Here is a 225,040-nt window from a genome sequence, read left to right as displayed (position 1 = left end):
GGCAGTGGTCACGAGCGACAAGCCTAACGGTTGGTCGGCTACAGCCGCGGGTCGGGTCAGTGCTCACCGAGGCCGAGTTCGAGGCCCAGAAAGCACGAAACCTCGCCGGCCTGTGAGCAGCGTGGCCGGCCCCTGAGCCGATTCGTTGGCCTGGGGGTCTAGCCTCATCGTCATGGCATTGTTCCGAAACGATCGGTTGCGTGTACACCTCGAGTCCCCCGTGCGGATCGAGTCGCCGGTGCACCTTGATGGCCCCGTGCCGGTGGTGGCCAAGGAGGTCGAGCTGACCGCGACCCGTCCGCCGTGGAGCCTGTGGGCTGATGGGTTCGGCCGGATCGCGATCCGTGCGGTGCAGATCATCGTCGTGGTGATCGTCGGGATCGGGCTGGTGTACGCCGTCCGGTCGTTGACGGTGGTGACCATCCCAATGATGATCGCGTTGATCCTGGCCAGTGCGTTCAATCCGGTGATGCGCGCCATGCGCTCGCGGGGGGTGCCGTCGTTGGCGGCGACGCTGCTCACCTTGCTGGGCATCGTGGTCATTCTCGGGCTGCTGGGCTGGCTGATCGTCTGGGCGGTGCGCGACCAGTGGGACGAGTTGGCCACCCAGGCCCAGGACGGGTTCGACCAGTTGGTGGTGTGGGCGCAGGGCCTGCCGTTCGACGTGGCCTCCCCGGAACAGATCGACCAGTGGATGGACCAGCTGACTGACTTCCTGACCAGTGCGCAGTTCGGGTCCGGTGCGATCGCCGGCGTGGGTGCGGTGGCCAACTTCCTGACCGGCCTGGTGCTGATGGTGGTGACCCTGTTCTTCTTCCTGAAGGACGGCGCGAAGATGTGGGAGTTCCTGCTGCGCCCCTTCCGCGGGCAGAGCTACTCGCGGGCCCGCCGCATCGGAGACCGGATCGTCACCACCCTGGGGTCCTACGTGCGCGGGACTGCGGCAGTGGCGGCGGTGGACGCGATCGGCATCCTGATCGGTCTGCTCATCCTGCGGGTGCCGCTGGCCATCCCGCTGGCGGTGCTGGTCTTCCTGCTGGCGTTCATCCCGATCGTCGGCGCCACCCTGGCCGGCATCCTCGCCGCGCTGGTGGCGCTGGTGACCAACGGCCTGACCAACGCCCTCATCGTGGTGGGCGTGGTCGTCCTGGTCAACCAGCTCGAAGGCAACCTGCTGCAGCCGGTGCTGATGGGACGATCAATGAAGCTGCACGCGTTCGTGATCCTGATCGCCCTGACCATCGGCACCGTGCTCGGCGGCATCGTGGGAGCCGTGCTGGCCGTCCCGCTCACCGCCGCGCTGTGGGGCGCCATCAACGTCTGGGACGGCCCCGACACCCCGCCCTGGTGGGCGCGCGCCAAGATCACCACCAGCGACTGAGGTCTGGGGCTGGAGGGTTCGCGACCTCGGGGTCAGGCGGGTATTCGGTCGCTGCCCGGCGGCGCGGGTGGTTCGGGGCCGGCCCCGGGTGCCCCTGGTGATTCGGGTGGTTGGGGTTCGGGGTGTTCGGCGGTGTTGAAGTAGACCGCGCCGAGGTCGAGGCGTTCCCCGCGGATCCCGACCCGTATCGGTTCCGGCCGGCCCGCGACCACCCGCAGTGGTTGCTTCGGCATGCCGTAGCCGATGTACTTGCCGACCCTGCCACTACCACCGGTGAACACCAACCCATCCACCCGACCAGGGTCACCAGAGATGCTGTACTCACCCAGGTGCACCTGCCGATGATGCAACGGGCACAAGGAGACCAGGTTGTCCGGGTCGGTCGGCCCACCATCCTTCCAATGCACCAGGTGATGATTCTCCAGGAACCCGCCCACCCCGCACCCGGGGTAACGACACCCACGGTCCCGGTCCTCCACCAACACCCGCGTGCGGTCCGGCACGATCCGCAACGACCTGCCCACCGCCACCGGCACACTTTGGGTTTCCCACACCGGCTTCACACTCCCACCGCAGGTGTAGCGGTCCAACAACACCCCCGGCACGGCACCCTTCTCCTGCACCCATCCACTGCCATCAGTGGACAGGTGCAACACCACCTTGTACAACTCCCGCCGCGACCCCGAGGACACACCCCGCAGGGACCGGGCGGCGACCTCCACCAACCCCTCCGCCAGGCTGACCCGAGGGTTCCCCGCAGTGAACAACGAGTCCTTCGCCTCCCGGATCGCCTGCTCCACCAACGCCCCCTCCACCGCCGTGGTCGAGAACCGCAACGTGAACCTGCCCCCGAACGACGACATCACCAGTTCCGTCGGCTGCTGCGCCAGGGTCGAACGAGGTTCCTCCCGGGCCGGCTGCACCCGCTCGAACGGGTAGCGGGCAGTCACCCTGCGCAACTGCGACACGGTCAAAACCTCACCCAACCGCGCCACCTCCGCCACCGACCGGTCCGGCACATGCTCAGCGATCGGCATCGCCTGGTCCAACGTCATCCGACCCTGCGCCATCAAACCGGTCACCGGCTCCAAACCCGCACCACGCTCAGCGACCCGCACCAACGCCCGCGCCTGCCCAGCCGACACCCCCGCATAGACCTGCAACCAGTGCTCCGGGGACTTCACCCCGTCACCAGCCCACCCCGACCCCGCCAACAACTCCCGAGTCAGTTCCACCAGACCGGCCTGCGCCTGGGCAAGCTCACCCGCGAGCCGTCCCGCCCGCTTCGTCCAAGCACCCCACCGATCCATGTATATATAGTACACACGTTCGAAACCATGGACAAGAGGCCACCGACCAGAAGGGCGTCGACGTGGTGCTCGACCACATCGCCGGGCAGACCTTCGCCGAGTGCCTGCCGCCCCGGCGATCGACGGCCGCGTGGTCAACATCGGACGACTCGCCGGTCCTGCCTCGAACATCGATCTCGATGCCCTGTCGTCCCGCCATCTGACGGTGCACGGAGTGTCGTTCGAGTTCTCGCGCCACCAGCAGTCCGTGCCGAGCCTGGCTGGGCTCGAGGCCGAGGTGCTGCCGGCCGTGGGTCGCGGCGAGGTCCGCCCGATCATCGACAGCACCTACCCCATCGAGGACGTTGAGCAGGCCACGGACCGCCTGCGCTCGGGGATCACCACCTGCCCAACCCCCGGGACGGACACGGGCCGCTCGGCGAGCACGAACTCGGGACCGCGCCCGGACATCAGGACGCGCATGGTGTCAGTCACTTGGCCTCCTCACGTCGTCACCCTCCACCCTGTCCCGGGATGCACGACGTCGGGAGAGGAAGGTTTCACCCGGGGAAGGCTTCCTCCCCCTCAGGCCCAGCGAGGACCGACCGCTTGAGCTCAGCCGCGCGGGGTCGCGACCGCTTCCTTGAGGGCGGCGGCCGGCTTGAACGCCACGGCCTTGCTGGCCGGGATCTCGATGGCCTCGCCGGTCTGCGGGTTGCGCCCGGCGCGTGCGGACCGGTCGCGCACCTCGAAGGTGCCGAATCCCGCGATGGTGACCCGGTCGCCGCCCGCCAGGGCATCGCTGATCACGGCCAGCACGGCGTCGACCGCTCCTTCTGCCGCCCTGGCGTCGAGGTCGGACGAGGCAGCCACGCTGTCGATGAGTCCACGCTTGTTCATGCAGTTCTCCTGTGTTCTCGCCCCGGGATGTGCCCGGAACGCTTCTAATGAGATCAGTTCTCATCCTACACGCCGTCATCGCGCACTAGACCCCACTGAACCACCCGCCGAGACCCGCGCCGTGCGCACAGCCACCCAGCAGTGTGCATCGACTGGACCGGAACGGACGCCGAGCGGCCATCCAAGCCGGGTCGATGCACCCTCACCCTGCTGGGCGCCCAGGGCTGCAGTGCCCCGGACGCCCAGCACCGTGAGGATCTACCCGCCGATCACCACACGTTCGGATCCACCGCGCTCCTGTCGAACATGTCCAGGGAGCCGTCCCCGTCGAAGTCGTAGCGCGCTACCGGGATCATCACAGCCCCGCCGTTCGAGGATCGGGCCCCGCTCCACGACCTGGCCTGGAGGCCCGGCCGGTTGTGGAAGTCGACCAGGGTATCGAGTTGACCGTCGAGGTTCGTGTCGACCTCGGCGATGTCGAAGCCACCGTCGTGGTCCATGTCCGAGAACCTGACCTCGAAGTACCCATCGAGGTTCGCGTCGTACCAGACCGTCTCGTAGAGGCCGTTGCCGTCGAGGTCATGCATCGTGTAATCGAAGTGGCCGTCGCCGTTGCGGTCCCCCACCACGCTTTCGTAGCGGCCATCACCGTCGAAGTCGACCAGATAGTACATCGTTGATGCCGAGGCGTTCATGACGCCGCCTCCCACCAGCAGAGCAACCGACGCGATCAATACGCCGAGCAGCTTGATGGCCACACCCTTGAGATTCATGGAATTCAGACGAAACGACGTTTCAGAAGGTTCCCTCGGATGCACCGGGTGCTCAGGCCCCTCGCTCTGGGCCACAGCCACCCAGCAGTGTGCATCAACTCGGCTGGAATCGGCTCTGGGCGGCTACCCGACCCCGGTCGATGCACGTTGCTGGGGGCAAGTACGGATCCAGCCGGCTCACGAGGCTCCGAGGGCACCGGCCAGTCGCCAGAAGCCCACGCCGAGGCTGGCGACGTCGATGCCTCACCGGGGATCGGATCGTCGGGCGCTGTGACGCGGACCTCGTGACCTGCGTCCTGCAGCGCCGCGGCGAGGCCGAAGAACGGCTCGACGTCCCCTCGGCTCCCGGCCGTGGCCAGCAGGACCCGTCGGTGGCGACGAGCCGAGGACGCGTTAGGCATCGTCGTCTCCGATACGTGCCATATCCCGGTCTGGCTGCCCGTCCTCGTTCATGTCCGCGTTGCGGGCTTTGCGGGCGTCCCATCGCAGCATCATCGCGGCGGAGGTCGCGGCGAGCAGGGTGCCGATCAGGATCGCGATCTTCGCCCCGTCGGTGTGCTCGGTGTCGGGGAACGACAGTTCCGCGATCAGCAGGGACACGGTGAATCCGATTCCCGTCAGAAGCCCCACGGGGAGGAGATCGCGGCTGCCGATCGCGTCGGGCAGGCGCAACGGGGTGAGCTTGGTGACCAGCGCAGTCATGCCCAGCACGCCGAGGAGCTTTCCGAGCACGAGCCCGGCGACGATGGCGAGCACGACCGGCTGGCCGAGGATCGCCGCGGGCCCCTCGCCTTCGACCAGAGACACACCGGCGGAGAAGAACGCGAACACGGGCAGGGCGATGCCGGAGGAGAACGGGCGGATCGCGTCATCGAGCCGGTGGGTTCGCGGCTCCGGCTCGCCGTGGATGATCCGGGCAGGGACGGTGAAGCCGAGGAGGACTCCGGCGATGGTCGCGTGCACGCCGGATGCGTGCATGAACCCCCATGCGGCCAGAGCGAGCGGGACGAGAAGCCACCACTGCGGGCGCCGCATGCGCACCATGACACCGAAGAGGACCACGAGTCCGAGAGCGCACGCCAGGGCGATGATGTCGATCCCGGTCGTGTAGAAGACCGCGATCACCACGATCGCTAGCAGGTCGTCGACCACGGCCAGCGTGAGCAGGAAGGTTCGCAGCGCCCGCGGCAGACCGCGGCCGAAGATTGCCAGCACGGCGAGAGCGAACGCGATGTCGGTGGCGGTCGGGATCGCCCACCCGTGCAGGGCTTCCCGGTCGCCGGAGACGAGGATCACACCCACGAAGAACACGGCCGGCAGGATCATCCCGCCCACCGCGGCCAGGACGGGAACGGCCGCCTCCCGGGGCCGGCGAAGGCTCCCGGCGACGAGTTCGTGTTTGAGTTCGACGCCGACGACGAAGAAGAACACCGCCAGCAGGCCGTCGGCCGCCCAGGTCGACAACGAGAGGTCGAGATGAAGGGCGGCGGGACCGATGGTGATGTCCGACAAGGCAGTGTAGGAGTCATGCCAGGGCGAGTTGGCCCAGAGGAGAGCGAGGGCGGCTGCGGCCATTAGCAGGAATCCGCTGGTGGTCTCGAGCGTCACCCATCGCCGCACACGGCTGCGGGCGTCACTAACACGGGTCAGGGGCGTCATGGGTCTCCTCTGGTCACACCGCCGGCGGGTGTCGCCGGCGTCGATGTCGACCAGACTTCCCGACGCGCCGGAATCCACTGTACGTGACAATTCGGCCACCGCGTTCCAGCATGAGCGCCGGCCCATCGGCATTCGTCTGTCCCTCCTCTTCCCGTCGTATCGTTGTCGGCCTGCGACATGAGCAGATCCTCGACAAGCTCGCGATCGACCAGATCCTCGCGACGGTGGAGGACGAGGTCGCGCGTCTCGCCGGTATGAGCTTCATCTACGCCAAGCACGCCGGGCATCGGGGAGCACGGTATGAGGATGTCGTGCCGCGCCTGATCCGCCGATGGTCGGGACTGCTCGATGCCGACGACTCCGATTCGGAGCGGATGCTCGGCCATCAGGTCGCCGTGGCACTCGCGACCTGCCTGCACCAGGTGGGGCTGATCGACCCGGAGCTGACTGGGCGCGCGGTCTCCGGAATCGCGGAATTGAATGCCCGGGTCTGGCTCAGTGACGTCGTCGAGCGCCAGTCGGCGGACATCGCTGTGCTGCTCCGTTCTGCCCCCGTTGCCCTGACGCGCCGCCCTCCGACGCGCGAGACGATCACGTTCACTCGGCCCGGCGACGTCCTCGCCATCCGTACCGGGGATGTCTATTGTCGTCGGGCATGTGCACGGCGACACGGCGGTGAATCAGGCTCCCGTCATGGAACTCTACGAGACGACCTTCGCGCAGCTTCCGGGACCGGATGACGTGGTCGGCTCGCGGGCAGCGGGAGAGCAACGGGGCGACGGCCCCGCGTCGGTGAGTGTGCTTGGCGTCTTCGGGCTGCGGCATATTCCGGACCCTGCCGAACAAATCGTCCTCATTGATGTGGCGCAGAAGACGCTCCCCGATCGTTCGCATCTCGTCGACCGTGGCGTGGGCTGGACCGGCTCGGATCTCTACGATCTCCTCGACACGGCAGCCGAGATCGCCGCCCGCTGACCTGCTCGGGACCTTGTGCGCGCAGGCGACCGATGCTCAGTCGCCCTTCTCGGTGTCGCTGGTCTTCTCCCGGGTTCCTCGTCGAGAGGCTCGCCGCTCTTCGCCGACCGTCAGCGAGGCGTCTCCGGAGGCGGTGTGGTGGGGTCCCCCGGGGCCCTTGGGGTGGATGCGTCCGGGTTCGAGCGTGCGGGTGACGTCCTGTGTGGTGACGATCGGGATCTGTCCGGTCGAGGTCTCGTACCATTCGGTGAGGGCGGGGTCGTCGGTGTCGATGCCGGCACCGGCGCCTTCGTCGGCGGCGACCTCGGCGGCTTCGAAGACGAAGTCGTCGCCGTGCTCGGCGATGCCGCGCCGGACTCCCTGTGCGATCGCGGCGCGCGCGTACCGGTAGCGGAGTATGTAGGGGTCGGTGCGCAGTTCCTTGGCCCAGGAGATCATGATCCCGATCACGATGAGCGCGAACGGCAGCGCCGAGACGACCATGATCGACTGCAACCCGGACAGCGCGGTCTGCCCTCCCGCGAGGAGCAGCGCGAGCGCCGCAGCGCCGAGCAGAACGCCCCAGGTGATCGTCACCCACGTCGACGGCTCGGGTTTGCCGCGCTGGCTCATCGAACCCATCACGATCGCCGCAGAGTCGGCGGAGGTGACGAAGAACAGGATGATGGAGATCATCGCAAGAACCGAGAGAACAACACCGAACGGCAGCTCGCCGAACACGGCGAACAGGATCGCCTCGGGCGAGCCGGCATCCGCGATCCCGCCTCCCTGGGACTCGAACAGCATGGTCGTGCCGCCCATGACCCCGAACCACACGATGCACACGATCGAGGGGACGACGATGACGACGGTGGCGAACTCGCGCAGGGTGCGTCCGCGGGAGATCTTCGCGATGAACATGCCGACGAACGGGGTCCAGGAGATCCACCAGGCCCAGTAGTAGTTGGTCCAGCTGGCCATGAACGTGGCGGCGTCGTCGCCCTGGGCGGGGTTGCGTAGGAGCATGGTCCACAGCTCCCCGAAGAATGCGGAAACGCTGGCGGGGATCATGTTCAGCAGGAACAGGGTGGGTCCGGCGATGAAGATGAACAAGCCGATGACGGCTGCGATGACCATGTTGATGTTCGACAGGGCCCGGATGCCGCGCTTGATACCGGAGACGGCGGAGACCACGAACGCGGCGGTGAGGATCGTGATGATCACGATGAGCCCCGCGTTCCCGAGGGGTCCGACGCCGGTGACGACCTCGACGCCGCTGGCGATCTGCAGGGTGCCCATCCCGAGGGTCACGCCGGTGCCGAACAGGGTGACAATGATCGCGAACACGTCGATGACGGCCCCGATCCACCCCTCGGTGCGCTCCCCGAAGATGGGGCGGAAGATCGCCGAGATCAGCGGCGCCCTCCCCCGCCGGTAGGCGGCGTAGGCGATCGCGCCGCCGACGAGCGCGTAGAACGCCCACGCCATCGGCCCCCAGTGCAGGAACGACTGCGCCAGCGCGTCGAACATCGCATCTCTGCTGCCCGGCTCCGCCGTGAAACCCGGCGGCACGTCGAGGAAATAGGCCAGCGGCTCGGCGGGGCCCCAGAACAGCAGGCCGATGCCCATACCCGCGGAGAACAGCATCGCGATCCACGACGCCGTCGAGAACTCCGGCGACTCGTCATCGGCCCCCAGACGGATGCCGCCGGTCCGGCCGTAGCCGACGACGAACATGAATCCGATGGTCGCGATCGCGAGCAGCGAGAACAGCCAGCCGAAGTTGTCGGTCACCCAGCCCAGCGACGCCGCTCCGACCGCACTGATGCTGTCGGGCGCGAGGAACCCCCAGACGACGACCCCGAGGACGAGGACGCCGGCAATCCCAAAGACAGCCCAGTTGGTGCTGAACACGCGCGGCGTGTCCTCGACCCCAATCCCGGGGATCAACGCAGGGTGCGTCACCTCTTTCAGGATCGCCTTCGGTGATTTCTTTCCCGAATCGACGCCAGGCGTCTCCGTGTCACGTTTCCTGTCGCTCATCACAGGTCTCCCGGCGCGGCGCGCACATCCCCGGATAGGGCGTGCAATGCCGCGCGTGTAGCGGTCACGGTCATTTACGGTAGGGCCTGTTCGCTGCGATGGCCGGGAGAGACACGCGTTCTCGGATGAACCCGCCGTGCATGAACCGTGGCTGTGCGCGGCGCGGGAGAACGATGAGATCTATGTCCGTCGACCTGAACACGCTCATCGCGCACCTGGGCGCTACTCCGATCGAGTTGGTGTCGGTGGTGGTTGCGGCCATCGGGATCTACGCCGCTTTTCTCGCCATGGTGCGGATCTTCGGGCCTCGCTCCTTGCACGGCATGTCAAGCCTTCGACGCGATTCTCGTCATCATGTTCGGCGCGGTCGCCGCCCGTGTCATCCTCGGATACATCCCGACCCTGCTCGCGGGTGTGGTCGGGCTGGCGACATTGTTCGTCCTCGACGCCCTGTTCGGACCGATCCGTGCCACAGGGCGGGGGTACGCGCCTGCTCAGCTCGCGCCCGGTGCTCGTATTCACCGACGGGGCGCCGCTCCCGGCGGCGATGGAGCGGATGCATCTCACCGATGCCGAACTGAACTCGGCGCTTCGAGCAACGTGACCTTCGAGCCGAGCTGCCGCAACAACTGGCACATTCACCATGGCGAGAACGGAGGCGGCGACCAGGTCCTCAACTGCACCGCCGGCTCCGGCTGGTACCAGGCTGAGGGCGAAGAGCCCATCAGCATGACCCCGGGAACCGTCGTACGGGTACCCGCCGGCACCAAGCACTGGCATGGCGCCACCGCGGGCTTGTGGTTCAGCCACCTCGCCTGCATCACCTCCGGCACCGATGTCTCGAACGAATGGCTCGAGCCCGTCGACGATGACCGCTACAACAACCTCCCCCAGAACGGAGACAACGCATGACCATCCTGAATGAGACCTACACCCTCCAAGACCAAGGAGGCACAACCATCGGCGACGATTGCCTTATCGGTCCGGAAGCCGCGGTGCCAGCGCAGCAGTGGCTTGCCCACTTCGTGTAGGCTTCCGCGCACGCCCCGGCCGACGACGAGTACCTGATCGTTTACGGGAGCCGTCGTCTCTGTGACGCACCAGAACGTCACGAGCGCGTCGGGAAGCCACAGCGGGCCCTCGCGTCCGCCCATTTGCTCGTCACCTGATGCAGAGAGTGCGCCCCAACAAGAAGGACGTCGCCCGCCGCCTGCCCACCACCTCCAAGACCGCCCAGGCCTTCAGGAGACGCAGCTGTCCTCCGCGGGCGTCTCCGGCGTCGCCAACATGACGCGCACCGACCCCCGAGTCGTCGTCCACTTCGACCGCCTCGACGCCCAGCCCTGGGAACTCAACACCCCCGCCGGCGTCGTCAACCTGGGCACCGGCACCATCACCCCACCAGACCCCGCCAAGTTGCACACCCGGTCAACCGCCGTCGCCCGGACTTCGCGGCCGAAGCCCCCCGTTGGGACCAGTTCCTCGCCGACACCTTCGGCGGAAACCAGGATCTCATCGCCTAAGTGCAGCGACTCCTAGGGGTCGCTGCGGTCGGTGAAGTCCTCGATCAGGCACTCCCGTTCGGCCATGGAGTCGGCGCGAACGGGAAGTCGGTGTTCGTCGAAACCTGCACCGACGTCCTCGGTCGTGGCGAGCAGGGGTATGCGATCGCCGCCAACCCCGAAATGCTCATGGCCAGGAAGTTCCGGGAGCACCCGACCGAGCTGGCGCAGCTCGCCGGGCCCGCCTGGTCATCTGCTCCGAGTCGATGACGGCGCCCGCTTCGCCGAGGCCAGGGTGAAACAATTGACCGGTCGTGACTCCATTTCCGCGCGATTCATGATGCGGGACTTCTTCACCTTCACCCCATCACATACATTCCTGCTCGTCGCCAATCATCGACTACAGGCAACAGTTGTCGGACCCGCATTCTGGCGACGACTCAGGCTCATTCTGTTCCACCACGTGGTGCCCTAGGAAGAACGCGATCCGCATCTTCCGGAAAAGCTTCTAGAGGAATGGCCCGCCATCCTGGCGTGGATCATCGGGGGTGCCGCGGACTACGCCCAGGGTGGCATGCGGACCCCGGAGATGTTCCTCGCTGCAACAGAGCAGTACGCCCGCGACGAGGACTCCATGGGGCGCTTCGTCGCCGACGAGTGCCACCTGGCACCCGGCAACGACCTCGTGCAGATCCGCACCGGGCAGCTGCGCGCGGCCTACGAGCAGATGTGCCGTGAGCTCGGTGACGAGCCGGTGTCGGCGCCGGTTCACCCAGGATGTGCGTGACCGGTTCGGGGTGGTGGCAGCGAGAACCGCGCAGCACCGCTTCTCGGTCGGTATCACGCTGCTCAAGGTGGAGGACGACGAATCCGAGGATGGCGCCGACCAGGAGGGGCTGCTGTGAGCATCGAGCTGGGTTCACCCGGCCCGATGCTTTCGCAGATGGCGCTCGCGATCACCCGCATCGAGAAGAAGGTGGACGACCGGTGACCCCCGTGGACATGCTGGCGCTGGTCGTCGGCGCAGTCGTCGTCCCCGTCCTGACGGCGGTCATCACCCGCCCCGACATGTTCAGCAACGCGAAGCGCGTGGTGGTGCTGGTCACCTCCGTCGTGCTCGGCGGGCTGTAGGCGGTCATCACCGGCGCGATCGAGGTCCCCGAGTCGGTGCTGGCGTGGATCTCGCGCATCCTCGGGTGGATCGTGGCGCTGGTCGTCGGCAGCCAGGGCATCTATGCGTTGCTGAAGGAGCCGCTGCAGGGACTGGAGGCTGTCACCGCCCCGCGCCGTGCCCTCACCGAGTCCGAACCCGCCGACCCTGATGGCTGGCAGGACCCGGTTGACCCTGAGACCGGCATGCCCGACTGACGATTCCCCGCCCCCGACGGCACACCAAAGGCCCCCACCTGCACTCGCAGGTGGGGGCCTCGCCAGTCGAGATCCAGCCGAGAACCCCCACCCCCCGCCAGGCATCACTCCTAGCCACAGGCCTCGACCCAGTCGAACCCGAACTGCCCCGAACGACCCCCGAACCAGCACACCAAGAAGCCCCCCGACCAGGCGTCAGGCCTAGTCGGGGGGCTTTTCTACTTGTGGAGCTAAGGGGATTCGAACCCCTGACCTCTTCCATGCCATGGAAGCGCGCTACCAACTGCGCCATAGCCCCGAGCCTTGCGGCGGGCGCCCCGGGCGGTTCCGGCCTCTCGACCCCCGCTTGGGACTAGAAGAGAGTAGCGCACCTGTTCAGCAAAAGGGAAATCGAGCCGCCAGCCGTCTCGAAACCCGAGCCAACCCAGACGCCACTAGGGGTTTCACTCATCGCGCTGCTCGGCCGACGGGTCCTGCATCAGGCTCATCATCCGTGCCGCGTTGATCCCGTACCCGGTCAGGCGCCAGTGGCTGTCGTGGTGCAGTTCCAGGGTCGCCCAGGAGCAGTTGTCGAAGTGGCCGAGCTGCTGGCTGCGCTCCCAGTCCCAGCCCAGGAACTTCGCGATCCCCTGCTTCAACGCCACCCCGTGGCTCACCACCGCGATCCGCTTGCCGGGGTGCGCCGCCACGATGTCACGCACCGCATCGGCGAACCGGGCACCGGTCTCTTCAGCCGTCTCACCCTCGGCTGATCGACGCATGTCCTTGCCGGCCCGCAGCCCGGGGAAGAACTCCGGGTCGAGCTGGTCGACCTCCTCACCGGAATACCCCTCCCACAGGCCGACATGGATCTCCTTCAGCCGGTCGTCGTAGGCCACCGCCAGCCCCACCGCCTCGGCCAGCGGCGCCATGGTCTGCCGCGTACGGGTCAGCGGTGAGGCGTACAGCACCTCGGGCCGCATGCCCGAGACCGCCCGCGCCATCGAGGCCGCCTGCAGGTGCCCGATCTCGTTGAGCGGCACGTCGGCCTGCCCCTGGAACCTGCCGGCGGCATTCCAGTCGGTCAATCCGTGACGAATCAGAATCAAAGTGGTGGACACAACAACCTTCCCAGCGCCGGCCACCCGGCGCCTCAATTAGGCAGAGGGGTTCAGCTCGAGATTGCCCGCGAGCAGGTTTCAGTCCTCGGACGAGGGCGCAGCAGCGTCAGCCAGCCCCAGGTCAATGTGGGGGCAGTCGCGCCACAGCCGCTCCAGCGAGTAGAGCTCGCGCTCCTCTTCGTGCTGGATGTGGATGACCACGTCCAGGTAGTCCAGCAGCACCCACCGGTTCTCCCGGTCACCCTCCCGACGGGTCGGCCGCAGGCCCAGCTCGGCCTGCAGCTTGCGCTCCACCTCGTCGACGATGGCTCCCACGGCGCGCTCGTTGCTCGCCGAGACGACCAGGAAGATGTCGGTGATGGCCAGGTTCTCGGACACGTCGAAGGCGATCAGGTCCTGGCCCTGCTTGTCCCAGGCCGCGGCGGCGGCGATGCGGGCGGTGCTGATGGCTTGGTCAGTGGCTGTCATGCGTCCTCAGGTTCAGTGGGTGGCTCGTCGTTGCTGGGGTCGGCGAAGCCCGTTTCGTAGAGTCCCCGCTTGGCGATGTACTGGACGATGCCGTCGGGCACCAGGTACCAGATGGGCATTCCCTCGCTGATCCGCTCACGGCAGGCCGTCGACGAGATCGCCATGGCCGGGATCTCCAACAGGGTGACCTTGTCAGCGGGCAGGTGGGCGATGTCGTCGGTGCTCAACTCGACCCCCGGGCGCGAGACGCCGACGAACTTGGCCAGGTCGAACAACTTGTCCGCCCCACGCCAGGTCAGGATCTTCGCCAGCGCATCGGCACCGGTGATGAAGAACAGGTCGGTGTCGGGCCCGCGTTCCTCATGCAGGTCACGCAGGGTGTCGACGGTGTAGGTGTTGCCGGGCCGGTCGATGTCGACCCGCGAGACCGAGAACCGGGGGTTCGACGCGGTCGCGATGACCGTCATCAGGTAGCGGTCCTCCGAGTGCGAGACGACCTTGCCGGCCTTCTGCCAGGGCACCCCGGTCGGGACGAAGACGACTTCGTCCAGCTTGAATCGTGCCGCCGCCTCACTGGCGGCGACCAGGTGGCCGTGGTGGATCGGGTCGAACGTGCCGCCCATGACGCCGAGGCGGTGACGGCGTCTTCCCCGTTCGGCGACCGGGGTCGCCAGGGGCGCGGGCGACCCGTTGCTGGTGGGTGCGCTGGTCAAGTGCGGGCTCAGCTGTGCGGGCGGCCGGAGCCGATACCGCGGACGACGAACAGCGCGACCATCAGGATGGCGAAGGCGATGGCACCGATCCAGATGGGGTGCACCTGGGAGACGAGAGTTACGAGCATGGGCACAGCCTAGCGAAACCCCCGCCCCACCACGGCCGCGATCAGGCGCGGGTCTGCCCCCGGCCGGTGACGATGTACTTGGTCGAGGTCATCTCGGCCAGCCCCATCGGCCCACGGGCGTGCAGCTTCTGGGTGCTGATGCCGATCTCGGCACCGAAGCCGAACTCGCCCCCGTCGACGAATCGGCTCGAGGCGTTCACCAGCACTGCGGCCGCATCGATCCGGTTGACGAAGGTCTCCACCGCCCCGGCGTCCTCGCTGACGATGGTCTCCGAGTGGCCGGTGGTGTGGTCCTGGATGTGCGCGATCGCCTCGTCAATGTCGGCGACGACCTTGGCCGACAGGTCCAGGCTCAGCGACTCGGCGTCGAAGTCACCCTCGACGGCCTCGACAGCACCCGGCACCAGCGCGCGGGTCGCCGGGTCGGCGTGCACGGTCACCCCGGCGCCGCTCAGGGCGACGTCGGCGAGCTTCCAGAACTCTTCGGCGACATCGGCATGCACCAGCACCGTCTCGAGCGCATTGCACACACTCGGACGCTGGGTCTTGGCGTTCATGGCGATCTCGACGGCCACATCCAGGTCGGCGGCGGCATCGACGTACAGGTGGCAGTTGCCGGTGCCCGTTTCGATGACCGGCACCTGCGAGCCGCTGACCACGGCATTGATCAGGCCGGCTCCTCCGCGGGGAATCAACACGTCCACCAGTCCACGGGCCTGCATCATCTCGGTGGTGACCTCACGGCCCCCCTCGACCAGGTGCACCGCGTCCACAGGCAGTCCGGCAGCCTCGAGGCCGGTGTGCAGCGCCGCGACCACCGCACGGTTGGAGTTGATTGTCGACGACGAACCGCGCAGCAGCGAGGCATTGCCCGACTTCAGGCAGATGCCGGCCGCATCAGCGGTCACGTTCGGGCGGGCCTCGTAGATGATGCCGATGACGCCCATGGGCACCCGCACCTGCTCAATCCGCAGCCCGGTAGCGGTGCGCCAGCCGCGCACCACCTCACCGACGGGGTCGTTCAGCCCGGCCAGGTCACGCAGCCCCTGCGCCATCGCCTCGACCCGCGCCGGGGTCAGGGTCAGCCGGTCGATCAGCGCGTCGCCGGTGCCGGCCTCGCGGGCGGCGGCGACGTCGAGGGCATTGGCGGCCAGCACGTCGTCGCTGGCGGCCAGCAGGGCATCGGCCATGGCGTGCAGCCCGGCGTCCTTGCGGTCACGCTGCACGGTGGCGAGTTCCCGGGCGGCCACGCGGGCCGCACGAGCCTGGTCGGTGAAAGTCATGGCCGCCACTCTAGTGCGGCTCCCCCAGGACCTCGGCGGGGGCCACCTCGTGGGCCGCCGGACGACCCGCTCCCCCGCCCCGCGTGATCGCGGGGGCCCCGAGTCTGCGCGCCAGGTACCACAGCCAGGTGACCAGCACGACGAAGCCGTTGGCGGTGGCCGAGACGACCACGGCCATCTCGTGGGCCAGCACACCCCAGGTCAGCCAGACGCCCTGCACCACCACGGCCATGGTCACGTAGAACGGGCTCAACCCGGTGATGTCGAGGCTGCGCGCCACGTCGAACAACTGCGCCGCCGCACCGATCACCTGGGGCACCGAGGTCGCCACGCCATAGGCCACCGCTCCCCACAGGGTGTCGATGGTGACCAGTGCGGCCAGCAGCACCAGCGGGGTCGTCCAGGCGTGCACCGCCCGCAGGTTGCGGTCACGGGCGATCAGCCGGATGATCGCGATCGAGCACAGGGCCATGACCAGGTTCGGCACCCACATGTTGGGCCGCCCGACGCTGAGGCCGTGCACGGTCCAACCGAAGCCGGCCGCCATCAGGCACTGCCACAGCACCAGCGACAACCCGGCCGAGGTCCCGGCCCGGATCAGCCGGATGAGCTGCGGCAATGACAGCACGGTGCTCAGGGCGGCCGCGACCCACCCGAGGATGTCAACGATCGGCACCGCTTGAGTCTATGACGTGGCGCCGTTGCTGCCGACCGGGGGGTGCAGCAGGATCAGCGCGTCCCGGTGCACCAGCACCCGCTCGTACTGCGGCCCCAGCGCGTCGGCCAGTTCCTGGCTCGACTTGCCGATCATGGCCGGCAGTTCCTCGGACGAGAACCCGACCAGCCCGCGGGCGATGGGCCGCCCACCGGGGCCGACGATGTCGACCGGGTCACCGGCCACGAAGTCACCGTCGAAACCGGTCACCCCCACCGCCAGCAGCGAGGCCCCGCGCTGGGTCAGGGCCCGCTCGGCACCGGCGTCGATCACCAGCCGGCCGCGGGTGTTCGACACGTGCGCCAACCACAGCAGTCGGCGGGGCCGGCGCTTGTCGACCGGGTCGAACCAGGTGCCGACCTGCTCGCCGTACAGGGCCGGACGAATGTTCGCCGCCGAGGTCAGCAGCACCGGGATACCCGCGCTGGTCGCGATCTGGGCCGCCTCCAGCTTGGTGACCATGCCACCGGTACCCACCTTCGACCCCACCCGTGAGGTGTCGACCTCGAGCACGTCGATGTCGGGCACGTGGTGCACCGGCTCAGCTCCCGGCTCGGACGGGTGCGTGGTGTAGAGCGCGTCCACGTCGGTCAGCAGCACCAGCGCGTCGGCGTGCACCACCTGGGCCACCAGCGCGGCCAGCCGGTCGTTGTCACCGAAGCGCACCTCATGGGTGGCGACGGTGTCGTTCTCGTTGACCACCGGTACCGCCTGCAGCCGCAGCAGCGTGCTCAGGGTCCGGGCGGCGTTGCGGTAGGTCGACAACCGGGTGAGGTCGTCGACGGTCAGCAGCACCTGGCCGACGCGCAGCCCCTGTCGTCCGAATGCCTCGGTGTAGGCCTGCACCAGCAGGCCCTGCCCGACCGAGGCGGCAGCCTGCTGGGCGGCCAGCCCGCGGGGGCGGCTGGTCATGCCCAGCGGCGCCAGCCCGGCGGCGATGGCGCCCGAGCTGATCAGCACGACCTGCTTGCCGCCGGCGCGCACGTCGACCAGGGTGTCGACGACCCGCACCAGGGCGTCGCGGTCGAGGCCCCCTTCGGCGGTCGTCAGTGAGGACGACCCGACCTTGACCACGATGCGGCGTGCCTGGCGCAGCGCCTCCCGGGTCGGGTCCGTGGCCTGTTCAGTCATCAGGGTTGCCGGCCCATTCCACCTCGACCTCGTGCTCGTCGTCCCCGTCGATGTCAACCTCGACCTCGTCGTCGTCCCACTCCTCGTCCCACAGCTGCTGCGGGTCGACCGGGGTGGCGCGGTCCTCGTCGTCCAACCCGGTCAGGGTGTAGTCGACGGCACGCCACGACCGGCCCTGCGGGTCGCGGCCGACGACGCCATGGTCGGCGCGGGCGGCGTGGTACTCCGCGTCCTCGGCGCGGCGGCGGGTTGCCGAGGGCCGTTCGTGCTCGAGGCGCTGGTCCTCACCGCGACGGGCCAGGATTTCGGCGCCGGTCTCGATCTGCGGGGCGAAGTCGAAGATGACCGCGTCCTCGCCGCCGATGGCGACGGCGTCACCCTGCACGGCGCCCAGCTTGGCCAACTGCTCCTCGACGCCGAGCCGGTTGAGCCGGTCGGACAGGTAGCCGACAGCTTCGGGGTTGTTGAAGTCGGTCTGGCGCACCCAGCGTTCGGGCTTGGTGCCGCGGACCCGCCACAGGAACCCGCCGTCGCCGTCGCCGATCTTCTTAATGGTGAACTCGGCCCCCGCGTCGACGGCCCGCGGCACCAGGACGGTGGGGGCGGGCTTCGGGGGCGGCAGGATGGCGCGCCGCTGTTCGACGAGCTCGGCCATCGCGAAGGTGAGCGCCTTGAGCCCCTCCCCCGACTTGGTCGAGACCGGGTAGACCGGCAGGCCCAGGGCCTCGATGTCGGCCTGCACCATCGCGGCGATCTCGGCGCCGTCGGGCACGTCGACCTTGTTCAGTGCGACGATGCGCGGACGATCCTCCAGGCCGCCGTGGGCGACCAGTTCGGCCTCGATGGTGCGCAGGTCGCTGATCGGGTCGCGGCCCGGTTCGAAGGTGGCGGTGTCGATCACGTGCACCAGTGCCTGGCAGCGTTCGATGTGGCGCAGGAAGTCGAAGCCCAGCCCGCGACCCTCGGAGGCGCCCTCGATCAGGCCGGGGACATCGGCCACGGTGAAGGTGGTCTCACCGGCCAGCACGACGCCCAGGTTCGGCACCAGCGTGGTGAAGGGGTAGTCGGCGATCTTCGGACGAGCGCGGCTGATCGCGGCGATCAGGCTCGACTTGCCGGCACTGGGGAAGCCGACCAGCCCGACGTCGGCGACCACCTTCAGCTCGAGCTGCAGGGTGCGCTGGTCACCCTCTTCGCCGAGCAGCGCGAAGCCGGGAGCCTTGCGGGCGGCGGTGGCGAGCGCGGCGTTGCCGAGGCCACCCTTGCCGCCCTTGGCGACCACGAGCCGGGCACCGGCGCCGGTGAGGTCGGCGAGCAGTTCGCCGGTCTCGACGTCGGTGACCACGGTGCCGTCGGGCACGGGCAGGACGATGTCGGCGCCGGTGGCACCGTTCTGGTGGTCGCCCTTGCCGGGTTGGCCGTTGGTGGCCTTGCGGTGGGACTGGTGGTGGTAGTCGACCAGGGTGGTGACCTGGGGATCGACCTCGAGGATGACCGAGCCGCCGTCACCGCCGTTGCCGCCGTCGGGGCCGCCCAGGGGCTTGAACTTCTCACGGCGCACCGAGGCGACACCGTGGCCGCCGTTGCCAGCGCTGACCTTGAGGGTCACGCGGTCGACGAAGGATGGGATGGCCATGTGGTGCTCCAGTGCTGGTGGACAGTTCGGCCCAGTCTAGTGCCGGGCCGCGTGGTGGTCCGGACGAGCGGCTCCGCGGTCGGCCGGGTTCTGCTGTCCCCACCGCTCTGGCAGGCCACCAGTGCCCACGGGCCGCTGGGGTCAGGCCTGGTCGTCGCTGCCGACAGGGGTGCCGCTGTACCCCTTGCCATCCATCCAGGCCAGGACGTCGAAGATGCGCAGCACTGGGACTGCCGGGCTCAGTCCGGCATCCTCGCGCAGCGAGATCAGGCGGTTCCAGAGTGCGCAGTCGTCGGCACGCAGTGCTTCGTGGAGAGGCTGCCATTGATATGGCGCGAAGTTGAACACCTTCTCCCAGATGACGTCATCGACAATGGGCACGAGCCGTGGACGCTTGCGAGCAAGCAGCTTCGTGGCCCGGGTCTGCCCGATGCCGTCGATCGATGTCAACGCTCCGTACAGCGCCCGCACCGGCGCGTACTCAGGCCCTTCGGTGGTCTCGACCGTGATGAAGTCGCGGTCGGGGCCGATGTCCTGGAGCAGCACTTCGAACTCGCGCCGACGGTCCAGCAGCAGGGCCACCACCGCCTTCTCCTTCATCGGCGCCGACAGCAAGGAGCAGGCCATCAGGTCGTCGGCCGTGAACGTGTTGGCGGAGGCAGCCCGGGTTCCGCTCGGGTCGAACGTGTCCCAGCGGCTGCCGGCGAACTTGCCACCGGGGTGGAAGTAGCGCTGGAGCACGGCCACGGCCTGCTCCTGCGCATCGGGCTCCAGGCTGGCGGTGAGCGTGACGGTCATGACCGGCATCCTGCCATAACCGTCTGACGACAGAACAAGCGGGCCGCCCCGTGCTGGGGCGGCCCGCCGTGTGATGTCTATCGGTGCCTGGTTCAGGCGGTCTCGACCGGGACGATGTCGACGATGCGACGGCCGCGGCGGGTGCCGAACTTGACGTTGCCGGCAGCAGTGGCGAACAGGGTGTCGTCGCTGCCACGGCCCACGCCGATGCCGGGGTGGAAGTGGGTGCCGCGCTGGCGGACGATGATCTCGCCGGCGTTGACGAGCTCGCCGCCGAAGCGCTTCACGCCGAGGCGCTGGGAGTTCGAGTCACGCCCGTTCTTGGAGGACGATGCGCCCTTCTTGTGTGCCATGGTTCAGCTCCTCAGCCTTCGATCCCGGTGACCTTGACCTGGGTGTAGCGCTGGCGATGGCCCTGGCGCTTCTTGTACCCGGTCTTGTTCTTGTACTTGATGATGCGGATCTTCGGACCCTTGGTCTCGGCCAGCACCTCAGCGGTCACCGAGACCTTGTCGAGGCCACTCTTGGCCGAGGTGACGGTCTCACCGTCGACGAGCAGCAGGGGCTGCAGGTTGATGGTGCTGCCGACCTTGTCATCGAGCTTGTCAACCTCGAGAACATCGCCGACGGCAACCTTGTGCTGGCGTCCGCCGCTGCGCACGATTGCGTACACGTGACCACTTCCTCTGGACAGAAAATTCATGATGTGCGGCCACGTCCCTGACAGGTGCCAGTGGGAGAGCCCCTCGTTCCTGTTGGCCCGGGGGCACGCAGGAACACCGAGGGACAACTCTACGGGGCGGCCGCGGTTGGGTCAAACCGGCCGGTTTTACGCCAGCTCTGGCCAGGGTGGGGCCACATGCTCGGGCAGGGCTGGGCCATACTGGGCGCGTGGCACTTCCCCTGACACCTGCGATTTATCGGGTTCCGGACAACGTCGCCTGGATTGACGGCACAGAAGTCGGAACGAACGAAGAGCTGTACCTGACGGTGGTCCCGCAGGGGAACACTGTGTTGCTGACTGGGACGGCGCGGATGATCTGGCTGGTCGCGGCAGGGGGCGGTGACGTCGTGGCCGGGGTCGCCGACCTGGTCGGCCGCGCCCCGGCCGAGATCGCCGATGAGATCAACAGATTCCTGTCCGACCTGGTCGGTCGAGGCCTGTTGCACCAGTCGTACGACTAAGACTTGCCAGTCTTGCCAGTGTGGCTGGCCGTGCCAACGTTTCCAGCGCCATCCTCCTGCGTCACGGTGAGGGTGTAGTCCTTGTTGTTGCCCACGCCGGTAAAGGTATAGCTCCACGCCGCTCCACTCAGAGTGATCGTCACGGGACTTCTGTCGACCCCGTCCACCTTCAGGGCCAGCGTCACGGACGTGGCGTCAACCGTCGGCGAAGCGACAGTGCCTGCAGTGCCCTTAACGGTGAAAAGCTCGGTACTGGCACTGTATTCGAACGTGGTGGCCGCGCTGATCGTGGGCGCCGGCGCGACCGTGTCCTTGGTGTAGGTCTGCGTGGCCGAGCCGCCGGTGCTGATGGTGGCCGTGACTTCGACGTTCGAGCCGTCGGGCAGCGACGCGGCCGGGATGGTGTAGCTCCACTTCCCGTCGGGGGCGGCGACAGGGGTCGTGAACGTAGTGCCGCCGATCGTGATCGTCACCGTGGCGTTGTCCGGCCCGGTGCCGCTCACCGTCACACTGTCGTTGGGATTGGCGGCATTGATGACCGCCGGCGACAGATCCGTAAAGGCAAACACCGTGTTGGTCGCGGCGAATGCCGGCGTGGCACTCAGCACGGTGACCGCCGGAACACTCCAAGCGGCCCCCTTGATGAGGACGCGGCGGGCAACTGCAGTGCGAGTGGCGGTCTCGGTCGTCTCAATGGTGTCCACGGTTTCCCCCGGATTGCGCGATCATTGGATGGCCCCACCCGGGGCCATCTGGCAGAACACTATCAGAGCCTCAGCGCCCGGGCCGGTAGTGTAGCCCCCATGCCCGGAGCGTTGAGACTAGCCGCTTTGAACACCGTGACAGATCTCACATTTTCCGTCGGCACACCCTCGGCTTTCGTTGATGCCGTCGCTGTGGCGTGGTCTCGATGCCTCGACGTCGAGAACGTCAACACCAAGGACTTCCTGGTCGCGCAGCCACTCCCAGTCACCCCACCCGCCGACGACTCGGACGAGGCCATCCGCTGGGCCCTGCAGCGGCTCAGCCAGGACGTGACCCACCACCTCATCGCCGCCCAGACGGGCCGACTGCTGATGTTCCACGCCGGTGCCGTCAGCCACCCGCAGACGGGCGCGAGCGTGGTGTTCGTCGCCCCCAGCGGCACCGGCAAGACCACGCTGTCCGGGCTGCTGGGCACCACCAACGGCTACCTCACGGACGAAACGGTGGGCGTCGACCCCACGACCGGGCGCATCCACCCGTACCCCAAGCCACTGTCCATCGCGTCCGGGCAGCCCTGGCGCAAGATTGAGACCTCCCCCCACACGCTGGGCCTCCTGCCCGCACACCCACAACCCACCGTCGCCCGGGTCGTGCTGCTCCGACGGCAAGCTGACATCGAGGACCAGTCCCCCACTGTCCAGCACTTGGGGACCCTGGACGCCGTCGCGGCGCTCATTCCGGAGTCCTCGGCGCTGAATCGCCTGCCGCGTCCGCTGCACACCGTCGCCGAACTGCTCGACCGCACCGGCCCGTTGGCCAGGCTGACCTACCGCGAGGCGGGCGACCTGGTGCCTGTGCTGTCCGATGTGCTCAATGAGGCGGCGTGATGGAGGGCTACGTCCGCAAGCAGCCCTTGGACATGCTCACCGTCGGCGGGGAGTCGCTGCTGCTGCTGCCTCCCGACCAGGTGCTGCGGCTGTCTGAGATCGCGACCACCCTCTTCGAGTTGTCGTCCAGCTGGCGATCTCTTGATGACCTCGCGGCGAGCGTCGAGAGCACCTTCGGACCATCGCCGGACGGCAACACCACCGATGCCCTCCGCCGGATCCTCGATGGCTTGGTCGAGGCGGGTGCCATGGAACGGGTGAACGGTGGCTGAGCCGCCCACCCTGCCGGTCACCCTGCGGGTGCACCTTGCCCACGCCACGGTGCAGGCGATCGCCGACGAGTCCGGCGCCGACATTCTGCACATCAAGGGGCCGTCGGTTGACCCCGCACTGCGACCCCGGGCGCGGGCCAGCGCGGACGCAGACGTGCTGGTGCGCCCTGCCCACCTCAACAGCTTCATGGCCGGACTGAAGGCGCACGGCTGGCAGCAGGTGACGCGACTGCCCAGCGGGGGCCTGGTGGAGCACTCCACCAACTGGTACCACGGTGAGCTCGGGCAGATGGATGTGCATGTGCGGTTCCCCGGCATCCAGGTTGGCCCCGATCGCGCGTTCGAGCGCCTGTGGCAGGGCCGGACCACCCGCGATATCGCCCGGCGACCGTGTGTGGTGCCCGACCTGGTCGGGCAGCGACTGGTGCTGCTGCTGCACGCCGCGCGTGGCATGGCCCAGTACCAGGCCGACGTGAAGGGTTCCTGGCTGGACGCATCAGCCGAAGACAGGAACGCCGTCACCGCCCTCGCCGTGGACCTGCGCGCCGAAGTCGCGCTCGCCGTGGCCACCGGGCACCTCGAGGACTACCGCGACCACCCCGAGTACGACCTGTGGCGACTGTACGCCGACGGCGCCACCACCACCAGCGGATTCAGACGTCTGCGCGCCGAATTCAAAGCCACCCCTGAGGGGTCAACGATGGTTCGCCTGCGCGTCGTCGGATATGCACTTAGGATTCTTCTGCGCATGCCTCATAGGCTTTCCGTGGGCCTGGCACGCAAGCCCACGGCTGGCGAGGTTGCCCGGGGCTACACGGCATTCCTGCGCCGGGGACGAGACCTGACCGGTACCCGGAAACGTTCCGACTAGCGGGTTGACTCCGTAGTGGCTTCCATGCGCCTTGCCCGCTTGGGGAACGGCTTGTGCGAGGAACTGCGTCGGCGACTGGTGTCGCGCTCATCCTCTGCGCTGTCGTAATACGTGGACCCGTAACTGCCGTAGCCGTACCCGAAGGCTGCCGAGCCGAGGTCCTTCTTCGGCACCATGTTGAGGACCACGCCGAACAGCGTCGCGTCGATCTGGTCCAGCTTGTGCGCGGCGAGACCCAGCTCTTCGGTCCGGGTCTTGCCCGACTGCACCACCAGAATGGCGCCATCGCTGGCGACGGTGAGCAGGGCAGCGTCGGTGACCGGCAGCAGCGGCGGGGCGTCCAGGATGACCATGTACGACTGGGCGAGCGTGTCGATCAGTGTCTTCATCCGCTTCGAACCGACCAGTTCGCTCGGGTTCGGCGGGATGCGCCCGGCAGGCAGGATCAGCAGGTTCTGCTGGTCGGTCTGCACCAGCGCATCCTCGAGTGCGATGGAGCCGACCAGCAACTGCGTCAAGCCGACGTGGCCGTCGACCCCGAAGTGGGTAGCCTGCACAGGACGCCGCACATCCGCGTCAATCAGGACGGTGGGCTGTCCCGACTCGGCCAGCATCATCGCCAGCTGCGACGCGACAGTGGACTTGCCCTCGTTCTCGTTCGACGAGGTGACCACGATGCTGCGGGCGGGGTCGTCGACGCTCACGAAACGCAGGTTGGTGCGCAGTTGGCGCAGGGCCTCGGCAGCCGCCCCCTTGGTGAGGATCATTGCGCCCGAGCCCGCCAGTTCGCTGGCCTTGGGGATGATCCCCAGGGAGCTCGCTCCGGCAATATTCTCGGCATCGGTTGCCAGGCGGATGCGCCGGTCAAGGGTGTGACGGACGACGACCAGGCCGAGGCCGGCCAGCACGCCGAGGGCCAAGCCCAGGACAACATTGCGCGGCACGTTGGGTGAGACGGCGCTGGTGGGCGTCAGGGCCAGTTCGACGGGGACGATCCGCACCACGGTCGACCCGGTGGACTCCCCGGTGACAGTGAGCGTCTCCAGCGCGTTGGCCTCGATGGAGGTGGCGCGGATGGCGGCATCGGCCATCTTGGCAGCGAGCTCAGGGGAATCCGCAGTGGCAGTGATCCGGAAGATCACGCCCTCGGTGGATCCCTTGAGAGCCCCGACGGCGACATTCGGGTCGAGGTTGAGGTCCTCAGCGATGCGGTTGGCGACGGAGCGGCTCTGCACCAGCGGCAAGTACGTGGCCGCCTTCTCGGCGGCCAGGTTCTTGCCTGCGAACGCATCACCGACGGTGCCCGAGTTGCCGGCGACCACATAACCGGTGGAGGTGGCGGAGTACCGCTTGGGCTGCAGCAGGGACACACCGATCCCAGCGGCCAGCCCGAGCAATGTGCAGACCAGCAGAAGCAGCCAGCCCTTGCGCACCAGGCCCCACATATTCACCAGCGACACGTTCTGCTCCTCAGCGGGTCTGCGGCTCAGTGTGGCCGCACAAGCTCGCCTGACTTTATCATTGCCGGAATGCCCGGCCGCGACGGCCGGGGGCTGCGGACGGCACCTATGGTGGGCACATGGCGGGTGCAGGCAGTGGAGGCAGACCGGTGACGAGTCGGCGCCTGCTGACCTTGGCGTGGCTGGTGATTGCGGCGGCGCTGATGGTCCTGGGCATCATCGCTGCAATGCTTTTCCTCTTCCCGTCGCTGCAGTTGGTGAATCGCCACACCGTGATGGCGGCGGCCTTTATCCCCTACGGCATGCCCGCCTTCGCCGGTGCGGCGCTGCTGCTGGCGACCTGCCCCACCAGGTGGCTGCGGCCGGTCGCTGTGGTGGCAGTTGCCGGGTTGGTGCTGCAGGTGGCCTGGACACGGCCGTACTGGCCGGCAACAGCGCCCCAGACCAGCGGGACGGCAATGACGCTGATGACCATGAACATGCGGTGCGACAGCCGTGGCCTGGACGACCTGGCATCGCTGACCGAGCGCGTCACCCCGGACGTCGCAGTGCTGCAGGGCATGTACGCGGTCCGAGGCGAAACCCTGAGCAGGGCATGGCAGCAGATCCTGCCCCACAAGTCCTTCCACCCCATGCCCGATCTGCCCGAATGCGGCACACTCGTCTTCTCCCGGACACCGATTCGGGTGCTGTCCGGCGCTGGTGAGGTGCAGCCTGTCGTCGAGGTCTCCGGCCCCAATGGGCCGCTCGTGTTGCTGCCGGTGGACCTGCCGACCCCCAGCAAGGGGGTTGGCCCGTGGCTGGACGGCTTCGAACACCTGACCGCCGCGATCACCGCGCACCAAGGTCGCGCCCTGGTGGCTGCTGGGGACTTCAATGCCGTGCGAGAACACGCACCGCTGCGGGACCTGCTCGCTGATACCGGACTGCGCGACGCGGCAGCGGTGGCCGGTTCGGGCTGGGCACCCACGTTCCCCGCGGGCGCTTGGTACCCGCCGCTGATCGGACTGGATCACGTACTGATCAGCCCGGGCCTGGGCGCCGCCCACGTACGCACCGAGGCGATCGGGGGGCAACAGCACCGGGCGCTGACCGCGCTTGTCGGGCGCACCTAAGTTGGCCCGCCGCGGCCACGAAGGCACCCCGTCCGCCGCAGGTCTGGACCGCTTGTGAGCAATCGAGAGCGGCACGATAACCTTTCACCGAAACTTCATCTCAGGCAGGCGGAACACCATGTCGATCGAGGCTTTGCTGGAACAGCACCCGGATCTCAGGCACTTCCTCTACATCCGCGGATTCCTGGTCACCAGTCACCCAGGCATCTCGCCCGAAGGCTTCCCCTTCTTTGGGGCGTGGAAGCACACCGAACTCAACGGAGTGCACGTCTGGGCCCACCCCCTCACGGGCTTCCACTTCGTGAGCGACTCGCACAGGACCTGCTTCCTGTTGGGTCACGCCTACAACCCCTTCACCATGCAGACCGATGAACAACAGCTGCTGGAACCGCTTCTGGAGCACTACGGCACGGACGACTTCTACGACCACGTGGACCAACTGACAGGGATCTTCCTTCTAGGAATCATCGAGGACTCCCAGCTCACGTTCCTCGTGGACCCTGCAGGCATGCAATCCGCCTGCCACGGGCTGGTCGATGGGCATTTCCACCTCGCATCGCATCCGCAGATGGTGGCCGACCTGCATGGCCTGCAGATGGACGCCTTCGTTACTCGCCTGATCGAGTACAAGTGGTACCGGCGGGTGATGGGGGGCTACCTTCCAGCTGCCCTCACCCCTTTCTCGGAGCTGAAACGAGTGGTGCCCAACCACGCGTACGTCACGAGTTTCACAGATGGCACCACGGAACATCGACGCTTCTACCCGATCAAAGAGCTGGCGGAGGTTGCCAGTCGCTCGGAGTACGAGGACATCATCGCGGAAGCGGCCAAAATCCTGCAGAGCAACATGGAACTAGTCACCCGCAAGTGGCCAGAACCCTGGATCTCGCTCACCGGCGGAATCGACAGCAACACCACTTTTGCGGCCGCGAATGGGGTGTATGACAAGGTACGCGCATTCAGTTACCTGTCCGCACCCAAGGAGGTGCCTGACTGCGAAGCGGCTGAGAAGATCGCGCGGCGCTTCGGCGTGCCATGGCGAGTCTTTCGAATCCCCGAGGACACAAGTGGGTTGGACCGATTTGACGAGAAGGCTGCGATCATCCGACACAACAACGGATACGTGGCCTTGGAGAACGACAATGAGTTGCGCAAACGGGTTGCCCTGGAAGCAGACTGCCCGGCCGAGGTAGAAATCAAGAGTTGGGTGTCGGAGACGATCCGAGCCTACTGGTACAAGCACTACGGGCGTCGCACCATGCCGGCGCTCTCGGCAAAGCTGTTCAGGAACCTGTACAAGATTTTCATCCTCAACCGAGGCTTGGCCCACGAGATCGACCAGGTCTTCGCGGAGTACATCGACGAGTTCGAGTACGCTGCGGTGCCCCGGCAGTATCCACCGGCGGACCTGCACTTCAACGAGGTCACGTGGGGCAGCTGGGGCGGCCTGAACATCAGCGAGATGAAGTTCTGCTTCGACATCACAATCATCTACAACAACCGCCGGTTCCTGGACTTGATGTTCAAGGTGCCGCTGGAAAAGCGGATCTCCGACCAGCACCACCTGGACATCAAGCGCTACCTGAACCCGGAACTCTCGGACATGGGGATCCGTGTGGTGAACCTGAAGGAGACCCGGTTCCGGGCGTTTGCGCTGAACGTGCTGTTCACGATCAACTCGATCCTTCCGGGCGGGAGGGCGTGGTCCTGAAATCAAACACTCATGATCCGCAACACTCCATCCTGACCTTCTACCGGACCATCGACCGCTCAAAGGACCATTTTGGCTTTGTCGTGTGGGCTGGTGGCCGATGGTGTGCCGCAGCGTCAGGCTGCTCGGGACTTGGGTAGCGGGCGGTCGACGGTGACTCGGGCGGTCGCGTCGCATCATGCGCCGAAGTGCGAGCGGCCAGCGGTGCCAAGTGAGTATTGGCGGTCCTGGGGGCCGGGTGTGGTGCGGTTGGGCGCCACCGGCCCGGGTGCCGAATCGTGTGGTTGAGCGCCGGGGTTGGTGTGGTTGAGCGCCACCTGCTTCTAGGCTCCTTCCCGCCTATGTGAGGGCCACGTGGGCGGGAAGGAGTACCGGTAATGGTACGCAGGATCAAGGCGAAGTTGGTGTTGCAGCTTCGTTCGCAAGGGCTGTCGGGCAGAGCGATTGCTGCCGGGCAGGGCATGTCCAGGCACAGCGTGCAGGCGGTCATCGACGCTGCCGAAGGGGCCGGGTTGGGTTGGGATCGGGCGGAGGGGATGTCTGATGGGCAGGTCTATGAGGTGTTGTTCCCGGGCCGCGGTGTCCGGGAGAGCGTCTTTGCCCAGCCGGATTGGGGGCGGGTGCATCGGGAACTCGCCCGGGTCGGGGTGACGCTTCGGCTGCTTCATCAGGAGTATCAGGATGCGGCGGTGGGGGATCGGCAGCCGGTGATGAGTTACGACCGGTTCTGCCGGTTGTATGCCGACTACGCGGCCGTGCTGGGTGCTTCGTCGAGGGTGGGTCACAAGGCTGGCCGCAGTGTCGAGGTCGACTGGTCAGGGCCGACGATGGAGCTGCTGGATCCAACCACCGGTGAGGTGTCGAAGGTGTATTTGTTCGTGGCGTGTCTGCCGTTCAGCAGGTTGGCGTTCGTGCAGGCCTCGTTGGACATGCGGCAGGAAGCGTGGTTGCGGGCGCACGTGGCGATGTTCGAGTTCTTCGGCGGCACGGTCCCCAGGATCGTGCCGGACAACTTGAAGACCGGTGTGATCTCCCAGCCGCGTGAGGGGGAGGTCGTCCTCAACGACGCCTACCGGGAGCTGGCTGGGCACTACTCGGCGGCGGTGCTGCCGGGCCGGGTCAGGCACCCCAAGGACAAGGCCAGTGTCGAGAACACGGTGGCGCACGTGGCGACGTGGGTGATCGCGGGGTTGCGGAGCGAGACGTTCACCACCTTGTCTGGGTTGCAGGCCCGGGTCCGGGAACGCGTGGACGCCTACAACACCACACCGTTCCAGAAGCGGGAGGGTTCCCGCCGCAGCGTCTTCGTCTCTGAGGAGCGGCCGCTGCTCGGGGCGCTGCCGGCGGCGCCGTTCGAGATCAGCCAGTGGGTCTATGGCCGCAAGGTCGGCCGCAACGGCCACGTCGTCTGGTCGAAGAACTACTACTCGGTCCCGTTCGCCCACATCGGGGCGAAGGTCGACCTGCGCCTCACGCAGTCGATGATCGAGATCTACCGCGGTGATGAACGCCTGGCCACTCACTTGCTGTTGCCCTCTGGCACGTCGAACAAGTACCGCACCAACGATGCTGACTTGCCCGAGGGCCGGGGTTGGCAGCCGTGGGACCGGGCACGCATCGACGCCTGGGCGGACCGGGTGGGGCCCGCCACGAGGGCGGTGACTGACCGGGTGTTCGAGTCGGTCCCCATCGCCGAGCAGGCCCATGACCCGGCGCTGGCGATCCTGCGCCTCACGAGACGGTTCTCTCCGGCCAGGGTGGAGGCAGCCTGCCAGCTGGCGCTGCGGGGACCGGTGCGCAACATCCGCTATGCCCATCTGAGGCCGATCCTCGACACCGGGCAGGACAAGACCGGCCAGAGCGTCGAGACCGCCGCCGACGAGGTTGGCGGCTATGTCCGCGGCAGCGACTACTACGCAGGAGGGACCCGATGAGTGCCTCACTGCTGGACGTCGAGACCAAACGCAAGCTGCGTGAGATGAACGCCACCGACCTGCTGACCGCGATCGACACCCAAGACCCCGTGGTCTCGGCGGGGATGCCGTTCGAGGACAGATTCCGGCTGGCTGTCGATGAGGCCTACTCATCATTCACCCACTCCAAGGTCACCGGCCTGATCCGACGCGCCGGTTTGCGTTATCCGAACGCTGACCTGCGCCGGATCGACCTGCTCGAGGAACGTGGCCTGGACCAGAGCCTGCTGTCCCACCTGGGCTCCTGCCAGTTCGTCACCCGCCAACAGAACGTCGTGTTCCAAGGCTTCACCGGATCCGGGAAGTCGTATCTGGGATGCACCTTGGCGAAACGGGCCTGCGAGCACCGGATCCGGGCCCACTACATCCGGATGCCCGACCTCGAGGAGGCCTGGACCGCGGCCCAGGAACAGACCGGCGGAGCCGGGAAGTTCCTCCGCAAATACGCAGCCTTCACGCTGCTGGTGATCGATGAATGGCTCCTGGACCGCCCCACCGAATCGATGCGCGGGATGCTGCTGGAACTGATGGAACGCCGCTACGGCGAAACCTCCACGGTGTTCTGCACCCAATACCAGCAGAAGGACTGGCACCAGCGCCTCGGCGCCGGCGTCCACGCCGACGCCATCATGGACCGCATCGTCCACAACACCATCTGGATCGAAACCGGCACCTACAACATGCGCGAACACACCGCCGCGCAGACCTAACCCCGCAGGGTCAGCGCCGGTGGTGGCTCCCAACCACGCCACCACCGGCGCTCACCCGCACCAACGCTGGCGCTGGACCGCACGAACCCCCGGCTCCCACAGCGTCAAATACTCAATACCAGCAGAAGGACTGGCACCAGCGCCTCGGCGCCGGCGTCCACGCCGACGCCATCATGGACCGCATCGTCCACAACACCATCTGGATCGAAACCGGCACCTACAACATGCGCGAACACACCGCCGCGCAGACCTAACCCCGCAGGGTCAGCGCCGGTGGTGGCTCCCAACCACGCCACCACCGGCGCTCACCCGCACCAACGCTGGCGCTGGACCGCACGAACCCCCGGCTCCCACAGCGTCAAATACTCACCAAGGTCGTGCATGTCGTTTGATCCGGCGGTTCGGCAGTGGCTGAGAGCCAGTCCTAGCACGCCGGACACTGAGATCGCTAAACGGGTCGGCTGGGAGGAGTCGATAAGCACGTTCGGTAGGCATGTGCGACGATTGCGCCCCGAACACCGGCCGGAGGATCTCTCGGACCGGTTGACGTAGTTGCCCGGGGACGCTGCAGTGCGACCTGCCAGCCTGCAGGGCCTCGGGTGGTCATGTGGTGGGTGTGTCCGACCCGGTCCTGGTGGCTCCCGCCGAAGATGACGCCTTTGGGAAAAGGCGCCCTGGCGCCCGCCTGCTCCACTGGGAAGTCCCATACTCATGGCCGTGCGTGCTTCGGATCACCTTAACGCCCTGACAAGGCCGTCCCGCCGCCCCAGCAGGACGCAGCGCGAGGAGCCCTTAACGCATGCGGCGGCTACTCGCGACCCGTACCATTCTGGCCGTCGAGCAAGGTCTCCATATGAATCCCGACGAGCTACTACCCCGATTGGAATATCACATCAGGCTCACTCGATAGCGAGAAGTCGTAAACTCCACTCAGCTTGCCATAGGAATTATCTGAGAGCACCACGCGCTTTCCGAGTAGATGCGCCCCGATTCCGACATGGAGTCGGTCCGTTCTGACAAGACTGTACTGATCCAGTACGGCAAGAAGCATTCGACCCGTATTTTCATCATTCGTGCGATCACCATTGCGATAGGCCGCGATCGCCGACAGGTCATTGTACAACCGCCAGGGTCGGCGCACGCTTGACCGCTCGTTGTCGATCCGCATGACGTCAATTTCGTCGAACAGTAGCGAACGCACCGCTGCAACCCCGTAGAGAGCCAGTCTCGCAGCATCCTTTGGCCGCCGGAGACGCGGAGGCCTGATGCGCCCGCCCTCCAACAGCGATCGGACATCAAGGTTGAATGCCATATCGTGGTCTGCAAGAACCGTCGCACCGCCAGTGGCGTTCGCCAGCGCATGTTGATAAGAAGGAGTCTCACGAGCAAACAGAGTCACATTCTCACCCAGTTGCCGAAGGAGCGCCTCGTTTCCACGGATGCTAGATGGAAGAACTACAAGCTGCTCCGCACGCGAGTGAAGCTGACTGAGAACAGCCACCGCGCCACCGATACCCTGCGCCGGCACTAGTCCCCCACTGCCACTCACAACAACACAGGCTCCATCACGCACTTCATTGGCCGCGACAATCTCAAATGGCAAAGCCATACTATCAGCAAGGTCAAAGAACCCAAGGTTGATCAGTGCATCACCCGCGTTACCACCCAGCATTACGTACTGAATTGGCGCATACGAGTCGGAAAGACTGGCCAACACCTCTTGAACGCATTCTGACTTCACAATCTACCACCCATCTACGAGAACATTGGGGACATGCACAGCCGCACCACACAAGAATGAAGTTCGACGCCGTCACGATTGGGACACCAGGGACAGCAAGCGCCGAAATCCAACACTGCGCCAGAACACAGAAACATTTAGCAAGTTCGGAATCAACAGACACGCCAGAACGGAAACAATGAATCCACTCCAGCCTTGAGCGGAGACTTGTCGGGAGAGCGCCCAGGTGAGCGAGCCAGCCAACAAAGTGAGCAGTAGGCGCATGAGGTACTCGAGGTAATAGGGACGAACAGGTGATTCAAGTCCGTACCGAAAAAGAACCAATGGCTCAAGTGGGAGAGACACCAACAGCAAGCTGAGTATGCCCCCACCAAGAACGCCAAGTACTCCAAAGTGCTGCCCCAGGAACACCGATCCCAAGAGACCCACAAACAGCTCCGGCAAGGGCCTGAAGCGATCCTTCCAGTACAACCCCATTGCATCCTTGAACACCCAGAGGCTGTTACGCATACCCACAAGATAAAAGTTGATCACAATCGCTGCAACCACCGTTTCGTCGAATAGGTACTCCCTGCCGAGCCAGAGTGCAATGAAGGGATTGAACAGAACAAACAGGGAGACCGCGGCAGAGCTGTGAGCGAGATAGACAGCGGTGTCGACCGCGCGAAACGTTTCCATTCTTTTCTGCACCGGACCGAGGGCATTGAGATTCCCCACACTCGCGGTTACGGAACTGAAGGCTACTCCGAACACTACGCTTAATGCGCTGGTGATCAGCAAGTAGTTGGAGTAGATACCGACAGCGACAACACCCGCGAGCGCAGAGATCAAAACGCTATCAATCCCACCGCGAACAGCCCCGGAGACACGCAGGAGTACGAGGGCTTTCACATTTTGAATGATAGTTTGCCGGTCACTACTGCTCAGTGGGGGGGCAGGCCTTGCACGCAAGAACGGATACATCCTATCCACGCGTCGCGAGACCGCAACATTCTCGGCGAAGGTGAAAGCGACCTGGGCGAGCAAGAATAGCAGGTAGTCACCGAATGCAACCAGAATGAAGATTTGGACTGCATTCAACGCCAGGAAGAACCCATATCTGTAGATCGAGGTGATGTACCGCTTCTGATCTGCGATCAGGAAGGCGCGCTTGTAGGAAAAGAAGTATGTAATAGAAGAGTTCGCAACGAACAGCAGATAGATTGCTTGCAAGTTTGGGATGCTCGGCATCTCGCGAACGATCAACGGGAGGAATGGCAGTATTAGTGTCCCCGCGAACGCCACGGCAACTCCAATGGCGATGTAGGCCTTTCGGTAGACGCCCATCAAAGACAGCAGTCTACCTTCGTCGCGCTGTGCAAGCGGTTGATACATGCTGTACACAATTGCGGAGCCGATACCCAACTCAGCCACAGAGAGGACCGTGAGAATATTCGCAAACAGGCCGTTTATGCCAAGGTACTCGGCCGAAAGCGTGTGTACGAAGACTGATCGCGCAACGAATCCAACGATGAGGCTCAGAAACTGGCCAGCCAACCCATATCGCAAATTCCGCAAAGAGTTGGTGGTTCGAGAAGCCATTTAGCTACCCTCGGCCATCTCGGGGCATGGATTGTGCTGAGGTGCTGGCCACTGGAAGCCCCGCACTCTTAACGACCTCGATTCCGATGAGCCCTCAGCGCAAGGAAAGCATGCAAGAGCCGTGCGGTCGCCTCAAGTCCGATGATCCTGGCCAGCAGTCCAATGGTACGACCGTTCCGGTACGTATCAAAAGGGAGCAAGAATCGACCCTCCCGCACCACCGGTCGCACCTGCCGGCGAACCGCTCGATCCAGCCCTCCATAAAATGCTAGCGCGATCGTGTATTGGTAACAGCAGTAGCTCAGGTAGTCTCTCACGTAGTCTTGGGGGCGACCCGAGTCGAGAACACGGCGAGATGCTTCGAGAACGGTATCAACAACGTGTCTTACATTCTCTGCCCCAATATTATCGGTGATGGATCCGCTCCTGTTCTTCCGGTACATATAGAAGGGAAGCGGGATATAATCAAAAGTTGCTCGGCAGGTGATGAGGCGCAGGAACCACTCCACGTCCTCGGAAAAGATCCCCAGCTTGAAGTCGAGCTCGTGATCGATGAGAAACTGCCGTCTGATCAACTTCGTGCAAGCACTGGGTCGCACATCGCCACACTCAACCATGTACCGCAAAATCTCTGTTTCCGAGGTCCCCGCGACCCTGTCGCGGTCCCACTCCACGTCGCCAAAGACGCGCTCATCGGTCGCTTCGTAGTACCTCATTGCGTCAAAGAAGAGAACATCCAGTTCAGGGCGCTCATCGAACGCTTGAACACAAATCTCCAGACTCCGCTCGCCCTCCCAGTAGTCGTCGGAGTCGAGGAAGACGACAAGCCTGCCAGTGGCACGGTGCAAGCCGGCGTTGCGAGCGCCCGATAGCCCTTGGTTCTCCTGGTGTATCACGGTGACGCGCAAGTCCCGCGCAGCGAAGTCGTCTGCGATCTGCGGACAGGCGTCAGGCGAGCCATCGTCCACCAAGATAACCTCGATGTTGCGGATCGTCTGAGCAAGCACACTCTCGACGCACTGCACTAGATAGCGTTCAACGTTGTAGATCGGGATGATCACGCTCACCGTCGGAGCCTCAGTGTGAGTTTCCACGATTCCTCCTGGCCCGCAGCGCATTCATGGTCCACAACATTGCTCCGACGACTCCAGCCTGACGATACTTCGCCGCGGTAAAGAATAGGCGCCAGGGCGTTGGCAGTGGTCGCAAGGGCAAGGTCTTCACCGCCTGACGGTAGTCTGGGTCACTAAGGATAGCGTCCACCTGTCGTATAAATGCTCTTCGGCTGAGACCCGCGCTCAGCGCGTTCAGCCCCAGACCGATGACACTGAATGCAACACGATTCCTGAGCGCCTGCTCGAAGGACTCGCCCAACGCGTGCTCCGCGATGTGACTTCTCATCAACCGATGGAGCTCTCCCCATTGGCGCTGAAGGTCCGGTCTGTACCGTGTGGTTGAGGACGTCGTGTTATCGCGCCGATAGTGGTACATGAACTGGTTTAAATAGACGGAGCTTGAAACATGTGTGAACACCTGCAGATTGAAAAAAGCGTCCTCGGTACCGATCAGGGCCGTGTCAACGAACCTGACCGAGTGATCCTCCATGACCTGTCGGCGGTATAGTTTTGCGCAGGCAGTTACCAACGCATCCGCATTCTCTGGGATCGACAATTCTTCACCCATCAGGCCGACCATCCGCCGGCAGATCAGTTGACGGCATTCTTCGGGACTAAATGTGCGTTCGTTAAAACCAAACAGTCGTTTCGGTATAGAGACTCCTCCTTGATACTCACGCACGTATGGCCAAAGCACGACATCAGCCTGTGTCCTACGCGCGGCGCGAAGGGTCACGGCGAGAGTGTGGCGGTCCAGCCAGTCGTCTCCATCGAGGAATGTCACAAACTCACCCTTCGCGAAGCCAAGCCCCACATTTCGCGCCCCGGACAGCCCAGTATTCTTCTGGTGATGGACGCGGACACGGGAGTCATCCAGTGCGAATGCGTCGCAGAGCACCGAAGAACCGTCGGTGGACCCGTCGTCGACCAGGAGCAGCTCGAAGTCCTGATGTGTCTGTCGGAGTACACTCATAACACATTCGCTTAGATACGGAGCCACGTTGTAGACAGGAACAATCACGCTGACGTCGGGTGTCACAGTACTCCCCTCTGACTAGGGTGTCTATGATCGCGCTCAAGTTCTCCGGTACTTCGGATGTACGACCGCTGTCTTCCGGCAGCGAGGGACGCGTACACCAGAATAATCTCGAGCGGGAAGAGCTTGGCGCGGTGCCGCATCGCAGTACCGTAGGTACTCACACCTAGGGAGAAGATCACGTAGCTGGCTACAATCGTGGCCAGGACTCCGAACAGCAGCGTGTCAGTGCCCGGCTTTCCCGTTCGGCATCGCCGGTAGCAGGCTACCAACATGTACACCATAAACAACCGAGGAAGCCCTTCGACCAGCACGGCGATCGCTGTGCCGGGAGAGGTCGCCTGCCACGGTAGCGGGCTCAACGCAAACATAACGAACCGGTAGGGTAGCTGCACCCATGACTCGAGGGCGGGGTTCAGATAGTAGGTCGTGGCTTCCGCTGCATCAGCACTCCCTTGAGCGTCATCCAAGATGCTGCCGACATCGCTGAGGTCACCGAACTTGGCGAGCAATGGGGCGGCTGCCGGGGAACTGAGGAGTAGGAACATCGTCACGGCGAAAGCTGCGGTGCGCACGATCTGCAGGCCACCGCGGTTCTTGGCCCGGATAGCCAGGTAGGCGTATGCCACCGGCACCGCGATCACCCCGGAGTGCATCAGAGTCGCGGCCAGCGAGAGAATAATCGCCAGAGCGACGTGGATCAGATGTCGATCTCGCCAGAAGCGGAGGAAGCAGTAGAGGGACGCGGCGACCAGCATCTGGATTGGCATTTCTCGGAGGAACGTGACCGACAGTACGACCTCGTTTGGCCACGCCATGAACAGCAGCGCGACGCGTTGCGCTGACAGCCGGTCCCGAAGCAGGATCTCGGCCGCACCGTAGATGAACCGGAAGGTCATCAACGAGGTGATGAAGACGAAAAAGTACATCTGTTCTGAATCAGCTCCGAACAGCGAGTACACCGTGCCTGTCAACCGCGTGAATAGATCCCAGTCGGAGTTTGTGAGGATATGCAGGACATCACCATTTGCTTCTTGTGCTACTTGTGACCCGAATCTGTGGTAATATTTCCAGTCCACTCCGCTCAAGGGCAGATTCCTGAAGTTGACCTGGTACACCAGCAGCCCGAGCTTCACGGCCAAGATCAACGCGAACAAGTGCAGGTACCTACTGCCGTCCAGAACCTTGGTGTTGGTCCAGACGGCGAGCCCGGTCAGTACCGCCAGCAGTGCCACCGCCGCCGGCGCGACATTCAATGACAGGGTGGCCGCCAGCACGAACAGCGACGCCATGACCGGGTATCCGACGACGGCGGGGTCCCCCGACGGGAGGGTCGACAACTGCAGGCGACGCGCACTCACGCGACATCACCCACCGACGCATCGTCAAGCCCGTAGACCTCCATCAGCCCTGCCGTCACGGCGTCGGTGGAAAAGCCACGAACTCGCTCACGATTATGAACGGCCATGCCGCGCCGTACGACCTCCTCCGATGCCAGCGTTTCGAGGGCCTCGGCAAATCCGGCCACATCATCGGCTCTCTCCACCACAACGCCACCCTGGCCTTGGTCGACCAGATCGACACTCCCCCGGATCCCCGAGCAGACCACCGGTTTGCCCGCGGCCATTGCTTCCATCAGAGCCAAAGGCAGTCCCTCGCGGAACGAGGGCAAGCAGAAGACGTCGGCCACGCCCAATACCTGGGGAATGTCTCTGCGGTAGCCCAGAAACTGCACTCGCCCGTCCAGGCCCAGTTCACCAACCAGATCGGCCAGCTCTTGACGCTTCGGGCCGTTACCGCAAATCAGGTAATGCAGCTTCGGCACGGCACACTGGGCCGCGGCTTTCAACACCGTGGCGTGGTTCTTGTTCTCGTTCAGTTCGCCGATTGAGAGGACGACGAAGTCCGACTCCGAAAGACCGAACTCGCGACGCAGCGCGGCGCCGGGGGCAGGAGACTCCCCGAAGCGCCGCAGGTCGACGCCCACCCCAGGCACGTACGTGACTCTACCCGGAGCGAACCTGGTGGCCCGCGCGTGGTCTTGCTTGTTGATCGTGACCAGCACGTCCGTGAGCCTCGAGAAGATCCGCTCCAAGGGGTAGTAGACCAGCCAGTTCAGTGGCGGCGCCCCGTCATAGAAGTGGAAGCCGTGGGCTGTGTAGACGAGCCTCGCTCCTGCGGCCCGTGCCCTCCGACCCACCAACCGGGTAACGATTCCTGCCACCGGGGTATTGCAGTGGATGAGGTCGTAGTCACCGTCGCGCACGATCGCGCGGAGTCGCTGGAAGGCCCGGACGTTGCTCAGCGACAGCGGCGAACGGTCAAAGGGGACGTCGAAGACCCGGTCAGGAGCGGTGAGCGTCAGCCCACTCTTCTGGGACAGGTTGTCGCGCGCAGCCACGTGCACCTCGTAGCCGTGTTCCTGCAGGAGCCTGATCGCAGGTTCATGGAACTGGGCGATGTGGCTCTGCACCGTCGCTGTGAACAGCGCCTTCTTGGGCATACTCAGTTCACTCCCACACACTGCGACGACTTGTCAGGTTCGTCAGCACGGCTGCGAACAGCCGCCGCGCGTTCCTGTCTGACACGAACGAGTTGTGCGGGGTGACCAGGCAGCGGTCGAACCCCCACAGCGGGCTGTCGGCGTCCAGGGGTTCGCGTTCGAACACGTCCAGCGCCACCCCGGCGAACCTGCCGGCTTCCAGAGCTGCCACCAGCGCTTCCTCATCGATGACCGCACCGCGGGCCACGTTGACGAGCATCGCGTCGTCCTTGAGCATGGCCAGCCTGCGCTCGTTCAGCAGGTGGTGTGTGCTGGGCGTCAACGGAACCGTGAGCACCACGAAATCAGCCGACGCGAGGGCCTCGTCGAGCCCCTCCGGGCCGACCACTTCGTCCGCAAGCGCCGAGGGCGCCGGGTGCTGGCGCACCCCGATGATCCGGACGCCGAAGGCGCGCAGCCGCTTGGCGACCTCCTGGCCGACATCCCCGAAGCCGACGATGCAAGCGGTGCGCCCAGCCAGTTCGGTGAGGTCGCGCTGTTTCTCCCACTTTCGCGCCGCCTGGTTGTGGTGGAAGAAGCTGGCGTGCTTGGCAATCTGCAGCACCTGCATCACCACCCACTCGGCAATCGGGACACTGTAGACCCCACGGGCGTTAAACACCGTGACCCCACGGGCCTCCAGGTCGGCCACCGGTGCCCGGTCGAGGCCGGCGCTGGTCAGTTGAACCAACGTGAGGTTCGCGAACTGTGCCTGGTCGTGGTGCAGGAACAGCGCATTGCAGACGATTCCCTCGGCCTCGCTTGCTCCCTCCGGGAGCGGGGCTTGCTCGTCCGCGACGTACACGACGTCATGGCCGAGCGCCCTCAACTCGTCCAGTTGGCCCTGGTCGGCACCGAGCGCAGCTGTCACCAGCAGCTTCATGCGCTCTCTGTCGCCTCATCCGGAACCGTGACCAGCCGCGAGATCGCATCAGCAACACTGACCCGCATCCGGCTGAAGGCTGCCTGCGGAAAGCCCACGGGCACCTCATTGCCGCCGGTCAGGCCGGCGACCGCCACCTTCGCCGCTGCAGCGGCAGCACGTCGGGCACTGATCTCGCCGACCACGCGGCCCACGGTCATCCGGTTGTCTTCGAAGAACCATTCGTCCTGCTGGGTGAGGAACTCCTCGTATGCACGGATCCTGGCCACCTCGTGGAGGAACAGCGCCTCGATCTGCTTGAGGTCTGACTCGGAATTCGCCATGCAGAAGCTGCGCGACAGGATCGCCATCGACGACCCCATACGATGGTGCTCGGCAATGATGGCTTCAGCCGGCAGGTCACCGTGACCGAGGCGGGCGATTCCACCGAATCCGCAGGGCAGCCCAGCCTGGGCGAGGCGCTGCATCAGGTGTTCCACCGTGCCATTGGCCAGCAAGTCGAACATGAACGGCAGGCCGTAGCCCAGGTGCAGGTCGTTGAGACCGATGTGGACGTAGTCGATACCTTCCACCGTGAGAATCTCGTCCAGGTGCTCGACCGCGCCGGGGGTCTCGAGCAGCAGGCAGGTCTTGGCGCGCCCGCCGACAGCCTCGACGAACTCAGCCACCTCCTGACGGTGGTGGAAGAACGGGAGCATGACGATGTCGGCGCCGGCCTCGATAACGTCATCGATCTCACGGGGGGACTTGCTGTGAATCGGGTTGACCCGCACCAGCAGCTTGGACGTGTCGAGCACCGCGCGCACGGCACGGACATCTTCGAGGGTGTGGCCCGAGATCACGGTGTCGAGGTGGCCCTGCCGGTCGTGCTTGCCGATGATCTCGAGGTCGACGAAGATCCAGTCGACACCACTGGCCTGGGCGATCTTGGCAATCCCCGGGTCACGGGTGATGTACATCAGGTTCATGGACATGGCAGTTCCTTCACAAACAGTTCGACGGGTGTCTCAGGCATTGCTGTCGGTCTGCGGGAGGGGGGCCGCGGTGCGAGTGGTGTTGACGTTGTCGCTCATCGCCAGGACCTTCCTGACGGTACGCACGAAGATGCGCAGGTCGAAGGCAGCTGACAGGTGATCGACGTACTCGACGTCGAACTTGATTCGCTGGTGCCAGTCGACGGTCTTGCGTCCGTTGACCTGGGCCCAGCCGGTGACCCCGGGGCGCACGTCGAATCGGCGACGCTGCTCGCTGGTGTAGTCCTCCAGCGGCCACGGGTGGTAGGTGAGGGTCGGGCGGGGGCCGATGATCGACATCTCGCCCTTGATGATGTTCACCAACTGCGGAAGCTCGTCGATGCTGGTGCGGCGAAGCACCCGGCCCAGCGTGGTGACACGCGCGTCACGCTTGGCCTCGTAGACGCCGCCGGCCTCGGCGCCCACGCTCATCGTGCGCAGCTTGTAGATGGTGAACTCTTGTGCGTTCAGGCCAAGCCGCTGTTGGCGGAACAGGACCGGCCCTGGGGAATCCAGCTTGATCGCGATGGCGGTGGCGAGCAGCAGGGGGCTCAGCACGACGAGTGCGGCTGAGCACACCGCAACGTCGAGGGCTCGCTTGACCCTGACGTACTCAAGGGGACCGGCCACCCTTGCCCTCCATCTTGCGGTTGGCATGTGTGCTCTTACGAGACACTGCGAGACGACCCCAAGTTGAGACATCGTCTTTCATGTGTGAACGCTAGCGCACGGACAACAGCGTTCTGATTGGGGCCCGGCAAATGGACATCCGGGGGTGTGGGGCTGGGGTTGGAGGGTCAGGTTCAGCGCTCACCCGAGGCGGGTGTGCAGTGGTCCCTGGGGCATGCCGCGGCCGAGGCTGCCCGGGAGCCGTTCTCCTGTGGTTCCACCGCACTGCTTGCGCCTGAGCCCTAGGCTGCGGTGATGGACAACACCACCGCCTGGCTGCATCAGGCGTTCCAACCTGCTGGAGCCGCCGACGACCTGACCGTGACCCTGGTGGCTCAAGGGCCGAGGCACGTTGGTGCTGAGTGATGCCTTGGAGTTCGCCGGACCACGGCCATGATGGCAACTCGAGCGCTGGATGCGAGGGGGCTTGAGGTGGGAGTCTCGCGTCAGACTCAGAGACCGGGAGCCACAAGGCTTCTTGTGACGGACTTGGATAACACCTTGTGGGATTGGTTCGAGGCCTGGCACGGCTCCTTTTCCGCGATGCTGTTCGAACTAGTCCAGGCCACCGGGATCCCGCAGGAAGTCCTCGAGGACGAGATTCGAACGGTTCATCGGAAGTACCACACCACGGAGTACTCGAACCTACTGAATGAGCTGCCCTCTCTGCAGAAGGTCGCTACTACTCAGGAACCGTGGCGATCCTTCCCCCGAGCGCTCGAGGCCCTCCGGAGTGAGCGCCGAAGGCTCACGAAACTGTACCCAGGGGTACTCGAGACGCTGACAACCCTCCGCTCGTCCGGCTACAGGATCGCTGCCTACACGGAGTCTCTTGCCTATTGGACGGAGTGGAGGATTCGGCGGACGGGACTTGACGGCATCATCGACGTGCTCTATTCGGCACCTGATCACCACATGCCTGATGGTGTTTCGGCCACAGATCTTCGATCTCGTCCGAGTACGTACTACGGCTTGAGAGCCACCGAGCACCGGCACGTGGAACGAGGAGTGCTGAAGCCAAACGTCGGCGTACTGGAGGGGATCGTGAGAGACCTTCACACCGAGAAATCGAACACGGTCTACATCGGGGACAGCCTCATGAAGGACATCGCAATGGCCCAAGCCGCCGGGGTACCCGATGTTCACGCCAAGTATGGAGAAGTCCAGCATCACCCGGGGTATGAGCTGTTGCGGCGGGTGACGCACTGGACAGAGGAAGACGTTGAGAGGGAAAGGCTCCTCGCGAAGCAGCGGGAGATCGTCGTGCCAACGAGCGTGTGCCAGGATCGATTCGACGAGATCCTCAGCCACCTCCCTTTGCCCTAGACTTCCGTTGTGACCCACCCCGTCCCCGGCCTGGACCCCGAACACTCCGAGTTGGAACCGTCCGAGGCACCAGCGGATACTGACACCGTCTCTTCCACCGAGGCGCTTCGTCACTACGTGGAGTTGTGGCGAGTCTCTGTCGACGTGCAGAAGCACTTCAACGACATCGAATGGCGCATCCGCGGCTTGGCCCTGACGGCAGCGACATTCGCCCTTGGCGCAGCGGGAGTCGCCGCTCAGTCCGGAACTCGATTCGGACCTATCAGTTTGGCAGGTGGAATCCTGCTCCTTGGCCTCTTGCTCTGGTATGCCTTCTACTACGTGGATCGGTATTGGTATCATCCCCTGCTGAAGGCGGCAGTGGCAGAAGGTACCCAGCTGGAGCAGAGCGTCGCCCGCTTCCTGCCGGGCGCGGGACTCACGGCGGGAATCACTGCGCGAAGCCCTCAACCCGCCAATGTGTGGGTTCGGTTCTTTGGCTGGGGACGCTGCCACAAGAAAGAAATTGGGCCGAAGGGGACCGTCTACCTGATGCATTCGGATCACAAACTGCGGTGGTTCTATGCGGTGGGAGCTTATGCACTGGCCACTGCCGCAATGTCCTTACAGGTCGTAGCACTCATCGACTGGTGGCCGCGATCTGCATAGCCCGATCCAACACAGTCGTGGCAGACGGCACCGGCACGTACCCTGACCGTAGTGACCACCACCCGTCGCTATGCCGGCTTGTATCACCGGAGGTGCCCCAGACCAGATGACGGCGGCGCTTCCACACCGTCTGCCACGGATCGAACTCCTCCTCCGGGTAGATCCACGCCATGGGATCCCGGTTCGGTACCGATAGACCGTACTACACGGCTCTTCTCGAACGAGGGTGTAGTCGGATGGGCGCGTCGGTGACCGGGTAGGGGTCGAGGTCTCCCTGAGGATGGAAGTTCTCACACTGACCACCCGGAAGACCTCGACATGTCCCACCCTACTTTCGATGTGCCCTGTTTGACCACGTTCTGCGGTCTCGACGAACTCGGCCTGGAGGCTGTCGGGCAGCGTCTGGAGCCGGAGCGGGCGGTGATCGAATGCCGCGTGATCGAGCCGGACCGGTGGTGCCGGGCGTGTGGCTGCGTGGGCGTGCCGCGCGACACGGTGATCCGTCGACTGGCGCATCAATCGTTCGGGCATCGGCCCACGACACTGCTGATCCGGGTTCGGCGTTACAAGTGCTGCGAGTGCGGCCGGGTATGGCGCCAGGACACCACCGCCGCCGCGCCGGCGCGGGCGAAGATCTCCCGCGGCGGGCTGGGCTGGGGGCTGGCGGCCCTGGTCCTGGATCACCTCTCGGTCTCGCGTGTCGCCGCAGGCCTGGGGGTGTCCTGGCAGACCGTCAACGACGCGATCCTCACCGAGGGCAGACGGCGGCTGATCGATGACCCGACCCGGTTCGAGGGTGTCACCACGGTAGGCGTTGACGAACATGCCTGGCGACACACCCGCAAGGGTGACAAGTACGTCACCGTGATCATCGACCTGACCCCCGTGCGTGACAAGACCGGCCCGGCACGGCTGCTGGACATGGTCGCCGGCCGCTCGAAGGCCGTGTTCAAGGACTGGCTCGCCGCCCGGCCAAAGCCCTGGCGGGACAAGATCGAGGTCGTCGCGATGGACGGGTTCACCGGCTTCAAGACCGCCGCCGCCGAGGAACTGCCCGCAGCCACCCCGGTCATGGACCCCTTCCACGTGATCCGCCTGGCCGGTGACGCGCTGGAGAACTGTCGCCGCCGCGTCCAGCACGACATCCTGGGCCGCCGCGGGATGAAGGGCGACCCGCTCTACCAGGCCCGACGAACCCTGCTCACCGGCGCCGGGCTGCTCACCGACAAGCAGCAGGCCCGACTCGATGCGCTGTTCGCCGACCAACGACACACCGAGGTCGAAGCAACCTGGGGTCTCTACCAGGACATGATCACCGCGTACCGGCAAAAGGACCGAGGCCTGGGCCGGTTCGTCCTGGCCCGCACGATCGAGAAGATCCGCACCGGCGTCCCAGAACAGCTCGTGGAGGTCCGCAAGCTCGCCCGCACACTCAACCAGCGCGCCGCCGACGTGCTCGGCTACTTCAACCGGCCCGGCACGTCGAACGGGCCCACCGAGGCCATCAACGGCCGCCTCGAACACCTCCGCGGGACAGCCCTCGGCTTCCGGAACCTGACCCACTACATCGCCCGCTCGCTACTCGAAGCAGGAGGATTCAGACCCCAACTACACCCTCGTTCGTGAAGAGCCACCAAACGACCCCACACCTCCAGATGAAAGATCGAGGCTAGCCCCAGATTTGCTCCCACTGTACCCAGACGGCCTCTGCTATATCCAGGACCGAATCGGTGGCCGAGATGATTCGCACATTGTCAGCGGCTCGAAATTGCTGGATCGCCTCATAATAGTTGGCGCGAGCGGCCTCAAGCCGCGAAAGCTTTTCGAATCGATCATGGACTATGCGGGAGGTTTCGATACGTCGAATAGCCAGCGAGGGATGTACGTCCAGGAATATCGTCAGATCCGGCCGAAGGAGATTAGTGCTGACTGAGTTGGCGGCTTCCACCCAATCCGAACCAACATCCCCGCCGTGATAGGCGTGTGAAGACAAATGATACCGATCAGAAATTACAATGATACCTGCATCCAGCAATCCAAGCACCCCATCTGCATCATTGGTCAAATGATCAAGTCGATCCGCGGCGAATAGTGCCGCTATCGTGCGATCATCCATTGAGACGCGGCCCGAGAAGGCGTTACGAATAAGCGACCCAATTAGTGATGAAGTCGGCTCTGCGGTAACGTGCACACGATGCCCCAAAGACACGAGCCGATCAGCTAAGTGCTGTACTTGAGTAGATTTTCCAGAGCCGTCGATTCCCTCAAAAACAATAAATGGTGCACGCGACGAACGACGCTGACCGTTCACCGCGTCGCCACAGCCGGTGCGAGCGCCGCGGCCAAATCAGAGTCCCTGGTCGTGAGTAGGCTTAGTTCGCGTCCTCCGAGTTCGTCGGGGTCGACGGCATCTATTAGAATGTCGAGGAGCTTCTTCCGACGCTCCGGTTGGCCGATGAAACTCCCCGCGTGTGCCCAGATTAGAGAGGCCAGACAGAGCAGTGCGCAATATTGATTGTTTGCGGGGACCGGGACCCCGACCTCAAGGAAAATCTGAACGATCTCGTTAGGTATACCCATGCCCCAGGACTGAAGAAGGCGCAGTGCCGTGGAGTGAAGAACCTCCCGAATCAATGCAAGATCGCCGTTTCTTGCCAAATCGGAGGCGGGGAAGTCCGTTGTAGTCGCAACTGTGAAACCTGGGTCACTGGCAGTGAACCTCTGCGCATTGAAGGACAGCTTCGCCAAGAAAGCAGTTTCCAAGTCGATGTTGCCCTGATATGCAATTTTTAGGGTGTAGATAAAGATGTCAGCTAACTCTCCTGGGGCGTTCGACATTAATGCATCAAACGAAAGGTCTCCCCGGTCAAGCTTCTTTACGAGATTAGCCAACTCCCCCACCTCGCCGGCTAGAGCGAGAACGTTATGGACGAGGGCCCCAAAATCCTGGCTAGAGTAAGGGCGGGACCAGTCAAAGGTGGTACTCCTCCGCTCGTCAAACTCACGTTGCATGGCAACCATCTCATTAAGTTGCATCGTCGATCCTCCACGTTGTTATGCGTAGTGCACTAATCACTTCATCAAGTCTCTCTTCGAACCTGCCTTGGAGGCGCTCAAGGGTCGCACCGTGGGTTCCCCGACTCCTTGTTGACTGAACAGCCGTGAGTTCGGTCAGCGCGGAATTAATCCCTGCCTCAATTGCGCGCATTTGAAGGGTTTCAGCAAAACCACCAAGTGATATTTGTCTACTAAATTCTGTGGAGAGCGCTTCTAAACCGCTGGTGTCGACCACGGTCTCACGATGTCTCTTGGATTCCAGAAGTGCTATCACGGCGTTGAAATCCTCAACCTCAAAAGCGGTAGCCACAATCTCGCCGATTTGGAAAGGATTCAAGCGGTCAAGTTCGCTGACGGCATGATTGCCGAACCCCTCGTTTGCGTGAGCTCTAAAGGCAAATAGTGTCAGCACCCCAGTCTTCACAGTCGGAAACTGATTGGCGAGCCGGTCCGCCACCAACGACAATTCGGCAAGATTGATGGGAAGAAATTGCTTCACTTCGAGTGCGCGGAAGTATGCGGTAATGAACAAAGTCTGAAGCGAGTCTGCTTGGAAGCCGGCTTGGAGAACCAAGAAGCTAGGCAACGCCCCGTCGCCACTGCTCATGATGTCTTTGCCGTCAACGAGCGAAACGCAGGCGCGATTGCTCGTTGGCTTTCGTTGCAGCTCCTCCTCGAGGAAACTCAAGGCATCTCCGTGGCGAAATATGTACTCCCCGTGGTTGAACCGTAAGTGCAGAGGACGCGTATTTGATTGCCAATCCTTGGCGAACTTCAGGTAGTCGGAAACAAATCCGTCCCGCGTCGGCAAATCAACTTTGACGGAGATTGTCATGTTCATGACGGGTTGAGCTTCGCAGGCGTTAATCGCCTGTGTGACCGCCCCTCCGATGTCAGTCGTTTCGATCAACATCAGTTCATCTCCATTGGTGTCGACTCAAATGTTCGTGAGTTCTCATGATACTTGAAGGAGAGGCCCTCCTGAAATGCGGTATCGGCGAATCGGTATATCGCAAAGTGATTGTTCATATTTGGATCCGGTTTGTAGCCGAGTGAGCCCGTCCCGGCGACCAGAGTGCCCAATCTTCCGACTATGAGCGATTGGTTGCTATGGACATGTCCATGTAGTATTGCAGTGACTCCCCGCGCCGCGCAAATGTTTAAAAGGTCGTACCCGTCAACGAGGCTCTGACCTCCGTAGCGGCTCGAGATTGGACTGTCGTGCACGAGTACGATTACAGGAGCACCTGGATGGTTTTGTAGAGCGTTGCGTAAATGATCGATCGGAATCCGGCCTTGCGCATGGTCGGCTTCAAAATAGGAGTTCACCAACACGAAGTGATAGCCCTGTCGAAGCATGGAGACAACAGGTTGTCTTGTGGACCATCGCATTTGGGAGTCGTTGGTGACTCTGAAAACGAACTGGTTAAAGGCGTCGAAAGTCCCGCCAGAGATGTCGTGATTTCCCGGACAGAATACGATCGACTCGGGCTGGAGGGTGGACTGGTGCTCAGCCAGCGCCCGCTGAGCGCCATCGAAACCGACCTGCTCTCCTCGGTTTGTCACATCTCCCGAGATGGCAAGAATGGTCGGGGCGCCCAAAGTGTGTGGAATCGAAGCCTGGATTGCCAGGCGCAGCGCGACCACGGGAGTCAGTGAAGAGTCTCGTGCCGCAAAGTGCAAGTCACTAATATGGATGATGTTCACTTCACCCATTGCTTCCGCCATAGAACTCTACCCAGTTCTGAATAACCGTCTTAAGCATTGTGTTACTAATTCCTTCGATCCATGTGGTTGGATCAAGGTTAAGCCGTCGCGCCCTTTCTGCGGCCATCACCCTGAGCCAGTTACGATATGCGCGGGGCCCGGTGAACAGGTCTTCGGCGGCGACGATTTCTTCGAAATTATTTGCAAGGCTCAATGTGGTTATGGCTATTGCCAGATTGGTTATCACTCCTCGACTATCTTCGAAGGGTAGCCTGAGGTCGTCGTCGTTGATGAACTCCGATGCTCTCTTATAGCTGAACCGTGGCCGATCGGTGTCGTAAATGTGCAGAGAGTCACTGAGATGGAAGTATTCGCCGACTTCTAGGCCAAGCCAGCCAGCAAAAACTTCCTGTATAGTTGTCCACTGAACAAAGTTGTAGGGTAGCCCACGGATCAGATCGTTCGAGCGCATGACCTGGGTCCAATAGAGTCTATTGTCCGAAACCTTCAGTAGCGAGGTTATATTGCATGGGATGTCTCTGGATCGTGACTGGCCGTCCCGACCGGGCAGGTCGCTTCGTGGGTCCCAGATGCTGAGAACCGCTTGTCTTGACTCCGGCGTTGAGGTTAGCGCCCGATATGTCTGTTCTAGCTGATCGATACCGAAACGACTTCGAAGCCGCTCCCCGTAGGCGCCATATACTGCAGCGCTAGGGCCCACGAAGTTCGAATAGGTGGTATTCCAGGGAGAGAGGAAGGCGAGGTCGTTCCTGCCATCCAAGATCCAAACGGTTTCAGCCAGCGCAAAGGCCGGGTTGATCGGAGGGGTTCTCGCGGATATCCATCTTTGGCGCGGGTTTTCGAGGGAGAAAGTTACGTGCAGCGCCTCGGCCGAAGCGCCTTTGTCTCTGCTGGCACGAAGGCTGGGCTCGGATTTGAGGGATTCCCAAGCGTCCCTGAACAGCGTATTAGCACTCTCCCCGCGCAATGCGATGCTTCTCATCTTCGGCCCTTGTCTAGCGTAGTTGAGCCTACTCTAGTACATGGCTATGGGGCTCTTCGGATTTGAGCGTGGGTGACCTGTCTTGAGTGCGGTCGGCGTGGCGGTGTGGGGATGAGGGATCGGGGCCTTCAGGATCAGGAACGACCAAGAACCTGACCGAGATGAAGACCCCGACATGGATCAGTGTAGATGTGATGCCGGCGTGCCTTGGTGTGCACGCGCGGACGCGATGTTCAACGTTGCTGGGATGCACGTCCTGGCAGTCGAGCACCAGCAGGGGCGGCTGGTGGTGACGGTGGAGACCGACGCGACGGTGGCCGGCTGCCCGTCCTGCGGCGTGATCGCCGTGGGGCACGGCCGGCGAGTGCAAGAGGTCGCCGACGCGCCGTGCTTCGACTTGCCCGTCCGTGTGCGCTGGCGCAAGCGGATCTGGCGCTGCGCCGATGCCGACTGTCCCACGGGAACGTTCAGCGAACGCCACGAGCTGATCGCCCGTCGCGCCAAACTCACCGCCCGGGCGGTGGGGTGGGCGACCGACGCCCTCGAGCACGACGACACCACTGTGTCGGCGCTGGCTCGTCACCTCGGGGTGGACTGGCACACCTGCTGGGTCGCCGTCGAGACCGAAGCGCTGCGCCGACTGGCCGATCCCACCCGGCTGGCCGCAGTGGGCACGCTGGGGGTGGATGAACACATCTGGCGGCCCAGCAGGATCGGGGACGCGAGCCGGGCGGTGACCTCGATGGTCGACCTGACCAGAGACGCGAACGGGCACCTGCACGCGAGACTGTTGGACGTGGTGCCGGGACGGTCCGGCACGGCCTACGCCGGTTGGCTGAAGACGCAGGAGGCCAGCTTCGTGGCCGGGGTCGAGCACGCCGCGCTGGACCCGTTCCGCGGCTACGCCAACGCGATCCGCGACGAGCTGCCCGATGCCGTCGCCGTCCTGGACGCCTTCCACGTCGTCAAGCTCGGAACCCAGGTCGTCGACGAGGTCCGTCGCCGCGTCCAGCAGGACACCCACGGCAGGCGAGGCCACAAGGACGACCCGCTCTACAAGATCCGCGGTCTGCTGCGCCGGGGAGCCGAGCACCTGTCGGACAAGCAGACCGATCGGCTCAACACCTGCCTGAGACTCGGCGACCCCGACTTCGAGGTGACCGTCGCCTGGCACGCCTACCAGCAACTGCGCTCGATCTATCACACCGCCGAACCCGCGAGGGGGCGAGCGGTCGCCGACCACGTCATCGACACATTCCACGCCTGCCCGATCCCCGAAGTCGCCCGGCTGGGGCGCACACTTCGGCATTGGAAGGCACACGTGCTCGCCCGATTCGATACCGAGCGCATCTCCAACGGCGGCACCGAGGCCGTGAATCTGATCATCGAGAAGACCCGACGTCTTGCCCACGGCTTCCGTACCTTCGCCCACTACCGAATCAGAATCCTCCTCGCAGCCTCAGGCCGACGCGCCTACCGACGTGCCGCGACCCATGCCTAGATCCGAGAGCCGGTTACTCGCCGGAGGGTTGGTCCTCGGTGGACTCGGCTTCCGGGTTCTCGGACTGTGCTTCGGGCTCGGTCGGAACCTCCGGCTCCGCGGTCTCCGAGCCAGAATCAGCCTCGGGTTCAGGCAGGGTCTCGGGCTCGACCGGGGTATCAACCTCGGACTCTTCCGCAGCCTCGGCCTCGGGCTGGGACTCCCCCGGCTCCTCGACGGCTGACTCGGCCGCCGCGGTATCGGCGACAGCCTGGCTGGCGTCGTCCGCGACGGGAGCCTCGGGCTGCTCAGCCTGCTCGTCCGCGATCTTCACGTCGTCCGACTGCGGCGCCTCGACGGTCGCGACGGCCTCGTCCGGGCTCACCGTCTCGTCCGTCTTGGCCGGGCCCTCGGGGCGCGAGGCCGACCGACGCGAGCGGCGACGGCGGGGCTGTTCCTCGGTCTTCTCGACCTCGGGCTCAGCCTTGACGGGCTCAGCCTTGACGGGCTCGGCCTTCGGCGCGGGCTCGGACTTCGCCGGCTCGTTCTTCGCGCCCCTGTCGTTGCGCGAGTTGTTCGAGTTGCTGTTCGAACCGCCCTGGGAGTTGTTGTTGCCACCCCCGCGACGGTTGCTGCGACGATCGCCACCGTCGGCCTGGTGCTGCGACTCCACCGGCTCGGTCGAGCGATGGTAGCCGCGGCCACCGCAGTGGCTGCACTCCTCGGTGAAGGCCTCGGCCAGGCCGGTGCCGATCTTCTTGCGGGTCATCTGCACCAGGCCCAGGCTGCTGACCTCGGCCACCTGGTGGCGGGTGCGGTCGCGGGCCAGGCACTCGGTCAACCGGCGAATCAGCAGCTCGCGGTTGGCCGGCAGCACCATGTCGATGAAGTCGATGACGATGATGCCGCCGATGTCTCGCAGGCGCAGCTGGCGCACGACCTCTTCGGCCGCCTCCAGGTTGTTGCTGGTGACCGTGGCCTCGAGGTTGCCGGCGGTGCCGGTGAATCGTCCGGTGTTGACGTCGATGACCGTCATCGCCTCGGTGCGGTCGATGACCAGCGACCCACCCGAGGGCAGGAAGACCTTGCGCTCGAGCGCCTTGGCGATCTGCTCGTCGACGCGGTACTTGGCGAAGACATCACCCGAGGCGTTGTCCCAGCGCTGCAGCCGATCGGCCAGGTGCGGGGCGACGTGCTGCACGTAGTCCTGGATCTCTTCGCCGATGTCCCCGGCGCCGCCGCTGCCCTGCACGACCAGCTCACTGAAGTCCTCGGTGAACAGGTCACGCACGATGCGCACGGTCTGGGCCGGCTCGCTGTACAGCAGCTGCGGGGCCGAACCCTGCTTGACCTTCTTCTCGATGGCCTCCCACTGCGCCTTGAGGCGGGTGACGTCGCGGACCAGTTCCTCCTCCGAGGCGCCTTCGGCGGCGGTGCGCACGATCACCGAGGAGTCCTGGTCGATGAGGGTGGCCAGGATCTCCTTGAGGCGGTGGCGCTCGGCGTCGGACAGCTTGCGGCTGATGCCCGACAGCTGCCCGCCCGGGGAGTAGACGACGTAGCGCCCGGGGATCGAGATGTGGCTGGTCAGCCGGGCACCCTTGGCGCCGACCGGGTCCTTCGAGACCTGGACGAGCACGGTCTGGCCCGACTTGAAGACCTGTTCGATCTTGCGCTGACTGCCCTGGGCGCCGAAGCTGTCCCAGTCGACCTCACCGGCGTAGAGCACGGCGTTGCGGCCGCGGCCGATGTCGATGAAGGCGGCCTCCATGCTGGGCAGCACGTTCTGGATGCGACCCAGGTAGACGTTGCCGATCAGCGAGGTGGCACTGGCGCGGTCGACATAGTGCTCGACGAGGATGTCGTCCTCGAGGACGGCGATCTGGTTGTAGTCCTCACGCTGGCGGATGAGCATGGTGCGCTTGACCGACTCGCGGCGGGCCAGGAATTCGGCCTCGCTGAGGATCGGGGCGCGGCGGCGACCGGCAGCCCTGCCCTCGCGGCGGCGCTGACGCTTGGCCTCGAGTCGGGTTGAGCCCTCGATGCCGGTGACCTCGTCGTTGCTGGACCGGCGGGGTTCGCGCACCCGGACGACCACTTCGCTCGGGTCGTCATCGGAGCCGCCGGCGTCCTCCCCACGGCGACGTCGACGACGGCGCCGACGGCGGGTGCTGTCGGACGAGTCGTCGGTGCTTTCCTGGTCGGACGAGGCGGCCGGCTCGTCGGGCTTGGAGTCGCCCTCGCCCTGGCTGTCGGTCTCGTCGGAGGAGTCCTGGTCGGACGAGTCGTCGTCGGCTGCGTCCTGGTCGGAGGCCTCGCCTCCGCGGCGACGGCGGCGCCCGCCACGGCGACGGCGGCGACGGCGGGGACCGGAGTCATCGTCGTCACTGTCGTCATCGGAGGAGTCGTCGTCGGAGCTCTCAGCGGACTGGTCGTCGGACTGCTCGTCGGTGGGGGCCTCGTCGTCGGACTCGTCGGTCTCGGACTCGTCGGTCTCCGACTCGGACTCCTCGGCCGTGGCGTCCTCAGCGGTGACGTCGTCGGCCACGGCGTCCTGCGCGACGAGGGTGTCGTCGGCGGCCTCGTCCTCGTCCTGGGTCGGTTCGGCGGCCGGCTCGGGGGCCGGGGCGGGGGCGGTGCCAGCGATGGAGGCAGCCAGCGACTGGAGCACGGCCTGCGGGTCATCGCCGGCGTCGACCGCCCCGAAGGGGTTGGCGACCACACCGCTGACCCGGCGTCCGCGACGGGGTTCGTTGCCGGCGCGGCCGGCGGCGGCCTCGGCGGCAGCCCGCAGGCGGGCGCCCAGTTCGTCCTGCGCGTCGGACGAATCGGCGGCGGGTGCCGGCGGGTCGTCGGGCACCTCGGAGGGCGACTCGGGCGGGATGGCGTTGCTGCGGCGGCGGGTGTGCGGGGCGCCGGCCTCACGCACGACACGCTTGCGCGCGGTGGTCTTGCGGGTCCGCTTGGTCGGCGGCTCGGGGGCGGACTCCTCGACGGAGGTGTCGGCCTCGGCGGCGGCCTCGGGCTGGTCGTCCATCACCTCGGCGGGCTCGGCGACCGGCTCCGGGGTCGGCTCGGGTTCCGGGGTGGGCTCGGGCTCCGGCTCGGGCGTGGGTTCGGGCTCAGCGGCCTTCACGGGAGTGGGCGGGCCGGAGGGGCGGCTGGCGGCGCGGCGACGACGGCGGGGGGCGGGGGTACTGGTCTCCGCGGGGGTTTCAGCGGCGTCCGACGGCGTGTTCTCAGGATCATCGAGCATGTCAGGCTCCTGGCACCACGAAGGTGCGGTCTGGCCACGGCGCACCGTGGCGAAAGCAGGCGGGGAGACAGCTGCCGAATGCCCCCGCGGTCGAAATCTCGTCGCGGTATGACTACCGGTACTGCTGTCGGTGCGGGCACATTGGATGCCCGTTCCCTGCCTGCCAGTATGGCACATCGGGTGCCCGGGGCCGGGGATTGCGCTGTGGGCGAGCGCTGTCGGCTCAGCCCACGCTCACCGCTTCACCGCTGAACGGGTCGACCAGTGTGCCGGGTGCTGGCGGGGTGGGAAGGCGGCCCTGGGCGAGCCGGGTGAGCAGCGCCGGACGGTCCTGGCCGAGGCCCGGTTCGAGCTGACGCAGGGCCGTCACCACGTCATCGGGACGCACCAGCGGAGCCTCGTGGGTGCCGATGAAGAACACCTGCCCGGGGTTGGTGTGCGGGCGCAGTTCGACCATGGCCTGGACGACGTCGAACTCGCGCAGGCCACCCTTGGTCATCCGTTGGACGGTGACCGATTCGGCGGCGTTGAGCTTGTCGATGGCGCCGGTGAGCAGGTCCTGGTCGACCTCACCGAGGTCGATCAGCCAGGCGGAGGCGGCCAACAGGTCCTGCAGTGACTCCTTGCCGGCCTCGACGACCGCGACGACGTCGAGACCGGGGCCGAGCACCTCGTTGAGGGCGGCGGCGACCTTGTCGGGGTTGCAGACCGCGCTGAGCCCCAGTTCCAGGTATTCAGCCTCGGTGGCCGCCGACGTCGGGGAGGCGTTCGCATACGAGATGCGCGGGTGCGGGTTGAACCCCGAGGAGTAGGCCATCGGGATCTCGGCACGACGCAGTGCCCGCTCGAGCGCTCGTCCGACGTCACGGTGGCTCGTGAACCTGGCCGGGCCACGCTTGGCGTACCGGACGCGCAGCTTCTGCACCGGGGGCGCCTGCTGCTCGGGTTGGCGTCGCTTCTTCGGCGCGGGGGCGCTGTTCTCACTCATCGCCGACCATTGAACCACCTGGTTGGTGGGCGACCGGCTCGTCCATGCCGGTGGCGGTGCGTGGAACGGGCCTTGGGTGGCGGGTTTCCCTCCCCCGGAGAGGGAGAATCCACCAGTTAAGGCCGGGTGGCCCCGGATCGGTCAAGACTGGGGGCATGCGGACCCCTCTCCCCGAGGCCCTTGAGAGCCTGGTCATCTCGCAGGACGGCGTGCTGACCCGCGCCCAGGCGCTGCACCACGGGCTCACCAAGGGCCAGTTCGACGGGTTGGCCGACCAGGGCTGGCAACGACTGGTGTGGGGCGTCTACTCACGTGCGGGCGCCGGACTCGTCCAGCGGGCCTGGGCCGGTGTGTTGGCTGCCGGTGATTCGGCCTGCGTGGGCGGACTGGCCGCGGCGGCCCTGCACGGGTTCCACGACCGACCCGTGTCGGTGATCGAGATCTGGACGCCCTCGGCGCACGTGGGCCGGACGAGCACCGGACGCTCGGGGACGTCCTCGTCCGGCACGACCGAGGCTGGGCGTACGGGGACGACTGCTTCGTAGGGGACGACCGATGCCGGCTACCAGTGGCTGTACCGACGCGAGCTGCGGGAATCCACTGGGCTTCCCCGCAGGACGACGCCGGCCGAGACCATCGTCGACCTCGCCGGCGGCGCGTCCCTGGACGACCTGGTCGGCTGGGTCACCCGGGCGGTCCGGCTGGGCCTGACGAGCCCCGAGCAGATCCGCCACGCGCTGGGCCGACGAGGACTCCCATGGTTCCAACCATCACCCCCGGAGCAGATCCGCCACGCGCTGGGCCGACGGCTTCGCGTGCCGGGGCGGGCCAACCTCGAGCGGATGCTGAACTGGGTCGAGTTCGGGATCGAGAGCCCGTTGGAGATGCGCTACGTCCGTGACGTGGAGCGCGCCCACGGCCTGCCACGCGGAACCCCGCAGGTGTCGAAGAGTGCCCGCACCCGCACCGACATGGTCTACGACAAGTGGTCGACCCTGGTTGAGCTGGACGGACAGCTCGGGCACCGGGGCGTCCACGAGACCCGCGACGCGGGGCGCGATGCCCGGCACCTGGCGCAGGGGCTGGCCACCCTCCGGTTCGGTTGGGCAGACGTGGCCCACCGACCCTGCACCACGGCCCAGCTCGTCGGCCAGGTGTTCCGCAACCAGGGCTGGAAGGGCAAGCTGAAGCTCTGTCCACAGTGCACTCCCCCACCGGACGAGAGCCCTTGGCCCCCTGACCCGCAGGCCCGCTGACCCGGGCTGATCAGTGGCCAACCTCCCTTAAGTGGCGGGTTTTCCTCCCAAACAGAGAGAAAATCCACCACTTAAGCCCAGATCCAGCCCCTGGGTGCCCCGCCAGAACCCACGAACGTCCGCCGGGGCCATGCCATCCCCGCGAACATGCCCGCAGACGTAGACTCCAGCGCTTGTGAGCACATCAGCGTCCCCGGCGGGGAACCCGGCCGCCACCCCGGCCACAGGGCGGCCCTGGTGGCGCTCCGGCGCGCTGATGCTGACCGCGATCCTGCTGCTGGCCTACAACCTGCGCCCGGCGGCCACCGAGATCGGGCCGGTGATGCCCGACCTGCAGGCAGACCTTGGCATGTCCGCCGGTGCTGCGGGGCTGCTCACCTCACTGCCGCCGACCTGCTTCGCGATCTTCGGGCTGGTCGCCCCCACCATGGCCGCCCGCCTCGGGCTGCACCGCACGATCGTCCTCGCCCTCGCGATGCTGGTGGTCGGCAGCCTCGTCCGGACGACCGTCGACGGCGGTTGGTCATTCATCGCGTGGTCGACGTTCGCGCTGGCCGGGCTCGCAATGGGCAACGTCCTGGCCCCCAGCGTCATCCGCACCCACTTCCCCGAGCGGATCGGGCTGGTCACCGCGCTGTACTCCCTGGTGCTGTCCATCGGGGTCAGCGTCGCCAGCGCCCTGGTCGTCCCGATGGCCAACGCGATGGGCGGCTGGCGCCCGGCCTTCGTCGCGATGACCGCCACGGCGGTGGTCGCGCTCGTCCCGTGGTTGTTCGCGCTGCGCTTCGACCGCAGCCGGCCCAGCGCGACGACGACTCGTCCGACGACCTCGATCAGCCTGCGCACCGTCGGACGAACCAGGCTGGGCTGGGCGATCGCCATCTTCTTCGGCATGCAGTCCGGCCAGGCCTACGCCCTGTTCGGCTGGCTGCCGTCGATCTACATCGGCGCCGGGCTCTCGCAGGAGGCGTCCGGCTGGCTGCTCGGCCTGATGACCGCCCTGGGCGTGCCGTTGGCCTTCCTGTGGCCGGCCTACATGGGCCGCAACCCGCGTCCGCTGACGCTGCAACTGGTCATCTCGGCCAGCGCGTTCCTCGGCTACCTGGGGCTGCTGGTGGCGCCAGCGACCCTGCCGTGGCTGTGGGCGGTGCTGCTCGCGCTCGGCACGTCGAGCTTCCCGCTGATCCTGGCGATGTTCGCCATGTTGGCACGCAGCAGCGCCGGCACCATCGCCCTGTCGGGCTTCGGACAGGGCGTGGGTTACGCCCTGGCCCTCATCGGCCCCCTGCTGATGGGCGTGCTCTACGACGTGACCCACAGCTGGACCGCCCCGCTGCTGCTGTTCCTGACGCTGTCGGTCGTGATGACCATCGCCGGCGTCACCACCATCACCCGCCCCACCATCGAGGACGAGCTCGGCCTGCCCTGAGGGCGGCCGCTCCGCACTGCTGCCGCTGGGGCAGCAGTGCGGAGTCACCCGCGGAGCCCGTCGTCCGGGCGACAGCTCGGGCTACTTCAGGGCCGCCCGCAGCACCCTCGCGTAGGCCTGCTCACCTGCGCTGTTCAGGTGCAGGGTGCGGGTCAAGGCCCCACTGGGGACGATGCCGTTGACCCACGCGTCCGCGCCCCGGCACAGCCCATGCCCCGAGAACTCGGCGGCCACATCGACGAAGACCACGTTGCGGTCACCCGAGAGGGCGACCCCCTGGGCGATGCGCGCGTTCAACGAGGCGATGATGCTGTCCATGAGCGCGGCCTGGGCCGCTGGCAGGACGATGTCGGTTCCGCCGAGGTTGCCGACCACGCAGGCCGGGCCCGCCGGGTCGAACGGCCTCGGGTAGCCGGTGACGAAGATCTTCGCCTTCGGGGCCTCCTGCCGCACGGCAGCGATGCTGTTCGCCGTCCGAACCTCCTGGCCGTTGAGGTTTGCGACCACCCCGCCCAGCAGCGTCTCGCACGCCAACGGGTTGGCCAGGCAGCCGAGCAGGGCCTGCGTCCAGCCCAGGTCGTTCGCGCCCAGGGTGAGCGAGACCTGCTGAGCGCGGAACAGCACCCGCTGACCATTGAGGCTCTTGGCCGGTGACAGTTGCTTGGCGGCGGCGATCTGGCCGGCCAGGTCGGCCGAACTGGCGCCGGAACAGGCCAGCGAATCGACCTTCTTGTTCAACTGGTGCGGGAAGGCTCCCGACGAGGTGAGGCAGGCACCGGCGGCATCGGCCAGTCCGGTGCCCGAGGCGTAGGAGTCGCCCAGGGCGACGTAGTTGGAGTTCCAGCTCGCGGCATGCGCCGTCGATGGCGCGACGAGGCCGGCGAGAACCAGGGTGAGGCCGGCCACGAGGGCAAGCAAACGGGTGGACATGTTTCCTCCTCAGGGGCTGCCCCGACATTGCGGCGGCCTGCCCCCATTCTTGGAGAAACGCTGTTACAGCAATAGCTCCTCGGCCAACTCATGGCCAACTCTCAGTCGCCGCGCGCGACCGGGCGCTGCGCGACGTCCCGCCCCCGCAACCTCAGCTGAGGTCGCGACCGACCACGCTCAACGGCAACAGCGGACGACCGGTCGGCCCGATCTGGATCTCGGTCTGCATCTGCGGGCACACCCCGCAGTCGTAGCAGGGGGTCCAGCGGCAGTCGTCCACCTCGGTCTCGTCGAGGGCGTCCTGCCAGTCCTCCCACAGCCAGTCACGGTCCAGGCCGGCGTCCAGGTGGTCCCAGGGCAGCACTTCGTCGTAGTCGCGCTCGCGGGTGGTGAACCAGTCCAGGTCCACCGGTTCATCGGCCAGCGCGACCCGGCTCGCCTCGACCCAGCGGTCGTAGCTGAAGTGCTCGCTCCAACCGTCGAAGATGCCGCCCATGCGCCAGACCTGTTCGATCACCCGGCCGACCCGGCGGTCGCCGCGCGACAGCAGTCCCTCGATGATGCCCGGACGACCGTCGTGGTAGCGCATGCCGATCGCCTTGCCGTAGAGGCGGTTGGCCTTGATCTTGTCGCGTAGCTGGTGCAGCCGGTCGTCGACCACCTCGGCGGAGGTCTGCGCCGCCCACTGGAACGGGGTGTGCGGCTTGGGCACGAACCCGCCGATCGAGACGGTGCAGCGGATGTCGCGGGTGCCGGCGACCTCTCGTCCGGTCTCGATCACCCGGGCGGCCATGTCGGCGATGGCCAGCACGTCTTCGTCGGTCTCGGTGGGCAGGCCGCACATGAAGTACAGCTTGACCTGGCGCCAACCGTTGCCGAAGGCCGTCGCCACGGTCTGGATCAGGTCGTCCTCACTGACCATCTTGTTGATGACCTTGCGCATGCGTTCCGAGCCGCCCTCGGGGGCGAAGGTCAGCCCCGAGCGGCGACCGTTGCGCGACAGCTCGTTGGCCAGGTCAATGTTGAAGGCGTCCACCCGGGTCGAGGGCAGCGACAGCGACACGTTGGTGCCCTCGTACCGGTCGGCCAGCTGCTTGGTGACCTCACCGATCTCGGAGTGGTCGGCGCTCGACAGTGACAGCAGGCCGACCTCTTCGAGGCCGGTCGACTTGAGGCCCTCGGCGACCATCGTCCCGATCGTCTCGATGCTGCGTTCACGCACCGGGCGGGTGATCATCCCGGCCTGGCAGAAGCGGCAACCACGGGTGCAGCCGCGGAAGATCTCGACCGAGTAGCGCTCGTGGACGGTTTCGGCCAGCGGCACGATCGGCTTCTTGGGGTAGGGCCACTCGTCCAGGTTCATCAGGGTGTGCTTGCGCACCTGGAAGGGCGCCTCGGGCACCGTCGGCGCGACCCGCTGGATGCGCCCGTCGCCCAGGTAGGTCACCTCGTAGAACTTCGGCACATACACCGAACCGGTCGAGGCCAGCCGCAGCAGCAGCCCGTCGCGGCCCCCCGGACGACCCTCGGCCTTCCACTCCTGGATGATCTCGCTGACCAGCAGTGAGGCCTCTTCACCGTCGCCGATCACCGCGGCATCGATGAAGTCGGCGATGGGTTCGGGGTTGAACGCGGCGTGCCCACCGGCCAGCACGATCGGGTCGTGCTCACGGCGTTCGGTCGCGTGCAGCGGCAGCCCGGCCAGGTCGATGGCCTCGAGCATGTTGGTGTAGCCGAGTTCGGTGGCGAAGCTGAGGCCGAGCACGTCGAACTCGCCGACCGCGCGGTGGCTGTCGAGGGTGAACTGCGGAATGCCGTGCTCGCGCATCAGCCGGGCCAGGTCGGGCCACACCGAGTAGGTGCGCTCGGCCAGGATCCAGTCACGCTCGTTGAGGATCTCGTAGAGGATCGCGACGCCCTGGTTCGGCTGGCCGACCTCGTAGGCGTCGGGGTACATCAGGCACCAGCGGACGGTCTCGTGGCCGGCCTGGGCGCCACAGTTCCAGTCCTTGCGCACGGAGTTGTGCTCGCCGCCGACGTACTGGATCGGCTTGCTGACCTGCGCCAGCAGCGGCTCCAGTTTCGGGAAGAGGGTTTCGGGCTGCGTCATCGTGCTCATCACCGCACAGAATACGTGACGCGCGCCACAGGTGGACCGCTCAGAGGTTCGGGAACCAGATGCCGATCTCGCGGGCCGCCGTCTGGGGGGAGTCCGAGGCGTGAACGATGTTGCGCTGGTAGTAGATCGAGAAGTCCCCACGGATGGTTCCGGGGGCCGCGGTCGCCGAGTCGGTGGCGCCGTTCATCAGGCGGACGATGTCGATGGCGCGTTCACCTTCGAGCACCATCGCCACCACCGGGCCGGAGGTGATGAAGTCGATCAGCGTCGGGTAGTAGTCGCGCCCGACGTGCTCGGAGTAGTGGGCCGAGGCCAGCGCCTGGTTGACGTGGCGCAGTTCCAGTGCCGCCAGCCGCAGCCCCTTGGTCAGGTAGCGATCAAGGATCGCCCCGGTCAGGCCACGCTCGACGGCGTCGGGCTTGAGCAGGACGAGGGTGCGGGACCCGTTCTGGGCGCTGAAAGTCTGCGTCATGGGCGTCAGCCTAGTGGGATTGGCCGGGTGCCTGCGTTTCGAGCCGGCGCCCCAGCACGATGCACATCACCCAGATCAGCGCGAAGACCACCCCGACCGCGAACATCATCGAGGTCATGAAGCCCATCGCCAGGGCGGCGACCTGCACCAGCCAGCCGAGCCACTGGCCCCAGCCCTTCTTGGCCCCGCGGGCGGCGGCGATCGCCAGCACCGACCCGGCGGTGACCACGGCGATGCTGAGCGTGGTGTCGCGGTGGTCGACCAGCAGCATGCCGGGCAGCGCCAGCCAGAAGACGATGACCTCGAACCACAGGGTCATCACCAGGGCCCGCATCATCGGGTTGTCGGATCGCAGGATCACCAGGTCTCCTCGGCATCGTCGAGCCCCATGTCGGCGCGCGTCGGGCCGACCCGCAGCAGGGCATCGTGTTCGGCTTCGCGCTGCTCGTCGCCGCGGCCGGGCAGCAGGATCGCCCGCGCCTCACCGGCGGCGATCACCGAGCCGACCACCAGCACCCCGGCGCTGGGCCCGGCCTGGTCGGCCAGGGTTGCCGCCCGCTCGAGGGCGGCGGCCATGGTGTCGGCCCGTTCCACCCGCTGGGCGCCGAAGACGCCCTGGGCCATGTCCTCCAGCTCATCGACGGGCACCCCGCGGTCGGTGGAGGCCACCTTGGTCACCACGACCTGGTCGAGCACCTCGGCCAGCAGCCCGAGCACCTCGTCGACGGCCTTGTCGCGCATCATCGCGACCACACCGATCATGGGTGAGAAGCCGTAGGCCTCGGCGGCACCGGCCAGGGTGGCGCGCACACCGTGGGGGTTGTGGGCGGTGTCGAGCACGATCGCCGGTGAGCGGCGGATCAGTTCGAGCCGGGCCGGGGCCTGCACTGCGGCCAGGCCGTCGACGATGACCTCGGGGGTGAGCGCGGTGCCACCCATCAGCGCCTCGACGGCGGCCACGGCCAGGGCGGCGTTGTCGGCCATGTGTTCGCCGTGCAGCGGCAGGTGGATGTCACCGACCGGTCCGGCGCCGGTCTGCAGGCGCAGGAGCTGCCCGCCGACGGCGCGCTGGCGTTCGAGCACGCCGAAGCCGGGGCCTTCGAGCACGGGCAGCGCGCCCACCTCGGCGACCCGGGCCATCAGCACGGCGGCGGCCTCGGGGTCCTGGGCGGCGATCACGGCGGTGGCGCCGGGCTTGATGATGCCGGCCTTCTCAGCGGCGATCTCGGCGATGGTGCGGCCCAGCAGGTGGGTGTGGTCGAGCGCGATCGGGGTGATGACGGCCACCTGCGCGTCGGCGACATTGGTGGCGTCCCAGGTGCCGCCCATGCCGACCTCGAGGATCATCACATCGACGGGGGCGTCGGCGAAGATCGCAAACGACAACCCGATCATCACCTCGAAGAAGGTCATCGCGACGCCGTCGATCAGCTGTTCGTCGACCATGGCCACCAGCGGTTCAATCTGTTCCCAGGCCTCGTCGAAGACCTCGTCGCTGACCGGTTCACCGTCGATGCAGATCCGTTCGGTGATGTCGACCAGGTGGGGGCTGGACACGCGGCCGGGGCGCAGCCCCTGGGAGCGCAGCAGCGCGTCGATCATCGCGGCGGTGCTGCCCTTGCCGTTGGTGCCGGTGAGATGGATGACCGGGGCGCTGCGTTCGGGGTTGCCGAGCAGGTCGCACAGGGCCTGGATGCGGCCGAGGCTGGGGGCGACGCGGTTCTCGGGCCAGCGCGAGACAAGCTGCGCGGTGATCTCTTCGTGGGTTGCCATGGTGGGGCAAGACTACTTTGTTTCGCCCAGCTGCCTCGTCCGCTGCCCGGGGGACGGGGGCCGACCGGGCAGCGCGCCGGGCGCTGGGTATGCTCACACTGTGACGACTGAGGTGTGGGGCCATGGCATCAAGGACTGGGTCGGGCTGCTGGCACGGCTGGTGCTCGGCGGTTCCCTGTTCATCGCCGGGCTCACCAAGATCGGCAACCTCGAGCTGAGTGTGCAGTCGGTGCGCGCCTACCAGTTGCTGCCCTATGACCTGGCCAAGTGGGTCGGTTACGCGCTGCCACCGTTCGAGATCATTCTCGGCCTGATGATCATGGCCGGGTTCCTGACCCGCTGGACGAGCCTGCTCGGCTCGCTGCTGATGGTCGCCTTCATCATCGGGATCGCCTCGGCCTGGGCCCGGGGCCTGACCATCGACTGCGGCTGCTTCGGCAGCGGCGGCATCGTCGAACCCGAAGAGACCCAGTACCCCCAGGACATCGCCCGCGACCTGCTGTTCCTGGCAGCCGGCGTGTGGCTCGTCGTGCGACCACGCAGCGCCTTCGCCGTCGACCAGGTCCTGTTCGGCGGCCCCGCTGACCTCGACTCCGATGACCTCGATGACGATGACCTCGACGCGGACGACCCCGTCGTCCCGACCGCAACCGCAACCACCAAGGAACAGTGAGCGATGAGCAACAAGAAGGCCAAGCCGACCTCTTCCCGTGCCAAGACGAAGGCGAGTGAGGCCAGCCGTCGTGAGCGGTTGGCGGCCCAGCGTGAGGCCGAGCAGAAGCGGCAGCGGCGCAACACCCTGATTGGCGGAATCGTCGCCGGTGTGCTGGCGCTGGCAGTGATCGCGGTGGTGGCGGTGGTCGTCATCCAGAACCAGACCGCCAAGCGGGAGCAGGCCGAGCGTGAGGCCGCCGCCCAGATCGCCCCGCCGAACGCCATCGGTGAAGACGCCATCCTCGCCAACCCCGACACCGGCGCGAACGCCCAGTACACGCTGAACCTCTACGTCGACTACCAGTGCGGGGTCTGCAAGCAGACCGAGGAGATCTACGGCGAGACCTGGAAGGCCCTGATGGACGAGGGCTTCCTCAAGCTTGAGGTGCACACCATGACGTTCATGGACGACCAGCCCTCGCTCAACAATGACCACTCCCGGCGGGTCGCCGTGGGTGCCGCCTGCGCCGACACCCGCGGCAAGTACTGGGAGTTCCACAACGCCGCGTTCAACCGGCAGGGCGAGGGCCAGCTGTACACCGATTCGGCGATGGACGGCCAGATCGCCCAGGACGCCGGTCTCGAGGGCGCCGACTTCGACGCGTGGAAGACCTGCTACGACGACAACGCCACCGCCCAGTTCGTCGACAAGGTCAACGAGAACGCCGGCCGCAACGGGGTGACCAGCACCCCCACCATCATGGTCAACGGCAAGAACCCCCAGGTCGAGGGTGATGGTCGGATGACCGACTGGTGGCGCGTGCTCGACGCCAACACCGACGCCTGGAAGAAGGCCATCGAGGACGCCGCGAACTCCTGATTTCAACCCCGCGGGGCTGACTCACTAGTCTTGGGCGCATGACTGACCTCGCCCAGAACCCGTCCTCCCCCCGTGTGCCCGACAAGCCGGTGCTCGAGGGCCTGGAGGTAGCCTGGGCCGAGAAGTGGCAGCAGCGCGGCACCTTCGCCTTCCAACGGCCGGGCACCCGCGACCAGGTGTTCTCGATCGACACTCCCCCGCCGACCGTGTCGGGCTCGCTGCACGTGGGCCACGTGTTCAGCTACACCCACACCGACCTGGTGGCGCGCTACCAGCGCATGCAGGGCAAGCACGTCTTCTACCCGATCGGGTGGGACGACAACGGCCTGCCCACCGAGCGTCGCGTGCAGAACTTCTACGGCGTGCGCTGCGACCCGACGATCCCCTACGACCCGGACTTCACTCCCCCGGCCAAGCCGGACCCGAAGCGCCAGGTGCCGATCAGCCGGCGCAACTTCATCGAGCTGTGCCACGAGCTGACCCAGGTCGATGAACAGGTCTTCGAGGACCTGTGGCGCCGGGTGGGCCTGTCGGTGGACTGGAACCTCGTCTACACCACCATCTCGCCCGAAGCCCAGCGGGTGGCGCAGCTGGCGTTCGTGCGCAACCACGCCCGTGGTGAGGCCTACCTGTCCGAGGCGCCGACCATGTGGGACGTCACCTTCCAGACCGCGGTCGCCCAGGCCGAGCTGGAGGCCCGGGAGTACCCCGGTGCCTACCACCGGGTCGCCTTCCGCGCGCCGGACGGTTCACCGGTGTGGATCGAGACCACTCGTCCGGAACTCGTGCCCAGCGTGGTCGCGCTGATCGCCCACCCCGACGACGAGCGCTACCAGCCGCTGTTCGGCACCACCGTGACCTCCCCGATCTACGGCGTGGAGATCCCGGTGCTGGCCCACCCCGCCGCCGAGCCCGACAAGGGTGCCGGCATCGCGATGTGCTGCACCTTCGGTGACCTGACCGACGTGACCTGGTGGCGTGAGCTCAACCTGCCGATGCGCACCGTCATCAACCGCGACGGTCGCCTGCAGACCGAGATCCCCGAGTGGCTGGTCAACTCCGAGTTCTGGGCTGAGGTGGCCGGCAAGACCACCTTCACCGCCCGCGAGCTGACCGTGGCCAAGCTGCGTGAGACCGGTGACCTGGACGGTGAGCCGAAGCCGACCCAGCGCATGGCGAACTTCTACGAGAAGGGCGACAAGCCGCTCGAGATCGTCTCGACGCGGCAGTGGTACATCGCCAACGGTGGCCGCGACGAGGCTCTCAAGGCGACCCTGCTGGAACGCGGCAACGAGATCATCTGGACCCCCGAGCACATGCACCACCGCTACGACAACTGGGTCGGTGGGCTCAACGGTGACTGGCTGGTGAGCCGGCAGCGGTTCTTCGGTGTGCCGTTCCCGGTCTGGTACCGGCTGGACGACCAGGGTGAGCCGGACTACTCCGCCCCGATCGTGGCCGAGGAGTCCGCGCTGCCGGTCGACCCCCAGTCGCAGGCTCCCGAAGGTTTCGAGGAGTCCCAGCGTGGGCAGGCCGGTGGCTTCATCGGTGACCCCGACATCATGGACACCTGGGCCACCTCGTCACTGACCCCGCAGTTGGCCTGCGGCTGGGAGCGCGACGAGGAACTGTTCCGGTTGACCTTCCCGATGGACGCGGCCCCGCAGGCCCACGACATCATCCGCACCTGGCTGTTCAGCCGGGTCGTCCGCTCGAACTTCGAGCACCAGGTGACCCCGTGGAAGCGGGCCACCATCTCGGGCTTCGTGGTCGACCCCGACCGCAAGAAGATGTCGAAGTCGAAGGGCAATGTGGTGGTGCCCACCGAGATCCTCGACAAGTACGGGGCTGACGCGGTGCGCTGGCGTGCGGCGATGGCTCGCCCGGGCATGGACTCACCGTTCGACGAGACCCAGATGAAGGTCGGACGACGCCTCGCGATGAAGGTGCTGAACGCCTCGAAGTTCGTGCTGGGCGACATCACCACCAAGGTCGGGGCAACCTCAGCGTCCGACATCGTCGAGCCGGTCGACCTGGCCCTGCTGGCCTCACTGGCCGACACGGTGGACGCTGCGACCGCAGCCTTCGAGAAGTTCGACTACACCAGCGCCCTGGAGGCCGCCGAGTCGGCGTTCTGGTCGTTCTGTGACGACTACCTCGAGCTGGTCAAGGAACGCGCCTATGGTGCCCGCGGGGACGAACCGGCCCGCTCGGCGGTGGCGACCCTGACCCTGGCCCTCGACGTGATGCTTCGCCTGCTGGCCCCCTTCCTGCCGTTCGTGACCGAAGAGGTCTGGTCGTGGGGTCATGAAAGCTCCATCCACCACGCGTCGTGGCCGACTGCGGCCGAACTGCCCTCGGGCGGTGAGGTAGCGCTGCTCGGTGACGTGGAGGCTGCCCTGATCGGGCTGCGCGGCGCAAAGTCGACCGCCAAGGTCTCGATGAAGACCGAGGTCACCCGCGCGCTCTTCCACGGCCCGGCCGAGTCGCTGGCCCGGCTGCAGCTGGTGGAAGGTGACCTGCGCGCCGTGGGCCGGATCACCGGTGAGGCGTCCTGGGACGAACGCGGGGGGGCCCTGGGCGTCGACGTGGAGCTCGCCGCGACCCAGTGACGTTTAGGCTGTCACCATGGCCAAGAAACTGGACGTCAAGAAGGCCGCGGCCCTGAGCACGGCGATCGTCACCGGCGCGAAGGTCGCCTTCGAGGCGTGGGATGCGCTCAACAAGGACGGGCGGGTCAGTGACGCGGTCAAGGGCCTGGGCGACAAGCTGCGCGAAACCACCCGGATGCGTTCCCCGCAGGCCCGGCTGCTCAAGCAGCTGGACCTGATCGACGAGTACGCACTGAAGGCCGCCGGTGACCCCACGGCCGCCGACGAGGCGACCAGGTGGTTGAAGGAGTCCACGGCCATCCGCGAGAAGCTGCCGCTGGTCGAGGCGCTGCCCGGGCGGGACGGGCAGCGCAAGCTGCGGCATTTGCGCCAGCGCACCACCGACCTGTTGACCGAGGTGATCACCTCGGGGTTCGGCCCCGACCTGCCCCAGGACTGAGCCCGGGGCAGGTCGGCGCCGGTCAGGACTTCTTCTTGCTGCCCGCGTAGAGCTCGTCGATGACCGGGGCCATGGCGTCGATGAACTTGGAGCGCTTCAGTTTCATGGTCGCGGTCACCAGCCCGGCCTCTTCGGAGACGTCGGCGACCAGGGCGACCCAGTCGTCGATGCGCTCGGCGTGGCTGCCGCCCTTGTTGGCGTCGGTGACCACGGCCTGGATCGCGGCCAGCAGCTGCGGGTCGGTGATCTTCTCACCGGGCACCGCCGGCGGGGTCTCCCACTTGCTCTCGAGGTCGGGGCGGTTGTTGGCCTTGGCCCATTCCTTGAGGGAGGGCAGGTCGACCACGAGCACGGCAGCCGGGTGGGGGCGACGGTCGCCGACGACGACGGCCTGGGCCACCAGTCCCCCACGTTCGACGACACCCTGCCAGCGCTGCGGGGAGATGTTCTTGCCCGAGTCGGTCAGGATCATGTCCTTGGCGCGGCCGGTGATGAACAGGCGCCCGTCGGCGTCGAGCTTGCCGAGGTCACCGGTGGGGAAGAACCCGTCCTCGGTGAAGGCGGCGCCGTCGCCGGCGTGGTGGTAGCCGGCGAACACGCCGATGCCCTTCAGCTCGATCTCACCGTCGGGCGAGATCCGCACGGTCGACCCGGGCACCGGGGTGCCGACGCTGCCGACCACCGACTGGCCGGGGTAGTTCAGGGTGATCGGGGCGGTGGTCTCGGTCAGGCCGTAGCCCTCGAGGACGTTGACCCCGACGCCGCGGAAGAACAGGCCGAGTCGCTTGTCGAGCGGGGCCGCGCCGCTGACCATGTACTTCAGGCGCCCACCGAGGGTTTCGCGGATCTTGGAGTAGAACAGCTTGTCGAACAGGGCGTGCTGGGCCTTCAGCGCGAACCCGGCCTTGCTGTCGCGGCCGGCCTCCTGCGCCTCGAGGTGCAGCGCCCAGTCGACGGCGACCTGCTCGGCACGGTTGAAGACCTTGCCCATCTTCTTCTCTTCGGCCGACTTGTGCACGGCGGCCAGTACCTTGGCCATGACGCGGGGCACGACCACCATGAAGGTCGGCTGCTGGGCCTTGAGGATCGCCACTACGCGGCTGGCGTCACGCACGTGGGTGATCGTGGTGCCACCCCAGAACGTGGCCAGTTGGACGAAGCGGGCCAGGATGTGGGCCAGCGGCAGCATCAGCACGGTGGTGGCGCCGTCGTAGATCAGTTCGGGCACGGACTCGACGACGTTGACCGCCAGGTGGGCCAGGTTGGCGTGGGTGATGGCGGCGCCGCGGGGGTCGGAGGTGGTGCCGGAGGTGTAGACCAGGCTGGCGATGGTGTCGGGTTCGGCGGAGTTCTCCCGCTCGGCCAGCTGCTCGTCGGTGACGTCGACGCCCAGGGCGCGGAACTGCTCGAGGGTGTTCTCGGTGCCGTCGACCATGCGCCACAGCCGACCGGGCAGCTCGATGTTCTGGGCCTCCAGCGCACCCTGCAGCAGCTTGACGTGGCGGCCGGTCTCACCGAAGGCGAGCTTGGCGTCAGAGTCCTTGAGGATGAACGCGGCCTGGTCCTGCGAGCTGGTCTCGTAGATGGGCACCGGCACGGCGCCGGCGAACTGGGCGGCGAAGTCGCACACGGTCCACTCGTAGCGGGTGGCCGACATGATGACCACGCGATCGCCGATGCCGATGCCCGCCGCGATGAACGACTTGGCGACCGCGACCACGTCATCGAGGAACTGGGCGGCCGTGACATCGTGGTAGGCCTGGTCCTTCTGGACGCGGAAGGACACCTTGTTCGGCGTCAACTCCACGCGGCGGCGCACCAGCTGGGGCACGTTCTTGATGCTGTCAGTGGCAACGATCGGCGGGGTTGTCTTCTCCACGGGACTTCCTTAAGGACGAGTGCGGTCGGGCGGAATGGACCGACGATATGCCGGATACCCGGTCAGCCTATCGACCCCATGCCCCGAATGGCGCCCGTCCAGCACCGCGTTTTCGAGGCCGGGCCGCTCAGCCCAGCGGGATCGCCTCACGCACCCGGGCCACCAGGTCGACGTCGATGTCGGTGACCAGCACCCCGTCAGCAGCCCCCAGGGCGGCCACCACCTTGCCCAGTGGGCCCGCCACCAGGGAGTGGCCCACTCCCAGCGGGGCGCGCGAGGTCGCCGACGGGTCACCCGACTGGTCGGCACCGACGACGAAGGCCTGGGCGTCCATGGCGCGCGAACGCACCAGCAGTTCCCACTGGTCGACCTTGTCGACGCCCGGCGCCCAGGAGGCCGGCAGGCAGATGACTTCTGCCCCGGCCCGGCGCAGGTCGGCGAACTGGTCGGCGAAGCGCACGTCGTAGCAGGTGGCCAGGCCGATGGTGGTGCCCAGCGCCTCGAAGGTGACCAGTTCGCTGCCCGGCGCGACGGTGGCGGACTCCTTCGACCCGAACGAGTCGTACAGGTGCAGCTTGCGGTAGTGGTGCAGGGTATGGCCGTCGGTGGCGACCACGGTGTTGTGGACCCGACCGTCGCCGGCCGGCTCGAACATGCCGACCACCAGCCAGGCACCCAGGTCGGCGGCGATACCGGTCACCACCTGCACGAAGGGCCCGTCGAGGGGTTCGGCGACCGGGGCGAGGCGGGTGGTGAAGTTCGCCATCATCGCCTCGGGGAAGACCACGAGCCGGGCACCCTGGTCGACCGCCTGCCGGGCCTGTTCGGCGATGATGTCGAGGTTCTCGGCGGGGTCGCTGGTGCTGCGCACCTGGACGGCCGCCACCCGGATGGTCATGGCGATCAGGCCGACAGGTCGCCCCGCTGGGCGAGCTTGGCCCGCGGCACCAGGGTCGGCTTGGCCTCACCGATGATGGCCTCGGCGGTCACCAGCACCCCGGCGACCGAGGACTCGCTGGGCACCTCGAACATGACGTCGAGCAGTGCCTCTTCGAGGATGGCCCGCAGGCCACGGGCGCCGGTGCCCCGGGCCAGCGCCTTGTCGGCGACGGCCTCGATGGCCTCGGGGGTGAAGTCGAGTTGCACGCCATCGAGTTCGAACAGCTTGCGGTACTGCTTGACCAGCGCGTTGCGCGGCTCCTCCAGGATGCGGGTCAACGATTCCTTGTCGAGCGGACGCACGGTACTGATGATCGGCAGTCGTCCGATGAACTCGGGGATCAGCCCGAACTGGTGCAGGTCCTCCGGCGTGGTCTGCGACATCAGGTCGTCCTCATTGATCGACCGGTCCTCGTCGGAGTTGCTGAACCCGAGCGGGCGCTTGCCGACCCGCTGGCCGATGATGTGTTCCAGGCCCGAAAACGCGCCGCCGACGACGAACAGGATGTTCGAGGTGTCGATCTGCAGGAACTCCTGGTGGGGGTGCTTGCGCCCACCCTGCGGGGGCACCGAGGCGACGGTGCCCTCGATGATCTTCAGCAGGGCCTGCTGCACGCCCTCACCGGAGACGTCGCGGGTGATCGATGGGTTCTCGGCCTTGCGGGCCACCTTGTCGATCTCGTCGATGTAGATGATGCCGGTCTCGGCCTTCTTGATGTCGAAGTCGGCCGCCTGGATCAGCTTCAGCAGGATGTTCTCGACGTCTTCACCGACGTAACCGGCCTCGGTCAGCGCGGTGGCGTCGGCCATCGCGAAGGGCACGTTGAGCTTCTTGGCCAGCGTCTGGGCGAGGTAGGTCTTGCCGCAGCCGGTCGGCCCGATCAGCAGGACGTTCGACTTGCCCAGCTCGACCGCATCCTCCTCGGCGCGGCGGGGGGTGTCGGAGCTCTGCGCCTGGACGCGCTTGTAGTGGTTGTAGACCGCGACCGCCAGGGCGCGCTTGGCGTCGTCCTGGCCGATCACGTACTCGTTGAGGAAGTCACGGATCTCGCGGGGACGGGGCAGTTCCTCGAGCTGGCCGACGTCGGTGGCCTCCGAGAACTCCTCTTCGATGATCTCGTTGCACAGGTCGATGCACTCGTCGCAGATGTAGACGCCGGGTCCTGCGATGAGCTTCTTCACCTGCTTCTGGCTCTTCCCACAGAAAGAACACTTGAACAGGTCACTGGTCTCACCAACGCGAGCCATTGGCGCCTCCTTCCAGAAGATGTGCGAACGGGTCAGGTGGGTTCAACCCTAACCCGTTGGGGGTTGCCGCCGAGGAAGCAACCCCCAACAAGGGACAGATCCTGAGTGGACTCTCAGATGTCCTTGAGCGAGGTCAGGATGTCGTCGACGATGCCGTACTCGACGGCCTCTTCGGCGGTCAGGTACTTGTCGCGTTCGATGTCCTTGGTGACTTGCTCCAGCGGCTGGCCGGTGTCGCTGGCCAGCATGTTCTCCATCAGGGAGCGGATGCGCAGGATCTCCTTGGCCTGGATCTCCAGGTCGGAGGACTGGCCGTAGCCACCCTCGGTCGCCGGCTGGTGGATCAGGATGCGGGAGTTCGGCAGCGCCAACCGCTTGCCCTTGGTGCCGGCCGCGAGCAGCACGGCCGCCGCGGAGGCAGCCTGGCCCAGGCACACGGTCTGCACGTCGGGCTTGATGTAGCGCATCGTGTCGTAGATCGCGGTCAGCGCGGTGAACGAGCCACCGGGTGAGTTGATGTAGATCGAGATCTGGCGCTCGGCGTCCATCGACTGCAGGCACAGCAGCTGCGCCATCACCGCGTTGGCGATGTCATCGGTGATCGGGGTGCCAAGGAAGATGATGCGGTCCTCGAACAGCTTGGTGTAGGGGTCGACGCGGCGCACGCCGTAGCTGGTGCGCTCTTCCCACTGGGGGATGTAGTAGTCCATCGAGGGGCCCTGGGGGGCCATTCCCCCGGGGGCGCCGGGCACGGGGGAACCGAAGTTGAGTGGCATGGTCATGGCAGGGTTCCTCACTGGTTCGGGGCGTCGGTCTTGATCATGCTGGCGCGCTCGTAGACATGGTCAATGAACCCGTATTCCAGCGCCTGCTCGGCGGTGAACCAGCGGTCACGGTCGGAGTCCGCCTCGATCTGCTCGACGGTCTGGCCGGTGTGCTCGGCGATCAGCTGCGCCATCGTCCGCTTGATGTGCAGCGACTGCTCAGCCTGGATGCGGATGTCGGAGGCGGTACCGCCCAGGCCACCCGAGGGCTGGTGCATCATGATGCGGCTGTGCGGCAGGGCGTAGCGCTTGCCGGGGGTGCCGGCCGACAACAGGAACTGGCCCATCGAGGCAGCCAGGCCCATGGCCACGGTGGCGACGTCGTTCGAGATCCACTGCATGGTGTCGAAGATCGCCATGCCGGAGTCGACCGACCCACCGGGCGAGTTGATGTAGAGGAAGATGTCCTTCTCGGGGTCCTCGGCGTTGAGGAGGAGCATCTGCGCACAGATCGCGTTCGCGTTCTCGTCCTTGACCTCGGACCCGAGGAAGATGATGCGATTGGCCAGCAGGGACTGGTAGACGCTGTCGGTCATCCCGAAGCCTGCACCGCCGGCTGCAGCCTGGATGGTCTTGTCTGGAATGTTCACGTAGAAGAACCTACCCGGTCCCCCCGACAATTCCTGAGTGGATGGGCCACTGTTCGCTGGAGGCGTCGCGTGGTTCAGTCGTTGCCGAGCGCCAGCTCGGGCTCCTCGACCGGTTCGGCGCTGATCGCATCCTGGGGTCGCGAGGAGATCAACGCGTTCACCCAGCGCGACTGCGGGTCGGGGTCGATCAGCAGTGCCTTGACCAGCAGCGACATCGGCAGCGCCAGCAGTGCGCCCAGCGGGCCGAGCACGGCGGTCCACAACATCAGCGAGATGAACGACAGGGTCGGCGTCAGGCCGACCGCATTGCCGGCGAACTTGGGCTGGATGATCGACTGGACGACAAAGTTCAGCACCGAGTAGGCCACCACGACCGCGATCGCAGTCCGCGGGCCGGAGTCAACCAGGGCCAGCAGCGCCGGCGGCACCAGGCCGATCACGAAACCGATGTTGGGGATGTAGTTGGTCAGGAAGCTGAACACGGCCCAGACCAGCGCCAGCGGCACCCCGAGCCCGATCAGCACGGCCAGGTCGAGGACCGCCACGATCAACCCGAACACGGTGGTGACGATCCAGTAGCGGCGGATGCCGACGGCGAAGTTGCCCAGCGCCCCGATGAACGAGCCGTGGTTGCGTGAGGCGATGTCGAGGCGCTCCTGCATCTGCGGGGTGTCCATCAGCATGAAGATCAAGGCGGTGATCATGACCACCAGCAGGGTGCCGACGTTGCCCATGCTGGCCAGCACCCCGGAGACCACCCCCGCCAGCTGGGACGGGTCGATGCTCATCACCTGGTCGCGCAGCATCTCCTCGGACAGGCCGAGGCCGGCCAGCCAGGTGATGGTGTCGGTGTACATCGCGGCGAATTGGGAGTTGTAGTCGGGCAGCTTCTGCACCATCGCCGCCACGGCCCAATACATGCCGAACAGGAACAGCGCCAGCAGCGCGATCACGGTCAGGCCGGTGACCAGCACCGCGATCACCGTGGGCACCCGGTAGCGGCGCTGGATGCGGTACAGCGGGTAGGCGGTGATCATCATGTTCAGCGCGAAGAAGATCGGGGCGACAAAGCTGGAGTACTCATGCATCATCCACAGCGACAGCCCGATCCCCGAGATGCCGAGCACGACCGGCAGGAACCGCGAGGAGGTCATCGCACCGGCGGGGGCTGCGGCCTTGGCCGCCGGGCGCTTCGCCGTGCCGCCGTTGTCGGGGCTCTTCGCCGAGGTGGCCCCGTTGTCGGACTTCCGGGCTTCGGGGTTCCGGGCCTCGGGGTTCGCGGTGGTCAGGCTCTTGGGCTCGGGCTTTTTCGCCTCGGTGCTCTTGGCGGACCCGGACGAGGAGGCGGGGCGCGGTACGTCGGCGGAACTCGCCGCCACGGGGGCGCCGTCACCGGCAGGACGAGCGGCTGATGCGGCCGCACCTGCCGTCGCCGCAGCAGCCTGCTCCTCGGCGGCACGGCCACCGAGCAGACCCTTGACCCATCGACCGATCTGGCTCATCGAGCTCCTCATCTCCCCGGGTCCCGCCCTGCGGACGACCCACACGCGACAATACTGGCAGATGCCCCGACCACCCCCCGGGAAGCAGAACTGCCGCACCCCCATCGGGGATGCGGCAGTCCTGACGTGTCAGACCGGGAGGATCAGGCCTCGTCGTCCTCAGCCTCGTCGTCCTTGGCCTTCTTGGTCGACTTGGTCGGCTTCACATTGGCCGGGACGACCGGGGCGTCGGCGGCCGAAGCCTTGGCGGCGGACTTCTTGGGGGCCGGGGCCTCAGCGGCCTCGTCCTCGGCGTCCTCGTTGACCAGGTTGCCGTCCTGGCCCAGCTTGGTCAGGTCGATGACCTTGCCGTCGGCGTCGGTGATCTTGGCGGCGTTGACGATCTTGGTCAGGGCCTTGTTGCGGCGCACCTCGAGCATCCACTCCTGGGTGTGGTTGTGCTCCATCATGTGCTGCATCTCCTGCTCAGGAGTGCTGCCCGACTGCGCGGCCTTGCTGAAGATGAGCTGGGTCAGCTCCTCCTGCTCGACGCCGATCTCGTCCTCGTCGGCCAGCTTGTCCAGCACGACCTGGGCGCGCAGGGCGTCCAGGGAACGCTTCTGGATGGTGGCCCAGAAGTCCTCGGCGTTGTTGGCCTCCTCCTCAGCCTCCTCCAGGTAGCGCTCCAGGGTCAGACCGGCCTGGGCCAGCTGGGTGTTGATCTGCTGCTGGCGGGCCTCGAAGTCGGCGGTCACGACGGCCTCGGGCAGTTCGAAGTCGGTCTGCTCGAGCACGGCCTCGAGCACCTTGTCACGGGCGTCGGTGGCCTGCTTCAGGCGGGCCTGGCGGACGATGGCGTCGCTCAGGTCGGCCTTCATCTCCTCGACGGTGTCGAACTGGCTGACCATCTGGGCGAACTCGTCGTCCAGCTCGGGCAGTTCCTGCTCGGCGACCTTGGTGACGGTCAGCTCGATCTCGGCCTCCTCGTCCTTGTGGGCGCCACCCACCAGGGTCGAGGTGAAGGTGGCGGTCTCGCCGGCCTTCAGCCCGGTGGCGGCCTCGTCGAGGCCGTCGAGCATGCCGCCGGCACCCAGCTTGTAGGTGACGCCATTGGCGCTGGCCTCGTCGAGCAGCTCACCGTTCTGCTTGCCGACCAGGTCAAGGGTGACCACGTCGCCCTCGGCGGCGGCCCGGTCGACCTCGGTGGTGGTGGCGAAGCGCTGGCGCAGGGTCTCCAGGCGATCGTCGAGCTCGGTGTCGGCGACCTCGAGCACGGGCACCTCGGCGCTCACGGCCGAGAAGTCGGGCAGGTCGAACTCGGGGCGCACGTCGACCTCGGCGGTGAACTCGACCAGGTCACCGTCCTCGAGCTTGGTGACATCGACATCGGGCTGGCCCAGCGGGACGAGCTTGTGCTCCTCGACGGCCGAGGCGTAGGCCTCGGGCAGCGCGGAGTTGATCGCCTGCTCGAGCACAGCACCACGACCGAAGCGCTGGTCGATGACACGCGCAGGCACCTTGCCCTTGCGGAAGCCGGGGACGGTGACCTGGCCGCCGATCTCCTGGTAGGCCTTGTCGAGGGCCGGCTTGAGTTCGCTGAAGGGCAACTCGATGGTGAGCTTCACCCGGGTCGGGCTGAGCTGCTCAAGGGTGCTGGGCACGTGTTCTCCTGGATGGTGTACGGGTGTACGGGGTGGCCCGACCAGTCAAGCGGGCACCACCAAGCGGCGCCCGCGGCAGGGCTGACCGGACAATCCTAGCGATGCGCGCCATGTGCACCAAAGCAGCGGGCCTCCTGCACCCAGGGTGGCACCAGGACGAAGGGGCCTGCGGGAACGCGAAGGCCCCGCCGGGGCGGGGCCAGTGGAGCGGATGACGGGAATCGAACCCGCGTAGCTAGTTTGGAAGACTAGGGCTCTACCATTGAGCTACATCCGCAGGGCCGCGGCTGGTCGGCACGCGGCGCGCCCCAAGTATGCCAGAACGGGCCGGTTCACGCGAAGCCGCGGAGGACACCGCTCGGGGCTCCCGGGTTCCCGGCTCAGGGTTCGTAGGTGAACGGGTAGCCGTCGCGCCAGACCACCTCGAGGGTCAACTTCTGGTCAGCCCGCTTCGGGAAGGCGAGTTTGAAGCTGCGTTCCTGTCCCGGGGCGAGGTCGCCGGTGGGCATCCCCACTCCCTGGGACGAGTCGGTCACCGGCTCGACGGGCTGGCCGTCGACCAGGCCGGTGATCCACCAGAAGTCGATGGGTGCTGCCGACGGGGAGTTGTTGATCACGGTGATGGTCACCACGACGTGGTTGCCGGGCGCTCCCCCGGTCGGGGTGAACGGCTGCGGTGGGTCGACCCGGATCGCGGAGTTGTCGGCGTAGGTGGTCACCCCGCCGTACTGCTTGGTCCGGGACCCGTCGGTGGGGTCGGGCGAATGCCCGGTCAACCCGGTGGTCTGCGTGGAGACCGTGGTGGGCTGGTCGGTGGCCGTGGCCGGCGGGGCGCTGGTGGTGGCGGGGCTGGTGGTCGGGGCCTCGCTGGTGGCGGGGGCATCCGGCGTGGTCGGCACTGCCTCGGTGGCCGGGATGCTGGCCTGCGTGGTCATCTGGACCGGGGTGCCGGTGACGTCCTCGTCCGACGACGTGCACCCGGACGCGACGAGGGTGACGACCAGCGCGGCGGCGCCCAGGGTGCCCCAGCGGGGCCGTGATGTCCAGACCATGGCTGCCATGGTACGTGAGGCTGCCGCGCCTGAGCTCTGGCATTCGAGCCCCGGATGGGTAATGCTGTTTTCATGTCCGAGGACTCGCTGAACCTCACCCTGTCGGGCGAGTTGGCCGCCGCCGTCCGGTCCACCGCCGAGGCGGCGGGCCTCTCGGCGCAGGAGTGGATGCAGCAGGTCGTCCGGGAGCGGCTGGAGCGCGGCACCGAGCCGTCGTCCAAGGCACCCTCGTACAGCGCGCAGGGGCTCGGCTCGCCGGACGCGTGGGAGGAGGTGAGCGACCCCCGGGGCCTGTTCACCGTGCCGCTGCCCCGCGGGTGGCACCACCAGGCCACGGTGGCGCAGGGCCCGGGCGGGCAGGTCTCGACCTTCACCACCACCAGCCCCGACGGGGCCACCACCATCCATGGCAACGACCCGCAGGAAGGGCTGCGGATGCCCGGGTTCGGCAGCCTGCTGCGCGGTGAGGACAAGTCGGCCGCCGGGTTCGGTGGGGCCTACCTCACCAAGCATTACGGCAAACTGCCCGGTTTCCGGGTGACCGGGAGCGCTCCCCTGCCCGAGCTCGGCCAGGCCGTCCAGCAGGGCCTGGTGGCGCGGCAGATCCAGCCCAGCTTCGTCGACGCCGCCTACGTGCGCGCAGAGTTCGTCCGCGACAGCACCCCGATGACGCTGGCGGCCGTGGTGTCGACCGTCGGGCTGGGCATGGGGTGGGTTCCCCAGGTGATGCACATCGTCTCGAGCGGTGATGCGGCGGGGTTCGTGCCCGCCTGCCTGCACATCAACGCCGCGATGAAGCTCACATCGCAGGGTGAACAGGCGGCTCACGTGGAACGCGTGCAACGCCAGCAGCAGCACGAGGCGACCATGGCGAACATCGCGGCGAACTCTGCGGCGATGACCGCCGCGCACAACCAGCGGATGCGGAACATGTCCGCCCAGAATGCGGCCTTCCAGCAGTCGCTGGCCGAGCGGCAGCAGACCTTCGATGCGGGGGTGCAGAGCTGGCGGCAGCAGCAGGCGGCCAGCGACGCGAGCCACTCGTCCTACATGTCGGGGCTGCGCGAGGCCCCGACCTACGGCGCCGGTGGTGGTGGGCCCGACGACCACCGCAACTTCCTGAACATGATCAAGGAACAGGAGACGGTGGTGGACCGCTCGGGCTGGGAGCACCAAGTCGAGGCCGGGCCCGACAAGTACTACTACAACGAGTACCAGGAGCGGTTCATCGGCCTGGAGAACCACCAGGACATCCATGACGTGCCGGGGATCAACCCGGACGACTGGTACGAGACCCCGATCCAGCGCTGAGGCCGGCGGACGAATGAGTGAGCCACTGCAGTTGAGTCTCGACAAAGACCTCACCGACCAGGTCCGCGCCGCCGCCGAGCGCGACCAGGTGCCGGCACCGACCTGGGTCGTCCGGACGATCGCCGATGCCCTTGGCGAGGCTCGACCCCATCACGGGGAGAATGCTGACCAGGCAGTTCCCCCACAGCCATCGAACTCCGCCGCGAGCCCCGCAGCGAGTTCCGCACAGACCACCACGGAGGACCCCATGTCCAGCCCGCCGATTCCACCCCAGATGCCCAACCCCGCCGACCCCGGGGCTCCCCCGCACCCGAACAACCCGCACGGCTGGGAACTGGCCACCAGCCCCGGCAATGCGTTCACCGTGCAGGTACCCCGCGGATGGTTCCGTGACCTGCAGCAGCGCCAGACGGGGCAGTCGAGCTTCGTCCGCTGGGCGGTGACGACCAGCCCTGACCAGGCCACCACGATCATCACGGCCGACCCCGACATCCCGTGGTTCGTGGCCCCGGGGGCGCCGTCGACCAACCCGCAGGCCGCCACGCTGGACCCGGCGCCGGCCGAACAGTGGGCCACCACCTACCTGAACTACAACCTGGGCTCCAAGGAGGGCTTCGAGATCACCAACCAGCAGCCCTCGCAGGAGATGCTGGACTGGCTGCGCACCCAGCGCGACGACGGGGCGATCAACTTCACCTGGGACTCCGCCGCCCAACTCGATGCTCAGTACACCGAGGCCGGGGCAACCCGGACCGTGACGGTGCTGGCGTGGACCGGCGGCGACGACCAGGGCAACTGGACCGCGCGCGCCGTCCGGATCCTGTCCGCCGGGGACTCGACGGCCTTCGTGCCGGCGGCGCTGAAGGTCAGCCGGTCACTGGAGCTGACCCCCGGTGAGCGGATGCGCCAGGGGTTCAGCGGGGAGAACAAGGCATGGCTGGGGGCCTGGGGCAAGAAGGCCGCCCGGGGCATCAACAAGGCCTTCGACGACCTCGGCGGCAAGAAGTCCCCCACCGGGCAGGGCTACCAGCAGCCCGGGCAGCAGGGGTACGGGCAGCAGGGGTACGGGCAGCCCGGCCAACCGGGGTATGACCCGTCGGGCCAGCAGGGATATCGCCAGCAGGGCTACGGGCACCCGGGCCAGAGCGTGGACCCCGGTCAGCAGGGGTACGGGCAGCCCCCGTACCAGCCGCCGTCGGGATGAGCCTGCACAGGATGAGCCTGCACAGGGAGGTTGGTCGGGGCGAAGTGCCCTGTTCCACCACATAGTTGACGACTGTCCCCAGACATGGTTAACGCTGCCCCATGGGCACCACGGAGAAGAACCGGATCAGCGTGCCCAACGTCGTCATCGCCGGCAGGACGCTCGTGTCCACGGCCGGGCGCCACGTCTGCAGAGCCTGTTGGCATCCGCAGGCCGAGTTTGCGTTTGCACGTCTGGCAGACCCGCAGACTCAGGGTCGCGCTGCAGACGTGGATTCGCGCTGCAGACGTGGATTCGCGCTGCAGACGTGGGCCGCAACCCCAGCCACTCGGCCCCGAACCAGGACCACCACCAGGCCCCAAAAAGAAAACCAAGTCCCGAGACACCCGATGACGATGTCCCGAGACTTCACAATGACTTCACAATGGTCGGGGCGACAGGACTCGAACCTGCGGTCTCCTGCTCCCAAAGCAGGCGCGCTAGCCACTACGCTACGCCCCGGTGTCGGCGGGGGTCAGCCCGACAACATCGTCCAGCGTACTGGACACCCACCTGTGCCGGTGACCACCCGAGAACTCCCTGACCACCCGAGACGTCACTGGGAACCGAGAAGTCACTGAGAACATCGTCACTCCCCTACCCGCGACCCCCGCGCGCCGTCGTAACATCAAGCATGCGTATCGACGAGGTGGTCCGCCGCAAGGGACATGACGTCATCACAATCCGTTCTGACGCGACCGTCGCCGAACTGCTTGACCTGCTCGAGCAGCACCACATCGGCGCCGTGGTCGTCTCCGATGGGGACGACCGGGTCGACGGCATCATCTCCGAGCGAGACCTGGTGCCACTGGTGCGTGAGGACGGCGCCGGCGCCCGCCTCGTCCGCGAGGTGATGACCCGCGACGTGTTCACCTGCGGACCCGAGGAGGAGCTCGAGCTCATCGCTCGGACGATGACCGATCGCCGCGTGCGCCACCTGCCCGTGGTCAAGGACGGACGAATGGTCGCCATCGTGTCCATCGGTGACGTCGTCAAGAACCGGCTGGACGAACTGCAGACCGAGCGCGACCAGCTTGAGGGCTACGTCCGCGGCTGACGCCCGCAGCCCGGCCGGGCACATCGCCCAGCCACCAGTTGAAACGCCGTTGCGCCGCGCCGTGAAGCGGTAGACATGTCCCATGAACTTCTGGCTGGTCGTGGACGTGGTCCTGCTCCTGTACTGGATCGGCGTCATCATTGCCATCGTCAGTTCCGACCGCGACCCCACGGCCGCCCTCGCCTGGCTGGTGATCCTGATCACCCTGCCGTTCGTGGGGCTGGTCATCTACTTCTTCTTCGGCCGCAACTGGCCGGTCATCTCCCAACGCTCGAAGAAACGACAACGCCTGACCGCGATCAGCACGGCGTTCCTACCGCAGGTCCTCCAACCCCACGCCGAGCAGGTGGCCGCGTTCCGCGAGAACATCACCACCGACTGGGTCGCCCGGACGAGCACCGTGATCGCCACCACGGCCCAGGCGCCGCCGCTGCCGGTGCGCACCTGCGAGATCAGCGTCGACGGCGCCGAGTACTTCGACCTGCTGATCGACGACCTGGCCAACGCCAAGCGGTTCATCCACATGACCTACTTCATCTGGGAGCACGACGAGCTCACCGCCCGGATCACCAAGGTGCTGCTCGACCGGCTGGCGGCCGGGGTCGAGGTGCGCATCCTCAACGACTTCTTCGGGTGCCTGCCCTACTCGAAGAAGGAAATGCGCCAGCTCAAGAAGGCCGGCGCCCTGATCGGCAGCGACATGAAGGGCCTGGCGCGCCTCAACTACCGCAACCACCGCAAGATCACCGTGGTGGACGCCGAGATCGGCCACACCGGCGGGTTCAACCTGGGCCAGGAGTACATCGACGGCGGCAAGAGGTTCCCGGCCTGGCGTGACACCGGGCTGCGCATCACCGGCCCCGGGGTCGCCGACCTCGAGAAGCTGTTCGACCTGCGCTGGTACGAGGTCTTCGGTGAAGACCTGTTCCGCACCGAGTACTACCCCGACGCGTCACTGCCGAGCGGCGACATCATCGTCCAGACCGTGCACCACGGCCATGACGACCCCTGGTACTCGGCCACCCGCGCCCACCAGGTCGCGATCAGTGGCGCCAAGGACCGGGTGCTGCTGCAGTCGCCGTACTTCGTGCCCGACTCCTCGACGATGGACGTGCTGGTCAACGCCGCCGCCAGCGGGGTCCGGGTTGACCTGATGACCACCTCGTACCTGGACAAGAAGGTGCCCTGGTATGCCGCCGAAACCTACTTTCGTCCGCTGTTGAAGGCCGGCGCCCGCATCTGGCAGTGGGAGAAGGGCTTCTTCCACACCAAGACCCTCACCGTCGACGGCGTGGCGTGCTCGATCGGGACGATGAACCTCGACATGCGCAGCCTGCGCCTGCACAAGGAACTCATGGTCTGGATCTACGACGAAGACCTGGCCGCCGAACACGAACGCCACTTCAATGACGACCTGGCCAACTGCCGCGAGCTGACCCTGGCCGAGGTCGAATCGTGGGGCTGGGCGCGACGGTTCCGCAACTCCGGGGCGCGCCTGATCTCGAACCTGCTGTAGAGGTCAATTCGACCTACCGACTGCAGGATCGTCCGGCCCGGGTTTAGATGGAAGCTCCCCTCATTGCTAGGAGCACATCGTGAACAGCCCCTCACCGTCTCGCCGCGCGCTGCTCGCCGCGGCCGCCCTGGGCACCGCCGCTGCCGTGGCGACCCCCGCTGAAGCCTTCGCCAAGGGAAAGCCCGACCCCAAGCCGAAGCCAGGCCCCAAGCCCAAGCCCACCCCGAAGCCGACCCCGGTCGGCCCGCCGGTGCCTGAGCCGCTGCGGGTGCCCGAGGCCATCGGCAGCGGTGGCGCGGTCTCGTCGGTCGACCCCTACGCCAGCGCCATCGGCCTGCAGGTGCTCAAGGACGGCGGCAACGCCGTTGACGCCGCGATCGCCACCGCCGCAGCGCTCGGCCTGACCGAGCCCTACTCCTCGGGCATCGGCGGCGGCGGGTTCTTCGTCTACCGCGAGGCCAAGACCGGACGCACCTGGACGATCAACGGCCGCGAAACCGCGCCGCGCACTTTCCACGAAGGATCCCTGACCGACGGCAACGGCAACGCCCTGAACTTCAACGAGGTGGTCACCTCGGGGCTGTCGGTCGGCACCCCCGGCACGCTGGCGACCTGGGCGGTCGCCGCCCGGCGGTTCGGCACCCGCAAGCTGGCCGACCTGCTGGAACCGGCCGAGGAACTGGCCCGCCGCGGGTTCTACGTCGACGCGAACTTCCGCTCGCAGACCTCGTCGAATGCGACCCGGTTGGCCCGCTTCCCCGCCTCGGCACAGCTGTTCCTGCCCGGCGGCGCCCCGCCCGAGGTGGGCTCGGTGTTCAAGAACCCCGACCTGGCCGACACCTATGCGCTCATCCGCCGCCGCGGGGTCAACGAGTTCTACCACGGCCAGCTGGCGCGTGAGATCGCCGCCGAGGCCGCGAACCCGACCACCAACCCGGGTGACAGCGTGTTCAAGGGCCAGCTGCGCCCCCAGGACCTGGACCGCTACACCGCCTCGGTGCTCAAGCCCACCGAGAGCAGCTTCACCGCCGCCGGCCACCGCCAGCGGCTGACGGTCCACGGGATGGGGGTGCCGAGCTCGGGTGGCATCGCGGTCGGCCAGATCCTCAACCTGATCACCGCCTTCGCCGAACGCACCGGCATCGGCCTGTCGCAGGTCTCGGAGATCGACTACCTGCACCGCTTCGCCGAGGCCAGCTCGATCGCCTTCGCCGACCGCAACCGCTGGGTCGGTGACGTGCGCGGGGTGCCGGTCAATGAGCTGCTCAGCATGGGCTTCGCCCGGGAGCGCGCCGGCGTGTTCGACCCCACTCGTGCGCAGGCTCGCCCGATCCCGTTCGGCTTCCCGGACGGTGACTACACCACCCCGCCGCCGCTGGGCACCGCCCAGGGTGAGCCGTACGAGGGCCCGCACACCACCCACTTCAACGTGGTCGACAAGTGGGGCAACACGGTGGCCTACACGCTGACCATCGAGCAGACCGCGGGCTCGGCCATCACGGTGCCCGGACGAGGATTCCTGCTCAACAACGAGCTGACCGACTTCAACTTCGTGCCGCTCACCCCGGGAGTGCCCGACCCGAACCTGCCCGGTTCCGGCAAGCAGCCCCGTTCGTCGATGAGCCCGACGATCCTGTCCGACAAGTCGGGAGCGGTGCTGGCCGCCGGCACCCCCGGTGGGGCGACCATCATCACGACCGTCGCGCAGATCATCCTGGGCCACCTGGAACGGGGCCTGCCGCTGGTGGCTGCGGTGGCCGCGCCGCGAATCAGCTCCCGCAACTCCGCCAGCGCGGGGGTTGACGGGGGCCTGCACACCTCGGCCACCGGGGCCGGGCTGCGGGCACTGGGCCATGTGCTGACCAACAGCGGGTCGATCGGGTTGGCCTCGGGCATCGACATCAACGGCAAGACCATGATCGCGGCGGCCGAGACCACCCGCGGTGGCGGTGGCGCGGCCCGGGTGGTCAAGCCAGGACGCTGAGGCCGGTGATCGACGGTTACAGGCCGGCCAGCACCCAGCCGAAGGCCTCGCAGCCGTCCGGCAGATCGATGCTCGCCACGACCTTCTGCCGGGCGGCCTGCCGGGCCACCGCCAGCGGCACCGGCCAGCGAGCGGTCAGGTCCCAGTGCTCGGGGTACAACGAGGTCAGGGTATGCACCTGCGCCAGCCGCACCAGGCTCACCGTCTCCCCCGGCAGCCCGGCGCCGAGCAACCCGGCCACCCGCCAGGCGTCCTCGTCCGGTTCGTCGGCGGGGTCCAGCAGGCCGGCCTCGACCCGGCACATCGCCTGCTCGACGCGGCTGAGCTGTTCGGCGACCGGGGAGCGGCGGGCGCGCAGGGTGGGGCTGGTTCGTCCGAGTTGCATCGCCAGCAGCCGGGTGTGGACGAGCGCAAGTTGGCTGCCGGGCACGGTCGGCATCCGGGTCACCAGGTCTTCGAGCCCAAGCCAGATGTCGTCGGCGCCGGGGTTGTCGGCCAACCAGGAGCTGACGGTCATCACCTCCAGCGGGTGCACCGGGCCCGAGCGGGCGCAGGATTCCTCGACCGCGGTGACCAGGTAGTCGCCGACCTCTTCGGGGCCGAGCGTGTCGGCCGCACAGGTGACGATCCAGGCTTCCCAGGGTTCGCAGGTGCGGGGGTCGGTGACGTCGAGGATGCGGCTGGCCTCCCGGTGCTTGGCCGAGTCGAGGTTGCGGCCCCACCACAGGTCGATGGTGGTGGTGCCGAGCCGGTTGTGCACGTGCACCTGGTGGCGCCCGGGTGGGGCACCGATCCAGGTGTCCTCGTCCTCGAGGCTGGTGCGGATCTCTCGGGAGGCGGTGGTCGCGGCATCGGGCAGCGACAGCACGACCTCTTCGCCTTCGGCCAGGGCCACCCGTTCGGGCCACCAGAACGGCAGCACCCGCGCCACCTGGGTGTGGTCGTCCAACCAGGCGCCGCGCCACGACACCTGGAACTGGCCGGGGCCGTGGTCTTCGGTGTGGGCCGCCAGCACCAGCGGGTCGGGGGTCAGCAGCAGTTGGCCGTCGACCTGCTGGGCCTGGCCGCGCAATTGGGTCAACAGCAGTTGCTGGGCTCGTCCGGGGTCGACAGCGATGGTGGCCTCTCCCCCGCCCAGCCAGCGCCGGGTGGGCCAGGTCGCCGAGAACCTCAGCCGCGGCGCGGGCACGCTGACCTGCGCATCGCCCTTGTTGAGCAGGGTCACCCGCAGCGTCCAGGCTTCCTCCCAGACCTGCCGGACGACCGCGGTCGGCCCGTCCGGGTGGGTCCACTGCTGTTCGACCTCGGTGCTCAGCAGGGTGACTTCGCCGAGCGCCCAGGGCATCGGCAGCTCGACCCGCAGGGCCCGCAGCAGCACCTGCCCGCCGTCCTGCTCGGTGACCTGTCCGAGGTCGCCGGAATCGGTGACCTCGAACTCGAGGCCCTGCCAGTGGATCAGCGGCGGCGTTGGCATGTCGGACACCAGTACAGGTTGCGGGCTTCCAGGATCTTGCTGCGCACTTCGCTGCCGCAGACCAGGCAGGGTTGGCCGGTGCGGCGGTACACGTAGACCTCACCGCCGTGGGCGTCCTCGCGGGCGGGCCGGCCCATCGCCTCGGGCAGGTGTTCGTCGGTGACGGTGTCGATGCGCCCGTCGACCACGCCCTGGCGCATCAGGACGACCAGGTCGGCCCACATCGCGTCCCACTGCTTCTTCGAGATGCGCGTGCCGGGGGTCATCGGGTTGCGCCGGTGCCGGAACAGCACTTCGGCGCGGTAGATGTTGCCGACCCCGGCGGCGACCTTCTGGTCCATCAGGAGCGCGGCGATGGGTTTCGAGGAACGCTTCACCCGTGCGTAGCCGCGGTCGGGGTCGGCGTCCTCACGGATCGGATCAGGTCCCAGGGCGGCGACCACCTGGTCACGGCGTTCGGGGCTGACCAGGGCGCAGGTCTGGGGGCCACGCAGGTCGGCGGCCAGTTCGTCATTGTTGATCCGCAGCCGCACCTGGCCCTGGGGTGGTGCGGTCGGGGCGAGCCCCAGTTTGCCGATCAACCCGAGGTGGATGTGGATGCTCGTCTCGGGGATGCCGGCATCGAAGTCGACGAACAGGTTCTTGCCCCACGCCTCGGCACCGGTCAGCACGTGACCGTCGAGCAGCGCCGCCGACTCCGCGAAACGCCCCTGCGGCGAGCTGACCTCGACGCGCAGGTGGGCGAAGGCATCGGTCAGGGCATGCGCGAGCCGGTGGATGACGTGACCTTCGGGCAAGAATTCCCTCCTGACAAGCAGTTCGTCCGGTGCACTGGTGATTGTCGGCCAGTATTCCATGCGGGCACCTAGACTTCCGGCATGGACAGGCGTCAGGAGCGTGGCGGCGACAAGCGGGAGTTCGGCCGCGACGGCATCTCGGGGTTGGTCGACCGGGACCGTGCCCTGCGGGCCCGTGAGGTGTCCCGGCCCACCCCCGAGGACGTCTCCCGGGCCGAGCGGGTCGTCGACGACCTGCTCGCCCGCGCCCAGGGTCGGCGCCGACGCTGAGTCTGCGCCAGGTCAGAGGGAGCCGGTGTCCTCGTACTTGGCGAGCATCTCCAGACGACGGGCGTGGCGGGCCTCGTTCGTCCACGGGGTCTCGAGGAAGGCGAGCACGATCGCCAGGGACTGGTCGAGCGGCTGCATCCGGCCACCCAGGGCGACGCAGTTGGCGTTGTTGTGCTGGCGGCCGAGCCGCGCCAGTTCCGGGTTGTAGGCGAGTGCCGCCCGGACTCCCTTGACCTTGTTGGCCGCGATCTGCTCACCGTTGCCGGAACCACCCAGCACGATGCCCAGGGAGCCGGGCTCGGCAGCCACTGCCTCGGCGCAGGGGATGACGAAGGTCGGGTAGTCGTCGGCGGCGTCATAGGTGGCCGCACCGTGGTCGACGACGTCGTAGTCGCGGGCCTGCAGTTCGGCGACCAGGTATTCCTTCAGCTCGAAGGCAGCATGATCAGTGGCAATGTGAACGCGCATGCCCCCATCTTGTCAGGTTCGTCGCCACTAGGCTGGGCGGGTGAGCGACTATTCCCTGACCCGCATTGATTCCGGCACCCGCACCCCCGAGCTCGAGGCCTGGGTTCGCGCGGTGTCACTGGGATTCCTGTCCGGCGACACCAGCCCCGAGCAGCTCGACAAGCAGGTCGAGTTCCTCGCCCGGGACGCGGGCCGGGTGCGGGCAGTCACCTACGCCGCCGACGGTGATTCCGCGCAGGTGCCGGCGGCGATGACTGCGCCGCTGGCGACGTTCCTGTCCTGGGACAACACCATCAACACCGGCGGCGGGCACCTGGAACCGGCCAACTTCATCACCGATGTGACCGTGCGCCAGACCGCCCGCCGCAAGGGGCTGCTGCGGGAAATGATGATGACCGACCTGGGCGAGGCCCGCGAACGCGGCCAGAGCCTGGCCGCGCTGACCGTCACCGAGGCCACGATCTACGGCCGGTTCGGGTTCGGCGTCTCGATGCTGCACCACCGCTACGAACTCGACATCAGCCACGGGTTCGCGCTGCGCACCCAGCCGGTCGGCAACATCGTCCAGCTCGACCCCACCTCGGACGAGGCAGCTGCGCTGTGGCGCGACACCTTTGACGCCTTCCACCGCAGCCACCTGGGCTCCCACGGCGCGAGTGCCGCCCATGAGTCGTCGGTGCTGGGCCGCTTCGACTGGGAGTCGGGGGCGGTGGACCGCAAGATGCGTGCGGTGGCCCACGTGGGCGCCGGCGGCCGGGTGGACGGAATCCTGACCTACCGCATCGTCGAGGACGAAGAACTGCAGGTCGTCGAACTGCTGGCGCTCAACCCGAACGCCGAGCTCGGGCTGTGGCTGTTCATCGGCAACCACGACCTGCTGAAGCGGGCGACCTTCCGCCGGGGTGACCCGAACGGGCCGCTGCGCTGGGCGCTGGTCGACCCGCGGCGGCTGCGCACGGTGGAGGTACGCGACTCGATGTGGACCCGCCTGCTCGACGTGCCGGCCGCCCTGCGGGTGCGCCGCTTCGAACAGGACGGCGAGATCACCCTCGGCGTGGCCGACCCGTCCGGTTTGGCCGGTGGCACCGTCACCCTGTCGGTGCGCGGCGGGCACGTCGAGGCCTCCCCCAGCCGGGAGACCCCGCAGGTGACCATGGGCATCGACACCCTGGGGTCGCTGTACCTGGGCGGGTTCAGTGCCCGGGTGCTGCACGGCGCCGGGCGCATTGAGGGCTCCCCGGAGGCGGTGGCGGCCTTCGACGACCTGTTCCGCGTCGCCGAGGCCCCCCGCACGCTGCGATACTTCTAGTCTCCGCTCCGCTCCGACGGGCGCCGCCAAAACCAATCCCGGCGCGCTCGCTCGTGCCTCGCTCGCTTGCGGGAGGGTTCGCTCGTACCTCGCTGACCCGAGCGGCGGTCCTGGGTACGTTCGGCGATCAATCGCTGTGACTGGGAAACACCGCGTCGGGGCCGCCTTCGAGGAGGGCGACGAAGCCCGCTTCGTCCAGGATCGGGCGGCCGAGTTCCTCGGCCTTGGCGGCCTTGGAGCCGGCGTTGGCGCCGATGACGACGAAGTCGGTGTTCTTGCTGACCGAGCCGGAGGCCTTGCCGCCGCGGGTGATGATCGCTTCCTTGGCGCCGTCGCGGCTGAAATTCTCCAGCGAGCCGGTGACCACGACCGTCAGGCCCTCCAGGGTCCGTTCGATCGACAGGTCACGCTCGTCGGCCATCCGCACCCCATCGGCAGCCCAGGTGTCGACCACCTCGTTGTGCCAGTCGACCTCGAACCAGTCACGGATCGACTCAGCAATCACCGAACCCACCCCGTCGGTGGCGGCCAGCACCTCCACCGGGGCCCGCCGGATCTCCTCCAGTGAACCGAACCTGGTTGCCAGCGCCCGGGCCGCGGTCGGCCCGACATGGCGGATCGACAACGCCACCAGCACCCGCCACAGCGGTTGCTCCTTGGCCTTGTCGAGGTTGGCCAGGAACTTGTGGCCGTTGGCGCTGAGCACCTTGCCGTTGACCGACTCCTCGCCCTTCTTCGCCGAACGGGTGAAGAAGTCGAGCTGCACCAGGTCGTCGGCGGTGAGCCGGAACAGCTTCGCCTCGTTGGCCAGGGGCCCCGGGCTGAGCAGGGCGCTGGCGGCCTCCCAGCCGAGCGCCTCAATGTCGAAGGCCTGGCGTGAGGCGAGCGCGAACAGCCGTTCCCGCAGTTGGGCGGGGCACGACTCGGCGTTCGGGCAGCGGATGTCCTTGTCACCCTCCTTCTCGGGGCGCAGTTCACTGCCGCAGTCGGGGCAGTGGGTCGGCATGACGAACTCGACCTCGGTGCCGTCACGCAGGTCGACCACCGGCCCGAGGATCTCGGGGATCACGTCGCCGGCCTTTCGCAGCACCACGGTGTCGCCGATCAGCACGCCCTTGCGCTTGACCTCATGGGCGTTGTGCAGGGTGGCCATCGCCACCGTGGACCCGGCCACCACGACCGGCTCCATCACTCCGTAGGGGGTGACCCGGCCGGTGCGACCCACATTGACCTCGATGGACAACAGCTTGGTGTTGACCTCCATCGGCGGGTACTTGTACGCAATCGCCCAGCGGGGCGCGCGGCTGGTGAACCCCAGTTCACCCTGCTGACCAAGGTCGTCGACCTTGATCACCACACCGTCGATCTCATGCTCGACCGAGTCCCGCTGCTCCCCGAAACGGGTCACGAAGGCGTGCACCTTCTCAGCGGAGTCGACCACCTCGAAGTGGGTGGTGGTCGGCAGCCCCCAGCCCTGCAGCCGCTCGTAGGCCTGCGACTGGCGAGTGATTTCGAAGCCCTGCCGCACCCCGATGCCGTGCACCAGCATGTGCAGCGGGCGGGTGGCGGTGACCGCCGGGTCCTTCTGCCGCAACGACCCGGCAGCAGCATTGCGGGGGTTGGCGAACGGGGCCCGACCGGCCTCGACCAGGCTGGCGTTGAGGTCGGCGAAGGCCTCGATCGGGAAGAAGACCTCCCCGCGCACCTCGACCACGGCCGGGATGTCGCTGCCCTGCAGGCGGTGCGGCACGCCCGCGATGGTGCGCACGTTGCCCGTGACGTCCTCACCGACTCGTCCGTCACCGCGGGTCGCGGCACGCACCAGCTGGCCCTGCTCGTAGGTCAGGTTGATGGCCAGGCCGTCGATCTTGGGTTCCAGCAGCAGGTCGACCTGCTCGGCGCCCAGCCCGCGGTGCACCCGCGCCAGCCAGTCGTCCAGTTCCTCGACGGAGAACACGTTGTCGAGGCTGGTCATCTGGCTGAGGTGGGTGACCGGCGCGAAGTCGGTCAGCGCCTGGGCAGCACCGACCCGCTGGGTGGGGCTGTCCGGGGTGCGCAGCTCGGGGTACTGGTCCTCCAGCGCCTCGAGCTCACGCAGCCACTGGTCGTACTCGGCGTCGGAGACGGTGGGCGCGTCGCGCCCGTAGTACGCCTCCTGGGCCTCGGTGATCCTGGTGGCCAGGTCGGTCCACTGGTGTCGGACCCGGGGGTCGGCCATCCTCAGTCGAAGATGGGGTCGACCGTGCGGGTGCGCTTGGCCTCGAAGAAGCCGGGGTAGGCGGCCAGCTTCTCGAAGCCGTCGAACAGCTCACCTGCCTGCTCACCCTTCGGCGCCGGCGAGATGACCGGGCCGAACAGGGCGGTGTCGTGCACCTTGACAATGGGGGTGCCGACCTCGCCGCCGACCAGCGAAATGCCCTCCTCGAAGGACTTGCGGACCTGGTCCTCCCACTCCCCGGCCTCGGCGCGGTCGGCGATGCTGACGTCGTAGCCCAGTTCGTCCAGCACCTTGCGCAGGGTCTGGCCGTCCTTGGGTTCGTTGTTCGGGTGGTAGGCGGTGCCCAGCGCGGTGTAGAAGGCACGAATGCCGTCCTGCCCGTACTGCTCGAGCACGCCGATGGCGGCGCGGGTCGCCGGACGCCCGGCCTCGATCCCAGCCCGGTACTGCTCGGGCACATCCTTGTCCTCGTTCAGGATCGCGAGGCTGAAGATGTGGAAGGTGGTGTGCACGTCGCGCACCTTCTCAACCTCGAGCATCCAGCGGGAGGTCATCCAGGCCCAGGGGCACAGCGGGTCGAACCAGAAGTCAACATTGATGGTCATGGCACCAAGACTAACGGTGACCCACGACACAACTTGCACCTCGATTGGTGACGATTGGGCCAACACCGGCCCCGTCTCACGGGCTGACGAGGGCCCCTGCCCTAACCTCGAAGGGATCTGCCGGGCCCGGAAAGGACTTCGATGACCAACATCACGCGCGACGAGGCGATTGCCCGCTCCGCCATCGTGCGCAGCAGCAGCTACCACGTCACCGTGGACCTCGGTGGCCGTTCCGTCGAGGACCCCGACACCTTCGTGTCGACCACGCTGGCCCGCTTCCAGACCCTGAGCGACGAGCCCACCCACATCGACCTGATCGCCGACAAAGTGGTCGAGGTCGTCCTCGACGGCCAGCCGCTGGACCCGGCCGCGTTCACCGGCACCCGCTACCCGTTGGCCGCCGCGGCCGGTGACCACGAGCTCACCATCACCGCCATCTGCCGCTACAGCCACACCGGTGAGGGCCTGCACCGCTTCGTCGACCCCGCCGACGACCGCGTCTACCTGTACACCCAGTTCGAGACCGCCGACGCGCGGCGGATGTTCGCCAACTTCGAACAGCCTGACCAGAAGGCCACCTTTGCGCTGCGTGTGGTCGCCCCGAAGCACTGGGTGGTCGTCTCCAACGCCGCCTCGGTCGAGCCCGCACCCGTCGAGGGCGACGACGAGCTGGGCCGCTGGACCTTCGAACCCACTCCCCCGATGTCGACCTACATCACCGCCCTGGTGGCCGGTGAGTACCACGTGGTCACCGACACCATCACCAGCACGTCCGGCGAGGTGCCGGCCTCGGTGTTGTGCCGCCAGTCGGTCAAGGAACACCTGGACGCCGAGCGCGTGCTGACCACCACCAAGCGCGGCTTCGAGGTGTTCGAGGCCGACTTCGGCACCCCCTACCCGTTCGGCACCTACGACCAGGCCTTCGTCCCGGAGTTCAACGCCGGCGCCATGGAGAACGCGGGGCTGGTCACCATTCGCGACGAGTACCTGTTCCGTTCGCGGGTGACGGCGGCGGCCTACGAGGGCCGCGACAACACGATCCTGCACGAACTGGCGCACATGTGGTTCGGCGACCTGGTCACCATGAAGTGGTGGGACGACCTGTGGCTGAACGAGTCGTTCGCCGAATGGGCCAGCCACTACGCCCAGAGCCGGATCGTCGAGCAGTACGGCGGCGTCGACCCGTGGGTCAGCTTCGCCAACGCCCGCAAGGGCTGGGCCTACGCCCAGGACCAGCTGCCGACCACCCACCCGATCGCCGCCGACATGGTCGACCTGCGCGCGGTGGAACAGAACTTCGACGGCATCACCTACGCCAAGGGCGCCTCGACGCTCAAGCAGTTGGTCAGCCTCGTCGGCCAGGACGCATTCCTGGCCGGGGTGCGGGCCTACTTCGCCAAGCACGCCTGGGGCAACACCGAACTGGACGACCTGCTCTCTGCCCTGCAGGAGGCCTCGGGGCGCGACCTGGGCTGGTTCAGCGGTGAGTGGCTCGAGCAGGCGGGGGTGAACACCTTCCGCGCCGACTTCGACGTCGACGACGAGGGCCGGTTCACCCGCTTCGCCATCGTCCAGTCGGCCCACCCCGACTGGCCCACCCTGCGCACCCACAAGACCGCGGTCGGCCTGTTCGACCTGGCCGAAGGGCGGCTGACCCGCCGCGAATCGGTCGAGGTCGAGGTCAGCGGGGAACGCACCGAGGTGGAGGCCCTGGTCGGCACCCAGTCGGCCGACCTGGTGCTGCTCAACGACCAGGACCTGACCTACGCCAAGGTGCGGCTCGACCCGCGTTCGCTGGAGACGGCGGTCGGCGCCATCGACACCCTGGACGATGCGCTGGCGCGCGCCCTGCTCTGGGGTGCGGCCTGGGACATGACCCGGGACGCAGAGATGGCCTCGTCCGACTATGTCGACCTGGTCACCCGCGGGGTGAGCCGTGAGAGCGACCTGACCGCGGTGCAGACCTTGAACCGTCAGGCGACCCTGGCCGCGACGAGCTACACCGCGCCGGAACGCCGCGCCGAGGTGCGCGGGCAGCTGGTGCGTGGCCTGGCGCTGGCCCTGAAGCAGGCCGAACCGGGCTCGGACCACCAGCTGGCCTTCGCCAACGCGCTGGTGGGCGGGGTGCACACCCCCGGCGGGACCGACCTGCTGCAGGCCTGGCTGACCGGCGAGGAGACCCCCGAGGGCCTCGAGATCGACACCGACATGCGTTGGCGGGTGCTGGTCGCGCTGGCCCGCCAGGGTGTCGTCGGCCGTGACGAGGTGGCCGCCGAACTGGAACGTGACAACACCATCAGCGGCGCCGAGCAGGCCGCCGGTGTGCTGTCGGCGATGGCCGATGAGCAGACCAAGGCCGAGGCCTGGCAGCGGGCCACCGCCGAACCGGGCATCCCCAACGGCACCCACCGGCAGGTGTGCCAGCACTTCTGGCAGTTCGACCAGCAGGAACTGCTGGCCCCCTACAAGGAGCGCTACCTCGAGGTCGCTGAGGCCATCTCCGAGGGTCGCGACGGCTGGGAGCAGCGCGGGCATGCCGCCGTCGACGCGGTGCTGACGCTGCTGTTCCCGGTCGATGCCGACCAGGCCTACGTCGAGCGGGTCGACCAGTGGCTGGCCGAGGGCGAGCGCTCCGACCAGGTCAAGCGCACCGTGAGTGAGCGCCGTGACGCGCTGGCCCGGGCGCTGCGGGCCCAGCAGGCCCCGTAACCCGCCGAGCAGCCTGGCTGGTCGAGCACAGCGGACGAACGACGAAGGTGCCCCGCCGAGTGGCGGGGCACCTTTCGTGTGTGTGAGTAGCTGAGGTGGGTGGTGACTCGCCTGGGTCAGGCGTCGATGGCGGCGCGGCGCGCCGTCGAGGCACCCTCGGTGATGGCGGCCTCGTCCTCGGCGGCATCACCCTCGGTGAGCGCCAGTCCGTCGGCGCTGGCGCCGGCGCGGGCCTTGCGCATCAGTCGCGGCGTCCAGCCGATGGCGGTGATCACGAGAATGGCGGCCACCGGACCGAGCAGGGTGAGCCAAAGCAGGTGCAGGGTCGAAACCGGTTCCGGTTCCGGCCATCCGGGCAGGACCTCCAGCGGCAACGCAAGCCAAGCAATCATGCGGTCACCCTAGCGGAAACACTGTGCGCTGTGAGGATTCACATGTCGACGCGAACAAGTTGTGTCACCGGCGGGTGCTAGGTTCCTTGGCAGCAACCGCCAGGAGGTCATGTGCCCAGCCAGCCCACACTGCCCATGTTCAGCGCCGGACGTCACTTGTTGAGCGTCAGCCAGTTCGACCGCGACGGCCTGGAACTGCTGTTCGACATGGCCGATGTCGTGGCCCCCATCGCCGAACGCCGCAGCGTCTGCACCGTGCTCGACGGGGCAGTGCTCGGCAGCCTGTTCTTCGAACCCAGCACCCGCACCCGGCTCAGCTTCGAGTCGGCCTTCCTGCGGCTGGGCGGTGAGGTCACCACCACGACCGGCTTCACCTTCTCGTCGATGGCCAAGGGCGAGTCGATCCAGGACACCTCCCGGGTGGTGTCGGGGTACTCCGACGTGCTGGTGGTGCGCCACCCCGACGAGGGTTCGGTCGCCGAGTTCGCGGCCGCCTCGACCGTGCCGGTGCTCAATGCCGGCGACGGGGCCGGGGAACACCCCAGCCAGGCGCTGCTCGACAGCTACACCCTGACCCGTGAACTGGACGCTCGCGGCCGCTCCCTCGACGGCGCGACCATCGCGGTGGTCGGCGACCTGAAGTACGGCCGCACCGTGCACTCCCTGATCAAGCTGCTGTCAGTCAACGACGGCATCACCTTCCGGCTGTTCAGCCCACCCAGCCTGGGGCTGCCCGACTCGGTGGCCGAGCATGCCCACCAGCACGGCAACACGATCGTCGAGTGCCGCTCGGTGCTCGAGGCGGTGGCCGAGGCCGATGTGGTCTACGCCACCCGCGTGCAGCGCGAACGGATGACCGAGGAACTGCACTCCCAGGTGCGCGGCAACCTGCTGAACCGCGAACTGCTGGAGCAGGCCGGGGTGGCCCAGGACATCATCATCATGCACCCGCTGCCGAGGGACTCGCGCCACGACGCCTATGACCTGTCGTCCGACGTGGACGGCCTGCCGGGGTTGGCGATCTTCAAGCAGACCGACAACGGGTTGAAGGTGCGCATGGCGATGTTCCTGATCGCGCTGGGCTGCTCTGCCGACTCGGTGCGGGCGACGCTGAAGCAGCGGCCCTGGCGGGCCGACATCGACTGGGAGCTGGGCTGACGTGTCGGACACCCGGGTTCCCCTGGTGGGTGACCCATCGCAGCCGCTGTATCGCCGGGTGCAGCAGTCGTTGCTGGACAACATCCATGCCCACGGGCTGCAGCCCGGTGAACGGCTCTGGTCGGAGAACGAGATTGCCGCCATGTTCGGAGTCGCTCGCTCGGTGGCCCGGCAGGCCCTGTCTGACCTGGAGCGCCAGGGCATCGTCGACCGCTTCCGGGGCAGCGGCACCTTCCTGGCCAGCACCACCCCGCGCGACGCGCTGCTGTCCTCGGCCCGGGGGCTGCATGCCAACGCCGCGGCCCAGGGCCAGCTCGTCACCTCCCGGGTGGTCTCGCACAGCATCGACCCCGCCCCGACCTGGGTGGCGCTCCAGCTCGGGGTGGAGCCGGGCACCCCGTGCGCGCACCTGGTCCGGGTGCGGCTGACCGACGGGCAGCCCTGGACCTACGTGGACTCCTGGATCGTGGCCAGCCGGGTGCCTGGGCTGCTCGAGCGTGACCTGTCCCAGGGCTCGCTGTACGCGATCCTCGCTGATGACTACGGGGTGATGGTGACCAGCGCCTCACGCAGCGTCGAAGCGGCAGCTGCTTCGTCCGCCATCGCCCGGGCGCTGGCAGTGAGCGAGGGCGACCCGGTGCTGGTGGTGCGATCGCTGGGTCGCGACCCCTCGCACCAGCCTGTCGACGTGTTCACCGCCTGGCACCGCGCCGACCGGTCACGCTTCGTGGTCGAGGTCTCGAACGTGCGCTCGGGTGGGCACGTCGAGCCGTTGGACTGAATTCGGGCACCCCCGGTTGGTCAGCCGTCACAGGTTCACGTAAGTTGTACGTACAGGTCAAGTTATACGTACAATCCGAGGAGACCCGATGGACACCGCCAACATCACCCCGCAGGACCTGGCCGGCCTGATCGACCACACCCTGCTGAAGCCCGACGCGACCAAGGCGCAGTTCGAGCAGTTGTGCCGCGAGGCCGCCGAGAACACGTTCGCCATGGTGGCGATCAACCCCTACCCCGTGAAGATGTGCGCCGAACTGCTCCAGGACACCGGGGTCAAGGTGGGCGCCGCCATCGGCTTCCCGCTGGGCCAGACCACCATCGAGGACAAGGTCGCCGAAACCCTGGTCGCCATCGGCAATGGCGCGGGCGAGATCGACTACGTCATCAACATCACCGAACTCAAGGCAGGCAACCTCGCCTACATCACCGACGAGATGCAGCGCATCACCGACGCCTGCCGGGAGCACGGGGTGACCATCAAGGTCATCTTCGAGAACTGCTACCTCACCGACGACGAGAAGCGCGCCGTCGCCGGGGTCGCGGCCACCGTTCGTCCGGACTTCATCAAGACCTCGACCGGCTTCGGCACGGGCGGGGCCACCCTGGCCGACGTCCGACTGATGCGCGAGGTCGTCGGCGACGCCGTGCAGATCAAGGCGTCCGGCGGTGTGCGCACCCTCGACGCGGCCCTGGAGTACCTGGCAGCCGGCGTCACCCGCATCGGCACCTCGTCTGGCCTGTCCCTGCTCGCCGAGCTGCGCGCGCGGTCCTGACCCCATCACCCACGACTTCACCCACGACTTCACCCACGACACAGACAACGGAGTTTGACCATGCTCATCGCACACGATCTTGGAACCACGGGCAACAAGGCAACACTGGTCGACCATGACGGCCGCATGCTTGCCTCACGCACCATCAACTACGGCGCCGACTGGGGCACCGACGGCAGGGCCGAGCAGAACGCCCTCGACTGGTGGGACGCGGTCTGCCGCGCCTCACGTGAACTGCTGGCCGAGACCGGCACCAAGCCCGGCGACGTCGAGGGGGTGTCCTTCTCGGGCCAGATGATGGGCGCCGTGATGCTCGACGAACACGGTGACCCGGTGCGCCCGGCGGTGATCTGGGCCGACACCCGTTCCACCGCGGAATGCGACCAGCTCATCGAGCGCTTCGGGATGGACGAGTGCTACCGCATCACCGGCCATCGACTGAACCCGACCTACTCGCTGACCAAGCTGATGATGATCCGCAACCGCGAGCCCGAGGTGTTCGCCCGGACGAAGAAGTTCTGTCTGGCCAAGGACTTCGTCGTCATGAAGCTGACCGGGGTGCTGGCCACCGATCCCTCCGACGCATCGTCGACCAACGCCTACAACCAGCACACCGGCGACTGGGCCTGGGACCTCATCGACGCCGCCGGGCTCGACCACAGCCTGTTCCCGCCGGTCGTCGACTCGACCACCGTCGTGGGGAAGGTCACCGCCGAGGCCGCCGCGGCCTCCGGTCTGGCCGAGGGCACCCCGGTCGTCATGGGCGGCGGCGACGGCCCGATGGCGGCGCTGGGCGCCGGCGTCATTGATGCTGCCTCGGGTGCGTATGCCTACCTCGGCTCCTCGTCGTGGGTATCGGTCTCGTCCTCGCAGCCGCTGCTGGACCCGAAGATGCGCTCCATGACCTTCAACCACGTGATTCCTGGCCAGTTCGTGCCCACGGCCACCATGCAGGCCGGTGGCGCTTCGGTCGCCTGGGGCATGGAGGTGCTGGGCCAGGGCGCCAGCTACGAGGAGTTCCTGGGCAAGGCTGGCGAGGTCGAGGCGGCCACACGCGGTCTCGTCTTCCTGCCCTACCTGATCGGTGAGCGTTCACCGCACTGGAACCCGCTGGCCCGTGGTGTCTTCGCTGGGCTGCACATGGAGCACAAGCCCGAGCACATGATGCGCGCCGTTTTGGAGGGCGTGGCCTTCAACCTGAACACGGGGCTGGCCGCCTTCTACGACGCCGGGGTGACGGTCGATCACATCGACCTGATCGGTGGTCTGGCCAAGTCCCCGGTGATGCAGCGCATCCTGGCCGATGCCTGGAACCTGCCCGTCTCGCCGCGCAACATCGTGGACGAGGCCAACGCCATCGGCGCTGCCGTCGTCGCGGGTGTCGGGGTGGGGGTCTGGGAGGACTTCACCATCGCCCAGAAGGTGTCCCAGCGTGACGCCGACACCATGCCGAATGTGGAGGCGAACGCGGCGTACGCGCAGCCGTACCGGCTGTTCCTCAACGCCTACGAGCGCCTGGAGCCCTGGTTCGCCGACATGCACCAGGCCACCAACGCCTGAGTCTCGGTTCCTCGAGATCGGTTCGTCCCCGGCTGCCCATGGCGGCCGGGGACGAATCATGTCGGGGGCCGGGCCTAGGATGTGCGCATGCCCAACCCATGGACCCTCGTCGGCGCCACCCTGCCCGACGGCACGCGGGCCGACCTGCACCTCGCCGACGGCCTGCTGGTGGACTCCGCACCGGCCGGGGCGACCCGGGTCGACGCCGATGGACTGGTGGCGCTGCCCGGGCTGGTCGACCTGCACACCCACCTGCGCGAACCCGGCCAGGAGGCGGCCGAGACGATCGCCACCGGCACCGCGGCCGCGGCCCGGGGCGGGTTCACCGCGGTGTATGCGATGGCGAACACGACCCCGACGACCGATTCGGCCGAGCGGGTGCAGCAGATGCGTGCCCTGGCCGAGGGCGCCTCGACCGAGGTGGTCGTGATCGGGTCGGTGACCCGCGGCCTGGCCGGCCAGGAGTTGTCGTCGATCGCCGAGATGGGTGCGGCGGGGGTGACCGTCTTCTCTGATGACGGGTTCTCGGTGCCCAGCGCCGGGTTGGTGCGGGCGGCGATGGAGCAGATGCTGCCCTTCGACGGGGTGTTGGCCGAGCACTGCCAGGATCAGACGTTGGCCGGACCCTCGGCCTGCTGCCACGAGGGAACTGTCTCGTCCGATCTGGCGTTGGACGGTTGGCCCTCGATCGCGGAGTCGGTGGTGATCGCGCGGGACGTGCAGATCGCCGCCTATCTGGGTGCGCGGCTGCACGTGTGCCACGTGTCGACCGCCGAGGGTGTCGACGTGCTGCGCTGGGCGAAGGCCCGCGGGGTGCGGGTGACCGCCGAGGTGATGCCGCACCACCTGCTGCTGACCGTGGACGAGTTGCGTTCTGGTGACACGACCTACAAGGTGAACCCGCCGCTGCGCCCGGCCGAGGACGTGGAGGCGGTGCGCGCGGCGCTGGTCGACGGCACCATCGACATCGTCGCCACCGACCACGCCCCACACCGGGCCGAGGACAAGGCCAAGCCGTTCCCGCAGGCCAAGCCGGGAATGATCGCCATCGAGCAGGCGCTCAGCACGGTCGTCGAGACGCTGGTGAAGCCCGGGCGGCTGGGCTGGGCCGAGGTGGCCCAGAAGATGAGCCACGCCCCGGCGCGGATCGGTGGACTCGCCCACCAGGGTCGTCCGCTGGCTGTTGGGGAGCCGGCGAACCTGGTGCTGGTCGACCCGTCGCGGCGCAGCGTGGTGGATCGGGAGGCCTCCCTGTCGAAGGGGCGCAACAATCCCTACCACGGTCGTGACCTGCCCGACCCGGTGGTGGCGACCTGGTGGCGGGGCCGCCAGACCTGGCGTGCGTGACGTCGACTCGCCGCTGGGGTTCCGCCCGCGGCGGGTGATCGTGGCGGGGGTCTCGGGTGCCGGCAAGACGACCCTGGCGGGGCGGATCGCCGATGCGCTCGGGTCGCGCCATGTCGAGATCGACGGGTTGTTCCACGGGGCCGGCTGGGTGCCGCGGCCGGAGTTCGAGGCCGACGTCGAGGCCTTCGTGGCCGAGGACGAGTGGGTGACCGAGTGGCAGTACCGCAGCGTGCGCGAGCTGTTGGTGTCGCGCGCCGACGTGATGGTCTGGTTGGACCTGCCGTACTGGACCTCGACGCTGCCGCGGCTGGTCGCGCGGACGCTGCGGCGCCGGCTGCGGCGCGAGGTGTTGTGGAACGGCAACGTGGAGCCTGCGCTGTGGACGGTGTTCACCGACCCGGAGCACATTCTGCGGTGGTCGTTCTCGACGCGACACAAGTACCGCGAACGGGTGCCACAGCTGGCCCGGGACGAGCCGGGGCTGGTGGTCGTCCGGTTGCGGTCGCGGGCTGAGGTCGAGCGGTGGCTGGCCGGGCCGCTGGCCGACGTAGGCTGTCGGCGTGCTTGAGCTCTGGACGCGGATCACCACCGCCCAACCGGTGCCCTCGGTGGCGGTGGTGGGGCTGCTCGGGGCGGTGGCGCTGGGGTTGGTGCTGTTCGCCTGGCCGTTGGTGCGGATGCTGGTGACGATCGTGCACGAGGCCGGGCATGCGGTGGTCGCCGCGCTGTGTGGGCGTCGGCTGTCGGGCATCAGGTTGCACTCGGACACCTCGGGGTTGACGGTGTCGCGGGGTCGCCCGACCGGGCCCGGGATGGTGGCGACCCTGCTGGCGGGCTATTTGGCGCCCGGGGTCGTCGGGCTGGGGGCGGCGCTGGCGCTGGCCGGCGGGTATGCGGTCGCGTTGTTGTGGGCGTGGGCGGTGCTGCTCGCGGTGATGCTGTTGTTCATCAGGAACTTCTACGGGCTGCTGGTGATGCTGGTCGTGCTGGCCGGGGTCGCGGCGGCGTCGTGTTACCTGGAACCGGTGCACCAGTCGTGGCTGGGGTTCCTGCTGACGTGGCTGCTGTTGTTGTCGGCGCCGCGGCCGACGGTGGAGTTGGCGCGTCGGCCGTCGGCGGGGTCTGATGCCGGGCAGTTGGCGCGGATCACGAAGGTGCCGGCGCAGGTGTGGACACTGGTCTTCCTGCTCGGGACGCTGGCCTGCCTGGTCGGTGGGCTCGCGGTGTTGACGCCGAGGGTGTTCGACCTGTTCTAGGGGTGGCGGCTGGCTGGGAGTTATCCACAGGTTGCGTGGGATGTCTTGGGAACTGGCCGGGTTCTGGGTGAAGATGGGCGAGTGTCCAGCACCCATCCCCTTGCGCGGCGTTGTATCGCCGGCGTCACGTCGGCCGTGGCAGCAGTGGCGCTGCTCGCGGCCTGCCAGCCCAGCGGAGGCGAGACCACTCCCCCGCCCTCGATCTCACCGATCCTGCCGACGACGCAGACGGGCAGCCCGAGTGTGAGTTCGAGTTCTAGTGCGAGTGCGACGGTGAGCCCGTCGCCGTCGCTGGTGGTGACGGCCAGGCCTACGACGGCGGAGGAGACTGCGGCTCTGGCTGCGGAGGCCGAGTGGGTCTATCGGGAGATGCGCCGGCTGATGGACGAGTACGAGAGTCAAGGTGGGGCTGAGACCCTGCCTGAACCGCTCAAGGAGTTTGTCGGAGGGGTATACGCCAGCAGCGCCGAGAAGAGCCTGCAGTTCACGTTCACCCAAGGGAACAGTTTTCAAGGCTCCACAATCGTCCATCGGCAAGCCATTATCGGCGAGGACCTCCAGCCGAGCTCACTGATCGGGATCCAGTTCTGCAATGACATGACAGGGCGTAGCGCTAGCGCCAAGGGCGGTTCACCGCAGCAAGTGAACGCCCTCGTGCGCAATCGAGCTGAGTTCAGCAGGGCGTCGGATGGGAAGCTGCGAATCACCTATAACGAATCCAAGGAGGCTTCGTCATGCGATGGGTAGCACTGCTGGCAGTACTCGTGCTCATTGCTGGAACCTTCACTCCGACCGCGAATGCCGACATCCGGGTATGCATCGAGGAAGTCTATGATCCCATCACGGGTACTTTGATATGCACACAGTATGTGGGCGGCGAACCTGACCCCGCCACCCCTGTCGATCCCAACGCCGATACTGGTTGGCTTGGCTGCTCGGCCGGCCCCGGCCTGGATCCCTTGTCTCACTGCAACCCAGCTACCGGCGTGAACATCCCCGCCGTCGCCAGAGAAGCCAGCCTCAGCCTCCAGGTCCCCGAACCCACCATCCAGATCGGACCCGACCCCGCCCGCAACAAATGGAACATGATCCCGATCGGCTTCCCCATCTGGATCTGGACCACCGAACCCAAAGCCCTGCACGCCACCACCACCCAACAGGGCATCACCATCACCATGACCGCCACCCAAGGACCCACCACCATCACCCTCGGCGACGGCACCACCATCACTTGCACCACCATGACCCCCAGAGCACCAGTCATCACCCCACCCCCACCCTCGCCCGACTGCGGACACACCTACACCGACAAGGCCCACTACACGATCACCGCCACCACCACCTGGACCATCCAATGGGACGCCCTCGGCTTCACCGGCACCATCCCCATCACCCGCACCGGCACCGCCCCACTCCACGTCGGAGAACTCTCCAGCGTCCTCGTCCAAGGCCCCTGACTCCGCACCCGAATCGCCTCCTCGTTCACCGGGGGCCGGCGCATCGAGGGCACGACGAAGATCACCAGGATGGCGATCGAGTTCTGCGACGACCAGAGCTCCCGGCAGGCTGCGCATGACCCCGAGGCGAGACCTTCAGACCGCGACCTCCACCGGTTCCTCGGGCCGCTCCAGAATCCGACCGGTCGGGTCAGTGATCATCCACGACCGTGACGGGGTCACGAGGTAGCCGAAGCCCAACTTCGACGTCCACAGGAACACCCCGGGTCGCACCTGGTCCAGACTCCACCCGCCGAAGGTCTTCAGCCGGTGCACCCACCGCGACAGCGGCCCGAGGTTGTCGCTGCGAGTCAACGGCATCTCAGCACCCCGCCGGTGCCGCCACTCGACGGTGTGGTCCATGTCGCAACCCGCCGAAGGCCGCTGAGAGAACGGGAAGACCTCGTACGGGTTGCGCAACTCCACCGCCTCCCGCATCCGCGCCGGGCACTCGTACGAGTCGGTGGGCACCTGGTTGCCGGCATCCAACACCGGCCGCACGCGCACCCGCGTGTGCCCCAGCAACTCCTTCGTCCAGCCCGCCAACAGCGGCCCCAACTGCTCACTACGAGCAACCCCCTCCCCATCGCGCAACACGCCATCGGTCAGATGGACGACCACGTCAGCGATCGGCAGCAACTTCTCCGGGTCCGTGGTCACCGCCCCGCAGGTGTGCCCGCGCAGCCCCGCCGCAGGGCACTCTGCATCGAGCGTGGGCAACTCGTCCTGCGCGGCCCCCTGCAGCATCTGCAGCCCCAGCGCGGGGCTGGCCAGCACGCCCAGCGCCAGCGCCCGGCGCATCCCCATCGATTCCAGCAGCGCCCCCTCGGGCCGGCACTTTCCCAGCAACACCGCCACCTGGTCCAGCCGCGCCTTCAGGAACACCGCCTCGGTGGCCGGCAGCACCGCCCACATCTGGGTGAACCCCTGATGCGGCTCCCCGAACTCGACCCCGCACTGCTTCTTCAGCTCCTCGTGCTCCGACTGCGCCTCCTTCGGCCGCATGTCGGTGACCCGGCCCTTCACGTAGCGCAGCAGCCGGCGCCGCGACATGTGGCCCAGGTCGGGGGCGATCTCCTGGTCGATCTGCAACGCCTCCTCCAGCGTCAACGGCCTGATGGCGTGTGCCAGGTCGATCGCAGCCCAGACCCGCACGCGCCCGGCCTCGATCGCCCTCCACACGCTCGGCAACCGGTGTCGCACCGCGAGCACGTCACCGATCTGCAGCTGCGCCAGATGGGGGGTCACACCCCACAGCGCCGAGAGCTCCAGGACGCAGAACTCGGCGACCTCCGGCGTGCCGTCACCACCCCACTTCACGGTGCGCTCCATGCCGTCCAGCACCGGCCCCCCATCTGCCTCCGCCCGGTACTCGTCGGCGAACTCCGCCAACGCCAGGAAACGTTGCGCCTCGGCCCGGTGGACCGCCCGATCCAACTCCACCAACCGTGCGGCCACCCCGCGGGCCCGCACTGGGTTGAACTCGCTCATCATGCCCCCAATCTCCATTGATTCGAACTGATGATCCATTCTCTCAAGGGGGTCTGACACAAACAACACCCAGATCCGAATCTGTGGATAACTCCCCAGACTGTTGATCTGGATGACGACCAATAGGGTGTGACCGGAAAGGATGTGCGATGAGCGACGAACAAGCCACCTTGTGGGCACTGCTGCCCCTCCCCGGTGCCGTGCCTGCCGCCTCCTACTTGACCGGCGCCCTGGCCTCGCAGTACCGCCTCATTGTCGACGTCCTCGACGACCAACGCACCGTCTCCCTCACCGGTGTGGGTTTCGATGAACTGATGATCCTGATCAGGGACCGCCTGCCAGCCGAGCAGTCCCGCGAGCTGCTGCAGGACTTCCCGCTCGAGACCCGTCTGCGGGCCCTGGTTGAGTGGGGCACGTGCGAATCCTGGCAGGACCGTGCAGAAACGCAGCAGGACTTCCTCCGCAACCGCTACCGCTACCAGCTCACCGAAGCGGGCTCCGCCATCAACGCTGCCATCCGAAGGCTGGAATCAGACCTCGGTTCAACGTCCACCGCCGTCCTCCTGGCACCCGTCACCATCGTCGAACGGCTGCGTGCCACGTTGGCCGTGCTCGCTGATCCTGCCCAGGCCAGCCAGGAATTCGCACAGGTCCAGACCACACTCGACGCGATGGGAGCAGCCGCATCGGAATGGCAGTCCCGGCTCGCGACGGCGATCGGCGGTTCACCCTCCGAAACCAAGGTCAAGCGCCTGCTGGAGACGATCCTCGCCTACGTCGAGGCCTGGGGATCCGGCGTGGATGCGTGGACTGACGCCATCGTCGCCACGTTCCCGGGGCTCGAATCTATCCCCGAAGCCACCTGGCGGGCGATGGCCCTGACCCGCCTCGGCTCCGAGGCAACCGAGGGCTCCATCACGGCCGCGATCACCGAGATGCGCGCGGCGGTAGCCACGTTGGCCATGTGGTTCGGTGGCCCCAACCCGCAGGCGGGTCGGTTGCGTCGCCAGATTCGCAACGCCGTCGCACCAGTACTGCGCAGCCACCGGACATTGTTGGCCGTGGGGGGCACCATCTCGCGGAAGGCCGACCTGCTCCAGCTGGCCGCCGCCATCGAGTCCGCAGCTGACGACGAAGCAGCTTGGCAACTGTGGTGCACCGCCACCGGGCTCTTCCCCGCCCGGCACTTCACCACGCCGACCCCCGAAATCACGGGCGGGCAGCGGACCTCCACCTGGGATGCCCCGCCAGCGGTGATCTCCCGACGCCTGCGCACCCAGGCCGCCCGCTCGCTCACCGGGCGGGCATCCCACATCACCGACAACTCCGTCGCCCGGGCGGAGGCGCGCCGCATCGCCGCGCGGGAACAGGCCGACGTCGAACGGGCCGGCGCCACACTGGCCGCTCGCTCCGGCACAAGCTTCAGCGAATGGGACGAACTGGACCAGACGGAGACCACACTCCTGCTGGACCTCATCGCCATCGCCCGCAACGACACGGCCTCGGGTGGGGCTCGAAGGGGCATCAGCCCCGATGGCCGGTGGCGGCTGACGCTGCACCCACGGCCCGGCTCCGCGGTGTTGTCCACACCGGAGGGTCGTTTGATCCTGCCCGATGCCCTGGTGGAGTTCAGCACATGAGTGAGCCCATGCTGCGAGCCGACCTGGCGGACAAACAGCGCGCCATGGTGGGCCTGCTCGCCAAACAACTGGTGGCGCCCTGGACCAACCCCGAGCTCTACGCTCTCGTCCACCGCCACGCACACCTGCTGGCGACGTGGTCGGCCCGCCTCGGCTACCGGCTGGCCCGCATCGACCAGTGTTACCGGCTGCGCCGCATGCCGATCGACGGCACCGTCTCCGTCCCGATCGGCTCCCCACCGTCGCGCTCGGAGTTGTTGCTGGTGCTCTATGCCGCTGCCTGCCTCGACGATCACCGCGAGGAAAGCATTACCCTGCAGGACCTTTCCGACCTGGTGCACCTCAGCACCGTCGGCCTCGGCCGCTGGCCCTATGACCCCAACCTGCGCACCCACCGTCGCGAACTCGTCCGCGCCATCGGTCGGCTCATCACCTACGGGGTGCTCGAGCAGCGCACCGAGGACCAGTTCCTGGAAGGGTGGGAACGCAGGGGCGAAGGCATCGGCGCGGGCTACGTACTGCACCGCGACGCCCTCACTCTGCTCATCGACACCGGCGACGTGGCCCTCGCCCTCAACCACGCCACCTCCGAGGACGACACCCGCGGCGTGCGCCTCCTGCGACAGCTCATCGAGACCCAGGCGATCCTGTTCGGTGAACTGACCGAGTCCGAGCAGAACTACCTCATGAACCAACGCTCACGGCTGACCTCCCTCGCCGAAGAGATGACCGGGGGTCAGGTGGAGTTCCGCTCAGACGCGATGCTTCTCATCCTGCCGCCGGACAGGGATCTGCCCGCACCCATCCAGATCGACTTCCCGTCGGCCACCGCCGCCGATTGGGTTTCGCTGCGGCTCCTCGACGACGTCGCCCGTGTCACCGCCGGCACGCATCGGCGATGCCCCCATGACATCGTCCTCACCCTGGCCACCGAGGTCCACCGCGAGAACTCCGCCAACCTCACCAAGGAACTTCGCGACTCCCCCACTGCGGTGCTGGCCACGGCACAGGAACGGCTGAGCGATCTGGGCCTGCTCCGGATCCTGCCCGACGGCGCCTGGGAACTGACGCCATCGGCCGGCCGATTCCGTGACGCCGAACTCCGACCGCCCGACATCCCCGCAGAAGCGTTGTTCCCGGAGGAGACATGAGAACCAACGACGAGCTCAAGGCCTGGCGCGAGGCCGCATCCACGGGTGGACTCCCCCAGCCCGGCCGCGAGCGCTGGCAGCCGCTCCGCGCCGGGGTGGTGAACCTCTGGGAGTTCGAGGCGGCCGAGTACTGGTACGCAGGCGGCTGGGCACAGCTCATGGGACGCAACGAGACCGGCAAGTCCTCGCTCATGGCGCTGACGACGCTGATCCCCTGGCTCGCGGACACGTCCAGTGACAAGATCGACACCCTCGGCCGCTCCGGCAAGCAGTTCTCCTACTACGTGCGGCCAACCGGTACCGACGGTGACCGTCGCGACGCCAGCGGCTCCCACTTCCATGGCTGGCTCTGGGTGGAGTACGGACGGGTCACTGATGACGGCCCCCAGTTCTTCACGACACTGCTGTACGCGTCCGCGCGTGGCGCCACACCACGCGTGAACCTCGAATGGTGCACCGCAGAGGGCAGCCGGGTGCGCGAGGCGCTCCGGCTCGCGATCGGCCGCGAGATCTTGTCCCCGAAGAACATCGATGCCCCCGGCTTCACGCAGCACGGATCGGCCCAGGCCTACAAGGCGGATGTCGCCGACAGGCTGCTGGCCAGCACCGTCGACAGGCTCGAGATCGTCGGGAAGATCCTGAAGGTGACCCGCACCCCGAAGCTCGGCGCGCAGTTGGACGTCCGATTCGTCACGGATCACCTGCGCTCGTCCCTGCCCGAACTGCGCCGCAGCGAGATCGAGCAGTTGGCGCAGGGCTGGGACCAGTTGGACCAGATCCGCCACGACCTCAAGCGCACGCAGGACGCCGCCGATATCGTCGCCAAGTTCACCTCAGACGCGTGGCAGCCCTGGCTGCAGGCGAAGCTGCGCATCGCCGCGGACGAGGCCGCCGACCGGCGCACGAAGTTTGACAGGGTGCGCCGCGACGAGGACGCCGCCCAGGAGGTGTTGCGCGAGGCCGAGGCAACGAATGCCGAGCTGCACCGTCGCTCCGACGAGGCACAGCTGAGGTCCGAGTCCGCGGCTGCGGCCGCCGATGAGTTGCGCACATCAGCCGCCTTCAAGGAGGCCCAGGGTCGGATCCAGGAGCTACATCGCGCCGAAGAGGCCGTCACGTCGGCGGAACAGGTGCGCCAGCGCGCCGCCAAGGACCTGCAGCGGGCCACGGAGGCCAGAGCGACGACCGCCGCCGACCACGAGGAGCAGCAGCGCGCCGTCGCGGAACAGGAGCAGCGCACCGGTGAGGCCCAGGACTACACGCGGCGAGACGCTGGTCTGGCGGGACTGCCGACCCCGGAGGCAGAGCTCGATGCGGATCGGCTGCGGCAACGGATCACCGAGCGCCGGCGCGCTGTCGATCAGGCGGCCAAACTCGTCCGGGCCAACACCGAAGCCAACACCCAGGCCACCCAGGCGGAAGAAACGGCAGCAACGCTGCAGGGTGTGGCGGAAGGCGCCGTCGCCGATGCTGAAGCAGCGTGGCTCGAAGCCCAGGCGCAGCGAGAATCGCTCATCGACGCGGTCACCACGTGGACGAGGGACCTGGCAGCCGCGCCAGACCACCGTCCTTGGGTCGACGGACTGCCGCGAGCAGTCACCGATCTCGACGCCCCGACGCTGAAGGATGCCATCCGGGAAGACTGGTACGAACCCCGCCGCACCACCCTCGACGACGAACGCCGCCTCGCGGAAGCGGCTGAGGAGGCCGCCCGTGACCGGGCTGACCACCTGCGGGTCGAGATCGCGAGCCTCGAGGGTGCTGGGATCGTGCCACCCGCCGAGCCCGTCCTGTGGCGACGACGCAGCCGCGACGGCGTCGACGGCTCACCGCTGTGGCAGTTGCTCAACCCGGTGCCCGCCCTGCCGGACGACCACCTCGCCCACATCGAAGCCGCGCTGGCGGCGTCCGGACTGCTGGATGCGTGGGTTTCACCCGAGGGTCTGGTGGGCCTCGACACTTTCGCGGTGGCACCCGGGGCCGTCGTCGGCGGACAGAACCTGGGCTCCGCGCTGACCGTCGCCGAGAGCGCCGGTCCACTTGCCGCGGTCGCGCAGGCGGTGCTGGACGGTGTGGCCCTCCTGGGTGACGGCACACCGTTGCCCGACGGCGGGCTCGCCGTCGCCACGGACGGGCGGTGGCGCTCATCCGCACTGACCGGTACCGCGGCACCTGCCCATGAGGCAGCCGAATGGCTCGGTGAGGCCGCGCGCGAGGCACAACGACGCCGTCGGCTCGAAGCTCTCACCACCCAACTACAAGCGGACGAGGCCGTCGCGGCCCAACAGCACTCCCTGGCCGTGGCGGCCCGCGCGTCATTGGGTTCCCTTACGGATGCGTTCGGACGGGCCCCCTCGGATACGCAACTGCGCCAGGGCATCCACACTGCCGTCGATCGTGAACAGCAGGCGGACGCACGCAGCACGCAAGCCGCCACCGCCGCCCAGACCGCGAGGACAGCCCGCGCCACCGCCGACAGCCGGCGCGCCGAGCTCCTGCGGTTCACGAACGACGCTGCCCTGCCCCACACCGCCGATGCGCTCGACGAGGTCCGAGAAGCCCTCCACGCCGTGGTGCGACGACTGGACCAGCTTCGGTACGCACGCGAAGCCCTCTACGACGCCCGCGCGGTCGCCCATCGAACTGGCGCCCAGCTGGCCACCAGGCAGCGGGAGTACGAGGACCTGGTCGACGCCGACCGTCAGGCCGAGCGAGACCTCACCGTCAGCCGAGCCCGTGCGGCCGCAGTGCGCGCCATGAGCGGTGCCGACGACGCCGCGATTCTGGATCGGCTGGAGGAGTTGCGGATGGAGGCCGGCCAGGCCGCTGCGCTCCACAAGCAGCTCGAGAACCAACGCAGCGATCTCCGGGAGCGTCTCGGCGCGGCACGCACCAAGTTGGAGAGCACCCAGTCGGAACGCGAAGTGGTCACCCGTGAGCGCGATGAGGCCTTCCGGCAGTTCAGGTCGCTGGTGGATCGCGGATTCCTGCTGGAACTGGACCTCCAGCTCCCTGAACCAGCATCGTCGACGATCGAGAACGTCCGGGCGCAGGTGGCCGAGGTACGGCGCGCCATCGGCCCTCGACGCTGGCAGGAAGGGGACGCGCGCGCCAACGCCGAGGTTCTGCAACGGCTGCGGTCCACCCTCGAGAACAGTTCCCGCGACGTGAACAGCGAACTGGAGCAGGGTGGGCGCTCGCTGAAGCTGGAGCCCGTCGATGACCTGATCCGGATCGACGTGACCGTGGACACCAACGGCCGGACGTTGCCGCTGCGGGAGGCGGTGGAAGACCTCGCGGTCACGGTGTCCACCCTCCAACGCGCCTACGACGCGCGCGTCCAGGCGACGCTCGACGAACTGCTGGGCTCGGCATTCCTCGAACACATGCGCGACCGCATCGGGACCGCTCAGAATCTCATCCGTGAGATCAACAAGGTGTTGGGCGAACACGCGACCACCACCAGCGGCACCGCCATGCGGATCCGACTGAATCCAGACCAGAACCGCGCCGTGCTCGACGCCGTGTCCGGGGCCGCGCTGCAGGACCCGCACGTCCAGGAGCAGGTCCGAGGGTTCCTGCGTGATCGCGTCGACGAGGCCAAACGGCTCGCGGCAGACCGGGGCCAGGCTGACTGGCACGACGCCCTCGCACAGCAGCTCGACTACCGAGACTGGTACGAGGTGACCCTCGAACGGCGCATCGGTTCCGGCGGCAGCTGGAATCCGCTCACGACACGCAGCTTCGCCGAGATGTCTGGCGGTGCGCGGGCCGTCATGTTGATGCTGCCCCTCGTTGCGACGCTGGCGGCCCTCTACCGCGACATGCCCGGGGCACCCCGCCCCATCTGGCTCGACGAGGCGTTCGACGGACTCGACGTCGCGAACCGCTCCATGGTGATGGACCTCCTGCGGCAGTTCGATCTCGACGTGCTCCTCGCCGGCCCCGGCCGCCTGGTCAACGTCGAGGTGGTGCCGGCCGCGGCCATCTACCAGGTGGTGCGGGCACCTGCACCACTGCCGGGAGCCGATCTCACCCTGGAACTCTGGGCCGGTGGCTCACTGGACCTGATCGATCTACCACTGTCCTGGCTGGATGTTGCCCCCACCGAGCCGGCACCCGGGCAGGACTCGTTGCTGTGAACGTCCCTGCGTTCATCGTCGACTGGGCCCGGTTGCCAGGTCCGTCGAAACTGCTGGCGACGGCGCGGACCAAGCTGGAGGCCGGGCGTCTCGGGCCGCGGGCCAAGCTCGATCTCGAGTTCACGCCATCTGAACGTTCAGAGGTGGGCCGGATGCTCGATGCGGCGTGGGCGGGGTCCGGTGAGCCGGTCCCGATCGCCCGCCTCCGACACTCACTCGCCGAGCACGGCACCACGTTGGAGGCGCTGCTCACTCAGGTATCGGGACCGCTGCGCGACCTGCGTTCCGAGCGTGCACAGCAGGTGACAACGCGCCAGACCGACCGGGACGAAGGGCTGGCGACGCTGGGTGCGCTGGGTGCGGGCGCCGTCGATCCCGCGGTGCTGCAGCGCTGTCTGGTGGGGGCGGCATTCTGGTCCGTGCGGGCCGCCGACATCACTCGCGTCGTGCAGCATCTCGACGGTCTCGCTCGAACAAGGTCCCAGCCTGTGCACCTGGCCGTGTTGGCGGCGTCGCTGTTCGGGGATGCGCATGCCCTGGACCGGGACGCCGGCCTGGGCAGGGCCGTCGCCAGGTTCCTGCGCGGGCGGGCCACCACCGAGGACGAGCCCTACACCGATCCCGTCGGGGATGCGACGGCATGGCATGCAGCCTGGGAATCTGGCGGGGTCATCTGTGACGGCGTCTCGGCGCGCGCCCTCGTCCTCAACCTGCCGCTGACCGGTGACGGGTCAGCGGCACGGCTGGCCGAGATCCGCGGCGAACCGGTGTGGCTGACCTTGCGAGCGCTACGCCAGCCCTTCCGCTTGGCGGACGGCATCGAGGAGGTCTTCGTGTGTGAGAACCCGGCCATCGTGGAAGCCGCCGCCGATCGCTTCGGCGCGGCGAGCAGACCCTTGGTCTGCACCTTCGGCAACCCAGACTTGGCCACCACCACGTTGTTGCAGGGGATCGCACCGCAGACCCGTCTGCGAATCCGCGCCGACGGTGACCGGGTGGGCTGGCAGATCGTCGAACGCCTGCTGCGCCTGCCCGGCGCGCAGCCCTGGCGGATGCCCCGCGGCTTCGAGCGCTACGAAGAGGAGATCATCGAGGATCTTCTGGGTGATCTGGCCCTCTAGCCAGATGGCCCGTCCACCGAGACGAACTCGGCGGACGGGCCACGAAACAGCGGGGTACCTCAGCGCTTGACGCGGGCGTTGCCCTGCCAGATGCTCCAGACCTGGTCCTCATCGGCAGGTGCGCCGTAGTCGGTCAGCGAGGTTGCCGCCAGGGCACCGGTCGCCCAGCCGAACTGCATGCACTTCTCGGGCTCCCAGCCCTGGATGATGCCGTACAGCAGCCCACCGACGAAGCCGTCGCCGCCACCGACGCGGTCGAGCACGCCGATCTCGCGGGGCTCGGCCACCTGGAACTCGCCGGCCGACCACACGATCGCACCCCACAGGTGCCGGTTCACGGTCTCGACCTCACGCAGGGTGTTGGCGATGAACGAGGCCTGCGGGTAGGCCTCGGTGATCCGGCCAATCATGTCCTTGAAGCCATCGATCTTGTTCGAGATCTCGGCACCGCCGGCCTCCGGACCCTGGATGCCCAGCGCCAGCTGGAAGTCCTCCTCGTTGCCGATCAGCACGTCGGTGACCGAGGCGATCTCGTGGAAGGCGGCACGCAGTTCCTCTTCGCGGCCCTTCCAGAACGACGCCCGGTGGTTCAGATCGAAGGCGATCACGGTGCCGTTGGCCTTGGCGATGCGGGCCACCTCGAGGCAGAACCGGCTGGTCTCGGGCGACAGCGCTGCCACCAGGCCCGACAGGTGCAGCACCTTCACACCCTCTTCGACGAACAGGTTGTCGAGGTCGAAGTTGTTGGCATCCAGCGCCAGGCCGACCTCACCGGCGCGGTCATTCCACACACGCGGCCCACGCAGGCCGTAGCCGGAGTCGGCGATGTTGAACTGGTGGCGGTAACCCCAGGCATCACCCTGCGGCAGGTCGGGGCCCTCATAGCTCATGCCACGCTTGCGCAGGTCGGCCTTGATGAACGCCGAGATGGGGCTGCCCTCCACGAAGTTGGTGAGCACCTTGACCGGCAGCCCGAGGTGGGACGAGACCGAGGCGACGTTCGACTCGGCAGAGGTGGCGTGCATGAAGTAACGGTCCGAGGTCTGCACCTGCTGGAAGTTCTCGGGGGTGATCCGGATGCCCATCGAGGTCGCCACGACCATCGACCACTTGGCGTCAGTACGCAGTTCCATGTTGTTCTCCTCTGTCAACGATGCTGTCAACGATGCTTGGCGGTGTGCTGAAGTCTGATGCAGCAAGTCTCACACCGTAGCGCCGCCACCCGCGCCCGTTTGCCGTCAGTTGCACTGCCTCGACGTGCAACAGGTGGCAAGCCCTCCCACCGGACGAGCGACTGGGGCAGGATGGAACTCGCACCCGGGCCGCACGTTGCGACCACCCACCCTCTTCAAGGAGTAATAGATGAGCGAGCAGACCTCTGCTGACCGTACCGGTTCGGCACAGATCGGCGTGATCGGCATGGCCGTGATGGGCTCCAACCTGGCCCGCAACTTCGCCAACCACGGCTACCGCACCGCGATCTACAACCGCACCTGGGCCAAGACCGAGACCGTGCTCGAGGAGCATGCGGAGGCCAACTTCATCGCCTCGGAATCACTGGAAGACTTCGTCAACACCCTCGAGTCGCCGCGGCGCATCATCATCATGGTCAAGGCCGGCAAGGGCACCGACGCCGTCATCGACCAGCTCATCCCGCTCCTGGCCCCCGGCGACATCGTGGTCGACGGCGGCAACGCCTTCTTCCAGGACACCCGCCGCCGTGAGGAGAAGCTGCGCGCCCACGACCTGCACTTCGTCGGGGCCGGAATTTCCGGTGGTGAGACCGGCGCCCTCGAGGGCCCCTCGATCATGCCCGGCGGCTCCCCGCACAGCTACCAGTACGTCGGCGAGATGCTCGAGGACATCTCCGCCAAGGTCGACGGTGAGCCCTGCTGCACCTACATCGGCACCGACGGCGCCGGCCACTTCGTGAAGATGGTGCACAACGGCATCGAGTACGCCGACATGCAGTTCATCGGTGAGGCCTACGAACAGCTCAAGGGTGCCGGTTTCAGCGCCGCCGAGTCGGCCGAGATCTTCAAGACCTGGAACACCGGTGACCTCGACTCCTACCTGATCGAGATCACCGCCGAGGTGCTCGCCCAGGTCGACGCCAGGACCGGCCAGCCGCTGGTCGACGTGATCACCGACGCCGCCGGCATGAAGGGCACCGGCACCTGGACCGTCCAGGAAGCCCTCAACCTCGGTGTGCCCGCCGCGTCGATCGCCGAGTCGGTGTTCGCGCGCGCCGTGTCGTCCCACGCCGAACTGCGTGCCGCCGGTCAGGCCGCCCTCGAGGGCCCCGACCGGACCCTGCAGGCCGAGGACCGCGACGCGTTCGTCGATGACATCCGCCAGGCGCTGTGGGCCTCGAAGGTGATCGCCTACGCCCAGGGCCTGCACGAGATCAAGGTCGCCGCCGAGGAGTACGGCTGGGACATCGACGTGGCTGCCGTCGCCCGGATCTGGCGTGCCGGCTGCATCATCCGCGCCAAGCTGCTCGACCGCATCGCCAACGAGTACGCCGCCGCCAACCTGGTCACCCTGCTGGAGGCCCCCTCCATCAAGGCCGGGCTGGCCGACTCCCAGGACGCCTGGCGCCGCGTGGTCGTCCGCGCCACCGAGGCCGGTGTGCCGATCCCCGGCTTCGCCTCGGCGCTGTCGTACTACGACATGGTGCGCGCCCCGCGCCTGAACGCCGCCCTCACCCAGGGCCTGCGTGACTTCTTCGGGTCGCACACCTACCGCCGCATCGACGCCGAGGGCACCTTCCACACCCTGTGGTCGGGCGACCGTTCCGAGGTCGAGGCCGTCGACACCCACTGAGTCGACGGGGCAAACCCCACAACACACCGGCCGTGGCCACGGGACGAGAAGTCTGCCCGTGGCCACGGCTCCTTCTTCAGTGCGGTGTCCTAGAATCACGTCTGTGAACCCAACCTTCAGCGACCACTCGTGGTGGCGCAGCGCCGTCGTCTACCAGATCTACCCCCGCAGCTTCGCCGACGCCGACAATGACGGCACCGGTGACATCCGCGGCATGATCAACCACCTCGACCACCTGGTCGACCTCGGCGTCGACGCCGTCTGGGTCTCGCCGTGGTACCCGTCCCCGCTGCACGACGGCGGCTACGACGTGGCCGACTACTGCGACATCAAGCCCGAGTTCGGCACCCTCGCCGACGCCGACGAGTTCGTCGAGCGCGCCCACCAGCTCGGCATCCGGGTGATCATCGACCTGGTGCCCAACCACTGCTCCCACGACCACCCGCTGTTCCAGGCCGCCGTGGCTGGTGGGCCCGGCTCCCCGGAACGTGACCTGTTCATCTTCCGCGACGGCCGCGGGCCCAACGGCGACGAGCCGCCCACCAACTGGGGCGCCCACTTCGGTGGCCCGGCCTGGACCCGCATCACCGAACCCGACGGCACCCCTGGCCAGTGGTACTGCCACCTGTTCGCCCCCGAGCAGCCCGACTGGGACTGGGAGCACCCGGGTGTCACTGAGTTCTTCGACGACGTGCTGCGGTTCTGGTTCGACCGCGGCATCGACGGCTTCCGCATCGATGTGGCCGATTCACTGTTCAAGGACCAGGCCTTCCCCGACCTGCCCGTCGACCCCGTCACCGGGCTGGGCACCCTGGAGAAGTTCGAGGGCTCACCGATCTGGGACCGTCCGGCGATGGCCGACCACCAGCGGCACTGGCGCGCGGTCGCCGACGAGTACACCGACTCCGAACTGGGCCCCCGCGTGTTCGTCTCCGAGGCCTACCTGCCCGGGGACCGTCGCATCCACTACGTCGCCGAGGGCCGGCTGCACAGTTCGTTCAACTTCGAGTTCCTCGAGAGCGCCTGGAGTGCCGACAGCCTGCGCCTGGTCATCGAACAGTCCATCGCCGAACACGAAGAGGTCGGCGCACCAGCGACCTGGGTGATGAACAATCACGACAACTTCCGTTCGGTCACCCGGCTGGGCAAGGACCCGTCCGGCCTCGACTTCACCGCCCCCGGGAAGGACGACCTGCACTGGGCCCGGGCCATGGCTGCCTCCCCCACCCGCAACGACCTCGGTCGACGCCGCGCCCGCGCCGCCGCGCTGCTGATGCTGGCGCTTCCCGGCGGCGCCTACGTCTACCAGGGTGAGGAACTGGGCCTCGAGGAGGTCGAGGACCTGCCCGAGGACAAGCTGCAGGACCCGATCTGGAAGCGCTCGAACCACACTGAACGCGGTCGCGACGGCTGCCGGGTCCCGATCCCCTGGGCGGGTTCGGCGTCCCCGTTCGGGTTCAGCGCTGACGCCGAGCCGTGGCTGCCGATGCCGGCCCACTGGGCCGACCTGAGCGTCGAGGCGCAGACCGGGGTGGCCGGTTCCATGCTGGAGCTGTACCGCTCACTGCTGGCCGAACGCCGCGCCAACCCGGCGCTGGGTGCGGGCAGCATCACGTGGGACGACACCAGCCGCGAGGTCATCTCGTTCACCCGTGACCCGGGCTTCCGCTGCGTGGTGAACTTCGGGGACGAGCCGGTGCCGCTCGAGGGCGAGGTCATCATCGCCAGCCAAGCGCTGGACGATGGGCTGCTGCCCGGCGACGCCGCCGCCTGGCTGCGCACCAGCTGAGGGTTCAGTCGACCAGGTAATGGGCCAGCCCTGCCCGCATCCCGTCCTCGATCGGGCAGGGACGGCCCTCGGCGTCGGCGCGCACCATCACGTGCTGCGCCCGGCTGATCACCGTGCCATCACTGGGGTCGACGATCTCGGCGGCCAGGGTCAGTGACGAGCGGCCGATGCGGGTGACGGCGGTGTACATGTCATAGGGGTGGCGCCGGAAGGCCATCTGGTGGACGTAGTCGACATCCTGGCGGGCCACCAGCCACAACGAGCGGCCCTCGTCCGAACCGGCGGTCCCGATCCGCGCGGCCAGTGGGTCGGCGGCGGTGGTCATCTCGATGCGGCCCTCCTGGAAGAAGTCGAGCATCCGCACGTTGTTGACATGATTGAACTTGTCGACGTCCGACCAGCGGGTGAGCGGCCTCGAGTGGAAGCCGCGGCCCTCCAGCGCCGGCTTCGGCAGCGGTGGGAAGGGACGCTCGACCCGCCACCGGTGCCGGTCGAGCAGGTCAACCTCGTCCGGGGTGAGCCGGCGGGGCCGCTGGGCGTCCATGTCGAAGGGGGTCAGCGTCGAGGCGGCCAGAGCACACAGCACCCCGTCGTGCATGATCAGGTACCCCACCCGGAACCGGGCCGCACCCCGTTGGAGCACGATCATCTGCACGTGCGCGGGCTGCTCGGAATAGGTGATCGGCGCCTTGTACTCGATGGTGTGCGAGACCGCGACCACCCCGCTCATCATGTCGGTCGCCCCGCCCTCGACCAGGAAGTCGATGCGGGCGTCCTGCAGGTAGTCGAAGTAGACCCCGTTGTTGACGTGGCCCTGGGCGTCCATGTCGCCCCAGCGCACCGGCAGGTCGACGGTGAAGATGTCACCCCGGCTGCGGATGTCGAGACCGGACTGCTCAAGCCAGCGAGTGTCGTTCACGCAGGTCAGGCTACGCCAACCGGATGAAAAATGGACGACCCGGGACCCTGTGACCGGCATTCGGCTCGATAGTCTGACGGCATGTCCCCTGATCCCGCCGCCAAGCCCGTCAACGATGACCTGTGGCTGACCCATGACCAGCAGCGCACCTGGCGTGCGTGGCTGCTCGGCGGCGCCCGCATCAACGATTACCTCGATCGGGTGCTGCGCCCCCACGGGCTCGGCCTGGGTGACTACGAGATTCTGGTCACCCTGTCCGAGGCGCCCGACCGCGAGGTCCGCATGTCGGTGCTCGCCGACGGCGTCCACCAGTCGCGTTCCCGGCTCACCCATGCGGTGTCGCGGATGGAGGCCGACGGGCTGGTCCAACGTCGACCCGCCAGCGACGACGGCCGCGGGGTGCTCGCCCGGCTCACCGATGCCGGTTTCGACCTGCTGGTCAGCGTCGCCCCCACCCACGTCGCCTCGGTGCGCGACGTCTTCGTCGACGTGGTGGACCCCGATGATTTCGCGGCCCTCGGACGTGCCATGCAGGCCGTCCTGGCCGCACACCCGACCGAACCGTAGACCGGCCGGGGGCCCGTGAGAGAATCACCGGGTGAGCGTGCAAGACAAGACCCGTGAACCCGATCTGGCCGGACAACACATCGACCGTTCGTCCCTCACCCGGGGCCTCTACTCCTCGGATGCCTCGATCTACCGGGTCGTCCCCGAAGGGGTGGCCTTCCCCCGCACCCGCGACGAACTGGTCGACCTGGCCCGGGCAGCCCTGGCCGCTGGCACGCCGGTCACCATGCGCGGGGCGGGCACCAGTTGCGGCGGCAATGCCATCGGCACCGGGCTGGTCATCGACGTCTCCCGCCACCTGAACCGCATTCTCGACATCGACCCCGTGGCGCGCACGGCCACCGTCGAACCCGGCGTCGTCCAGGACGTGCTGCAGCGCGCCGTCGCGCCGCACGGGCTGCGGTTCGGCCCCGACCCGTCGTCGTCGTCGCGCTGCACCATCGGCGGCATGATCGCCAACGACGCCTGCGGGCCGCGGGCGATGGGCTACGGCCGTACCAGTGACAACATCGTCGAGCTCGAGGTGCTGACCGGCACCGGTGAGCTGCTGACGCTGCGCTCCCCCCACGCTGAATCCCCCGTGACCGGTGAGGGTCCCGGGACCGAGGCGAGCGTACCCACGTCGCTGAACCCGCTGAAGGACCTGGTTGCCGCCAACCTGGGCACCATCCGCACCGAACTGGGCACCTTCTCACGGATGGGTTCTGGCTACGCCATGACCTGGCTGCTGCCGGAGAAGAAGTTCGACCTGGCCCGGTTCATGGCCAGCTCCGAGGGCACCCTGGGCATCATCACCAAGGCCGTCGTCCGGCTGGTCGCCGACGCCCCGGTCAAGCAGATGGTCGCCCTGGGCTACGCCTCGATGGCCGAGGCCGCCGACGCCATGCCCACGGTCGCCACCTTCAAGCCGACCGCCGCCGAGGGCATGGACCGGCGCATCGTCGACGTCGTCGTCCGGTCCAAGGGCGCCGATTCGGTGCCGCCGCTGCCGGCCGGTGACGGCTGGGTGTTCGTCGAGCTCGTCGGTGACGATGCCGCCGAGGTGCGCGGACGAGCCGAGGCGATGGTCGCTGCGGCCGGCGCCCTGGAGGCCTGGCTGGTCGACGACCCGGCCACCGTGAAGGCCCTGTGGCGGATCCGTTCCGACGGCGCCGGGCTGGCCGGGGTCAGCCTCGACCGGCCGGCCTTCCCCGGTTGGGAGGACGCCTCGGTGCCGGTGGAGCACCTGGGCACCTATCTGCGCCGCTTCGACGAACTGCTGGAACGCCACGGGCTGCACGGGCTGCCCTACGGCCACTTCGGTGACGGCTGCGTGCACTGCCGCATCGACTTCCCGTTCGACCGCGGCGGCGGCGACGGTGCCTACCGCCGCTTCGTTGAGGAGGCCGCCGACCTGGTCGCCTCGCTGGGCGGGTCGATGTCGGGTGAACACGGTGACGGACGAGCCCGCTCGGCCCTGCTGCCGCGCATGTTCAGCCCGCAGGTGATCGACCTGTTCGGGCAGGTCAAGACGATCTTCGACCCCGACAACCTGCTCAACCCGGGAGTGCTGGTCGACCCCCGCCCGGTCGCGGCCGACGTGCGGGTCTCGGCGACGGTCACCTCACCGCTGCGCACCAGCCACCCCGAGTTCGTCGAGGCCGTCCACCAGTGTTCGGGGGTGGGCAAGTGCCTGGCCGACGGCATGGCGGGCGGGCAGGTCATGTGCCCCTCATTCCAGGCGACCCGCAACGAGAAGGACTCCACCCGCGGCCGCAGCCGCATTCTGCAGGAGATGGTCAACGGGTCGCTGATCTCCCAGTCGTGGCGCTCCCCCGAGGTGCACGAGGCGCTCGACCTGTGCCTGAGCTGCAAGGGCTGTGCCCGCGACTGCCCCACCGGCATCGACATGGCCGCCTACAAGTCGAGGGTGCTGCACGAGTCTTACCGGGGCCGGGTGCGCCCCCGCGCGCACTACTCGATGGGCTGGCTGCCGCGCTGGGGCCGGCTGATGGGCCGCCTGCCCGGGCTCGGGGCCCTGGCCAACCTGGCCCTGAAGACCCCGGGGCTGTCCCATGCCGCCAAGTGGGTGGCCGGGGTCGACCAGCGTCGTCCGCTGCCCACCTTCCGCAGCGGACGAGGCGCGCGCCGGCAGTTCGCCCGCACCCTCGCCCAGCCGGGTCGCCCGGAGGTGGTGATCTGGGTGGACTCGTTCGTCGACGCCTTCGTCGGCCAGCAGCTGGCGAGCCTGGTGCAGGTGCTGGAGTCGCTCGGCTACGCGCCGCGGGTGCTGCAGGAGGACGCCTGCTGCGGCCTGACCTGGATCACCACCGGCCAACTCGACGGCGCCCGCGCCCAGCTGCGCCGTGCCCTCGACGTGCTGGCCCCGATCGCCGAGTCGGGGGTGCCGATCATCGGGATGGAGCCCTCGTGCATGGCGGTGTGGCGCAGCGACGCCCCTGAACTGCTGCCCGACGATGCCCGCGTGGCGAGTGTGGCCGGGGCGATCCTGACCCTGGCCGAGCTGATCGGCCGCCACGACGACTGGGTGGCCCCCGACCTGAGTGGCCACACCATCGTCGCCCAGCCGCACTGCCACCACGCGTCGGTCCTGGGCTGGGCGGCGGACGCCAAGGTGTTGGAGGCCACCGGCGCCGAGGTGATCACGCTGGGTGGTTGCTGCGGGCTGGCGGGCAACTGGGGTGTCGAGATCGGCCATTACGAGACGTCGGTGGCGGTCGCGGAGACCTCGCTGCTGCCCACGCTGCGGGCCAACCCCGACGCCATCGTGCTGGCTGACGGGTTCAGCTGCCGCAAGCAGGTCAGCGACCTCGAGCGCCGCGACTCGATGTCACTGGCGCAGCTGCTCGCCACCCACCTGGGCTGAGCCGCACGGCCCCGCGCCAGGCCTCAGTCGCGGATCACCAGCGCGAAACCGGCAAAGGCGGGCAGTTCCAGGTTGAAGCCCTGCAGGTCGTCCACCGTGCCGACCTTGCGGCGGGTGCTCAGGTCAAACACGCGGCCCGCCGGGAGCAGGTCGGACTGGATGCGGGCCTCCAGCTTTTCGGCGCCGAAGTTGAGGGCGGTGATCTGGATGGTGCCGGTCTCCAGTTCGTTGACCAGCACCAGCAGCGCCTTGTGGCCCACCTCGGGCACATCGACCAGGGTGGCCGAGTCGAGCCGGTGACGCTTGCGGACTTTGAGGACCTCGGTCAGCCGGCTCGCGAACGACGTGTCCTTCTTGAGCTGTTCCGACAACGGGCCATACAGGCTGCGGGCCCGCGGCAGGCCGGACGAGGACGCCGTCGCTTCGGGGGCGACTCCCATCACGTCGTAGGCGCCGCGTTCGATCCAGCGGGTGTCGCCGCTGCTGGTCAGGTGGGCGACCTGTTCGTGGGGCAGCGGCAGCGCACCGACCAGGTCCCAGCCGGACAGGGCGAACACCCCGGGCTGCCAGGCGTTGTACTTGCTGAGCAGCAGGTGGGCGGCCATGATCTTGCGCGCGGTGGCGTCGGTGATCTGGTCGAGGTCGGTGATGCCCAGGCTGGCGGCCACGATCGAGGCGGTGGTGCTGGCGATGCCGTTGGTGGTGAACACCGCGTTGTAGGGGGCGGCCTTGCCGGCGAGCTTGGCCCGCATCGTCGACTGGATGTGCTCGGTGAGCGTGTGGCCGGTGTACTCCACCCCACCGAGTTCGTAGAGGTCGTCGCGGTGGGCGGCGGCGAAGTGGACCAGTTCATAGGTCAGTTCGTCGTGGTTCTGCAGCGCGTGCACCAGGGAGGCCTGGTCGACGCCGATCTGCATCGCCTCGCGCAACACCAGCCGCAGGAACTCGGTGTCGCCGGTGGTCAGGGCGAACTGGGCTGCGGGGCGGGTGATGAAGTCATACGACAGGTCGGGCCCGACCGCCCCGGTCTTCTGGATGTCGTCGATGGCCAGATTCAGCTCCTGGAAGGTGAACCCGCCGACCTTGCGCACCAGCGAGCCGATCAGCTGGTTGGCGGCCAACGACAGCGGGTGGCCCTCCGACCAGGCCGGCGCATCCACGCTGCGTTCCACCCCGAGGAACCCGTTGGCGTCCAACCGCAGGCCGCCCGAGCCGAGGTCGAGCAGCGAGTGCAGGGCATCGCCCATCACCATCCGCATGCCGGCGACGGTGGGGTCGAGCCAGTTGATGGTGGGCTGGCCCTCCTTGAAGTAGTGCAGGTAGACCCAGCGGCGCAGCACCCCCTTGTAGTCGCGGATCGGTGGGGTGACCGACCAGTTCGTCTCCTTGACGCCGGGCTCGTAGAAGATGACCCGCTGCAGCGCGCCGATGATGTAGCCCTCGTCGGCCAGGGCCTTCTCGACCTCGGGGGTGAGGTTGATCGAGTCACGCCCGGCCGGGACGTCGGGCAGCAGGTGCCAGGCCTCCTCGGGGATGTCGATCATGTGGAAGATGCCCGGGTAGTCGCGGTAGTTCAGCTCGGCGAGCCGGAAGTCGGGGCCCTTGCCGGTGTGGCCGGGGACGATGTCGTCGATGACGGTGCCGCCGAACTTGGCCGCGGTCTCGGTCATCGCCCGGAACTCGTCCTCGGCGCCGAACAGCGGGTCGATGGCCATCGAGATGCGGTCGAAGTGGCCGTCGACGCTGGGAGTGGGGTCCCAGCCCTTGATGCCGCCGGCGAGTTTGACCGGCCCGGTGTGGATCGCGTCGATGCCGATCGACTCGAAGGCTTCCCACAGCTCGGTGGACCCGATCGAGGCCAGGAAGGACTCCCCCGGCCGGGTGATGTGCGACAGCGGGTAGGCGGTATACCAGACCGAGGCGCGGGCGAGCGCGGCCCGCGGGTCGGGATGGGCGTAGGGGTTGGCCCACATGGTGTGCTTGCCAGCGAGCTGGCGCGAGATCTGCTCGGCGTCGTGCAGCATCGACTGTTCCTCGAGCCACCCAACGTAGGCGGGGTTCGACCCGGTCGCCTCGAAGGGCGGCACCAGCGGGTTTTCAGGGTTGCGGCGGCGCAGTGAACGGGGCCGCAGTCGACTCGGCCGGGCAGCGAAGAACTGCTCGTCGTAGTTGATCTCGGGCAATTCGTCGGTGCCCGGCTCCTGGGGCGTGGGCTCGGGGGTGGGGGCGTTGCCGGCGGGAACAGTCACAAGTTCCACGCTACCGGGTCGCCCCCACCGCAGGGCTCAATCGCGGGTGAGGCGGCGGTGCTTCGAGGCGTGCGGACGAGCGGCTTCAGCGCCCAGCCGGTCGATCTTGTTGGCCTCGTAGTCCTCGAAGTTGCCCTCGAACCAGAACCACTTGGCCTCGGACTCGTCGTCACCCTCCCACGCGAGGATGTGGGTGGCGGTGCGGTCGAGGAACCACCGGTCGTGGGAGATCACCACGGCGCAGCCGGGGAACTCGAGCAGCGCATCTTCCAGCGACGACAGGGTCTCGACGTCCAGGTCGTTGGTGGGCTCGTCGAGCAGCAGCACGTTGCCGCCCATCTTCAGGGTCAGCGCCAGGTTGAGCCGGTTGCGTTCACCACCGGAGAGGACACCGGCCTTCTTCTGCTGGTCGGGGCCCTTGAAGCCGAAGCTCGCGACGTAGGCCCGTGAGGGCATCTCGAAGTTGCCGACCTTGATGTAGTCGAGCCCGTCAGAGACGACCTCCCACACGTTCTTCTCGGCGTCCAGGCCCGAACGGCTCTGGTCGACGTAGCTGAACGAGACGGTCGAGCCGACCTTGAGCTGGCCGTCGTCGGGCTGCTCCTCCCCCACGATCATCTTGAACAGAGTCGACTTGCCGACGCCGTTGGGGCCGATGATGCCGACGATGCCGGCGCGGGGCAGGGTGAACGACAGCCCGTCGATCAGCACCCTGTCGCCGAAGCCCTTCTTCAGATCGATAGCCTGCAGCACGTCGGAGCCCAGGCGCGGGCCGGCCGGGATGTTGATCTCGGCGGTGTCGATCTTGCGGTTGCGTTCGGCCTCGGCCGCCAGTTCCTCGTACTTGGCCAGTCGGGCCTTGCTCTTGGCCTGGCGGGCCTTCGGGCTGGAGCGCACCCACTCGAGTTCGCGTTCCAAGATCTTGGCGCGCTTGGCGTCCTTCTGGCCCTCGATCTGCAGGCGCTTGCGCTTGGTCTCGAGGTAGGTGGAGTAGTTGCCCTCGTAGGGGTGCAGGCGACCGCGGTCGACCTCGCAGATCCAGGAGGCGACGTTGTCGAGGAAGTACCGGTCGTGGGTGACGGCCAGCACGGCGCCGGGGTAGGTCTTCAGGTGGCCTTCGAGCCAGTTGACCGACTCGGCGTCGAGGTGGTTGGTGGGCTCGTCGAGCAGCAGCAGGTCGGGGGCCTGCAGCAGCAGCTTGCACAGCGCGACGCGCCGGCGCTCACCACCGGAGAGGACATTGACGGGGGTGTCGCCGGGCGGGCAGCGCAAGGCTTCCATCGCCTGCTCCAGCTGGGCGTCGACGTCCCACGCGTTGCGCACGTCGAGCTCGGTCTGCAGCTTGCCCATCTCGTCCATCAGGGCGTCGAAGTCGGCGCCGGGGTCGCCGAAGCTCTCGGAGATCTCGTTGAAGCGCTTCAGCATCTGCTTGGTCTCGGCGACCGCCTCTTCGACGTTCTCCCAGACGGTCTTGTCCTCGGTGAGCGGCGGCTCCTGCAGCAGGATGCCGACGGTGGCACCCTTCGCGAGCTGCGCCTCACCGTTGTTGGGCTTGTCGAGGCCGGCCATGAGCTTCAGCAGGGTCGACTTGCCGGCACCGTTGGGGCCGACCACGCCGATCTTGGCCCCGGGCAGGAACGACAACGTGACGTTGTCGAGGATCACCTTTTCACCCACCGTCTTGCGGACCTGGTGCATGGTGTAGATGTACTCAGCCATCGAGAAAGTCATTCCTTCAGTCAAGGGGTGTGCGGACCGTGGCCAAGTATGCCAGCTACCGCGCCGACCTGCCCCGGCCCGCGTTCCCCTCGCTGCCCCGCTCAGGGCCCCCGCTCAGGCTGCGTCGGTGTCCCCCTGTTCCTGGTTGGCGGCCAGCACGACTTCGGGTCGCTCGGAGTCCGCGCGTTCGTTGCGGGTGAAGGTGCTGGTGCCGCGGCTCAGGTCGTGGCCCAGCGAGCTGGCCTCGACCACCAGCCGGTCGAACTTCTCACCGTCGGCATTGCTCCAGGCATGGGTGCGCAGCTTGCCGGTGACGATGACCGGGTCACCCTTCTTGATCGACTCCTTGACGTTCAGCGCGGTCGCATTGCGGGCGCGGACGTTGAGCCAGGTGGTGTCGCCGTCAACCCACTCACTGTTGCGGATCAGGCGGGGAGTGCAGGCCAGGCGGAAACGGGCATAGCTCCAGCCGTCGCCGGAACTGAACTCGACGTCGGTGCCGACATTGCCCGACAGGGTGATCTGTGCATCCATGGTTTCTCCTCCAGTCGTGGTTGCTCCTCGACCATGAGCAGTTACGCCCGGCGGTGTTCCCACCGACAACACCAGGCCCCGGACGGACAACACCACCCCGCCCCGGGACAACACCCGAGTGCCTCAGGCGGCGAGGCGGACCTGCTCGCGCGCCTGCTGGTGGCGGGCCAACTCGGCGTTGACCGGGGCGATCACCTTCTGCTCAGCCACCCGCGAGATGCTTCGTCCGAGCGCCGACTGGGCCTTGCGACCCTTGGCGCGGGCCGTGACCTCGACCAGCAGCCGGCTGACCAACCCCAGCAGCAAACCGGCACCGACCCCGCCGAACACGAGCAGGGTGGGCACCGGCACCCCGCGCCACTCACGCGCCGGCAGCGGCGGCAACTGGAAGTAGGCCAGCACGAAGTCGGCCAGCAACCAGCCCAGTCCGACGATCACCGCGGCCATCAGGACCCACTGGATCACCTGGATCAGCCGCCAGTAGCCGAAGCCACGGCCCATGCCCAGGTCGGTGGTCGCCACGGCCTGGTCCAGGTCATCGGCCAGCACCGTCTGGTGGGTGCGTGAGGCCGTCCGCACCGCATCGGCCCAGCCCCGCGGCAGGCCCGCCGACGCCTCATCGGACACCTCACGGATCGCCGAGTCGACCCGCGCCTGCAGGGCACCCTCGGCGCGGGTGATGTTGGTGCGCTGCACCTTGGCCGGTTCCAGTTCCTGCTTCTTGTTCGCCTTCGGCAGCGCACCCAGCCGCAACCGGCGCAGCGGGTCGGGTCGCAGCGACGCCAGCCAGCTCAGCGCCGGCCAGCCGGTGATCACCGAGCCGCGGCGGCGGGTGGCGTTCAGGGTCGCCTCGGCGACCACGTCGGTGCCAGCCGCCTTCGACAGCGAGGCGACCAGTTGCTTGCGGGTGCCCGCCCCCACTGCCTCGGTGGCGGGTTTGCCCAGCGAGGCCTCCAACTGCTCGGCGGCGGCCGCGACGTCGTGGCCGAGCCGCTTGGCGGCCGCCGATTTGTCCTTGACCACCTTGGCGAGCACCTGGCGCACCTCGTCGAATCCCTGCCCGGTCAGGGCGGAGACCCCGATCACCCGGGTGGCACCCAGCCCTTCGGCCTCGAGCAGCCTCCTCAGGTCGGCCAGCAGGTCGTCGGCCTGCTGCGGGGCCAGGGTGTCGACCTGGTTGAGCAGCACCAGCATGGTCGCAGCGTGGTGCCGCATGGGTTTGAGGTAGTGGTCGTGCAGGGCGGCGTCGGCGTACTTCTGCGGGTCGACGACCCACACCAGCATGTCGACCAGTTCGACCAGTCGGTCGGCCTCGACCCGGTGCTGGGTCTGGGTGGAGTCGTGGTCGGGCAGGTCGAGCAGCACCAGCCCCTCCAGGCCCTTGGGCACCTCGGCGACCACTTGGCGCCGCGGCACGTCGAGCCAGTCCAACAGCTCCGAGCTGGGGGCCGGGCCGAAGGTCGCGGCGAGCGCCTTCGACGTGGTCGGCCGGCGCACCCCCGGTTCGGCTATCTCGGCGCCGGTGATGGCGTTGAAGGCCGATGACTTGCCCGACCCGGTCGCCCCGGCCAGCGCGACGACGGTGTGCCCGCCGCTGAACACCAGTCGTCCGTCGGCCCGGGCCGCGACCTGTTCGGCGTGGTCGACGACCTCGTCCGCGCTGCGCCCGCGGGCCAGGTGGGCGGCCTGCTTGAGCGCGGTCAGCCGTTCGGGGAGGGGCCGCTGTTTGCTCACCGCTCCCCCTGCCACAGTTCGGCCTGCACCGGGTCAGCCTGCGCCTGCCCAGGAAGCGGTTCTGCCTCCACCTGTTCGGCGCCACTCAGGTCGGTGCCGGCGGGCAGCTGGTTCATGGTCGGGGCTTCCAGTTCCGGGGTGTGGCTGGCCGGCAGGGCCCGCTCGTCGATGCCGCGGGCGGCCTGCACCTGGCCGATCGCCGACAGCAGCTGCTCGCTCTGGTGGGGGGTGATGGCCCGCTCCAGCACCGTCTCGTAGCGGGCGTACTCGTTGGCCAGCACCGCCTGCACCCGCGCGTCGAGGTCAGCCTTGGCCTTGGTCGCCAGTGAGCGGACCGCGTCATCACCGATCAGGGCCTCGAGCAGCCGCTGCGCCACCACGGAGGTGCCGCCGGCCACACCGATCTCGGCGCCGGTCAGACCACCGGTCTGCGCGAAGATCAGCACCATCAACGCGACCCCTGCGCCGTTGACGCCGAAGGCCAGCAGCCTGGCCCGGGAGCGCTTCGACATGCCCTCGTTCGAGACCAGTTCGATGACGTCACCCTGCCAGTCGCGCACCATCCGCGAGACGGCGCCGGGGAACGCGGACGAGGCCCGGGCCAGGTCCTCCCCGCCGTCGGCGAGGTGGCGTTCGAGCAGTGCCCGGCCTGCGGGGTTGGCCCGCCAGGCGGCCTCGGCGCGTTCGGCGGCGGCGTTGCCCTCTTCCAGGACCAGGGCCTCCAACCCGTTCTCGACGGCGACCTTCATCTTGTCGACCTCGGGTGGTTTGCCGACGATGGCGCCCCAGACCCGGTCGCGAAGCCAGCTGATCTTCTGCTCGACGGCGCGCATGAACTCGCCGGTGCCGATCAGTTCGTGCCAGCGGGCCAGCACCTCACCGCGCAGCAGGCTGCCGTCGGCGGTCTGCACCGCCACCGACCGGCTGGCCTCGACGTAGGAGGCCAGCGCGTCCTCGCGGATCTGGTCGAGTGCCTGGGCCTGTTCGGCGGCCGCGGCCGCCACCACCGGCGCCTGGTGGACGAGGTTCGCGATCGCCCCGTCGAGGGTCTGCATGACCACCGCGGCCTTGGTGGTCTGGTCGGCGGCCAGGTCAGCCAGCCAGGTGCGGATCGGTGAGACGGCGGCGTCGGGCAGCATGCCGTTCTCGTCGGTGACCGTTTCGGGGACGGCGAACAGGGCCGAGTCGCCCAGGCCCCGCTCGGTCATCATCTGGCCCAGGTGCGGCGGCACTTCGGCCATCGCGGCCGGCGGCACCCGGTTGAGGACGACCGCGACCGCGGCGCGTCGTTCGACGGCGCGGCGCAGGTACTCCCACGGGACGGCGTCGGCGTAGCGGGCTGCCGAGGTGACGAACAGCCACAGGTCGGCGGCCTGCAGCAGTTGGGCGGCCAGCGCACGGTTCTGTTCGACCACCGAGTCGACGTCGGGGGCGTCGATCAGCGCCAGGCCCTTCGGCAGGCTCGGTTCGGCGACCAGCTGCAGGGACCGGGCGTCCTGGGTGGAGACGGTGGAGCGGATCAGCCCGGGCAGGATGCGTTCGTCGTCGAACCAGCGCACGTCATCGGGGTGGTGCACCAGGACGGGGCTGCGGGTGGTCGGGCGGATGACACCGGGCTGGGTGACCCGGGCGCCGACCAGCGTGTTGACCAGGGTGGACTTCCCGGCCCCGGTGGAACCGCCGACCACGCACAGCAGTGGGGCGTCGATGCTGGCCAGCCGGGGCAGGACGTAGTCGTCCAACTGCTCGGTCATGGCGCGGGCGGTGCGCTGCTGGGTTTCGGCGCCGGGCAGCGGCAGGGGCAACCTCACGGCGGCGAGTTGTTCGCGCAGCGCCGTCAGCGAGGTGACCAGTTCATTCGTCGACACGTCTTCCACAATGGCACGGACGAGCCCGGTTGGCCCGCATCCTGCGCGAGTGGTTCAGACCTGTCTCAGCTGTGGGTTGCCTGCTCCCACCCGGGGCGGGGCCGGGTCAGCTGGGTGGGGCCCACTGCGGGTTGGGGGCGCTGCTGCGCGCGGGCACCCGGGCCGGCAGGGCGGCGCGCAGACGCTTGGGCAGGCTGAACTTGGGCCAGATGATGCGTTCGCCGTGGGCGCTGGAGGTGACTGCGACCGGGCGCAGCGCCTCGATCTCCTGGATCAGGTCGCGGGAACGTTCGTAGCCGGCCTCGTCGATCAACCCGCGGGTCATCCCGTCGCGCAGGTAGGCCAGCTCGGTCATGTGCCGCATGACCTTCAGGGTGGCCGGCAGGCGGCGCGGCTGGAACAGCGCGATCGTGATCATGGCGACCCGGCTGCGGGTCCGCGAGTACATGAACGGGTCGGAGTCGGCCAGCCACCCCATCCGGACGAAGTCGGTCAGGCGGGCGCGGATGCGTCGTCCCTCGGTGATCGCGTGGCCGATCAGGGTGATGATGATCATCGCCACCAGCCCCAGGCCGATGAACCAGTACATCCGGGCCTGTTCGTCGGTGGTGATCGAGGCGATGCCGTTGAAGGCCATGTGTCCGAGCGCCGCGAACGCGAACCCGGCCAGCGGGGCGCAGATGCGCACGATCTTGGCGCGGTGGCGCAGGCCGACCACGATGCCGAACGCGGCCAGGCAGGTGAACAGCGGGTGCCCGAACGAGGTGTAGACCCCGCGCAACAACACCAGCTGGGCCATGGCGGCCTCGGGGTCGGCGATCTGCGGGGTCAGCGTGGCGTAGTTGTGGGCGCGGGAGTAGTAGACGATGTTCTCGACGAACGCGAAGCCGATGGCGTTGATGCCGGCCAGGCTCACCGCCTGCAGGGTGCTGACGATCCGGTAGCGGGCCAGGATGGCGAGCGCGAACAGGAAGGTGCACTTGGCGGCTTCCTCGACGAAGGGCGCGGAGAAGATCGCCGAGCGGGAGCTGGTGGTGGGGTCGTTGCCGGTGACGCCCAGCATCTGGCCCATCCAGGTGTTGACGTAGATGCTGAACCAGGTCGACATCACCCCGCCCCACAGGAAGGCCATGAGGTACATCCAGATGTTCTGCCGGCGGAACCGGTCGAGCAGGACGAACAGCGCGACGTAGATCGCGGCGGTCGGCCAGGCGTACTTCGCGGCCAGGATGAACGACTGGTTCTGGATGCCGGGGATGATGCCCTCTTCGGTGACCACGTCAGGGTGCAACATCGCGTACATGTCCCACAGCCCGATGAACGAGACCAGGGCCAGAATGATGGTCCCCCAGATCCAGGGGTTCTTCAGCAGTCGGATGGCCGGCGGTTTGCTGAGGTCGGGTTTGCGCGGGATGCCGTTGAGCACGCGCGCGCGACGCTCGAGCTTCACAGTGGTGGCCATGGGTCCCAGAGTAGCGCCCGGGCGGATCGGCCCGGATATGCTGGACGAGGCCCTCGTGCGGGGCCGATGCCCCAGTAGCTCAGCGGATAGAGCAGCAGCCTTCTAATCTGTCGCGCGCAGGTTCGATTCCTGCCTGGGGCGCCACGTCTTCGTCCCCCTGCGGACCTGGGCGGTGACGAGTTGGACGAACAGGAGCCTGACACGGTGAGTGCCACCAACGAGACCTTGGTGTGGGTCGACTGCGAGATGACCGGGCTCGACCTGGGGGCCGATGCACTCATCGAGGTCGCCGCGCTGGTCACCGACTCCGACCTGAACGTACTGGGCGAGGGGGTCGATGTCATCATCAAACCCACCGACGAGGCGCTGGCGCAGATGGGCGACTTCGTCCGCGAGATGCACACCTCGTCGGGGTTGCTCGCCGACCTGCCGAACGGTGTGACCATGGCCGAGGCCGAGCAGCTGGTGCTGGACTACGTCCGCGAGTACGTGCCGGTGGCCCGCAAGGCGCCGCTGGCCGGCAACTCGATCGGCACCGACCGGGCGTTCCTGGCCCGGGACATGCCCACGCTCGAGGGCTTCGTCCACTACCGCAATGTGGATGTCAGTTCGATCAAGGAGCTGAGCCGACGCTGGTTCCCCAAGGCGTACTACAACGCGCCGGCGAAGTCGGGCAACCACCGGGCCCTGGCCGACATCCAGGAGTCGATCGAGGAACTGCGCTACTACCGCGAGGCGGTCTTCGTCCCCTCCCCCGGACCGGCGACCCAGGACGCGAAGATCCTGTCGCGTCGCCACCAGGGTTCGTTGACCGGTGCGGTCGTCCAGGACCTGGGGACCACCACGATCGGCCAGCAGGACACCGACTGACCCCGATTCGCACTCGGGCGCGGCGACCGGTATGCTCTTTCGAGCCGGTTGTGCCGGTGCTGTGAAACATGGTGGGTATAGCTCAGCTGGTAGAGCGCCGCGTTGTGGTCGCGGATGTCGCGGGTTCAAGTCCCGTTACTCACCCCGAATGGGCCAGGTGTGGATTCCACACCTGGCCCTGTTACTTTGCCCTGGCGACCCAGCTCAGGGCGTCGGCGTGGAGGCCGGGGATGCTCAGCCCGTCGTGGGGTGCGCTCTCAGTGCACCAGCACTCGACCCGCCTCATCAAACCCAAGAGGCAGGTGGCCCGCGCGGAGCACAGTGAGCATCGACGCGAACGGGGTGGGGAGACCCGAGGCGAGATCCGAGGCGAAGACCTCCGCGGTGTATCCGAAGAGGAACGTACTGACCGTCCCGGCAGCGATGCTCAGGCCGTCCATGTCCGTGAAGTGGGGAGGATCCTGGCCTGCTGCCGCGCCTTCGACGTCAGGCCGAAGCTGGTCGGGAATCTCGTTCCAGATCGTGCCGTAGTCTGCCTCTCCGCCGGGGACAGGGCACGGCGGCGGTGAACAGAGACCAAGAAGGATGCCCTCGGAGTGCGCGCACTGGGCACGCGCTGCTTAGCCCCGGGGGCAAGTCACGCCGAGGAGCGATTCGCCAACAGCGATGTCCACGATGGAGGCACCCTGCGAGACGGCCTGCTCGCCGACTGGCGAATCAGGTCGTCGCGAGTGAACTCCTGCATGCAACCAGTCTGCACGGAGCGGGTCCCTCGGAACTGTCAGTCCCGACTGCGATACTTACTGACAACCAGAGGGGGCAGGCATGGAGGATGGCTCGGTCGAAGCTGTACGCACGACCCTCGTAGAGGTGAGCCCCGGCGTCGCGGTGGTGTTCGGCGAGGTTCCGGATGGCATGGAGCTCATCGACCTGGGCGTCATGCCTTCGTTCGACCGCGCGCAACTGTCCACGGTCCTCGGCTCGATCGCGAACCTGGGCACCATCGGCGGCAACCTCGCCAATGCCGCCACCAGCGCCCAGGGGCTCTACCGGGTCAGCGATGCCACTTTCGCACTCCTCAAGAGCGGCGGCGAGCTGGCGACCAAGGATGGCGCCAAGCTCGGAGCCATCTTCAAGAACGGCGACCTGGTTGCCCAGGCCCGCTTCATCCCTGCCTCCGTGACAGCGGCCACGGCCATCGCCGCGATCGGTCCTGCAGTCGCGATGCTGGCGCTCCAGATGCAACTCGGTGAGATCTCGGGGCTGGTCCGCACGAACATCGCGCTCACCACCCAGACCCTCACGGCGATCCGCCGTGAGCAGTGGTCGGAGTTGGAGGGCTTGGCAACGGCGGTGGAGTCCGCGCTCCACGAAGCCCGTGCACTCGGCGGGGTCACCGAAACAGTCTGGGACCCGATCGCCGCCAGCGACCCCATGATCCGCAAGCACCTGGATGTCTACCGCAAGAACGTGTCCGGACACATCCAGGCGGTCGGGAACCTGGATGGGCGAGCCAGGCGCCAGTACCTCGACCATCACGCTGAGGCCATGGTCTTCGACACCCATGCCCTGCTCGGATCGCTCAAGACGTACGCCGGGTACCAGGCACTGAGGGCTGCCATCGCGCGCACCCGAAGCGCCGACGACGAGGCAGAGGCCGGGCTCTTCGACCGCATCACCCGGACGACCCAGGAGGAGATCGAAGCGACGCTAAAGGAGATCGGCCAACTCACCGACTCACTCGTCCGCGAACTGAGGATCATTGCCGAACTGCCGGGGCGGGCCACACTGCCGCTCACCCGGCAGCGCAAGGACGCCACGGTGTCCCAGCGGACGTGTGCTCAAATCCTCGAGGCCATTGAGCCGCTGGCCGACATGCTTCACCCCGCCGTCTCCATGCCTGCCGTCCCGGACACGGTGTGCGCACCCGAGGGCGTCGACCTGGACCCGTACTTGCGCGTGCTGCGCTGGTTCCTGGAAGACGGGGAAGAACTGCGCGGCGTCGCCTTCGGACGTGCCGCCGGATCGATCCTCGACGCGGCGGTGGTTCCCGCGTTCCTGGGCAGGCAGGTCGACGCCCCCTGGGAATCGACGTCGTCCAGCACTTTCATCGCCGTGACCGACAGGCGCCTCATCACGGCATACGCGAAGGCACTCCTGCGCCAGGGCGAGGTGGGTGACATCCACCCGCTGGACGAGGTGACCTGCCGTCGCCCAGGGACGATCCTCCGCGAGCTTGTGCGACCCACCATCGAGGTCAGCACGCCGCGGGGCGAGGTCGAGTGGAGGTTCCCCGCGACTGCCGACGTCGCGACAGTCGATGCGTTGGCGAGCCTGATCCGCCGACAAGCCATCGGGCCCAGCGCCCTCAACGAGCACCTCGCCAACCGCCGAGCCCCTCAGCGGGTGGACTCCGGGCCGGATCGCCGCCCCCGGCCTGCCCGCAGCAGTCGATGGAGCGCTATCGCACCATCGTCCGGTGGGTGTTCGCTGCGGTACAGCAACACCGCCATCACCACCGTGATCAGCAGGTCCTCCCACCATGACGAGACCGGGAAGCCATAGCCGACCACACGGACGAACACCAGGAACGCGATCATGCCGACCGGCGCGACCCGCACGGTGCGCCGCCAGATCACCCCCCAGCGCGACTACACCGCGCACCCGGCCAGGAAGCCCTCACGGACCGCGGGCAGCACGTTGCGGGCCTCGACCGCGTCACCGACGACCGTGAACGGCACCACGCCCTCGAGTTCTTCGACCAGCTCACGCACCGGCTGCGTGCCGAGCGCCAGCACGACGTTGTCGCACGGCAGCGTGTGGCGCTGCCCGCCGGCGTCCTCCACCTCGACCGCGTCGGCGGTGATCTCCACGATCTTCGTCGAGGGCATCAGCTTCACGCCGCGCTCGGTGAGCAACTGCATCAGGAACATGCGCCGGCTGGCGTCCTCCTCCGCGGCGATGGTGGGCAGCATCTCGACGATCGTGACGTCCGCGCCGGGAATGACGCCGAGCCACGAGGCCGTTTCGCTGCCGATCATGCCGCCGCCGGCGACGACGACCTGCTTGCCGACCGATGCGCGTCCCATCAGCAGGTCCGAGGCGGCCACGACGTGCGGCAGGTCAAGGCCCGCGATCGGGGGCCGGGCGGCGACAGCTCCGGTGGCGACGATCACGTGGTCCGGGTTGGTCTGCCGGCACAAGTCCACGGTGAACTCGGTGTCCAGGTGCACCTCGACGCCGACGGCCTCGACCATCCGGGCCGCCCACGACAGGTACGAGGTGAACTCGCCCTTGTTCGGCGGCATCGCACCGGGGACGAGCTCGCCACCAAGGGTCCCGGTCTTCTCGTAGAGGTGGACGGTGTGGCCGCGCTCGGCTGCCACCCGAGCCGCCTCCAGCCCGGCCGGCCCACCGCCGACCACGGCGATGGTCTTCTTCTCGGTGGCCGGCTGCTGTTCGTCGAGGTACTCATACCCGCACTGGGCGTTGATCATGCAAGCGATCGCCTGGCCCCCGAACAGGTTCCCGACGCAGCCCTGCTGGCACGCGATGCACGAGCGGATCTCGCTGCGGCGCCCCTGCTGGTACTTGATCGGGGTGTACGGGTCGGCCAGCGACTGGCGGGCCATGGCGACCATGTCCGCCTTCCCCGACTGCAGCACCGACTCGGCCATCGCGGGGTCGTTGATCCGCCCCACCGTGATCACCGGAATGTCGACGACCTCCTTGATGGCCGCGGCATGGTCGACGATCCAGCCCTGCTTCACGTTCAGCGGCGGGATGATCGACCAGCTGCTGGCATAGGTTCCGGCCGAGACGTGGATGGCATCGATACCGGCAGCCTCCAGCAGCGGCACGATCTCGAGGGTCTCGGCCAGTCCCCGGCCGTCGGTGACCTGCTCGTCCGCCGAGATGCGGAAGGTCACGCAGAAGTCGTCACCGCAGAGCTCGCGGATGGCCGCGATGATCTCGAGGGGGAACCGCATCCGGTTCTCGAACGAGCCGCCGTACTCGTCGACGCGCCGGTTGGCGTGGTACGACATGAACTGCGAGATCAGGTAGCCATGCGCACCGTGGACCTCGACGCCGTCGAACCCGGCCTGCTTGGCCCGCAGCGACGTCTCGGCGAACTGCTGGACGATGCGATGGATCTCGGGGACCGTCAGCGCCCGCGGCACCGAGCCGCTGGCCGGGTCGGGCACACCGGACGCCGACACCGGCTGGACACCGATGAGCGCTTCGGTGGTCTGGCGACCGCAGTGGTAGATCTGCGCGATGACCTTCGCGCCATGGGCGTGGAGCCGCTCGACCAGCCCGGCGTGGGGAGCGGTCTGGGAGTCGTCCCACAGGCCGGGTGTCCAGAAGCCTCGTCCTGCGGGGTCGACGGCGTAGTCCTCGATGATGATCAGGCCCCACCCGCCCTTGGCCTTCTCTTCGTGGTAGCGAATGAACCGCTCGGTCGGCATGCCGTCCTGGTCGCAATAGTTGGTCACCATCGGGGCGACCACCAACCGGTTCTTGATCTCCACCCCACCGATCGTGATGGGTGAGAACATGACTGAATCCTGCTTCGTCGTCACTGACATGACAGCCCCTTCGCCGCGTTTTGACAACCATCTACTCCGCAGGCTATAAGCGGGCTCCGGGCGCACTTCTGCCACCCCCCTCGAACTGCCCCGCCCACCGGGGGGGTCAGTCACGCGGCGACTGTGGCGGGTTGCTGGCGTGGCAGGATTTGGCCGGTCGGGTCCATGATCAGCCAGCTCTGGCTGGGAGTGACGAGGTACCCGAAGCCCAACGGTGACTTCCACAAGAAGATGCCGGGTGAGGGTTGGGCGAGTGTCCAGCCGCCGTGGGTTTTCGCCCGGTGCACCTTGCGGGACAGCGGGGCGAGGTTCCCGATCCGTGTCGGCGGGTCGTCATCGGGTTGTCGGTGGTCACCGAGCTGGTCGACCCACGTCTGCTTGGATGATGCCCAGGGCCTGGTGTGGTCGAGGTCGAGCCCGGCGGAGGAACGTTTCGCGAACGGGAACACCTCGTACGGGTTGCACAACAGCACCGACCGTCGCATCGACGCCGGCACTTCGTAGGAGTCCACCGGCGCGACCCCACCAGGGTCGAGCACCGGACGCACCGTAACCCGGGTATGCCCCACCAGGTCCTTCACCCAACCCGCCAGCACCGGCCCAGGGTTCAACCCTTCCGGCCCCGAGGCCGTGCACCGCGCGAGTCCTTCACCGGAGGCGAGGGTGGCGTCGGTCAGGTGCACCACCAACTCAGCCCGGGGCAGCAACCGGTCAGGGTGCACCGTGACCGCGCCACAGGTGTGCCCCCGCTGCCCCCGGGCCGGGCAGCCAGGGTCGAGATCATCGGGGTCGAGGTGATCCGGCAGTTCGCCCTGCAGCGAGGCCTGCAACAACTGCAGCGCCCGCGCCGGGGACGCCAGCACCCCCAATGCCGCCGCACGACGCTGCGCCAGCGTGTCGGTACTGCCAGCCTCACCCAGGATGCCCGCCACCCGCGTCAGCTGCGCATTCAAGAACACCGCATCCGCCGCGTCCAGCACCGCGGACATGCCCACGATGCCCTCCTCCGAGTCCTCGAAGTCGACCCGGCGCCGCCCACGGGCAAGGTTCCCTTTCCGCCTGGTCGGGTCGGGGTCGAGTTCCATCACCCTGGCCCGCAACCCCTTCCGCAGCCGCTGCCAGGGCAAGGTGCCCACCAGCGCCGCAAGTTCACCATCGATCACCGCACACACCGAGGCCGGCAACCGGTGCGTCACCGATGCCAACTCTTCGGCCTGCCACACCCGCAACCCACCAGCCAGCACGTGCTGCCACGTCGCCGGGAAGCGGAAGCGCACATCAAGCGCAAGCCGCAGCCCCACCTGCATCTGGTCAGTGGTCATGCCCATCAACGCCGCGATCTCGACCACACAGAACTCGGCCACCAACGGCACGCCCTCACCGCCGACAGCCTCAAGCCGCTCACCATGCAAGACCGTGTCAGAGGCGCCACCCGGCACGGCGAAATACAGGCTCGCCGCCTCGGTCAACAACCGGAACGACTCCGCCTCAGCCCTGCGCTGCGCCGCATACGCCTGCCGCAAATCGACCAGGATCGCACGCTTCGCTCCGGCATCCACATCCTCCGGGTACGCCGGACCATCCATCCTGAACACCCCTGCTCCGTTGACTGGGCTCGATGTCACCGAGTCAATTGATTAGTACTTGTGTTCTATTCTATGCGTTCAGCCGGGCGAACCAAAGACCCCGAACAAGATTTTTGACCTCAGTTTCAACCGGCCTTCTTCAAAAGGTCAACCAGGCTGATCGGCGGCTGAGCGCCTGAGGCCCGGTCAGTTCGAGGATGCCGCCTGCGGGGCCACGAATGACTCCGTGCGACTTCCACTTCGCCGAGGGCGACGGCGAGATCACCTGGAACGCCATCGAGATGGACGGCGTGGGCTGGTACCGCTTCGACATCATCAAGGGCGGCATGGAGAAGTACGGCGTCCGCGCACCGATGCTTCGTCCCTCGCCGGTCGACCCGAACCTGGGGACGAGGTACCTGAGCTTCGCAGGCCTGTCCGCCCGGGGCACCAGCCAGCAGTACCTGGATGCGACCGCTGCCGCCGTCGACGCCGTCGAACAGGCGATCGACTACCTCGGCAAGTTCGGCTACACCCCCGAGCAGGCCTACACCATCATCTCGGTGGCCCCCTGCGAGATGCATGTCGGTGGCATCGTGGACATCCCCAATGCCGCGGTCACCCTGAAGATCCCGCTGGACATCTTCGACCAGGACATCCTGCCCCGCTGATCGTCCAGCCTAGCTGATCGTCCAACCCTCAGGAGCTTGCGCATCCGCGGTGATGGGGGGCGGACGAGGCAGCCGCGCGCACAGGACGCCCCGCGAGGCCCCGTCGGGTGAATCGTGACGTTGCTATGGTTGCCGCACGCCGGTGGCAGCAGCCCCGACGCCGACCCTGCCGGAGGGTGGTCCCATGTCCCGATGTGTCAGTTCCCCCTCCCCCGGTCACACCATGAGCGCCGGACGACTCCTCGCCCCACTCCTGGCTGCCCTGCTGCTGCTCAGCGGGTGTCTGGGACTGACCTCGTCCGATGCCGGCGGCCCGCCCTCGCCGCAGCCGGTCGGTGACGCCGAACCCTTCGTCGTCAAGGGGGTGGTGACCACCGAGGCCGGTGAGCCGGTGGCCAATGCCGAGGTCTGGGCGGACAACACCCTGGCCTACAACAGCAATGCCCTGGGCAGCACCGACGCCGACGGCGCCTACCGCATCGAGCTCCCCCGGGGCGACGTCACCACCTGGACGATGGGCGGGCAGGTGAAGATCGACTACCACGGCACCACCTACACCCTGGGGCTGGAGGCCGACCGGGCACCGTTCGGCTCGTCCGAGGGGGCGGTGCGCAACCTGGTGCTGAAGGTCGCCGGTCAATGGCCCCAGAGCAACGACAGCTACTGGGGAGCCACCATCAACATCCACCAGGACTACGAGTCCGAGACCATCGAGCTGGACACCGTCGAGCTGGTCATGGTGCCTGACGGTCCGCTGATCGATGGCAGCCAGGGTGAGACCATCACCTACTCGTTGACCGGCTGGGAGGTGGTCGACATCCCGATCGGCCGCTACACCGTCTCACTGCGGCACACCCGCCCCGACGGCGGCGAGGTCGACCTGCGGGTGCGCGTGCGCGCCAGCGGCGACGAGTTCACCCCCACCGTCACCGCGGTCGCCTTCGAACTCCTGGAGCTGGAGTTCACCACCAGCTGAGCCAGCCAGCCCACCCAGCCGCCACCCGGTGATCTGGATCACCACCGAACCGCGGCGTAGGCTCGGAACATGGCAGGGTCAACGCCGACACGCCAGCGGGCTGGGCAGCGGCCCGCCGACACCCCACGCCTGGAGCCACTGACCGGGCGCTACGAACGACGCAGCCACACCCCGGTCAGGATCGAACACGAGCCGATCGACCAGGCCCGCCGGCTGCTGCTGGCCGTCTTCACCGCCGCGCTGTTCGGGGTGGTGGTCGCCGCGGTGGTGGTCGTCGACACCCTGACCGCCTCCCGACCTGAAGCCGTGCCGGCCCCGCGCCAACCCGGGCCGTTGTTCCCCTGCCCCACCGCCAAGAGCGACCCGCTGCCGAACACGTTCCCCCGCCCCCAGTACGTCCCGATGCTGATCTGGAACTACAACGACTACCAGGCCACCACCCTGCCGGCGAACCCCGGCCACCGGCTTGGTGAGGTGACCTGCAACATCGCCGCGATCGCCCAGACCGCCGGCGCCTACATCCCCCGGCCCTGGCCCGACGGCTCCAGCACCGCCGCCCCGGTGGGTGCCGCGATCCACACCCAGCGCGGCGCCGACCCCCGGTGCGAACTGGCCCTGGAACTGCCCAACGGCTGGTTCATCTTCCAGTCGGGCAACTGCTGAGCCGATCGTCCGCCTGCGCCCGGGCGTCACGCAGTTGTCACACACGGCACGAAGTTGTCACACAAGGCGTACTCAGGACGCGATTCGGCGGGGGTCCCGCGTGCCACAATGGTCCGCATGGCCCGACCGAGACTGCGCTTCTCCCGACCGCGCCCAGGCCTGCTGGGACGCCTCCACCTCGACCTTGCCGCGATGGCCGGCAGTGGGGCCGCGCTGGGGTCGCGGATGATCGGGCGGGGCTCCGGCGCCTCGGTGCGCGGCAAGGTGCTGCTGGCCCTCGACCACAATGCGCTGGGCAAGCTGCTGGCCGGTCGTCGGGTGGCCGCGGTCTCGGGCACCAACGGCAAGACCACCACCACCCACCTGCTGACCGCCGCGGTGCAGGCCTCCCTGGCCGACCCGCGCGAAGTGGTCACCAACGCCGACGGCGCCAACCTGCACCACGGCATCGCCTCGGCCCTGGTGACCAACCCGAATGCCCCCATCGCCGTGCTCGAGACCGACGAACGCGTCGTCGGGTCGGTCATCGAACTGGGTGCCCCCGAGGTGCTCGTGCTGCTGAACTTCAGCCGCGACCAACTCGACCGCCACCACGAGATCAATGCCCTCGGACGAAGCTGGCGGCGGGCCCTGGCCAAGGCCGGCGACGTCGGCCCGGTGGTCGTCGCCAACGCCTGCGACCCGCTGGTGGTCTGGTCGGCCGAACCCGCCCGCCGGGTGATCTGGGTCGACACCGCCGACCCGTGGACCCAGGACGCCACCCTGTGCCCGGCCTGCGGCACCGTCCTGGTGCGCGAGGGCGGACGATGGGCCTGCCCGACCGGCGACCTCGCCCAACCCGAGGCTGACTACGTGCTGGACGGGGAGGACGTGATCGACCCCGTGGGCCAGACCTGGCGGCTCGAGCTGCAGGTGCCCGGCCGGTTCAACCGCGCCAACGCTGCCTGCGCCCTGGCTGCGGCCCGTGTGATGGGGGTGCCGCCGGCCATGGCGCTCGCGGGCATGGCCACCGTCGCCGCCCCCGCCGGGCGTTACGCCGTCGCCAACTTCGGCGAGGCGCAGGGCCGGCTGCTGCTGGCCAAGAACCCGGCCGGCTGGGCCGAGTCGCTGCCGCTGGCGACCACCGACCCGATCGTCCTGCCCATTGACGCCGCCGCTGCTGACGGGCGTGACCTGTCGTGGCTGTGGGACGTGGAGTTCGAGCAACTCGCCGGGCGCCATGTGATCGCCACCGGCCCCCGCGCGCAGGACCTGGCGGTGCGGCTGGACTACGCCGGGGTCGAGTTCACCGTCATCCATGACCTGATGGCCGCCTTCGCCGACCCGCGCGTGGTCGCCCACGCCGACCCGGTCGACGTGATCGCGACCTACACCCCGTTCCAGAAGCTGCGGAAGCTGGGAGGCCTGGCATGACGGTCACGATTGCGCTGGTCTACCAGTCACTGCTCGGGGTCTACGGTGACCGCGGCAACTCCATCGTGCTGCTGCAGCGGTTGCGCCGCCGCGGCCTTGACGCCGAACTGGTGGTGTGTGAACCCGGCGACACGATCCCCCCTGACGCGCAGGTCTACCTGCTCGGCGGCGGTGAGGACCTGGCCCAGATCTCGGCGGTCAAGGCCCTCAAGGCCGACGGCAACCTGTTCCGCGGGCTCGACGCCGGCGGGGTGCTGCTGGCGGTGTGCGCCGGTTTCCAGATCTGCGGCACGAGCTTCACCGTGGGTGAGAACGACGAGGTGCACGAGGGGCTGGGGCTGCTCGACGTGTCGACCCGGCGCGGCCCGACGCGGGCCGTGGGTGAGATCCTCACCGAGTGGACGCTGCCGGACGGCGACACCAGCCTGATCACCGGCTTCGAGAACCACGGCGGCTACACCACCCTGGGCAAGGACGCGAAGCCCCTGGCCCGGGTCGAGAAGGGCATCGGCAACGACGGACGAGGGTTCGAGGGCGCGGTGCAGGGCAAGATCATCGGCACCTACCCGCACGGGCCGGTGCTGGCGCGCAACCCCGCCCTGGCCGACCACCTGCTCGAGCTGGCGCTGGGCCATGAGCTCGACCCGCTGCCGATGTCGTCGGTGGCGACCCTGCGCACGGAGCGGATCTCCGCGATCCGGGGATAGGACGAACCCGGGGCCGGTCGCGGCCACGCACCTCAGGTGCGGCTGGCCAGCACCGAACCGGCCAGCACGACCACCGCGAGCACCACTGTCGCGAGCGACCAGCTGCCCAGCACCCCGGCCAGCAGCGACCCCAGCATCGGCGAGAGTGCAATCCCGATCGCCACGGGCAGGTTGAACCAGGCCATCACCGCCCCGAAGTCACGCACGCCCCACCTGTCGAGCACCCCGCTGCGCATGATCAGCGTGCGCGCCCCGCGGACCCCACCGATGGCCACGGCCATGATCGCCAGCAGCGGCACGGGGCGGACGACAAGTCCGCGCTGCCAGCCAGTCAAGCTCCCCGAGGCTGGTTGAACAAGCAAGAATCTGCTGGGGCCGGGCATAGGCAAGCCTTATGGCTGGGGCCGGCCCGGCGCCGCCCCGGCGCTCCCCCGGCCCGATTTCACATTCGGCGGGCAGCGCGGTATAGTTCTTACTCGCGCGCACTGCTAGCTCAATTGGCAGAGCAACTGACTCTTAATCAGTGGGTTCCGGGTTCGAGTCCCGGGCGGTGTACCAGCCGGAAGGCCCCTCCCGATTGCGGGAGGGGCCTTCTGCTTTGTCCGTTGGGGCTGGTGGCGGCGGGTTTCAGCCCTTCAGGCCACCGGCCAGCAGACCACGGACGAAGTAGCGCTGCAGCGCCAGGAAGACGACCACGGGCACGATCATCGAGATGAACGCGCCGGCCGCCAACAGGTGCCAGGAACTGCCCATCGTGCCCGACAACTCCGCCACCCGCACCGTCAGCGGTGCGACGTCACGGGTGCCGCCGAGGAAGATCAGCGCCACCAGCAGGTCGTTCCATACCCACAGGAACTGGAAGATGCCGAAGCTGGCGATTGCCGGGGTCAGCAGCGGCAGCATGATGCGGGTGAAGATCTGCACGTGGCCGGCGCCGTCGACGCGGGCCGCCTCGAGCAGTTCGCCGGGCAGGTCCTTCATGAAGTTGTGCAGCAGGAAGACCGCCAGCGGCAACGCGAACGTGCCGTGGGCCAGCCACACCCGCCAGAAGCCGTCGATGCCGGTGCCGTTGAAGAACTGCAGCAGCGGGATCAGCGCCACCTGCAGGGGCACCACCTGCAACGCGAACACGGCCACGAACAAGATGTCTCGTCCGGGGAACTTGATCCAGGCGAAGGCGTAGGCGGCGATGGTCGCCAGCAGCATGGGGATCATCACCGCGGGGATGGTGATCACCAGCGAGTTCACGAAGTAGTCGACCAGGCTGGTCTGCGACCCGAACATCGCCTGCTGGTAGTTCCTGATGGTGAACCACGGCTTGACGAAGACGTGCCACCACCCGGTCTCGTTGATGTCCTGCTGGGTGCGGAAGGAGGTCACCAGCAGGCCAAGGGTCGGCATCGTCCAGAGCACGGCGATGACGATCGCCACCAGCGACGCCCAGGGCGAACTGACCGCGCGGGCGGCGTTGCCGGCGACACTCTTGCGCCCGGCGCGACGCAGCTTCCTTCGCGAGGTGCCGGTCTCCAGCTCGGTGCCGGTCGGCTCGAGGTCGCTGGGCAGCGGCGTGTCGGGGTTGATCACGGGCTGGGCCATCTCAAGACCTCCTCAACTGGATCACGTTGTAGACCACGATCGGGATGACCATGATGAAAAGGATCACCGCCAACGCCGACCCGATGCCGGCCTGGTTGTACCGGAAGGAATGGTTGTAGAAGTCGTTGGCGATGACCGAGGTGCCGAACTGGCCACCGGTCATGGTGCGCACGATGTCGAAGACCTTCAACGTGGCGATGGCGATGGTGGTCAGCACGACCACCATGGAGCCGCGGATGCTCGGCAAGGTGATGTAGTAGAACAGGTTCCACGAGCTGGTGCCGTCGAGCCTGGCGGCCTCGATCACGTCATCCGGGATGGCCTTGATGGCCGCCGACAGGATGGTCATCGCGAATCCGGCCTGAATCCAGACCATCACGATGATCAGCCAGAACGTGTTGCCGGGCCGTTCCAGCATGAAGTTGATCGGCTCGAAACCCACACCGTCGAGGATGGCGTTCAGGATGCCGATCTGGTCTCGTCCGGCACCGCGGTAGTCGTAGACGAACTTCCAGATGATCGAGGCGCCCACCATCGAGATCGCCATCGGCAGGAAGACCAGCGCCTTGGCGAAGGCCTCGGCGCGGCTGCGGTCGACCAGGATGGCGTAGGTGAGCCCGATCGCGGTCGACAACAGGGGCACCAGGACGGTCCAGGCGACGGTGTTCCACAAGGTGGTGCGCATCTCGGCGTCGGTGAAGACGTGGATGTAGTTGCTCCAGCTGAAGGCGCCATCACCCTGCGGGCCGCTGAAGCTCTGCTGGATGGTGAGCAGGCCCGGGTAGAGCAGGCCGACACCCAGCATCAGCAGCACCGGCAGCACCCACCAGTACCCCTCGATCGCCTCGACGTACTTGTTGCGCCCCTTGCTGATCAGGTTGGCGACCACCATCACCAGCAACACCACCCCCGCGAAGGCCGCGATGGCGATCAGCATGGGGATGAACTTGGCGCCAAGCGCAGCCCAGTCCATGTGAACTCCTCTCATGACGAGGCCGTGGTGGACGACGGGTCGCCGCCCACCACGGCCTCAGTTGTCAGTGACGTGGCTGGTCGGTCAGGCCGGCCAGGAGTCTTCGATCATCTTGAGCTCCGTCGCGGAGTCGGAGCCGGTGATCCAGTTGGTCATGCCCCGCCAGAAGGTGCCGGCACCCACGGCGCCGGGCATCAGGTCGGAACCGTCGAAGCGGAACACGGCCTGCGGGTCAGCCAGGGTCTCGGCTGACAGCTTGTCGATCGGCGAGGCCAGGTTGTTCGGGTCCAGGCCCTTGTTGGCCGAGACCCAGCCACCGCCGGGGGTGGCCTTGGCCTTGGCGTTGGCCCAGTCGGCCGACGACAGGTAGGTCTGGAAGGCCTTCACCTCGGGACGGTCGGAGAAGGCGGCCACGAACTCGCCACCACCCAGGACCGGCTTGCCCTTGGACTCGTCGACGGCGGGCAGGTAGAACGCGAACACGTCGCCGTCCTCGGCCACGTTGGTGCCGGCCGGCCAGTTGGCCGCGTAGAACGAGGCCTGGCGGTGCATGTAGCACTTGTTCTGCAGGATCGGCTGGCCGCCGTCCTGGAAGGTGGTGGTGGCGATGGTCTTGACGTCACCGAAGCCACCGTTGACGTAGCGCGGCTCCTTCAGGATCTTGCCGGCGGTGTCCAGCGCCTCGACCACGGTCGGGTCGTTGAACGGGATCTCGTGGTTGACCCACTTGTCGTAGTTCTCGGGCGAGGAGGTGCGCATCAGCACGTCCTCGAGCCAGTCGGTGCCGGGCCAACCGGTGGCATCACCGGAGCCGAAGCCAGCGCACCAGGGCTTGGCCTCGGGGTCGTCGTTGGCGATCTTCTCGGTGAGGTCCATCATCTCGGCCCAGGTGTTGGGCACTTCGTAGCCCTTGTCGGCGAACATCTTCGGCGAGTACCACACGAAGGACTTCACGTTGGCGCCGAGCGGGGCTGCGTAGAACTTGCCGTCGACCGAGCCGTAGGCCTTCCAGGAGGCCTCCCAGTTCTGGTCGACATTGGCGGCGACCTCGGCCGGGGCCTCGACGACCTTGCCGGTCTCGTTGACCAGAGTGTTCAGCAGGCCGGGCTGGGGGATGTAGGCGATGTCAGGGGCATTGTCACCCTTGACGCGGACGAGCAGCTGGGCCTCGAACTCCTTGGAGCCCTCGTAGATGATCTTGGCGCCGGTGCAGTCCTCGAAGGGCTTGTAGGAGTCGATGTGCGACTGGTCCTCGGGGGCGACGATCGAGGTGTAGACCGTGACCTCCTTGCCGTTCAGGTCGCCGAAGGCTTCATAGGGGGCGCAATCGATCGCGCCCGCATCGGCCGTGGTGTTGGAGCCGGTGGTGTCGTCACCGGTATCGGCGCAGCCGGCAAGGGCGAGCGCAAGGGCGGATGCGCTGATGACAGCAGCAATCCGGGAGATAGCACGCATGGTTGTCCCGTTCCGTTCCTGGCTGCTCCCCACTGAGCAGCGCAATTGGTTCCACCAGACACTCTGTCAAGCTCTCGAGTGCAAGTGTTGAACGCAACGATTGCGAATTGATAACGAATCCGTATTCAACCTTGAGAAGTGGTGAATTCCCCATCGGGGGTGCGGATTGGCGCTGTGGGGGCCTCGGAGGTCGTCCGGGACAGGGGTGCTCAGTCGAGTTCGAGCGCCTTGAGCGCCTTCTTCTCGATCGACTTCTTGCGGGCGCCACCGATCGCCCGGACGGTCAGCAGGAAGACCACGACACCGGCGACAGCCGCACCCACGGCGAGGACCCGGTCCATCCGCCAGCCGGCCTCGTCCTTGATGGTGGCCTTGGCCGAGTTGAACTCGGCCTGGGCGAAGGTGCGGGCCTGGTCGACGGCGCGGTCCTTCACGGTCGTCGGGTGCACCTCTTCGACAAGCTGCTCGACATTGGCCGAGACGCGGGCCCGGGCTGCGGCGATGTCTCGTCGGATCTGCTCGGCAGTCCGGGTGTCCTTCGGCTTGTCCTTCTTCTCGGCCATGTGTTCCTCCGCGCAGACGTTCAGGGCAGGGACGCGCCGCGCCCCCTCAACACCGGAAGCCTATAGGGTTTGGGTCATGAGTGAGCGTCTTGCCGCCGGTTCCCCGGCCCCCGAGTTCAGCCTGCCGGACTCTGCCGGACAGGTCGTCAGCCTGGCTGACTTCCCGGGACGGAAGGTCATCGTCTACTTCTACCCCGCCGCGATGACCCCCGGCTGCACCACCCAGGCCGTCGACTTCAGCACCGCGCTGAAGGACCTGGCCGCGGCTGGCTACACCGTGGTCGGGATCTCCCCGGACACCGTGGAGAAGCTCGCGGCCTTCACCGAGAAGGAGAGCCTGGGTTTCCCGCTGCTGGCCGACCCCGAGCGTGAGGCCATCAAGGCCTACGGGGCCTGGGGCAGCCGCAAGCTCTACGGCAAGGACGTCATCGGGGTGATCCGCTCGACCTTCGTGGTCGATGTCGATGACGCCGGCGAGGGCACCATCTCGCTGGCCCAGTACAACGTCAAGGCCACCGGCCACGTCGCCAAGCTGCAGCGCGACCTCGGCATCGCCGCCTGAGGGCCGCCCGGCTTGTCCCGGGTAGCATGTGCACCGCAGCCGGAGTGGTGGAATTGGTAGACACGCAGGATTTAGGTTCCTGTGCCTGCGGGCGTGAGGGTTCAAGTCCCTTCTCCGGCACCACGGGTCGTTTGGGTGGGAGCGCCGTTTCTGTTTGTACGGGACGCCGCACTGAGCCGCGACGGACGTTCTCGCGGGCGCGGATGGAGTCGCGGTGCACCCCATAGCCCTGAGTAAGGCCGAGCGCGACCCAAGCACCCTGATTTGGCCACGGATTTGCGCTTCGGAGCGGCACGGAGGCGACGGAGAGGGCGCATCAGGGCGCGTCGAGACCTCTGTGGAGATCGTGCTTGGCGGCGGGGCCGAAGGGTGTCAGGCGGCTTCCGCGCCGGGCGGCGCGTTGGGGACTGGGCGCGTGTAGCCCGCAGTCAGTTCGCGGCGGCGCTTTCGCCTCCGAGGGCGTTCGAAGCCGTGGGCAGTGTCGATCTCGTCCCAGGCCCACGCGATGATCTTGCGGACGTTGGTGGCGATGATCAGGGTCAGCCCCGCCAGAAGGGTCGGCAGCCAGCCTCGACGGGGACGCCAGTCGGGGTCCTTGATCGGTGCGAAGTAGCCGCGCTTGTTGGAGCGGTTGAGCGACTCGATGGTCTGCCTGCCGCTGGTGTAGAGCCGCTGCCACTCAGGTGACCGGTAGGCATAGTGCTGGCCGTACTTGCCGTCCACCTCCGGTGGGAAGGTCACGGATGCCTGTTGGCAGACCTTCGGTTTGGGCGTCACGAGCAACCGGACCGGGATGAGGGTGCGCCCCGGCTTCTCGTCCTCGGCGGCACGCGGCTTGTAGCCGCACTTGATCGTTGCCCATGCGCCTTCGGCTGGGCATGTTCGACGCTCGAAGCCGTCAGCATCGGCGCGCTGCTTGCTCTTCAGTTCGTAGCGGCGGCGCTGTACCAGGCGCGCTTCGTAGACTTCGGCGGTGATGCGTCGGGGATCGCCCGGGGCTCGGAGGAAGTAGTCGGCTGAGGCGTTGATGAGGTCTTCGGGCAGGGAAGGGCAGTACCACGTGCCCTCGACCAGAATCGCGCCCCCGTGGCTGCCTTGGAGGCCCAGGGCGGTCTTGTCCTTCGGGTACTCGAACACACCTTTGATGCCACGGGCTCGCAGCGGTAGCGCGAGTTCCTCCATCTTGCAGCCGGGCAGGTAGGCCATGTCCCCGATGAAGTGCTCGATCGTGAAGCCCTGGGCCAGGAGGAGGTCGATGAGGGTCAAGGTGTTCTGGGCGATCCTCTTGCCCGGTTGGTCCAGGAGCGCCCCGACCACGATGCGGGGAAGGCCGGGTAGGCAGAGCGCGAGCAGGGTGAACTCCCGGGCCCAGACCAGTTCGTCGGCGGTGCGCTTGAATCGGGTCTTGGCTCGGCTGGTGGCCGGAGCGCCCTGGCTGCCGTCGTGGTCGCCGTCCCGCTTGTACCAGCCACAAGTCGGGTCGGACGAGACATATTCGCTCCGGGCTCCTCGGCCACGCCCCGGTGACGCCATGTGGGTCGCGTCGATCACCACGTCCACCGTGGTCTTGCGACGGTGCTCGCGCGGCAGGAGCATCCAGCAGCCCCAGATCAGTGCGGCGGTGAACGTGATCGAGCGCTCCCAGCGCTTCTGGCAGTCCTCAACGTCCCGCTCGGCCACAAGTGCCGCATAGTCGCCCTTCAACATCAGGCGGTACAGGCTTTCCGGCTCGGGGTTCAGCAGGGGAGCCAAACGCTCGTGATACGTGTTGTAGGCGCGGTGGAACAGGGCCGTTTCCGACGCGTCTGACTTGACGACCCCGAGCAGGTCCAGCAGCGACTGGTCGGCGTGGTAGAGCATGGCTGCCATCTCGGTGAACAGCGGCGGGCGGCGGTGCAGGGTCAGGATCAGGAACAGGGTGAAAACCTGAGTCTCGTTCAACCACGGTGTCGGCCCGGGGCGTTTGTCGCCACGATCTTCGGCTCGCCAGCGGGCGAGAAGGTCAGCGATGCCCGACTGCTCCACGATGTAGATGGCGGTTCGCCAGCGGTCGGCATCAGAGGCCACGAAAGCGCCCTCGGTGGGGAGGAAGTCCAAGTTGTCGAAGAAGGACCTCAAGGCAGCGTTGTCCCGGGGAGCCCTGCGACTCCCCGGCGCTTCCTTGCCCTTCTTCGTTCCTGACACGGGCGGTCAGACGGTCCGCAACGGGCGGCGCATCAAGCGACGCACTTCGTCGCGGGTCGGTTGAGGCAGCAGAGGGAACAACTTCTCGATGCTTCGGAACGTCTCCAGCCCGGCGGCGTGCGCGAGGGGCCCGAGGGGGGTTCCGGTCCCCAGGTGGTGAAGCAACCAGGTGTTCCGCAGCCGTCGCGAGTCAGGCTTCAGGCCGTTCTCGGCATTCGTCCGGGAGATGAAGTAGTTGAGCCAGTTGGCGTTGCCTTCCTGCCGCTCGACCCCCACGACCAGTTCTTCGGGGTCGCGCGTGGCCAGCATGTCCAGGAGTGGCTGCTCCCATGACCACAGGACTGGCACCTCGCGCGGGTGGCGACTCACCTCGACGCGGAGCAACACCCCTTGACCGTCCACGATCACGTGCCGGGCCCGCAGCCGCAGGATGTCAGGGGCTGGGAGGCCCGCCCCGAGCCCGAGGGCCAGGATGGTGTGGCAGTCGCGACGACGGTTTGGGGTCGTCTGGCCCATGGCCCAAGAACGGAGGGCCACCTGCTCATCTTCGGTGTAGGGCAGCGCCAACTTGTCATCCCGCAGGGGCGCGAGACGGCTTGTGCGTTCGGGTTGCGGCAAGACCGATTCCGCGACGCGCAGCAGCGCCGACCGCCTCGTGGCCCGTGTCGTCGTCTTCAAGCCGGGGAACCCTCGTTGAGTGGACTCGCTGATCACGTCTCGGTCGAAGATGACCGACACGTCCAACGGCAGGCAGGCCACCGTGCGACACCAGTGGACGTGTGCGGCGACATGACCCATGAGGTCCTTCGTCGTGTACCGGGCTGCGGACTGCTTCTGTGCTGTGAGGACGGCCTGGCGAACGAAGGGTCCCACCTCCGCCCATTCCTGGGGTGGGATGTCGGTGGGGCTGTAGGAGATGGTGTCCATCCGCGCCTCTCGCAATGCAGAGTGACCGTAACTACGGTTGCGATAGCACTCGGCAATGACAAGAGGCGAGTCACCCGCAAGGGGACCGTCATTCGCCGGTAGGTTGAGGGGGTGGTCAGGAAGGCGCTTCTCAAACCCCGCGAGGTGAGCGCAGCATGGCCCGATGAAGTGCTGGATGACCCCGTGTTCGAGTCGATCCGCCGCTACGTGGTGGCCCTCCAGGAAGCCATCGGTGACCGCTCCATCCGTGCGGCCAAAGAGGTGGCGGGCGTCGATTACTCGACCCTCCAGGCCGTCCTCGCGGGTGATGCCTGGCCGGACTCCATCACGGTGGCGCGTACTGAAGAAGGGTTCGGGGCGCGGCTGTGGCACGGCCCGGTCGGACTGCCGGAAGACTGAGCGCGTCGTGTCCGTCAGGGTGGCGATGAGCGTTGCGGTCACTCGAACACGGTGACGATCGTGCGACTTCGAATCCAGGACCCTCGTTGGCCGGTGGGCCCAACGGAGCGACCGGTGGGCCCGGTCGAGCGACCGGTGGGCCGTAACAGCCCACCGGCCCTTGGTGTCTGGCAGAGTTGGTGCTATTGAAACCAATCAGTCGCGGCGTCACCGCTACGCCTACGCGCCGCGCTCCTACTTGGTTGAACCAGAGCGGTTCGGTCACTACGAGGAGGTGGAGTGGCGGCAAGACACTGATCCCGACGAGTCAGATCGGCTGCTTGCCTCGCAGTGGCAGCACCTCGTTTGCTTCTTGGCCCGCGAGGCTGCCGCTGACGCGCGGCTCACTCTCGATCAGGTGGCCGAACAGACGCGCATGGGCAGGGAGAACTTCTGGCGTCTCATCCGTGGTGTCGGTCCGATGAAGTTGGAGGACTTCGCCGCGTTGCACCGGATTCTCAACATCTACTTCATGCAGATCAGCAGCGAGCACCCGAAGAGGGTCGGCAAGTAGTGATTGAGGGGTCAGGAAGGGGACCAGCCTAGTCAGCCAAGCGCCGCAGCATGTTCGCCAGCAGGATTACGGCGTCCCCCACGATTCCGGCTGATGTTCGGTCTGCTGCCGGAGAGTGCTTGACACTGTGCGCCATGGCTGACGCCTTCTTGACGAGCCCACGCAGGTTCTCGTTGCGGCTGCCGGGCAGGCGGGCGTCGATGAACGCTCCGATGCGCACGTCCGTTTTGTCGACGGGTGGTTCGCTCATGCCTTCCGGGCAGTGCTTCGCGGGGTCGTACACGGTGGCGCTGAGCGCCTCCAACACGCCGACGCAGCGGTTCCCGACATCCTTGTAGTCCTGCCGGGCACCAGCCGTTCGGAAGCGTTGCCGAAGATGGGCGATCTCCTCGTCCACCTTGGGCCATCCGGTCGCCGTCCGTGGTGAAATGGCCTCCACGAGTTCGGCCCGGAACTGTTGCTCCTCGGCTCGCTCCAGCGTCTCGATCACGGGGCTGAACCACTTCTCCAGCAAGTCCCTTCTGGCCTGCCAGCCACCCTGCCCCGAGCACCCCTCTGCGATCCAGTGGGATCGAAAGGAGGGAAAGTCACGCCAGGGTGGGGAGAAGGCAACCCCGTGGCGTTCGAGGACAAGGCGGAGGGTCCGCAGCGCGACTCGGGATTCAGGATCGTTCAGGGTCTGGGAGGAGTCCGTGCCATAGCCGATGTACTGCTCATGGACGAGTCGGGCTAGGTTCAGAGCGCTTGCAAGGTCGTCGTCGCCGGGGACCGGCCCGCGAGCCAGTTTGTCGAGCAACGCCACGTTCAAGCGGGTGGCAACGCTCCAGGGGTCTCCCAGCGGGTTCAACTCATCCTCGAAGAACTCGTGAGCGTACATGGGACCGATTCTGCTGGATTGGGAGCCAAGGTTGGGTGAACTGAACCCCCTGCCCACCGGCCTGTCGCGCCTGGCCGGTTTTGTCGGTCCTCTTGCCTACGATGAACGGAGCGGGTCTGGAGCACTCGCAGACCTTGAAGGAGACGTAGCGAGTGTCGCGACTGACTGAACTACTGAGGCAGGCCCGGAAGGCCGACAAGCAACTCGGTGACGACCTGGAGAAGGAGTTCGCCGCGCTGATGAAGCGGCGGACCTTCGGCCTGGTCTTCGAGCGGCACCAGCCCGAGGCTGTGGAGTTGCCCGGGCGTGCTGTGCGTCGTGGGGACAAGGTGCGGGTGCTCCCGCCCCGTGGTGAGGTCAAGCAGGGCGACCAGCGGCTGTGGCGCGTGGAGCGGATCGAGCGCGTCGACGGGGGCCGGATTGCTCACCTGCTGGAACTCGACGCCGAAGAGCCGGAAAACCAGGCCGTCATCGTTGACGACCTGGTGGTGGTCGCAGAGTTCAACGACCGCATCTACCCGGGCCTTGTGGAGACGGGGCGGGTCGAGCGCGGCGGCGACAAGCCGTTCCACACCGTCATCAACGCGGAGAACTACCACGCCCTGGAGATGCTCACGTACACCCATCGGGGCAAGGTCGACGCCATCTACATCGACCCTCCGTACAACACGGGCGCGAAGGACTGGAAGTACAACAACAACTACGTCGAGGGCGACGACGACTACCGGCACAGCAAGTGGCTGGCGTTCATGGAGCGGCGACTGGAGGTAGCCCGAGAACTGCTGAACCCCGAGGACTCCGTTCTCATCATCACCATTGACGAGAAGGAGTACCTGCGGCTCGGGATGTTGCTGGAGCAGACATTCCCTGAGGCGCACATTCAGATGGTGAGTAGCGTAATCAACCCTAAGGGCACCGCCCGAACCACTCACTTGTCGAGGACTGATGAGTTCATATTCTTCGTCTTCGTTGGGAGGTTCTCGATCCCGAGCATAGCGGATGGAAGTGGCCCCTCTGAGATTCGCTGGCGGTACCTGCGGCGAACAGATGTGGAGTCCCGACGCGGAACATCTAAGGGCGGAAAGGCTCAGTTCTACCCCATCTATGTCAATGACGAGACCGGCCTCATCGACACGATCGGTGAGCCACTTCCTCACGGCCTCGATAGAAGAAGCATCCAGGACCGGGATGGCTGCACAACCGTTTTTCCGATTCGCGAAGAAGACGGAATGGAGATGAACTGGGGGCTGACGGGACCCAGCCTTCGGAGCGCCCTCGACCAGGGATTCGTCCGATCCTCACGCACGGAGTCTGATCTTCAACCCTTCGTCTTTCAGTACCTCTCGGCACCGAACATCAAGAAGGTTGCAAGCGGCGAACTAGAAGTGGCAGGGACGAGGCCCGACGGTTCCAAGATCGTTCTCCTGCCGCAGGGCAAGTCATCGCGCCCAGCCACAGCGTGGCGTAACGCCAGCCACGACGCTGGGGCCTACGGGACTACCATGCTTCGGTCGCTGATCCCGTCGCGAAAGTTCCCATTCCCAAAGTCGTTATACGCCGTGGAGGACGCGCTACGACTCGCCACGCTGGCCAAACCCGCGGCTGTTGTCCTGGACTTTTTCTCGGGTTCTGGGACGACGGCGCACGCGGTCATGAGACTGAACCGTCAGGACGGCGGACGGCGGCAGTGCATCTCCGTCACGAACAATGAGGTGAGCGCCGAGGAACAGCAGGCACTTCGCAAGCAGGGCCTGCGCCCGGGCGATGCGGACTGGGAAGCGTTGGGCATCTGCGACTACGTGACCAAGCCCCGTATCCGTGCGGCCATCACAGGCGAGACCCCGCAGGGCGAGCCGATCAAGGGCGACTACAAGTTCACGGACGAGTTCCCGATGGCAGACGGGTTCGAGGAGAACGCAGCGTTCTTCACGCTCACGTACGAGGCTCCGTTGTCGGTTCGTCACAACAGGGCGTTCGAGCGGATCGCTCCGATGCTGTGGACGAGCGCTGGGTCGCAGGGCCGGATCATCACGGACCTCGGTGAGGATGGCTGGGACGTGGCCCAGACCTACGGCGTGCTGGAGAACTTGGATCAGGCCGGGGACTTCGTGGCCCGGGTGGCTGAGCAGGAGTCGGTGAAGACGGCGTTTATCATCACGGACGACGACTCGGCCTTCCAGATGGTCTGCCGTGACCTGCCCAGTGCGGTGCTCCCGGTGCGGCTGTACGAGTCCTACTTGCAGAACTTCATGCTGAGGGGTGGCCGCTGATGCGTTTCACACTGAAGGACTACCAGTCCGAGGCGGTCCGCGACGTGCTGCGGAACCTGGACCAGGCCCGCGACATGTACCACCGCTACGGCTCGCTGTCTCAGTTCTCGCTCACGGCGACGACGGGGGCGGGCAAGACCGTCATGGCGGCTGCGGTGATCGAGGCGCTCTTCTTCGGCAATGACGAGTTCGACTTCGAGCCCGACCCGGGCGCGGTCGTGCTGTGGTTTTCCGACGACCCCTCGCTGAACGAGCAGTCCCGCGCCCGGGTGCAGGAGGCTGCCAGCGAACTCGACTCTCGCCTGCGGGTGATCGAGGCCACGTTCTCCGAGCCCTCGCTGCGCCCCGGGCACGTCTACTTCCTGAACACGCAGAAGTTGTCGAAGAACTCGCGGCTGGTGCGAGGTGAGCCTGCTCCGGCTCCCGGGCAGGTCCGCCTGTTCGAGCCCCGTCCCGATGAGATGCAGTCCTCGATCTATGACGTGATCACCAACACCGTCGAGAACAAGGACCTGACGCTCTACTTCGTGCTGGACGAGGCCCATCGAGGCATGGGCACGACCAGCAAGGACCGCTCGACCATCGTGCAGCGCCTCATCAACGGGCAGGGTGCCGTCCCGCCGATGCCGGTTGTCTTCGGCATCTCGGCCACGGTCGAGCGGTTCGAGGCCGCGATGAAGGACGCCAAGGGCCGAACCGCGCTTCCCTCGGTGGTCGTGGACTCGGCGTTGGTGCAGGCGTCGGGCCTGTTGAAGGACGACATCGTGCTCTCGATCCCGACCGAGGAGGGTGTCTTCGACACGGTTCTGCTGCGCCGGGCGGTGGAGAAGGTCCGCGCTTCGACTGCCGCGTGGCTGGCGTACGCGCAGGAGCAGGAGGAGGCCGATCCGGTCGTCCCACTGCTCGTGGTGCAGGTGGGTGACAAGCCCACCACCGAGACGCTGGTGCGGACGCTGGACACGATCTACGACGCCTGGCCCGAACTCGGCCCCGACGCCGTGGCAAACGTCTTCGGGGAGCACCAGGACCTGCTCGTGGGCCAGCAGGGTGTGCCCTACATCGAGCCGCAGCGGGTGCAGGACGCCAAACACGTGCGGGTGCTGCTGGCGAAGTCTGCGATCTCCACGGGCTGGGACTGCCCGCGCGCTGAGGTGCTGGTCTCGATGCGTCCTGCGAAGGACCGGACCCACATCACCCAGTTGCTGGGCCGCATGATCCGCACCCCCCTTGCGCGGCGCATCCCCGGCAACGAGTTGCTCAACTCCGTCGACTGCCTGCTCCCCTTCTTCGACCGCAAGACCGCCACGGGCGTGGCCGAGATGCTGATGAAGGGCGCAACCTCCAAGGACGAGGAGGACAACGACACCGGAGGCGGAGAAGGACGCCGCGTCCTCTTCGACCCGGTGGACCTACACCCCAACCCGAAGGTGCCCCAGGAGGTCTGGGACCGCTTCGCCGCCCTGCCCTCGGTGACGATCCCCAAGAAGGGCGTCAAGCCAATCCGCAGGCTCACCGCGCTCGCCACGGCACTGTCCAAGGACAACCTGGTCGAGGAAGCCGTAGAGAAAGCGCACAAGCACCTCCACGCCGTGCTGGACGGGCGGGCCGTGCAGCACAAGGAGAAGGTCGCCCAGGCCAGGCAGGACGTGCTCACCATGAGCGGTGAGGAGGCCCGGGGCCGGATCGGCGGCGCGTTCTCCTACAAGTCGTTCCAGGAGTCGGCTGACCCACGTGCCATCGAGGACTCCTACCGGGCCGCTGCCCGCGTCCTGAGCCCCGCCCTGTGCTCCTCCTACGTCGACCACCTGGTCGGCCCGGACGGCGACGATGACGACCTCCTGGAGGCCAACATCACCGTCGCCGCTCTCGGACGGGTGCCTGAGATCGCCGAGGCCGTGGAGTCCGAGGCCGACGACCTGGCGAGGACCTGGCTTAACCAGACCCGGGTGGCCCGCAAGGGCCTCACGGACGAGCGGCAGGCGGAGTACGACCGCCTGGAGGGCATGTCCACCCAACCTGAACGCATCTCCCTCACCGTCCCGAAAGCAGCCCAGGCCGAAACGATGGTCCGCGAGAAGGACGGGACCGAGAGCCCGCTGGAGACTCGGCTCATGCACCTCATGGCAGCCGAGGACGGCTCCTGCCCGATCACGCTCAACGAGTGGGAGCGCAGGGTTCTGGACTCCGAGGCCAAGCAGCCTGGCTTTAAGGGCTGGTACCGCAACCCCGCCCGTGCCACCAAGGAGTCGCTGGCCATTGCCTACAAGGAGGACTCCGGCACCTGGAAGGCGGTCCGTCCGGACTTCATCTTCTTCGGCACCGACCACACGGGTCAGGTCGTGGCAGACCTCGTGGACCCGCACGGGCACCACCTCTCCGACGCCCTGCCCAAGTTGCGCGGGTTGGCGGCGTTCGCGGAGAAGTACCAGGGCGAGTTCCGCCGCATCGAGTCCGTTGCAGAGACCGGAGGAACCATGCGCGTCCTCGACCTGACCAAGCACCACGTGAGGCAAGCGATCCGGGACGCCAAGACCGCCAAGGGGCTCTACGAGTCCGGGATTGCGAGTGATTACTGAGGATTGTCGGAGCCTCCTGGTAGATGTAGAGCCACGACCTAGAGAGGAGTCCATCCCATGGACAGGAAGACCGCTTTCATCGCCTTCGCAAAGGAGGACGAGAGGACTCGTGACCTCTTCGTCGGTCAGCGCAAGTTGGGCAACACGCCCTACGACTGGACCGACATGAGCGTCAAGAATCCCTACGACTCCGAGTGGAAGGAACGCGTCCGCACGCGCATCCGGCGCTCCGATGGCGTCATCGCACTGATCAGCAGCAGCACCCCCAAGGCCACTGGGCAGTTGTGGGAGATCAAGTGCGCTCGCGAGGAGGGCAAGCCCCTTCTCGGCATCTGGATCGAGGATGGCTACCGCACCAAACCCGCCGAGATGGGTACCGCGCCCTGCAAGAACTGGACGTGGGCCAACGTCGGGGACTTCATCGACGGGCTCTGAGATGCTTCGCCGTGCCCTCGTTGTTGGGATCGACAACTACCTATCTGTATCCAACCTGACGGGATGCGTGAACGATGCCACTGCACTCGCGCCCTTGTTGGCGCGAAACGAGGACGACTCGCCCAACTTCGCGGTCCAGACGCTCACGGCTCCCGCCGACGAGGGATTCGTAGGGCGTGACCAGTTTCTTGAAGCGCTAGACGATCTGTTCTCGCCCGGTGCTGACATGTCACTTCTCTATTTCGCTGGGCATGGTGCGTCGGGTGAAGGTGGGCATGATGTCACCCTCATCACGTCTGACAGCACTTCGCAAACGCCTGGGGTGTTCTTCACTGAGGTACAGCAGCGCATCAATGGCTGTAGCCACGAGGTTGCTGTGATTCTGGATTGCTGCTTCGCGGGCGGTGCCGGGGGTGTGCCAGCGGCGCTCACCGCAGGGGCTGTTCTACGGCAAGGCGTCTCGATGCTGACTGCGAGCAGGGCCGATCAGACCTCAGCAGAGACCCCGGATGGACGCGGACTGTTCTCTTCCTACCTAGAGGGGGCACTCGACGGTGGCGCGGCAGATGTGCTCGGCCACGTCACCGTTGCGGGTCTGTACGCCTACCTCTCTGAGGCATTTGGCGCGTGGGATCAGCGACCCATGTTCAAGGCCCACGTCGACAGGCTCCAGGACATCCGCCGCTGCGACCCCTTCGTTCCGCTAGAGACACTACGGATGCTTCCCGGGTGGTTCAGCGCGGCTCGTGATCTCTACGCCCTTGATCCGACATACGAACCGGATAAGCGGGAGTCTGGTCTACCTCCACACCCGGAACACGAGGCCATCTTCAAGCGGTTACAGAAGTGCGCCTCTGCCAAGTTGGTCGAGCCGGTCGGTGCAGAGCACATGTATTACGCCGCCATGAACAGCAAGTGGTGCCAACTGACACCTCTCGGGCGTCACTACCACCACCTGGCCTCAGGGGGCCGGATATGAGGACCATCGGCATCTCGGGACACCAGAAGGCTCCTGGAGTCGTCTGGCGCTTGATGGAGAGCCGCGTTACTCACCTTCTCGGGTCCCCACCTTTCCGTGGCGTGTCGAGTCTGGCCGCTGGGGCAGATCAGGCGTTTGCCGATCTGGTGGTCCGCCTTGGTGGTGAACTCCTGGTAGTGGTCCCGAGCGAAAACTACAGGGCCTCGTTCGAGCGACCCACGGATCGGAGCCACTTCGAGGCGTTGCTCAATCAAGCACTGTCAACAGAGCAACTGGATTACGCCGAGCCCTCCGAAGACGCTTTCCTTGCGGCAGGTCGACGGGTGGTAGACCTCAGCGACCTCTTGGTCGCGGTGTGGGACGGCCTCCCCGCGCAGGGCAAGGGGGGCACAGCCGATGTCGTGGCCTATGCCAGACAGCAGGGGAAACCCGTCGAGGTGATTTGGCCAGCCGGAGTCAAGCGCTGACCTGCGGACAGAGGGCTACCCGCAGGGCGTCGCTGAACTCGATGCCCGGCAACTCCCGCCAGGTATACCTCTGCCACCGCGAGGGGTGACGCGGAGCGCCGCCGACCCACCAAGTCGGTAGGGAGCGCTCCTCGATCTGCTCGTCCAGCCAGCGAACCTGTTCCCGGTGATGAGCCCGGGCCTCACCGCTGGGCTCCTGGGTGCCGTACGCCAGCAGCACGCCGTCGCAGTCATCGAGGCAAGAGACAAGAGCGGAGCGGGCGCCTATCCAGCCGTCCGGGGTCCTTCCGAGATCAGCGATGCCGCCGCTGCGATAGGTCGGAAGCGCGAAGAGGTTGGCGAGGACGGCTTGCTCGAAGCCCAGGATCGCCGCCGCCTGCTGGGCGCGGGCCAGGGTGCGTTGACCGCTGGTGCGGGCGGGCGGATTGCTCCCCACCACCAGCAACGTCCCGTGCTCAGCCATCAGGTCAGCCTAGTCGCGCTGTCGGTCGTTCCTGGATCGGACACATGTGTGTCTACTCTCGATAGCACCCAGTCGCACAAGCCCACATCAGGAGGGACCGTCATGACCCAGCACAACCCCAAGGACACCCTCCAGGCCGAACTGGAAGCCCTCGGTAAGGTCTTCGAGGCCGAGGACCGAGAAGACCGCCGCAAGGAGGCCCAGCGCCGACGTGACGGCCTTCCCGAGCCCAAGCGGGACATCCGGGCCTTCGAAGGCTTCGCGGACGGCGGAGTGGCTCCGCGACTGAGGTCGGGCTCAGAAACCGCTGACCCATGCCTCCTGCGCGACCCACGCCTCCTCCAGCAGCACGCTCGCGACGGCGTACTCCGTGCGGTCGCAGTCGAGGCCGGGGATGAGGTGGGTGGGACTCTCGACGGCTTCGCGTGCTGCCTCGAAGACGGCGGTAATCAGGTGCTGCTGGCTGGTGGTCGCTCTCATGCGCCTGGACTGTAGCCAGGTGGAGAGGGCTCGTCAGTAGCCGAGCGTTCATCATGGAACTGAGAGTGTGAATCAGGAGCGGGAGCGTGGGGAGTTCGCTCGCTTAGCGCGGGAAGTGAACTCGCCGGTCGTCCGGATCAGCGCGCATCACCCGCAGCCAGGTCAGGGACTAGAGTCCGTACAAACGACCCACCACCAGGTGATTCCCTATCCGCAGCCCATCCCCCCGTCTGCAGTGCAGGCCTGAGTCTGCGGGTCTGTACGACGTGTAGACGCAGGCTCGGGCCGCAGACGCGGATTCGGTCCGCAGACGCTGTACCAGCGGACGAAGGGTCAGACCCGGGCGAGGGCTTCGATGTCGGCCTCGAAGTCACTGGCGACCTGGGCCGACACCGTCGTCCGGGTGGCGCCGATGGCGGTGAGGTAGTCCTCGGTGCTCGGGCCGCCAGGCCGCGGATGACCCGCCTCGCCCATGGCCACCGCCCGCTCCAGCGCCATCTGGGAGGCCGTCCGGGCCGCGAACTCGATGTCGGCCGGGGAGAACCCGTCTGAACGCTCCACCAGCTCGTCCACGTCGACCAGGCCGTTGCTGGCCTCGGGCACATGGCCGGCCCAGATCGCGGCCCGCGCCTGGGCATCCGGCAGCCCGATCGGGATGACGTAGTCGAAGCGACCGTGCCGCAGGAAGGCGTGGTCGAGGCCGCGGATGAAGTTCGTGGCGCAGATCAGCAGTCGTCCGGGCCGGTCACGGAACGCCGGGATCAACTTGAGCAGCTCGTTGGTCACGCCCTGGGTGGACGAGGGCGGCTCTCCCCCACGGTGTGAGGCGATCTCTTCGACCTCATCGATGAAGACCACCACATGGTCGAGCGCGTCGACCTGCTCGAAGGTCTCCCGCAGCTCGCCGGCCAGCCCACGCTCACTGGCCGCCAGCCGCGAGGGGAAGATCTCGACAAAGGGCCATTCCAACCGCGACGCAATCGCCTTGGCGAAGGTGGTCTTGCCGGTTCCCGGCGGGCCGAACAGCACGATCGCCCGTGGCGGGACGACGCCGTAGGCCTCGGCCAGGTCGGGGGCCGACAGCGGCAGCACGAGCCGGCGCTCCAGGATGTCCTTCTCGCGCTGCATGCCACCGATCTTCTGCCAGCGGTCGCGCGAGAGCACCCGCCCACCCAGTTCCCGCAACACCCGGATCTCGTCCTGCTTCACGGGGATGTCACGCTCGAAGAAGCGCAGGTTGCGCTTGTCGGCGAAGCCGGCCTTCAGCAGTGCACCGACGTGCTCCTGCTCATCGGGCACCAGGATCGAGATGCGCTGCAGTCCCAGTGGCGCCATCCGCTGCTCGAGGGCGGCCAGCAGGCTGTTCGCCACCCCGCGGCGTCGCCAGTTCTCGTCGGTGCCGATGAAGACCACCCAGCCCTGGTCATGGGCCGGACGACCGACCACCACGCCGATCACCTCGTCGCCGGCCACGGCCACCACGGCCGTGTCCTGACGAGTCGACGCGATCACCTCACTGAGCGCGTAGACCGGCTGGGTGCCGGTGGCCAGGTGCTGGTTCCACAGCACCAGCAGGCCGTCGAGGTCCCCGGGCTGGAAGTCGCGAATGCGCCACGCCGTCATTGGCCGTTGCTCCTGTGGTCGGTGTCAGGTCACCCGAACACTAGCGAGAATGTGAGATTCTTCACAGAGTGCCCGCAGGGCGGACGAGGACCTCAGCGCAACCATGGCCTCAGAACTCGGCCGCCAGTTCCACGCCCCAGGCCCTGGCCAGTTCGGCGTTGACGTGGTCCTGGGCGCGGTCCTTGTTGATGCCGCGCAGCAGCAGCCGCTTCCACCAGGTGACCTTCTCGGGCACGTAGCGACCGGCGAAGGCCTCCTGCGAGACGACGCCGGCGAGCTTGCCGACGGCGGCCTGGTTGTAGGCCATCGCCGCCTCGTGCTTGCTGGGGTCGCTGGCGGTCAGGCAGACATTGAAGACGGCCACCGGCAGGCCGGCCAGCGTGGCCGTGTGCTGGTCGAGCCAGCCCAGCACCTCACCGTAGAAGACCCCGGCCTGGATGCCGCTGCCGACCACGACGGCATCGATGCCCTCCAGCGGCGTGGGACTGCTCAGGTTGGCCACCCGGACGATGTGGCCCTCGTGTTCCAGACCAGCAGCGATCGAGGTCGCCACGTCCTTCGTGGCACCTCCCCGGGTTCCATAGCCCACCAGCACGTTCGACATGGCAGCCACTCTAGGCAGTGCCGTTGTGAGAGATCACACTGGGGTCACAGGTGCAGCTGCGCCCCCGGGGCTGCACCGGCCCGCCACTAGTCTGGGGGCCGGGTGTTCGACCGTGAGGTCCCGACCCGGGGCTGCACCCCGAAGGAGTGTGAGGACGATGACTTCCCCCGTTGGCAGGACCCTGGCCGCGCTGGCCGTGGCCGGCGCCCTCGCGCTGGCCGGCTGCAGCAGCTCGCCGACCGGCGGTGAGACCACCAGCCAGCCGGCGATCACGGTGGACCAGTCGAGCGCCCCCGCCACCCAGACCACCGGCGAGACCCAGACCACCAGCCAGTCCCCGGCGCCCACCGACATCGAGACCACGACCAGCGCCTCGCAGAGCCCGACCGGGCCCGGTGACTACCAGGTCGGTCACGGGCTGGTGCTCACCCTTCCCCAGGGGTGGGAGCTGACCCTCAACGACACCGACGACGATGAAGTCCGCCACCTGTTCACCCACCTCGCCACCGGCACCCAGTTGGCGGTGCTCACCGACGATGATGACGACGACTCGGCGGCCGAGATCTGCGAAGACGTCCAGGACGACATCGAAGACGGCTTCGAGGGCAACGGGCCGGTCACCAGGACCCAGGGCACGACCCATGCCGACAACGCCGTCACCTGCGGGCTGACCGCGACCGACAACGACGGCGTCGAGATCGAGGTCACCATCTTCGCCGCGGTCGGCGCCAACACCTCGTTCTGGACCGCTTCACTGGTCCCGGTGTCCCCGCCCGAGGGTGCCACCCAGGAACAGCTCGACCAGGCCGCGCGGGAGGCCGCGCAGATCAGCAGCCAGCTGCTCGCCGGCCTCAGCTGAGCCCGGCGGCGAACCCGAGCAGCAGCCTCAGTCCTCGTCCTCGTCGGTGACCGGCACCTCGTGGGCCATCGGCAGCGGCCCGGCCGGGTGCAGTGCCGGGTCGTCCTGCGCGAAGCTGCGCACCGGCCCACCGGGGGCGTCGCGGGTCTCGAACCGCACCGTCACCCGGCCCAGCCCGGCACCCCAGACCCAGCCGCGGCCCAGCTCGTCGTGCTCGACATCGGCGCCCGGCCAGTACAGCTCACGACGGCGACGCCCGAACGGGCCGTCCCCGAAGGACTCCCCCGCCCCACCGTCACCGCCAACGTCCGGCTCACCGGGCCCGCCCACCTCGGACGAGGACCCCTCGTCGAGCCAGAACAGTTCCTCCTGCGCGGCCCGGACGAAGCCCGAGACCCCGACCCCGAGCAGCCGCACCCCCCGCAGCACGTCGACCTGGTCGAGCAGGGAACGGGCCACCTGCGCCACCCGCTGCGGGTCGTCGGTGGCACCGGGCAGGGTCCGCGAGCGGGTCCAGGTGGTGAAGTCACCGAAACGGACCTTGATGGTGATGGTGCGGGCGAACTGCCCGTGCCGGGCGAGCCGGCGACACACGTGTGCGGCGTCGGCATCGATGCGCCCCTCGAGCCAGGCGCGGTCAGTCTGGTCGTGTTCGAAAGTGGTCTCCTGCGAGATCGACTTGGCGTCGCGGTGCCCCTCGACGGGCCGGTCGTCGCGACCCCAGGCCAGTTCGTGCAGTTCCGGGCCCCAGGTGGCGCCGACCTCACGGACGAGTTCCGACAAGGGGGCCCGCTGCACATCGGCGACCGTGCGCAGCCCCAGCGTCTGCAGCCGCTGGTGGGTGACCGGGCCGACCCCGGGGACCGCCCGTACCGACAGCGGTGCCAGGGTGGCGGCCTCGGTGCCGGCAGCGACCACCCGCACCCCGTCGGGTTTGGCCAGTTCCGAGGCGACCTTGGCCATCAGCTTGCTGGTGCCGATGCCGACCGAGGCGGTCAGCCCTTCGGTGCGGCGGGTCAGTTCGGCGCGCAGGTCCTCGGCGTAGGCGAACAGCGCGTCGGGGTCGGTGGGTGCCGCGGTGCCGGCCAGGTCGACGAAGGCTTCGTCCAGGCTGAGGGCCTGCACCCGGTCGGACAGTTCGCCCAGCAGCGCCATCACGATGCGGCTCGACTGCCAGTAGGCCTCGAAGCGTCCGCCGAGGAAGGCGGCGTGGGGCACCAGCCGGCGCGCCTCGGCGCCCGACATCGCCGAATGGACGCCGAACGTGCGCGCCTCGTAGGAGGCGGTGGAGACCACCCCGCGTCGTCCGACCCCACCCACGACCACCGGCTTGCCGCGCAGCGACGGCTTGTCACGCTGCTCGACGGCGGCGAAGAAGGCGTCCAGGTCGAGGTGCAGGATCGATGCCTGCGACCTCACCGCAGCACCTGTGGGGGCACCTCAGACCAGCTCGCGGACCCAGCCCTGGAACAGGTGGATGGGCTGACCGGACGGGTCGGTGCGCTCCTCGATCTTCTTCAGGCCGGCCTGCTCGGCGATCTCGATCGACTTCACATTGCGCGGACGAATCATCGCCCGCACCCGGGCCTCGCGGTCGACCTGGCGGACCTGCTCGAGGGCGGCGCGGACCATTTCGGGGGTGTAGCCGTTGCCCTGCAGTTCGGGCACCAGCTGGTAGTCGAGCAGCCAGACGTGGTCACCGTTCTCCAGTTCGCGGCGGCGCAGCCCACCAATGCCGACGAACTCGTTGTCCTCGGTGCGGCGGATCGTCCACTGGTCCAGCGAGTTGGCGTCCCAGCTGGCGGCGCGGCGCGCCAGCCGTTCGGCGGCCTCGGCCTCGTCGCGCACCCGCAGCCCGGCGCTCTGCTCGGCGACCACGGGGTGGCTGGCCAGCTTGGTCCACTCGGGGGCGTCGGCCGGGGTGGCCGGCACCAGGGTGAGCCGTGCGGTGTGCGAGACGGGCACGTACTTCACGTAGTCGTGGGTCTCGTGCTGCTCGCGGCGGATCTCGAGCCACTTCTCGCGGTCGATCTCGGGGAAGTGCACGGTGCCCTCGGGCGACAGCTTCACCTCGGTGATGTCCAGCGCGTTGGCGACGTCCATGGTCTGCGCGTAGATCTCACCGCCACCGGCGACGTAGATGATGTTCTTGGCCAGCGAGCCGCGGGCGGTGCGCGCGGCGCGGATGCCCTCCTCGATGGAATGGGCGACCAGCACGCGGGTCTTGCCCTGCGGGGCGGGGGCCTCGAAGTCGTCCTGGTGGGTGATCACGACGGTGGTGCGGTTGGGCAGCGGCCGACCGATCGCTTCGTAGGTGGAGCGACCCATCAGCAGGAAGTTGCCGGTGGTCAGCCGACGGAAGCGTTCCCAGTCGTCCTCGATCTTCCAGGGGATGTCCTTGCCGTCCCCGATGACCCCGTTCTCGGCCACAGCGGCGATGGTGACGATCTGCATGGCGTAAGTCCTCGTTCTTGACTGGTGGCGGGCGGCAACAGGTTTGATTCTGCCCTATTCGCGCCGTTCAGACGGCGATGGGTGCCTTGATGGCTGGGTGCGGGTCATAGTCCTCGACGACGATGTCGTCGAGGGTGAAGCCGTCGATGTCGCTGATGGTCGGGTTCAGCACGAGCTTCGGCAGCGCCCGGGGCTCGCGGGCGAGCTGGGTGCGCACCTGCTCGACGTGGTTGGAGTAGATGTGGGCATCGCCCAGGGTGTGCACCAGGTCACCGACCTCGTAGCCGCACACCTGCGCCACCAGATGGGTCAGCAGCGCGTAGCTGGCGATGTTGAACGGCACCCCGAGGAACAGGTCGGCCGAGCGCTGGTAGACCTGACAGCTCAGCTTGTTGTCGGCCACGTAGAACTGGAACAGCACGTGGCACGGCGGCAGCGCCATCTCGTCGATCTGGGCGACGTTCCAGGCCGAGACGATGTGGCGGCGTGAGTTGGGGTTGCCCTGCAGCTGGTCGATCACCTGCTGCAGCTGGTCGACGTGGCGACCGTCCGGCGTCGGCCACGACCGCCACTGGTAGCCGTAGATCGGGCCCAGTTCACCGGAGTCGTCGGCCCATTCGTCCCAGATGGTGATGTTGTCGGCGTGCAGGGAGGCGATGTTGGTCTCACCGCGCAGGAACCACAGCAGTTCACCGAAGACCGAGCGGGTGTGCACCTTCTTGGTCGTCAGCAGCGGGAAGCCCGCCGACAGGTCGTAGCGGGCCTGGTGGCCGAAGACGCTGCGCGTGCCGGTGCCGGTGCGGTCGGACTTGTCGACACCGTTGTCGAGCACGTGCTGGAGCAGGTCGAGGTACTGCTTCACTGTTCCTCCCGGGGGGTGGGGTAGGTGGCGCGGAGGGCATCGACCAGGGCGGCCACGGCACGTGCCCGGTGCGACTGGGCGTTCTTCTGCTCGGGGCTCAGCTGGGCGCTGGTGACCTGGCTGCCGTCGGGGACGAAGATGGGGTCGTAGCCGAAGCCGTTGGTGCCGGCCGGTTCGGTGGCCAGGCGCCCGGGCCACTGCCCGGTCACCACGGTCTCGGTGCCGTCGGGGCTGACGTGGGCCATGGCGCAGACAAACCGGGCGGCGCGCTGCTCTGCGGGGACGTCGCTGACCTGGTCGAGCAACAGCTCCAGGTTGGCCTGGTCGTCACCGGAGGGCCCCGCCCAGCGGGCAGAACGGACGCCGGGCATGCCGTTGAGCACCTCGACCTCGATGCCGGAGTCGTCGGCGATCGCCGCCACCCCGGTCAGCTCGGCGGCCGCACGCGCCTTGATCAGCGCGTTCTCGGTGAAGCTGCGCCCGGTCTCGGCCGGTGCCGGGGCTTCGGGGAAGTCGGCCAGGCTGACCAGCCGCACCGGCAGCCGGGCCTCGACGAACAGCCGTTGCAGTTCACCCAGCTTGTGGGTGTTGTGGCTGGCCAGCACGATCCGGGGCAGCGCCTCGAAGGACGGCACCCGGGGCGGCTTCGGCGGCAGGATCATGACGTCACCGGCGGGGCGGCCAGAGCCTGTTCCTGCAGCACCTTCAGGTCGGCACACCCCTTCAGGCCCAGGTCGAGCAGTTGGTTCAGCTGGTCGCGGTTGAACGGGGCGCCCTCGGCGGTGCCCTGCACCTCGATGAAGTCGCCGCTGCCGGCGATGACCAGGTTCATGTCGGTGCCGGCGGCCGAGTCTTCCTCGTAGGGCAGGTCGAGCACAGGGACACCGTCGACGATGCCGACCGAGATGGCTGCCACCGAGTCGCGCAGCGGTTCACCGGCCAGCAGCTTGCGTTCCCGCAGCCAGGCCACGGCATCCACCAGGGCGACGTAGGCGCCGGTGATGGCGGCGGTGCGCGTGCCACCGTCGGCCTGCAGCACGTCGCAGTCGAGCACGATGGTGTTCTCACCCAGCGCCTTGTAGTCGATCACCGCACGCAGCGACCGGCCGATCAACCGGCTGATCTCGTGGGTGCGGCCACCGATGCGACCCTTGTGCGACTCGCGGTCGCTGCGGTCATGGGTGGCGCGCGGCAGCATGGCGTACTCGGCGGTGACCCAGCCCAGTCCGCTGCCCTTGCGCCAGCGCGGCACCCCGGGGGTCACGCTGGCGGCCACCAGCACCCGGGTGCGGCCGAACTCCACCAGCACCGATCCCTCGGCGTGGTCGAGCCAGCCGCGGGTGATGCGCACGGGGCGCAGTTCGTCGGCGGCGCGTCCGTCGCTGCGTGACATGGGTTCCTCTCGGCTCAGCGGGGTTCGGGGGTCAGCGGGGGCAGGTGCAGCGCTCGGCAGGCGCCACGTCGCGCAGCGCGTCTTCGATGTGTTCGCCGCAACCCTTCCAGGTGGGCTTGCCGCAGGTGGGGCAGGTGATCCTGGTGCACATGGTGAGCGTTGTCCTCCGCTGTGGTGGGCCGCCCGTCTGCGCTCGGATGCGCTGGGCGGGCCGACACTGGTCGTCGGCGGGTTCCCAGCCTAGCGGTGAACCTTGGGCACTCGTCCGAGGTGGATGGTTTCGGCGGTGTGCACGAACTGGCCCAGCAGGCGCTGCGAGATGCCCTTGAACCGGTCGGAATCGCCGGTGGTGAGGAACAACCGGTTCGACCCGCCCTGGTCGGGGGTGGTCAGGTGCAGGTCGTTGAGCACCCGCCAGGTCTCCTGCGCGGTCTCCGAGGCCGACGAGACCAGGTTGACCGAGTCCCCCATCACGTAGGAGATCACCCCCCGCAGCAGTGGGTAGTGGGTGCAGCCCAGGATCAGGGTGTCGCAGCCGGCGTCCTTGATCGGCTGCAGGTACTCCCGCGCCACCGCCAGCACCTCCGGGCCGGCGGTGATGCCGGCCTCCACGAATTCCACGAACCGGGGGCACGGCGAGGTGGTCACCGTGATGCCCACCGAGGCGGCCAGCGCATCCTCGTAGGCCATCGAGGTGGCGGTGGCGGCGGTGCAGATCACCCCGACGCGACCGTTGCGGGTGACCCCGGCCGCCCGTCGCGCCGCGGGCAGCACCACCTCGATGATCGGCACGTCATAGCGCTCCCGGGCGTCACGCAGCACCGCAGCCGAGGCGGTGTTGCAGGCGATCACCAACGCCTTCACCCCATGGTTGACCAGCCGGTCGAGGCATTCCAGGGCGTACTGGCGCACCTCGGCGATCGGACGCGGGCCGTAGGGCGCGCGGGCGGTGTCGCCCAGGTAGGCGATGTCCTCGTGCGGCAGCACGTCAGCGATCTGGCGGGCCACCGTCAACCCGCCGAAGCCGGAGTCGAAGATGCCGATGGGGGCGCGCAGTTCAGTGGTGGTGGGGCTCACTCGGGGGCCATCACTGCTTCGAGCAGGGACTCCAGCATCCAGCCGAGCCAGCCGTAATAGGTGAACAGCCACGACCGGGGGTCCTCCTCGGGTCGTTCGGCGGCCTCGGAGGCGCTGATCTCGTCAGAGATGCCGAGCATCACCGAGAGCACCAGGCGCAGGTTGTTCAGTGTCTTCAGCCAGGCATCGACGTGGTCGTCGCGAATCCGCACGGTGCCGCCGCGCAACTCGTCGAGGTCGTCGAGCACCATGCAGGCGGCGGTGACCTTGTCCTGGCGTTGGCTGGCGTCGGTGAAGCGGGCGAAGTCGCTGGCCGCCTCGGGATCGTCGGGGTAGGCCCGCGGGAACAGTCGCTGCATCACCGGGTCACGCTCGTCCTCGTCGAAGTCGTCCTCGATGCCCGGTTCGGCGCCGAAGCTGGCCTCCCAGGCGGCGAACGGGTCGTCCTCGTCGAGGGGTTCGGCCTCGGAGCCGTCGTCGAGCAGGTCGAGCAACTCGTTGACGCTGTGGCTGAACACCTCGAACTCGGTGCTGTCGAGGTGCAACTGGATCTTCCCGCGGCTGCGGGCGAATCGACTCATCGAGGGCTCACTCGGCCCGGTCCACGGTGGCCCACAGCCCGAAGGTGTGCATCGCGGCCACGTCGCGTTCCATCTCTTCACGTGACCCGCTCGACACCACGGCCTTGCCTTCGTTGTGGACCTGCAGCATCAACTGCTCGGCCTTGTCCCGCGGGTACTTGAAGTAGCTGGTGAACACGTGGGTGACGTAGGTCATCAGGTTGACCGGGTCGTCCCAGACGAGGGTCACCCAGGCCTTGGCAGGTTCGACCTTCTCCTCGGCCTTCGCCACGGTGGCCACACCGACGGTCTGCTCTGGAACTGCGTGGGACATGGCCCCATTCTGTCACCGCCGTCACACTCCTGCACCGACCGCGCTCCGGTGGCCCCTAAGCTGATCGCCATGAGCACAGCGCTTCTGACCGACCACTACGAGCTGACAATGGTGCAGGCGGCCCGCGCCTCGGGCACCGCCGAGCGGCGCAGCGTCTTCGAGCTGTTCCCCCGCCGACTGCCCGAGGGCCGTCGCTACGGTGTCGTCGCCGGGGTCGGGCGAGCACTGCGCGCGATCGAGGAGTTCCGCTTCGAGGACGCCGACATCGACTTCCTGCTCACCCGCAAGATCGTGGACGACGACCTTGCGCAGTGGCTGTCGAACTACAAGTTCAGCGGCTCCATCTGGGGTTACGCCGAAGGTGAGATCTACTTCCCCGGCTCCCCGCTGGTGGTGGTCGAGTCGTCCTTCCAGGAGGCGGTGCTGCTCGAGACGCTGCTGCTGAGCATCTACAACCACGACTCGGCGATCGCCTCGGCCGCCTCACGGATGTCGGCGATGGCCGACGGGCGCCCGCTGATCGAGATGGGGGCTCGCCGCACCCAGGAGTACAGCGCGGTCGCTGCCGCCCGGGCCGCCTACGTGGCCGGCTTCACCAGCACCTCGAACCTGGAGGCGGGTCGGCGCTGGGACATCCCCACCAGCGGCACCGCCGCGCACTCGTTCACCCTGCTGCACGACTCCGAGGAGGAGGCCTTCGCCGCCCAGCTGAAGACCCTCGGTGAGTCGACCACCCTGCTGGTGGACACCTATGACGTCGAAGAGGCCGTCCGCACCGGCGTCCGGCTGACCGAGGGTCGTCTGGGTGCGGTGCGGCTCGACTCCGGTGACCTGGCCATCGCTGCCCGTGAGGTGCGTGACCTGCTCGATGACCTGGGCGCCGAGCAGACCCGCATCATCGTCACCAGTGACCTGGACGAGTGGCAGATCGCGGCCCTGCGTGGCGCCCCGGTCGACGGTTTCGGGGTGGGCACCTCGGTGGTGACCGGCTCGGGCCACCCGACCTGCGGGTTCGTCTACAAGCTGGTCAGCCGCGCCGATTCCGCCGACGGTGAGCTGTTGCCGGTGGCGAAGAAGTCGAAGAACAAGAACACCGTGGGCGGGCGCAAGTACGCGCTGCGCCGCCGCGACGAACGCGGTGTGGCCGAGGCCGAGATCGTCGGCATCGAGGCCCACCCGACCTCCGACGGCAATGATCGTCCGCTGCACGTGCTGCTGGTCGACAACGGTGCGGTCGTTGGCCAAGAACCGACCTCGGTCGGCCGGGAGCGCCACCTGGCAGCCCGCTCCGAGCTGCCCCGCGCGGCGCTGCGGATCAGCAAGGGCGAGGCGGCGATCCCGACGATCATGCTGGACGACGACGGGCAGAGCGCCGACAACCCCTACGTTCGCGCCCCGATGCCCGCGGTCTGAGACACCGGCGCCCGGGCCAGCCGGGGCGGTTCAGGGGTGGCGCGGGGGGTGCAGCGCGCCCCAGCTCACCGGCACGGTGGTGAAACCATTCATCACCGCTGAGATCCGCATGGCGCGTTCGCTGGCGTAGACGTCCTCCAGCAGCATCGGCTCCCCCTCGGGGTTGCTGAGCGGCACCCGCCAGTTGGGGTACTCGTCGATGGTGCCGGGCTGGTTCTGGGTGAGGCGGTCACCGACCGCGTCGGTGAGGGCCACGTTCAGCACCCGGGCGGGGGTATCCAGCAGGAAGCGGTGCATGCCCAGGACAAGGCGTTCGACCTCGTCGGCGCCGTCGTCCTCGTGCAGGTAGCCCTTGTCGAACAGCATGCCGGTGACACCCTCATGTTCCTGGCGGGCGTGGGCAAGTTCCTCCTCCAGCGACTCGGTCAGCAGGCCGAGGCGGTGGCGCAGCCTCACATGGTCACCGGCCAGGTATCCGGCGGTCGGCGGCAGGTCGTGGGTGGTGACCGAGGCCATGCACAGTTCCCGCCAGCGCTCCGGGGCCAGGGTGTTGCCGGTCTCGTCGTTCTCGAACCACAGCACCGAGGTGCCCAGCAGCCCACGGCGGACGAGGTAGTCGCGCACCCAGGGTTCGACGGTGCCCAGGTCCTCCCCGATCACCATCGCCCCAGCGCGGTGCGCCTCCAGCGCGAGAATGCCGATCAGCGCCTCGTGGTCGTAGCGGACGTAGCAGCCCTGCTTGGCCGAGGCCCCCTCGGGCACCCACCACAGCCGGAACAGGCCGATGATGTGGTCGGCGCGCACCCCACCGGCGTGGCGCAGCACACTGGCGACCATGTCGCGGAACGGGGCGTAGGCCAGGTCGGCCAGTCGGTCGGGCCGCCACGGCGGCTGGCCCCAGTCCTGGCCGGCCTGGTTGTACTGGTCGGGCGGGGCGCCCACGCTGACACCCTGGGCGAAGACATCGGCCAGCATCCAGGTGTCGGCGCTGGACTTGCTGACACCGACCGCCAGGTCCTGCACCAGGCCCAGGCTCATCCCGGCGTCGCGGGCGGCTTGCTGGGCCACCGACATCTGGTGCTCACAGTTCCACTGCAGCCACTCGAAGAAGTGCACCCGCTCGGCGTTGGCGGCGTAGAAGTTGGCCACCTCCGGTGACGACGGACGACGGTACTCCTCAGGCCATTCCCGCCAGTCGGGGCCGACCTGTTCGAACAGCACGCACCAGATGGCGAAGTCACGCAGCGCGCGGCCTTCACGCCGCCGGAAACCCTCGAAGGCCATCGCCCGGGCTGGAGGCAGGCCGACCTGCCAGATCACCTCGAGTGCCTGCAGCTTCGCGGTGTAGGACTCGTCGCGGCGCAACTGGTCGGCCCCGGCCAGCTCGTCGCGCAGATCGCTGCGGAAGGCCTCGATCCGGGCGCGGGTGGCATCGTCCAAGCTGGCGTACTCGGGGATCGCCTCGGGCCGCAGGTAGATCGGGTTGGTGTAGCGCCGCGAGCTGGGCAGGTACGGCGAGGGTTCGATCGGCGGCACCGGCTGCGCTGCGTGCAGCGGGTTGATCAGCACGTAGTCGGCGTACTGCTGGGTACGGGCCCAGACCATCAGGTCGGCCAGGTCGACCAGGTCACCGGTCCCCCAGCTGCCGGCCGAACGCACCGAGTAGATCTGGGTGGCGTAGCCCCACACGCGGCGGTGGCCGATGTTGGCGGGCAGGCCGACGAAGTTCGGGGTGACGATGAAGTGGGACTCGATGGTCCGGCCGGCGGTGGTGAGCACCAGGTGGTGGTAGCCCAGCGGCGCATCGGTGGGCAGCGCGAAGGTGGCCTCCCCCAACCAGACACCGTCGACCTCCCGGTCGGGCACCTCGTTGAAGCGCTGTTCACAGACCAACTGCTGGCCGTCCTCGGTGTGGACGACCAGGTGGGCCTCGGCACCGGCCGGCACGTGAACCTGGATTTCCCGGTACTGGTGCTGCTCGACGACGGTGCAGGCCGGCAAGGAACGGCGCCACGGCTTGAGGCGCACCTCATGGACAGCGGCCTCTGCACGCTCGGGGGTGCTCGCATCAATGCCCAGCGCCGCGAGGATGGTGACCACCGTTTCCGGGGAAATGGTGGTGTGCCGACCCTTCCAGTCCCAGAATTCCTGGGAGATTCCGAAGTGGTCGGCGAGTTCAGCCAGTGCAGGGTTTTCCAAAGCCACCCTGACAGCCTAGGACATGGACGCGCCCGGAGCGCTACTTCTGCGCACGCCGGGCGCCGGCGAGTACCGACTCGGCAAACGTGCCGCGGGTGGTGATCACCTGGGTGTCGGCCAGGCTGTCGTGCCAGGTCTTCAACCGGGGGTGCCACAGCGGCCGCAGGTAGCTGATCATCATCGGGAACAACACCATCTGGGTGGCCGCCATCACCGCCAGCCAGACCCCGGAACGCAGCAGGCTGGTACGCCAGCTGACCCGCGGGGTGAGGCCTGTTTCGGAAGGCACGACCCGCAGGCCCAGCAACAGCTGCCCCACGGTGCCGCCGAGCAGCTTCACCAACAGCACCTGCGCCACGAAACAGGCGCCCAGGGTGACGTACTGCACGATGCTGAACGGGGTCAGGTAGTCGTAGTCCTGCACGGGCACGACCAGCCCGGGGTTCTCGAGCGACCAGGCGGTCATCTGCTGCAGGGAACGCCACACCCGCACCGTCCAGGGCCAGGCCAGCAGCATGCCGAGCAGGCCCATCAGCACCCAGTCGACCAGGGTGGCCAGGGCACGCATGCCGAAGCCGGCCAGGGGCACCCCGTCGGCGGTGGTGCGGACCATCTTGTAGCGGGTCGGCATCAGCACCGGGGCCATGCCGGTTGCGCCGGACTGCTGCGGGGGCGCGCCGAACTGCTGCGGGAGCTGCGGGGCCGGGGACGACGCGGGAGCCGCTCGTCCGGTGGTGGCGGCGGGCGCAGGTTCGGGCAGCGGGTCGAGCCGGTCACGCAGGTTCTTCGTCCAGCGCGTGCCCTCCCAGTAGCGTTCCTGGCTGCTGCCCCCGGGGTCGTCGTACCAACCGGGCGGGGGCAAGGTCTGAGATGTCACCAACCCATTGTGTCAGATGCCCCCGGAGCGACCGGATGCGGACAATGGGCCCCGGTCAGGCGGCAACGGCGCTATTGTCGGCGTGCGCTCCCGCAGGTGACCCATGGCTGGAGTACGCTCCCGCCTCAATTGCGTGAAAGACTGTGGACGCTATGGAACGGCTCGGTCGCTACCGCCTCACCCAGCGCATCGGCGCGGGCTCCTTCGCGACCGTCTACAAGGGCCACGACGATGAACTCGACGTGCCTGTCGCCGTCAAAATCCTGAACCCGAAATGGGCCACCCACCACGACGTCCAGGGACGATTCCTCACCGAAGCACGACTGCTGCGCCGCATCAAGGACGAACACATCGTCCGTGTCTACGACATCGGTCGCACCCCCGAGGGCGCCCCCTATTTCGTGATGGACTACGCCGACGGCGGCTCCTTCGACCGGCTGCGCAAGCAGCTGGTGCCGCCGGCCCGGGCGCTGCAACTGTGCGCCGAGGCAGCCCGCGCGCTCGACGTGCTGCACCGCCACAACGTGGTGCACCGTGACGTCACCCCCGGCAATATCCTGCTGAACCACTCCTCGAGCGGGTTGAAGGTGCTGCTGGCAGACCTCGGTGTGGCCGAATCCCTGGTCGACCGGGAGGGCCAGCACGCCACTGCGGGGACCCCGGCGTTCATGGCGCTGGAACAGGCGACCGGCCACCCGCTGGACCACCGTTCCGACATCTACTCGATGGCGGCGGTGACCTATGCCCTGCTCACCGGCCACCCGCCGTTCCCCATCAAGACCCTGCAGGACCTGCTGTCCCGCAACCCCAACGTCGACCCGCCACCGCTGAGCGCCCGGATCGGGGCGCCCGTCGAGCTCGACGCGCTGCTGGCCAGTGCCCTGTCGCCGCACCCCGACCGGCGACCGGCCTCCGCGGCCCAGTTCGCCGCCCAGCTGGACGCGATCGCCGAAGTGATGTCCGGCGGGGAGTCACTGGCCCCGGTGGCCCCACGCCCGGGGACGAGGACGCTGGGCAGTTCCAGCGGCGGCTCGATCCCCCAGGCCCCGCTGCCGCTGGCCCCCGGCGCCTCGGACCGGCCCACCGCGCCGCTGCCCTCTGCCGGTTACGACTCGTGGACCCCCAGCTCGCTGGGCAGCTTCCGCAGCGGCGTGAACAACCAGTCGGTCTCACCTCGCAACGAGACCCCCGCCTCGATGCTGGAGAACTACCTCGGCCCGGGCCGCTACCAGGCCGTCGAGGTCAAGGAACGCCACTCGGTGAAGTTCTACCTGTACATCGGCGCCACCGCGATCGTGGTCTTCGCCCTCGTCATGTGGCTTACCGTCACCTACTTGACGTAGTTCCGGCGCCTGAGGTCAGGTTGGCGACGGGGCCGATGCGCAGGGAGACCAGGACCGCGAGCAGGGACACCACCGCGACGGTGGTGAAGACCCAGCCGAAGGTGTCGACCGGCGCCGCGGAGGTGCGCAGGTTCGCGTAGACCGCGCCGGCGAGGCCGGTGAACATCGCATTGCCGAGGGCTTCGGAGACCTGCAGCGAGCTGGTGTTTCGTCCGAGTTGGGCCGGGGTCGACAACTGCATGATCGCCAGGGAGCCGGAGGCGCTGGCCAGGCCCATGCCCAGGCCGCCGATCGTCCAGCCGATGCCGATGACGACCACCGACAGGCCCAACCAGGTGCCGGCCACGATGGCGAGCACGCCGACCAGGGAGCAGGCCGCCCCCACCTCGATCAGCTGGTCGCGGCGCCACTTCAGCCAGGTCTGGGCCTGCAGCCAGGAGCCGACGGTCCAGCCCAGGGAACCGATGGTCAACATCAGCCCGGCCCGGAACAGGCTCATCTCGCGGCCCTCGACCAGGCTCAGTGGCAGGAACGCCTCGGCGGCGAAGAACCCGCCCGCCTGCAGGGCCCGCACCCACGACACCGAGGCGATGCCGGGCCGGAACCGGAAGAAGCCCGGCGCCATCAGTTTCGGCAGCGCCACCCCGAGCGCCACCAGGCCCACCGCCAGGGCGACCAGGGAACTGCGGTCAATGTCCTGACCGGCGAACTGGACCGCCGCAACACCGGCCGCGGCCACCACCGCCGCCCAGATCGGCACCGGGTTGCTGTCCTGCCCCACTTCGGGTCGCAGCTGGTCGGCCAGGTCGTTCAACGGGCCCGCCGTCAGCACGGCCGTGGCCACCACGAAGGGGATCATGACCGCGAAGACCCAGTGCCAGCTCAGTGCCTTCGACAACCAGGCCGCGATCGGCGGCGCGATGAAGGCCGGCATCACCCAGCACAGGCTGAAGGCGGTCATCATCAGCGCCCGCTGCGCCGCCGGGAAGGTGCGGGCCACGACCACCAACAGCGCCACGTTGAATGCGCCACCACCGACACCCTGGATGAACCGGGCCACCAGCAGCACGTACATGTTCGGCGCCAGGGCGGCAGCCAGCAGCCCCGCCCCGAACAGCACCAGCCCGGCGCGCAGCGGCAGGGAAGGGCCGAGGCGGTCACTGAGCCGGCCCGACAGCACGGTCGCCAGCGCCATGCCGATCACGAACAGGGTGAAGGTCCAGGCGTAGAGGTGCAACCGGCCCAGGTCTTCGGCGGCCGCCGGCATGGCCGTCGCGACCGCCACCGCCTCGAAGGCGATCGCGACCACCGAGACCAGCAACCCGACGATCAGGCTGCGGGGTGGCAGCGTGGTGGGTTCGGGCACCGGCTCACCCTACCCGGTGGGGTGGGTTGCGCGGGCGGGACCATGGGGCTGATCCGGTGGCGGCTGGTGGCAGCTTGGGGCGGCTCACTAGAGTGGCTGCCATGAACCAGCAGTTGGCCCCCGGCTCACAGACCGTGATCGACGAGCGCACCAGCACCGATGGCCTGAACGCCGAGGACGGTGACCACGAACGGTTCTCGCACTACGTCCCCAAGGACAAGCTCATGGAGGCGATGGTGATGGGCACCCCGGTGGTCGCCCTGTGCGGCAAGGTGTGGGTGCCCCACCGCAACCCCGAGAAGTTCCCGGTCTGCCCCGAATGCAAGGAGATCTGGGAGTCCCTCAAGGACCTGTGAGGCTCAGCCGGTGGCCCCGGTGCCCAGTTCGGCGGCGACGTGCGCCAGGGCCAGGTCGTAGCCACCCAGGCCCAGCCCGGCGATGACCCCGACCGCCTTCGCCGACAGCACACTGTGGTGGCGGAACGGTTCGCGGGCGTACACGTTCGAGATGTGCACCTCGATGTAGTGCGCCACCTGCGCGGCAGCATCGGCCACCGCGATGGAGTAGTGGGTCCAGGCAGCGGCATTGAGCACCACCCAGCAACCCAGGTCGGCGGCCTCGTGCAGCCAGCCGACCATTTCACCCTCGTGGTCGGTCTGGCGCACCTGCACGTCGAGGCCCAGCGAGCGGCCGGTGTCGACCAGGTGCTCCGACAGGTCAGCGAAGGTGGTGTGCCCGTAGACATCGGGCTCGCGGGTGCCGAGCCTGCCGAGGTTCGGGCCGTTGAGCACCAGCACTGTGGTCATCTGTTCCTCCATCGTGATGGGCCTCTCGTGTGGGTGGCAGGGGCTCAGAGCCTGCCGAGGCCGATCGACAGCCAGGTGGCCCCGAACAGGCCCTGGTAGAGCAGTGAGGCGTAGCGTTCCATCGGTGAGGTGACCGACTCCCCGGCGCGCACGGTGACCACCCGCACCTCGTGGCGGGTGGCGAGGGTGACCAGTTCCCCCGCGGCCCGGCGGGCCTGGGCGTCGTCGGTGCCGTCGTCGAGGATGACCAGCACGGGCCGGATCGCCGCTGAGGGGTCGTCGAAGGGGTCGGCGAACAGGTCACGCGTGTCCTGGGCGGTGATCACCGGTTCCAGTTCACCGGTGTCGGCGGCCAGGGCCGCTCGTCCGGTGGAACGGCGCAGCGCCTCGGCGAGGCGGCGCCCGGCGCGGGCGGCCAGCACCGTGCCGCCGAAGACCAGTGGCTGGGCGTCGGCCAGGTGCAGCGCGAAGTCCTTGGCGGGGTTGACGGCCAGGTCACGGTGCGGGGACGAGGTCTCGGCCACCGCATCGGCGGCCGCGGCCACCGCTTCGGGCAGCACCGCCGGGCCCAGGCCCAACTCGTGCAGCACGGCCAGCACCTGCACGACCGCAGCCAGTTCGTCCCCGGTCTCGGTGGGGACCACCAGGGTCGAGCGGCTGGCGGCGGCCTCGACGATCGGTGACTCGGGTCGTCCAGCGACCAGCACCGAACTGCCACGCCGCGCGGCCTCCTGCACCGCCGACATCAGGTCGGGGTCGGACCCCTCGGGGGCGAGCACGACGACCAGGTCGAGTGACCCGACCCAGGCCGGCAGCCCTGAGAAGGGCCAGGCCACGAAGGGGCTGGGGCAGAACGGTTCGAGCACCGCACGGATCAGCCGGGCACCGCGGCCCAGGGCCACCACCCCCCGGGGACGCACCCCGCCACCGAACCCGGCGGCCAGCTCCTTGGCCGAGGTCGACGCCTCACGCCGAATCCGGGCGCCGGCACCGGCCAGGTGGCGCAACGCCTCGTCGGCGCGGGCGCTGACGGTGGGGGTGGCCAGTCGGGTGTCGTCGAAGTCCATCGGTCAGCTCTGGGTGGCGGCGCGGGTGTTGCGGGCCTCGTCGATCAGCAGGATCGGGATGCCGTCGCGCACCGGGTAGGCCAGGCCACACTGGCTGTTCGCGCAGACCATCTCACGGTTGTCGTAGTCGACAGCGAACCGGGAGTGGCACGCGGGGCAGGCCGCGATCTCCAGGAACTCGGGTGAGAGCTGCAGGTCGGGGGTGTGGTTCGGGTTGCTCATCGGGCTCTCCTTGCGCGAGTGGGCTGGTCAGGTGGTGGTGGTGCCGCGGACGAGGTCGAGCACGTCGTCACGCACGGCCTGCATCACGGCCGGGTCGAGGGCCTCAGCGTTCAACCGCAGGTAGGGCTCGGTGTTCGAGGGGCGCAGGTTGAACCACCACAGGTTGTCGTGGGCGTCGGTGCCGCGCACGGTCAGCCCGTCGGTGTGGTCGACCTCGCCGCGGCCGATGAAGGCGGCCTCGACGACCTCCATCACCTCGCCGGCGTCGCTGACCTGCGAGTTGATCTCACCGGAGGCCACGTAGCGCTCGTAGGTGTGCATCACCTCCGACAGCGGCTGGTCCTGGCTGCCCAGGATGCGTAGCACGTGCAGGGCGGCGAGCATGCCGGTGTCGGCACCCCAGAAGTCGCGGAAGTAGTAGTGCGCGGAATGTTCGCCGCCGAAGATGGCGTCGTGCTCGGCCATCAGCGCCTTGACGAAGGTGTGGCCGACCTTGCTGGTGACGGTCGTGCCACCCGCCTCGGCGACGACATCGGCGACGGTGCGGCTGGTGATGGTGTTGATGACGATGGTGGCGCCGGGTTCACGCTCGAGTTCGGCGCGGGCTATCAGCGCTGTGATCGCCGAGGGGCTGACCACCTCACCGCGTTCGTCGATGATGAAGCAGCGGTCGGCGTCACCGTCGAATACCAGGGCCAGGTCGGCACCGTGCTCACGGACGGCGGCCTGGGCGTCGACCAGGTTCTCCGGTTCCAGCGGGTTGGGCTGGTGGTTCGGGAAGGAGCCGTCCAGGTCGAGGTAGAGCCCGACCAGTTCGATGTCGGCGCCGGCCAGGACGGCGGCGACGGTGTGGCCGGCCATGCCGTTGCCGGCATCGACGACGACCTTCAGGTGCCGCAGGCCCTCGAGGGGGACCAGGCCGTGCAGGTGTCGGACGTAGTCGTCGAGGGTCTCGACCTGCGTCAGGCCGTGCTCGGGCAGGGCGGCATCGACGCTGCCGTGCAGTTCCAGCGCGCGGTCACGCAGCCGGGCCAGGAAGTCGGGGCTCACCGGGGCGGCGCCGGCCTGGCAGAACTTGATGCCGTTGTCGCTGGCGGGGTTGTGGCTGGCGGTGAACTGCACCCCGGGCAGGTCGAGCGAGCCGGAGGCGAACCACAGCTGGTCGGTGGAGGCCAGGCCGGTGTCGAGCACCTCGGCCCCGCGGCTGATGGCGCCGGCGGCGAAGGCGCGTGACATCTCCCACCCGGTCAGGCGCATGTCGCGGCCCAGCACGAACTGCTTGCCCTCGAGCCCAGCCAGTTCGACGAATGCGGCCCCGATGGCGGCGGCGCCGGCCTCGTCCCATGACTGGGGAACCGCGCCGCGGATGTCGTTGGCCTTGAAGACGCCCTCTGTGATCACCCCTGCAGCCTACCGACCGGCGGCACCTGCGCGGGTGAGGCTGACCGGCCCCGACCGGCAGAGGGGGCAGGGAATCTGTCGTCCGCCCGGCGAGGCAAGTGCCATGGCCCGGCCAGCACCCGTAATCTCACCTGAGCTGGCCCGGTGCCGGCTTCCCCGTACGGCACACCCCGTACCCGCATCGCAAAGGAACGTCATGAGGCGTTGGTGTTCACGCACGGCCTGCTCGGCGCGGGCCACCACCACCCTGACCTTTGACTACGCCGGCCAGTTGGCCGTGGTCGGGCCGCTGTCGCCGAGCGCTGACCCCAGCGCCTACGACCTGTGCCGCCGGCACGCCGACAAGATGTCGGCCCCCCAGGGCTGGGAGGTCGTCCGGTTGCCGGAACTGGACGAGGACCCCGCCCCGCCGGTCGACGACCTGCTCGCCCTGGCCGACGCCATCCGCGAGGTGGGCCTGCGCCACGACGACCCCGTGCAGCAGCCCCTCACCCCGGCGCACGCCCAGGCGTCCGAGTTCCGCGACAATGTGGTGGTCCTGGCCGAGAAACGGCACCTGCGCGTGATCGCCGAGCGTTGAGGGCCCGGTTCCAGATCAGCAGCCAGCGCCGGATCAGCATTAGGGTGTGCCCATGGTGAGCAGACGCGATCGACATGGCCGGGGCCTCCGCGGTCCCATCGCCGGCCTTTCTCCCTACGGGCCGCCGCGTCGCATCCCCAGCGCCTCCACCCGCAGCGAGACCTTCCTCGACGCAGTCTCCGATGCCATCGACCGGGTCCAGCAGTCGTGCCCGGAGGCGCTGGTCGGGGTCGACATCGGCGTCGAGGACGTGCCGGGTTCCCACTCGACCAGCGGGCACGTGCCGCTGGCCGCGGCCACCGGCGCCACCGCCGGTTTCCCGGCCCGGATCGTGATGTACCGGCGCCCCCTCGAGCATCGTTCAGCCACCCGCCGCGGGTTGCGGATCCTGGTCCACCGCACCCTGGTCGAGCAGTTGGCCGCGCTGACCGGCCGCTCGGTCGACGAGATCGACCCGATGGTCGACGAGGACGACGACTGAGGTGTAACCCCGGGCCCTACTGGGCCAGTTGCGGGTCCATCGTGCCGGGTTGGGGCACGACCACACCCGCCGGTGGGCGCACCCGGCTGACCGCCTGGCCGGTGCCGGCCACCCGCACCGCTGCCGCGATCGGGGCGGTGGAGGTGATCCTCACCTGGCCGGCGACCACCGGGAACTGCCCGCTGGCCCCGGCGGGAATGGTGAGGGTCTGCGGCGCGTCGGCGGTGCCGTCGGGGTGCACCTGCACCATGGTCACGCTCGCTTCGTCCGGTGACGGGTTGACCACTTGCAGGGTGCCCTCGGGCACCGCGTCCATCAGGTCGGTGGCCGCCTCGTCGGGCAGCATCCAGGCGATGTCGTTGGCGCCCTGGGTGGTGAGCATGCTCAACACCTCCGACGACCCGGTCACCACCAGGCCCATGTCCCGTTCGGTGAAGGCCGCACCCAGGTCGATCGCGACCGTCGTGTGCGGGGCCAGGGAGGCGGTGCCGTTCGCGGGGGCGAACCGGCCGCGGGGGCCGAGCAGTTCGATGGTGACCTCGGCCCGTTCGCCGCCCGGGTTGTGCAGCAGCAGCCGGGCGCCGGTGGGCCGGGTCGGCACGGCCGCGAAGACCGCCACCCGCTTGGGGGCGGTCGCCACCGCCTGTTCGGGGGCGGTGGTCAGGCTGCGCACTGCCGCCTGCACCCGGCCCTGGCTGGCCTGGTAGGTCGCGGTGACCGGTGCCCCGGCCGGGGCGTGCACCGAGATCGGCACCCGCACCATCGAACCAGCGGGCACCACGATGCCGCGCAGGCCCGGTGACTGGATCTGTCCGGTGGCGCCACTGAGGGTGATGTTGACCCCGGCATCGGTGCGGTCGGGGTTGACCAGCACCACCTCGGCGGTGGCGGGGTCGGGCAGCAGCAGGGACCCCGTGGTGGCGGGCGGGCGGCACTCGGCCCACATCAGCCCGGCGCTGGACTGGCTGCGTACACCGGCGGTCAGCGGCTGTTCGCCCGCCGCCCGCAGCACCACCGACCCGGTCACCGCGCCGTTGACGCTCGGGTCGTCGATCACCTGCCCGTCGAGCAGGGTGGTTTCGACCTCGGCGCCGGAGGCGACCAGTGCGCCGGGGGCGCCGGTGAAGGCGCAGGCGCGGGTCTGCACCGTGGGCCCGGCGTCGACCACCCGCGCCGTGGGCTGCTGGGCGGGCACGAAACTGGCGGCCACGATCAACAGGCCGGCGACCAGGGCCGGGACGACGACGGCCAGCAGGCTGTGGGCCCGGCGGCGAGGTGTGCTGGTCACAGGCTCCTCCTCGGGGTCTCCAGGCTGCGGGTCGGTGGGCGCGCCCCGGGCCTGCGGGCGGTCGGGGCGGCCAGCACGACGAGCAGCCCGATGATGACCAGGTGCGCGACCACGGCGAGCCAGCTCGGGGTGGTCGCCCAGGTGAGCGGGCCGGTGGGGCCGTTCACCTCGGCGCGGACCCCGAACCCGGACGGGTCGGCGACCACCGGCACCTGCTGCCCGCCGACGGTGACGACCCAGCGCTCGTCGGGCAGCTCGGCGACCCGGACGACGCCGGGGGCGCTGACCTCGGCCGAGGGCAGCGAGGTCAGTTCGCCGGACTCCCCCACCGTGGCGGCGCGGCTGACCAGGCCCTCGACGGTCCACACGGTGGTGCCGTCGTCCAGTTGGGCGGCGGTCAGCCCGGGGGCGTTGGAGACGCCCTGGATGATCCCGGCCTCGGCGCCTCGGGCGACGACATGGGCGATGCCGAGTTCGGCCAGTCGTTGGGCCAGGTCGTCGCCGGGGGTGCCGTTGGCGATGCGTGCCGCCAGTGCGGCGACCCGGTCGGACTGCTCGGCGCTGGCCAGCACCGGGAAGGCCTCGCCGGCACCCCAGCCGGGGGTGGTGCGGCTGGTGAGCATCCACTGGTGGGCGCCGTTGTCGACCTGCACGACCAGCGTGCGGGTCGCGCGGCTGGACTGCTGCACGTCGGCGACATAGGCCGGCAGCGGGTTGGGTTCGACGCGCAGCGGGGAGTTGCCCTGCCCGCCGACGGCGGTGGCGACGCCGAGGATGCCGACCAGGGCGGCGGCGAGGGTGGCAGCCAGGCTGCCGGTGGTCATGGGTTCTTCGGCGTGCTGGCCGACCGGCCGGCGCTTGGGGCGCATGGCGCTCAGGCACATGCACAGCACCAGCCCGCCGGCGATCAGCAACCACACGTCGAGGGCGGGGCGCACCTGCTGGCCGTCGATGGTGACCAGCAGTCGGGTGCCGACGGCCGCCAGCACCAGGCACGCGCAGGCCGAGGCCATGAACCCGAGCACCACCGAGACACTGAGCCGACGTCGCCCGAGCAGCACCGCCAGCAGGGTCACCGCGGCCATCCCGGCCAGGGCCAGCGCGGAGACCCACATCGGGGGCAGCCCGTCGACGGCTGCCCGGCCGAGCAGCACATGCCAGGCCGGGGCGACGTCACCGGGCAGCAGGCTGGTCGGGTCGGTGCCGGTCAGCAGCCGACCGGGGTGCTGGACCAGGCGCGGGGCCCAAGGCAGCAGCATCACCATCGGGCCGAGGGCAGCGACCAGCAGCCCGGCAGTGAACCTGCGGTGGACGACCCACCAGGCGATCGCCGCACCCAGCCCGACTAGGGCCGCCGCCGGGGCGCCCTGGGCAGCCAGGCCGAGCCACAGGGCGAGGCTGGCCGGTGCCCGCAGGTGGTCGCCGGGACGCACCCCCTCGTCATCCTGGGTGAACCAGCGCAGGCCGGCCAGTCCGACCAGCGGCAGCAGGATGACCAGCAGCGCCCCCGAGATCGAGCCGCGGAAGGTGGTGCCGGACAGGATCGCCAGCGCCGGCCAGACCGAGGCGAAGGCGGCCGCGACCCACCCGCGGCCGACGATGCGTTTGGCCAGCCGGTGTGCGAAGAAGGCTCCCAGCACGGGTGCGCCCAGCACCAGCAGCCGGGCGAAGACCTCGGGGCTGCCGCCGGCCAGGGTCGACCCGAGTGCGGTCAGCCCGAGCCAGCCGGGGTTGGCGCCGGCCTGGCCGGCGGTGGGCTGCAGCCAGGCCGCCCAGGCCCCGGACAGGCTGTCGGGGGCGGGCATGAGCCGCAACGAGACCAGCTGGCCGCGTCCGAACATGCCGCGCCAGGCGATCAGGAAGCCGACCACGACCAGCGCGGCGAACAACCGACCCGGGGTGACCAGCCGGGCGCGGCGGCGACCACCGGCGAAGTCGTCGCCGGTCAGGTCGTCCAGGCTAGTGTCAGAGTCGTCGTCATCACGTTCGCGCCATTCACCGGCCGTGTGGGTGAGCCGGTCGAGCCGGGAACGCCAGACCTGCAGCGGCCCGGGCCTCAGCGCGGCGGTGTCGACCTGCGGCTGGTGGCGGCTGGTGCTCATCTCCTGGATCAGCGCGCGGTCGGCCCCGACGCGGGCGGCGGCGCGGAACTCGGCCATCGCCTCACCGGGGGCCTTCCCGAGCAGGTAGCCCACCCCCCGCGCGACCGATCGTCCGCGCATCCGCGCGATGGTGCGGCCGGGGTTGGCCGAATGGGCGGCGAGCACCCGCATGCCGAGCAGCCGGTCGGTGGTCGCGGCATCGCCCACCAGGTCCGACGAGCGTTCACCGAAGCGACCCTCCTGCCGGTGGTGCACGGCGGCGTCAGGGGCGGTGACCACCCGGTGGCCGGCGGCATTGGCGCGCCACCCGAAGTCGAGCCCGTCGCGGAACAGCGGCAGGTTCGCATCGAGGCCACCGAGCTGGTCCCACACGTCGCGGCGGACGAGCATGGCGGCGGTGGAGCCGCCCAGCACCACCGTTGAGTCGGACTGGTTCTGGTCGATCTCACCCGGGGCGACGTCCAGGTGCCGGCTGGCGCCGCTGGTGATGGACGAGCCGACCTCGGCCAACTGGTCGGGGTGGTTGCGGCGGCGCGGCTGCAGCAGCTTGGGGAACAGGACGACCGGCTCGTCGTCGGCCGAGGCGCGCAGCAGCAGTTCCTCCAGGGCGCGGGGCTGCGGTTCGGTGTCGTCGTGGAGCAGCCACAGCCAGGTCAGGTCACCCTCGAGGGTGGCGATCCCCTGCTCGACCGCGGCCCCGAAGCCCGGCACCGTCCCGGCCCTCACGACCCGGTCGATGATGCCCTGTTCGACCGCGTCGTCGAGCAGCATGGCCGACCGGTCACTCGACCCGGTGTCCACGGCGACCAGTGCGCCGGGGCGTGACTCCAACCCGGCCAGCGCGCGCAGGGTCCGTTCCAGCCAGTCAGCGGCCTGGTGGACCACCATGATGGCCGCGACCTCGGCGGCGGGGATGTCGGGGATGCGGTCCGGGTCGGGTTTGTGCGCCCACGCCCAGTCCTGTTCCCGGGCCCTGGTGTGCTGCGAGGTGTCCGGCTGGTCATCCGGGTCCCGCGCCCACGCCCAGAGGTCCTGGGAATCGCCGTTCTCGGGTCCAGAAGTCACAGGCCATCCTTGTCCGGCGGTGTGGTGCCGATTGGGGTCAGGCACCCATCTTCGGTGATGGGGCCCTGCCTGACAACCAACGTGGGTCAGGCCCGCTTGCGCAGGCGGCGACGCTCACGCTCCGAGAGACCTCCCCAGATGCCGAAGCGCTCGTCATTGGCCAGTGCGTACTCCAGGCATTCCCGCTTGACGGTGCAGGTCTCGCAGACCTTCTTGGCCTCCCGGGTGGAGCCACCCTTCTCGGGGAAGAAGGCCTCGGGGTCGGTCTGTGCACACAGCGCCTGCTCCTGCCACGCGAGGACGCCGTCGTCGGCGGTGGAGAATACCGTCAGGATCTCGTTCATCTTTGTCCTCTCGACCCGGCTGTGGCCTCCAAGTTACACGGATGTGATTCCCCGCGGTCAAGCTGGGACAGGAAAGTTTCAGAGATAACGGCGTGTCGTCGGATTGGTGGCGACTTCGGGGGCTACCGGCAGGGTCAGTCGTCCGAATTGGACGAGAACCGCCGGCTCCACGGGTGCGGGGGGCGCGCGGCGATCGGCTTGTTCTCGACCTCCTGGTAGTCGAAGACGGGCAGGCTGAGCCGGTGGTGGACGGCGAGCATACGCATCGTGAACCCGGCCACCAGGGTGATGACCACCGCGGGCAGGTCGGGCAGCCCCACGGCGTGCAACCCGATGTAGAGCAGGGTCGCGGCCAGCGAGACGCTGGCGTAGAGCTCCTTGCGGAAGACCAGCGGCACCCGGTTGCACAACAGGTCACGCATCACCCCGCCGAAGACACCGGTGGTGATCGCGGCCACGCAGGCGATCACCAGCCCCAGTTCCATCTCGCGGGCGATCTTGGCGCCGAGGATCGAGAAGACCACCAGCCCCACCGCATCCAGCGCCAGGAACAGGGAGCGGAAGTAGCGCATCAGCGAGGCGATGGAGACGGTCAGCACCGCCGCCACCACCACCAGCACCAGGTAGAGCGGTTGGCGCACCCAGGTCAACGGGTAGTGGCCCAGCAGCATGTCGCGCAGTGACCCGCCGCCGATGGCGGTGACGGTGGCGATGATGATCACCCCGAACAGGTCCATCTTCTCCCGGCCGGCCGCCAGGGCACCGGTCATCGCCTCGGCGGTGATGCCGATCACGTACAGCACCGTCAGCAGCATGGCTGGCCCCTTCCCGTCCGGTGGGTTTGCGTGACAGGTTACTGGCCAGCGCCCGCGCCGGTCAGGTGCCCCGGACGATGGGGGCTGCCCGCGGCCGGGTTCACCTTGGTCGCCCGGTTCCGCCGGGTCCGCGGCCTAGGCTGGGGTGGTGCGCACCGCCGCGAACGACCCGCTCGACCTGGCCTACCCGTTCGTCGGGGCCTGGCTGGTGCGCAACAGCCCGGCCAGCCGGGTGCGTGTGGGCAACCCGTGCGGCTCGGGGACGTGGTCGCCGAGTGCGGCAACACGGGCAACAGCACCGAGCCGCACGTGCACCTGCAGGCGCTTGACCGGGTCGACATCGCCCGCGCCGAGGCGGTGGAGACCACCTTCGGCGGCACGCTGCCGCGCAACGGCGACATCGTCCGGGCCTGACCGGGCCGGAGTTGGAACCGTCGGGCAGGACGCAGCGAGGCGACCAGCAGGTGCTGGTCGCCTCGCCGATCAGGAACCGGGTCCGGTGGTCAGTGGTTCTGGCCGGGCCACTGCTGGCCCTGGTTCTGCTCCCCCGACCATTGCTGGCCGGGGTTCTGGGCGCCGGGGTTGGGGTTCGGACGCAGCACGGTGCCCTCCTCAGCGGTGTTCTCGGCCGACGGCTGGCTGGCCGGGGCCCACGCGGAACCGCCGTTCCACTCGTTCTGCTGGGGCGCCGACTGCTGGGGTGCAGGCTGCTCGGGCTGGCCCCACGGGCTGGCCGAGGGCTGCGGCTCAGCGGCGCTGGGCTGCGGTGAGGCGCTGGGCTGCCAGCCCTGGGACTGCTGCCCCGGGACACCCCAAGTGCTCGCCCCGGCCCCGGTGGCCGCGTCACCGGCGCGGTTCCAGGCCCCACCGGAGGCCTCGTGCGGCTGCCAGGTCGGCTGCTGCTGGGCCCCGGGCTGGGCCTGCTGCGGCGGCAGGCCCGGCTGGCCGGGCTGGCCACCGAACTGCTGCCCCGGCTGCCCGTAGGGGGTGGCCGGGGCCGGCGAGACCTGCTTCCAGGTGATGAAGAAGTAGCCCGCGACCAGGCCCACAACGATCAGGTTGGCGACCAGGGTCAGCAGCGAGCTGAAGATGCGCAGCCCGTTGGACTCGTCACCGCCCCACCCGATCAGGGTGAAGACCGCGAACAGCAGGCCGCCGGCACCGGTCACGCACAGCCCGATCAGGGACAACAGCGCGGCGTTCTTGGACGGTTCGCGCCAGTGGGCGACGAACCAGTTGGCCAGCGCGGCCACGACCAGCAGCACGAGCGGGGCGAACCGGCCGGCGACCAGGCGGGCCACGTTCGACAGGGGCCGGTTGGTGTCGCCCGGCCAGCTGTCATTCAGGTAGGCGATCTCGACGAAGGCACCCAGCATCACCAGTGCCACCGCGCCGATGGCAGCCCAGGCCACCAACTCACGATTCTTGTGGAACAAGTCCATGTTCTCTCCTCATTGGTCGGGGGCCACTTTAGGGGTCCTGTGGGTCAGCCGTGACGTTCCCCATGGTCGGCGACCACGCGGGCGACCAGGTCCTTGACACGCTCGGACTGGTCGAGGGGGATCACCAGGGTGGCGTGGGGGGTGGTGATCACCGCCATGTTCTCGATGTCTGCCACGGCGAGCACGTGGTCGGGTCCGCCCCGGTTGATCAGCAGGTTGTTGGCCGCATCGAGGCTGACGGTGGCCCCGGTGGCGGCGTTGCCGTCGGCGTCGTGATCGAGTTGCCCGGCCAGGGCCAGGAACGACCCGACATCGTGCCAGCGGATCGGCAGTTCGACTGCGACGACCTGCCCGGCCGCCGAGCCGGCGCTGACCGGTTCCATCACGGCGTAGTCCACCGAGATCTTGGGCAGTCGCGGAAAGATCGAGGCGAGCCGGTCGGGGTGGGCGGCCAGTTCACTGACCAGGGCGTGGGTGGTGGGCTGCAGGGTGGCCAGGGTCTGCAGCAGGGTGGCCGCGCGCCAGACGAACATGCCCGAGTTCCACCAGTACTCACCGGTGGCCAGGTAGGCCTCGGCGGTGGCCACGTCGGGCTTCTCCTTGAACTCCTGCACCTCGAAGGCGTGGTCGAACCCGTCGACGGGCGCGCCGCGGTGCAGGTAGCCGAAGCCGGTCTGCGGGCTGGTCGGCACCACCCCGAAGGTGACGAAGGCGTCGGCGCGGGCTTCGGCCAGCGCGAACCCCTCGTCCAGCCGAGCCTGGAACACGTCGACCTCGTCCATGATGTGGTCGGCGGTCAGCACGGCCATCACGGCCTCGGGGTCGCGCCGGGCGATCACGGCCGCCGTCCAGGCGACCGCGTTCAGCGAGTCACGCCCCTCGGGTTCGCCCAGCAGGTTCTCTGCGGGGATCTCCGGCAGCTGCGCGGCGACGGTGTCGGCGTAGGCGGCGCCGGTGCAGATGATGATGTTCTGGTCGGGCACGTAGCCCTGCACCCGTTCATAGGCGATCCGCAGCAGGCTCTTGCCCTCGATCAGCCTCAGCAACTGTTTGGGTTCACCCTGGCGCGACAGCGGCCACAGCCGCTTGCCCGAGCCACCGGCCATGATCAGCACGTAGCGCATGGCCATGACACTAGCGCCCACCTAGTCTGTGGGCATGCAATTGCGCGCGCCCTCCCCCTCGTCCCGCCCACCGGCCAGTGTCGGCCACTGGCTCGAGCAGCGCCTCAAGGACGACCCGGGTCGTCCGTTGGTGGTCTGGTACGGGCCGGCGGACGAGCGGGTCGAGCTGAGCGCGGCCACGTTCTCGAACTGGGTCGACAAGACCATCAACCTGGTCGACGACCTGGGCTGGGCGGACGCCCCGGTGGTGGCCGCCCCGCTGCTGCTGGAGCGCCCCGGGCACTGGGCCAGCCTGGTGTGGGCGGCCGCGGTCTGGTCGTGCGGGGGTGAACTGCGTGCCCTCGGGGCGAGCCAGTCGGCGGCGGTCGACCTGGCGGTGGTCGGGCCCCGGGCTCCCCGCCCCGTGCCCGGTGTCGACACCATCGCCTGTTCGCTGCACCCCCTGGGGCTCGGCTTCGAGGCGCTCGCCCCGGGCATGCTCGACTACCACGACGTGCTCGGCCAGCCCGACCTCCACACCCCCGCGCAGCGGCCCGACAGCGACGACGTGGCCTGGCAGGACGCCACGGCGACACTGACCCACGGCGACCTGCTGGCCGGGGTGGAACCGGTCACCGGCCGCGTGCTCGTCGACGTCGGCCCGGAGCCGGACGCGCTGGCCGTGCTGCGGCAGGCCCTGCTGGGCCCGCTGCTGGGCCACGGGTCGGCGGTCATCGTCGAGACGGCGGCCGGGAGCGGGACCGGGAGCACAGCGGGCGCCGAGCGGGTGCAGCGGATCGCCGCCGCGGAGAAGGCCGCGCTCGGCTAGCGGCGCGGGCGTGGGGCGGCGTCGTCGCGGACTCGTTCGTCCGGGTCGAGACCGCGCAGGAAACCGGCCCCCCAGCTCAGGTGCATGACCGCCAGTACCAGCGGCAACCAGGCACGGCTGCGGCGCTCGACCGGCACCTCGTCGGCGCCCTCGAGGCCCACCTGGCTGCCGATGGTGACCAGCGCCGCGTAGCCCAGCGGGGCGAGCGCCCCGGTGGCCCGCAGCCAGACCGGCAGGCGTGGGGCCAGCGCGACGGCGGTGCCCGCGACGATGCCGGACAGGGCCAGCGGCGGGGCGAGGTAGCGCGCCGAGGCGGTCGCGGGGTGGCGCCGGATGACCTCGCGGCGCCACTTGCCGGTCTGGAAGAACTGGCGGGCCAGCGCCCGGACCGAGCTGCGTGGGCGGTAGGTGACCCGCAGCAGGGGTGAGTAGATGACCTTCTCGCCGGCCTGGCGCAACCGCAGGTTCAGCTCCCAGTCCTGGGCGCGGATCATGTCGGGGTCGTAGCCGCCGGCGCTGATCAGCGAGTCGCGGCGGAAGCAGCCGAGGAAGACGGTCTCGGCCGGGCCCTGTGGGGTGTCGGCCAGGTGGAACCCGCCGCCGCCCAACCCGAGCCGGGAGTTGTAGGCCAGCGCGACCGCCTTCTCGAAGCTGGTGCGGCCCCGGGCCTCCATCCGGCCGCCGACATTGGCGGCGTCGGTCTGGTGCAGCAGTTGCACGGCGGTGGTCAGGTAGTCCTCGCCGAGTTCCCCGTGCGCGTCGACACGGACGACCACCGGGAAGCGGCTGGCGGCAATCGCCAGGTTCAGCGCGTCGGGGGTGGTGCCGCTCGGGTTGTCGATCACCCGGATGTGCGGGTTGTCGGCGGCCAGGGAGGCGGCGATCTCGGCGGTGCGGTCGCGGCTCGGGCCCACGGCCAGGATGATCTCGAGTTCGCCGGGGTAGTTCTGGTCCAGCACCCCCTGCACGGAGGTGGCCAGGTGGGCCTCTTCGTTGCGCACCGGCATGATCACGCTGACGGGGTCCGAGACGTTGATCCGGGGGCGAGTGGCGGTCTGCATGGGACCAATGATGACAGCGCCCGGTGCTGTGCGCCCACCGGGCAGTAGCCTCATCCCGATGAGAGGACGTGGTCGTGGCCGAACCAGCCATCGATGTACGAGAACTGCGGGTCACCCGGGGGCGCCGTGAGGTGCTGCACGCCTTGAGCTGCCGGGTCGACCCCGGCATGGTCACCGGGCTGCTGGGCCCCTCCGGCGGTGGGAAGTCGACGCTGATGCGCGCCATCGTCGGTGTGCAGGTCGTCCACGGCGGTGAGGTGCGGGTGCTCGGCCAGCCGGCCGGCTCACGATCCCTGCGCCACCGGGTCGGCTACGTCACCCAGGCACCCAGCGTCTACGGCGACCTGACTTTGCGGCAGAACGCCCGCTACTTCGCCGCGGTCGCCGGGGTCGGTGCCCGTGCGGCGGACGCGGCGATCACCGACGTGGGCCTGGCCGAGCAGGCCGGCCAACTGGTGACCACCCTGTCCGGTGGCCAGCGCAGCCGGGTGTCGCTGGCCTGCGCGCTGGTCGGTTCCCCGGACATCCTGGTGCTGGACGAACCCACCGTCGGGCTCGACCCGGTGCTGCGGGTGGAACTCTGGGAGATGTTCACCACCCTGGCCGGGGGCGGGGCGACGGTGCTGGTCTCGAGCCATGTGATGGACGAGGCGGCACGATGTGAGCGGCTGTTGCTGCTGCGTGAGGGTCGGCTGGTCGCCGACGACACCCCGGCCGCGATCCGCGCCGACACCGGCACCGATGACCTGGAGGAGTCCTTCCTGCGGCTGATCCAGCGGGCCGAAGCCCCGGGGTCGGGAGCCCAGTGGTCGGGAGCCCAGGGGTCGGGGGATGCGTCATGAACCCCCGCCTGGTACTCGCCACTGCGGCCCGGTGCCTGCGGCAGCTCGGCCACGACAAGCGTTCGGTGGCCATGATCATCGTGGTGCCGATCGTGCTGCTGTTCCTGCTCTATGCCCTGTTCGACGGGGCGCCGGTCTTCAACCGGATCGGGCTGATCATGCTGGGCCTGTTCCCGCACATCATCATGTTCCTGATCACCGGCATCTCGATGCTGCGCGAACGCACCAGCGGCACCCTGGAACGCCTGCTGACCACTCCCCTGCACCGGGCCGACCTGCTGGGCGGCTACGCACTGGCCTTCGGGGTGGCGGCGGCGGTGCAGGGTTCGGCCAGCGCGGGGGCGGCCTACTGGTTGTTCGACCTGCAGACCGCCGGTGAGCCGGTGTGGGTGGTGCTGCTGGCGATCATGAACGCCGTGCTGGGTGTCGCGATGGGGCTGTTGACCAGCGCCTTCGCCCGCACCGAGTTCCAGGCGGTGCAGTTCATGCCGGTGACGGTCTTCCCGCAGCTGCTCGCCGCCGGGGTGATCGTCCCCCGTGACCAGATGGCCGGCTGGCTGCAGACCCTCAGTGACTTCTTCCCGCTGACCTATGCGGTGCGTGCCCTGCAGGAGATCGGTGAGAATGACGAGCCGACGACCCGGATGTGGGCCGACATCGGCATCGTGTCGGGGGTGGTGCTGTTCGCCCTGGTGCTGGCAGCCCTGACCCTGCCGCGACGCACCCCCTGATCCACTCCCCCACGGGCCGGCTCAGGAGCAGACCGCGCCAAGGTCCTCGCTCTCGGGCGCCGGGGTGCCCTCATTGGTGGGCTCCTGGGTGGGCGTGGCACCCGTGCTGGCCTCGCCGGCACTGGTGGCGCTGGGAGTCGTCGAGGGGCTCGGCGCGCTCGAGGTGGCCGGGGTGCTGCTGCCCGGGTCACCGGCCGGGGTGGTGGTCGAGTCCAGCGCGTCGGACTCGGCAATCTTGGACGCGACCGTCTCGCGGATGACCTCGAGCTTCGGGTTCCCCGGGAAGATCAGCGGCGGGGTGAACGAGACCGAACTGAGCGGCAATTTGCGGGTCTTGTTGGCCAGGGTGGCGAGCTTGTTGACGTCCTTCGAGGGCACGTCGGTGTAGGCAATCTCGCCACTGGCGCCGGCGATCTCGTTGAACTTGGTCAGCACCGTGATCGGGTCGAGCTGGTTCAGCATGGCATTGACCACGCACTTCTGCCGCAGCATCCGTTCGTAGTCGGTCGACCCCTGCCGGGAGCGCGCGAACCACAGCGCGTGGTAGCCGTCCAAGTGCTGGTTGTCGCCGGGCTCGATCCAGCCGGTGATCGGCGAGGTGCCACCACCGATCGGCACCCGCTTGCCGACGTTGAGCCTGATGCCGCCCACGGCGTCGATCAGGGAGGTGAAGCCCATCAGGTCGACCATGACGGTGTAGTTGATATCCAGGCCCAGCAATTCACTGACCACCTCACGCATGGCCTGCAGCCCGGGGTCCTTCACGCCGGGGTACAGCTCGGCGTTGTCCTGGCCGAGGGTGTAGATGGCGTTGAGCATGCAGCTGTGGTCCTCGCACTCGTACCCGTCGGGATAGAGCTCCTGCAGCGGCGACCCGTCGGGGAACGTCGCGCCCTCCAGGTTGCGGGGCAGGCTGAAGATCACGGTGCGCCCGGTGACCTCGTTGACCGAGGCCACCATGATCGTGTCGGGGCGCAGTCCCACTCGTCCGTCGCCGGCGTCGGCGCCGAGCATCAGCACGTTGTAGCGGCCGGCGTTCGGGGTGGAGTCCCCGCCCCCGCCGAGGACGGTGTCGAGCAGCTCACCCTGCGCGTGGGAGGCCGAACCCAGGTTGAACCCGGCCGACCCGACGGCCAGGGCCAGCAGCAGGCTGACCAGCCCGAAGCCGAGGCGGCGCAGCCGTTCCATCGCCAGGGGTTGGGCGAGCCGCCAGGCGTCGGCGATCAGCAGCGCCCAGCCCAGGCCCAGGACGATCAGCACTGGCTGCAGCACCTTGTAGAACCAGCCCGAGGCCAGCACCGTCACCACGGCGCCGCGGCTGAACACGGCCACCACACCGGTGAGCAACAGCAGGCCAACCACGACCAGCCAGGTCCGCAGCGCCACCCGGCCCAGGGTCTTGTTGCCGGCCTGCAGTTGGGCGGACCCGGGCAGCACCAGGGTCGCCAGCACCAGGCCCACACCGCGCCGGAACGCCACTCGCTGGGAGTTGGGCACCGGGTCGGCGAGCTCTTCGGGCTGGACGGGTACCGCCTTCGATCGAGCCACGCGCAGGGTCCTTTCGGTGGGGGAAGTCCGACGCCGGTGCGCGGCGTCGACGGAAAGGCTTGCTCAAGTATGGTCGTGCGACTGTGGTCGTCCGGTGCAGGCACGCCGGGCAGCCCCGAGTCCGACGACGGCTGCTGGTGGGGGTGTCTAGGTGTTGGTGGCAGGGACGTTCATGACAGTTGTGCGGTTGACGTGAAGGGAGGACCCCCGCTGGGCTGTGGCTTGTCGAAGGTCACATCTCAACAACGGAGGTCCTCATGTCCCACCCTAAGGCCCGGTTGAACGTCAACGGGCGACTGTTGCTGGTCCAGCGTGTGCGCGTGCAGGGTTGGCCTGTCGCTCACGCCGCGAAAGCGGCAGCGCCATCTCGTCGATCTGGGCGACGTTCCAGGCCGAGACGATGTGGCGGCGTGAGTTGGGGTTGCCCTGCAGCTGGTCGATCACCTGCTGCAGCTGGTCGACGTGGCGACCGTCCGGCGTCGGCCACGACCGCCACTGGTAGCCGTAGATCGGGCCCAGTTCACCGGAGTCGTCGGCCCATTCGTCCCAGATGGTGATGTTGTCGGCGTGCAGGGAGGCGATGTTGGTCTCACCGCGCAGGAACCACAGCAGTTCACCGAAGACCGAGCGGGTGTGCACCTTCTTGGTCGTCAGCAGCGGGAAGCCCGCCGACAGGTCGTAGCGGGCCTGGTGGCCGAAGACGCTGCGCGTGCCGGTGCCGGTGCGGTCGGACTTGTCGACACCGTTGTCGAGCACGTGCTGGAGCAGGTCGAGGTACTGCTTCACTGTTCCTCCCGGGGGGTGGGGTAGGTGGCGCGGAGGGCATCGACCAGGGCGGCCACGGCACGTGCCCGGTGCGACTGGGCGTTCTTCTGCTCGGGGCTCAGCTGGGCGCTGGTGACCTGGCTGCCGTCGGGGACGAAGATGGGGTCGTAGCCGAAGCCGTTGGTGCCGGCCGGTTCGGTGGCCAGGCGCCCGGGCCACTGCCCGGTCACCACGGTCTCGGTGCCGTCGGGGCTGACGTGGGCCATGGCGCAGACAAACCGGGCGGCGCGCTGCTCTGCGGGGACGTCGCTGACCTGGTCGAGCAACAGCTCCAGGTTGGCCTGGTCGTCACCGGAGGGCCCCGCCCAGCGGGCAGAACGGACGCCGGGCATGCCGTTGAGCACCTCGACCTCGATGCCGGAGTCGTCGGCGATCGCCGCCACCCCGGTCAGCTCGGCGGCCGCACGCGCCTTGATCAGCGCGTTCTCGGTGAAGCTGCGCCCGGTCTCGGCCGGTGCCGGGGCTTCGGGGAAGTCGGCCAGGCTGACCAGCCGCACCGGCAGCCGGGCCTCGACGAACAGCCGTTGCAGTTCACCCAGCTTGTGGGTGTTGTGGCTGGCCAGCACGATCCGGGGCAGCGCCTCGAAGGACGGCACCCGGGGCGGCTTCGGCGGCAGGATCATGACGTCACCGGCGGGGCGGCCAGAGCCTGTTCCTGCAGCACCTTCAGGTCGGCACACCCCTTCAGGCCCAGGTCGAGCAGTTGGTTCAGCTGGTCGCGGTTGAACGGGGCGCCCTCGGCGGTGCCCTGCACCTCGATGAAGTCGCCGCTGCCGGCGATGACCAGGTTCATGTCGGTGCCGGCGGCCGAGTCTTCCTCGTAGGGCAGGTCGAGCACAGGGACACCGTCGACGATGCCGACCGAGATGGCTGCCACCGAGTCGCGCAGCGGTTCACCGGCCAGCAGCTTGCGTTCCCGCAGCCAGGCCACGGCATCCACCAGGGCGACGTAGGCGCCGGTGATGGCGGCGGTGCGCGTGCCACCGTCGGCCTGCAGCACGTCGCAGTCGAGCACGATGGTGTTCTCACCCAGCGCCTTGTAGTCGATCACCGCACGCAGCGACCGGCCGATCAACCGGCTGATCTCGTGGGTGCGGCCACCGATGCGACCCTTGTGCGACTCGCGGTCGCTGCGGTCATGGGTGGCGCGCGGCAGCATGGCGTACTCGGCGGTGACCCAGCCCAGTCCGCTGCCCTTGCGCCAGCGCGGCACCCCGGGGGTCACGCTGGCGGCCACCAGCACCCGGGTGCGGCCGAACTCCACCAGCACCGATCCCTCGGCGTGGTCGAGCCAGCCGCGGGTGATGCGCACGGGGCGCAGTTCGTCGGCGGCGCGTCCGTCGCTGCGTGACATGGGTTCCTCTCGGCTCAGCGGGGTTCGGGGGTCAGCGGGGGCAGGTGCAGCGCTCGGCAGGCGCCACGTCGCGCAGCGCGTCTTCGATGTGTTCGCCGCAACCCTTCCAGGTGGGCTTGCCGCAGGTGGGGCAGGTGATCCTGGTGCACATGGTGAGCGTTGTCCTCCGCTGTGGTGGGCCGCCCGTCTGCGCTCGGATGCGCTGGGCGGGCCGACACTGGTCGTCGGCGGGTTCCCAGCCTAGCGGTGAACCTTGGGCACTCGTCCGAGGTGGATGGTTTCGGCGGTGTGCACGAACTGGCCCAGCAGGCGCTGCGAGATGCCCTTGAACCGGTCGGAATCGCCGGTGGTGAGGAACAACCGGTTCGACCCGCCCTGGTCGGGGGTGGTCAGGTGCAGGTCGTTGAGCACCCGCCAGGTCTCCTGCGCGGTCTCCGAGGCCGACGAGACCAGGTTGACCGAGTCCCCCATCACGTAGGAGATCACCCCCCGCAGCAGTGGGTAGTGGGTGCAGCCCAGGATCAGGGTGTCGCAGCCGGCGTCCTTGATCGGCTGCAGGTACTCCCGCGCCACCGCCAGCACCTCCGGGCCGGCGGTGATGCCGGCCTCCACGAATTCCACGAACCGGGGGCACGGCGAGGTGGTCACCGTGATGCCCACCGAGGCGGCCAGCGCATCCTCGTAGGCCATCGAGGTGGCGGTGGCGGCGGTGCAGATCACCCCGACGCGACCGTTGCGGGTGACCCCGGCCGCCCGTCGCGCCGCGGGCAGCACCACCTCGATGATCGGCACGTCATAGCGCTCCCGGGCGTCACGCAGCACCGCAGCCGAGGCGGTGTTGCAGGCGATCACCAACGCCTTCACCCCATGGTTGACCAGCCGGTCGAGGCATTCCAGGGCGTACTGGCGCACCTCGGCGATCGGACGCGGGCCGTAGGGCGCGCGGGCGGTGTCGCCCAGGTAGGCGATGTCCTCGTGCGGCAGCACGTCAGCGATCTGGCGGGCCACCGTCAACCCGCCGAAGCCGGAGTCGAAGATGCCGATGGGGGCGCGCAGTTCAGTGGTGGTGGGGCTCACTCGGGGGCCATCACTGCTTCGAGCAGGGACTCCAGCATCCAGCCGAGCCAGCCGTAATAGGTGAACAGCCACGACCGGGGGTCCTCCTCGGGTCGTTCGGCGGCCTCGGAGGCGCTGATCTCGTCAGAGATGCCGAGCATCACCGAGAGCACCAGGCGCAGGTTGTTCAGTGTCTTCAGCCAGGCATCGACGTGGTCGTCGCGAATCCGCACGGTGCCGCCGCGCAACTCGTCGAGGTCGTCGAGCACCATGCAGGCGGCGGTGACCTTGTCCTGGCGTTGGCTGGCGTCGGTGAAGCGGGCGAAGTCGCTGGCCGCCTCGGGATCGTCGGGGTAGGCCCGCGGGAACAGTCGCTGCATCACCGGGTCACGCTCGTCCTCGTCGAAGTCGTCCTCGATGCCCGGTTCGGCGCCGAAGCTGGCCTCCCAGGCGGCGAACGGGTCGTCCTCGTCGAGGGGTTCGGCCTCGGAGCCGTCGTCGAGCAGGTCGAGCAACTCGTTGACGCTGTGGCTGAACACCTCGAACTCGGTGCTGTCGAGGTGCAACTGGATCTTCCCGCGGCTGCGGGCGAATCGACTCATCGAGGGCTCACTCGGCCCGGTCCACGGTGGCCCACAGCCCGAAGGTGTGCATCGCGGCCACGTCGCGTTCCATCTCTTCACGTGACCCGCTCGACACCACGGCCTTGCCTTCGTTGTGGACCTGCAGCATCAACTGCTCGGCCTTGTCCCGCGGGTACTTGAAGTAGCTGGTGAACACGTGGGTGACGTAGGTCATCAGGTTGACCGGGTCGTCCCAGACGAGGGTCACCCAGGCCTTGGCAGGTTCGACCTTCTCCTCGGCCTTCGCCACGGTGGCCACACCGACGGTCTGCTCTGGAACTGCGTGGGACATGGCCCCATTCTGTCACCGCCGTCACACTCCTGCACCGACCGCGCTCCGGTGGCCCCTAAGCTGATCGCCATGAGCACAGCGCTTCTGACCGACCACTACGAGCTGACAATGGTGCAGGCGGCCCGCGCCTCGGGCACCGCCGAGCGGCGCAGCGTCTTCGAGCTGTTCCCCCGCCGACTGCCCGAGGGCCGTCGCTACGGTGTCGTCGCCGGGGTCGGGCGAGCACTGCGCGCGATCGAGGAGTTCCGCTTCGAGGACGCCGACATCGACTTCCTGCTCACCCGCAAGATCGTGGACGACGACCTTGCGCAGTGGCTGTCGAACTACAAGTTCAGCGGCTCCATCTGGGGTTACGCCGAAGGTGAGATCTACTTCCCCGGCTCCCCGCTGGTGGTGGTCGAGTCGTCCTTCCAGGAGGCGGTGCTGCTCGAGACGCTGCTGCTGAGCATCTACAACCACGACTCGGCGATCGCCTCGGCCGCCTCACGGATGTCGGCGATGGCCGACGGGCGCCCGCTGATCGAGATGGGGGCTCGCCGCACCCAGGAGTACAGCGCGGTCGCTGCCGCCCGGGCCGCCTACGTGGCCGGCTTCACCAGCACCTCGAACCTGGAGGCGGGTCGGCGCTGGGACATCCCCACCAGCGGCACCGCCGCGCACTCGTTCACCCTGCTGCACGACTCCGAGGAGGAGGCCTTCGCCGCCCAGCTGAAGACCCTCGGTGAGTCGACCACCCTGCTGGTGGACACCTATGACGTCGAAGAGGCCGTCCGCACCGGCGTCCGGCTGACCGAGGGTCGTCTGGGTGCGGTGCGGCTCGACTCCGGTGACCTGGCCATCGCTGCCCGTGAGGTGCGTGACCTGCTCGATGACCTGGGCGCCGAGCAGACCCGCATCATCGTCACCAGTGACCTGGACGAGTGGCAGATCGCGGCCCTGCGTGGCGCCCCGGTCGACGGTTTCGGGGTGGGCACCTCGGTGGTGACCGGCTCGGGCCACCCGACCTGCGGGTTCGTCTACAAGCTGGTCAGCCGCGCCGATTCCGCCGACGGTGAGCTGTTGCCGGTGGCGAAGAAGTCGAAGAACAAGAACACCGTGGGCGGGCGCAAGTACGCGCTGCGCCGCCGCGACGAACGCGGTGTGGCCGAGGCCGAGATCGTCGGCATCGAGGCCCACCCGACCTCCGACGGCAATGATCGTCCGCTGCACGTGCTGCTGGTCGACAACGGTGCGGTCGTTGGCCAAGAACCGACCTCGGTCGGCCGGGAGCGCCACCTGGCAGCCCGCTCCGAGCTGCCCCGCGCGGCGCTGCGGATCAGCAAGGGCGAGGCGGCGATCCCGACGATCATGCTGGACGACGACGGGCAGAGCGCCGACAACCCCTACGTTCGCGCCCCGATGCCCGCGGTCTGAGACACCGGCGCCCGGGCCAGCCGGGGCGGTTCAGGGGTGGCGCGGGGGGTGCAGCGCGCCCCAGCTCACCGGCACGGTGGTGAAACCATTCATCACCGCTGAGATCCGCATGGCGCGTTCGCTGGCGTAGACGTCCTCCAGCAGCATCGGCTCCCCCTCGGGGTTGCTGAGCGGCACCCGCCAGTTGGGGTACTCGTCGATGGTGCCGGGCTGGTTCTGGGTGAGGCGGTCACCGACCGCGTCGGTGAGGGCCACGTTCAGCACCCGGGCGGGGGTATCCAGCAGGAAGCGGTGCATGCCCAGGACAAGGCGTTCGACCTCGTCGGCGCCGTCGTCCTCGTGCAGGTAGCCCTTGTCGAACAGCATGCCGGTGACACCCTCATGTTCCTGGCGGGCGTGGGCAAGTTCCTCCTCCAGCGACTCGGTCAGCAGGCCGAGGCGGTGGCGCAGCCTCACATGGTCACCGGCCAGGTATCCGGCGGTCGGCGGCAGGTCGTGGGTGGTGACCGAGGCCATGCACAGTTCCCGCCAGCGCTCCGGGGCCAGGGTGTTGCCGGTCTCGTCGTTCTCGAACCACAGCACCGAGGTGCCCAGCAGCCCACGGCGGACGAGGTAGTCGCGCACCCAGGGTTCGACGGTGCCCAGGTCCTCCCCGATCACCATCGCCCCAGCGCGGTGCGCCTCCAGCGCGAGAATGCCGATCAGCGCCTCGTGGTCGTAGCGGACGTAGCAGCCCTGCTTGGCCGAGGCCCCCTCGGGCACCCACCACAGCCGGAACAGGCCGATGATGTGGTCGGCGCGCACCCCACCGGCGTGGCGCAGCACACTGGCGACCATGTCGCGGAACGGGGCGTAGGCCAGGTCGGCCAGTCGGTCGGGCCGCCACGGCGGCTGGCCCCAGTCCTGGCCGGCCTGGTTGTACTGGTCGGGCGGGGCGCCCACGCTGACACCCTGGGCGAAGACATCGGCCAGCATCCAGGTGTCGGCGCTGGACTTGCTGACACCGACCGCCAGGTCCTGCACCAGGCCCAGGCTCATCCCGGCGTCGCGGGCGGCTTGCTGGGCCACCGACATCTGGTGCTCACAGTTCCACTGCAGCCACTCGAAGAAGTGCACCCGCTCGGCGTTGGCGGCGTAGAAGTTGGCCACCTCCGGTGACGACGGACGACGGTACTCCTCAGGCCATTCCCGCCAGTCGGGGCCGACCTGTTCGAACAGCACGCACCAGATGGCGAAGTCACGCAGCGCGCGGCCTTCACGCCGCCGGAAACCCTCGAAGGCCATCGCCCGGGCTGGAGGCAGGCCGACCTGCCAGATCACCTCGAGTGCCTGCAGCTTCGCGGTGTAGGACTCGTCGCGGCGCAACTGGTCGGCCCCGGCCAGCTCGTCGCGCAGATCGCTGCGGAAGGCCTCGATCCGGGCGCGGGTGGCATCGTCCAAGCTGGCGTACTCGGGGATCGCCTCGGGCCGCAGGTAGATCGGGTTGGTGTAGCGCCGCGAGCTGGGCAGGTACGGCGAGGGTTCGATCGGCGGCACCGGCTGCGCTGCGTGCAGCGGGTTGATCAGCACGTAGTCGGCGTACTGCTGGGTACGGGCCCAGACCATCAGGTCGGCCAGGTCGACCAGGTCACCGGTCCCCCAGCTGCCGGCCGAACGCACCGAGTAGATCTGGGTGGCGTAGCCCCACACGCGGCGGTGGCCGATGTTGGCGGGCAGGCCGACGAAGTTCGGGGTGACGATGAAGTGGGACTCGATGGTCCGGCCGGCGGTGGTGAGCACCAGGTGGTGGTAGCCCAGCGGCGCATCGGTGGGCAGCGCGAAGGTGGCCTCCCCCAACCAGACACCGTCGACCTCCCGGTCGGGCACCTCGTTGAAGCGCTGTTCACAGACCAACTGCTGGCCGTCCTCGGTGTGGACGACCAGGTGGGCCTCGGCACCGGCCGGCACGTGAACCTGGATTTCCCGGTACTGGTGCTGCTCGACGACGGTGCAGGCCGGCAAGGAACGGCGCCACGGCTTGAGGCGCACCTCATGGACAGCGGCCTCTGCACGCTCGGGGGTGCTCGCATCAATGCCCAGCGCCGCGAGGATGGTGACCACCGTTTCCGGGGAAATGGTGGTGTGCCGACCCTTCCAGTCCCAGAATTCCTGGGAGATTCCGAAGTGGTCGGCGAGTTCAGCCAGTGCAGGGTTTTCCAAAGCCACCCTGACAGCCTAGGACATGGACGCGCCCGGAGCGCTACTTCTGCGCACGCCGGGCGCCGGCGAGTACCGACTCGGCAAACGTGCCGCGGGTGGTGATCACCTGGGTGTCGGCCAGGCTGTCGTGCCAGGTCTTCAACCGGGGGTGCCACAGCGGCCGCAGGTAGCTGATCATCATCGGGAACAACACCATCTGGGTGGCCGCCATCACCGCCAGCCAGACCCCGGAACGCAGCAGGCTGGTACGCCAGCTGACCCGCGGGGTGAGGCCTGTTTCGGAAGGCACGACCCGCAGGCCCAGCAACAGCTGCCCCACGGTGCCGCCGAGCAGCTTCACCAACAGCACCTGCGCCACGAAACAGGCGCCCAGGGTGACGTACTGCACGATGCTGAACGGGGTCAGGTAGTCGTAGTCCTGCACGGGCACGACCAGCCCGGGGTTCTCGAGCGACCAGGCGGTCATCTGCTGCAGGGAACGCCACACCCGCACCGTCCAGGGCCAGGCCAGCAGCATGCCGAGCAGGCCCATCAGCACCCAGTCGACCAGGGTGGCCAGGGCACGCATGCCGAAGCCGGCCAGGGGCACCCCGTCGGCGGTGGTGCGGACCATCTTGTAGCGGGTCGGCATCAGCACCGGGGCCATGCCGGTTGCGCCGGACTGCTGCGGGGGCGCGCCGAACTGCTGCGGGAGCTGCGGGGCCGGGGACGACGCGGGAGCCGCTCGTCCGGTGGTGGCGGCGGGCGCAGGTTCGGGCAGCGGGTCGAGCCGGTCACGCAGGTTCTTCGTCCAGCGCGTGCCCTCCCAGTAGCGTTCCTGGCTGCTGCCCCCGGGGTCGTCGTACCAACCGGGCGGGGGCAAGGTCTGAGATGTCACCAACCCATTGTGTCAGATGCCCCCGGAGCGACCGGATGCGGACAATGGGCCCCGGTCAGGCGGCAACGGCGCTATTGTCGGCGTGCGCTCCCGCAGGTGACCCATGGCTGGAGTACGCTCCCGCCTCAATTGCGTGAAAGACTGTGGACGCTATGGAACGGCTCGGTCGCTACCGCCTCACCCAGCGCATCGGCGCGGGCTCCTTCGCGACCGTCTACAAGGGCCACGACGATGAACTCGACGTGCCTGTCGCCGTCAAAATCCTGAACCCGAAATGGGCCACCCACCACGACGTCCAGGGACGATTCCTCACCGAAGCACGACTGCTGCGCCGCATCAAGGACGAACACATCGTCCGTGTCTACGACATCGGTCGCACCCCCGAGGGCGCCCCCTATTTCGTGATGGACTACGCCGACGGCGGCTCCTTCGACCGGCTGCGCAAGCAGCTGGTGCCGCCGGCCCGGGCGCTGCAACTGTGCGCCGAGGCAGCCCGCGCGCTCGACGTGCTGCACCGCCACAACGTGGTGCACCGTGACGTCACCCCCGGCAATATCCTGCTGAACCACTCCTCGAGCGGGTTGAAGGTGCTGCTGGCAGACCTCGGTGTGGCCGAATCCCTGGTCGACCGGGAGGGCCAGCACGCCACTGCGGGGACCCCGGCGTTCATGGCGCTGGAACAGGCGACCGGCCACCCGCTGGACCACCGTTCCGACATCTACTCGATGGCGGCGGTGACCTATGCCCTGCTCACCGGCCACCCGCCGTTCCCCATCAAGACCCTGCAGGACCTGCTGTCCCGCAACCCCAACGTCGACCCGCCACCGCTGAGCGCCCGGATCGGGGCGCCCGTCGAGCTCGACGCGCTGCTGGCCAGTGCCCTGTCGCCGCACCCCGACCGGCGACCGGCCTCCGCGGCCCAGTTCGCCGCCCAGCTGGACGCGATCGCCGAAGTGATGTCCGGCGGGGAGTCACTGGCCCCGGTGGCCCCACGCCCGGGGACGAGGACGCTGGGCAGTTCCAGCGGCGGCTCGATCCCCCAGGCCCCGCTGCCGCTGGCCCCCGGCGCCTCGGACCGGCCCACCGCGCCGCTGCCCTCTGCCGGTTACGACTCGTGGACCCCCAGCTCGCTGGGCAGCTTCCGCAGCGGCGTGAACAACCAGTCGGTCTCACCTCGCAACGAGACCCCCGCCTCGATGCTGGAGAACTACCTCGGCCCGGGCCGCTACCAGGCCGTCGAGGTCAAGGAACGCCACTCGGTGAAGTTCTACCTGTACATCGGCGCCACCGCGATCGTGGTCTTCGCCCTCGTCATGTGGCTTACCGTCACCTACTTGACGTAGTTCCGGCGCCTGAGGTCAGGTTGGCGACGGGGCCGATGCGCAGGGAGACCAGGACCGCGAGCAGGGACACCACCGCGACGGTGGTGAAGACCCAGCCGAAGGTGTCGACCGGCGCCGCGGAGGTGCGCAGGTTCGCGTAGACCGCGCCGGCGAGGCCGGTGAACATCGCATTGCCGAGGGCTTCGGAGACCTGCAGCGAGCTGGTGTTTCGTCCGAGTTGGGCCGGGGTCGACAACTGCATGATCGCCAGGGAGCCGGAGGCGCTGGCCAGGCCCATGCCCAGGCCGCCGATCGTCCAGCCGATGCCGATGACGACCACCGACAGGCCCAACCAGGTGCCGGCCACGATGGCGAGCACGCCGACCAGGGAGCAGGCCGCCCCCACCTCGATCAGCTGGTCGCGGCGCCACTTCAGCCAGGTCTGGGCCTGCAGCCAGGAGCCGACGGTCCAGCCCAGGGAACCGATGGTCAACATCAGCCCGGCCCGGAACAGGCTCATCTCGCGGCCCTCGACCAGGCTCAGTGGCAGGAACGCCTCGGCGGCGAAGAACCCGCCCGCCTGCAGGGCCCGCACCCACGACACCGAGGCGATGCCGGGCCGGAACCGGAAGAAGCCCGGCGCCATCAGTTTCGGCAGCGCCACCCCGAGCGCCACCAGGCCCACCGCCAGGGCGACCAGGGAACTGCGGTCAATGTCCTGACCGGCGAACTGGACCGCCGCAACACCGGCCGCGGCCACCACCGCCGCCCAGATCGGCACCGGGTTGCTGTCCTGCCCCACTTCGGGTCGCAGCTGGTCGGCCAGGTCGTTCAACGGGCCCGCCGTCAGCACGGCCGTGGCCACCACGAAGGGGATCATGACCGCGAAGACCCAGTGCCAGCTCAGTGCCTTCGACAACCAGGCCGCGATCGGCGGCGCGATGAAGGCCGGCATCACCCAGCACAGGCTGAAGGCGGTCATCATCAGCGCCCGCTGCGCCGCCGGGAAGGTGCGGGCCACGACCACCAACAGCGCCACGTTGAATGCGCCACCACCGACACCCTGGATGAACCGGGCCACCAGCAGCACGTACATGTTCGGCGCCAGGGCGGCAGCCAGCAGCCCCGCCCCGAACAGCACCAGCCCGGCGCGCAGCGGCAGGGAAGGGCCGAGGCGGTCACTGAGCCGGCCCGACAGCACGGTCGCCAGCGCCATGCCGATCACGAACAGGGTGAAGGTCCAGGCGTAGAGGTGCAACCGGCCCAGGTCTTCGGCGGCCGCCGGCATGGCCGTCGCGACCGCCACCGCCTCGAAGGCGATCGCGACCACCGAGACCAGCAACCCGACGATCAGGCTGCGGGGTGGCAGCGTGGTGGGTTCGGGCACCGGCTCACCCTACCCGGTGGGGTGGGTTGCGCGGGCGGGACCATGGGGCTGATCCGGTGGCGGCTGGTGGCAGCTTGGGGCGGCTCACTAGAGTGGCTGCCATGAACCAGCAGTTGGCCCCCGGCTCACAGACCGTGATCGACGAGCGCACCAGCACCGATGGCCTGAACGCCGAGGACGGTGACCACGAACGGTTCTCGCACTACGTCCCCAAGGACAAGCTCATGGAGGCGATGGTGATGGGCACCCCGGTGGTCGCCCTGTGCGGCAAGGTGTGGGTGCCCCACCGCAACCCCGAGAAGTTCCCGGTCTGCCCCGAATGCAAGGAGATCTGGGAGTCCCTCAAGGACCTGTGAGGCTCAGCCGGTGGCCCCGGTGCCCAGTTCGGCGGCGACGTGCGCCAGGGCCAGGTCGTAGCCACCCAGGCCCAGCCCGGCGATGACCCCGACCGCCTTCGCCGACAGCACACTGTGGTGGCGGAACGGTTCGCGGGCGTACACGTTCGAGATGTGCACCTCGATGTAGTGCGCCACCTGCGCGGCAGCATCGGCCACCGCGATGGAGTAGTGGGTCCAGGCAGCGGCATTGAGCACCACCCAGCAACCCAGGTCGGCGGCCTCGTGCAGCCAGCCGACCATTTCACCCTCGTGGTCGGTCTGGCGCACCTGCACGTCGAGGCCCAGCGAGCGGCCGGTGTCGACCAGGTGCTCCGACAGGTCAGCGAAGGTGGTGTGCCCGTAGACATCGGGCTCGCGGGTGCCGAGCCTGCCGAGGTTCGGGCCGTTGAGCACCAGCACTGTGGTCATCTGTTCCTCCATCGTGATGGGCCTCTCGTGTGGGTGGCAGGGGCTCAGAGCCTGCCGAGGCCGATCGACAGCCAGGTGGCCCCGAACAGGCCCTGGTAGAGCAGTGAGGCGTAGCGTTCCATCGGTGAGGTGACCGACTCCCCGGCGCGCACGGTGACCACCCGCACCTCGTGGCGGGTGGCGAGGGTGACCAGTTCCCCCGCGGCCCGGCGGGCCTGGGCGTCGTCGGTGCCGTCGTCGAGGATGACCAGCACGGGCCGGATCGCCGCTGAGGGGTCGTCGAAGGGGTCGGCGAACAGGTCACGCGTGTCCTGGGCGGTGATCACCGGTTCCAGTTCACCGGTGTCGGCGGCCAGGGCCGCTCGTCCGGTGGAACGGCGCAGCGCCTCGGCGAGGCGGCGCCCGGCGCGGGCGGCCAGCACCGTGCCGCCGAAGACCAGTGGCTGGGCGTCGGCCAGGTGCAGCGCGAAGTCCTTGGCGGGGTTGACGGCCAGGTCACGGTGCGGGGACGAGGTCTCGGCCACCGCATCGGCGGCCGCGGCCACCGCTTCGGGCAGCACCGCCGGGCCCAGGCCCAACTCGTGCAGCACGGCCAGCACCTGCACGACCGCAGCCAGTTCGTCCCCGGTCTCGGTGGGGACCACCAGGGTCGAGCGGCTGGCGGCGGCCTCGACGATCGGTGACTCGGGTCGTCCAGCGACCAGCACCGAACTGCCACGCCGCGCGGCCTCCTGCACCGCCGACATCAGGTCGGGGTCGGACCCCTCGGGGGCGAGCACGACGACCAGGTCGAGTGACCCGACCCAGGCCGGCAGCCCTGAGAAGGGCCAGGCCACGAAGGGGCTGGGGCAGAACGGTTCGAGCACCGCACGGATCAGCCGGGCACCGCGGCCCAGGGCCACCACCCCCCGGGGACGCACCCCGCCACCGAACCCGGCGGCCAGCTCCTTGGCCGAGGTCGACGCCTCACGCCGAATCCGGGCGCCGGCACCGGCCAGGTGGCGCAACGCCTCGTCGGCGCGGGCGCTGACGGTGGGGGTGGCCAGTCGGGTGTCGTCGAAGTCCATCGGTCAGCTCTGGGTGGCGGCGCGGGTGTTGCGGGCCTCGTCGATCAGCAGGATCGGGATGCCGTCGCGCACCGGGTAGGCCAGGCCACACTGGCTGTTCGCGCAGACCATCTCACGGTTGTCGTAGTCGACAGCGAACCGGGAGTGGCACGCGGGGCAGGCCGCGATCTCCAGGAACTCGGGTGAGAGCTGCAGGTCGGGGGTGTGGTTCGGGTTGCTCATCGGGCTCTCCTTGCGCGAGTGGGCTGGTCAGGTGGTGGTGGTGCCGCGGACGAGGTCGAGCACGTCGTCACGCACGGCCTGCATCACGGCCGGGTCGAGGGCCTCAGCGTTCAACCGCAGGTAGGGCTCGGTGTTCGAGGGGCGCAGGTTGAACCACCACAGGTTGTCGTGGGCGTCGGTGCCGCGCACGGTCAGCCCGTCGGTGTGGTCGACCTCGCCGCGGCCGATGAAGGCGGCCTCGACGACCTCCATCACCTCGCCGGCGTCGCTGACCTGCGAGTTGATCTCACCGGAGGCCACGTAGCGCTCGTAGGTGTGCATCACCTCCGACAGCGGCTGGTCCTGGCTGCCCAGGATGCGTAGCACGTGCAGGGCGGCGAGCATGCCGGTGTCGGCACCCCAGAAGTCGCGGAAGTAGTAGTGCGCGGAATGTTCGCCGCCGAAGATGGCGTCGTGCTCGGCCATCAGCGCCTTGACGAAGGTGTGGCCGACCTTGCTGGTGACGGTCGTGCCACCCGCCTCGGCGACGACATCGGCGACGGTGCGGCTGGTGATGGTGTTGATGACGATGGTGGCGCCGGGTTCACGCTCGAGTTCGGCGCGGGCTATCAGCGCTGTGATCGCCGAGGGGCTGACCACCTCACCGCGTTCGTCGATGATGAAGCAGCGGTCGGCGTCACCGTCGAATACCAGGGCCAGGTCGGCACCGTGCTCACGGACGGCGGCCTGGGCGTCGACCAGGTTCTCCGGTTCCAGCGGGTTGGGCTGGTGGTTCGGGAAGGAGCCGTCCAGGTCGAGGTAGAGCCCGACCAGTTCGATGTCGGCGCCGGCCAGGACGGCGGCGACGGTGTGGCCGGCCATGCCGTTGCCGGCATCGACGACGACCTTCAGGTGCCGCAGGCCCTCGAGGGGGACCAGGCCGTGCAGGTGTCGGACGTAGTCGTCGAGGGTCTCGACCTGCGTCAGGCCGTGCTCGGGCAGGGCGGCATCGACGCTGCCGTGCAGTTCCAGCGCGCGGTCACGCAGCCGGGCCAGGAAGTCGGGGCTCACCGGGGCGGCGCCGGCCTGGCAGAACTTGATGCCGTTGTCGCTGGCGGGGTTGTGGCTGGCGGTGAACTGCACCCCGGGCAGGTCGAGCGAGCCGGAGGCGAACCACAGCTGGTCGGTGGAGGCCAGGCCGGTGTCGAGCACCTCGGCCCCGCGGCTGATGGCGCCGGCGGCGAAGGCGCGTGACATCTCCCACCCGGTCAGGCGCATGTCGCGGCCCAGCACGAACTGCTTGCCCTCGAGCCCAGCCAGTTCGACGAATGCGGCCCCGATGGCGGCGGCGCCGGCCTCGTCCCATGACTGGGGAACCGCGCCGCGGATGTCGTTGGCCTTGAAGACGCCCTCTGTGATCACCCCTGCAGCCTACCGACCGGCGGCACCTGCGCGGGTGAGGCTGACCGGCCCCGACCGGCAGAGGGGGCAGGGAATCTGTCGTCCGCCCGGCGAGGCAAGTGCCATGGCCCGGCCAGCACCCGTAATCTCACCTGAGCTGGCCCGGTGCCGGCTTCCCCGTACGGCACACCCCGTACCCGCATCGCAAAGGAACGTCATGAGGCGTTGGTGTTCACGCACGGCCTGCTCGGCGCGGGCCACCACCACCCTGACCTTTGACTACGCCGGCCAGTTGGCCGTGGTCGGGCCGCTGTCGCCGAGCGCTGACCCCAGCGCCTACGACCTGTGCCGCCGGCACGCCGACAAGATGTCGGCCCCCCAGGGCTGGGAGGTCGTCCGGTTGCCGGAACTGGACGAGGACCCCGCCCCGCCGGTCGACGACCTGCTCGCCCTGGCCGACGCCATCCGCGAGGTGGGCCTGCGCCACGACGACCCCGTGCAGCAGCCCCTCACCCCGGCGCACGCCCAGGCGTCCGAGTTCCGCGACAATGTGGTGGTCCTGGCCGAGAAACGGCACCTGCGCGTGATCGCCGAGCGTTGAGGGCCCGGTTCCAGATCAGCAGCCAGCGCCGGATCAGCATTAGGGTGTGCCCATGGTGAGCAGACGCGATCGACATGGCCGGGGCCTCCGCGGTCCCATCGCCGGCCTTTCTCCCTACGGGCCGCCGCGTCGCATCCCCAGCGCCTCCACCCGCAGCGAGACCTTCCTCGACGCAGTCTCCGATGCCATCGACCGGGTCCAGCAGTCGTGCCCGGAGGCGCTGGTCGGGGTCGACATCGGCGTCGAGGACGTGCCGGGTTCCCACTCGACCAGCGGGCACGTGCCGCTGGCCGCGGCCACCGGCGCCACCGCCGGTTTCCCGGCCCGGATCGTGATGTACCGGCGCCCCCTCGAGCATCGTTCAGCCACCCGCCGCGGGTTGCGGATCCTGGTCCACCGCACCCTGGTCGAGCAGTTGGCCGCGCTGACCGGCCGCTCGGTCGACGAGATCGACCCGATGGTCGACGAGGACGACGACTGAGGTGTAACCCCGGGCCCTACTGGGCCAGTTGCGGGTCCATCGTGCCGGGTTGGGGCACGACCACACCCGCCGGTGGGCGCACCCGGCTGACCGCCTGGCCGGTGCCGGCCACCCGCACCGCTGCCGCGATCGGGGCGGTGGAGGTGATCCTCACCTGGCCGGCGACCACCGGGAACTGCCCGCTGGCCCCGGCGGGAATGGTGAGGGTCTGCGGCGCGTCGGCGGTGCCGTCGGGGTGCACCTGCACCATGGTCACGCTCGCTTCGTCCGGTGACGGGTTGACCACTTGCAGGGTGCCCTCGGGCACCGCGTCCATCAGGTCGGTGGCCGCCTCGTCGGGCAGCATCCAGGCGATGTCGTTGGCGCCCTGGGTGGTGAGCATGCTCAACACCTCCGACGACCCGGTCACCACCAGGCCCATGTCCCGTTCGGTGAAGGCCGCACCCAGGTCGATCGCGACCGTCGTGTGCGGGGCCAGGGAGGCGGTGCCGTTCGCGGGGGCGAACCGGCCGCGGGGGCCGAGCAGTTCGATGGTGACCTCGGCCCGTTCGCCGCCCGGGTTGTGCAGCAGCAGCCGGGCGCCGGTGGGCCGGGTCGGCACGGCCGCGAAGACCGCCACCCGCTTGGGGGCGGTCGCCACCGCCTGTTCGGGGGCGGTGGTCAGGCTGCGCACTGCCGCCTGCACCCGGCCCTGGCTGGCCTGGTAGGTCGCGGTGACCGGTGCCCCGGCCGGGGCGTGCACCGAGATCGGCACCCGCACCATCGAACCAGCGGGCACCACGATGCCGCGCAGGCCCGGTGACTGGATCTGTCCGGTGGCGCCACTGAGGGTGATGTTGACCCCGGCATCGGTGCGGTCGGGGTTGACCAGCACCACCTCGGCGGTGGCGGGGTCGGGCAGCAGCAGGGACCCCGTGGTGGCGGGCGGGCGGCACTCGGCCCACATCAGCCCGGCGCTGGACTGGCTGCGTACACCGGCGGTCAGCGGCTGTTCGCCCGCCGCCCGCAGCACCACCGACCCGGTCACCGCGCCGTTGACGCTCGGGTCGTCGATCACCTGCCCGTCGAGCAGGGTGGTTTCGACCTCGGCGCCGGAGGCGACCAGTGCGCCGGGGGCGCCGGTGAAGGCGCAGGCGCGGGTCTGCACCGTGGGCCCGGCGTCGACCACCCGCGCCGTGGGCTGCTGGGCGGGCACGAAACTGGCGGCCACGATCAACAGGCCGGCGACCAGGGCCGGGACGACGACGGCCAGCAGGCTGTGGGCCCGGCGGCGAGGTGTGCTGGTCACAGGCTCCTCCTCGGGGTCTCCAGGCTGCGGGTCGGTGGGCGCGCCCCGGGCCTGCGGGCGGTCGGGGCGGCCAGCACGACGAGCAGCCCGATGATGACCAGGTGCGCGACCACGGCGAGCCAGCTCGGGGTGGTCGCCCAGGTGAGCGGGCCGGTGGGGCCGTTCACCTCGGCGCGGACCCCGAACCCGGACGGGTCGGCGACCACCGGCACCTGCTGCCCGCCGACGGTGACGACCCAGCGCTCGTCGGGCAGCTCGGCGACCCGGACGACGCCGGGGGCGCTGACCTCGGCCGAGGGCAGCGAGGTCAGTTCGCCGGACTCCCCCACCGTGGCGGCGCGGCTGACCAGGCCCTCGACGGTCCACACGGTGGTGCCGTCGTCCAGTTGGGCGGCGGTCAGCCCGGGGGCGTTGGAGACGCCCTGGATGATCCCGGCCTCGGCGCCTCGGGCGACGACATGGGCGATGCCGAGTTCGGCCAGTCGTTGGGCCAGGTCGTCGCCGGGGGTGCCGTTGGCGATGCGTGCCGCCAGTGCGGCGACCCGGTCGGACTGCTCGGCGCTGGCCAGCACCGGGAAGGCCTCGCCGGCACCCCAGCCGGGGGTGGTGCGGCTGGTGAGCATCCACTGGTGGGCGCCGTTGTCGACCTGCACGACCAGCGTGCGGGTCGCGCGGCTGGACTGCTGCACGTCGGCGACATAGGCCGGCAGCGGGTTGGGTTCGACGCGCAGCGGGGAGTTGCCCTGCCCGCCGACGGCGGTGGCGACGCCGAGGATGCCGACCAGGGCGGCGGCGAGGGTGGCAGCCAGGCTGCCGGTGGTCATGGGTTCTTCGGCGTGCTGGCCGACCGGCCGGCGCTTGGGGCGCATGGCGCTCAGGCACATGCACAGCACCAGCCCGCCGGCGATCAGCAACCACACGTCGAGGGCGGGGCGCACCTGCTGGCCGTCGATGGTGACCAGCAGTCGGGTGCCGACGGCCGCCAGCACCAGGCACGCGCAGGCCGAGGCCATGAACCCGAGCACCACCGAGACACTGAGCCGACGTCGCCCGAGCAGCACCGCCAGCAGGGTCACCGCGGCCATCCCGGCCAGGGCCAGCGCGGAGACCCACATCGGGGGCAGCCCGTCGACGGCTGCCCGGCCGAGCAGCACATGCCAGGCCGGGGCGACGTCACCGGGCAGCAGGCTGGTCGGGTCGGTGCCGGTCAGCAGCCGACCGGGGTGCTGGACCAGGCGCGGGGCCCAAGGCAGCAGCATCACCATCGGGCCGAGGGCAGCGACCAGCAGCCCGGCAGTGAACCTGCGGTGGACGACCCACCAGGCGATCGCCGCACCCAGCCCGACTAGGGCCGCCGCCGGGGCGCCCTGGGCAGCCAGGCCGAGCCACAGGGCGAGGCTGGCCGGTGCCCGCAGGTGGTCGCCGGGACGCACCCCCTCGTCATCCTGGGTGAACCAGCGCAGGCCGGCCAGTCCGACCAGCGGCAGCAGGATGACCAGCAGCGCCCCCGAGATCGAGCCGCGGAAGGTGGTGCCGGACAGGATCGCCAGCGCCGGCCAGACCGAGGCGAAGGCGGCCGCGACCCACCCGCGGCCGACGATGCGTTTGGCCAGCCGGTGTGCGAAGAAGGCTCCCAGCACGGGTGCGCCCAGCACCAGCAGCCGGGCGAAGACCTCGGGGCTGCCGCCGGCCAGGGTCGACCCGAGTGCGGTCAGCCCGAGCCAGCCGGGGTTGGCGCCGGCCTGGCCGGCGGTGGGCTGCAGCCAGGCCGCCCAGGCCCCGGACAGGCTGTCGGGGGCGGGCATGAGCCGCAACGAGACCAGCTGGCCGCGTCCGAACATGCCGCGCCAGGCGATCAGGAAGCCGACCACGACCAGCGCGGCGAACAACCGACCCGGGGTGACCAGCCGGGCGCGGCGGCGACCACCGGCGAAGTCGTCGCCGGTCAGGTCGTCCAGGCTAGTGTCAGAGTCGTCGTCATCACGTTCGCGCCATTCACCGGCCGTGTGGGTGAGCCGGTCGAGCCGGGAACGCCAGACCTGCAGCGGCCCGGGCCTCAGCGCGGCGGTGTCGACCTGCGGCTGGTGGCGGCTGGTGCTCATCTCCTGGATCAGCGCGCGGTCGGCCCCGACGCGGGCGGCGGCGCGGAACTCGGCCATCGCCTCACCGGGGGCCTTCCCGAGCAGGTAGCCCACCCCCCGCGCGACCGATCGTCCGCGCATCCGCGCGATGGTGCGGCCGGGGTTGGCCGAATGGGCGGCGAGCACCCGCATGCCGAGCAGCCGGTCGGTGGTCGCGGCATCGCCCACCAGGTCCGACGAGCGTTCACCGAAGCGACCCTCCTGCCGGTGGTGCACGGCGGCGTCAGGGGCGGTGACCACCCGGTGGCCGGCGGCATTGGCGCGCCACCCGAAGTCGAGCCCGTCGCGGAACAGCGGCAGGTTCGCATCGAGGCCACCGAGCTGGTCCCACACGTCGCGGCGGACGAGCATGGCGGCGGTGGAGCCGCCCAGCACCACCGTTGAGTCGGACTGGTTCTGGTCGATCTCACCCGGGGCGACGTCCAGGTGCCGGCTGGCGCCGCTGGTGATGGACGAGCCGACCTCGGCCAACTGGTCGGGGTGGTTGCGGCGGCGCGGCTGCAGCAGCTTGGGGAACAGGACGACCGGCTCGTCGTCGGCCGAGGCGCGCAGCAGCAGTTCCTCCAGGGCGCGGGGCTGCGGTTCGGTGTCGTCGTGGAGCAGCCACAGCCAGGTCAGGTCACCCTCGAGGGTGGCGATCCCCTGCTCGACCGCGGCCCCGAAGCCCGGCACCGTCCCGGCCCTCACGACCCGGTCGATGATGCCCTGTTCGACCGCGTCGTCGAGCAGCATGGCCGACCGGTCACTCGACCCGGTGTCCACGGCGACCAGTGCGCCGGGGCGTGACTCCAACCCGGCCAGCGCGCGCAGGGTCCGTTCCAGCCAGTCAGCGGCCTGGTGGACCACCATGATGGCCGCGACCTCGGCGGCGGGGATGTCGGGGATGCGGTCCGGGTCGGGTTTGTGCGCCCACGCCCAGTCCTGTTCCCGGGCCCTGGTGTGCTGCGAGGTGTCCGGCTGGTCATCCGGGTCCCGCGCCCACGCCCAGAGGTCCTGGGAATCGCCGTTCTCGGGTCCAGAAGTCACAGGCCATCCTTGTCCGGCGGTGTGGTGCCGATTGGGGTCAGGCACCCATCTTCGGTGATGGGGCCCTGCCTGACAACCAACGTGGGTCAGGCCCGCTTGCGCAGGCGGCGACGCTCACGCTCCGAGAGACCTCCCCAGATGCCGAAGCGCTCGTCATTGGCCAGTGCGTACTCCAGGCATTCCCGCTTGACGGTGCAGGTCTCGCAGACCTTCTTGGCCTCCCGGGTGGAGCCACCCTTCTCGGGGAAGAAGGCCTCGGGGTCGGTCTGTGCACACAGCGCCTGCTCCTGCCACGCGAGGACGCCGTCGTCGGCGGTGGAGAATACCGTCAGGATCTCGTTCATCTTTGTCCTCTCGACCCGGCTGTGGCCTCCAAGTTACACGGATGTGATTCCCCGCGGTCAAGCTGGGACAGGAAAGTTTCAGAGATAACGGCGTGTCGTCGGATTGGTGGCGACTTCGGGGGCTACCGGCAGGGTCAGTCGTCCGAATTGGACGAGAACCGCCGGCTCCACGGGTGCGGGGGGCGCGCGGCGATCGGCTTGTTCTCGACCTCCTGGTAGTCGAAGACGGGCAGGCTGAGCCGGTGGTGGACGGCGAGCATACGCATCGTGAACCCGGCCACCAGGGTGATGACCACCGCGGGCAGGTCGGGCAGCCCCACGGCGTGCAACCCGATGTAGAGCAGGGTCGCGGCCAGCGAGACGCTGGCGTAGAGCTCCTTGCGGAAGACCAGCGGCACCCGGTTGCACAACAGGTCACGCATCACCCCGCCGAAGACACCGGTGGTGATCGCGGCCACGCAGGCGATCACCAGCCCCAGTTCCATCTCGCGGGCGATCTTGGCGCCGAGGATCGAGAAGACCACCAGCCCCACCGCATCCAGCGCCAGGAACAGGGAGCGGAAGTAGCGCATCAGCGAGGCGATGGAGACGGTCAGCACCGCCGCCACCACCACCAGCACCAGGTAGAGCGGTTGGCGCACCCAGGTCAACGGGTAGTGGCCCAGCAGCATGTCGCGCAGTGACCCGCCGCCGATGGCGGTGACGGTGGCGATGATGATCACCCCGAACAGGTCCATCTTCTCCCGGCCGGCCGCCAGGGCACCGGTCATCGCCTCGGCGGTGATGCCGATCACGTACAGCACCGTCAGCAGCATGGCTGGCCCCTTCCCGTCCGGTGGGTTTGCGTGACAGGTTACTGGCCAGCGCCCGCGCCGGTCAGGTGCCCCGGACGATGGGGGCTGCCCGCGGCCGGGTTCACCTTGGTCGCCCGGTTCCGCCGGGTCCGCGGCCTAGGCTGGGGTGGTGCGCACCGCCGCGAACGACCCGCTCGACCTGGCCTACCCGTTCGTCGGGGCCTGGCTGGTGCGCAACAGCCCGGCCAGCCGGGTGCGTGTGGGCAACCCGTGCGGCTCGGGGACGTGGTCGCCGAGTGCGGCAACACGGGCAACAGCACCGAGCCGCACGTGCACCTGCAGGCGCTTGACCGGGTCGACATCGCCCGCGCCGAGGCGGTGGAGACCACCTTCGGCGGCACGCTGCCGCGCAACGGCGACATCGTCCGGGCCTGACCGGGCCGGAGTTGGAACCGTCGGGCAGGACGCAGCGAGGCGACCAGCAGGTGCTGGTCGCCTCGCCGATCAGGAACCGGGTCCGGTGGTCAGTGGTTCTGGCCGGGCCACTGCTGGCCCTGGTTCTGCTCCCCCGACCATTGCTGGCCGGGGTTCTGGGCGCCGGGGTTGGGGTTCGGACGCAGCACGGTGCCCTCCTCAGCGGTGTTCTCGGCCGACGGCTGGCTGGCCGGGGCCCACGCGGAACCGCCGTTCCACTCGTTCTGCTGGGGCGCCGACTGCTGGGGTGCAGGCTGCTCGGGCTGGCCCCACGGGCTGGCCGAGGGCTGCGGCTCAGCGGCGCTGGGCTGCGGTGAGGCGCTGGGCTGCCAGCCCTGGGACTGCTGCCCCGGGACACCCCAAGTGCTCGCCCCGGCCCCGGTGGCCGCGTCACCGGCGCGGTTCCAGGCCCCACCGGAGGCCTCGTGCGGCTGCCAGGTCGGCTGCTGCTGGGCCCCGGGCTGGGCCTGCTGCGGCGGCAGGCCCGGCTGGCCGGGCTGGCCACCGAACTGCTGCCCCGGCTGCCCGTAGGGGGTGGCCGGGGCCGGCGAGACCTGCTTCCAGGTGATGAAGAAGTAGCCCGCGACCAGGCCCACAACGATCAGGTTGGCGACCAGGGTCAGCAGCGAGCTGAAGATGCGCAGCCCGTTGGACTCGTCACCGCCCCACCCGATCAGGGTGAAGACCGCGAACAGCAGGCCGCCGGCACCGGTCACGCACAGCCCGATCAGGGACAACAGCGCGGCGTTCTTGGACGGTTCGCGCCAGTGGGCGACGAACCAGTTGGCCAGCGCGGCCACGACCAGCAGCACGAGCGGGGCGAACCGGCCGGCGACCAGGCGGGCCACGTTCGACAGGGGCCGGTTGGTGTCGCCCGGCCAGCTGTCATTCAGGTAGGCGATCTCGACGAAGGCACCCAGCATCACCAGTGCCACCGCGCCGATGGCAGCCCAGGCCACCAACTCACGATTCTTGTGGAACAAGTCCATGTTCTCTCCTCATTGGTCGGGGGCCACTTTAGGGGTCCTGTGGGTCAGCCGTGACGTTCCCCATGGTCGGCGACCACGCGGGCGACCAGGTCCTTGACACGCTCGGACTGGTCGAGGGGGATCACCAGGGTGGCGTGGGGGGTGGTGATCACCGCCATGTTCTCGATGTCTGCCACGGCGAGCACGTGGTCGGGTCCGCCCCGGTTGATCAGCAGGTTGTTGGCCGCATCGAGGCTGACGGTGGCCCCGGTGGCGGCGTTGCCGTCGGCGTCGTGATCGAGTTGCCCGGCCAGGGCCAGGAACGACCCGACATCGTGCCAGCGGATCGGCAGTTCGACTGCGACGACCTGCCCGGCCGCCGAGCCGGCGCTGACCGGTTCCATCACGGCGTAGTCCACCGAGATCTTGGGCAGTCGCGGAAAGATCGAGGCGAGCCGGTCGGGGTGGGCGGCCAGTTCACTGACCAGGGCGTGGGTGGTGGGCTGCAGGGTGGCCAGGGTCTGCAGCAGGGTGGCCGCGCGCCAGACGAACATGCCCGAGTTCCACCAGTACTCACCGGTGGCCAGGTAGGCCTCGGCGGTGGCCACGTCGGGCTTCTCCTTGAACTCCTGCACCTCGAAGGCGTGGTCGAACCCGTCGACGGGCGCGCCGCGGTGCAGGTAGCCGAAGCCGGTCTGCGGGCTGGTCGGCACCACCCCGAAGGTGACGAAGGCGTCGGCGCGGGCTTCGGCCAGCGCGAACCCCTCGTCCAGCCGAGCCTGGAACACGTCGACCTCGTCCATGATGTGGTCGGCGGTCAGCACGGCCATCACGGCCTCGGGGTCGCGCCGGGCGATCACGGCCGCCGTCCAGGCGACCGCGTTCAGCGAGTCACGCCCCTCGGGTTCGCCCAGCAGGTTCTCTGCGGGGATCTCCGGCAGCTGCGCGGCGACGGTGTCGGCGTAGGCGGCGCCGGTGCAGATGATGATGTTCTGGTCGGGCACGTAGCCCTGCACCCGTTCATAGGCGATCCGCAGCAGGCTCTTGCCCTCGATCAGCCTCAGCAACTGTTTGGGTTCACCCTGGCGCGACAGCGGCCACAGCCGCTTGCCCGAGCCACCGGCCATGATCAGCACGTAGCGCATGGCCATGACACTAGCGCCCACCTAGTCTGTGGGCATGCAATTGCGCGCGCCCTCCCCCTCGTCCCGCCCACCGGCCAGTGTCGGCCACTGGCTCGAGCAGCGCCTCAAGGACGACCCGGGTCGTCCGTTGGTGGTCTGGTACGGGCCGGCGGACGAGCGGGTCGAGCTGAGCGCGGCCACGTTCTCGAACTGGGTCGACAAGACCATCAACCTGGTCGACGACCTGGGCTGGGCGGACGCCCCGGTGGTGGCCGCCCCGCTGCTGCTGGAGCGCCCCGGGCACTGGGCCAGCCTGGTGTGGGCGGCCGCGGTCTGGTCGTGCGGGGGTGAACTGCGTGCCCTCGGGGCGAGCCAGTCGGCGGCGGTCGACCTGGCGGTGGTCGGGCCCCGGGCTCCCCGCCCCGTGCCCGGTGTCGACACCATCGCCTGTTCGCTGCACCCCCTGGGGCTCGGCTTCGAGGCGCTCGCCCCGGGCATGCTCGACTACCACGACGTGCTCGGCCAGCCCGACCTCCACACCCCCGCGCAGCGGCCCGACAGCGACGACGTGGCCTGGCAGGACGCCACGGCGACACTGACCCACGGCGACCTGCTGGCCGGGGTGGAACCGGTCACCGGCCGCGTGCTCGTCGACGTCGGCCCGGAGCCGGACGCGCTGGCCGTGCTGCGGCAGGCCCTGCTGGGCCCGCTGCTGGGCCACGGGTCGGCGGTCATCGTCGAGACGGCGGCCGGGAGCGGGACCGGGAGCACAGCGGGCGCCGAGCGGGTGCAGCGGATCGCCGCCGCGGAGAAGGCCGCGCTCGGCTAGCGGCGCGGGCGTGGGGCGGCGTCGTCGCGGACTCGTTCGTCCGGGTCGAGACCGCGCAGGAAACCGGCCCCCCAGCTCAGGTGCATGACCGCCAGTACCAGCGGCAACCAGGCACGGCTGCGGCGCTCGACCGGCACCTCGTCGGCGCCCTCGAGGCCCACCTGGCTGCCGATGGTGACCAGCGCCGCGTAGCCCAGCGGGGCGAGCGCCCCGGTGGCCCGCAGCCAGACCGGCAGGCGTGGGGCCAGCGCGACGGCGGTGCCCGCGACGATGCCGGACAGGGCCAGCGGCGGGGCGAGGTAGCGCGCCGAGGCGGTCGCGGGGTGGCGCCGGATGACCTCGCGGCGCCACTTGCCGGTCTGGAAGAACTGGCGGGCCAGCGCCCGGACCGAGCTGCGTGGGCGGTAGGTGACCCGCAGCAGGGGTGAGTAGATGACCTTCTCGCCGGCCTGGCGCAACCGCAGGTTCAGCTCCCAGTCCTGGGCGCGGATCATGTCGGGGTCGTAGCCGCCGGCGCTGATCAGCGAGTCGCGGCGGAAGCAGCCGAGGAAGACGGTCTCGGCCGGGCCCTGTGGGGTGTCGGCCAGGTGGAACCCGCCGCCGCCCAACCCGAGCCGGGAGTTGTAGGCCAGCGCGACCGCCTTCTCGAAGCTGGTGCGGCCCCGGGCCTCCATCCGGCCGCCGACATTGGCGGCGTCGGTCTGGTGCAGCAGTTGCACGGCGGTGGTCAGGTAGTCCTCGCCGAGTTCCCCGTGCGCGTCGACACGGACGACCACCGGGAAGCGGCTGGCGGCAATCGCCAGGTTCAGCGCGTCGGGGGTGGTGCCGCTCGGGTTGTCGATCACCCGGATGTGCGGGTTGTCGGCGGCCAGGGAGGCGGCGATCTCGGCGGTGCGGTCGCGGCTCGGGCCCACGGCCAGGATGATCTCGAGTTCGCCGGGGTAGTTCTGGTCCAGCACCCCCTGCACGGAGGTGGCCAGGTGGGCCTCTTCGTTGCGCACCGGCATGATCACGCTGACGGGGTCCGAGACGTTGATCCGGGGGCGAGTGGCGGTCTGCATGGGACCAATGATGACAGCGCCCGGTGCTGTGCGCCCACCGGGCAGTAGCCTCATCCCGATGAGAGGACGTGGTCGTGGCCGAACCAGCCATCGATGTACGAGAACTGCGGGTCACCCGGGGGCGCCGTGAGGTGCTGCACGCCTTGAGCTGCCGGGTCGACCCCGGCATGGTCACCGGGCTGCTGGGCCCCTCCGGCGGTGGGAAGTCGACGCTGATGCGCGCCATCGTCGGTGTGCAGGTCGTCCACGGCGGTGAGGTGCGGGTGCTCGGCCAGCCGGCCGGCTCACGATCCCTGCGCCACCGGGTCGGCTACGTCACCCAGGCACCCAGCGTCTACGGCGACCTGACTTTGCGGCAGAACGCCCGCTACTTCGCCGCGGTCGCCGGGGTCGGTGCCCGTGCGGCGGACGCGGCGATCACCGACGTGGGCCTGGCCGAGCAGGCCGGCCAACTGGTGACCACCCTGTCCGGTGGCCAGCGCAGCCGGGTGTCGCTGGCCTGCGCGCTGGTCGGTTCCCCGGACATCCTGGTGCTGGACGAACCCACCGTCGGGCTCGACCCGGTGCTGCGGGTGGAACTCTGGGAGATGTTCACCACCCTGGCCGGGGGCGGGGCGACGGTGCTGGTCTCGAGCCATGTGATGGACGAGGCGGCACGATGTGAGCGGCTGTTGCTGCTGCGTGAGGGTCGGCTGGTCGCCGACGACACCCCGGCCGCGATCCGCGCCGACACCGGCACCGATGACCTGGAGGAGTCCTTCCTGCGGCTGATCCAGCGGGCCGAAGCCCCGGGGTCGGGAGCCCAGTGGTCGGGAGCCCAGGGGTCGGGGGATGCGTCATGAACCCCCGCCTGGTACTCGCCACTGCGGCCCGGTGCCTGCGGCAGCTCGGCCACGACAAGCGTTCGGTGGCCATGATCATCGTGGTGCCGATCGTGCTGCTGTTCCTGCTCTATGCCCTGTTCGACGGGGCGCCGGTCTTCAACCGGATCGGGCTGATCATGCTGGGCCTGTTCCCGCACATCATCATGTTCCTGATCACCGGCATCTCGATGCTGCGCGAACGCACCAGCGGCACCCTGGAACGCCTGCTGACCACTCCCCTGCACCGGGCCGACCTGCTGGGCGGCTACGCACTGGCCTTCGGGGTGGCGGCGGCGGTGCAGGGTTCGGCCAGCGCGGGGGCGGCCTACTGGTTGTTCGACCTGCAGACCGCCGGTGAGCCGGTGTGGGTGGTGCTGCTGGCGATCATGAACGCCGTGCTGGGTGTCGCGATGGGGCTGTTGACCAGCGCCTTCGCCCGCACCGAGTTCCAGGCGGTGCAGTTCATGCCGGTGACGGTCTTCCCGCAGCTGCTCGCCGCCGGGGTGATCGTCCCCCGTGACCAGATGGCCGGCTGGCTGCAGACCCTCAGTGACTTCTTCCCGCTGACCTATGCGGTGCGTGCCCTGCAGGAGATCGGTGAGAATGACGAGCCGACGACCCGGATGTGGGCCGACATCGGCATCGTGTCGGGGGTGGTGCTGTTCGCCCTGGTGCTGGCAGCCCTGACCCTGCCGCGACGCACCCCCTGATCCACTCCCCCACGGGCCGGCTCAGGAGCAGACCGCGCCAAGGTCCTCGCTCTCGGGCGCCGGGGTGCCCTCATTGGTGGGCTCCTGGGTGGGCGTGGCACCCGTGCTGGCCTCGCCGGCACTGGTGGCGCTGGGAGTCGTCGAGGGGCTCGGCGCGCTCGAGGTGGCCGGGGTGCTGCTGCCCGGGTCACCGGCCGGGGTGGTGGTCGAGTCCAGCGCGTCGGACTCGGCAATCTTGGACGCGACCGTCTCGCGGATGACCTCGAGCTTCGGGTTCCCCGGGAAGATCAGCGGCGGGGTGAACGAGACCGAACTGAGCGGCAATTTGCGGGTCTTGTTGGCCAGGGTGGCGAGCTTGTTGACGTCCTTCGAGGGCACGTCGGTGTAGGCAATCTCGCCACTGGCGCCGGCGATCTCGTTGAACTTGGTCAGCACCGTGATCGGGTCGAGCTGGTTCAGCATGGCATTGACCACGCACTTCTGCCGCAGCATCCGTTCGTAGTCGGTCGACCCCTGCCGGGAGCGCGCGAACCACAGCGCGTGGTAGCCGTCCAAGTGCTGGTTGTCGCCGGGCTCGATCCAGCCGGTGATCGGCGAGGTGCCACCACCGATCGGCACCCGCTTGCCGACGTTGAGCCTGATGCCGCCCACGGCGTCGATCAGGGAGGTGAAGCCCATCAGGTCGACCATGACGGTGTAGTTGATATCCAGGCCCAGCAATTCACTGACCACCTCACGCATGGCCTGCAGCCCGGGGTCCTTCACGCCGGGGTACAGCTCGGCGTTGTCCTGGCCGAGGGTGTAGATGGCGTTGAGCATGCAGCTGTGGTCCTCGCACTCGTACCCGTCGGGATAGAGCTCCTGCAGCGGCGACCCGTCGGGGAACGTCGCGCCCTCCAGGTTGCGGGGCAGGCTGAAGATCACGGTGCGCCCGGTGACCTCGTTGACCGAGGCCACCATGATCGTGTCGGGGCGCAGTCCCACTCGTCCGTCGCCGGCGTCGGCGCCGAGCATCAGCACGTTGTAGCGGCCGGCGTTCGGGGTGGAGTCCCCGCCCCCGCCGAGGACGGTGTCGAGCAGCTCACCCTGCGCGTGGGAGGCCGAACCCAGGTTGAACCCGGCCGACCCGACGGCCAGGGCCAGCAGCAGGCTGACCAGCCCGAAGCCGAGGCGGCGCAGCCGTTCCATCGCCAGGGGTTGGGCGAGCCGCCAGGCGTCGGCGATCAGCAGCGCCCAGCCCAGGCCCAGGACGATCAGCACTGGCTGCAGCACCTTGTAGAACCAGCCCGAGGCCAGCACCGTCACCACGGCGCCGCGGCTGAACACGGCCACCACACCGGTGAGCAACAGCAGGCCAACCACGACCAGCCAGGTCCGCAGCGCCACCCGGCCCAGGGTCTTGTTGCCGGCCTGCAGTTGGGCGGACCCGGGCAGCACCAGGGTCGCCAGCACCAGGCCCACACCGCGCCGGAACGCCACTCGCTGGGAGTTGGGCACCGGGTCGGCGAGCTCTTCGGGCTGGACGGGTACCGCCTTCGATCGAGCCACGCGCAGGGTCCTTTCGGTGGGGGAAGTCCGACGCCGGTGCGCGGCGTCGACGGAAAGGCTTGCTCAAGTATGGTCGTGCGACTGTGGTCGTCCGGTGCAGGCACGCCGGGCAGCCCCGAGTCCGACGACGGCTGCTGGTGGGGGTGTCTAGGTGTTGGTGGCAGGGACGTTCATGACAGTTGTGCGGTTGACGTGAAGGGAGGACCCCCGCTGGGCTGTGGCTTGTCGAAGGTCACATCTCAACAACGGAGGTCCTCATGTCCCACCCTAAGGCCCGGTTGAACGTCAACGGGCGACTGTTGCTGGTCCAGCGTGTGCGCGTGCAGGGTTGGCCTGTCGCTCACGCCGCGAAAGCGATGGGCATCTCACGCCAATGCGCCCACCACTGGCTCAAGCGCTACGACCAGTACGGCGAGTCAGGTCTTCACGACCGTTCCAGCCGGCCCCACACCATGCCACGGCGCACCAGCCCAGCCGTCGAGGCCCGGGTCCTGGCCCACCGCGCACAGTATCGCCGAGGCCCTGCCCGGATCGCTGCTGCCACCAACGTTCCCGCCCGGACCGTGACCGCGATCCTGCGCCGCCACCACATGCCGCCCCTGGCGCACCTTGACCCGATCACCGGCGCGGTGATCCGCGGCAGTCAGGCCAGCAGGCGCCGCTACGAACGCCAACGCCCCGGTGAGCTCATCCACATCGATGTGAAGAAGATCGGCAAGATCCCCGACGGCGGGGGCTGGCGCCTGCACGGACGTGCCGCCACCAGCGCCGCCAAGAACAAGCGGGAACGGATCGGCTATGACTATGTCCACGCCGCCGTCGACGACTGTTCCCGGCTGGCCTATGTCGAGATCCACGACGACGAGAAGGGCACGACCTGCGCAGGCTTCCTCACCCGCGCCGCAGCGTTCTTCGCCAGCCAGGGCATCACCCGCATCGAGCGCATCATCACCGACAACGCGTTCGCCTACCGCAACAGCCGTGACTTCAAAGCAGCAGTCAAGGCCATGGACGCGAAGCAGAAGTTCATCAAGCCCCACTGCCCCTGGCAGAACGGCAAGGTAGAGCGCCTCAACCGGACCCTCGCGCTCGAGTGGGCCTACCGGCAGCCCTTCACCAGCAACCAGGCCCGCCGCGATGCCCTTGCCGACTGGCTCACCTTCTACAACACTGAACGAGGCCACAGCGCCCTCAACGGGAAACCTCCCATCACCCGAGTGTCATGAACCTGTCCGCCACCAACA

General features: G+C 68.2%; 210 protein-coding genes, 7 tRNA genes and 3 pseudogenes (1 of these 220 cut by a window edge). 94 read left to right on the top strand and 126 right to left on the bottom strand.

The features are described from left to right. On the bottom strand, positions 1 to 12 hold the 5' end (the start) of the coding sequence (locus ACQE3C_RS05210; RefSeq protein WP_434538116.1) for an MFS transporter. It extends 1,215 nt beyond the left edge of the window; 12 of the gene's 1,227 nt are visible here — the first part of the coding sequence; it begins with the start codon at positions 10 to 12; the stop codon falls past the left edge of the window. A gap of 160 nt (positions 13 to 172) precedes the next feature. On the opposite strand from ACQE3C_RS05210, the gene ACQE3C_RS05205 reads away from it, so the two are divergent. Continuing rightward, positions 173 to 1,381: an AI-2E family transporter gene (locus ACQE3C_RS05205; protein ID WP_434538115.1), complete on the top strand. Its 1,209-nt coding sequence runs from the start codon at positions 173 to 175 to the stop codon at positions 1,379 to 1,381. Between the two features lie 32 nt (positions 1,382 to 1,413). On the opposite strand, the gene ACQE3C_RS05200 is transcribed toward ACQE3C_RS05205, so the two are convergent. Beyond that, the gene (locus ACQE3C_RS05200; protein WP_434538114.1) at positions 1,414 to 2,691 is read right to left on the bottom strand and encodes an HNH endonuclease signature motif containing protein; all 1,278 of its coding nucleotides are present in this window, start codon (positions 2,689 to 2,691) and stop codon (positions 1,414 to 1,416) included. Positions 2,692 to 2,791: 100 nt separating this feature from the next. On the opposite strand from ACQE3C_RS05200, the gene ACQE3C_RS05195 reads away from it, so the two are divergent. Then, positions 2,792 to 3,283 carry a zinc-binding dehydrogenase gene (locus tag ACQE3C_RS05195; protein ID WP_434538113.1) on the top strand — a complete coding sequence of 164 codons (492 nt, stop codon included), beginning with the start codon at positions 2,792 to 2,794 and terminating at the stop codon, positions 3,281 to 3,283. A gap of 2 nt (positions 3,284 to 3,285) precedes the next feature. Here the strand turns inward: ACQE3C_RS05195 and ACQE3C_RS05190 are convergent, their stop codons facing one another. The 4 genes from ACQE3C_RS05190 to nhaA form a co-directional block, all read right to left on the bottom strand. Then, positions 3,286 to 3,570: an HU family DNA-binding protein gene (locus ACQE3C_RS05190; protein WP_434538112.1), complete on the bottom strand. Its 285-nt coding sequence runs from the start codon at positions 3,568 to 3,570 to the stop codon at positions 3,286 to 3,288. A 269-nt stretch (positions 3,571 to 3,839) separates the two neighbouring features. After that, positions 3,840 to 4,343 carry a hypothetical protein gene (locus ACQE3C_RS05185; protein ID WP_434538111.1) on the bottom strand — a complete coding sequence of 168 codons (504 nt, stop codon included), beginning with the start codon at positions 4,341 to 4,343 and terminating at the stop codon, positions 3,840 to 3,842. Between the two features lie 5 nt (positions 4,344 to 4,348). Next, the gene (locus tag ACQE3C_RS05180) at positions 4,349 to 4,744 is read right to left on the bottom strand and encodes a glycosyltransferase (RefSeq protein WP_434538110.1); all 396 of its coding nucleotides are present in this window, start codon (positions 4,742 to 4,744) and stop codon (positions 4,349 to 4,351) included. Continuing rightward, positions 4,737 to 6,002 (bottom strand): Na+/H+ antiporter NhaA, encoded by a 1,266-nt coding sequence (nhaA, locus tag ACQE3C_RS05175; protein WP_434538109.1) that lies wholly within the window; start codon positions 6,000 to 6,002, stop codon positions 4,737 to 4,739. Before nhaA ends, ACQE3C_RS05180 begins: the two co-directional genes overlap by 8 nt. A 110-nt stretch (positions 6,003 to 6,112) precedes the next feature. Here nhaA and ACQE3C_RS05170 point away from each other — a divergent pair, with 110 nt between their 5' ends. Both ACQE3C_RS05170 and ACQE3C_RS05165 read left to right on the top strand, forming a co-directional pair. Further along, complete coding sequence (locus ACQE3C_RS05170; protein ID WP_434538108.1) at positions 6,113 to 6,742, top strand: hypothetical protein; 630 nt, start codon at positions 6,113 to 6,115, stop codon at positions 6,740 to 6,742. Then, positions 6,696 to 6,977, top strand: coding sequence for a hypothetical protein (locus ACQE3C_RS05165; RefSeq protein WP_434538107.1), 282 nt, complete (start codon positions 6,696 to 6,698; stop codon positions 6,975 to 6,977). Before ACQE3C_RS05170 ends, ACQE3C_RS05165 begins: the two co-directional genes overlap by 47 nt. A 36-nt stretch (positions 6,978 to 7,013) precedes the next feature. On the opposite strand, the gene ACQE3C_RS05160 is transcribed toward ACQE3C_RS05165, so the two are convergent. Further along, complete coding sequence (locus ACQE3C_RS05160) at positions 7,014 to 8,921, bottom strand: BCCT family transporter (RefSeq protein ID WP_434538106.1); 1,908 nt, start codon at positions 8,919 to 8,921, stop codon at positions 7,014 to 7,016. Positions 8,922 to 9,353: 432 nt separating this feature from the next. On the opposite strand from ACQE3C_RS05160, the gene ACQE3C_RS05155 reads away from it, so the two are divergent. After that, entirely contained in the window at positions 9,354 to 9,911 is a 558-nt protein-coding gene (locus tag ACQE3C_RS05155) for a cupin domain-containing protein (RefSeq protein ID WP_434538105.1), read from the top strand. Here ACQE3C_RS05155 and ACQE3C_RS05150 read toward each other — a convergent pair. Continuing rightward, positions 9,875 to 10,153, bottom strand: coding sequence for a flavin reductase (locus ACQE3C_RS05150; RefSeq protein ID WP_434538104.1), 279 nt, complete (start codon positions 10,151 to 10,153; stop codon positions 9,875 to 9,877). The two genes, ACQE3C_RS05155 and ACQE3C_RS05150, sit on opposite strands and share 37 nt — an antisense overlap. Here ACQE3C_RS05150 and ACQE3C_RS05145 point away from each other — a divergent pair. From ACQE3C_RS05145 to ACQE3C_RS05125, 5 genes are all read left to right on the top strand, one after another. Then, a complete protein-coding gene (locus tag ACQE3C_RS05145; protein WP_434538103.1) occupies positions 10,092 to 10,538 on the top strand; it encodes a hypothetical protein in 447 nt (148 codons plus the stop codon). The two genes, ACQE3C_RS05150 and ACQE3C_RS05145, sit on opposite strands and share 62 nt — an antisense overlap. Continuing rightward, positions 10,523 to 10,771, top strand: a complete 249-nt coding sequence (locus tag ACQE3C_RS05140) for a hypothetical protein (RefSeq protein ID WP_434538102.1) — start codon at positions 10,523 to 10,525, stop codon at positions 10,769 to 10,771. The genes ACQE3C_RS05145 and ACQE3C_RS05140 overlap by 16 nt, the downstream gene beginning before the upstream one ends. Positions 10,772 to 11,075: 304 nt before the next feature. After that, on the top strand, positions 11,076 to 11,288 hold the full coding sequence (locus tag ACQE3C_RS05135; RefSeq protein ID WP_434538101.1) for a hypothetical protein: 213 nt from the start codon (positions 11,076 to 11,078) through the stop codon (positions 11,286 to 11,288). A gap of 200 nt (positions 11,289 to 11,488) precedes the next feature. Continuing rightward, positions 11,489 to 11,632 (top strand): hypothetical protein, encoded by a 144-nt coding sequence (locus ACQE3C_RS05130; protein ID WP_434538100.1) that lies wholly within the window; start codon positions 11,489 to 11,491, stop codon positions 11,630 to 11,632. A gap of 36 nt (positions 11,633 to 11,668) precedes the next feature. After that, entirely contained in the window at positions 11,669 to 11,869 is a 201-nt protein-coding gene (locus ACQE3C_RS05125; RefSeq protein ID WP_434538099.1) for a hypothetical protein, read from the top strand. Between the two features lie 225 nt (positions 11,870 to 12,094). Here ACQE3C_RS05125 and ACQE3C_RS05120 read toward each other — a convergent pair. The 11 genes from ACQE3C_RS05120 to rplU form a co-directional block, all read right to left on the bottom strand. Next, a tRNA-Ala gene (locus ACQE3C_RS05120) sits at positions 12,095 to 12,167 on the bottom strand. A gap of 145 nt (positions 12,168 to 12,312) precedes the next feature. Then, the gene (locus ACQE3C_RS05115) at positions 12,313 to 12,969 is read right to left on the bottom strand and encodes a histidine phosphatase family protein (protein ID WP_434538098.1); all 657 of its coding nucleotides are present in this window, start codon (positions 12,967 to 12,969) and stop codon (positions 12,313 to 12,315) included. 78 nt (positions 12,970 to 13,047) lie between these two features. Continuing rightward, positions 13,048 to 13,437, bottom strand: coding sequence for a ribosome silencing factor (gene rsfS / locus ACQE3C_RS05110; RefSeq protein ID WP_434538097.1), 390 nt, complete (start codon positions 13,435 to 13,437; stop codon positions 13,048 to 13,050). Next, positions 13,434 to 14,111 carry a nicotinate-nucleotide adenylyltransferase gene (nadD, locus tag ACQE3C_RS05105; protein ID WP_434538237.1) on the bottom strand — a complete coding sequence of 226 codons (678 nt, stop codon included), beginning with the start codon at positions 14,109 to 14,111 and terminating at the stop codon, positions 13,434 to 13,436. Before nadD ends, rsfS begins: the two co-directional genes overlap by 4 nt. Before the next feature lie 208 nt (positions 14,112 to 14,319). Continuing rightward, complete coding sequence (locus ACQE3C_RS05100) at positions 14,320 to 15,561, bottom strand: glutamate-5-semialdehyde dehydrogenase (protein WP_434538096.1); 1,242 nt, start codon at positions 15,559 to 15,561, stop codon at positions 14,320 to 14,322. Positions 15,562 to 15,571: 10 nt separating this feature from the next. After that, positions 15,572 to 16,237, bottom strand: a complete 666-nt coding sequence (locus tag ACQE3C_RS05095) for a SemiSWEET family sugar transporter (protein ID WP_434538095.1) — start codon at positions 16,235 to 16,237, stop codon at positions 15,572 to 15,574. Positions 16,238 to 16,246: 9 nt separating this feature from the next. Further along, entirely contained in the window at positions 16,247 to 17,407 is a 1,161-nt protein-coding gene (proB, locus tag ACQE3C_RS05090; RefSeq protein WP_434538094.1) for a glutamate 5-kinase, read from the bottom strand. Next, complete coding sequence (obgE, locus tag ACQE3C_RS05085; RefSeq protein ID WP_434538093.1) at positions 17,400 to 19,043, bottom strand: GTPase ObgE; 1,644 nt, start codon at positions 19,041 to 19,043, stop codon at positions 17,400 to 17,402. The genes proB and obgE overlap by 8 nt, the downstream gene beginning before the upstream one ends. 141 nt (positions 19,044 to 19,184) lie before the next feature. Beyond that, complete coding sequence (locus ACQE3C_RS05080; protein ID WP_434538092.1) at positions 19,185 to 19,841, bottom strand: DUF6308 family protein; 657 nt, start codon at positions 19,839 to 19,841, stop codon at positions 19,185 to 19,187. Positions 19,842 to 19,933: 92 nt separating this feature from the next. Further along, the gene (rpmA, locus tag ACQE3C_RS05075; protein ID WP_434538091.1) at positions 19,934 to 20,194 is read right to left on the bottom strand and encodes a 50S ribosomal protein L27; all 261 of its coding nucleotides are present in this window, start codon (positions 20,192 to 20,194) and stop codon (positions 19,934 to 19,936) included. A gap of 11 nt (positions 20,195 to 20,205) precedes the next feature. Continuing rightward, positions 20,206 to 20,514: a 50S ribosomal protein L21 gene (gene rplU, locus ACQE3C_RS05070; RefSeq protein ID WP_434538090.1), complete on the bottom strand. Its 309-nt coding sequence runs from the start codon at positions 20,512 to 20,514 to the stop codon at positions 20,206 to 20,208. A 218-nt stretch (positions 20,515 to 20,732) separates the two neighbouring features. Here rplU and ACQE3C_RS05065 point away from each other — a divergent pair, with 218 nt between their 5' ends. Next, a complete protein-coding gene (locus ACQE3C_RS05065; RefSeq protein WP_434538089.1) occupies positions 20,733 to 21,026 on the top strand; it encodes a hypothetical protein in 294 nt (97 codons plus the stop codon). Here the strand turns inward: ACQE3C_RS05065 and ACQE3C_RS05060 are convergent. Further along, complete coding sequence (locus ACQE3C_RS05060) at positions 21,023 to 21,730, bottom strand: hypothetical protein (protein WP_434538088.1); 708 nt, start codon at positions 21,728 to 21,730, stop codon at positions 21,023 to 21,025. The two genes, ACQE3C_RS05065 and ACQE3C_RS05060, sit on opposite strands and share 4 nt — an antisense overlap. A gap of 192 nt (positions 21,731 to 21,922) precedes the next feature. Between ACQE3C_RS05060 and ACQE3C_RS05055 the strand changes: the two genes are divergently transcribed. Genes ACQE3C_RS05055 through ACQE3C_RS05045 form a run of 3 tightly spaced genes read left to right on the top strand, consistent with a single transcriptional unit; the run spans position 21,923 to position 23,761 of the window. After that, entirely contained in the window at positions 21,923 to 22,618 is a 696-nt protein-coding gene (locus ACQE3C_RS05055; RefSeq protein ID WP_434538087.1) for a hypothetical protein, read from the top strand. Further along, positions 22,618 to 22,890, top strand: a complete 273-nt coding sequence (locus ACQE3C_RS05050; RefSeq protein ID WP_434538086.1) for a hypothetical protein — start codon at positions 22,618 to 22,620, stop codon at positions 22,888 to 22,890. Before ACQE3C_RS05055 ends, ACQE3C_RS05050 begins: the two co-directional genes overlap by 1 nt. Continuing rightward, positions 22,883 to 23,761 carry a nucleotidyltransferase family protein gene (locus ACQE3C_RS05045; protein ID WP_434538085.1) on the top strand — a complete coding sequence of 293 codons (879 nt, stop codon included), beginning with the start codon at positions 22,883 to 22,885 and terminating at the stop codon, positions 23,759 to 23,761. The genes ACQE3C_RS05050 and ACQE3C_RS05045 overlap by 8 nt, the downstream gene beginning before the upstream one ends. Here the strand turns inward: ACQE3C_RS05045 and ACQE3C_RS05040 are convergent. Next, entirely contained in the window at positions 23,758 to 25,221 is a 1,464-nt protein-coding gene (locus tag ACQE3C_RS05040; protein WP_434538084.1) for a polysaccharide biosynthesis tyrosine autokinase, read from the bottom strand. The two genes, ACQE3C_RS05045 and ACQE3C_RS05040, sit on opposite strands and share 4 nt — an antisense overlap. Positions 25,222 to 25,394: 173 nt before the next feature. Between ACQE3C_RS05040 and ACQE3C_RS05035 the strand changes: the two genes are divergently transcribed. From ACQE3C_RS05035 to ACQE3C_RS05020, 4 genes are all read left to right on the top strand, one after another. After that, positions 25,395 to 26,336, top strand: a complete 942-nt coding sequence (locus ACQE3C_RS05035) for an endonuclease/exonuclease/phosphatase family protein (RefSeq protein ID WP_434538083.1) — start codon at positions 25,395 to 25,397, stop codon at positions 26,334 to 26,336. A 118-nt stretch (positions 26,337 to 26,454) separates the two neighbouring features. Continuing rightward, positions 26,455 to 28,047, top strand: a complete 1,593-nt coding sequence (locus ACQE3C_RS05030; protein WP_434538082.1) for a hypothetical protein — start codon at positions 26,455 to 26,457, stop codon at positions 28,045 to 28,047. A 377-nt stretch (positions 28,048 to 28,424) separates the two neighbouring features. Then, positions 28,425 to 29,981, top strand: a complete 1,557-nt coding sequence (istA, locus tag ACQE3C_RS05025) for an IS21 family transposase (protein WP_434538081.1) — start codon at positions 28,425 to 28,427, stop codon at positions 29,979 to 29,981. Beyond that, positions 29,978 to 30,730: an ATP-binding protein gene (locus ACQE3C_RS05020; RefSeq protein WP_434538080.1), complete on the top strand. Its 753-nt coding sequence runs from the start codon at positions 29,978 to 29,980 to the stop codon at positions 30,728 to 30,730. Before istA ends, ACQE3C_RS05020 begins: the two co-directional genes overlap by 4 nt. A gap of 104 nt (positions 30,731 to 30,834) precedes the next feature. Here ACQE3C_RS05020 and ACQE3C_RS05015 read toward each other — a convergent pair whose 3' ends face one another. The 10 genes from ACQE3C_RS05015 to ACQE3C_RS04970 all read right to left on the bottom strand — a co-directional run bounded on the left by ACQE3C_RS05015 (position 30,835) and on the right by ACQE3C_RS04970 (position 41,271). Further along, positions 30,835 to 31,017, bottom strand: a complete 183-nt coding sequence (locus ACQE3C_RS05015) for a hypothetical protein (protein WP_434538079.1) — start codon at positions 31,015 to 31,017, stop codon at positions 30,835 to 30,837. A 584-nt stretch (positions 31,018 to 31,601) separates the two neighbouring features. Next, positions 31,602 to 32,447, bottom strand: a complete 846-nt coding sequence (locus ACQE3C_RS05010) for a hypothetical protein (protein WP_434538078.1) — start codon at positions 32,445 to 32,447, stop codon at positions 31,602 to 31,604. Positions 32,448 to 32,543: 96 nt separating this feature from the next. Beyond that, complete coding sequence (locus ACQE3C_RS05005; protein ID WP_434538077.1) at positions 32,544 to 34,052, bottom strand: lipopolysaccharide biosynthesis protein; 1,509 nt, start codon at positions 34,050 to 34,052, stop codon at positions 32,544 to 32,546. 68 nt (positions 34,053 to 34,120) lie between these two features. Continuing rightward, the gene (locus ACQE3C_RS05000) at positions 34,121 to 35,119 is read right to left on the bottom strand and encodes a glycosyltransferase family 2 protein (protein ID WP_434538076.1); all 999 of its coding nucleotides are present in this window, start codon (positions 35,117 to 35,119) and stop codon (positions 34,121 to 34,123) included. A 10-nt stretch (positions 35,120 to 35,129) separates the two neighbouring features. Continuing rightward, positions 35,130 to 36,206, bottom strand: coding sequence for a glycosyltransferase family 2 protein (locus ACQE3C_RS04995; protein WP_434538075.1), 1,077 nt, complete (start codon positions 36,204 to 36,206; stop codon positions 35,130 to 35,132). Further along, a complete protein-coding gene (locus ACQE3C_RS04990; protein ID WP_434538074.1) occupies positions 36,203 to 37,495 on the bottom strand; it encodes a glycosyltransferase family 39 protein in 1,293 nt (430 codons plus the stop codon). The genes ACQE3C_RS04995 and ACQE3C_RS04990 overlap by 4 nt, the downstream gene beginning before the upstream one ends. Positions 37,496 to 37,560: 65 nt before the next feature. Then, the gene (locus tag ACQE3C_RS04985; protein WP_434538073.1) at positions 37,561 to 38,706 is read right to left on the bottom strand and encodes a glycosyltransferase family 4 protein; all 1,146 of its coding nucleotides are present in this window, start codon (positions 38,704 to 38,706) and stop codon (positions 37,561 to 37,563) included. A 7-nt stretch (positions 38,707 to 38,713) separates the two neighbouring features. Beyond that, complete coding sequence (locus tag ACQE3C_RS04980; RefSeq protein WP_434538072.1) at positions 38,714 to 39,628, bottom strand: D-2-hydroxyacid dehydrogenase; 915 nt, start codon at positions 39,626 to 39,628, stop codon at positions 38,714 to 38,716. Beyond that, complete coding sequence (locus tag ACQE3C_RS04975) at positions 39,625 to 40,602, bottom strand: aldolase/citrate lyase family protein (protein WP_434538071.1); 978 nt, start codon at positions 40,600 to 40,602, stop codon at positions 39,625 to 39,627. The genes ACQE3C_RS04980 and ACQE3C_RS04975 overlap by 4 nt, the downstream gene beginning before the upstream one ends. A 33-nt stretch (positions 40,603 to 40,635) precedes the next feature. Beyond that, complete coding sequence (locus tag ACQE3C_RS04970; protein WP_434538070.1) at positions 40,636 to 41,271, bottom strand: sugar transferase; 636 nt, start codon at positions 41,269 to 41,271, stop codon at positions 40,636 to 40,638. A gap of 432 nt (positions 41,272 to 41,703) precedes the next feature. On the opposite strand from ACQE3C_RS04970, the gene ACQE3C_RS04965 reads away from it, so the two are divergent. The 3 genes from ACQE3C_RS04965 to ACQE3C_RS04955 all read left to right on the top strand — a co-directional run bounded on the left by ACQE3C_RS04965 (position 41,704) and on the right by ACQE3C_RS04955 (position 44,910). Beyond that, positions 41,704 to 42,636, top strand: coding sequence for an HAD family hydrolase (locus ACQE3C_RS04965; RefSeq protein WP_434538069.1), 933 nt, complete (start codon positions 41,704 to 41,706; stop codon positions 42,634 to 42,636). A 9-nt stretch (positions 42,637 to 42,645) separates the two neighbouring features. Then, the gene (locus tag ACQE3C_RS04960) at positions 42,646 to 43,284 is read left to right on the top strand and encodes a hypothetical protein (RefSeq protein ID WP_434538068.1); all 639 of its coding nucleotides are present in this window, start codon (positions 42,646 to 42,648) and stop codon (positions 43,282 to 43,284) included. 318 nt (positions 43,285 to 43,602) lie between these two features. Further along, positions 43,603 to 44,910: an ISL3 family transposase gene (locus ACQE3C_RS04955; protein WP_434538067.1), complete on the top strand. Its 1,308-nt coding sequence runs from the start codon at positions 43,603 to 43,605 to the stop codon at positions 44,908 to 44,910. Between the two features lie 43 nt (positions 44,911 to 44,953). Here ACQE3C_RS04955 and tmk read toward each other — a convergent pair whose 3' ends face one another. From tmk to ACQE3C_RS04930, 5 genes are read right to left on the bottom strand one after another with little or no spacing between them, the layout of a single operon-like run. After that, the gene (tmk, locus tag ACQE3C_RS04950; RefSeq protein ID WP_434538066.1) at positions 44,954 to 45,595 is read right to left on the bottom strand and encodes a dTMP kinase; all 642 of its coding nucleotides are present in this window, start codon (positions 45,593 to 45,595) and stop codon (positions 44,954 to 44,956) included. Next, positions 45,592 to 46,320 carry a hypothetical protein gene (locus ACQE3C_RS04945; RefSeq protein WP_434538065.1) on the bottom strand — a complete coding sequence of 243 codons (729 nt, stop codon included), beginning with the start codon at positions 46,318 to 46,320 and terminating at the stop codon, positions 45,592 to 45,594. Before ACQE3C_RS04945 ends, tmk begins: the two co-directional genes overlap by 4 nt. Then, complete coding sequence (locus ACQE3C_RS04940; RefSeq protein WP_434538064.1) at positions 46,310 to 47,254, bottom strand: hypothetical protein; 945 nt, start codon at positions 47,252 to 47,254, stop codon at positions 46,310 to 46,312. The genes ACQE3C_RS04945 and ACQE3C_RS04940 overlap by 11 nt, the downstream gene beginning before the upstream one ends. After that, positions 47,254 to 48,057, bottom strand: a complete 804-nt coding sequence (locus ACQE3C_RS04935; protein WP_434538063.1) for a metallophosphoesterase family protein — start codon at positions 48,055 to 48,057, stop codon at positions 47,254 to 47,256. The genes ACQE3C_RS04940 and ACQE3C_RS04935 overlap by 1 nt, the downstream gene beginning before the upstream one ends. Further along, positions 48,050 to 49,051, bottom strand: coding sequence for a thymidylate synthase (locus ACQE3C_RS04930; protein ID WP_434538062.1), 1,002 nt, complete (start codon positions 49,049 to 49,051; stop codon positions 48,050 to 48,052). The genes ACQE3C_RS04935 and ACQE3C_RS04930 overlap by 8 nt, the downstream gene beginning before the upstream one ends. A 247-nt stretch (positions 49,052 to 49,298) precedes the next feature. On the opposite strand from ACQE3C_RS04930, the gene ACQE3C_RS04925 reads away from it, so the two are divergent. Next, complete coding sequence (locus ACQE3C_RS04925; protein WP_434538061.1) at positions 49,299 to 50,552, top strand: ISL3 family transposase; 1,254 nt, start codon at positions 49,299 to 49,301, stop codon at positions 50,550 to 50,552. A gap of 13 nt (positions 50,553 to 50,565) precedes the next feature. On the opposite strand, the pseudogene ACQE3C_RS04920 reads toward ACQE3C_RS04925, so the two are convergent. Continuing rightward, positions 50,566 to 53,119, bottom strand: a pseudogene (locus ACQE3C_RS04920) (Rne/Rng family ribonuclease); the annotation flags it as partial. Between the two features lie 891 nt (positions 53,120 to 54,010). Further along, positions 54,011 to 54,775: a TIGR03936 family radical SAM-associated protein gene (locus tag ACQE3C_RS04915; RefSeq protein ID WP_434538060.1), complete on the bottom strand. Its 765-nt coding sequence runs from the start codon at positions 54,773 to 54,775 to the stop codon at positions 54,011 to 54,013. A gap of 155 nt (positions 54,776 to 54,930) precedes the next feature. On the opposite strand from ACQE3C_RS04915, the gene ACQE3C_RS04910 reads away from it, so the two are divergent. The 3 genes from ACQE3C_RS04910 (at position 54,931) to ACQE3C_RS04900 (ending at position 57,460) form a co-directional block, all read left to right on the top strand. Continuing rightward, positions 54,931 to 55,320 (top strand): hypothetical protein, encoded by a 390-nt coding sequence (locus ACQE3C_RS04910; protein ID WP_434538059.1) that lies wholly within the window; start codon positions 54,931 to 54,933, stop codon positions 55,318 to 55,320. A gap of 297 nt (positions 55,321 to 55,617) precedes the next feature. After that, positions 55,618 to 56,031: a hypothetical protein gene (locus tag ACQE3C_RS04905; protein WP_434538058.1), complete on the top strand. Its 414-nt coding sequence runs from the start codon at positions 55,618 to 55,620 to the stop codon at positions 56,029 to 56,031. 175 nt (positions 56,032 to 56,206) lie between these two features. Further along, the gene (locus tag ACQE3C_RS04900) at positions 56,207 to 57,460 is read left to right on the top strand and encodes an MFS transporter (RefSeq protein ID WP_434538057.1); all 1,254 of its coding nucleotides are present in this window, start codon (positions 56,207 to 56,209) and stop codon (positions 57,458 to 57,460) included. A gap of 81 nt (positions 57,461 to 57,541) precedes the next feature. On the opposite strand, the gene ACQE3C_RS04895 is transcribed toward ACQE3C_RS04900, so the two are convergent. From ACQE3C_RS04895 to ACQE3C_RS04875, 5 genes are all read right to left on the bottom strand, one after another. Then, on the bottom strand, positions 57,542 to 58,390 hold the full coding sequence (locus ACQE3C_RS04895; protein ID WP_434538056.1) for an SGNH/GDSL hydrolase family protein: 849 nt from the start codon (positions 58,388 to 58,390) through the stop codon (positions 57,542 to 57,544). 151 nt (positions 58,391 to 58,541) lie between these two features. After that, a complete protein-coding gene (locus ACQE3C_RS04890; RefSeq protein WP_434538236.1) occupies positions 58,542 to 60,500 on the bottom strand; it encodes a TIGR03960 family B12-binding radical SAM protein in 1,959 nt (652 codons plus the stop codon). 49 nt (positions 60,501 to 60,549) lie between these two features. Further along, a complete protein-coding gene (gene ndk, locus ACQE3C_RS04885) occupies positions 60,550 to 60,981 on the bottom strand; it encodes a nucleoside-diphosphate kinase (RefSeq protein WP_434538055.1) in 432 nt (143 codons plus the stop codon). A gap of 10 nt (positions 60,982 to 60,991) precedes the next feature. Further along, positions 60,992 to 61,342, bottom strand: coding sequence for a DUF4233 domain-containing protein (locus ACQE3C_RS04880; protein WP_434538054.1), 351 nt, complete (start codon positions 61,340 to 61,342; stop codon positions 60,992 to 60,994). Then, positions 61,339 to 62,754, bottom strand: coding sequence for a bifunctional folylpolyglutamate synthase/dihydrofolate synthase (locus ACQE3C_RS04875; protein ID WP_434538053.1), 1,416 nt, complete (start codon positions 62,752 to 62,754; stop codon positions 61,339 to 61,341). The genes ACQE3C_RS04880 and ACQE3C_RS04875 overlap by 4 nt, the downstream gene beginning before the upstream one ends. Positions 62,755 to 62,881: 127 nt before the next feature. Here ACQE3C_RS04875 and ACQE3C_RS04870 point away from each other — a divergent pair, with 127 nt between their 5' ends. From ACQE3C_RS04870 to ACQE3C_RS04855, 4 genes are read left to right on the top strand one after another with little or no spacing between them, the layout of a single operon-like run. Continuing rightward, complete coding sequence (locus tag ACQE3C_RS04870) at positions 62,882 to 63,427, top strand: DoxX family protein (protein WP_434538235.1); 546 nt, start codon at positions 62,882 to 62,884, stop codon at positions 63,425 to 63,427. 3 nt (positions 63,428 to 63,430) lie between these two features. Then, positions 63,431 to 64,288 (top strand): DsbA family protein, encoded by an 858-nt coding sequence (locus ACQE3C_RS04865; protein WP_434538052.1) that lies wholly within the window; start codon positions 63,431 to 63,433, stop codon positions 64,286 to 64,288. Positions 64,289 to 64,326: 38 nt separating this feature from the next. Next, positions 64,327 to 66,900, top strand: a complete 2,574-nt coding sequence (valS, locus tag ACQE3C_RS04860) for a valine--tRNA ligase (protein ID WP_434538051.1) — start codon at positions 64,327 to 64,329, stop codon at positions 66,898 to 66,900. A 16-nt stretch (positions 66,901 to 66,916) separates the two neighbouring features. Further along, positions 66,917 to 67,339, top strand: coding sequence for a hypothetical protein (locus ACQE3C_RS04855; protein WP_434538050.1), 423 nt, complete (start codon positions 66,917 to 66,919; stop codon positions 67,337 to 67,339). Positions 67,340 to 67,361: 22 nt separating this feature from the next. On the opposite strand, the gene ACQE3C_RS04850 is transcribed toward ACQE3C_RS04855, so the two are convergent. The 9 genes from ACQE3C_RS04850 to ACQE3C_RS04810 form a co-directional block, all read right to left on the bottom strand. Beyond that, positions 67,362 to 69,218: an AMP-dependent synthetase/ligase gene (locus tag ACQE3C_RS04850; RefSeq protein WP_434538049.1), complete on the bottom strand. Its 1,857-nt coding sequence runs from the start codon at positions 69,216 to 69,218 to the stop codon at positions 67,362 to 67,364. 127 nt (positions 69,219 to 69,345) lie between these two features. Then, on the bottom strand, positions 69,346 to 70,116 hold the full coding sequence (locus ACQE3C_RS04845) for a carbon-nitrogen hydrolase family protein (protein WP_434538048.1): 771 nt from the start codon (positions 70,114 to 70,116) through the stop codon (positions 69,346 to 69,348). Between the two features lie 5 nt (positions 70,117 to 70,121). After that, positions 70,122 to 71,405: an ATP-dependent Clp protease ATP-binding subunit ClpX gene (clpX, locus tag ACQE3C_RS04840; RefSeq protein WP_434538047.1), complete on the bottom strand. Its 1,284-nt coding sequence runs from the start codon at positions 71,403 to 71,405 to the stop codon at positions 70,122 to 70,124. Between the two features lie 113 nt (positions 71,406 to 71,518). Continuing rightward, entirely contained in the window at positions 71,519 to 72,181 is a 663-nt protein-coding gene (locus tag ACQE3C_RS04835; RefSeq protein WP_434538234.1) for an ATP-dependent Clp protease proteolytic subunit, read from the bottom strand. Positions 72,182 to 72,198: 17 nt separating this feature from the next. After that, positions 72,199 to 72,765: an ATP-dependent Clp protease proteolytic subunit gene (locus ACQE3C_RS04830; RefSeq protein ID WP_434538233.1), complete on the bottom strand. Its 567-nt coding sequence runs from the start codon at positions 72,763 to 72,765 to the stop codon at positions 72,199 to 72,201. Positions 72,766 to 72,893: 128 nt separating this feature from the next. Beyond that, positions 72,894 to 74,321 carry an AI-2E family transporter gene (locus ACQE3C_RS04825; protein ID WP_434538046.1) on the bottom strand — a complete coding sequence of 476 codons (1,428 nt, stop codon included), beginning with the start codon at positions 74,319 to 74,321 and terminating at the stop codon, positions 72,894 to 72,896. Between the two features lie 143 nt (positions 74,322 to 74,464). Next, complete coding sequence (gene tig / locus ACQE3C_RS04820; protein ID WP_434538045.1) at positions 74,465 to 75,961, bottom strand: trigger factor; 1,497 nt, start codon at positions 75,959 to 75,961, stop codon at positions 74,465 to 74,467. Positions 75,962 to 76,164: 203 nt separating this feature from the next. Then, a tRNA-Gly gene (locus tag ACQE3C_RS04815) sits at positions 76,165 to 76,238 on the bottom strand. Between the two features lie 103 nt (positions 76,239 to 76,341). Continuing rightward, on the bottom strand, positions 76,342 to 77,013 hold the full coding sequence (locus tag ACQE3C_RS04810) for a hypothetical protein (protein WP_434538044.1): 672 nt from the start codon (positions 77,011 to 77,013) through the stop codon (positions 76,342 to 76,344). Between the two features lie 72 nt (positions 77,014 to 77,085). On the opposite strand from ACQE3C_RS04810, the gene ACQE3C_RS04805 reads away from it, so the two are divergent. Then, on the top strand, positions 77,086 to 78,324 hold the full coding sequence (locus ACQE3C_RS04805) for a hypothetical protein (RefSeq protein WP_434538043.1): 1,239 nt from the start codon (positions 77,086 to 77,088) through the stop codon (positions 78,322 to 78,324). A gap of 13 nt (positions 78,325 to 78,337) precedes the next feature. Beyond that, positions 78,338 to 79,528, top strand: coding sequence for a hypothetical protein (locus tag ACQE3C_RS04800; RefSeq protein ID WP_434538042.1), 1,191 nt, complete (start codon positions 78,338 to 78,340; stop codon positions 79,526 to 79,528). A gap of 425 nt (positions 79,529 to 79,953) precedes the next feature. Here ACQE3C_RS04800 and ACQE3C_RS04795 read toward each other — a convergent pair. Then, positions 79,954 to 80,029, bottom strand: a tRNA-Pro gene (locus ACQE3C_RS04795). 172 nt (positions 80,030 to 80,201) lie between these two features. On the opposite strand from ACQE3C_RS04795, the gene ACQE3C_RS04790 reads away from it, so the two are divergent. From ACQE3C_RS04790 to ACQE3C_RS04780, 3 genes are all read left to right on the top strand, one after another. Further along, complete coding sequence (locus ACQE3C_RS04790) at positions 80,202 to 80,624, top strand: CBS domain-containing protein (protein ID WP_434538041.1); 423 nt, start codon at positions 80,202 to 80,204, stop codon at positions 80,622 to 80,624. A gap of 82 nt (positions 80,625 to 80,706) precedes the next feature. Beyond that, positions 80,707 to 82,140, top strand: a complete 1,434-nt coding sequence (gene cls / locus ACQE3C_RS04785; RefSeq protein ID WP_434538040.1) for a cardiolipin synthase — start codon at positions 80,707 to 80,709, stop codon at positions 82,138 to 82,140. A 79-nt stretch (positions 82,141 to 82,219) separates the two neighbouring features. Beyond that, positions 82,220 to 84,124: a gamma-glutamyltransferase family protein gene (locus tag ACQE3C_RS04780; protein WP_434538039.1), complete on the top strand. Its 1,905-nt coding sequence runs from the start codon at positions 82,220 to 82,222 to the stop codon at positions 84,122 to 84,124. A 16-nt stretch (positions 84,125 to 84,140) separates the two neighbouring features. Here the strand turns inward: ACQE3C_RS04780 and ACQE3C_RS04775 are convergent, their stop codons facing one another. Beyond that, entirely contained in the window at positions 84,141 to 85,607 is a 1,467-nt protein-coding gene (locus tag ACQE3C_RS04775) for a hypothetical protein (RefSeq protein ID WP_434538038.1), read from the bottom strand. Beyond that, positions 85,580 to 86,455: an Fpg/Nei family DNA glycosylase gene (locus ACQE3C_RS04770; protein WP_434538037.1), complete on the bottom strand. Its 876-nt coding sequence runs from the start codon at positions 86,453 to 86,455 to the stop codon at positions 85,580 to 85,582. The genes ACQE3C_RS04775 and ACQE3C_RS04770 overlap by 28 nt, the downstream gene beginning before the upstream one ends. A gap of 21 nt (positions 86,456 to 86,476) precedes the next feature. Between ACQE3C_RS04770 and ACQE3C_RS04765 the strand changes: the two genes are divergently transcribed. Next, positions 86,477 to 86,665 carry a hypothetical protein gene (locus ACQE3C_RS04765; RefSeq protein ID WP_434538036.1) on the top strand — a complete coding sequence of 63 codons (189 nt, stop codon included), beginning with the start codon at positions 86,477 to 86,479 and terminating at the stop codon, positions 86,663 to 86,665. Between the two features lie 12 nt (positions 86,666 to 86,677). Here the strand turns inward: ACQE3C_RS04765 and ACQE3C_RS04760 are convergent, their stop codons facing one another. Continuing rightward, positions 86,678 to 87,133, bottom strand: a complete 456-nt coding sequence (locus ACQE3C_RS04760) for a ribose-5-phosphate isomerase (RefSeq protein WP_434538035.1) — start codon at positions 87,131 to 87,133, stop codon at positions 86,678 to 86,680. Positions 87,134 to 87,173: 40 nt separating this feature from the next. On the opposite strand from ACQE3C_RS04760, the gene ACQE3C_RS04755 reads away from it, so the two are divergent. Further along, complete coding sequence (locus ACQE3C_RS04755; protein WP_434538034.1) at positions 87,174 to 88,442, top strand: GNAT family N-acetyltransferase; 1,269 nt, start codon at positions 87,174 to 87,176, stop codon at positions 88,440 to 88,442. Between the two features lie 127 nt (positions 88,443 to 88,569). On the opposite strand, the gene ligA is transcribed toward ACQE3C_RS04755, so the two are convergent. Next, positions 88,570 to 90,660: an NAD-dependent DNA ligase LigA gene (gene ligA, locus ACQE3C_RS04750; protein WP_434538033.1), complete on the bottom strand. Its 2,091-nt coding sequence runs from the start codon at positions 90,658 to 90,660 to the stop codon at positions 88,570 to 88,572. A 2-nt stretch (positions 90,661 to 90,662) separates the two neighbouring features. Continuing rightward, the gene (locus ACQE3C_RS04745) at positions 90,663 to 91,265 is read right to left on the bottom strand and encodes a mycothiol-dependent nitroreductase Rv2466c family protein (protein ID WP_434538032.1); all 603 of its coding nucleotides are present in this window, start codon (positions 91,263 to 91,265) and stop codon (positions 90,663 to 90,665) included. A 141-nt stretch (positions 91,266 to 91,406) separates the two neighbouring features. Here ACQE3C_RS04745 and pepN point away from each other — a divergent pair, with 141 nt between their 5' ends. Next, entirely contained in the window at positions 91,407 to 93,974 is a 2,568-nt protein-coding gene (gene pepN, locus ACQE3C_RS04740) for an aminopeptidase N (RefSeq protein ID WP_434538031.1), read from the top strand. A gap of 116 nt (positions 93,975 to 94,090) precedes the next feature. Here the strand turns inward: pepN and ACQE3C_RS04735 are convergent, their stop codons facing one another. Next, positions 94,091 to 94,366, bottom strand: a complete 276-nt coding sequence (locus tag ACQE3C_RS04735) for a hypothetical protein (RefSeq protein WP_434538030.1) — start codon at positions 94,364 to 94,366, stop codon at positions 94,091 to 94,093. 111 nt (positions 94,367 to 94,477) lie between these two features. On the opposite strand from ACQE3C_RS04735, the gene pyrB reads away from it, so the two are divergent. The 9 genes from pyrB to ACQE3C_RS04690 all read left to right on the top strand — a co-directional run bounded on the left by pyrB (position 94,478) and on the right by ACQE3C_RS04690 (position 102,700). Then, positions 94,478 to 95,524, top strand: a complete 1,047-nt coding sequence (gene pyrB / locus ACQE3C_RS04730) for an aspartate carbamoyltransferase (protein ID WP_434538029.1) — start codon at positions 94,478 to 94,480, stop codon at positions 95,522 to 95,524. 25 nt (positions 95,525 to 95,549) lie between these two features. Then, positions 95,550 to 96,305: a GntR family transcriptional regulator gene (locus tag ACQE3C_RS04725; protein WP_434538028.1), complete on the top strand. Its 756-nt coding sequence runs from the start codon at positions 95,550 to 95,552 to the stop codon at positions 96,303 to 96,305. An 88-nt stretch (positions 96,306 to 96,393) separates the two neighbouring features. Continuing rightward, on the top strand, positions 96,394 to 97,080 hold the full coding sequence (deoC, locus tag ACQE3C_RS04720) for a deoxyribose-phosphate aldolase (protein WP_434538027.1): 687 nt from the start codon (positions 96,394 to 96,396) through the stop codon (positions 97,078 to 97,080). Positions 97,081 to 97,140: 60 nt separating this feature from the next. Then, positions 97,141 to 98,640: a xylulokinase gene (gene xylB, locus ACQE3C_RS04715; protein WP_434538026.1), complete on the top strand. Its 1,500-nt coding sequence runs from the start codon at positions 97,141 to 97,143 to the stop codon at positions 98,638 to 98,640. Positions 98,641 to 98,727: 87 nt separating this feature from the next. Further along, positions 98,728 to 99,987, top strand: coding sequence for a dihydroorotase (locus ACQE3C_RS04710; RefSeq protein WP_434538025.1), 1,260 nt, complete (start codon positions 98,728 to 98,730; stop codon positions 99,985 to 99,987). Then, entirely contained in the window at positions 99,980 to 100,555 is a 576-nt protein-coding gene (locus tag ACQE3C_RS04705) for an AAA family ATPase (RefSeq protein ID WP_434538024.1), read from the top strand. Before ACQE3C_RS04710 ends, ACQE3C_RS04705 begins: the two co-directional genes overlap by 8 nt. Beyond that, positions 100,548 to 101,243: a M50 family metallopeptidase gene (locus ACQE3C_RS04700; RefSeq protein WP_434538023.1), complete on the top strand. Its 696-nt coding sequence runs from the start codon at positions 100,548 to 100,550 to the stop codon at positions 101,241 to 101,243. Before ACQE3C_RS04705 ends, ACQE3C_RS04700 begins: the two co-directional genes overlap by 8 nt. Before the next feature lie 81 nt (positions 101,244 to 101,324). Beyond that, positions 101,325 to 101,990 (top strand): hypothetical protein, encoded by a 666-nt coding sequence (locus ACQE3C_RS04695; RefSeq protein WP_434538022.1) that lies wholly within the window; start codon positions 101,325 to 101,327, stop codon positions 101,988 to 101,990. A gap of 239 nt (positions 101,991 to 102,229) precedes the next feature. After that, complete coding sequence (locus ACQE3C_RS04690) at positions 102,230 to 102,700, top strand: hypothetical protein (RefSeq protein WP_434538021.1); 471 nt, start codon at positions 102,230 to 102,232, stop codon at positions 102,698 to 102,700. A 135-nt stretch (positions 102,701 to 102,835) separates the two neighbouring features. On the opposite strand, the gene ACQE3C_RS04685 is transcribed toward ACQE3C_RS04690, so the two are convergent. After that, the gene (locus ACQE3C_RS04685; protein ID WP_434538020.1) at positions 102,836 to 104,233 is read right to left on the bottom strand and encodes a hypothetical protein; all 1,398 of its coding nucleotides are present in this window, start codon (positions 104,231 to 104,233) and stop codon (positions 102,836 to 102,838) included. Positions 104,234 to 104,448: 215 nt separating this feature from the next. On the opposite strand from ACQE3C_RS04685, the gene ACQE3C_RS04680 reads away from it, so the two are divergent. The 4 genes from ACQE3C_RS04680 to ACQE3C_RS04665 are packed head-to-tail and all read left to right on the top strand — an operon-like array spanning position 104,449 to position 112,284. Then, on the top strand, positions 104,449 to 105,870 hold the full coding sequence (locus ACQE3C_RS04680; protein WP_434538019.1) for a DUF2397 domain-containing protein: 1,422 nt from the start codon (positions 104,449 to 104,451) through the stop codon (positions 105,868 to 105,870). Next, entirely contained in the window at positions 105,867 to 107,021 is a 1,155-nt protein-coding gene (locus tag ACQE3C_RS04675; protein WP_434538018.1) for a DUF2398 family protein, read from the top strand. The genes ACQE3C_RS04680 and ACQE3C_RS04675 overlap by 4 nt, the downstream gene beginning before the upstream one ends. Next, positions 107,018 to 111,163 (top strand): SbcC/MukB-like Walker B domain-containing protein, encoded by a 4,146-nt coding sequence (locus ACQE3C_RS04670; protein WP_434538017.1) that lies wholly within the window; start codon positions 107,018 to 107,020, stop codon positions 111,161 to 111,163. Before ACQE3C_RS04675 ends, ACQE3C_RS04670 begins: the two co-directional genes overlap by 4 nt. Continuing rightward, positions 111,160 to 112,284, top strand: a complete 1,125-nt coding sequence (locus tag ACQE3C_RS04665; RefSeq protein ID WP_434538016.1) for a DUF2399 domain-containing protein — start codon at positions 111,160 to 111,162, stop codon at positions 112,282 to 112,284. Before ACQE3C_RS04670 ends, ACQE3C_RS04665 begins: the two co-directional genes overlap by 4 nt. A gap of 59 nt (positions 112,285 to 112,343) precedes the next feature. On the opposite strand, the gene ACQE3C_RS04660 is transcribed toward ACQE3C_RS04665, so the two are convergent. Beyond that, positions 112,344 to 113,417 (bottom strand): sugar kinase, encoded by a 1,074-nt coding sequence (locus ACQE3C_RS04660; RefSeq protein ID WP_434538015.1) that lies wholly within the window; start codon positions 113,415 to 113,417, stop codon positions 112,344 to 112,346. Between the two features lie 229 nt (positions 113,418 to 113,646). On the opposite strand from ACQE3C_RS04660, the gene gndA reads away from it, so the two are divergent. Together gndA and ACQE3C_RS04650 are read left to right on the top strand one after the other, a co-directional pair. Further along, positions 113,647 to 115,110, top strand: coding sequence for an NADP-dependent phosphogluconate dehydrogenase (gene gndA, locus ACQE3C_RS04655; RefSeq protein ID WP_434538014.1), 1,464 nt, complete (start codon positions 113,647 to 113,649; stop codon positions 115,108 to 115,110). A 94-nt stretch (positions 115,111 to 115,204) separates the two neighbouring features. Next, positions 115,205 to 116,899 carry a glycoside hydrolase family 13 protein gene (locus tag ACQE3C_RS04650; protein WP_434538232.1) on the top strand — a complete coding sequence of 565 codons (1,695 nt, stop codon included), beginning with the start codon at positions 115,205 to 115,207 and terminating at the stop codon, positions 116,897 to 116,899. A 4-nt stretch (positions 116,900 to 116,903) separates the two neighbouring features. On the opposite strand, the gene ACQE3C_RS04645 is transcribed toward ACQE3C_RS04650, so the two are convergent. After that, the gene (locus tag ACQE3C_RS04645; RefSeq protein WP_434538013.1) at positions 116,904 to 117,818 is read right to left on the bottom strand and encodes an acyl-CoA thioesterase; all 915 of its coding nucleotides are present in this window, start codon (positions 117,816 to 117,818) and stop codon (positions 116,904 to 116,906) included. Between the two features lie 81 nt (positions 117,819 to 117,899). Here ACQE3C_RS04645 and ACQE3C_RS04640 point away from each other — a divergent pair, with 81 nt between their 5' ends. Next, a complete protein-coding gene (locus ACQE3C_RS04640; RefSeq protein ID WP_434538012.1) occupies positions 117,900 to 118,385 on the top strand; it encodes a MarR family winged helix-turn-helix transcriptional regulator in 486 nt (161 codons plus the stop codon). A 31-nt stretch (positions 118,386 to 118,416) separates the two neighbouring features. Continuing rightward, positions 118,417 to 121,251, top strand: a complete 2,835-nt coding sequence (locus ACQE3C_RS04635) for an FAD-binding and (Fe-S)-binding domain-containing protein (RefSeq protein WP_434538011.1) — start codon at positions 118,417 to 118,419, stop codon at positions 121,249 to 121,251. A 23-nt stretch (positions 121,252 to 121,274) separates the two neighbouring features. Here the strand turns inward: ACQE3C_RS04635 and treS are convergent, their stop codons facing one another. The 6 genes from treS to ACQE3C_RS04605 form a co-directional block, all read right to left on the bottom strand. Continuing rightward, positions 121,275 to 123,500: a maltose alpha-D-glucosyltransferase gene (treS, locus tag ACQE3C_RS04630; protein WP_434538010.1), complete on the bottom strand. Its 2,226-nt coding sequence runs from the start codon at positions 123,498 to 123,500 to the stop codon at positions 121,275 to 121,277. A 36-nt stretch (positions 123,501 to 123,536) separates the two neighbouring features. After that, positions 123,537 to 125,219, bottom strand: coding sequence for an energy-dependent translational throttle protein EttA (gene ettA / locus ACQE3C_RS04625; RefSeq protein WP_434538009.1), 1,683 nt, complete (start codon positions 125,217 to 125,219; stop codon positions 123,537 to 123,539). A gap of 114 nt (positions 125,220 to 125,333) precedes the next feature. Then, positions 125,334 to 125,753 carry a single-stranded DNA-binding protein gene (locus ACQE3C_RS04620; protein ID WP_434538008.1) on the bottom strand — a complete coding sequence of 140 codons (420 nt, stop codon included), beginning with the start codon at positions 125,751 to 125,753 and terminating at the stop codon, positions 125,334 to 125,336. 123 nt (positions 125,754 to 125,876) lie between these two features. Beyond that, the gene (locus ACQE3C_RS04615; protein ID WP_434538007.1) at positions 125,877 to 127,487 is read right to left on the bottom strand and encodes a YfjP family GTPase; all 1,611 of its coding nucleotides are present in this window, start codon (positions 127,485 to 127,487) and stop codon (positions 125,877 to 125,879) included. Beyond that, the gene (locus ACQE3C_RS04610; RefSeq protein ID WP_434538006.1) at positions 127,484 to 129,355 is read right to left on the bottom strand and encodes a GTPase; all 1,872 of its coding nucleotides are present in this window, start codon (positions 129,353 to 129,355) and stop codon (positions 127,484 to 127,486) included. The genes ACQE3C_RS04615 and ACQE3C_RS04610 overlap by 4 nt, the downstream gene beginning before the upstream one ends. A 106-nt stretch (positions 129,356 to 129,461) precedes the next feature. Beyond that, on the bottom strand, positions 129,462 to 130,817 hold the full coding sequence (locus ACQE3C_RS04605) for a PrsW family intramembrane metalloprotease (RefSeq protein WP_434538005.1): 1,356 nt from the start codon (positions 130,815 to 130,817) through the stop codon (positions 129,462 to 129,464). Positions 130,818 to 130,885: 68 nt separating this feature from the next. Here ACQE3C_RS04605 and ACQE3C_RS04600 point away from each other — a divergent pair. The 4 genes from ACQE3C_RS04600 (at position 130,886) to ACQE3C_RS04585 (ending at position 134,252) form a co-directional block, all read left to right on the top strand. Then, positions 130,886 to 130,961, top strand: a tRNA-Arg gene (locus tag ACQE3C_RS04600). A 60-nt stretch (positions 130,962 to 131,021) separates the two neighbouring features. Then, positions 131,022 to 131,687 (top strand): oligoribonuclease, encoded by a 666-nt coding sequence (gene orn / locus ACQE3C_RS04595; RefSeq protein ID WP_434538004.1) that lies wholly within the window; start codon positions 131,022 to 131,024, stop codon positions 131,685 to 131,687. Between the two features lie 71 nt (positions 131,688 to 131,758). Beyond that, a tRNA-His gene (locus ACQE3C_RS04590) sits at positions 131,759 to 131,831 on the top strand. A 681-nt stretch (positions 131,832 to 132,512) separates the two neighbouring features. Then, positions 132,513 to 134,252 (top strand): hypothetical protein, encoded by a 1,740-nt coding sequence (locus ACQE3C_RS04585; protein WP_434538003.1) that lies wholly within the window; start codon positions 132,513 to 132,515, stop codon positions 134,250 to 134,252. A gap of 86 nt (positions 134,253 to 134,338) precedes the next feature. Here ACQE3C_RS04585 and ACQE3C_RS04580 read toward each other — a convergent pair whose 3' ends face one another. Next, positions 134,339 to 136,246 carry an FAD-dependent oxidoreductase gene (locus ACQE3C_RS04580; protein WP_434538002.1) on the bottom strand — a complete coding sequence of 636 codons (1,908 nt, stop codon included), beginning with the start codon at positions 136,244 to 136,246 and terminating at the stop codon, positions 134,339 to 134,341. A gap of 140 nt (positions 136,247 to 136,386) precedes the next feature. Beyond that, positions 136,387 to 137,862: a DUF222 domain-containing protein gene (locus tag ACQE3C_RS04575; protein ID WP_434538001.1), complete on the bottom strand. Its 1,476-nt coding sequence runs from the start codon at positions 137,860 to 137,862 to the stop codon at positions 136,387 to 136,389. A 218-nt stretch (positions 137,863 to 138,080) separates the two neighbouring features. Between ACQE3C_RS04575 and ACQE3C_RS04570 the strand changes: the two genes are divergently transcribed. The 5 genes from ACQE3C_RS04570 (at position 138,081) to ACQE3C_RS04550 (ending at position 142,271) form a co-directional block, all read left to right on the top strand. Continuing rightward, a complete protein-coding gene (locus ACQE3C_RS04570; RefSeq protein ID WP_434538000.1) occupies positions 138,081 to 138,512 on the top strand; it encodes an acetamidase/formamidase family protein in 432 nt (143 codons plus the stop codon). A gap of 184 nt (positions 138,513 to 138,696) precedes the next feature. After that, positions 138,697 to 139,488, top strand: coding sequence for a hypothetical protein (locus tag ACQE3C_RS04565; RefSeq protein ID WP_434537999.1), 792 nt, complete (start codon positions 138,697 to 138,699; stop codon positions 139,486 to 139,488). A 69-nt stretch (positions 139,489 to 139,557) separates the two neighbouring features. Then, entirely contained in the window at positions 139,558 to 140,151 is a 594-nt protein-coding gene (locus ACQE3C_RS04560; protein ID WP_434537998.1) for a hypothetical protein, read from the top strand. A 270-nt stretch (positions 140,152 to 140,421) separates the two neighbouring features. After that, the gene (locus ACQE3C_RS04555; protein ID WP_434538231.1) at positions 140,422 to 141,564 is read left to right on the top strand and encodes a MurT ligase domain-containing protein; all 1,143 of its coding nucleotides are present in this window, start codon (positions 140,422 to 140,424) and stop codon (positions 141,562 to 141,564) included. Further along, positions 141,561 to 142,271, top strand: coding sequence for a type 1 glutamine amidotransferase (locus tag ACQE3C_RS04550; RefSeq protein WP_434537997.1), 711 nt, complete (start codon positions 141,561 to 141,563; stop codon positions 142,269 to 142,271). Before ACQE3C_RS04555 ends, ACQE3C_RS04550 begins: the two co-directional genes overlap by 4 nt. A 32-nt stretch (positions 142,272 to 142,303) precedes the next feature. On the opposite strand, the gene ACQE3C_RS04545 is transcribed toward ACQE3C_RS04550, so the two are convergent. Next, positions 142,304 to 142,606 carry a hypothetical protein gene (locus ACQE3C_RS04545; protein WP_434537996.1) on the bottom strand — a complete coding sequence of 101 codons (303 nt, stop codon included), beginning with the start codon at positions 142,604 to 142,606 and terminating at the stop codon, positions 142,304 to 142,306. A gap of 147 nt (positions 142,607 to 142,753) precedes the next feature. Here ACQE3C_RS04545 and ACQE3C_RS04540 point away from each other — a divergent pair. Further along, positions 142,754 to 142,829: transfer RNA gene (locus ACQE3C_RS04540), tRNA-Lys, on the top strand. A gap of 69 nt (positions 142,830 to 142,898) precedes the next feature. Here ACQE3C_RS04540 and ACQE3C_RS04535 read toward each other — a convergent pair. The 4 genes from ACQE3C_RS04535 to ACQE3C_RS04520 form a co-directional block, all read right to left on the bottom strand. Next, a complete protein-coding gene (locus tag ACQE3C_RS04535; RefSeq protein ID WP_434537995.1) occupies positions 142,899 to 143,867 on the bottom strand; it encodes a carbohydrate ABC transporter permease in 969 nt (322 codons plus the stop codon). A 1-nt stretch (position 143,868) separates the two neighbouring features. Further along, positions 143,869 to 144,840 (bottom strand): carbohydrate ABC transporter permease, encoded by a 972-nt coding sequence (locus ACQE3C_RS04530; protein WP_434537994.1) that lies wholly within the window; start codon positions 144,838 to 144,840, stop codon positions 143,869 to 143,871. An 84-nt stretch (positions 144,841 to 144,924) separates the two neighbouring features. Further along, a complete protein-coding gene (locus ACQE3C_RS04525) occupies positions 144,925 to 146,295 on the bottom strand; it encodes an ABC transporter substrate-binding protein (RefSeq protein WP_434537993.1) in 1,371 nt (456 codons plus the stop codon). Between the two features lie 209 nt (positions 146,296 to 146,504). Continuing rightward, a complete protein-coding gene (locus tag ACQE3C_RS04520; protein ID WP_434537992.1) occupies positions 146,505 to 146,858 on the bottom strand; it encodes a DUF3618 domain-containing protein in 354 nt (117 codons plus the stop codon). Positions 146,859 to 146,934: 76 nt separating this feature from the next. Between ACQE3C_RS04520 and bcp the strand changes: the two genes are divergently transcribed. Beyond that, positions 146,935 to 147,420: a thioredoxin-dependent thiol peroxidase gene (gene bcp, locus ACQE3C_RS04515; RefSeq protein ID WP_434537991.1), complete on the top strand. Its 486-nt coding sequence runs from the start codon at positions 146,935 to 146,937 to the stop codon at positions 147,418 to 147,420. 38 nt (positions 147,421 to 147,458) lie between these two features. Continuing rightward, positions 147,459 to 147,543: transfer RNA gene (locus tag ACQE3C_RS04510), tRNA-Leu, on the top strand. A gap of 249 nt (positions 147,544 to 147,792) precedes the next feature. On the opposite strand, the gene ACQE3C_RS04505 is transcribed toward ACQE3C_RS04510, so the two are convergent. Then, complete coding sequence (locus ACQE3C_RS04505; RefSeq protein WP_434537990.1) at positions 147,793 to 149,487, bottom strand: hypothetical protein; 1,695 nt, start codon at positions 149,485 to 149,487, stop codon at positions 147,793 to 147,795. A gap of 123 nt (positions 149,488 to 149,610) precedes the next feature. Further along, on the bottom strand, positions 149,611 to 150,531 hold the full coding sequence (locus tag ACQE3C_RS04500) for a hypothetical protein (RefSeq protein ID WP_434537989.1): 921 nt from the start codon (positions 150,529 to 150,531) through the stop codon (positions 149,611 to 149,613). A gap of 111 nt (positions 150,532 to 150,642) precedes the next feature. Between ACQE3C_RS04500 and ACQE3C_RS04495 the strand changes: the two genes are divergently transcribed. Together ACQE3C_RS04495 and ACQE3C_RS04490 are read left to right on the top strand one after the other, a co-directional pair. Then, positions 150,643 to 150,930, top strand: coding sequence for a hypothetical protein (locus ACQE3C_RS04495; protein WP_434537988.1), 288 nt, complete (start codon positions 150,643 to 150,645; stop codon positions 150,928 to 150,930). 163 nt (positions 150,931 to 151,093) lie between these two features. After that, positions 151,094 to 151,483, top strand: a complete 390-nt coding sequence (locus ACQE3C_RS04490) for a hypothetical protein (RefSeq protein WP_434537987.1) — start codon at positions 151,094 to 151,096, stop codon at positions 151,481 to 151,483. A gap of 28 nt (positions 151,484 to 151,511) precedes the next feature. Here the strand turns inward: ACQE3C_RS04490 and ACQE3C_RS04485 are convergent, their stop codons facing one another. Beyond that, positions 151,512 to 152,360, bottom strand: coding sequence for a hypothetical protein (locus tag ACQE3C_RS04485; RefSeq protein ID WP_434537986.1), 849 nt, complete (start codon positions 152,358 to 152,360; stop codon positions 151,512 to 151,514). Positions 152,361 to 152,512: 152 nt separating this feature from the next. On the opposite strand from ACQE3C_RS04485, the gene ACQE3C_RS04480 reads away from it, so the two are divergent. From ACQE3C_RS04480 to ACQE3C_RS04460, 5 genes are read left to right on the top strand one after another with little or no spacing between them, the layout of a single operon-like run. After that, positions 152,513 to 154,630, top strand: a complete 2,118-nt coding sequence (locus tag ACQE3C_RS04480) for a site-specific DNA-methyltransferase (RefSeq protein ID WP_434537985.1) — start codon at positions 152,513 to 152,515, stop codon at positions 154,628 to 154,630. After that, positions 154,630 to 157,206 carry a DEAD/DEAH box helicase gene (locus tag ACQE3C_RS04475; protein ID WP_434537984.1) on the top strand — a complete coding sequence of 859 codons (2,577 nt, stop codon included), beginning with the start codon at positions 154,630 to 154,632 and terminating at the stop codon, positions 157,204 to 157,206. The genes ACQE3C_RS04480 and ACQE3C_RS04475 overlap by 1 nt, the downstream gene beginning before the upstream one ends. Before the next feature lie 57 nt (positions 157,207 to 157,263). After that, positions 157,264 to 157,641: a TIR domain-containing protein gene (locus ACQE3C_RS04470; RefSeq protein WP_434537983.1), complete on the top strand. Its 378-nt coding sequence runs from the start codon at positions 157,264 to 157,266 to the stop codon at positions 157,639 to 157,641. Beyond that, a complete protein-coding gene (locus ACQE3C_RS04465) occupies positions 157,550 to 158,620 on the top strand; it encodes a caspase family protein (protein ID WP_434537982.1) in 1,071 nt (356 codons plus the stop codon). The genes ACQE3C_RS04470 and ACQE3C_RS04465 overlap by 92 nt, the downstream gene beginning before the upstream one ends. Then, positions 158,617 to 159,087 (top strand): hypothetical protein, encoded by a 471-nt coding sequence (locus ACQE3C_RS04460; protein ID WP_434537981.1) that lies wholly within the window; start codon positions 158,617 to 158,619, stop codon positions 159,085 to 159,087. The genes ACQE3C_RS04465 and ACQE3C_RS04460 overlap by 4 nt, the downstream gene beginning before the upstream one ends. Here ACQE3C_RS04460 and ACQE3C_RS04455 read toward each other — a convergent pair. The 4 genes from ACQE3C_RS04455 to ACQE3C_RS04440 all read right to left on the bottom strand — a co-directional run bounded on the left by ACQE3C_RS04455 (position 159,077) and on the right by ACQE3C_RS04440 (position 162,257). Beyond that, on the bottom strand, positions 159,077 to 159,550 hold the full coding sequence (locus ACQE3C_RS04455) for a DUF1643 domain-containing protein (protein WP_434537980.1): 474 nt from the start codon (positions 159,548 to 159,550) through the stop codon (positions 159,077 to 159,079). The genes ACQE3C_RS04460 and ACQE3C_RS04455 overlap by 11 nt on opposite strands. 297 nt (positions 159,551 to 159,847) lie before the next feature. Further along, on the bottom strand, positions 159,848 to 160,030 hold the full coding sequence (locus ACQE3C_RS04450) for a hypothetical protein (RefSeq protein ID WP_434537979.1): 183 nt from the start codon (positions 160,028 to 160,030) through the stop codon (positions 159,848 to 159,850). A gap of 333 nt (positions 160,031 to 160,363) precedes the next feature. Then, a complete protein-coding gene (locus ACQE3C_RS04445) occupies positions 160,364 to 161,653 on the bottom strand; it encodes an ATP-binding protein (protein WP_434537978.1) in 1,290 nt (429 codons plus the stop codon). A 109-nt stretch (positions 161,654 to 161,762) separates the two neighbouring features. Then, positions 161,763 to 162,257, bottom strand: a complete 495-nt coding sequence (locus ACQE3C_RS04440) for a flavodoxin domain-containing protein (protein ID WP_434537977.1) — start codon at positions 162,255 to 162,257, stop codon at positions 161,763 to 161,765. Between the two features lie 157 nt (positions 162,258 to 162,414). Between ACQE3C_RS04440 and ACQE3C_RS04435 the strand changes: the two genes are divergently transcribed. Further along, positions 162,415 to 163,116 carry a hypothetical protein gene (locus ACQE3C_RS04435; RefSeq protein WP_434537976.1) on the top strand — a complete coding sequence of 234 codons (702 nt, stop codon included), beginning with the start codon at positions 162,415 to 162,417 and terminating at the stop codon, positions 163,114 to 163,116. Between the two features lie 27 nt (positions 163,117 to 163,143). Here ACQE3C_RS04435 and ACQE3C_RS04430 read toward each other — a convergent pair whose 3' ends face one another. From ACQE3C_RS04430 to clpS (ACQE3C_RS04395), 8 genes are all read right to left on the bottom strand, one after another. Beyond that, a complete protein-coding gene (locus ACQE3C_RS04430) occupies positions 163,144 to 164,535 on the bottom strand; it encodes a DNA polymerase IV (protein WP_434537975.1) in 1,392 nt (463 codons plus the stop codon). A gap of 21 nt (positions 164,536 to 164,556) precedes the next feature. Beyond that, complete coding sequence (locus ACQE3C_RS04425) at positions 164,557 to 165,570, bottom strand: dihydrofolate reductase (RefSeq protein ID WP_434537974.1); 1,014 nt, start codon at positions 165,568 to 165,570, stop codon at positions 164,557 to 164,559. A 67-nt stretch (positions 165,571 to 165,637) separates the two neighbouring features. Next, positions 165,638 to 166,432 (bottom strand): thymidylate synthase, encoded by a 795-nt coding sequence (locus ACQE3C_RS04420; protein WP_434537973.1) that lies wholly within the window; start codon positions 166,430 to 166,432, stop codon positions 165,638 to 165,640. Continuing rightward, positions 166,429 to 167,049 (bottom strand): RdgB/HAM1 family non-canonical purine NTP pyrophosphatase, encoded by a 621-nt coding sequence (gene rdgB, locus ACQE3C_RS04415; RefSeq protein WP_434538230.1) that lies wholly within the window; start codon positions 167,047 to 167,049, stop codon positions 166,429 to 166,431. Before rdgB (ACQE3C_RS04415) ends, ACQE3C_RS04420 begins: the two co-directional genes overlap by 4 nt. Before the next feature lie 41 nt (positions 167,050 to 167,090). Further along, complete coding sequence (gene rph, locus ACQE3C_RS04410) at positions 167,091 to 167,825, bottom strand: ribonuclease PH (protein ID WP_434537972.1); 735 nt, start codon at positions 167,823 to 167,825, stop codon at positions 167,091 to 167,093. 240 nt (positions 167,826 to 168,065) lie between these two features. After that, complete coding sequence (gene murI / locus ACQE3C_RS04405; protein WP_434537971.1) at positions 168,066 to 168,902, bottom strand: glutamate racemase; 837 nt, start codon at positions 168,900 to 168,902, stop codon at positions 168,066 to 168,068. Then, positions 168,899 to 169,483 carry a DUF2017 domain-containing protein gene (locus tag ACQE3C_RS04400; protein WP_434537970.1) on the bottom strand — a complete coding sequence of 195 codons (585 nt, stop codon included), beginning with the start codon at positions 169,481 to 169,483 and terminating at the stop codon, positions 168,899 to 168,901. The genes murI (ACQE3C_RS04405) and ACQE3C_RS04400 overlap by 4 nt, the downstream gene beginning before the upstream one ends. A 7-nt stretch (positions 169,484 to 169,490) precedes the next feature. Beyond that, a complete protein-coding gene (gene clpS / locus ACQE3C_RS04395) occupies positions 169,491 to 169,796 on the bottom strand; it encodes an ATP-dependent Clp protease adapter ClpS (RefSeq protein ID WP_434537969.1) in 306 nt (101 codons plus the stop codon). 69 nt (positions 169,797 to 169,865) lie between these two features. Here clpS (ACQE3C_RS04395) and ACQE3C_RS04390 point away from each other — a divergent pair, with 69 nt between their 5' ends. Beyond that, positions 169,866 to 171,209 carry a nicotinate phosphoribosyltransferase gene (locus ACQE3C_RS04390; protein ID WP_434537968.1) on the top strand — a complete coding sequence of 448 codons (1,344 nt, stop codon included), beginning with the start codon at positions 169,866 to 169,868 and terminating at the stop codon, positions 171,207 to 171,209. Positions 171,210 to 171,239: 30 nt separating this feature from the next. On the opposite strand, the gene malQ (ACQE3C_RS04385) is transcribed toward ACQE3C_RS04390, so the two are convergent. Both malQ (ACQE3C_RS04385) and ACQE3C_RS04380 read right to left on the bottom strand, forming a co-directional pair. Continuing rightward, positions 171,240 to 173,414 carry a 4-alpha-glucanotransferase gene (malQ, locus tag ACQE3C_RS04385; protein WP_434537967.1) on the bottom strand — a complete coding sequence of 725 codons (2,175 nt, stop codon included), beginning with the start codon at positions 173,412 to 173,414 and terminating at the stop codon, positions 171,240 to 171,242. A gap of 34 nt (positions 173,415 to 173,448) precedes the next feature. Further along, positions 173,449 to 174,285 (bottom strand): RDD family protein, encoded by an 837-nt coding sequence (locus ACQE3C_RS04380; RefSeq protein ID WP_434537966.1) that lies wholly within the window; start codon positions 174,283 to 174,285, stop codon positions 173,449 to 173,451. A 152-nt stretch (positions 174,286 to 174,437) separates the two neighbouring features. Here ACQE3C_RS04380 and ACQE3C_RS04375 point away from each other — a divergent pair, with 152 nt between their 5' ends. Next, complete coding sequence (locus ACQE3C_RS04375; RefSeq protein ID WP_434537965.1) at positions 174,438 to 175,628, top strand: protein kinase domain-containing protein; 1,191 nt, start codon at positions 174,438 to 174,440, stop codon at positions 175,626 to 175,628. On the opposite strand, the gene ACQE3C_RS04370 is transcribed toward ACQE3C_RS04375, so the two are convergent. Beyond that, on the bottom strand, positions 175,612 to 176,994 hold the full coding sequence (locus tag ACQE3C_RS04370; protein ID WP_434537964.1) for an MFS transporter: 1,383 nt from the start codon (positions 176,992 to 176,994) through the stop codon (positions 175,612 to 175,614). The two genes, ACQE3C_RS04375 and ACQE3C_RS04370, sit on opposite strands and share 17 nt — an antisense overlap. 101 nt (positions 176,995 to 177,095) lie before the next feature. Between ACQE3C_RS04370 and ACQE3C_RS04365 the strand changes: the two genes are divergently transcribed. After that, on the top strand, positions 177,096 to 177,350 hold the full coding sequence (locus ACQE3C_RS04365) for a DUF3039 domain-containing protein (RefSeq protein ID WP_434537963.1): 255 nt from the start codon (positions 177,096 to 177,098) through the stop codon (positions 177,348 to 177,350). Between the two features lie 3 nt (positions 177,351 to 177,353). On the opposite strand, the gene ACQE3C_RS04360 is transcribed toward ACQE3C_RS04365, so the two are convergent. The 4 genes from ACQE3C_RS04360 to manB (ACQE3C_RS04345) are packed head-to-tail and all read right to left on the bottom strand — an operon-like array spanning position 177,354 to position 180,490. After that, positions 177,354 to 177,800: a type II 3-dehydroquinate dehydratase gene (locus ACQE3C_RS04360; protein ID WP_434537962.1), complete on the bottom strand. Its 447-nt coding sequence runs from the start codon at positions 177,798 to 177,800 to the stop codon at positions 177,354 to 177,356. Between the two features lie 44 nt (positions 177,801 to 177,844). Then, positions 177,845 to 178,867, bottom strand: a complete 1,023-nt coding sequence (locus ACQE3C_RS04355) for an SIS domain-containing protein (RefSeq protein WP_434537961.1) — start codon at positions 178,865 to 178,867, stop codon at positions 177,845 to 177,847. A gap of 3 nt (positions 178,868 to 178,870) precedes the next feature. Beyond that, positions 178,871 to 179,089, bottom strand: a complete 219-nt coding sequence (locus ACQE3C_RS04350) for a Trm112 family protein (RefSeq protein WP_434537960.1) — start codon at positions 179,087 to 179,089, stop codon at positions 178,871 to 178,873. Between the two features lie 27 nt (positions 179,090 to 179,116). Beyond that, on the bottom strand, positions 179,117 to 180,490 hold the full coding sequence (gene manB / locus ACQE3C_RS04345) for a phosphomannomutase/phosphoglucomutase (RefSeq protein WP_434537959.1): 1,374 nt from the start codon (positions 180,488 to 180,490) through the stop codon (positions 179,117 to 179,119). A gap of 196 nt (positions 180,491 to 180,686) precedes the next feature. On the opposite strand from manB (ACQE3C_RS04345), the gene ACQE3C_RS04340 reads away from it, so the two are divergent. Continuing rightward, complete coding sequence (locus ACQE3C_RS04340) at positions 180,687 to 181,070, top strand: DUF3499 domain-containing protein (protein WP_434537958.1); 384 nt, start codon at positions 180,687 to 180,689, stop codon at positions 181,068 to 181,070. A gap of 52 nt (positions 181,071 to 181,122) precedes the next feature. Continuing rightward, positions 181,123 to 181,551, top strand: coding sequence for a metallopeptidase family protein (locus ACQE3C_RS04335; protein WP_434537957.1), 429 nt, complete (start codon positions 181,123 to 181,125; stop codon positions 181,549 to 181,551). Between the two features lie 16 nt (positions 181,552 to 181,567). Here ACQE3C_RS04335 and ACQE3C_RS04330 read toward each other — a convergent pair whose 3' ends face one another. From ACQE3C_RS04330 to ACQE3C_RS04315, 4 genes are all read right to left on the bottom strand, one after another. After that, a complete protein-coding gene (locus tag ACQE3C_RS04330) occupies positions 181,568 to 182,839 on the bottom strand; it encodes a DUF5719 family protein (RefSeq protein ID WP_434537956.1) in 1,272 nt (423 codons plus the stop codon). Next, positions 182,836 to 186,006 carry a glycosyltransferase family 2 protein gene (locus tag ACQE3C_RS04325; RefSeq protein WP_434537955.1) on the bottom strand — a complete coding sequence of 1,057 codons (3,171 nt, stop codon included), beginning with the start codon at positions 186,004 to 186,006 and terminating at the stop codon, positions 182,836 to 182,838. Before ACQE3C_RS04325 ends, ACQE3C_RS04330 begins: the two co-directional genes overlap by 4 nt. Before the next feature lie 86 nt (positions 186,007 to 186,092). Beyond that, complete coding sequence (locus tag ACQE3C_RS04320) at positions 186,093 to 186,350, bottom strand: WhiB family transcriptional regulator (RefSeq protein WP_434537954.1); 258 nt, start codon at positions 186,348 to 186,350, stop codon at positions 186,093 to 186,095. 134 nt (positions 186,351 to 186,484) lie between these two features. Beyond that, positions 186,485 to 187,165 (bottom strand): trimeric intracellular cation channel family protein, encoded by a 681-nt coding sequence (locus tag ACQE3C_RS04315; protein ID WP_434537953.1) that lies wholly within the window; start codon positions 187,163 to 187,165, stop codon positions 186,485 to 186,487. A 249-nt stretch (positions 187,166 to 187,414) separates the two neighbouring features. On the opposite strand from ACQE3C_RS04315, the gene ACQE3C_RS04310 reads away from it, so the two are divergent. After that, positions 187,415 to 187,579 carry a hypothetical protein gene (locus ACQE3C_RS04310; protein WP_434537952.1) on the top strand — a complete coding sequence of 55 codons (165 nt, stop codon included), beginning with the start codon at positions 187,415 to 187,417 and terminating at the stop codon, positions 187,577 to 187,579. A gap of 89 nt (positions 187,580 to 187,668) precedes the next feature. On the opposite strand, the gene ACQE3C_RS04305 is transcribed toward ACQE3C_RS04310, so the two are convergent. Both ACQE3C_RS04305 and ACQE3C_RS04300 read right to left on the bottom strand, forming a co-directional pair. Then, a complete protein-coding gene (locus tag ACQE3C_RS04305) occupies positions 187,669 to 188,607 on the bottom strand; it encodes a hypothetical protein (RefSeq protein ID WP_434537951.1) in 939 nt (312 codons plus the stop codon). Positions 188,608 to 188,651: 44 nt separating this feature from the next. Then, the gene (locus tag ACQE3C_RS04300; RefSeq protein ID WP_434537950.1) at positions 188,652 to 189,731 is read right to left on the bottom strand and encodes a mannose-1-phosphate guanylyltransferase; all 1,080 of its coding nucleotides are present in this window, start codon (positions 189,729 to 189,731) and stop codon (positions 188,652 to 188,654) included. A 34-nt stretch (positions 189,732 to 189,765) separates the two neighbouring features. Between ACQE3C_RS04300 and ACQE3C_RS04295 the strand changes: the two genes are divergently transcribed. Then, positions 189,766 to 190,539 carry a TIGR03089 family protein gene (locus ACQE3C_RS04295; RefSeq protein ID WP_434537949.1) on the top strand — a complete coding sequence of 258 codons (774 nt, stop codon included), beginning with the start codon at positions 189,766 to 189,768 and terminating at the stop codon, positions 190,537 to 190,539. Here ACQE3C_RS04295 and ACQE3C_RS04290 read toward each other — a convergent pair. Further along, positions 190,536 to 191,600, bottom strand: coding sequence for a glycosyltransferase family 2 protein (locus tag ACQE3C_RS04290; RefSeq protein ID WP_434537948.1), 1,065 nt, complete (start codon positions 191,598 to 191,600; stop codon positions 190,536 to 190,538). The two genes, ACQE3C_RS04295 and ACQE3C_RS04290, sit on opposite strands and share 4 nt — an antisense overlap. Positions 191,601 to 191,674: 74 nt before the next feature. Between ACQE3C_RS04290 and ACQE3C_RS04285 the strand changes: the two genes are divergently transcribed. Together ACQE3C_RS04285 and ACQE3C_RS04280 are read left to right on the top strand one after the other, a co-directional pair. Then, positions 191,675 to 192,442 carry an ABC transporter ATP-binding protein gene (locus ACQE3C_RS04285; RefSeq protein ID WP_434537947.1) on the top strand — a complete coding sequence of 256 codons (768 nt, stop codon included), beginning with the start codon at positions 191,675 to 191,677 and terminating at the stop codon, positions 192,440 to 192,442. Continuing rightward, the gene (locus ACQE3C_RS04280) at positions 192,439 to 193,173 is read left to right on the top strand and encodes an ABC transporter permease (protein WP_434537946.1); all 735 of its coding nucleotides are present in this window, start codon (positions 192,439 to 192,441) and stop codon (positions 193,171 to 193,173) included. The genes ACQE3C_RS04285 and ACQE3C_RS04280 overlap by 4 nt, the downstream gene beginning before the upstream one ends. Positions 193,174 to 193,194: 21 nt before the next feature. Here the strand turns inward: ACQE3C_RS04280 and ACQE3C_RS04275 are convergent, their stop codons facing one another. Further along, positions 193,195 to 194,721: an LCP family glycopolymer transferase gene (locus ACQE3C_RS04275; protein ID WP_434537945.1), complete on the bottom strand. Its 1,527-nt coding sequence runs from the start codon at positions 194,719 to 194,721 to the stop codon at positions 193,195 to 193,197. 257 nt (positions 194,722 to 194,978) lie between these two features. Here ACQE3C_RS04275 and ACQE3C_RS04270 point away from each other — a divergent pair. Further along, positions 194,979 to 195,047, top strand: a pseudogene (locus tag ACQE3C_RS04270) (hypothetical protein); the annotation flags it as partial. A 28-nt stretch (positions 195,048 to 195,075) separates the two neighbouring features. Here the strand turns inward: ACQE3C_RS04270 and thyA are convergent. The 6 genes and pseudogenes from thyA to clpS (ACQE3C_RS04240) all read right to left on the bottom strand — a co-directional run. Beyond that, a pseudogene (gene thyA / locus ACQE3C_RS04265) lies at positions 195,076 to 195,507 on the bottom strand (thymidylate synthase); the annotation flags it as partial. Continuing rightward, the gene (gene rdgB / locus ACQE3C_RS04260; RefSeq protein ID WP_434538230.1) at positions 195,504 to 196,124 is read right to left on the bottom strand and encodes an RdgB/HAM1 family non-canonical purine NTP pyrophosphatase; all 621 of its coding nucleotides are present in this window, start codon (positions 196,122 to 196,124) and stop codon (positions 195,504 to 195,506) included. The gene rdgB (ACQE3C_RS04260) and the pseudogene thyA, both read right to left, overlap by 4 nt. A 41-nt stretch (positions 196,125 to 196,165) precedes the next feature. Then, the gene (rph, locus tag ACQE3C_RS04255) at positions 196,166 to 196,900 is read right to left on the bottom strand and encodes a ribonuclease PH (protein ID WP_434537972.1); all 735 of its coding nucleotides are present in this window, start codon (positions 196,898 to 196,900) and stop codon (positions 196,166 to 196,168) included. A 240-nt stretch (positions 196,901 to 197,140) separates the two neighbouring features. Further along, complete coding sequence (gene murI, locus ACQE3C_RS04250) at positions 197,141 to 197,977, bottom strand: glutamate racemase (protein WP_434537971.1); 837 nt, start codon at positions 197,975 to 197,977, stop codon at positions 197,141 to 197,143. After that, the gene (locus ACQE3C_RS04245) at positions 197,974 to 198,558 is read right to left on the bottom strand and encodes a DUF2017 domain-containing protein (RefSeq protein WP_434537970.1); all 585 of its coding nucleotides are present in this window, start codon (positions 198,556 to 198,558) and stop codon (positions 197,974 to 197,976) included. The genes murI (ACQE3C_RS04250) and ACQE3C_RS04245 overlap by 4 nt, the downstream gene beginning before the upstream one ends. A 7-nt stretch (positions 198,559 to 198,565) precedes the next feature. Beyond that, positions 198,566 to 198,871, bottom strand: a complete 306-nt coding sequence (gene clpS, locus ACQE3C_RS04240; protein WP_434537969.1) for an ATP-dependent Clp protease adapter ClpS — start codon at positions 198,869 to 198,871, stop codon at positions 198,566 to 198,568. A gap of 69 nt (positions 198,872 to 198,940) precedes the next feature. On the opposite strand from clpS (ACQE3C_RS04240), the gene ACQE3C_RS04235 reads away from it, so the two are divergent. Next, on the top strand, positions 198,941 to 200,284 hold the full coding sequence (locus ACQE3C_RS04235; RefSeq protein WP_434537968.1) for a nicotinate phosphoribosyltransferase: 1,344 nt from the start codon (positions 198,941 to 198,943) through the stop codon (positions 200,282 to 200,284). A 30-nt stretch (positions 200,285 to 200,314) separates the two neighbouring features. On the opposite strand, the gene malQ (ACQE3C_RS04230) is transcribed toward ACQE3C_RS04235, so the two are convergent. Continuing rightward, complete coding sequence (gene malQ, locus ACQE3C_RS04230; RefSeq protein WP_434537967.1) at positions 200,315 to 202,489, bottom strand: 4-alpha-glucanotransferase; 2,175 nt, start codon at positions 202,487 to 202,489, stop codon at positions 200,315 to 200,317. Positions 202,490 to 202,523: 34 nt separating this feature from the next. After that, positions 202,524 to 203,360 carry an RDD family protein gene (locus tag ACQE3C_RS04225; RefSeq protein ID WP_434537966.1) on the bottom strand — a complete coding sequence of 279 codons (837 nt, stop codon included), beginning with the start codon at positions 203,358 to 203,360 and terminating at the stop codon, positions 202,524 to 202,526. A 152-nt stretch (positions 203,361 to 203,512) separates the two neighbouring features. Between ACQE3C_RS04225 and ACQE3C_RS04220 the strand changes: the two genes are divergently transcribed. Beyond that, the gene (locus ACQE3C_RS04220) at positions 203,513 to 204,703 is read left to right on the top strand and encodes a protein kinase domain-containing protein (protein ID WP_434537965.1); all 1,191 of its coding nucleotides are present in this window, start codon (positions 203,513 to 203,515) and stop codon (positions 204,701 to 204,703) included. Here the strand turns inward: ACQE3C_RS04220 and ACQE3C_RS04215 are convergent. Continuing rightward, entirely contained in the window at positions 204,687 to 206,069 is a 1,383-nt protein-coding gene (locus tag ACQE3C_RS04215; RefSeq protein ID WP_434537964.1) for an MFS transporter, read from the bottom strand. The genes ACQE3C_RS04220 and ACQE3C_RS04215 overlap by 17 nt on opposite strands. A 101-nt stretch (positions 206,070 to 206,170) precedes the next feature. On the opposite strand from ACQE3C_RS04215, the gene ACQE3C_RS04210 reads away from it, so the two are divergent. Then, positions 206,171 to 206,425 (top strand): DUF3039 domain-containing protein, encoded by a 255-nt coding sequence (locus tag ACQE3C_RS04210; protein ID WP_434537963.1) that lies wholly within the window; start codon positions 206,171 to 206,173, stop codon positions 206,423 to 206,425. A 3-nt stretch (positions 206,426 to 206,428) separates the two neighbouring features. On the opposite strand, the gene ACQE3C_RS04205 is transcribed toward ACQE3C_RS04210, so the two are convergent. Genes ACQE3C_RS04205 through manB (ACQE3C_RS04190) form a run of 4 tightly spaced genes read right to left on the bottom strand, consistent with a single transcriptional unit; the run spans position 206,429 to position 209,565 of the window. Continuing rightward, positions 206,429 to 206,875, bottom strand: a complete 447-nt coding sequence (locus ACQE3C_RS04205; RefSeq protein ID WP_434537962.1) for a type II 3-dehydroquinate dehydratase — start codon at positions 206,873 to 206,875, stop codon at positions 206,429 to 206,431. Positions 206,876 to 206,919: 44 nt separating this feature from the next. Further along, positions 206,920 to 207,942, bottom strand: coding sequence for an SIS domain-containing protein (locus tag ACQE3C_RS04200; protein ID WP_434537961.1), 1,023 nt, complete (start codon positions 207,940 to 207,942; stop codon positions 206,920 to 206,922). 3 nt (positions 207,943 to 207,945) lie between these two features. Continuing rightward, positions 207,946 to 208,164 (bottom strand): Trm112 family protein, encoded by a 219-nt coding sequence (locus ACQE3C_RS04195; RefSeq protein WP_434537960.1) that lies wholly within the window; start codon positions 208,162 to 208,164, stop codon positions 207,946 to 207,948. Between the two features lie 27 nt (positions 208,165 to 208,191). Further along, positions 208,192 to 209,565, bottom strand: a complete 1,374-nt coding sequence (gene manB, locus ACQE3C_RS04190; protein ID WP_434537959.1) for a phosphomannomutase/phosphoglucomutase — start codon at positions 209,563 to 209,565, stop codon at positions 208,192 to 208,194. Between the two features lie 196 nt (positions 209,566 to 209,761). Between manB (ACQE3C_RS04190) and ACQE3C_RS04185 the strand changes: the two genes are divergently transcribed. Both ACQE3C_RS04185 and ACQE3C_RS04180 read left to right on the top strand, forming a co-directional pair. Further along, positions 209,762 to 210,145, top strand: coding sequence for a DUF3499 domain-containing protein (locus ACQE3C_RS04185; RefSeq protein ID WP_434537958.1), 384 nt, complete (start codon positions 209,762 to 209,764; stop codon positions 210,143 to 210,145). Positions 210,146 to 210,197: 52 nt separating this feature from the next. Next, positions 210,198 to 210,626, top strand: coding sequence for a metallopeptidase family protein (locus tag ACQE3C_RS04180; protein WP_434537957.1), 429 nt, complete (start codon positions 210,198 to 210,200; stop codon positions 210,624 to 210,626). 16 nt (positions 210,627 to 210,642) lie between these two features. Here the strand turns inward: ACQE3C_RS04180 and ACQE3C_RS04175 are convergent, their stop codons facing one another. The 4 genes from ACQE3C_RS04175 to ACQE3C_RS04160 form a co-directional block, all read right to left on the bottom strand. Continuing rightward, positions 210,643 to 211,914: a DUF5719 family protein gene (locus ACQE3C_RS04175; protein ID WP_434537956.1), complete on the bottom strand. Its 1,272-nt coding sequence runs from the start codon at positions 211,912 to 211,914 to the stop codon at positions 210,643 to 210,645. After that, positions 211,911 to 215,081 carry a glycosyltransferase family 2 protein gene (locus ACQE3C_RS04170; protein WP_434537955.1) on the bottom strand — a complete coding sequence of 1,057 codons (3,171 nt, stop codon included), beginning with the start codon at positions 215,079 to 215,081 and terminating at the stop codon, positions 211,911 to 211,913. The genes ACQE3C_RS04175 and ACQE3C_RS04170 overlap by 4 nt, the downstream gene beginning before the upstream one ends. Positions 215,082 to 215,167: 86 nt before the next feature. Continuing rightward, positions 215,168 to 215,425, bottom strand: a complete 258-nt coding sequence (locus tag ACQE3C_RS04165; RefSeq protein WP_434537954.1) for a WhiB family transcriptional regulator — start codon at positions 215,423 to 215,425, stop codon at positions 215,168 to 215,170. 134 nt (positions 215,426 to 215,559) lie between these two features. After that, on the bottom strand, positions 215,560 to 216,240 hold the full coding sequence (locus tag ACQE3C_RS04160; protein ID WP_434537953.1) for a trimeric intracellular cation channel family protein: 681 nt from the start codon (positions 216,238 to 216,240) through the stop codon (positions 215,560 to 215,562). Positions 216,241 to 216,489: 249 nt separating this feature from the next. Here ACQE3C_RS04160 and ACQE3C_RS04155 point away from each other — a divergent pair, with 249 nt between their 5' ends. After that, positions 216,490 to 216,654 (top strand): hypothetical protein, encoded by a 165-nt coding sequence (locus tag ACQE3C_RS04155; RefSeq protein ID WP_434537952.1) that lies wholly within the window; start codon positions 216,490 to 216,492, stop codon positions 216,652 to 216,654. A gap of 89 nt (positions 216,655 to 216,743) precedes the next feature. Here ACQE3C_RS04155 and ACQE3C_RS04150 read toward each other — a convergent pair whose 3' ends face one another. Both ACQE3C_RS04150 and ACQE3C_RS04145 read right to left on the bottom strand, forming a co-directional pair. Then, complete coding sequence (locus ACQE3C_RS04150) at positions 216,744 to 217,682, bottom strand: hypothetical protein (RefSeq protein WP_434537951.1); 939 nt, start codon at positions 217,680 to 217,682, stop codon at positions 216,744 to 216,746. 44 nt (positions 217,683 to 217,726) lie between these two features. Further along, positions 217,727 to 218,806, bottom strand: coding sequence for a mannose-1-phosphate guanylyltransferase (locus ACQE3C_RS04145; protein WP_434537950.1), 1,080 nt, complete (start codon positions 218,804 to 218,806; stop codon positions 217,727 to 217,729). A gap of 34 nt (positions 218,807 to 218,840) precedes the next feature. Here ACQE3C_RS04145 and ACQE3C_RS04140 point away from each other — a divergent pair, with 34 nt between their 5' ends. Further along, the gene (locus tag ACQE3C_RS04140; protein ID WP_434537949.1) at positions 218,841 to 219,614 is read left to right on the top strand and encodes a TIGR03089 family protein; all 774 of its coding nucleotides are present in this window, start codon (positions 218,841 to 218,843) and stop codon (positions 219,612 to 219,614) included. Here the strand turns inward: ACQE3C_RS04140 and ACQE3C_RS04135 are convergent. Then, positions 219,611 to 220,675 (bottom strand): glycosyltransferase family 2 protein, encoded by a 1,065-nt coding sequence (locus ACQE3C_RS04135; protein WP_434537948.1) that lies wholly within the window; start codon positions 220,673 to 220,675, stop codon positions 219,611 to 219,613. The two genes, ACQE3C_RS04140 and ACQE3C_RS04135, sit on opposite strands and share 4 nt — an antisense overlap. Before the next feature lie 74 nt (positions 220,676 to 220,749). On the opposite strand from ACQE3C_RS04135, the gene ACQE3C_RS04130 reads away from it, so the two are divergent. Next, complete coding sequence (locus ACQE3C_RS04130) at positions 220,750 to 221,517, top strand: ABC transporter ATP-binding protein (RefSeq protein WP_434537947.1); 768 nt, start codon at positions 220,750 to 220,752, stop codon at positions 221,515 to 221,517. Continuing rightward, positions 221,514 to 222,248 carry an ABC transporter permease gene (locus ACQE3C_RS04125; protein ID WP_434537946.1) on the top strand — a complete coding sequence of 245 codons (735 nt, stop codon included), beginning with the start codon at positions 221,514 to 221,516 and terminating at the stop codon, positions 222,246 to 222,248. Before ACQE3C_RS04130 ends, ACQE3C_RS04125 begins: the two co-directional genes overlap by 4 nt. Before the next feature lie 21 nt (positions 222,249 to 222,269). Here ACQE3C_RS04125 and ACQE3C_RS04120 read toward each other — a convergent pair whose 3' ends face one another. Then, positions 222,270 to 223,796 carry an LCP family glycopolymer transferase gene (locus ACQE3C_RS04120; protein ID WP_434537945.1) on the bottom strand — a complete coding sequence of 509 codons (1,527 nt, stop codon included), beginning with the start codon at positions 223,794 to 223,796 and terminating at the stop codon, positions 222,270 to 222,272. Between the two features lie 257 nt (positions 223,797 to 224,053). Here ACQE3C_RS04120 and ACQE3C_RS04115 point away from each other — a divergent pair, with 257 nt between their 5' ends. Continuing rightward, positions 224,054 to 225,022, top strand: a complete 969-nt coding sequence (locus ACQE3C_RS04115; RefSeq protein WP_259808974.1) for an IS481 family transposase — start codon at positions 224,054 to 224,056, stop codon at positions 225,020 to 225,022. The last annotated feature ends 18 nt before the right edge of the window (positions 225,023 to 225,040 follow it).

This window comes from Aestuariimicrobium sp. Y1814, from assembly GCF_050113895.1.
Classification (GTDB): domain Bacteria; phylum Actinomycetota; class Actinomycetes; order Propionibacteriales; family Propionibacteriaceae; genus Aestuariimicrobium.
Note: the sequence above shows the minus strand (reverse complement) of the source record. Positions and strands in the feature narration are given on the sequence as shown.

Excerpts from the sequence above, each read along its gene's own strand:
- ACQE3C_RS04710 (WP_434538025.1), top strand. The coding sequence starts at position 98,728 with ATGCCCAACCCATGGACCCTCGTCGGCGCCACCCTGCCCGACGGCACG.
- ACQE3C_RS05005 (WP_434538077.1), bottom strand. The coding sequence starts at position 34,052 with ATGGCTTCTCGAACCACCAACTCTTTGCGGAATTTGCGATATGGGTTG.
- ACQE3C_RS04185 (WP_434537958.1), top strand. The coding sequence starts at position 209,762 with ATGAGGCGTTGGTGTTCACGCACGGCCTGCTCGGCGCGGGCCACCACC.
- ACQE3C_RS04915 (WP_434538060.1), bottom strand. The coding sequence starts at position 54,775 with ATGAGTGAGAACAGCGCCCCCGCGCCGAAGAAGCGACGCCAACCCGAG.
- ACQE3C_RS04535 (WP_434537995.1), bottom strand. The coding sequence starts at position 143,867 with ATGGCCCAGCCCGTGATCAACCCCGACACGCCGCTGCCCAGCGACCTC.
- proB (WP_434538094.1), bottom strand. The coding sequence starts at position 17,407 with ATGACTGAACAGGCCACGGACCCGACCCGGGAGGCGCTGCGCCAGGCA.
- ACQE3C_RS05170 (WP_434538108.1), top strand. The coding sequence starts at position 6,113 with ATGAGCGCCGGCCCATCGGCATTCGTCTGTCCCTCCTCTTCCCGTCGT.
- ACQE3C_RS04390 (WP_434537968.1), top strand. The coding sequence starts at position 169,866 with ATGAGCACAGCGCTTCTGACCGACCACTACGAGCTGACAATGGTGCAG.
- ACQE3C_RS04355 (WP_434537961.1), bottom strand. The coding sequence starts at position 178,867 with ATGGACTTCGACGACACCCGACTGGCCACCCCCACCGTCAGCGCCCGC.
- ACQE3C_RS04295 (WP_434537949.1), top strand. The coding sequence starts at position 189,766 with ATGCAATTGCGCGCGCCCTCCCCCTCGTCCCGCCCACCGGCCAGTGTC.
- ACQE3C_RS04195 (WP_434537960.1), bottom strand. The coding sequence starts at position 208,164 with ATGAGCAACCCGAACCACACCCCCGACCTGCAGCTCTCACCCGAGTTC.
- ACQE3C_RS04800 (WP_434538042.1), top strand. The coding sequence starts at position 78,338 with ATGAGTGAGCCACTGCAGTTGAGTCTCGACAAAGACCTCACCGACCAG.
- ACQE3C_RS04525 (WP_434537993.1), bottom strand. The coding sequence starts at position 146,295 with ATGCGTGCTATCTCCCGGATTGCTGCTGTCATCAGCGCATCCGCCCTT.
- obgE (WP_434538093.1), bottom strand. The coding sequence starts at position 19,043 with ATGGCCATCCCATCCTTCGTCGACCGCGTGACCCTCAAGGTCAGCGCT.
- ACQE3C_RS04180 (WP_434537957.1), top strand. The coding sequence starts at position 210,198 with ATGGTGAGCAGACGCGATCGACATGGCCGGGGCCTCCGCGGTCCCATC.
- nhaA (WP_434538109.1), bottom strand. The coding sequence starts at position 6,002 with ATGACGCCCCTGACCCGTGTTAGTGACGCCCGCAGCCGTGTGCGGCGA.
- ACQE3C_RS04425 (WP_434537974.1), bottom strand. The coding sequence starts at position 165,570 with ATGCAGATCGTCACCATCGCCGCTGTGGCCGAGAACGGGGTCATCGGG.
- ACQE3C_RS04315 (WP_434537953.1), bottom strand. The coding sequence starts at position 187,165 with ATGCTGCTGACGGTGCTGTACGTGATCGGCATCACCGCCGAGGCGATG.
- ACQE3C_RS04565 (WP_434537999.1), top strand. The coding sequence starts at position 138,697 with ATGTCCCGATGTGTCAGTTCCCCCTCCCCCGGTCACACCATGAGCGCC.
- ACQE3C_RS04570 (WP_434538000.1), top strand. The coding sequence starts at position 138,081 with ATGACTCCGTGCGACTTCCACTTCGCCGAGGGCGACGGCGAGATCACC.
- ACQE3C_RS04520 (WP_434537992.1), bottom strand. The coding sequence starts at position 146,858 with ATGGCCGAGAAGAAGGACAAGCCGAAGGACACCCGGACTGCCGAGCAG.
- ACQE3C_RS04350 (WP_434537960.1), bottom strand. The coding sequence starts at position 179,089 with ATGAGCAACCCGAACCACACCCCCGACCTGCAGCTCTCACCCGAGTTC.
- ACQE3C_RS04340 (WP_434537958.1), top strand. The coding sequence starts at position 180,687 with ATGAGGCGTTGGTGTTCACGCACGGCCTGCTCGGCGCGGGCCACCACC.
- ACQE3C_RS04845 (WP_434538048.1), bottom strand. The coding sequence starts at position 70,116 with ATGACCATCCGGGTGGCGGCCGTCCAGGTGCGCAGCACCAGCGACCCC.
- ACQE3C_RS05020 (WP_434538080.1), top strand. The coding sequence starts at position 29,978 with ATGAGTGCCTCACTGCTGGACGTCGAGACCAAACGCAAGCTGCGTGAG.
- ACQE3C_RS04465 (WP_434537982.1), top strand. The coding sequence starts at position 157,550 with ATGGCTACCGCACCAAACCCGCCGAGATGGGTACCGCGCCCTGCAAGA.
- ACQE3C_RS04830 (WP_434538233.1), bottom strand. The coding sequence starts at position 72,765 with ATGACCGACAGCGTCTACCAGTCCCTGCTGGCCAATCGCATCATCTTC.
- ACQE3C_RS05185 (WP_434538111.1), bottom strand. The coding sequence starts at position 4,343 with ATGAATCTCAAGGGTGTGGCCATCAAGCTGCTCGGCGTATTGATCGCG.
- ACQE3C_RS04200 (WP_434537961.1), bottom strand. The coding sequence starts at position 207,942 with ATGGACTTCGACGACACCCGACTGGCCACCCCCACCGTCAGCGCCCGC.
- ACQE3C_RS04145 (WP_434537950.1), bottom strand. The coding sequence starts at position 218,806 with ATGCGCTACGTGCTGATCATGGCCGGTGGCTCGGGCAAGCGGCTGTGG.
- ACQE3C_RS05100 (WP_434538096.1), bottom strand. The coding sequence starts at position 15,561 with ATGACTTTCACCGACCAGGCTCGTGCGGCCCGCGTGGCCGCCCGGGAA.
- ACQE3C_RS04670 (WP_434538017.1), top strand. The coding sequence starts at position 107,018 with ATGAGAACCAACGACGAGCTCAAGGCCTGGCGCGAGGCCGCATCCACG.
- ACQE3C_RS04825 (WP_434538046.1), bottom strand. The coding sequence starts at position 74,321 with ATGAGCCAGATCGGTCGATGGGTCAAGGGTCTGCTCGGTGGCCGTGCC.
- ACQE3C_RS04865 (WP_434538052.1), top strand. The coding sequence starts at position 63,431 with ATGAGCAACAAGAAGGCCAAGCCGACCTCTTCCCGTGCCAAGACGAAG.
- ACQE3C_RS04990 (WP_434538074.1), bottom strand. The coding sequence starts at position 37,495 with ATGGCGTCGCTGTTCGTGCTGGCGGCCACCCTGTCATTGAATGTCGCG.
- ndk (WP_434538055.1), bottom strand. The coding sequence starts at position 60,981 with ATGACGCAGACTTTCAGCGCCCAGAACGGGTCCCGCACCCTCGTCCTG.
- ACQE3C_RS04475 (WP_434537984.1), top strand. The coding sequence starts at position 154,630 with ATGCGTTTCACACTGAAGGACTACCAGTCCGAGGCGGTCCGCGACGTG.
- ACQE3C_RS04135 (WP_434537948.1), bottom strand. The coding sequence starts at position 220,675 with ATGCAGACCGCCACTCGCCCCCGGATCAACGTCTCGGACCCCGTCAGC.
- ACQE3C_RS04940 (WP_434538064.1), bottom strand. The coding sequence starts at position 47,254 with ATGTTGATCGAAACGACTGACATCGGAGGGGCGGTCACACAGGCGATT.
- clpS (WP_434537969.1), bottom strand. The coding sequence starts at position 198,871 with ATGTCCCACGCAGTTCCAGAGCAGACCGTCGGTGTGGCCACCGTGGCG.
- ACQE3C_RS04855 (WP_434538050.1), top strand. The coding sequence starts at position 66,917 with ATGGCCAAGAAACTGGACGTCAAGAAGGCCGCGGCCCTGAGCACGGCG.
- ACQE3C_RS05150 (WP_434538104.1), bottom strand. The coding sequence starts at position 10,153 with ATGGGCGGACGCGAGGGCCCGCTGTGGCTTCCCGACGCGCTCGTGACG.
- clpS (WP_434537969.1), bottom strand. The coding sequence starts at position 169,796 with ATGTCCCACGCAGTTCCAGAGCAGACCGTCGGTGTGGCCACCGTGGCG.
- ettA (WP_434538009.1), bottom strand. The coding sequence starts at position 125,219 with ATGGCTGAGTACATCTACACCATGCACCAGGTCCGCAAGACGGTGGGT.
- rph (WP_434537972.1), bottom strand. The coding sequence starts at position 167,825 with ATGTCACGCAGCGACGGACGCGCCGCCGACGAACTGCGCCCCGTGCGC.
- ACQE3C_RS05190 (WP_434538112.1), bottom strand. The coding sequence starts at position 3,570 with ATGAACAAGCGTGGACTCATCGACAGCGTGGCTGCCTCGTCCGACCTC.
- ACQE3C_RS04975 (WP_434538071.1), bottom strand. The coding sequence starts at position 40,602 with ATGTCCATGAACCTGATGTACATCACCCGTGACCCGGGGATTGCCAAG.
- ACQE3C_RS04160 (WP_434537953.1), bottom strand. The coding sequence starts at position 216,240 with ATGCTGCTGACGGTGCTGTACGTGATCGGCATCACCGCCGAGGCGATG.
- ACQE3C_RS05050 (WP_434538086.1), top strand. The coding sequence starts at position 22,618 with ATGGAGGGCTACGTCCGCAAGCAGCCCTTGGACATGCTCACCGTCGGC.
- rsfS (WP_434538097.1), bottom strand. The coding sequence starts at position 13,437 with ATGACAGCCACTGACCAAGCCATCAGCACCGCCCGCATCGCCGCCGCC.
- ACQE3C_RS04745 (WP_434538032.1), bottom strand. The coding sequence starts at position 91,265 with ATGACCATCAATGTTGACTTCTGGTTCGACCCGCTGTGCCCCTGGGCC.
- ACQE3C_RS04550 (WP_434537997.1), top strand. The coding sequence starts at position 141,561 with ATGACGGTCACGATTGCGCTGGTCTACCAGTCACTGCTCGGGGTCTAC.
- ACQE3C_RS04280 (WP_434537946.1), top strand. The coding sequence starts at position 192,439 with ATGAACCCCCGCCTGGTACTCGCCACTGCGGCCCGGTGCCTGCGGCAG.
- ACQE3C_RS04140 (WP_434537949.1), top strand. The coding sequence starts at position 218,841 with ATGCAATTGCGCGCGCCCTCCCCCTCGTCCCGCCCACCGGCCAGTGTC.
- ACQE3C_RS04965 (WP_434538069.1), top strand. The coding sequence starts at position 41,704 with ATGATGGCAACTCGAGCGCTGGATGCGAGGGGGCTTGAGGTGGGAGTC.
- ACQE3C_RS04890 (WP_434538236.1), bottom strand. The coding sequence starts at position 60,500 with ATGACGCAGCCCGAAACCCTCTTCCCGAAACTGGAGCCGCTGCTGGCG.
- ACQE3C_RS04300 (WP_434537950.1), bottom strand. The coding sequence starts at position 189,731 with ATGCGCTACGTGCTGATCATGGCCGGTGGCTCGGGCAAGCGGCTGTGG.
- ACQE3C_RS04760 (WP_434538035.1), bottom strand. The coding sequence starts at position 87,133 with ATGCGCGTTCACATTGCCACTGATCATGCTGCCTTCGAGCTGAAGGAA.
- ACQE3C_RS04735 (WP_434538030.1), bottom strand. The coding sequence starts at position 94,366 with ATGATTGCTTGGCTTGCGTTGCCGCTGGAGGTCCTGCCCGGATGGCCG.
- ACQE3C_RS05180 (WP_434538110.1), bottom strand. The coding sequence starts at position 4,744 with ATGCCTAACGCGTCCTCGGCTCGTCGCCACCGACGGGTCCTGCTGGCC.
- ACQE3C_RS04660 (WP_434538015.1), bottom strand. The coding sequence starts at position 113,417 with ATGGAACTGCGTACTGACGCCAAGTGGTCGATGGTCGTGGCGACCTCG.
- ACQE3C_RS04685 (WP_434538020.1), bottom strand. The coding sequence starts at position 104,233 with ATGATGAGCGAGTTCAACCCAGTGCGGGCCCGCGGGGTGGCCGCACGG.
- ACQE3C_RS04450 (WP_434537979.1), bottom strand. The coding sequence starts at position 160,030 with ATGAGAGCGACCACCAGCCAGCAGCACCTGATTACCGCCGTCTTCGAG.
- ACQE3C_RS04460 (WP_434537981.1), top strand. The coding sequence starts at position 158,617 with ATGAGGACCATCGGCATCTCGGGACACCAGAAGGCTCCTGGAGTCGTC.
- ACQE3C_RS05135 (WP_434538101.1), top strand. The coding sequence starts at position 11,076 with ATGCGGACCCCGGAGATGTTCCTCGCTGCAACAGAGCAGTACGCCCGC.
- ACQE3C_RS04150 (WP_434537951.1), bottom strand. The coding sequence starts at position 217,682 with ATGGACTTGTTCCACAAGAATCGTGAGTTGGTGGCCTGGGCTGCCATC.
- rpmA (WP_434538091.1), bottom strand. The coding sequence starts at position 20,194 with ATGGCACACAAGAAGGGCGCATCGTCCTCCAAGAACGGGCGTGACTCG.
- ACQE3C_RS04205 (WP_434537962.1), bottom strand. The coding sequence starts at position 206,875 with ATGACCACAGTGCTGGTGCTCAACGGCCCGAACCTCGGCAGGCTCGGC.
- ACQE3C_RS04435 (WP_434537976.1), top strand. The coding sequence starts at position 162,415 with ATGACTTCCCCCGTTGGCAGGACCCTGGCCGCGCTGGCCGTGGCCGGC.
- ACQE3C_RS04305 (WP_434537951.1), bottom strand. The coding sequence starts at position 188,607 with ATGGACTTGTTCCACAAGAATCGTGAGTTGGTGGCCTGGGCTGCCATC.
- ACQE3C_RS04605 (WP_434538005.1), bottom strand. The coding sequence starts at position 130,817 with ATGGCCACCACTGTGAAGCTCGAGCGTCGCGCGCGCGTGCTCAACGGC.
- ACQE3C_RS04335 (WP_434537957.1), top strand. The coding sequence starts at position 181,123 with ATGGTGAGCAGACGCGATCGACATGGCCGGGGCCTCCGCGGTCCCATC.
- ACQE3C_RS05080 (WP_434538092.1), bottom strand. The coding sequence starts at position 19,841 with ATGACCGTCACGCTCACCGCCAGCCTGGAGCCCGATGCGCAGGAGCAG.
- xylB (WP_434538026.1), top strand. The coding sequence starts at position 97,141 with ATGCTCATCGCACACGATCTTGGAACCACGGGCAACAAGGCAACACTG.
- ACQE3C_RS04530 (WP_434537994.1), bottom strand. The coding sequence starts at position 144,840 with ATGGACTGGGCTGCGCTTGGCGCCAAGTTCATCCCCATGCTGATCGCC.
- ACQE3C_RS04445 (WP_434537978.1), bottom strand. The coding sequence starts at position 161,653 with ATGACGGCGTGGCGCATTCGCGACTTCCAGCCCGGGGACCTCGACGGC.
- ligA (WP_434538033.1), bottom strand. The coding sequence starts at position 90,660 with ATGGCCGACCCCCGGGTCCGACACCAGTGGACCGACCTGGCCACCAGG.
- ACQE3C_RS04770 (WP_434538037.1), bottom strand. The coding sequence starts at position 86,455 with ATGGAATACTGGCCGACAATCACCAGTGCACCGGACGAACTGCTTGTC.
- ACQE3C_RS04210 (WP_434537963.1), top strand. The coding sequence starts at position 206,171 with ATGAACCAGCAGTTGGCCCCCGGCTCACAGACCGTGATCGACGAGCGC.
- ACQE3C_RS04910 (WP_434538059.1), top strand. The coding sequence starts at position 54,931 with ATGCGGACCCCTCTCCCCGAGGCCCTTGAGAGCCTGGTCATCTCGCAG.
- ACQE3C_RS04470 (WP_434537983.1), top strand. The coding sequence starts at position 157,264 with ATGGACAGGAAGACCGCTTTCATCGCCTTCGCAAAGGAGGACGAGAGG.
- ACQE3C_RS04560 (WP_434537998.1), top strand. The coding sequence starts at position 139,558 with ATGGCAGGGTCAACGCCGACACGCCAGCGGGCTGGGCAGCGGCCCGCC.
- ACQE3C_RS04640 (WP_434538012.1), top strand. The coding sequence starts at position 117,900 with ATGTCCCCTGATCCCGCCGCCAAGCCCGTCAACGATGACCTGTGGCTG.
- ACQE3C_RS04580 (WP_434538002.1), bottom strand. The coding sequence starts at position 136,246 with ATGTTCTCACCCATCACGATCGGTGGGGTGGAGATCAAGAACCGGTTG.
- ACQE3C_RS05030 (WP_434538082.1), top strand. The coding sequence starts at position 26,455 with ATGTCGATCGAGGCTTTGCTGGAACAGCACCCGGATCTCAGGCACTTC.
- deoC (WP_434538027.1), top strand. The coding sequence starts at position 96,394 with ATGGACACCGCCAACATCACCCCGCAGGACCTGGCCGGCCTGATCGAC.
- ACQE3C_RS04400 (WP_434537970.1), bottom strand. The coding sequence starts at position 169,483 with ATGAGTCGATTCGCCCGCAGCCGCGGGAAGATCCAGTTGCACCTCGAC.
- ACQE3C_RS04500 (WP_434537989.1), bottom strand. The coding sequence starts at position 150,531 with ATGGACACCATCTCCTACAGCCCCACCGACATCCCACCCCAGGAATGG.
- clpX (WP_434538047.1), bottom strand. The coding sequence starts at position 71,405 with ATGGCTCGCGTTGGTGAGACCAGTGACCTGTTCAAGTGTTCTTTCTGT.
- ACQE3C_RS04360 (WP_434537962.1), bottom strand. The coding sequence starts at position 177,800 with ATGACCACAGTGCTGGTGCTCAACGGCCCGAACCTCGGCAGGCTCGGC.
- ACQE3C_RS04365 (WP_434537963.1), top strand. The coding sequence starts at position 177,096 with ATGAACCAGCAGTTGGCCCCCGGCTCACAGACCGTGATCGACGAGCGC.
- ACQE3C_RS04220 (WP_434537965.1), top strand. The coding sequence starts at position 203,513 with ATGGAACGGCTCGGTCGCTACCGCCTCACCCAGCGCATCGGCGCGGGC.
- ACQE3C_RS04575 (WP_434538001.1), bottom strand. The coding sequence starts at position 137,862 with ATGGATGGTCCGGCGTACCCGGAGGATGTGGATGCCGGAGCGAAGCGT.
- ACQE3C_RS04585 (WP_434538003.1), top strand. The coding sequence starts at position 132,513 with ATGGAGGATGGCTCGGTCGAAGCTGTACGCACGACCCTCGTAGAGGTG.
- ACQE3C_RS04955 (WP_434538067.1), top strand. The coding sequence starts at position 43,603 with ATGTCCCACCCTACTTTCGATGTGCCCTGTTTGACCACGTTCTGCGGT.
- ACQE3C_RS04125 (WP_434537946.1), top strand. The coding sequence starts at position 221,514 with ATGAACCCCCGCCTGGTACTCGCCACTGCGGCCCGGTGCCTGCGGCAG.
- ACQE3C_RS04375 (WP_434537965.1), top strand. The coding sequence starts at position 174,438 with ATGGAACGGCTCGGTCGCTACCGCCTCACCCAGCGCATCGGCGCGGGC.
- ACQE3C_RS04320 (WP_434537954.1), bottom strand. The coding sequence starts at position 186,350 with ATGAACGAGATCCTGACGGTATTCTCCACCGCCGACGACGGCGTCCTC.
- pepN (WP_434538031.1), top strand. The coding sequence starts at position 91,407 with ATGACCAACATCACGCGCGACGAGGCGATTGCCCGCTCCGCCATCGTG.
- ACQE3C_RS04930 (WP_434538062.1), bottom strand. The coding sequence starts at position 49,051 with ATGAGAAGCATCGCATTGCGCGGGGAGAGTGCTAATACGCTGTTCAGG.
- ACQE3C_RS04905 (WP_434538058.1), top strand. The coding sequence starts at position 55,618 with ATGCTGAACTGGGTCGAGTTCGGGATCGAGAGCCCGTTGGAGATGCGC.
- valS (WP_434538051.1), top strand. The coding sequence starts at position 64,327 with ATGACTGACCTCGCCCAGAACCCGTCCTCCCCCCGTGTGCCCGACAAG.
- ACQE3C_RS04440 (WP_434537977.1), bottom strand. The coding sequence starts at position 162,257 with ATGTCGAACGTGCTGGTGGGCTATGGAACCCGGGGAGGTGCCACGAAG.
- ACQE3C_RS04765 (WP_434538036.1), top strand. The coding sequence starts at position 86,477 with ATGGACAGGCGTCAGGAGCGTGGCGGCGACAAGCGGGAGTTCGGCCGC.
- ACQE3C_RS05155 (WP_434538105.1), top strand. The coding sequence starts at position 9,354 with ATGTTCGGCGCGGTCGCCGCCCGTGTCATCCTCGGATACATCCCGACC.
- ACQE3C_RS04790 (WP_434538041.1), top strand. The coding sequence starts at position 80,202 with ATGCGTATCGACGAGGTGGTCCGCCGCAAGGGACATGACGTCATCACA.
- ACQE3C_RS04115 (WP_259808974.1), top strand. The coding sequence starts at position 224,054 with ATGTCCCACCCTAAGGCCCGGTTGAACGTCAACGGGCGACTGTTGCTG.
- ACQE3C_RS04805 (WP_434538043.1), top strand. The coding sequence starts at position 77,086 with ATGTCCGAGGACTCGCTGAACCTCACCCTGTCGGGCGAGTTGGCCGCC.
- ACQE3C_RS04675 (WP_434538018.1), top strand. The coding sequence starts at position 105,867 with ATGAGTGAGCCCATGCTGCGAGCCGACCTGGCGGACAAACAGCGCGCC.
- ACQE3C_RS04935 (WP_434538063.1), bottom strand. The coding sequence starts at position 48,057 with ATGGGTGAAGTGAACATCATCCATATTAGTGACTTGCACTTTGCGGCA.
- ACQE3C_RS04985 (WP_434538073.1), bottom strand. The coding sequence starts at position 38,706 with ATGCCCAAGAAGGCGCTGTTCACAGCGACGGTGCAGAGCCACATCGCC.
- ACQE3C_RS04235 (WP_434537968.1), top strand. The coding sequence starts at position 198,941 with ATGAGCACAGCGCTTCTGACCGACCACTACGAGCTGACAATGGTGCAG.
- ACQE3C_RS04620 (WP_434538008.1), bottom strand. The coding sequence starts at position 125,753 with ATGGATGCACAGATCACCCTGTCGGGCAATGTCGGCACCGACGTCGAG.
- ACQE3C_RS04165 (WP_434537954.1), bottom strand. The coding sequence starts at position 215,425 with ATGAACGAGATCCTGACGGTATTCTCCACCGCCGACGACGGCGTCCTC.
- gndA (WP_434538014.1), top strand. The coding sequence starts at position 113,647 with ATGAGCGAGCAGACCTCTGCTGACCGTACCGGTTCGGCACAGATCGGC.
- ACQE3C_RS04245 (WP_434537970.1), bottom strand. The coding sequence starts at position 198,558 with ATGAGTCGATTCGCCCGCAGCCGCGGGAAGATCCAGTTGCACCTCGAC.
- ACQE3C_RS05165 (WP_434538107.1), top strand. The coding sequence starts at position 6,696 with ATGGAACTCTACGAGACGACCTTCGCGCAGCTTCCGGGACCGGATGAC.
- ACQE3C_RS04895 (WP_434538056.1), bottom strand. The coding sequence starts at position 58,390 with ATGTCCACCCGTTTGCTTGCCCTCGTGGCCGGCCTCACCCTGGTTCTC.
- ACQE3C_RS04290 (WP_434537948.1), bottom strand. The coding sequence starts at position 191,600 with ATGCAGACCGCCACTCGCCCCCGGATCAACGTCTCGGACCCCGTCAGC.
- ACQE3C_RS04925 (WP_434538061.1), top strand. The coding sequence starts at position 49,299 with ATGCACGTCCTGGCAGTCGAGCACCAGCAGGGGCGGCTGGTGGTGACG.
- ACQE3C_RS04875 (WP_434538053.1), bottom strand. The coding sequence starts at position 62,754 with ATGGCAACCCACGAAGAGATCACCGCGCAGCTTGTCTCGCGCTGGCCC.
- ACQE3C_RS05200 (WP_434538114.1), bottom strand. The coding sequence starts at position 2,691 with ATGGATCGGTGGGGTGCTTGGACGAAGCGGGCGGGACGGCTCGCGGGT.
- ACQE3C_RS05205 (WP_434538115.1), top strand. The coding sequence starts at position 173 with ATGGCATTGTTCCGAAACGATCGGTTGCGTGTACACCTCGAGTCCCCC.
- ACQE3C_RS04835 (WP_434538234.1), bottom strand. The coding sequence starts at position 72,181 with ATGCCACTCAACTTCGGTTCCCCCGTGCCCGGCGCCCCCGGGGGAATG.
- ACQE3C_RS04485 (WP_434537986.1), bottom strand. The coding sequence starts at position 152,360 with ATGTACGCTCACGAGTTCTTCGAGGATGAGTTGAACCCGCTGGGAGAC.
- ACQE3C_RS04980 (WP_434538072.1), bottom strand. The coding sequence starts at position 39,628 with ATGAAGCTGCTGGTGACAGCTGCGCTCGGTGCCGACCAGGGCCAACTG.
- ACQE3C_RS04810 (WP_434538044.1), bottom strand. The coding sequence starts at position 77,013 with ATGGTCTGGACATCACGGCCCCGCTGGGGCACCCTGGGCGCCGCCGCG.
- bcp (WP_434537991.1), top strand. The coding sequence starts at position 146,935 with ATGAGTGAGCGTCTTGCCGCCGGTTCCCCGGCCCCCGAGTTCAGCCTG.
- rph (WP_434537972.1), bottom strand. The coding sequence starts at position 196,900 with ATGTCACGCAGCGACGGACGCGCCGCCGACGAACTGCGCCCCGTGCGC.
- cls (WP_434538040.1), top strand. The coding sequence starts at position 80,707 with ATGAACTTCTGGCTGGTCGTGGACGTGGTCCTGCTCCTGTACTGGATC.
- ACQE3C_RS04455 (WP_434537980.1), bottom strand. The coding sequence starts at position 159,550 with ATGGCTGAGCACGGGACGTTGCTGGTGGTGGGGAGCAATCCGCCCGCC.
- istA (WP_434538081.1), top strand. The coding sequence starts at position 28,425 with ATGGTACGCAGGATCAAGGCGAAGTTGGTGTTGCAGCTTCGTTCGCAA.
- ACQE3C_RS04945 (WP_434538065.1), bottom strand. The coding sequence starts at position 46,320 with ATGCAACTTAATGAGATGGTTGCCATGCAACGTGAGTTTGACGAGCGG.